Genomic DNA, 199,490 nt, shown 5'->3' with positions numbered 1-199,490 from the left:
GTACCGCGGCCCGGCACCCTCCGCGGCGGGTGCCGGGCCGCTGTACGTGTTGGGCCTCAGAGCGGGATGTTGCCGTGGGCTCCCCGTCCTGGCGGGGCCTCCGCCAGGGCGGCAACGAGCCGGCGCTTGGTCTGCGACGGCTCCACCACCTCGTCGACGACGCCGATCTCCCGCGCCCGGTTGACCCCGCCGGCGATCCGCTCGTGCTCGGCGGCCAGCTCGGCGTGCAGTGCTTCCCGCTCCCCGGGCGGGGCGGCGGCGAGCTTCTTGCGGTGCAGGATGCCGACGGCGGCCTTCGCGCCCATCACGGCGACCTCGGCTCCCGGCCACGCGAACACGGCGGTGGCACCCAGCGAGCGGGCGTTCATCGCGATGTAGGCGCCGCCGTAGGACTTCCGCGTCACCAGCGTCACCCGCGGCACGACGGCCTCGGCGAAGGCGTGCAGCAGCTTGGCGCCGCGGCGGACCACGCCGTCCCACTCCTGGCCGACGCCGGGCAGGTAGCCGGGGACGTCGACCAGCACGACCAGCGGCACCCCGAACGCATCGCACATCCGCACGAAGCGGGCTGCCTTCTCCGCCGACGCGGAGTCCAGGCAGCCGCCCAGCCGCAGCGGGTTGTTCGCGATGACGCCCACCGTCCGGCCGGCCAGTCGACCCAGCGTGGTGACCACGTTGGGCGCGAAGCGCGGGTGCAGCTCCAGCCCGGGCCCGTCCAGCAGCGAGGCGACCAGCGGCTTGACGTCGTAGGCCCGGTTGCGCTGCTCGGGGAGCAGCGCCATCAGGTCGACGGCGGGCTCCTCGGCGGCCGGGGCGAAGGCACCCTGGGCGGCGAGGAGGTCGACGGCCTGGCGGGCGGTCTCCAGGGCCTCGGCCTCGGTCTCGGTGACCACGTGCACCACACCCGAGCGCCGGCCGTGGGTGTCCGGGCCGCCGAGCTGCTCCTGGTCGACCACCTCACCGGTGACCGAGCGGACGACGTCCGGACCGGTCACGAAGACCCGCCCGGCCGGTCCCATGATCACCAGGTCGGTCAGCGCCGGGCCGTAGGCCGCCCCACCGGCGGCCGCACCCAGGACGACGGACACCTGCGGCACCCGCCCGGAGGCGCGGACCATCGCGGCGAACACCTCGCCGACCGCGTGCAGGGCGGTGACGCCCTCGGCCAGCCGGGCCCCGCCGGAGTGCCAGATGCCGACGACCGGCACCCGCTCCCGCAGCGCGGTGTCGATCGCGTCCACGATGTGCCGACAGCCGTCGAGGCCCATGGCACCGCCCATGATCGTGGCGTCGGTGCAGTAGGCGACGGCGGGGGAGCCGGCCACGGTGCCCCGGGCGGCGAGCACCCCGGAGGTGTCCCGGGCGGCCAGCAACTGCATCGAGCTGGGGTCGAAGAACCGGGTGAGCCGGTCCTCGGGGTCCCGCGGGTCGATGGTCGGGGTGGTCGGCGGGGCGGCGGAGATGGTGGTCATGAGCAACTCCTCGAAGCGCAGGTCCGGAGGTTGTGGCCGCGCAGCAGGGCCCCGCCGCGAGCCCGGGGGTGGACGGGGCCCCTCATCACACCGTTGTGAACACCAGGGCCATGTTGTGCCCGCCGAAGCCGAACGAGTCGTTCAGTGCGGCGGAGAAGGTCGCCTTCCGCGCGTCGCGGCGGACGATGTCGAGGGCCTGGACGGCGGCGTCGTCGTCGGGGTCGTCCAGGTTGGCGGTGGCCGGCACCAGCTGCTCGCGCAGCGCGAGGATGGTGAAGACCGACTCCAGCGCACCCGCCGCACCGAGCAGGTGGCCGGTCTGGCTCTTGGTGGCGGTGACGAGCGGGTGGTCGCCGATCGCGTCGCGGATCGCCGCAGCCTCCGCGGTGTCGCCGATGGGGGTGGAGGTGGCGTGGGCGTTGACGTGGCCGATGTCGGCCGCGGTCAGCCCGGCGTCCCGGATGGCGGCGGTGATCGCCCGCCCGGCCCCTTCCCCCTCGGGGTGCGGGGCGACCAGGTCGTAGCCGTCGGCGGTGCCACCGGCGCCGGCCAGCCGGGCGTGGATCTTGGCTCCACGCGCCTTCGCGGCGTCGGCCCGCTCCAGCACCAGGGCGGCGGCGCCCTCACCGAGCACGAACCCGTCACGGCCCTTGTCGAACGGGCGGGAGGCGCGCTCGGGCTCGTCGTTGCGGGTGCTCATCGCCCGCATCGCGGAGAAGCCGGCCATCGGCAGCGGGTGCACGCAGGCCTCGGTCCCACCGACGACGACCATGTCGGCCCGGTCCAGCCGCAGCAGGTCCAGGCCCCAGCGGATGGCCTCGGCCCCGGACGCACAGGCGCTCACCGGGGCGTGCACCCCGGCCCGGGCACCGACGGCGAGGCCGACGGCTGCGGCCGGGCCGTTGGGCATGAGCATCGGGATGGTGAAGGGGGAGACCCGCTTGGGGCCCTTGGCCTCGAGGATGTCGTCCTGGTCGAGCAGGGTGACGGCACCGCCGATGCCGGTGCCGAACACGACGGCGACCCGCAGGGGGTCGACCCCGGAGTCGGCGCCGGCGGCGTCGCGCCAGGCCTCCTCGGCGGCGATCACGGCGACCTGCTGGCTGCGGTCCAGCCGCCGGATGCGCACCCGGTCGAGCACCTCGGCCGGCTCGATGGTCAGCCGGGCGACGAGCTGGGCCGGGAAGTCCTTGGCCCAGTCGTCGGTGATGCGGCTCACCCCGGACCGGCCGGCCAGCAGCGCCTCCCAGGTGGAGGCCACGTCGCCACCGAGAGGTGTGGTGGCGCCGAGCCCGGTGACGACGACGTCAGCGGTGGGCGTGCTCATGGACGTTCCTCCTGGGACTGGCTGGGCCTGGCCGGACGGCCGGGGGGAGTGCGGGGAGAGCTGGGTCAGCCCTGGTTCTTCTCGATGAAGGACATCGCGTCGCCGACGGTCTTGATGTTGGCGAGCTCGTCGTCCGGGATCGCCACGCCGAACTTGTCCTCGACGGCGGTGGCGATCTCGACCATCGACAGCGAGTCGACGTCGAGGTCGTCGGTGAAGGACTTCTCGGGGGTGGCGTCGGCGGGGGCGACCCCGGCCACCTCCTCCAGGATCTCGGCGAGACCGGCCTGGATGTCTGCGGTGCTGGGCACGCGGGGTCCTCTCTCTGGCGTGGGTGGCGGGGGCCCGGGAGGGTCTCCGCCTCGTCCGGGACGGGTGTCCCGGGGGTCTGTGGCCGGTCGGTGCAGCGCCTCAGGGGAGGCGCAGCACCTGACCGGCGAAGGTGAGCCCGGCTCCGTAGCCGAGCACCAGGGCCAGGTCACCGGACTTGGCCTCACCGGACTCCATCAGCGCGGTGAGCGCCAGCGGGACGGAGGCCGCCGAGGTGTTGCCCGACTGGACGATGTCCCGGGCGATCACGGTGTTCTCGCTGAAGCCGAGCTTCTTGGCCATCGACTCGATGATCCGCAGGTTGGCCTGGTGCGGGGCGAAGACGTCGATGTCGGCGGCGGTGACGCCGGCCTTCTCCATCGCCTCGAGGAGCGTCTGGGTCAGCTTCGTGGTGGCCCAGCGGTAGACGGTCTGGCCGGCCATCGTCATGGTCGAGCGGCCGGCGGCGATCTCGATGGCGGTGTACTGGTCGCCGTCGCTGCCCCAGGCGACCGGGCCGATGCCCGGCTCGTCGGTCGGGCCCAGGACGGCTGCGCCGGCGCCGTCGGCGAAGATCACCGCGGTGCTGCGGTCGGTCTGGTCTGTGACGTCGGAGAGCCGCTCGACCCCGACCACCAGCACGTTGGTGGCCTCACCGGTGCGGATGGCGTCGTTGGCCACGCTGAGCGCGTAGCAGAACCCGGCGCAGCCGGCGTTGAGGTCGAAGGCGCCGGGGCGCGGGATGCCCAGCCGGTGTGCGACCTGCGGGCCGATGCCCGGGATCGGGGCGGTCAGGCTCGCGCTGGCCACGATCACCAGGTCGATCTGGTCGGGGGCCAGCCCGCTCGCCGCCAGCGCCTTGCCGCCGGCGGCGATGGACATGTCGACCAACGTCTCGTCCTCCGACGCCCAGCGGCGCTCGGCGATGCCGACCCGGGACTGGATCCACTCGTCGTTGGTGTCCATCACCTGGGCGAGCTCGTCGTTGGTCACCCGGCGGCGGGGGCGGTAGGAGCCCAGGCCCAGGATCGTCGCGCCGGCAGCCCCCTCCCGCAGCTTGATCGTGGTCACTCGGAAACCTCCGGGTAGAGACGGGCGATCGGGTCACCGGCGTCGACGAGGTCGCCGTCCTGCACGAGCCACTCGGCGAGGACGCCGTCGTAGCCGGTGGAGACGTTGACCACCTCGCGCCGGCTGTGCACGGCGCCCAGCGGGCTGCCGGCGGGGAGGTGGGTGCCCTCGGGGACCTCGGCCGGGCGGACGGTGCCCCGGACCGGGGAGACGACGACGCGCCAGTCGGGGGAGTGCTCGGCCTCCGCGCGGCCGCGCTCGGCGGCGATCAGCTCGCGGGCGCGGTCGAGGTCGGCCGGGCTGGTCAGTGCCAGCACCTCGATGTCGCTGCCCTTCCACTCGCGCTTGGCCAGGCCGGCCAGCGCGCCGGCGGGCGGGAGCTCCAGCACGGCGGTGACACCGAGGTCGCGCAGGGTGGCCAGGCAGGCGTCGAAGCGCACCGGGCTGGTGACCTGGCTGACCAGCCGGGACAGCACCTCGGCGCCGTCGTCGACCGCGGCGCCGTCGGCGTTGGAGAGCAGCAGCCGGCTGGGGGCGGCCGGTCGCAGCCCGCCGATCAGGCCCTCCAGCTCGGCGCGGGCGGAGGCCATGTGGTGGGTGTGGAACGCCCCCGCCACCGACAGCGGCATGATCCGCGCCTTGGCCGGCGGGTCGGCCTTGAGGGCGGCCAGCCCGTCGAGGGTGCCGGCGGCGACGACCTGCCCGCCGCCGTTGCGGTTGGCCGGGACCAGGCCGTGCTGCTCGATCGCGGCGAGCACCTCGTCGGGGTCACCACCCAGGACGGCGGACATCCCGGTCGGGGTCTGCGCGCAGGACCTGGCCATGGCCCGGCCGCGGACGGCGGTCAGCGCGATCGCCGCCTCGACGGACAGCACGCCGGCCAGGGCGGCGGCGGTCAGCTCGCCGACGCTGTGCCCGGTGATGACGACGTCCCGCCCGGCGTGCGGGGAGTGCACCACCGGCCCGGGCATCCCGCCGAGCTCACGAGCGATGAAGAGGCTCATCGCGACGACCAGCGGCTGGGTGACCGCGGTGTCCTTGATGGCCTCGGCGTCACCGGTGGTGCCGAGCTCCAGGAGGTCGGCGTCGGCGATGGCACCGGCCCAACGGAAGAACGACTCGGCCCCGGGGAGCTCGAGCCAGTCGGTGAGCATCCCGGGCTTCTGTGCACCCTGTCCGGGGGCGAGAACGGCCAACACGTGTTCACCGTGCCAGCCCGGACGTCCGCGCGGGGCGGCATCGCCCACGAAGATCTACGACCTCCTCTTGGAGGATCCCTCCAAATGGAGGGCCAGCAACCCGACATCGGGGCCGCGTGTCGGGCGCAGAGACCACAACCGGTGGCACCTCAGTGCCAGAGGGAGCGGCCACCTTCGAGCTGCGCGAGGGCCAGCGCCAGCTGCAGCGTCCAGGCGCCGCGAGGGTCGGTGGCCGAGCACCCGGTGAGCTCGGCGGCTCGCTTGAGCCGGTACCGCACGGTGTTGGTGTGCACGAACAGCGCCCGGGCGGTGGCCTCCAGGTTGCCCCCGTTGCCCAGCACGGTGCGCACCGTCTCGAGCACCTCGGGGCCGGCCGCCTGCAGCGGCGCCGCCACCTGCTCGGCCAGTGCGGAGCGGGCCAGCGGGTCGCCGTCGAGGGCCCGCTCGGGCAGCAGGTCCTCCGCCTCGACCGGCCGGGGCGCGGCGGGCCAGGCCGGTGCGGCACGGAGCCCGGCGAGGGCCACGGTGGCCGACTCCCCGGCATGGGCGAGCGAGCCGACCCGCGGGCCGAGCACCACCGGGCCGGGGCCGAACTCCCGGCAGACCCGGGAGGTCACCTGGGCGAGGTCGGAGGCGCCACCGAGGACGACGACCAGCTCGTCGGCGTGCACCCCGACGAGCACCTCGCAGCCCAGCGACCGGGCCGCCCGGCGGACGGCGGCGCGGGCGTCGTCCTCACCCGGCGGAGCCGAGCCGACCAGGACGACGACCGGCTCGGTCTCCGTCCAGCCCAGGGCCGCGGCCCGGCCGGGGAGCTCGTCGGAGCGGTCACCGCGGACCAGGGCGTCGACGACCAGCGCCTCCAACCGGGCGTCCCAGGCGCCGCGGTTCTCCGCGAAGCTGGCGTAGACGTGGGCCGCGGCGAAGGCGATCTCCCGGCTGAACTGCAGCACGGTCAGCCGCAGCCGGTCGGCGTCCCCGGGCTCGGCGACCTGATCGACCCGGTCCTCGACGACCTCGACGGTGACCTTGATCAGGTCCACCGACCGCTTGAGCGGCACGGCCTGCATCAGCTCGCGGGGCGCAGCGCCGAACACCTCACCGGTCAGCCGCGGCGGCCGGCCGGGGTTGCGGCACCACTCGACCAGGGAGGCGATGCCGGCCTGGGCCACCAGCGTCACCCAGGACCGCTGGCTGGCGGGCATCGCCCGGAACCAGGACAGCTCCTCGTCCATCCGGGCCACCGCCTGGGTGGCCAGGGCGCCGGAGGAGCGCTCGAGCCGGCGCAACGTCGCCTCCGAGGGCTGCGTGCGCACCGGACCTGCTCCCATCCCACCAGCCTGTCACGGTGCGCCCCGCGTGCGGGATCGTGGAGTGGTGCACACCGCTCCTCCGGGTCAACCCGCCCCCGCCGTCCGCCGCGAGACCGCCCGATGAGCGGGCTGGACTCCCGGGTGCTGCTGGCCCCGCAGGACGGGTCGCTGGGCCCCCTGCTGCGGCTGGCCGACGACCGGCTCGGCGCAGCCGCCGGCTACGGACGGCACGCCCACGCCGACGTCGACGTGGTGGCGGTCGTGCTCGCCGGTTCCCTGCGGCACGCCTGGGGGCGCAAGGCCGTGCTGGGCGTCGGGGACGTCGCCGTGCTGCGCGCCGGCCGGGGGCTGGAGCACGACGAGGTGGCCGGCACCGGGGGAGCGCACGTCGTCCAGACCTACCTGCGGGCCGCCGACCCCGGGGCGCCGCCGGCGCACGACGTCCTGCCGCGGCCGACCGGGTGGGTCGACCTCGGCCGGACCGACGCCCGGCTCTGGGTGGGCGACGCCGGTGCCGACGTGCCGCCCGGGCTGCGAGTGCTCGTCCGGGACGGTGAGGTGACCGTCGCGCCGGGGGACGGCCCGGTCGAGGGCCCGGCGGCCGTGCTGGTCTGGCAGCTGGACGCCGCCCGGCCGGCCTGGGCAGAGTGACGAGCATGGACATGAACTCGGCTCCCTCGCAGGGGCCCGCCGCGAGCTCGCGAGTGGTGGGGGGCGAGGGGGTCCTTCCGCTGCTCGCCGCCGCCCGGGCCGACGCCGACCGCACCGTGGACCTGCGCCGCCGGCTGCACCGCCAGCCCGAGGTCGGGCTGCAGCTGCCGGCCACCCAGGCGATGGTGCTGGCCGCCCTCGGCGACCTGCCGATCGAGCTGACCACCGGCACCAGCACCAGCTCGGTGGTCGGGGTGCTGCGCGGCGCCCGCCCCGGCCCCACCTACCTGCTGCGCGGGGACATGGACGCCCTGCCGCTGACCGAGACCACCGGGCTGCCGTTCGCCTCCGAGGTGCCCGGGGCGATGCACGCCTGCGGGCACGACACCCACGTCGCCATGCTGGCCGGCGCAGCCCGGCTGCTGGCCGCGCGCCGGGACACCCTGGCCGGGCAGGTGGTGTTCATGTTCCAGCCGGGGGAGGAGGGCCACCACGGTGCCCGCTTCATGCTGGAGGAGGGGCTGCTCGACGTCGTCCCGGACGCCCCGGTGAGCGGCGCGTTCGCGCTGCACATCTCCACGGTCTTCCCGACCGGCACGATCAACGTCCGGGCCGGCGCCATGATGGCCTCGGCCGACCAGTTCCGGATCATCGTGCACGGCCGCGGCGGGCACGCCTCGACCCCGCACCTGGCCGCCGACCCGGTGCCGGTCGCGGCGGAGATCGTGCTGGCGCTGCAGGCGATGGTCACCCGCCGGGTCGACGTCTTCGACCCGGCGGTGGTCACGATCGGGCACCTGGAGGCGGGCACGAAGGACAACATCATCCCGCCGTCCGCGGTCATGGACGGCACGATCCGCACCCTCTCGCCGGAGCGGCGGGCCGACGTCCTCGCCTCGGTGCAGCGGGTCGCCGAGCACGTCGCCGCCGCCCACGACCTGCGGGCGGAGTTCGTCCGGGTCGAGGGCTACCCGGTGACCGTCAACGACGCCGGGGTCGCCGCCCAGGTGACCGAGGCGGCCGCGCAGCTGCTGGGGGAGCAGGCCAGCGCAGTGATGGCGGCGCCGCTGATGGGCGCGGAGGACTTCTCCTACGTGCTGGAGCAGGTGCCCGGCGCGATGGCGTTCCTGGGCGCCTGCCCGCCGGAACTCGACCCGGCGACGGCCCCGGGCAACCACTCCGACCTGGTCGTCTTCGACGAGGACGCCCTGCCGGCCGGGGTGGCGATGTACGCCGTCATGGCGGCCCAGGCCCTCGCGGGCTGACCGGTCACCTCGGGTCCCTGAGGTCCGCCGCGGCCCGGAGTGCCCGGACCGCGGCGGCCGGGTCGTCGGCGGCGAACCGCACGGCCGTCACCGTGGCCGAGCGACGCCCGAGACCGATCGTGGTGGGGCCGGTCAGCCGGACCTCCACGCCGGTCGAGCCGGAGACGCCGAGCACCAGTTCGTCGTCGGCCACCGAGATCGTCCGGTCCGGTGCCGGCCGCCGGCGGACGGCGACCGAGGCCACCCGGTCCAGCGGCACCCGGACGTCGGCGAACGTGGCCGCGCGCAGCCGCAGCACCTCCCAGGTCACCACGTGCGGGCGGACGACGTTGGCGGCGGCCATCCCGGCGACGAACAGCAGCGTCCAGACCCCGGCGACCAGCAGCACCCACCGCACGGTGGTCCAGGGCACCGCCAGCTCCACGACGGCCACCTCGACCACCGTGAGCGCCAGGAAGGTGACGGCCATCGGGCGCAGGTCGCGGTGGTAGGGGATCGCGACCGCGCCCGGCGGGACCCCGTGCCGGCGGCGGCGCGCCAGCAGCACCAGCGACGCCCAGAGCCGCAGCTCGTGGTGCACCGCGGCCGCGACCGGGCCGGGCAGCACCGTCCGGAGGGCTTCGCCCAGGGCGGCCTCGGCCTCGGCCCCCGCCGTCCTGGCCTGCCGGTACCGCCGCCGGGCGGCGACCAGCTGCCCGGCCACGGTCAGCGCGAGCAGGCCCTCGACCAGGACGAACAACAGGGCGGCACTGCCCAGCGAGAGCACGCCGCCGGCGACCAGCACCACCTCGACGAGCAGCACCGCCGGCCCGGCCCACCTCAGGACGCGCACGTCGCCCACCCGGGACCCGCCAGCTCGATGCACCGGCGCTGGGCCGGGCTGAGTGCGGCGAGGAAGGCCGCCCAGGCGGTCTCCCCGTGCCCCCCGTCCTCGGCCGGTGAGCCGGTGGGGCCCGGGAAGAGCTCGGGGCCCAGCGTCCGGAGCTCCATCGCCACCTCGGCGACCACGGGATCGGCTGCCGCCACCCCGGCCAGCGCCTCGAACCGCGCTGCCCAGGCACCGATCCGGTCGACGGCGGCGGGGTCGGCGAGGACGGCGCGGTAGCGGTCGGCGATGCCGGTGAACTCCTCGGCCCCACCGGCGGTCTCCAGCAGCTCGAGCAGGTCGCGTTCCCGGCTGAGCTGGTCGGGGCCGGTCCCCGGCGCGGCCGTGGTCAGGTCGCGCAGCAGGTCGGCGACCTGCTCGGAGGTGGTGAGGTCCGCCCGGGCGAGGAGGCCGGCGAGTTGCCGGCGTCGGGCGCCGATGGTCTCGGCCTGCCGAGCCAGGTCGGCATCGAGGGCGAGCAGCGCATCGCGCACCCCGGTCCCCTCGGTCGGGTCGGTGCCCAGTGCGGCGGTGACCTCCGGCAGCGACAGGCCGAGCTCGACCAGCCGGCGCACGCGGAGCAGCCGTGCCGCGTCGTGTGCGTCGTAGTCGCGGTAGCCGTTGGCCAGCCGGCTGGGCTCGGGGAGCAGCCCCACGGCGTGAGAGTGCCGGATCGTCCGGGTCGTCGTCCCCGCCAGCCTGGCCAGCGCACCGATGCTCACCACGCCGTCAGCATGGACCTTGCCGCAGCGTCAAGGTCAACACGACGAACGGCCCGCCTCCCCGGGATCGGGGAGGCGGGCCGTTCGGTCAGATCGCGAACTCGTCGGCGACTACGCCTCCGGCTGCTGCTCCGGGGAGGTGCTCGTGTCGGCCGGAGCGGCCTGCACCTCACCGATCTGGTACTTCTCGACCGCCTGCCGGACGACGTCGCGCTCGATCTCACCGCGCTGGGCCAGCGAGGCCAGCGTGCGCACGACGATCGACTCGGCGTCGACCCGGAAGTGCCGGCGCAGCGCCGGGCGGGTGTCGGACAGGCCGAACCCGTCGGTGCCCAGCGACGTCATGCCGCCCGGGACGAACGGGGCCAGTAGGTCCGGCACCGCCTTCATCCAGTCCGAGACCGCGATGACCGGGCCGGGGACGTCGGTCAGCTGCTGGGTGACGTAGGGGACCTTGGGCTCCTCCGCCGGGTTCAGCAGGTTCCACTCCTCGGCCTGGACCGCCTCGCGGCGCAGCTCGTTCCACGAGGTCACCGACCAGACGTCGGCCGACACGTTCCAGTCCTGGGCGAGCAGCTCCTGCGCCCGCAGCGCCCACGGCACGGCCACCCCGGAGGCGAGAACCTGTGCCTTGGCGCCCTTGTCGAGCTGCGGGCCCTCGGCGTAGCGGTACATCCCGGCCAGCAGCCCGGTGACGTCCAGGTCCTCCGGCTCGGCCGGCTGGACGTAGGGCTCGTTGTAGACCGTCAGGTAGTACATGACGTCGGGGCTGCGGTGCCCGCCCAGCGGGGCGCCCGGGTCCTCGCCGTACATCCGCCGGAGGGCGTCCTTGAAGATGTGCCCGAGCTCGTAGGAGAACGCCGGGTCGTAGGAGACGACCGCCGGGTTGGTCTCCGCGAGCAGCAGCGAGTGCCCGTCCTCGTGCTGCAGGCCCTCGCCGTTCAGCGTGGTGCGCCCAGCGGTGGCGCCCAGCAGGAACCCGCGGGTCATCTGGTCACCGGCCGCCCAGAACGAGTCGCCGGTCCGCTGAAAGCCGAACATCGAGTAGAAGATGTAGATCGGGATCATCGGCTCGTCGTGCGTCGCGTACGACGTCCCGGCGGCGATGAACGACGCCGTGGAGCCGGCCTCGTTGATCCCCTCGTGCAGGATCTGCCCGGTCGTGGACTCCTTGTAGGCCAGCATCAGCTCGCGGTCGACCGAGGTGTAGTTCTGGCCGTGCGGGTTGTAGATCTTCTTCGTCGGGAAGAGCGAGTCCAGCCCGAAGGTGCGGGCCTCGTCGGGGATCACCGGGACGAAGCGGGGGCCGAGCTCCGGGTCCTTGATGAGCTCCTTGAGCAGCCGGACGAACGCCATGGTGGTGGCGACCTCCTGCTTGCCCGAGCCCCGCTGCACGACCTCGAAGGCCTTGTCGTCAGGAGCCTTGAGCGGCTTGGCCGCGTAGCTGCGCCGGGGGATGGACCCGCCCAGCTGACGCTTCCGCTCCATCATGTACTGCATCTCGTCGGAGTCGGCCGCCGGCTTGTAGTAGGGCGGCAGGGTCTTGTCCAGCTCCTCGTCGGGGATCGGCAGGTACAGCCGGTCCCGGAAGTTCGCCAGGTCCTCCGCGGTCAGCTTCTTCATCTGGTGCGTGGAGTTGCGGCCCTCGAAGTGGTTGCCGAGCGTCCAGCCCTTGATGGTCTTGGCGAGGATGACGGTGGGCTGGCCCTTGTGGTCCATCGCGGCCTTGTAGGCGGCGTAGACCTTGCGGTAGTCGTGGCCACCGCGCTGGAGCTCCCAGACCTCCTTGTCGCTCATGCCCTCGACCAGCTTGCGGGTGCGCGGGTCGCGGCCGAAGAAGTGCTCGCGGACGTAGGCGCCGTCCTCGGCCTTGTAGGTCTGGTAGTCGCCGTCCGGCGTCTGGTTCATCAGGTTGACCAGCGCGCCGTCGCGGTCGGCGGCCAGCAGCTTGTCCCAGCCGCGGCCCCAGATCACCTTGATGACGTTCCACCCGGCGCCGCGGAAGAAGGACTCCAGCTCCTGGATGACCTTGCCGTTGCCACGGACCGGACCGTCGAGCCGCTGCAGGTTGCAGTTGACGACGAAGGTGAGGTTGTCCAGCTCCTCACGGGCGGCCAGGCCGATCGGCCCCAGCGACTCGGGCTCGTCCATCTCGCCGTCGCCGAGGAACGCCCACACGTGCTGGTCGGCGGTGTCGGCGATGCCGCGGTCGTGCAGGTAGCGGTTGAACCGCGCCTGGTAGATCGCGTTCATCGGGCCGAGGCCCATCGAGACGGTGGGGAACTCCCAGAAGTCGGGCATCAACCGCGGGTGCGGGTAGGACGACAGCCCGCCGCCGGGGTGGCTGACCTCCTGCCGGAAGCCGTCGAGCTGGTGCTCGTCGAGCCGGCCCTCGAGGTAGGCCCGGGCGTAGATGCCGGGGGAGGCGTGCCCCTGGAAGTAGATCTGGTCGCCGCCGCCGGGGTGGTCCTTGCCGCGGAAGAAGTGGTTGAAGCCGACCTCGTACAGCGATGCCGAGGACGCGTAGGAGGAGATGTGACCGCCGACGGCGATGCCCGGGCGCTGCGCGCGGTGGACCATGATCGCGGCGTTCCACCGGATGTACGCCCGGATCCGGCGCTCGACGTCCTCGTCGCCGGGGAACCACGGCTCCTGCTCCGGCGCGATCGTGTTGATGTAGTCGGTGCTGCGCAACGCGGGTACGCCGACCTGCTGTTCGCGGCTGCGCTCGAGCATCCGGAGCATCAGGTAGCGGGCTCGGCCGCGACCGGCGTGGTCGACCACCGCGTCCAGGGACTCGAGCCACTCCTGGGTCTCGTCCGGGTCGGTGTCGGGGAGTTGGCTGGCCCGCCCGTCGGTGATGACCGCACGGGGGCTGCCGATGGTGCGGGCGGGGTCTCCGTCCGACTGCTGCGTTGCGCTCATGGCCACATCGTCTCCTGTCGGGGCGGCGCACGTCACGTCCGCCCCGTCTCGTGTCCTGCCAGACGGGACGGCCGGCGCGGCCGCCCCGCCCGGTCGGGACCTTGCGCCTGCCCGTCGATGCCCTACGCTCCGCTGCAACGGTGGCCCGGACAGCGCAGCCCCGCACCCCGCGAGACGCGGGGGACGGGTGCGCCAGGGGCCGCCCTCCACCCGGGCAGAGGGGGTCGGGTCGAGTCCGCGAGAGGTCCCGACCAGGCAGGCCGGGCCAGGACAGGGCACCATCCCCCCAGGACGAACGCACCGGCGCACCACGCGACGGGGCGCGACAGACCGCACAGCAGCACACGACACCGCCCGGAACAGACGGGCAGCGAGCACACGGAGGAACAGCGGGGATGAGCGTCGACTCGGGCAGCACCAGCATGGCTGCCCGGCTGGGGATAAAGCCGGGCATGGTCGTGCAGGAGCTCGGCTGGGACGAGGACGCCGACGAGGACCTGCGCGACTCGGTCGTCGAGCTGTCGGGCGGCGAGATGGTCGACGAGGACTCCGACGAGGTGGCCGACGTCGTCCTGCTGTGGTGGCGCGACGAGGACGGCGACCTGATCGACGCGCTCGTCGACTCGATCGCCTCCCTCGCCGAGGACGGCGTCGTCTGGCTGCTCGTGCCGAAGTCCGGGCGCCCCGGCCACGTCGAGCCCGGTGACGTCACCGAGGCCGCCCCCACCGCCGGGCTCGCACAGACCTCCAGCATCTCCGCGGCCAAGGACTGGTCGGGCATCCGGCTGGTCACCCCGAAGGCGGCCCGCTCGCGCCGCTGAGGCACGATCGGGTGATGACCCTCACCGTCGGCGACGCCGCCCCCGAGTTCAGCCTCCCCGACCAGGACAAGCAGGTCGTCTCCCTCTCGGGGTTGCGGGGTGCGCCGGTCCTCGTCGTGTTCTACCCGTTCGCCTTCTCCGGGATCTGCACCGGCGAGCTGTGCCAGCTGCGCGACGAGCTGGCCACGTACACCGACGCCGGGGTCCAGGTGGTGGCCATCTCCACCGATCCGACCTTCAGCCTCAAGGCGTTCCGGGCCGAGCAGGGCTTCGGCTTCCCGCTGCTGTCGGACTTCTGGCCGCACGGCGAGACCGCCCAGGCCTACGGGGTCTTCAACGAGCGGGCCGGGATGCCGCTGCGCGGTACGTTCCTGGTCGACGCCGAGGGGACGCTCGTCTTCGCCGAGGTCAACCAGCCCGGTGACGCGCGTGCGCAGTCGGGCTGGAAGGACGCCGTCGCCGGGCTGCCCGCCACGGCGTAGCGGGAGGGCCCCGACCGCCGCACCGGGGGACGGGGCCCGAGGGCGCGTAGCTCAGTGGTAGAGCGCTCGCCTTACAAGCGAGTGGTCGGGGGTTCGAGCCCCTCCGCGCCCACCTGTCGTCCCACTCCTCCGAACCGGTCGTCCGACGCCACGCGGCCGGGCGCCGGTGGGAGCGCTTGCGGCCCGTGCGGGGCGCCTGCCGGGCTGCGGTCGCTGGTGATTCGGATCACCCCGACGAGGTAGGGCCCCTCGTCGGCGCCGCCTCCAGGGCCGATGCGAGGACATGCGACGCAACGGCAGGCCGCTCCGGTGGGGGCTTGGGCGGGGCACCCCGCTGTGGGCCCACCTCACCGCCCTGGTGCTCATCCCGCTGCTCGGTGTCGGTGCCCTGACCTGGTGGTTCGTCCGTCTCCGCACGGACGAGGCGGCCAGCGCCGCCCGCGCCGCAACAGCGGTTCACGCCGTGGCGCTGCTGGACGCGGTCCGCAGCAGCGTCGAGGAGGAGGTGGTCCCGGCGCTGTCCCTGGCGCTGCTGGACGACCCCACCATCGCTGCCTCCGCGCAGCTCGCCGATGACGCGGTGATCGCCGAGCGGGCGCAGGCCAGGGGCGCCTTCGACCGGGCGCAGGAGACGACCGACCGCGCCCTCGCGCTCCTGCCGGCAGGTTCGGTCGGTGCGGCTGCGGCGGCCCGGGCAGCCGGCCACCTGGCCGACGTCCGCACGCAGCTCGACACCGCGGCCCTGGGCCCGCTCGACGTCTACGCCATCTACTTCGACGTGGTCAAGGGGCTGATGCACGCCGAGCGTGCGGCCGCTGCAGCAGCGACCGCCGAGGAGGCGCCGCTGGTCACGGCGCAGGCAACCCGGGACGTCGAGCTGGTCGCGGCGCTGACCCAGCGCGCCGGTGAGGTCATGCCGCTGTTCTTGAGCGAACAGCTCTCCGGTGGCGCCCCCGAGGGGTACGCGGGGCTGTCCTGGGAGAACGCCTGGGTGGACTACACCGGCTCGTACCGGCACATGGAGGAGCTGTCACGGAGCGCACTGCGGGTGACCTGGGCCGAGGGCCGTGAGTCCGCGACCTTCACCGCCGTCGACGACGTCCTGCGCGGCTACGCCGACGGCTCGGTCACCGCGGCCATGCCGATCGACCAGGTGGTGGCCCTGGCCCGGGCCCACGTCGCCCGCAGCACCCTGCTCGCCGGCATCCTGGACGTCGCCGTCGACGACGCGCAGTCCCTCGCCGCAGCGGACCAGCAGGCGGCCGCCGAGAGCCGGGTCGTGGCCCTGACCGTGGGGGCGGGGCTGCTGCTGCTGTCCGGCGCGGGGGCCTTCCTGCTCGGCCGCACGGTCTCCCGGGCGCTGCGGTTGCTGGCCGGACAGGCCGAGCAGGTGAGCCAGGGTGCCCTGGTCGACGTCGAGGTCGGCGGCCCCTGGGAGGTGCGGACGGTGTCCACCGCTCTCGGCGCCGCGGTGGCCAGCTTCCGCCGGATCGAGGAGCAGGCCGACGCGGTGGCCCGGGGCGACCTCTCCGACGCCGTGCTGGAGGAGCCGCTGCCCGGTCCGCTCGGAGAGGTCGTACACGCCTCCATCCGGCAGATCGTGCAGTCCGTGCGCCAACGCGACGAGCTCCAGTCCGCGCTCGCCCACCAGGCCGCGCACGACCCGCTGACCGAGCTGCCCAACCGGGCGCAGGCCCTGCGGCTGACCGCGGCGGCGCTGTCCCGCGGCCGGCGCGCGGGCACCATGACCGGCCTGCTGTTCGTCGACCTGGACGGCTTCAAGTCGGTCAACGACACCCACGGTCACGCTGCCGGGGACGACGTGCTGCGGGAGGTCGCCGTCCGGCTGTCCGGGATGGTCCGGGCGGGGGACGTGGTGTGCCGGCTCGGCGGCGACGAGTTCGTCGTGCTGGTCGAGGCGGTGGAGGACGAGCGCGCGCTGGTCGAGCTCGCCGAGCGGCTGATCACGGCGACCAGCGAGCCGATCCGGCTGGCCCACCACACGGTGCGGGTCGGCGCCAGCGTCGGCGTGGCTGTCAGCCGGGACGCCGACACCGACGCCGACGTCCTGTTCGTGGAGGCGGACACCGCGGCCTACCGGGCCAAGCGGCACGGTCGGGGTCGGGCGGAGGTCTTCGACGAGGTGCTGCGTGCGCAGCTCGCCGAGCGGGCTGCGCTGGAGGCTGCGATCAGGGTGGGTCTGGCCGAGGGCGAGATGCAGCTGTACTACCAACCCGTGGTCGACGTGGTCTCGGACCGGGTGATCGGGTACGAGGCCCTGGTGCGCTGGCAGCGACCCGGGCACGGGCTGGTCCCGCCGGACGTCTTCATCCCGGCGGCCGAGGAGTCCCAGCTGATCTGCGAGCTGGACCGCTGGGTGCTGCACGAGGCCACCCGGCAGCTCGCCGAGTGGCGCAGCGCCGCCGGGGTGGCCCAGGACGAGCCGGAGCCGACCGTCGCGGTGAACATCTCCGGCCGGCACCTCACCGACCGTCGGGTCGTGCAGGACGTCGGTGACGCGCTGGCCGCCTCGGGGCTGCCCGCGCACCTCCTCGTGCTCGAGGTGACCGAGACCGTCCTGGTGGCCGACCCGTCGGCGATGGACCACCTGGTCACCCTGCGGGCGCTGGGGGCGGCCGTCGCCATCGACGACTTCGGCACCGGCTACACCTCCATCGGTCAGCTGGGGCACATGCCGGTCGACACGCTCAAGATCGACCGCAGCTTCATCGGCTCCGACGACCCCGGCCACGGCGACCTGGTGGCGCTGATGATCCGGGCGGCGCACACCTTCGGGCTGACCGTGGTCGCCGAGGGCGTCGAGGAGCCCGAGCAGCTGGCGCGGCTCCGGGCCGACGCGTGCGACCAGGCGCAGGGGTGGCTGTTCCACCGGGCGCTGCCCGCCGCCGAGGCCGGTGCGCTCCTGCAGCAGGGTGTCCACGCGCCGTCCTGAGGGAGCGGGCCGCTCAGTCCTCGGTGCCGCGGACGCCGGACCGCCGGCCCGGGGTGGTCTCCCGGATCAGCCGCCGGGCGGCGTCCACCTCCCGGGCGACCGGGGCCAGCACGCCGTCGGCGTGGATCTCGGCGTCGTCGGGGGCGCGGTGCTCGCGCAGGTCCTGCTCCAGCTCCCGGATCGCCTTGCGGAGCACGCCGACCTGCGCTGCATCGGGCGCCGGTTCGCCGGCGCGCAGCGCGATGACCGCCTCGGTGACGGCGTCCGACGTCCGCTCCAGCTGCACGATGACCGGCCACCAGGCCGCCGCCCGGCTGCTGATCGGCGGCGGCTCGGCCAGCCGGCGCTGCAGCTGGGTCTGCAGCTCGGTCAGCGCCCGGTAGCTGCCCCGGCGGGCCCGCCGCGTGGCCTCGGGGCCCTCGGTGAACGCGGCGTCGACGAACCGGTCCAGCGCCAGGGTCGCGCCGCGCAGGGCGTCGTCCAGCGGGGCCCGCCAGGTCTGCGGCCACAGCAGGTAGCCGAACACCAGCACGATCCCGCAGCCGATCAGCGTGTCGACCAGCCGGGCGCCGACCAGCCCGGCGCCGCTGGGCGTGGCCAGGTCCAGCAGCAGGATGATCAGCGGAGTCTGGAAGACCGAGAACAACCCGAAGTTGCCGCTGCGGGCCCACGGCAGCGCACCGGCGGACAGTGCCAGGGGGAGCAGCACCCAGGCGTCCCGCTCCAGGAAGGTCAGCAGCAGCGACCCGATCAGGACGCCGAGCAGGGTGCCGGCGCCGCGCTGCACCGCCCGGGTGAACACCGAGCCGTAGTCGGGCTTGAGCACGATGGCCACCGTCAGCAGCACCCAGTAGGGCCGTTCGATGGGCAGCAGCTGGCGGGCGATCTCGGCGACCGTCATGCACAGGGTGAGCCGGACGACGAAGGCGCGGGAGTCGGCGTTGCCCAGGGTCCGGTCGAACAGGTCGTGCAGCCGGACCCGCCACTCGCGCTCGGCGCGCACGACCGCCGCCGAGGCCCGCTGCTCCGGGTCGCCGACGACGTGCCACACCAGCCGGAGGCCGTGCCGGACCGCCCGGCGCGGCGCGGGTGCGTCCTCGACCGGCGGCGGCCGTTCGCCCAGCACCGGCCGGCGGCTGGTGACGGCGGTGGCCAGGGCGTGCGCGGCCCCGATGTCGCGGGAGTCGGCCGGCACCCCGCTGCGGGCACTGGCCACCGCGCCCTCCACCAGCGGGGCCGCGGCGTTGAGCACCCCGGCCAGCTCGGCGAGCTCCCGGCTGCGGCCGGCCGAGCGGCTGCGCGCGTACAGCACCCGGTCGTAGCCGGCGTTCAGCGCGAGGGTGAGCTCCCGGCGGGCCGCCTCGGTGCGGTCGGTGCCGATGGCCTCGAGCAGCTCGGCGACCCGGGTGAACACCGCCCCCACCGCGGACCGGTCGGGGTCCAGCGGCTCGGTGCGCGCCTGCACCAGGACGGCGAGGGCGCCCCACGCTGCCCCGGCCAGGAAGAACCCGAGCTCCACGCCGGCCGACAGCGGGGTCTCCAGCCCGGAGGAGATCGCGGTGTAGATGAGCAGCTGCAGGGCGCCCAGGGAGAAGGCCCCGCTGATCGAGCTCAGCAGGGCGGCGATCGCCGAGACGACGACCATCAGCAGCACCGGCTGCCAGCCGCCGCCGCTCAGGCCGTGCCCGACGAGCAGGCCGACGCCGCCCAGCAGCGACGCCGCGGCGACGCGGCGCAACCGGACCCGGAGCGGGCCCGACTGCGGCGCCAGCGTCGCGGCCAGCGCCCCCATGGTGGCGAAGACACCGGCCCCCACCGCCGGTCCCTGCACGCCGCCGATCGCGAGGGCGAGGGCCAGCGGGCCGGGGATGACCAGGGCGAAGCGGGTGACGTCGCGCCACGGCACGCTCGCGGGACTGGTGTGCACCAGCTCCTCGAGCCAGGCCGGTGCCCGCAACCCCCGCTCCGCCACGGGGGCAGCCTCCCACCCGGACGCGGCGCACCGGTCCAGGACGACGCACACTGGAGGACGTGCCGTGCCCGGGAGACCACCGCCGCACCGGCCTGGCCCGGCGGTGACGGCCACCGTCCAGCAGACCGCCGCCGCCCGGCCCGCCGATCCCACCGCACCGGTGCCCGCAGGTGGCTGGTTCCGCCGGCTGGTCGGCTACTGCCTGCGGCACCGGCGTGACCTGATCGGCGCGTTCGGGGCGGCGCTGATCGGCTCGGTGATCGCCGCCGGGGTGCCGCTGCTGACCCGCGAGGTGGTCGACCGGGTGGTGGCCGGCGCCGAGTCGGGGGCCCCCGTCGACGTCACCCCGTTCATCGTCGCGCTCGTGCTGGCCGGGGTGCTCCGCTTCGCGGCCGGCTTCGTCCGCCGCTACCTGGCCGGCCGGCTGTCGCTGGACGTCCAGCAGGACCTGCGCAACGACGTCGCTGCGGCCCTGTCCCGGCTGGACGGGCCGGGGCAGGACCGGCTCCAGACCGGCCAGGCGGTGAGCCGCTCGATCAGCGACATCACCCTCGTGCAGGGGCTGCTTGCCTTCCTGCCCAACCTGACCGGCAACGCGCTGCTGTTCGTCGTCTCCCTCGGCGTGATGGCCTGGCTCTCCCCGCTGCTCACCCTGGTCGCGGTCGCCGTCGGGCCGGCGCTGTGGTGGCTGGCGCTGCGCTCCCGGCGGGACCTCTTCCCGGCGAACTGGGCCGCCCAGCAGCAGGCCGGGGCGGTGGCCGGGGACGTCGAGGCCGCCGTCACCGGGGTGCGGGTGGTCAAGGGGTTCGGGCAGGAGGACCGCGAGCTCGACCGGCTGGACGGCGGCGCCCGCCGGCTCTTCGGCGCCCGAATGCGGGTGGTCCGGTTCACCGCCCACTACAACCCGCTGCTGCAGGCGGTCCCCGCGCTGGGCCAGGTCGGCGTGCTCGCGCTGGGCGGGTGGCTGGCGCTGCGCGGGTCGATCACGCTGGGCACCTTCCTGGCCTTCGCCACCTACCTGGCCGTGCTCGTCTCGCCGGTGCGCCAGCTCGCCGCTCTCCTCACCATCGCGCAGCAGGCCCGCGCCGGGGTGGAGCGGGTGCTGGAGATCGTCGACGCCCGCCCGACGGTGGTGTCCGGCGCCGACCCGCTGCCCGCGGGCCCGCTGCCGCTGGAGCTGGACGAGGTGACCTTCGGGTACGGGCCGGACCGGCCGGTGCTGTCGGAGGTGTCGCTGCGGGTCGAGCCGGGGGAGACCCTCGCGCTGGTCGGCACGTCGGGATCGGGCAAGTCCAGCGTGGTGAGCCTGCTGCCGCGCTTCTACGACGTCTCCGCCGGTGCCGTGCGGGTCGGCGGCCGCGACGTCCGGGACCTCGACCTCGGTGAGCTGCGCGGCGCGTTGGGCGTCGTCTTCGAGGACAGCTTCCTGTTCTCCGACTCGGTGCGCGCCAACATCGCCTTCGGCCGCCCGGACGCCGGCGACGCCGAGGTCCGGGCCGCCGCCCGCGCCGCCCAGGCGGACGGCTTCATCAGCGAGCTGCCCGACGGCTACGACACCGTCGTCGGCGAGCAGGGGCTGACCCTCTCCGGTGGGCAGCGGCAGCGGGTCGCCCTGGCCCGCGCACTGCTCACCGACCCGCGGGTGCTGGTGCTCGACGACGCGACCTCCGCGGTCGACGCCGCGGTCGAGGCGAGGATCCACGCGGCGCTGCGCAGCGCCGTCCGGGGCCGGACGACGTTGCTGGTCGCGCACCGCCGCTCCACCCTCGCGCTGGCCGACCGGGTGGCCGTGCTGGACGCCGGCCGGGTGGTCGACGTCGGCACCGCGGCGGAGCTGGAGGGGCGCTCACCGCTGTACCGGCTGCTGCTGTCGGGCACCGGCGGGGAGCCGGTGCCCGACGACGCGCCCCCGGCCGGCACGGTCACCCCCGCTGCCTGGCCGGAGCCCGAGCCGCTCGCCGAGGACGACGGACCGGCGCAGCCCGCGGCCCCCTCCATCGGCGGGCGGGGCTCGGCGATGGCGGCCGCGGCGCCCACCCCGGCGCTGCGGCAGCTGGTCGACCAGCTGCCCCCGACGGTCGACGACCCGGACGTGCCGACCGACCGCGCCCGCGCCGGGGACCGCGAGTTCTCGCTGTGGCGGCTGATCCGGCCGTTCCGGTGGCCGCTGGCGGGCGCCCTGGTGCTGGTCGCGCTGGACACCGCGGCCCAGCTGGCGATCCCGGCGCTGGTGCGCACCGGCGTCGACCGCGGCATCACCGAGGGGTCGACGTCCCTGCTGCTGGGGGTCGCCGGCATCGCGCTGGCCGTGGTCGGCGCCGGCCTGCTGGTCGCCCGGGGCGCCGCGTGGCTCACCGGGCGCACCGGCGAGCGGCTGCTCTACACGCTGCGGGTGAAGACCTTCGCCCAGCTCCAGCGGCTGGGGCTGGACTACTACGAGCGCGAGCTCGGCGGCCGCATCATGACCCGGATGACGACCGACGTCGACGCGCTGTCGGCGTTCCTGCAGACCGGGCTGACCACGGCGGTGATCAGCGTGCTCACCCTGGCCGGGGTGCTGGTCATCGTCTTCCTCTACGACGTCGTGCTGGCTCTGGTGCTCGTCGCGTCGCTGCCGGTGCTCGCTGCCACCACCGTGTGGTTCCGGTCCCGGTCGGTGCCGGCGTACACCGAGGCCCGGGAGCGGGTCAGCGCGGTCAACGCCCGGCTGCAGGAGGACGTCGCCGGCATCCGGGTGACCCAGGCCTTCGACCGGGCCGACCACTCGACCGCCGTCTTCCACGGGTACGCGCAGGCCTACCGCGACGTCCGGCTGCGGGCGCAGCGGTACATCGCCACCTACTTCCCGTTCGTGGAGTTCCTCGCCGAGGTGGCCGCCGCCGCGGTGCTGGCGGTGGGGGCCGCGCGGCTGGCGGCCGGCGACATCACCGTCGGTGTGCTGCTGGCCTTCGTGCTGTACGTGAACACGTTCTTCTCCCCGGTGCAGCAGCTCTCCCAGGTGTTCGACAGCTACCAGCAGGCGTCGGTGGGGCTGCGGCGGCTGCGCGGCCTGCTGCGGACGCCGACCTCCACCCCGCCCGCGGCCGACCCGGCGCCGGTGGGCCGACTGCGCGGGGAGGTGCGGCTGGCCGACGTCACGTTCAGCTACCGCGGCGCCCCGGCCCCGGCGCTGCGCGACGTCTCGCTGACCGTGGCACCGGGGGAGACCCTGGCGCTGGTGGGCGAGACCGGGGCGGGCAAGTCGACGGTGGTGAAGCTGGTCGCCCGCTTCTACGACCCGACGTCCGGGGCGGTCTGCGTCGACGGCGCCGACCTGCGCTCGCTGGACCTGCTGCAGTACCGGGCGCGGCTGGGCGTCGTCCCGCAGGAGGCGTTCCTGTTCGCCGGCACGGTGCGCGACGCGATCGCCTACGGCCGCCCCGACGCCTCGGACGCCGACGTGGAGGCCGCTGCCCGCGCGGTGGGGGCGCACGCGATGGTCGCCGGGCTGCCGCAGGGCTACCGGACGCGGGTGGGGGAGCGCGGGCGGTCGCTGTCGGCCGGGCAACGGCAGCTGCTGGCGCTGGCCCGCGCGCAGTTGGTGGACCCCGACGTCCTGCTGCTGGACGAGGCGACCGCCTCGCTGGACCTGGCCACCGAGGCGGCGGTCACCCGGGCGGCCGACGTCGTCGCCCGGCGGCGGACGACGCTGGTCGTCGCGCACCGGCTCACCACCGCGGCCCGGGCCGACCGGGTGGCGGTGCTGGACGGCGGCCGGGTCGTCGAGGTCGGGCCGCACGCCGAGCTGCTGGCCGCGGGCGGTGCCTACGCGGCGCTGTGGGCGGCCTACACCGCCGACGAGGACGCCGACCCGCTGATGGACTGAGCCCTGTCCTCAGTCCAGTCGCCAGCTGATCAGCGCACTGCCCAGCGGCGAGAGGAAGAACGCCAGCCCGGCGAGGCAGCCGAGCGCCACCAGGCCCAGGCCGACGGCCAGCACCGGTGTGGGCCGCCGCCGGAAGAGGCCGTGCAGGGCGGCGACCAGCACGGTCACCAGGCCGATCGGGGTCAGGCTGAGAGAGAGGAGGCCGGCCAGCTGGGCGAGGCCACCGACGGTGCCCTCCGGCCAGAGGTCCTTCGGGTCGTGCGCTCCACCGGCCACCTCGGCCAGCGGCACGGCATCGAGGTCGTTGACGTAGTAGGGCACGAGGACGCCGGCCAGGTACGGGGCCACCACCAGCACGGCGATCGCGGCGAGCAGCGCGACCCGGCGGCCACGCACCGGCGGGGGCGGTTGCGGGGTCCTGACGTCTTCCCCGGTGGGAACGCTCACGCGGTCGACGGTGACAGGTGCAGCTGGACCTGACCAGGAGAAGCGCCCCGTCGCGAGTGAACAGTTCGTGCCGCCCGCCCCGGCGCGTCGGCGCATGTCAGCGACCAGTTCTGCGCACTCGGCGAGGCGACGAGCGGCGCAGCCACGGTCGAGAAGTCGATTGCGCGACGTGTCAGGGTGCCGACATGTCGACCGGTGCGCAGGTACGCGATGCCGACGACGCGGACCTGGCCCAGCTGGCGGCGGTCGAGTCCGCCGCTGACGAGCTGTTCGCGCCGCTGGGCCTCACCGACCTCCCACCGCCGGCGACCGCCGAGGCGCGCGCCCGCGCCTGGCGGGTGCTGGTCGCCGGCCGACCGGTGGCCGGGTTCGCCGTCCTGGAGCTGATGGACGGCGCCGTCCACCTCGAGCAGCTGTCGGTGCACCCGGCGCACGGCCGGCGTGGGATCGGCACCGCGCTGCTCGCCGCCACCCTGGACACGGCCCGGCGCCACGAAGCCGACCGGGTCACGCTGCTCACCTACGCCGACGTCCCGTGGAACGCACCGTTCTACGCCCGGCAGGGCTGGGTGGTGACCTCCGAGCTGACCCCCGGGCTGGGGGCGTTGCGCCGCCGAGAGGTCGAGCTGGGACTGGACCGGCACGGGCCGCGGGTCGCCATGGTGCGGCCGGTCACCCGTTAGCCCCGTGCCCGCGGTGGGCATCGGTCGGGCATGACCGAGATGCGCACCGTGCCGTCGAACGCCGCCGCCGAGCTGCAGGCCGATCGTCCCCTGGGAGAGCTGGAGGTGGTGCACGCCTTCACCGAGGGACCGATGCCGACCGGGGTCTCGGTGTCGCACACCGGCCGGGTCTTCGTGAACTTCCCGAAGTGGGGCGACGACGTGCGCGCCACCGTCGCCGAGATCCGGGACGGCGAGGTCGTCGCCTTCCCCGACGAGGCGTGGAACTCACCCGCCGGCGACGACGACCGCACCGCCTTCGTCAGCGTGCAGAGCATCGTCGTCGACCCGGCCGACCGGCTCTGGGTGCTCGACACCGGCTCCCCGCTCTTCCAGCCCACCCAGGTCGGTGGCCCGAAGCTGGTCTGCGTCGACCTGGACACCGACACCGTCGTGCAGACGATCGTCCTCCCGCGGGAGACCGCCCTGGAGACGACCTACCTCAACGACGTCCGCTTCGACCTGCGCCGTGGCGAGGCGGGGGTCGCCTACATCACCGACTCCGCCGACTCCGGTGAGAACGCGATCATCGTGGTCGACCTGGCCACCGGTGACTCCTGGCGACGACTGCGCGACCACCCCTCCACCAAGGCGCAGGTGCCGCCGGAGCTGCTGCTCATGGTGGAGGGCCGGCCGTTCCTGGAGCAGCCGGAGCCCGACGCCGAGCCCCAGCCGGTGGCGATGGGCTCGGACGGGATCGCGATCTCCGCCGACGGCGCGCGGCTCTGGTACTGCCCGCTGGCCGCCCGGCACTGGTACAGCGTGGCCACCGACGCGCTGGTCGACCGCAGCCTGGACGACGACGCGGTGGCGGCGACCGTCGTCGACGAGGGCGACAAGGGCAGCGCCGGGGACGGCCTGGAGACCGACGACGCCGGCAACCTCTACGCGACCGCAGGGGAGCAGAACGCGATCCTCCGCCGCCGCCCCGACGGCACGATCGAGACCGTCGTGCACGACCCCCGGCTGCTGTGGCCGGACACCATGTCGGTGGCCGCCGACGGCCACCTCTACGTCACCGCCAACCAGCTGCACCGGCAGGCCCGGTACGCCGGCGGCGTCGACCAGCGCCGGTACCCCTACCTGCTGCTGCGCACCCCGATCGGGGCCGGGCCGGTCCGCCTCCGGTGACGGCGGTGGCCGGGTAGGGCGCTGCCCTACAGTCCCCTCCCGTGGCAGCCGTGGTGCGAGGTCGGCGATGAGCGGTCCGGCGGTGGGGGAGCGGAGCGGCTCCGGCCGCCCTCTGGGTGCGGTGACCGCCGCGCTGGAGGCCCGTTACGACCCGGCGCTCGCCGAGCCGTGGGACGCCGTCGGGCTGGTGTGCGGCGACCCCGCCGAGGTGGTCCGCTCGGTGCTGTTCGCCGTCGACCCGACGGCCGCCGTGGTGGACGAGGCAATCGCCCTGGGCGCCGACCTGGTGGTCACCCACCACCCGCTGCTGCTCACCCCGGTGCACGGCGTGCCCGCCGACGACCCCAAGGGCCGCCTGGTGCACCGGCTGGTCCGCGCCGGCATCGGGCTGTTCGTCGCGCACACCAACGCCGACCGCGCCGCCGGGCACGGCGTCAACGACGCGCTGGCCGCAGCCGTGGGGCTGGTCGACACGGTGCCGCTGGAGCCGGCGGCCAGCCCCGGGGCCGGGCTCGGCCGCATCGGGGTGCTCCGGGAGACGACCAGCCTGCAGCAGTTCGCCGAGCAGGTGGCCGCCGCGCTGCCGGCCACATCCGGGGGCGTGCGGGTCGTCGGTGACCCCGGGCGGCCCGTGCGCACCGTCGCCGTCTGCGGCGGCAGCGGCGGCTCCCTGCTGGCCGCGGCCACCGACGCCGGCGCCGACGTGTTCCTGACCAGCGACGTCAAGCACCACCCGGCGGTCGACGCGGCCGAGGTCCCCGGACCGGCCCTCTGCGACGTGGCGCACTACGCGTCGGAGTGGCCCTGGCTGCCGGTCGCCGCCGACCTGCTGCACCGGGACCTGGGCGGGGAGGTCCAGGTCACCGTGTCCGGCCGGCGCACCGACCCGTGGACGTTCCGCGTCGACAGGGAGCCCCACCGCTGATCGCACCGGCCCGGGCCGGGTGGTCCGGCGGGCCCCGCCGCGCGGGTAGGTTGAGCCCGTGCAGGCTGACCACTTCGACCAGCAGAAGCTGCTGGCTCTCGCTGCGGAGGACGTCGCCCTCGCGCAACTCGCCCACCGCAAGCGCACCCTTCCCGAGCTCGCCGCCGTCGAGGCCGCCCAGGAGGCGCAGCGGGCCCTCATGGACGACGTCGTCCGGGCCGAGACCGAGGTGCGTGACCTCGACCGCGAGCAGAAGCGGTTGGAGGCCGACGTCGACACCGTCCGGCAGCGGGCCGCCCGCGACCAGTCGCGGATCGACTCCGGCGGGGCGACCCCCAAGGAGATCACCGGCCTGCAGCACGAGCTGGAGTCGCTGAACCGCCGGCAGGGCGACCTGGAGGACCAGGTGCTCGAGCTGATGGAGCGCCGCGAGACCGCCGACTCCGCTCTCGCCACGGCGCAGGGCGGGCTGGCCGGGGCGCAGGCCGACCAGGAGCAGGCCGAGCAGCGGCGGGACGAGGCGCTGGCGCAGATCGCCGAGGCCACCGCGCAGCACCGGGCCAAGCGTGACGAGATCGCCGGCACCGTCCCCGCCGACCTGCTGAAGGTCTACGACCGGGTCGCCGCGCAGACCGGCAGCACCGGCGCCGCCGAGCTGAAGGCCCGTCGCTGCCAGGGCTGCCGGATCGAGTTCTACGGCACCGAGCTGGCCTCCTACCGCAACGCCGACCCGCACACCGTGCTGCGTTGCGAGAACTGCAACCGGGTCCTGGTCCGCACCGCCGAGTCCGGGCTGTGAGGGCAGAAATGGCCATGTCTGTCCCCGGCGGATCGGCGTGAGCCGCCGGCTCATCATCGAGGCGGACGGCGGGTCGCGGGGCAACCCCGGGCCGGCCGGGTACGGCGCGCTGGTGAAGGACGCCGAGACCGGCCGGCTGCTCGCCGAGCGGGCCGAGTCCGTCGGGCGGGCCACCAACAACGTCGCCGAGTACGGCGGTCTGGTCGCCGGGCTGCAGGCCGTCCTCGACCTCGACCCGAGCGCGAGCGTCGAGGTCCGGATGGACTCCAAGCTCGTCGTGGAGCAGATGTCGGGTCGCTGGCAGATCAAGCACCCGGACATGAAGAAGCTCGCGGTGCAGGCCCGGGACATCGCCCGCCAGCTCGGCTCGGTGCGTTACACCTGGATCCCCCGGGCGCAGAACAGCGCCGCGGACGCGCTGGCCAACAGCGCGATGGACGGCAAGCCGGTGCGTCGCGACCTGTCCACCGAGCCGGTGGTGGTCGAGGACGACACCCAGCCGACCGCCGAGCCGGCACCGGTCGTCGCCACCGTGACCCACCTGCTGCGGCACGGGCGCACCGAGCACACCCCGGAGCGTCGGTTCAGTGGCAGCAGCGATCTGTCGCTGTCCGAGCTCGGGCGCGCGGACGCCGCAGCCGCCGCCCGGCACCTGGCCGGGCGGGGCATCGACGTGATCGTCAGCTCCCCGCTGCAGCGCACCCGGCAGACCGCCGAGGCGGCCGCAGAGGTGCTCGGTGTCCCGGTCGAGGTCGACACCGACCTGCGCGAGCTCGACTTCGGCGCCTGGGAGGGGCTGACCGCGGCCGAGGCCCAGGCGAAGAGCCCGCTGGCGTTCCGGCGCTGGTCGGGTGCCACCGACGTCCGCCCGCCCGGTGGGGAGTCGATCGCCGACGTCTCCGCCCGGGTCGCCCGGGCGCGGGCGCGGGTCCTGGAGCGGCACGCCGGGAAGACGGTGCTGCTGGTCAGCCACGTGACCCCGATCAAGCTCCTGCTGGCCGCGGGGCTCGGCGTCGGGGACGAGATCGTGCACCGGGTGTTCCTGGAGGCCGCGTCGCTGTCGACGGTCACCTGGTCCTCCGACGGCCGCACCACGGTGCGGCTGGTGAACGACACCTCTCATCTCGGCTGACCGCTGCACCTCGGCTGATCGCCCGGGAAGCCGGGCGCGGCCTCGACTGTTGGACCTTCCGGTACCCGACCCGGCCTCCTGAGGAGTTCTGTGACCGCGACCGTCGCCGCTGATGACCGCACCATGTCCGCCGCCGAGTACGAGACGTGGGCGGCGGAGATCCGCCGGCTGGCCGACGAGCGCGGGGCCGTCGTCCTGGCGCACAACTACCAGGTCCCCGAGATCCAGGACGTCGCCCACTTCACCGGCGACTCGCTGTACCTCTCCCGGGTCGCCGCCGAGACCGACGCACGCGAGATCGTCTTCTGCGGCGTCCACTTCATGGCCGAGACGGCGAAGATCCTGTCGCCGGACAAGACCGTGCTGCTGCCCGACCACGCCGCCGGCTGCTCGCTGGCCGACAGCATCACCGCCGAGCAGCTGCGGGAGTGGAAGGCCGAGCACCCGGGTGCCGTCGTGGTCAGCTACGTCAACACCACCGCAGCGGTGAAGGCCGAGACCGACATCTGCTGCACGTCGTCCAACGCCGCCGACGTCGTGCGGTCGATCCCGGCCGACCAGGAGATCCTCTTCCTGCCCGACCAGTTCCTGGGCGCGCACGTGAAGCGGGTGACCGGCCGGTCGAACATCTCGATCTGGGCGGGGGAGTGCCACGTGCACGCCGGGATCAGCCCGGCCGACGTCCGGTCGCAGATCGCCGCCCACCCGGACGCGGAGATCCTGGTCCACCCCGAGTGCGGGTGCACCACCTCGGTGCTGGACCTGGTCAGCCACGGTGACCTGCCGGCCGACCGCACCCGGGTGCTCTCGACGGGGGGCATGGCCACCGCCGCCGCGGCCAGCACCGCGAGCCAGGTGCTGGTGGCCACCGAGATCGGCATCCTGCACCAGCTGCGGTCGCTGAACTCGACGACCGAGTTCATCCCGATGAACGCCCGGGCCGCCTGCCGCTACATGAAGATGATCACCCCGGCGAAGCTGCTGCACACCCTGCGCACCGGTGAGGGTGCGATCGACGTCGACCCGGACACCGCGGCCCGCGCCCGCCGGGCGGTCGAGGCGATGATCGCGATCGGCGAGCCCGGCCGCGGCGGGGAGTGAGCCTCACCCGCAGTTGATCATCGGCGATCGGCTGTCCCGGCCGGCGTGCCGTGCAGCCACTCGCCGATGATCAGCGGGCGCTGAGGTCAGGTGCGCAGGAACAGGTAGATCGACACCCCGACGCCGAACGCGACGATGAGCACGCGCAGCGGCGTGGTCGGGATCCGGGTCGCCACCTTCGCGCCGAGGAACCCGCCGAGCAGGGCGGCCGGCGCACAGACGGCGACGTAGGCCCACTCCACCGGGCCCCAGATGCCGAAGACGACGACGGTCACCGAGGCGGTGACCAGCGAGATCGCGCTCTTCATCGCGTTGGCCAGCTTCAGCCGGCCCAGCCCCAACCCCAGGACGCCGACCAGGATGACGCCCAGCGCGCCGCCGAAGTAGCCGCCGTAGACGGTGGCCAGGAACAGCGCCACGTACAGCCACACCGGGTCGACGTGGGCGACGCCCTCCGGCTGCTTCTTGAGCCGCTTGGTGATCATCGTCTGGAAGGCGAGCAGGATGCTGGCGAGGAAGACCAGCACCGGGACGACGGTGTCGAAGGCCTCGGTCGGCGTGGTCAGCAGCAGCACCGATCCCACCGTGCCGCCCAGCACCGCGACCACCGAGAACCGGATCATCCGGCCCCGCTGACCGCCGTACTCCTTGCGGAAGCCGAGCACCCCGCCGATGTAGCCCGGCCACTGGGCGACCGAGTTGGTCACGTTGGCCGCCACCGTCCCCAGCCCCAGGGCGACCAGCACGGGGAAGAGGATCAGCGACCCGCCGCCGGCGATCGAGTTGATGCCGCCGGCCAGGAGAGCGACCCCCGCGGCGATGAGCAGGTCGACAGGGGACACGGGCGCGGAGCCTACTGTCCGGTTCATGAGGGACGACGTGCGCGCACTGGTGATGGCCGCCGGGATGGCCGGGTCGGGCGCGGTGCACCTGGTGCGGCCGCAGACCTACGACTGGATGATCCCCCCGGAGCTGGGGCCCGCGCGGCCGTGGGTGACCGGCAGCGGGGTGGCCGAGCTGGCCACGGCTGCCCTGCTCGCCGTCCCGCGGACCCGCCGGCTCGGGGGCTGGGCCGCGGCGGCCGTGCTGGTCGGCGTGCTGCCCGCACACGCCCAGACGCTCCGCAGGTTCCGGCGCGACCCGGCCAGGCTCACGGTCGCGGTGGCGCGGATCCCCTTCCAGGTGCCGATGCTCAGCGCCGCGCTGCGGGTCGCCCGAGGCCGCTGATCAGCGGCCGCGGACCGGGGGCGGCTCGGGGTCGGTGAGCCGCGGGCCGTCCATCAGGCTGCCGGCCTGCTTGACCCGGCGCAGCACCGTCGAGGTCTCCAGCGTGCGCACCGGCAGGGCGCCGACCCGGTCGGTGAGGAAGCGGTACAGGTGGGCGGTGTCCCGGCAGGTCACCGCCACCATCAGGTTGGCCGGGCCGGTGACGACTGCGGTGAAGCCGGTCTCCGGCGCGCGGGCCAGGGACTCACCGACGTGGGCGATGTCCTTCGGGGCGACGCCCAGCCAGAGCAGCGCGCTCACCGGGTGCCCGAGCAGCTCGGTGGCGATCTCCAGGTCGAAGTAGAGGGCGCCGGCCGAGCGCAGCGCATCCACCCGCCGGGCCACCCGGCTCTCCGACCAGCCGGTGACCCCGGCGAGCTCGGCCCAGCTGAGCCGGCCGTCGGTGGCGAGCGCGGCGAGCAGCAGCTCGTCCTCCGGGTCCAGCACCACGGGGGTGGGGGTCGTCCGGGCCGATTCGGAGCCCAGGGCGGCGATCTGCTCTGCGCTGAGCGGGTCGTCGAAGTCGGTCCACTCGTAGGCGCCGCCGACGTAGGAGTGCAGCACCGAGAACGCGGCCAGGTCGATGACCTGGACGGTGCGCGGCAGCCGGTCCAGCAGCAGGGCGTCGCGCTGGCGGGTCGTGCGGGGGCGCGTGGAGCAGGTGATCTCCGCGCCGCCGGCGGTCAGGCTCACCCACGAGACGTCGGGACGGCGGGCCAGGGCGTCCGCCACGGCCCCCGCGGCGGCCGGCTGCACCCGCATCCGGATGTGCCAGCTGGGCTCGGCGGCCTCCGGGGTGGTGAGCCCGAGCACCCGGACCACACCGTCGGCCCGCAGCCGCCGCCACCGGCGGGCCACGGTCTGCTCCGAGACGCCCAGGACGGCGCCGATGCGACTGAACGGGGTCCGGCCGTCGACCTGCATGGCGTGCACGATCTGGCGGTCCACTGCGTCGAGCACGGTCGCCATCCTGCACCACGGGACCCGAGATGGAGGATCCCGTCACCGCGGGCCGGGCGAGCCGGGTTCCGTCCCAGGACCGTTGCACAGTGGCACCATGCGCACGTGGCTGCCGCTGGTCGCGATCTGCACCGGCACGTTCATGCTCCTCATCGACGTCACGATCGTGAACGTCGCCCTGCCCGACATGGCCACCGACCTGGACACCAGCTTCGGTCAGCTCCAGTGGGTCGTCGACGTGTACGCCCTCGCGCTGGCGGCCCTGGTGCTGGGCGCCGGGTCGCTCGCCGACCTGTACGGGCGGCGCCGGGTCTCCCTGATCGGCCTGGTGCTCTTCGCCGTGGCGTCGCTGGCCTGCGGGCTCGCCCCCAGCGCTGAGCTGCTGATCGGGGCGCGGGCGGTGCAGGGCATCGGGGCGGCGGCCATGCTGGCCACCACCATCGCGCTAATCAACACCAGCTACGAGGGGCGCGACCGCGGGACCGCCTTCGGCGTCTGGGGGGCCGTGGTCGGGGCGGCCGCGGCCCTGGGCCCGATCCTCGGTGGCGCGCTCACCGAGCTGGACTGGCGGTGGATCTTCTTCGTCAACCTGCCGATCAGCGTGTTCGGTGTCGTGCTGACCCTCATCGCGGTGCAGGAGACGCGCCAGCCGAACGCCCCGCGGCCCGACGTCCCCGGCATCGTGCTGTTCACCCTCGGCGCCTCGGGGCTCGTCTTCGGCCTCGTGCGCGCCGCCGCCGACGGGTGGAGCGCCCCGGTCGCCTGGGGCCCGCTGGCCGCCGGCGTCCTCGTGCTGGCCGCCTGGGTGCGCGTCGAGCGCGGTCGCCCGGCGCCGATGCTCGACGTCCGGCTGTTCGGCAACCGCTCCTTCACCGGGATCATGCTCGGCGCGCTGCTGCTGAACGCCGCGGCGTTCAGCGGCAGCCTCTACATCTCGCTGTGGCTGCAGTCGGTGCTCGGGCTCTCGCCGCTGCAGGCCGGGCTGGTGTTCATCCCGCTCTCGGCGTTCAGCTTCGTCGTGGCCGCCTTCGCCGGGCGCTGGCTCCAGACGATGCCCCCGCGGTTCGTGCTCGGCGGCGGGCTGGTCGTCATCGGCGTCGCCGAGCTGCTGATGGCGTTCGTGCAGGCCGACTCCTCGTGGCGGGTCCTGGTCCCGGGGCTGGCCGTGCTGGGCATCGGGGTCGGGGTGGCCAACCCGACGCTGGCGTCCTCGGCGCTGGCCGCGGTGCCGCGCGAGCGCAGCGGGATGGCGTCGGGGGCGGTGAACACCGCCCGGCAGCTCGGTTTCGCCCTCGGCGTGGCGGTGCTCGGCAGCGTCTTCACCGCGCAGGCGGCCGGCGTGCTCCGGGACGCCGGCGCAGCCGACCCCGCGGACACCGCCTCCGCGCTGACCGCCGGCCAGGCCGGTCAGCTCGTCGGCTCGGCGCCCCCCGCGGACCGGGCCGGGCTCGCCGACCTGCTCGGCAGTGCCTACGCCAGCGGGCTGCGGGAGGTGTTCCTGGTCAGTGGCGGCGCCGGCATCGTGGGCGGGCTGCTGGTGCTGTGGCTGGTGCGCGCCCCGGCCCCGAGCCAGGGCGGGCCGCGGGCGGCGGAGCCGGAGACCGCCCCGGCGCGCTGAGCGGGCAGACTCCGGGCATGGCCACCGCCCGCGCCCCGTTCCCGGACGACTGGCAGCGCGCGCTCGTCGTCGCCGCCCACCCCGACGACATCGAGTACGGCCCCGCGGCTGCGGTCGCGGTGTGGACGGCGGCAGGCAAGGAGGTGCACTACCTGCTGGCCACCCGCGGCGAGGCGGGCATCGCCGGGCTGTCCCCGGCCGAGGCCGGTCCGCTGCGCGAGGAGGAGGAGCGCCGCTCGGCCGCCGTCGTCGGCGTCTCGGAGGTGGAGTTCCTCGACCACTCCGACGGCGTGCTCGTCGCCGACCTGCAGCTGCGCCGGGACCTCGCCGGGGCGCTGCGCCGGCACCGGCCCGACCTGGTCGTGGTCATGCACGGCGGGGACACCTGGACCCCGCCGGAGGTCACCCCCGGCGCGCTGAACTCCGCCGACCACCGGGCGCTGACCCGGTCGCTGCTGGACGCCGTCGCCGACGCGGGCAACGAGTGGATCTTCCCCGACCTGACCGAGACGCCCTGGTCGGGCGTGCAGTACGTGGCCGTGCACGCGGTCGGGTACCCGCCGCCGCACGTGGTCGACGTCAGCGCCGGCGTCGAGACCGCCGTCGCCTCCCTCGTCGAGCACCGCCGCTACCTCGAGGCGCTGTCCGACGACCCGGTCGAGGAGCAGGCCCGCCGGCAGGTCGACATGGCCACGCTGACCGAGGACGGCGGGCGCCAGGTCGGCTTCCGGCTCTACTGGGGCTGAGCCGCAGCCGGCCTGAGCGGCGGGGGTAGGCTGCCGACACGACGGACGAGTCGGCTGGGCGGTCGCGTCGGTGGGGGAGACCTTGCCGCCGAGGAACGTCCGGGCTCCACAGGGCAGGGTGGTCGCCAACAGCGACCCGGGGTGACCCGCGGGAAAGTGCCACAGAGAACAGACCGCCAGTGCTCGCACTGGTAAGGGTGAAACGGCGGTGTAAGAGACCACCGCACACCGGGTGACCGGTGTGGCTCGGTAAACCCCACCCGGAGCAAGGTCGAAAAGGGACGGCGGTCCGCCGCCGTCCTGCGCAGGCGTTCGAGGGCTGCCCGCCCGAGCCTGCGGGTGGACCGCTCGAGCCTGTCGGCAACGGCAGGCCTAGATGGATGGCCGCTCATCGGGACGCCGCGAGGCGCCCGGGGACAGAACCCGGCGTACAGGCCGACTCGTCCGTCGCCCCCTCAGCCGCTGCCTCCCTCCGGGGAGGCGTCGGCGCTCGCCCGGTGCGCCGTGCCCGGCGGTCAGCGCAGGGCGTCACCGCCGACCTCGGCGACGATCGCCCGGAACGTGGTGGTGTCCACCTCGTCGTCCACCGTGACCCGCACGATGTCGGTGATCTGCTGGCTGGACGCCGTCCGGCAGGCGCTCACCCGGGCTGCGGCGATCAGCGTCAGCTGCTGCAGGCGGGCGGTGGGCTGGGGGACCGGGGGGAGTCGCTTCGGGCGCATGGCCGGACGGTAGGCAGACCGTCCAGCAGTTCCCCGCAGGTTGCTGCACCGTGTCGTCTCACGGCCACCCCACAGGGCACACGAGCCGTCTCCGTCCCCCTGGGCACCCCTGCGGTCGGTTCTTCCGGTCGGGCGGTGGGCTGGGAGACTGCGCGGGTGACGCGCTGGCTGACCTGGGTGGGCGTCGCCGTGGCCGTCGTCCTGCTCAGCTGGGCGGTGCTCGTGCTGCTGGCCCGCACGCTGCCGCCGGGCACGGCTCGGGAGCTGGCCCGGTTCCTCCCCGCCTGCGCCACCGCTCTCCGCCGGCTGCGCCGGCATCCTGCGGTGCCGCGCCGGGCGAAGGTGGCGCTGTTGCTGGCCGGGCTGTGGGTGCTCTCGCCGATCGACCTGATCCCGGAGTTCCTGCCGGTCATCGGGCCGCTGGACGACGTCGTGGTGGTCGCCCTGGCGCTGCGCTACGCGGCCCGCCGGGTGCCCCGGGACGTGCTGCTGGACGCCTGGCCGGGTGACCGCCGCATCATCGAGCGGCTGCTCGGTCCAGGTGTCCCGGGGACGCCCCGCCCGACCGGGCACTGAGCCCGGTTTCGGTGAGCCGGCCGGACGCGCGGGCTCCCGGCCTGCCGGGTGCAGGAGTGGCGGCGTGTCAGGGCGGCCAGGAGCCTGTCCGGTGACCCCGCGCTGACCGCGGTCACCGTCGGCGCCTCGCTGTTCGGTCTGCTCGCCGGAGCACTGGGAACCGGGGCGCCGGGCGGTTCCCGTGGTCGGCCGGCGCGCGACCGGCCGACCTCATGGCCCGGGGAGCGCCGCGGTCCGCCCGCCGGTCCTCGCGGTGGCCACCGGCCTGCTCGCCGGCCTGATCGCGCTGCGCATCGGTCCGACGGCGGAGCTGCCCGCCTTCCTGCTGCTCGGCGCTGCTGGTCGGTGCGGCGGCCGGGTTCGTCGTCCGGGCCGGCCTCGCCCTCATCCTGCTCGCCGCCGGCCGGGTCCGGCGCAGCAGTTCCCTGCCGTTCGGGCCGGCGATGCTGCTCGGTGCGGCTGTCGGAGTTGCACTCCCGTTCCCCTGATGCAACAGGCCCGTGGCCCGGGTCACAACTCTCTGTGACGGTCGCCGGTGACCGACCCCCGGACGGCTGGCGTCGTTACCCCGGACGGGGGGCGTTGCTCAAGTTCGCCCTAGTGGAACTCGATGGTCTCGGTGCAGCCGCAAGGACTGGTCAGCCGACCGGTGCCAGCCGGCCAGACACCCTCGGGAGATCACCGTGGTCCAGCTCTACACCACCCTGTACACCCTCGCCTCCTTCGCCACCGACCGGCTGAAGAAGGAGGAGAAGGGCGCGACCGCCGTCGAGTACGGCCTGATGGTCGGCCTCATCGCCGTCGTGATCATCGTCGCCGTCACCGCGCTCGGTGGCCAGCTGAACACCCTCTTCACGACCATCACCACGAAGCTCGGCGGGACCGTCACGGGCTGACGCCGCGCGCCTGAGTCCAGTAGTGGCTGCCGGGCGCGGCGGTCCCTCCGGGGGCCGCCGCGCCGCTGCGCCAGGGAGCCCCGACGTAGGAACGAGGAGGTGGGACGTGGTCGGACGACGGCTGCGCGGCGAGCGTGGAGCGAGCGCGGTGGAGTTCGCGATGATCGTCCCGCTGCTCATCGTGCTGGTGCTCGGCATCGCCGAGTTCGGGCACGCCTTCTCGGTGCAGGGAACGCTGTCCGCGGCCGCCCGTGAGGGAGCCCGGGCGATGGCCCTGCAGAACGACCAGGCCGCGGCGCGGTCCGCCGTCCGCGGCGCTGCCTCCACGGTGATCCCCGGGATCACCGACGCACAGATCGCCATCACCCCCGCCTCGTGCCCGCTCATCGGCGGAACCAGCAGCAGCACCTACGTGAGCGTGACCATCAGCTACCCCAAGCCCTACCTGACCGGGTTCTTCGGCTCCGGCCTCGACCTGACGGCGAAGGGAGTCATGCGATGCAACGGCTGATCTCCCGGTTCACCCGACGGACGGCGGGCCGGCTCGGCGACGAGCACGGGGCGGCCGCCGTCGTACTCGCGCTGCTGATGGTCCCGATGCTCGGCTTCGCGGCCATCGCCGTAGACGTCGGCGCGTTGTACGCCGAGCGGGCCCGGCTCCAGACCGCCGCCGATGCGGCGGCCTTCGCGGTCGCCCAGGACTGTGCCCGCGGGGCCTGCGGTGACATGGTCGCGACCGCGTCGGCCGTCGTGGCGGCCAACGACGGGGACGCGAGCACCGCTCCGCCGGTGCTCAGCTCCGCCCCGCTCAGCGTCCAGGTCACCGGGACCACCCCGGTGGAGCACTGGTTCGCGCCGGTCATCGGGCATGACGCCACCGCGGTCGAGGCCACGGCCACCGTCGGCTGGGGCAGCCCGGATGCCGGCACGGCGGTGCTGCCGCTGACCTTCTCGTGGTGCGAGTTCGAGCGGCAGACCCACGGCGGGCTCCCGTCGGCGACCACCGTGCACACCATCAACCTGACGAAGTCGACGCCGGACGGCATGTCGTGCACCGGTCCGTCGGGGAACTTCGTGCCCGGCGGATTCGGCTACCTGGACTCCGATCCGGGCACCTGCCGGGCCTCCAGCGCCATCGGGAACCGCTCGTACTCCTCCACGGGCAACACCCCGCCCTCATCGTGCTCCGCTGCCGACGTGACCAGCTGGATCGGCCGGACCATCCTGCTCCCGATCTTCGACGACCACGACGGCACAGGGGACAACGCCTGGTACCACGTCTACGGCTATGCGGCCTTCCGGCTCACCGGCTTCCACTTCGGCGGCCAGTTCTCCACCAGCCCGAAGCCGTGCTCCGGGAACGACCGGTGCGTGAGCGGCTACTTCACCCGCTTCGTCGACCTCTCCGAGGCCTTCAGCTACAGCTCCGACGCGCCCGCGCTCGGCACCAACATCCTCCGACTGATCCGATAGGGGCTCCTGTGAGACGCCGACTGCTGGCCGCCTTCGCGGCCCTGGTCCTCGCCCTCGTCGGCACGGTGGTCCTGGTGGCCTACGTGCGCGGCGCCGACACCCGCGCCCTGGCCGGTGTGCAGACCGTGGAGGTGCTGGTCGTGGACCAGCTCGTCCCCGCAGGGACGGCGGCTCCCGAGCTGGCCGCCCTGGTCCGGCAGGAGCAGGTGCCGGCCAAGGCCGCGGTGGAGGGCCGGGTCACCGACCTCGCCGACCTGGTCGGCCAGGTGGCCACCGTGGACCTGCAGCCGGGGGAGCAGGTGCTCGCCACCCGCTTCGCCCGCCCGGACCAGCTGCAGGTCCCGGGGACGGTCGCCGTCCCGGCCGGCGCGCAGGAGGTCAGCGTGCTGCTCGAGCCCCAGCGGGCCGTGGGCGGCCGGCTCGCCGCCGGTGACACGGTGGGGGTCTTCGTGTCCGTGGGTGACCCGCCCAGCACGCACGTGATCCTGCACGGCGTGCTGGTCAGCCAGGTGCAGGGCGCTCCTGCGCCGGTCGGGGAGGCAGCCGACGTCGAGACCGCGTCCGCCGGGTCCGCGGCGCCGGCGGCCAGCCTGATGGTGACCCTGGCGGTCACCGCCGAGCAGGCCGAGGGCGTCGTCTTCGGCGCCGAGCACGGCACCCTCTGGCTCTCCCTGGAACCCGACGGCGCCGACATCGACGGCACCGAGGTCATCACGCCGGGCAACGTGTACGGAAAGGACTGGTCATGAGCCGCGTCGTGCTCGCCGCGTCCGACGACGAGCTGGCCCGGCGGGTCGCCGCCGCCGCCGACGGCGACGTGCACGTGCTCCCGGCCGGCCGGCTGCCCGGCGACCCGGCGCGACTGTTCGAGCAGCTCACCGACGGCGAGCTGCCGGAGGTGCTGATGATCGGCCCGGGGGCGCCGGCTGTCGAGGTGCTCGGGCTGGCCGCCCGGATGGACGCGCAGTGCCCCGGGATCAGCGTGGTGCTCGTCGCCCGGCAGGAGCCCGAGCTGTGGCAGGCGGCCATGCGGGCCGGCATCCGCGACCTGCTGGACCCCGGCGCCGACGTCGGGGAGATCCGGGCGGCGATCGAGCGGGCCGCGCAGGCCGCGGCCGGCCGGCGGCGTGCGCTGCGCCCGGCCGACGACACCAGCCGTTACACGGGCCGGGTGATCACCGTCGCCTCCCCGAAGGGCGGGGTGGGCAAGACGACGGTTGCGACCAACCTGGCCATCGGGCTGACCGCATCCGCGCCGCAGTCCACGGTGCTGGTCGACCTGGACGTGCAGTTCGGCGACGTCGCCTCGGCGCTCGGTCTGGTGCCCGAGCACACGTTGCCCGACGCCGTCCACGGCCCGGCGAGCCAGGACACCATGGTCCTCAAGACCTTCCTGACCGGCCACCCCAGCGGGCTGTACGCCGTGTGCGGCTCGGACTCCCCGGCGGCCGGTGACACCGTCTCCGCCGCGGACGTCACCGCGCTGCTCACCTCGCTGGCCCGCGAGTTCCGCTATGTCGTGGTCGACACCGCCCCGGGTCTGTCCGAGCAGACGCTCGCCGCCCTGGACCGGGCCACCGACGTCGTGATGCTCAGCAGCATGGACGTGCCGGGGGTGCGCGGCCTGCGCAAGGAGCTCGACGTCCTCCGCGAGCTGTGCATGATCCCGGCCGGCCGGCACGTGGTGATGAACTTCGCCGACCCGAAGGGTGGGCTGTCGGTGCGTGACGTGGAGACGACGATCGGCACCGGTGTGGACGTCGTCCTCCCGCGGTCGTCGGCCGTGCCGGCGTCGACCAACCAGGGCGTCCCCCTGCTGCAGAGCGGCGGCCGGGACCCGATGACCAAGGAGCTGCGCCGACTGGTGGCCCGGTTCGCCGCCACGCCCCTGGTCAGCTCCGGCCGTGTCCGCGCCCGGCACCGGGCGGCGTCCTGATGAACCTTGCCTCCCGCCTGGACGCCGCCCGTGGCTTCGCCGTCGCGCCGGTACCGGCCGCGCCGGTCGCGCCGGTGACGACCGCGCCCGCCGCCGGCTTCACGGGCCCGCCCGTCCCCGACGCCCTGAGCCGGCTCAAGGACCGGGTCGGCAAGGCGCTGTTCGAGCGCATGGGCAGCCGGATGAACGACCCGAGCCTGAGCGAGGACCAGCTCCGCACCATCGTGCTCGGCGAACTCGACGAGGTGGTGGAGGAGGAGAGCGTCCCGCTCAGCAGCGACGAGCGGCAGCGGCTCACCGCCGAGCTGGCCGACGACGTCCTGGGTTACGGCCCGCTGCAGCGGCTCCTCGACGACCCCGCGGTCACCGAGATCATGGTGAACGGCCCGGACTCCATCTACGTCGAGCAGCACGGCCGGCTCAGCCGGACCGCGTCGCGCTTCACCTCCGAGGAGCACCTGCGCCGGGTCATCGACCGGATCGTCTCCCGGGTGGGACGGCGGATCGACGAGTCATCGCCGCTGGTCGACGCGCGGCTGGCCGACGGCTCCCGGGTCAACGCGATCATCCCGCCGCTGGCCTTCAGCGGCTCCACGCTGACCATCCGCAAGTTCTCGAAGGACCCGTTCGGGGTCGAGGACCTCATCGCCTTCGGCACGCTCTCACCGGAGATGGCCGAGCTGCTGAACGCGTGCGTGGAGGCGCGGCTGAACATCATCGTGTCCGGGGGCACGGGCACCGGGAAGACGACGCTGCTCAACGTGCTGTCCTCCTTCATCCCCGAGGGCGAGCGCATCGTCACCATCGAGGACGCCGTCGAGCTGCAGCTGCAACAGGAGCACGTGGTCCGCCTGGAGTCCCGACCGCCCAACATCGAGGGCAAGGGTGCGATCACCATCCGCGACCTGGTGCGCAACTCGCTCCGCATGCGACCCGACCGCATCGTGGTGGGGGAGTGCCGCGGCGGTGAGTCGCTGGACATGCTCCAGGCGATGAACACCGGTCACGACGGCTCACTGTCCACCGTGCACGCCAACACGCCGCGCGACGCGATCGCCCGGCTGGAGACCCTCGTCCTGATGGCCGGGATGGACCTGCCGCTGCGGGCCATCCGCGAGCAGATCGCCTCCGCCGTCGATGTCGTCGTGCAGATCACCCGACTGCGGGACGGCAGCCGGCGGGTCACCCACGTCACCGAGGTCCAGGGCATGGAGGGGGAGACGGTCACCCTGCAGGACGCCTTCCTCTTCGACTACTCCGCGGGCGTCGACGCACAGGGGAAGTTCCTGGGCAAGCCGGTGCCCACCGGGGTCCGCCCGCGGTTCACCGACAAGTTCGACGACCTCGGGATCACGCTCTCCCCGCGGGTCTTCGGCGCTCCGGACGTCCCCCGCCAGCGGAGCTGGTCCTGATGACCTCGGCGTTCCTCGTCCTGGGGGTGTCGGCTGTGCTGGCCGCGCTCCTCCTGACGGCTCTCGTTGTCCTGCCTGCGGGCCCCGCCCAGGTGCCGCTCAGCCGGCTGGACCCGGCCACCGCGCCGCCGTCCTCCACACTCGCCGGTGCCGGGGCGGCCGCCGGTGCGGCGGTGGGCAGGGTGCTGGAGAAGCGGGGCCGGGCCGCCGCGGGCACCGCCGCGCTGGAGCGGGCAGGGATTGCGACGGCGCTGCCGGACTTCGTCCTGCTGGTCGGCGTGGCCACGCTCGGCCTGGGTGCCACCGGCGCGCTGCTGGGCGGGCCGGTGCTCGGCGCCCTCGCCACCCTTGCCGGGCCGCTGGGCGCCAGGCTGCTGCTGAAGGTCAGGGCCGCACGACGGCGGGCTGCGTTCGCCGACCAGCTCGACGACTCCCTGCAGTTGATGGCCAGCAGCCTGCGGGCCGGGCACAGCCTGCTCCGGTCGGTCGACTCGGTGTCCCACGAGGCCGAGGCGCCGACGTCGGAGGAGTTCGCCCGGATCCTCAACGAGACCCGGGTGGGACGCGACCTCAGCGACGCCCTCGACGAGGTCGCCGCGCGGATGGGCAGCGACGACTTCGTCTGGGTCGCGCAGGCCATCGCCATCCACCGGGAAGTGGGCGGGAACCTCGCGGAGGTGCTGGACGCGGTGGGCCACACCATCCGGGAGCGCAACGCGATCCGCCGTCAGGTCAAGGCGCTGTCCGCGGAGGGGAAGCTGTCGGCGACCGTGCTGATGGCGCTGCCGTTCGGCATCGTCGCGTTCCTCTCGGTGACCAACCCGTCGTACCTGGCCAAGTTCACCCAGAGCCTCGCCGGCTACGCCATGCTCGCGGTGGCCGCGGTGATGATGGCCGTCGGCGGGTTCTGGCTCAAGAAGACCGTGGCGATCAGGTTCTGATCATGGACCTTCCCCTCGTCGTGCTGATGGCCGCCGTCGCACTGGCCCTCGCGCTGCCGGTGCTCGGCTGGGCCACCCTCAGCGGTCCCGCGCCGGCCGCCGTCCAGGCACGGGAGAACCTCACCCGCGGTCTGGACCTGAGCTCTGCCTCCGCGGCCCGGTCCGGGTCCCGGGCGGGGGCCGGCCTGGTCCGGGCGCTGACGCCGCGCGGCACCGTCGCCCGGCTCAACCGGCTGGCCGGCACCGCCGGCCGCCCGGCGGCCTGGCCGCTGCCCAGGCTCATCGCGGCGAAGCTGGTGCTTGCCGCCGTTGCCGCAGGGCTGGGGCTCGTGGTCGTCTCCGGTCGCCCTGGACTCCTGCCCGGTCTCCTCGCCGTGGCGGTGACCGGCGTGGCCTACTTCGTACCGGAGTTGCTGCTGTACAGCCGCGGGCAGGAGCGGCAGCAGGCCATCAGCCTGGAGCTGGCCGACACGCTGGACCAGATGACCATCGCCGTGGAGGCGGGGCTGGGCTTCGAGTCGGCGATGGCCCGGGCCGGGAAGAACGGCACCGGCCCGCTCGCCGAGGAGTTGGTGCGCACCCTCCAGGACATCGCGGTCGGCCAGCCGCGCCGGGAGGCCTACCTCGCTCTCGCCGAGCGCACCGCCGTTCCGGACCTGCGTCGGTTCATCCGCGCGGTGGTCCAGGCCGACCAGTACGGGGTCTCGATCGCCGACGTGCTGCGCACCCAGGCCCAGGAGATGCGCCTCAAGCGCCGCCAGCGGGCCGAGGAGAAGGCGATGCAGATCCCGGTGAAGGTCATCTTCCCGCTGATCCTCTGCATCCTGCCGACGCTGTTCATCGTGCTGCTCGGGCCTGCGGTGATGGACATCGTCGCCGCTTTCAGCGGCTGAGCCGGCCGCCGCCTCGGCGTGCGGTGGCCGGCTCGTCCCCGATCGCCGGATCAGCCGGTGGAGCGGGGCTGGGCCGGGTTGGTCGGGTCGCCCTGCGAGGGCGGGTTGACCGGCGGCCCGGTGGTCGCCTCGGACACCGGCGATCCAGCGGACGGCGCCGGGGCCTGCTCGGGCTGGACGGCGCCCGGGTCACCCCCGGAGGGCTGGTCGCCGGACTGCAGCTCGCTGAGCCGGTGGTTCATCGCGGAGACGACCTGCACGCGGTTGGCGTGCGACTTCTCGTAGGCCAGCACGGCCTGCAGGCCGTCGACGTCCAGGGTGCGGATGCGTGAGGTGAGGCTCCCCACGGGCAGGTGGTCGTAGTCGGGCAACGGGAGGCTGTCGCGCTCGGACATCCCGGCTCCTTCCTGTTGTGCTTCTCGGCCCTCCTGCAGGGGCCCGCCGCGAGCTGGCGAGTGGTGGGGGGCAGGAGGGTCCTTCTGCTACCCGGGCGGCGCGGACTGACACACCGGGTGTGAGACGGCCGGACCGGTGGGTAGGCCGCGACGACGCACTGATCGGGGCCCAGAGCCGGCCCCGTCCGCACACGTCGACCACATCGAAGGAGCCCCCGTCCCATGGACGTGACCTTCCTGGAGCAGGTGTTCAGCGCACCCGGCCCGTACGCCACGGTCTGCGCTGACGTCACCCACACCACCGAGAACGCCGACGCCGAGGTCGAGCTGCGGGTCCGCGCGATCTGCGAGGAGCTGGCCGCAACGGGCGCGCCCGAGGGGGTGGTCGAGTCGGTGCGCAGCCAGCTGCTGCAGGCCAACGAGGGGGGTGAGATCGCCACCCTGCGCGGCCGCGCCCTGGTCGTCGCCGCCGACGGCTCGGTCGTCCTCGACGAGGCACTGGCCGACGTGCCGCGCGACCCGATCGCCCGCTGGTCGCCCTACCCGGACCTGCTGCCGGTGCTGCGCCAGCTCGCCGGGCGGGTGCCGCACGTGGTGGTCGTCGCCGACCGCGTCGGCGCCGACGTCTCGGTGGCCACCGTCCCCGGCCGCCCCACCGACGAGCAGACCGTCGAGGGCGACACCTTCCACATGCGCAAGGTGAAGGTCGGCGGCTGGGCCCACAACACCTACATGCACACCGCGGAGAACCAGTGGGAGGAGAACGCCGGCCAGGTGGCCGACCACCTCCACCAGCTGGTCGTCCAGAGCGGAGCCAAGTTCGTGCTGGTCGCCGGTGACGTCCGGGCCCGCCAGCTGCTCGCCGACAAGGCCAGCAAGGAGGTCGGCGACGTCCTGGTCTCGATGGAGGAGGGCGGCCGGGCAGCCGGGGCCGACCGGGCGCCGGTCGAGCTGCGGGCGCTGGAGCTCGTCGCCGAGCACGAGGCGCACGGGCAGGCGCAGGCCGTCGAGCAGGTCCAGGCGGCCTCTGCGCACGGCTTGGCCGTCACCGGCACCGCGCTGGTCGTCGAGGCCCTGCGTAAGGCCCAGGTCGAGACGCTGGTCCTCGCCGACCAGGTCGACGACGAGCAGCTGCTCATCGGCCCCGACCCGTTGCAGATCGGCGTGGACGAGTCGGACATGACCGCCCTCGGGGTCACCGACGCCGAGCGCGTCCCGGTCGACCAGGCGCTGCTGCGCGCCGCTGTCGGCAGTGACGCAGCAGTGGTCGTGGTGCCGCGGACGGCGATGCCCGGTGACATCCCGGTGGCCGCCGTCCTGCGGTACACCGACGCGTCCACCTCCAGCTGACCTCCGGCCTCGCGCCCCGCTCGGCCGATCGACACGAGGAGCACCCCATGACCGATCCGCACCAGCCCGGCACCGCACCCGGCACCGACCCGGCCGACGTGGAGCACCGGGCCGCCATCGCCGAGGCCCTCGGCAAGGAGGTCTGGCCGGCCGACAGGGACGCCCTGCTGGCCAGGGCCCGGGAGTCCAACGCCCCCGACCGGGTGCTCAGCTCCCTGGAGCGGCTGCCGGCCGGCACCGAGTTCGCCAACGTCCAGGAGGTCTCCCAGGCGCTGGGCATCGGCACGGAACAGCACCGCTTCTGAGCGCTCCGGTGTAGCGCCTCGGGGGAGCGGGGTAGGGGCGTCCCATGCCCTCCATGAAGGACCCGTCCCCCGAGGCGATCGCCAACGTCACCGAGCACAACGTCGAGACCCGGGCGCAGTTGCTGCCCGAGGAGCAGGCCGTCGAGGGCGACACCGACCCCACCAACGAGGGCCTGGACCCCAAGGTGCAGGCCGCGGTCATCCTCGCCGAGTCGGAGGAGCGCACCGTGCACGCCGACCCCGACGACGCCCAGGGCGGGCACCGGCAGTCCGCAGAGACCGCCGACCAGCCCTGAACCCTGCGCCGCTCAGCCCCCGGGGCGGGGCGGCGCGGTGCTCTCCCGGACGACGAGCCGGGTCGACAGCTCCAGCCGCGGGGTCTCCAGGCGCTCACCCCGTACCAGCCGCAGCACGGTGCGGGCCGCCAGCGACCCCATCTCCGACAGCGGCTGGTGCACGGTCGTCAGCGGCGGTGAGGACCACTGGGCGCCCGGCAGGTCGTCGAAGCCGATCACGCTGACGTCCTCGGGCACCCGCAGGGCGGCACGGCGGACGGCTTCGAAGACCCCGAAGGCCATCTGGTCGTTGGCGGCCACGATGGCGGTCGGCGGCTCGGGCAGTCGCAGCAGCTCCGTGGCCGCGCGGAAGCCGGCCTCGTGACTGAAGTCGCCGCCGACCTGCAGGTCGGGGTCGACGGTGAGCCCGGCGGCCTCCATCGCGGCCCGGTGCCCGTCCTGGCGAGCCCGGCTGCACAGCAGGGTCGGTGTTCCGGTCACGACGCCGATCCGGCGGTGGCCCAGCCCGATCAGGTGCTCGGTGGCGGTCAGCCCGCCGGCCCAGTTGGTGGCACCGATCGTCGGCACGTCCAGTTCGGGGACACCGGCCGGGTCGATCACCACGGCCGGGACGTGCAGCCGGCGCAGCTCCGCGTGCAGCGCCGGGTCGACGTCGCTGGTCACCAGGATCGCGCCGTCGCTGTTGCGCCCGGCGAGGTTGTCCAGCCACGAGCGGGTGTCGCTGGCCCGCCGGTGGATCGCGGTGACGACGGTGCCCACGCCCTCGGCGTGGGCGGCGTCCTCGACGCCGCGGATGATCTCCACGGCCCACGGGCTGTCGAGGTCGTTGAAGACCAGGTCGATCAGCCGGGCAGCGGTGGTGGGCCGGCCCCCGCGACGCCGGTAGCCGTGGTCGCGCAGCAGCCGCTCGACCCGTTCCCGGGTGTGCGGTGCGACGTCGGACCGGCCGTTGAGGACGCGTGACACCGTCGGCACCGACACCCCCGCCTCGGCCGCGATGGCCGCGATGGTGACCGTGCGGGTCTCGGACACGTGCCCCTCCTCGTCGTCGGAGGGCTCACCCTACGGCGCTCCGGCGCGCCCATCGGAGGTCGCCGGGACACGCCGGGGACCTGTTGTCAGCGCACGCGTTCGTTCGTAACGTGCCGCACAGCACTTCCGGAAACTCCCGATATGGCGATGACGCCGACGAGAGGTTGCACCATGGGCTCCCAGCTGTCCCTGTCCCGAAGGTTCGTCCGGTGCGCAGTGGGGGTGGGCGTGCTGCCCGTCCTCCTCGGCGCCACCCTCGCCCCGGCAGCAGCCGGGGAACGCGGCCGGGTCCCTGACCAGGCCGCGGAGCAGCGCGTCCACAAGGCCGTGGAGCAGCGCGTCCACAAGGCCCTCGACCGGTACGGCCTGCGCGACGTGGCGCCGGCCGACCTGGAGATCGGCACCGCCGTCGCCGGGGGCGGGCACCACCTCGAGCAGGACTACCCCGATCCCTTCACCTACGACGAGCAGTACCGCGAGGCGCTGGCGCGTGAGTTCAGCTCGCTGTCGCCGGAGAACCAGATGAAGTGGGAGTTCATCCACCCGGAGCAGGGTCGGTACAACTTCGAGCCCATGGACGCGATCGTCGAGTTCGCCCAGGAGCACGGGCAGGAGGTGCGCGGCCACACCCTGCTGTGGCACAGCCAGAACCCGGCGTGGCTGGCCGAGGGGGACTTCACCCCCGAGGAGCTGCGCGCGATCCTCAAGGACCACATCCAGACCGTGGTCGGCCGGTACGCCGGCAAGATCTCGCAGTGGGACGTCGCCAACGAGGTCTTCACCGACGGGGAGAACCCCACCTTCCGCCCGGAGAACATCTGGATCAGCGAGCTCGGCCCGGGCATCATCGCCGACGCCTTCCGCTGGGCGCACGAGGCCGACCCGACGGCGGACCTGTTCCTCAACGACTACGCGGTCGACGACATCGGGCCCAAGAGCGACGCCTACTACGCCCTCGCCCAGGAGCTCCTCGCCCAGGGCGTGCCGCTGCACGGCTTCGCCACCCAGGCGCACCTGAGCTTCGAGTACCCGTTCCCGGCGACGCTCGAGGAGAACCTGCAGCGCTTCGACGACCTCGGCCTGGAGACGGCGATCACCGAGCTCGACGTCCGCATGCCGCTCGGGGAGGACGGCCGGCCCACGGCGGAGCAGCTGGAGCAGCAGGCCGACTGGTACCGCTGGGCGCTGGAGGCCTGCCTCGGCGTCGAGGACTGCAACTCCTTCACCATCTGGGGCTTCAACGACAAGTACTCCTGGGTGCCGGTCTTCTTCGAGGGCACCGGCGCAGCCAACGTGATGTTCGAGGACTACACGCGCAAGCCCGCCTACTGGGCGCTCGCCGTGACCCTCGCCAAGGCCCGCTGGCTGGGCATCCGCTGACCGGCGGGATCGCCTGACCCCGTGGGGAGCCCGGTGACTGGCCGGGCTCCCCACCGGGTAGCCGTTCGGCGTCAACGTCCCGACGACCGAGGAGAACGGCCGTGCCGAAGACCACGAAGAGCGGCGACGCGAAGCAGAGCGAGATCCCCAGCACCCTGCAGCGCTCGGACGAGAAGGCGCAGCGGACCTTCGCCAAGGCGCACGACTCCGCCGCCGAGGAGTACGACGACGCGCAGCGGGCCAACCAGGTGGCCTGGAGCGCGGTGAAGCACACGCACGAGAAGGTGGGCGACCACTGGGAGCCCAAGGACCACAAGGGGCCGAGTGACCCCCAGGCCGAGGGTGGCCGGGACACCGATCGGGAGACCAAGGGCGGCGTGGACGCGAACGCCTCCAAGTCCCACCTCTACGACGTCGCCAAGGAGCTGGACGTCGAGGGCCGGTCGAAGATGGACAAGGACGAACTGGTCGACGCCATCCAGAAGGCCAATGACCAGAAGACCGCCGAGGCGCGCAAGGAGTGACCCGGCGACACTGACCGGGTGCAGAGGGAGGAGATCAGGGCCCGCTACGAGCGGGCCAGCCAGTGGCCGCTGATCGTCATCGCGGTGCTGTTCGTCGTCGCCTACGCCTGGCGCGTGCTGCAACCGGACGTCCCCGGGTGGGTGCGGACGGCGCTGCTGGTGGTGACCGTGGCGGTCTGGCCGGTGTTCCTGGTCGACTACGTGGTCCGGCTGGTGCTGGCCGAACGCCGGTGGCACTTCGTCCGGCGGAACTGGGTCGACGGCCTGGCCGTGCTGCTGCCGCTGCTGCGCCCGCTGCGGATCATCAGCCTCGTCCGGGTCGCCCGGGTGCTCGACCGCCGGCTCACCGTCTCGCTGCACGGCCGGGTCGCCTACTACGTCACCTCGATCTCGGCCCTCGTCGTCTTCATGGCCTCGCTGGCCGTCTACGACGCCGAACGGGACGCCCCCGACGCGGTCATCACCGACTACGGGGACGCCGTCTGGTGGGGGCTCACCACGATCACCACCGTCGGCTACGGCGACGAGTACCCGGTCACCGGTGAGGGGCGGCTGGTCGCGGCCCTGCTGATGGTCGGCGGCATCGCACTGCTCGGGGTGGTGACCGCGGCGGTGGCCTCCTGGTTCGTCGGCCGGGTCGCCGACGCGGCCCAGGTCCAGGACGAGGCGGACGGCGCCGTCCTGCGCGCGCAGCTGGCCGACCTGACCGAGGAGGTCCGCCGGCTGCGCGCGGACCTGGCCGGGCAGCCGGCCGGCGACCTCAGGCCGACGGGATCAGGATCAGCTCCGTCTGCCGCTCGTCCAGGTACTCCACCCCGGCAGCGGTGAGCGCGATGCCCTGCTCCAGCGCCATCCGCACCAGCTGGCCGCCCCACTCCGCGACCGGCACCCGCACGCACAGCTCGAGGGCGTAGACGGTGTCCGGGTGCACCGGTGCGGAGCCGGCACCGGGGACGCCGTCCTGCTGGTCCCACATCCCGATCGCCGGGCCGGCCCCGTGGCCGTGCACCCCGACCGGGTGGGAGTAGACGTCGCCGTCGATGCCCGCCGCGGCCGCTGCGGAGCGGGCGGCGGCGAGCACCTCGTCGCCGGTCCGGCCCGGTCGCAGCGCCGCGGTCGTCAGGTCCTGCATCCGGTTGCCGACGGCCAGTGCGGAGACCAGCCCGGCCGGGGCGGTGTCCTCCCCGGGGCGGAGCACGTAGGCGTTGCGCTGGGTGTCGGTCATCAGGCCCAGGCTGGAGAGCCCGACGTCGCAGTGCAGCAGGTCGCCGGGCTCGATGACCGCGTCGTAGGGGACGCCGGGCAGCACGGTGCCGCGCTCGTCGGTGAGCGGGCTGCCGGCCCGCTGCAGGCCCACCGTCGGCTGGAACCAGGCGTCCACCCCCAGGTCGGCGAAGCGCTGCCGGATCCACCAGGCCACGTCGAGCGCCGTCGTCTCGCCCACGGAGACCACGGCCGGTGAGAACGCCTCGGCGATGACCTCGTGGGCCAACCGGTTCAGCCCGTGCAGCGCGGCGATCTCCTCGGGCAGCCGGGTCTCCAGCCAGCCGACCGCCAGCTGCTCGGCCGACACCAGCTCCTCCGCGTGTGGGCCCAGTGCCCGCACCAGCAGGTCGTGCTCGGTGTGCGCCAGGCCGTCGGCGTGGGCGAAGGTGGCCGAGACGTCGACCCCGATCCTGCGCGGCGCGGCCTGGTCGACGAAGCGGCGGACGGCGGCCCACTGCGACTCCTCCGCCGACAGCCCGGGCTGTTCGTCGGCGTCCCAGGAGCCGAGGAACTGGCCGACCGGGTACCGGGAGACCGCCGCAGCCGTGACGCCGTCGTCGCTGCGGTGGAACAGCAGGATGGTCCGCCGCCGGGCCGACAGCCAGGTCGCCGGCAGCAGCGTCGGCAGCACCGGGTCCTCGTTGTACTCACGGCCGATGACCACCCACACGTCGATCTCCGCGCGGTCCATCAGCCCGGGCAGCACGTCGAGCAGGCGCTGGGTCAGCCAGCGGTCCCGGACGTCGGCCTGCTCGCGCAGGGGCAGCGGCACGGTGCGGGCGGGGTCGGGGGCCACCCGGTCGGCGGTCGCGGTCATGCAGGCAGGAAAGCAGACCGCCGTCCGGGCCGCCCGGGGACGTCGGCGGTGCCCGTCCGGGTCAGGCCGTCGCGCCGCCGGCCGGACTCCGCCGCGAGCCCCCGGTCACCTCGGGGTGCAGGTCGAGGGTGCTGCCGGCCACGACCACCCGGTCCCGTCCGCCCTGCTTGGCCTCGTACATCGCCGCGTCGGCCCGGTCGACCAGTCGCCACAGGGCATCGGTGGGGTCCTCGCCGTCGACCGGCCCGGCCAGCGCGACCCCGATCGAGACGGTCACCGCCCGCTGCTGGGCGCGTCCGCTGTCCACGACGGCCAGCCGGAGCCGCTGGGCCAGCCGCCAGGCCTCGTCGGGGTCGGACACCAGCCCCAGGACGACGAGCTCCTCGCCGCCGGTGCGCGCCAGCACGTCCGCGGGGCGCACGCTGGCGGCCAGTGCCCGGGACACCGCACGGAGCACGGCGTCCCCGACCGCGTGGCCGTAGGTGTCGTTGAGCCGCTTGAAGTGGTCCAGGTCCAGCACCAGGGCCGCCACCCGCTGGCCGTCGCGCCGGGCCTGCCGCCAGATCCGCGGTGCCTGCTCGACCAGCGACCGCCGGTTCGCCAGGCCGGTCAGCGGGTCGGTCGAGGAGAGCGCCTGGGTCGCCGCCAGCAGCCGCTCCACCCGGCGGCGCAGCACGAAGACCCCGACCGTGGCGGCGTTGAGCAACCCGGCGCTGGCGGCCACGGCCACGACGAGCGCAGCGGTGCCCGGATAGCTGTCGGCCAGGGCGGTCCAGCAGGCCACGACCACGGCGACCATGTGCACCGCCAGCGCCCGGACACCCAGGAACCAGGCGGCGACGAGGCAGGTGAACAACAGCATCAGGGGAGGGGCGTAGCGCAGCGGGTCGCCGGTCGCCCAGGCGAGCACCACGTAGACCAGGTCCCCGAACAGCACCAGGGCGACGGTCACCGCCTCGCCGGCCCGTCGACGCACGCTCAGCGAGGCGGCGATCAGGAGGCAGGCGCCCAGCGTGACGGCGTAGACGGGACGGCTGACGCCGTCCCGTACCGCGCCGTCGACGAACAGGTTGATCGAGCCCAGGACCGTGAGCACGCCGAGCAGCGCCGCCAGGGCCCAGGCCACCAGGGCGTTCTCCGGACCCCATCCCGTGCGCAGTGGATCGCGCACCGGGCGGGTGGGCTCCCCGCCGCCGCGCGTACCGGGCGTGTGGGCCCCCGTCATGGCCAGCAGCATGCCGCAGGAGCGCGCCCAGCAGAACCGGGTGGGGCGCGGCATTTCCGGAACCCGTTCTGTTGCCAGGAGCAACCGTCGGTCGGGGGCGGGGACGACCGTCGGGTGCGAGGCTGGGCACCCGAGCTGGACACCACCGGCTGGACGACCACGAGAGGAGCTGGCGATGGCGCAGGGACCGTGGTTCTACTGCCTGAAGCACCACGCCGTCGAGACGCGGGACGGCTGTGCCGAGCGGCACCGCCTGGGTCCGTACGACACCCGCGCGGAGGCCCAGGACGCGCTGGAGAAGGTCGCCGAACGCAATGAGGCGGCCGATGCCGCCGACCGCGCCTGGGAGGAGGGGCGGGAGTAGCCCACCCGTCGGGCCGTCAGCGGCCGCTCGGGGCATGATCATCGGCAGGCGCGTCCGTGAGGACGCCCGGAGGACAGGAGGAGCCGTGACGGACGGACGCGCGATGGAGGACCTCGTCGTCGGCGTGGTCGGGGGCACCGGGCCGCAGGGGCGGGGTCTGGCGGTGCGGTTGGCCGCGGCCGGGCAGCGCGTGCTGCTGGGGTCCCGGGACGCCGGACGCGCCGAGGAGGTCGCCGGCGAGGTGGCCACCCGGGCCGACGCGGCCGCCGGCGGCGTCGGGGTGTCGGTCCGGGGTGGCTCCAACGCCGACGTCGCGGGGGCGGCGGACCTGGTGATCGTCGCGGTCCCGTACGCCGGGCACGCCGACACCCTCGCCGAGCTGGCGACCCCGTTGGCCGGCAAGGTCGTCGTCGACTGCGTCGTCCCGATGGGCTGGGACGAGCTCGGCGCCTATGTGCTGGACGTCGCCGAGGGCAGCGTGTGCCAGCAGGCCGCCGCCCTGCTGCCGGACAGCTCGATCGTGGGCGCCTTCCACCACCTCTCGGCCGTCACGCTGGAGGACCTCTCCCAGCCGACGCTCGAGGGCGACGTGATGGTGGTCGGCGACGTCCGGGAGGCCACCGACCTGGTGCAGGCCCTCGCCGGGCGGCTGCCGGGCATGCGCGGGGTCTACGCCGGCCGGCTGCGGAACGCCCGCCAGGTCGAGGCGCTGACGATCAACCTGGTGTCGGTCAACCGCCGCTACAAGGCCCACGCCGGCGTCCGCATCACCGACGTCTGACGAACAACCCGCCCGCCCCCGCCCAGCCCCCGGCCGGCCCCCGGCCGCTCGACGACGTGCGCTGAGTGTCAGTCCGGCACGCCCTGACTGGCACTCAGCGCACATCGTCGTGATCCGGAGGTGGGCCGCAGGCCACGTCCGGAGGACGTCAGTCGAACGAGTGCTCTGTGGTCGGGAACGTGCCTTCGCGGACCTCTGCTGCGTACTCCTGGGCGGCACGGAGCAGCTCGGCGCGCAGGTCGGCGTACTTCTTCACGAACTTCGGCACCCGACCGGACGTCATCCCGGCCATGTCCGGCCAGACGAGCACCTGGGCGTCGCAGTCGGGCCCGGCGCCGATCCCGATCGTCGGGATGGTCAGCTCCTTGGTGACCTGCCCGGCGATCTCGGCGGGCACCATCTCCATCACCACGGCGAACGCGCCGGCGTCCTGCACGGCGTGCGCGTCGGCCAGCAGCTGCTCGGACCCGGCGCCGCGGCCCTGCACCCGGTAGCCGCCCAGGGCGTGCTCGCTCTGCGGGGTGAAGCCGATGTGTGCCATCACCGGGATGCCGGCCTCGGTCAGCAGCCGGATCTGCGGCGCCACCCGGACGCCGCCCTCCAGCTTGACCGCCTGGGCCCCGCCCTCCTTCATCATCCGCACCGCGGTGTCGAAGGCCTGCTGCGGACCGGACTCGTAGCTGCCGAACGGCAGGTCGGCGACGATCAGCGAGCGCTGCGTGGAGCGGGTGACCGCCCGGGTCATCAGCAGCAGGTCCTCCACCGTCACCGGCACGGTCGAGGTGTGCCCGAGGACGACGTTGCCCGCGGAGTCGCCGACCAGCAGCACCGGGATGCCGGCCTCCTCGAACACCGCCGCCGCATAGGTGTCGTAGGCGGTGAGCATCGCCCACTTCTCGCCGCGGTCCTTGGCCTGCTGCAGGTGGTGCACGCGCACCCGGGCGGTGGAGGTGCCGCCGTAGAGAACCGACTCGGTCATGCGTCTGCTCCTTCGCGGACGCTGGGCAGGCTCTCCCGCCAGCGGTTGGTGATCGGCAGCCGGCGGTCGCGACCGAAGGCCTTCAACGAGATCTTGGTGCCCGGTGCGGACTGGCGGCGCTTGAACTCCGCCAGGTCGACCAGCCGGAGCACCCGGGCCACCACCTCCGGGTCGTGGCCACGCTCGAGCAGCTGGGCCAGCCCCAGGTCGCGGTCGACGTAGTCGGCGATGACGGCGTCCAGCTCCTCGTAGGAGGGGAGCGAGTCGCTGTCCTGCTGCCCGGGGGCGAGCTCGGCCGACGGCGGCTTGTCGATGGAGTTCTGCGGGATCGGCTCCACCTCGCCGCGGTCCCGGGCGTGCGCGTTGCGCCACCGGGCCAGGTCCCAGACGAGGGTCTTGGGCACGTCCTTGATCGGGGCGAACCCGCCGGCGGCGTCGCCGTAGAGCGTCGAGTAGCCGACGGCGACCTCGCTCTTGTTGCTGGTGGCCAGCAGCAGGTGGCCGTGCTGGTTGGACAGCCCCATCAGCAGCGTGCCGCGCACCCGCGCCTGCAGGTTCTCCGCGGCCACGCCGGACAGCTCCACCGCCGCCTCGAACGCCGTCACCACCGGGGCGATCGGGACGACGGAGTAGTGCATCCCCAGCCGCTGCGCCGCGTCCGCGGCGTCGGCCAGGGAGTGCTCGCTGGACCACCGCGACGGCAGCCCGACGCCGACCACCCGGTCGGCACCGAGCGCGTCGACGGCCAGCGCGGCCACCAGCGCCGAGTCGATGCCGCCGGACATGCCGAGGACCACCGACGGCATGCCGTTCTTGTCGATGAAGTCGCGCAGGCCCAGCACCAGTGCCCGCCAGACCTCCTCGCAGTCGCTCAGCGGCTCGGCGACCGACCCCGGCTGCGCCGGGTAGCCGGGCACCGGCTCCTCGGACACCAGGTGCCGGGTGACGGTCATCGGCCCGATCCGGCCCGCCCGCCGCTCCGGGACGGCCGCCGGGTCCACCGTCAGGTCGACGGTGAGGAGGTGCTCGACGAACTGCGGGGCGCGGGCCAGCAGCTCGCCGGCGGCGGAGACGGCGAGCGAGTCGCCGTCGAAGACCAGCTCGTCCTGCCCGCCCACCTGGTTGCAGTAGACGATCGGGGCCCGCGCCTCCGCGGCGCGCCGCTGCACCAGCGGCAGCCGCAGGTCGTCCTTGGCGCGCTCGTAGGGCGACGCGTTGGGGGAGACGACGAGGTCGACCCCGGCCTGCCCGGCCACCCCGCACGGGCCGCCCTCGACCCAGAGGTCCTCGCAGATCGTGAGCGCGACGTCGACGCCGTGCAGCCGCACGACCGGCAGCTCGGTGCCGGGCACGAAGTAGCGGGCCTCGTCGAAGACGCCGTAGTTGGGCAGGTGGCGCTTGTGGTACCGGGCCACCACGGCACCGCCGTGCAGCAGGGCCGCGGCGTTGCGCGGGGCCCCGCGGCGGGGGTTGGCGTCGCCGGGGGCGTCGTCGGCGTCGGTGGGGAGCTGGTCGACCGGCGCCGGGCCGGCCCCCTCGGTGTGCGCCAGGTAGCCCACGACGACGGCGGTGCCCCCCAGGCCCTGCTCGGCCAGCGTCCCCGCCAGCTCGACCAGCGTCTGCTCGCTGGCCCGGGCGAAGGACTCGCGGAGCACCAGGTCCTCGGCCGGGTAGCCGGTCAGCGTCATCTCCGGGAAGACGACCAGGTGGGCGTCCCGGCCGGCGGCCCGCCGGGTCCAGTCGACGACCAGCTCGGCGTTGCCCGCGAGGTCGCCGACCCGGGTGTCGACCTGGGCGAGCGCCACCCGCAGCTGCCGCACCGACTCCGCCGTCCGCTGCTGATCACTCACACCCGTGAGTGTGGTCGCCGCCCCGCCCGGTCGCCCAGGTGGGGACTCCCCGGAGGAGTGTGGTTCACGCCACACGCCGGTCGGGGCGGTGCCGTCCGCGACCGCGCCGGGGCGCCTGTTCCGCCCGGCCCCCCTGAGGGGGCAGGCTGGGGACCACGTAACACCGCCGTCACGACTGGAGTGGAGCATGGCGAGCATGGACCGCCAGCAGGAGTTCGTCCTGCGCACCCTGGAGGAGCGCGACATCCGCTTCGTGCGGCTGTGGTTCACCGACGTCTCCGGCTATCTCAAGGCCGTCGCGGTGGCGCCGGCCGAGATCGAGGCCGCGTTCGCGGAGGGCATCGGCTTCGACGGCTCGGCGATCGAGGGCTTCGCCCGGGTCTACGAGTCCGACATGCTGGCCAAGCCCGACCCGGCCACGTTCCAGGTCATGCCGGGCTCGCGTGGGCAGGCCAGCGAGACCGCGCGGATGTTCTGCGACATCACGCTGCCCGACGGCTCGCCGGCCTGGGCCGACCCGCGGCACGTGCTGCGGCGGGCGCTGAGCAAGGCCGCCGACATGGGCTTCACCTTCTACACGCACCCCGAGATCGAGTTCTTCCTGCTCAAGGACCTGCCCAGCGACGGCAGCGCACCGGAGCCGGCCGACGTCGGCGGCTACTTCGACCTCTCCACGCACAACGTGGCGCACGACTTCCGCCGGGAGGCGGTCTTCGCGCTGGAGGCGATGGGCATCTCCGTGGAGTTCAGCCACCACGAGGTCGCCCCCGGCCAGCAGGAGATCGACCTGCGGTACGCCGACGCGCTGTCGATGGCCGACAACATCATGACGCTGCGGCACGTCGTCCGGGAGGTGGCGCTGGCCCAGGGTGTGCACGCGACGTTCATGCCCAAGCCCTTCACCGAGCTGGCCGGCTCGGCGATGCACACCCACCTGTCGTTGTTCGAGGGCGACCGCAACGCCTTCCACGACCCGGCCGACCCGATGCGGCTGTCGACCACCGGCAAGCAGTTCATCGCCGGGCTGCTGACCCACGCCCGGGAGATGACCGCGGTCACCAACCAGACGGTCAACTCCTACCGGCGGCTGCTGGCCGGCACCGAGGCGCCCACGGCGGCGACCTGGGGCCGGGCCAACCGGTCGGCGCTGGTGCGGCTGCCCTCCTACAAGCCGAACAAGGGCAACTCCGCCCGGGTCGAGGTGCGCTCACCGGACTCGGCGTGCAACCCCTACCTCACCTTCGCGGTGCTGCTGGCCGCCGGGCTGCGGGGCATCGAGAAGGGCTACGAGCTGCCGCCCGAGGCCGAGGACGACGTCTGGTCGCTGACCGACACCGAGCGGCGGGCGGCCGGCTACGAGGACCTGCCGGTCTCCCTGGGCGAGGCGCTCACCGCCATGCAGGGCAGCGAGCTGGTCGCCGAGACCCTCGGGGAGCACGTCTTCGACTTCTTCCTGCGCAACAAGTGGGAGGAGTTCAACTCCTACCGGCAGAACGTCACGCCCTTCGAGCTGAAGCGCTACCTCCCCGGCCTGTAGCCGCCCCCTCCCGCGACAGAAATGGCCATTTCTGTCGCGGGAGGACGGGGAACTAGCCTCTCGTCATGGCCCACCTGCTCGTCGTCGTCCCCTCCGACACCGACCCGCCGACCCGGCTGGGGGAGTGGCTGCGCGACGCGGGGTTGGAGCTGGACGAGCGGCGGCTGTCCACCGGTCAGCCGCTGCCGGCGGACCTGACCGGGTTCGACGGGCTGCTGGTGATGGGCGGCCCGCAGTCGTCGCTGGACGACGAGCAGACCTCCCCGGAGCTCGTCGGGGTCCGGCACCTGCTCGGCCAGGCGGTCGCGGCCGACGTCCCGACCCTGGCGATCTGCCTGGGCGCCCAGCTGCTGGCCCAGGTCGGCGGCGGCAGCACCCGGGTGGGGGCCGACGGACCCGAGGTGGGGGCGACGCTGGTGGCCAAGCGGGACCTCGCCGACGCCGACCCGCTGTTCGGTCCGCTGCCGCTGTCGCCGGACGTGCTCCAGTGGCACCACGACGAGATCGACCGGCTGCCGGCCGGCGCGACCCTGCTGGCGAGCAACCCGCGGTACGCGAACCAGGCCTACCGGGTCGGCGACCACGTGTACGGCCTGCAGTTCCACATCGAGACCGACCCGGACCTGGTGCGGCAGTGGGCCGAGGGCGACGCGGTGGGCGTGTCCGCCAGCGGCCTGGACGTCGAGACCATCTGCGCCCGCGCGAGCGCCGTGCACCCCGACCTCGCCGAGGTCTGGGCGCCCTTCGCAGCCCGGTTCGCCGACCTGGTGCGGGCCCGCGCCACCACCCGGGGCTGACGGTGGCGGCCGCTCCGCAGCTCGACGACGAGGTGCCCCGCCGGGCCGTCGTCCGGCTGGTGCGCTTCGGGTTCGACGACGGCGCCCGGGTGGCCCGGCTGCTGGCGTCCCCGGCGCTGGGGTTGTGGGACCTGGAGCGCAACGAACCGGCCGACCCCGAGGCAGCCCCGGTGGTCTCCGCGCTGGCCCGCGCCGGCGACCCGGACCTCGCCGTCCGCTCGCTGGCCCGGCTGGTCGAGGCGCTGGACGCCGCCGACCCCGACGGCGAGCTCGCGGCCGCCCTGCTGGCCCGGCTGCGCGGCTCGGCGACGGTGCGTGCCCGGCTGCTGGCCGTGCTCGGGGCCTCCGCCGGCCTCGCCGACCACCTGGCCGCGCACCCGACCGACTGGGTGGTGCTGGACACCGCGGACCGCAGTGCCCGCCCCAGCCCGCACGAGCTCGAGCAGCAGCTGCTGTTCGCCGTGGGGGCCGACCCGCACGACCCGCCGTGGGGCGTGCGGCTGGGCTCCTCGGCACCCGACGCCGACCCCGCCCGGGTCCGCGACCTCCGGCACGCCTACCTGCGCGCCGTCCTCTCGCTGGCCGGCCGTGACCTGGGCGACGGGCTGCCCGCCGACGAGGTGGCCGCCGAGCTGTCCGACATCGCCGGTGCCGTGCTCACCGCCGGCCTCGCCCTGGCCCTCGCCGAGCAGCCGGCCGACGCGACCCCGTGCCGGTTGGCCGTCATCGGGCTGGGCAAGTGCGGTGGCCGGGAGCTGAACTACGTCAGCGACGTCGACGTGGTCTTCGTCGCCGAACCCGTCGAGGGGGAGGACGACGCCGCGGCCGTCGCCAGCGCTGCGCGGGTCGCCGGTGCCCTCATGCGCGTCTGCGGGCAGGCCGCCTGGGAGGTGGACGCGGCGCTGCGCCCGGAGGGCAAGGCCGGTCCGCTGGTCCGCACCGTGGCCGGGCACCGCGCGTACTACGACCAGTGGGCCAGCACCTGGGAGTTCCAGGCCCTGCTCAAGATGCGGCCAGTGGCCGGTGACCCGTCGCTGGGCCGGGAGTACGTGGACCAGATCTGGCCGCTGGTCTGGAAGGCCGGTGACCGGCCCGGTTTCGTCGCGGACATCCAGGCGATGCGCCGCCGGGTGGAGCAGAACATCCCCGCCGCGCAGGCCGAGCGGCAGCTCAAGCTCGGCCGCGGCGGCCTCCGGGACGTCGAGTTCAGCGTCCAGCTGCTGCAGCTGGTGCACGGCCGCGCCGACGTGTCGCTGCGCGCCGGCGGCACGATCCCGGCGCTGACCGTCCTGGGCGCCGGCGGGTACATCGGGCGCGAGGACGCCGCCACGCTCATCGCCTCCTACCGCTTCCTGCGCACCGTCGAGCACCGGCTGCAGCTGCTGCGGCTGCGGCGCACCCACCTGCTGCCGGTGGCCGGCGACCAGCTGCGCTGGCTGGCCCGTTCGCTGGGCTACAAGCCCGACCAGCGCGGCGACTCGGTCGCCGTCCTGCAGGCGGAGCTGGCCCTGCACAACCGGGTGGTCCGCCGGCTGCACGAGAAGCTCTTCTACCGGCCGCTGCTGTCCTCGGTCGCCCGGGTGCCGGGCGAGCAGCTGCAGCTGGGCCCGAAGGCGGCGGGGGAGTGGCTGCGGGCGCTGGGCTTCGCCGACCCCGACGGTGCGCTCCGGCACCTGACCGTGCTCACCGGTGGGCTGAGCCGGTCGGCGTCCATGCAGCGATACCTGCTCCCGGTGCTGCTGCAGACCTTCGCCTCCTGCGCCGACCCCGACGCCGGGCTGCTGGCCTACCGCAAGGTCAGCGAGGCGCTGGGCAACGACCAGTGGTTTCTGCGGCTGCTGCGGGACGAGGGGCAGGCCGCCGAGCGGCTGGCCGTGCTCCTGGGCTCCAGCCAGTACGTCGCCGGCCTGCTGACCCGCACGCCGGAGGCGATGCGCATCCTGGCCGACGACGCCCAGCTGGAGCCCCGCAGCGCCGAGACGCTCACCTCGGCGTGGCGGCAGGCGGTGGCCCGGGCCGACAGCCCGAGCGCCGGCGTGCAGGTGCTCCGGTCGCTGCGCCGCCAGGAGCTGCTGCGGATCGCCTGCGCCGACCTGCTCGGCCGGTTGGAGGTGCTCCGGGTGGGCCAGGCGCTGTACGACGTCGCGGTGGCCACGCTGCGCGCCGGGCTGGACGCCGCGGTGCGCAGCTGGGCCGTCGAGACCGGGCTGACGGTCCAGGACGTCCCGGTCGACGTCGCGGTGATCGGGATGGGCCGGCTGGGCGGCGCCGAGCTGGGCTACGGCTCGGACGCCGACGTCCTGTTCGTGCACCGCCTGCGCCCGGGGGCGGACGAGGGCCGGGCCACGTCGGCGGCCACCGCCATCGCGCACGCCCTGCGCCGGCTGCTGAGCGAACCCGCGCCCGACCCGGCCTTCGAGGTCGACGCCAACCTCCGTCCCGAGGGCCGCCAGGGCGCCATGTCGCGGAGCCTGAGCGCGTTCGCCGAGTACTACGAGCGCTGGGTCTCCACCTGGGAGGTGCAGGCGCTGCTGCGCGCCGAGCCGGTGGCCGGCGACGAGGCGCTGGGCCGGGAGTTCGTCGCCCTGATCGATCCGCTGCGGTACCCGGCCGAGGGGCTGTCGGCCGAGCAGGTGGCCGAGATCCGCCGGATCAAGGCCCGGGTGGACAGCGAGCGGCTGCCCCGTGGCGCCGACCCGGCCACGCACACCAAGCTCGGCCGGGGCGGGCTGGCCGACGTGGAGTGGACCGCGCAGCTGCTCCAGCTGCAGCACGCCGCGACGCACCCGGAGCTGCGGGTCACCGGCACGGTGGCGGCCCTGGAGGCGCTGGGGGAGGCCGGGCTGCTGGACGCCGAGCAGCGGGACGCGCTGCGGTCGGCGTGGGAGCTGGCCAGCCGGGCGCGCAACGCCGTCTTCCTGGTCCGCGGGCGGCCCGGGGACCAGCTGCCCCGGCAGGGCCTGGAGCTGAGCGGGGTGGCCCGGGCATGCGGCTACGGGCCGGAGACCGACGCCGGGCAGTTCCTCGACGAGTACCGGCGGGTCACCCGGCACGCGCGCACGGTCGTGGAGCGGGTCTTCTACGGCCACACCGACGAGGGCTGAGCGGGCGGGCACCGACGGGGCGGTCGGTTGAGCACGGCCGGTCCCGGGCACCATCGAGCGGTGCCCACCCAGCAGAGCCCGGTCCCCGCGCCCGACGACCCCGCCGACGTGACCGACGCCCGGGTGCGTGACGAGCCCCCGGCCGACGAGCCGACGGCGACGATCACGCCGTACCGGGACGGGCCGCTGATCGTGCGCGGGAACTTCCAGCTCGTGGACACCGACGGCCAGGAGATCGACCCCGGCCGCAAGACGGTGGCGCTGTGCCGCTGCGGGAAGTCCGGGATCAAGCCCTTCTGCGACGGCACCCACAAGCGGGCCGGGTTCCACTCCGGCAGCGCCCCGTCCCGCCCCCGGCCGGCGGCCCGGCTGTTCCAGGAGGCCGGTCGCGAGTCCGACGACGGGCACCGGCCGCCGACCTGAGCGGACGTCGGCCCCGGTCCACCGCGTGTTCGCCGGTGGGCCACCTGCCGGCCGTGCGGGCGTACCAGGGTCGGCGGAGACCCTGACCCGAACTCCTGAGGTGGCCCGTGCTCCGTCGTCCGCTCCGTCCCGTCACCGCCGTGCTCTCGCTCAGCGCGCTCGCCCTGCTGGCCGCCGCCGGCCCGGCCGCAGCCGCACCGGCACGCACGTTCACGCCCCTGGCCACGTTCCCCGTGGAGGGAGAGGTCGCCGAGATCATCTCGGCCACCCCGGACGGGCGGACGGTCGTCTACACCGACTCCGAGCTCGGCCGGATCGGGCTGGTCGACCTGAGCGACCCCAGCGCGCCGCGGGACCGGGGGACCATCGACGTGGGCGGCTCGCCGACCTCGGTCACCGTCACCTCCAGCGCCCGGTACGCCCTGGTCGCGGTCGACACCACCACCGACCTGACCCGGCCCTCGGGCCACCTGGCGGTCGTCGACCTGCCGCGGCGGGCGATCGTGCGCACCATCGACCTGGGCGGTCAGCCCGACTCGATCGACGTCGGCCCCAGCGGCGTCTTCGCGGCGATCGCGATCGAGAACCAGCGCGACGAGGACATCGAGGTCGGGGACGTGGAGGGCGGCCTGCCGCAGCTGCCGGCCGGCTTCCTCTCCGTGGTCGACCTGCGCGGCCCGGTGAGCGCGTGGACGGTGGGCCGGGTGGAGCTGACCGGGCTGCCGGGTGCGGTCTTCGCCGACGACCCCGAGCCGGAGTTCGTCGACGTCGACGGCCGGGACGTCGCCGCCGTGACCCTCCAGGAGAACAACGCCGTCGCGCTGGTCGACCTGGCCCGCCGCACGGTGATCAACTCGTTCTCGGCCGGCACGGTCACCCGCACCGACGCCGACACCGTCGACGACGACGTCGTCGCCTTCGACGACCCGCTGGTCGCCCCGCGGGAGCCGGACACCGTGCAGTGGACGCTGCGCGGCAACCTGGTCACCGCCGACGAGGGCGACCTGGCCGAGGAGCCCGCCGGCGGCCGTGGCTGGACGGTGTTCGCCCAGGACGGCACGGTGCTGCACAGCAGCGGTGGCTCCGCCGAGCAGGCGCTCGCAGCCGTCGGCGCGTACCCGGACGGGCGCAGCGACGACAAGGGCGCGGAGTTCGAGGGCGCGGAGGTCGCCCGGATGCGCGGGGTCGACTACACGTTCATCGGTGCCGAGCGCGGTGACGCCGTCCTCGTCTACGACACCGACCGCGATGCCGCGCCGGAGCTGCTCCAGGTGCTGCCCGTCGGCGACGCCCCCGAGGGGCTCCTCGCCATCCCGTCCCGTGGGCTGTTCGTCACGAGCAACGAGGACGACGGCTCGCTGTCGGTCTTCGGCCTCCGCTGACCGGCGGGCAGCCGGTCGCCGTCAGACCTGGGCGGCGACCGGCTGCTCCCGGCGCAGGCCGGAGCGCCCGGCCTCCCAGGCGCCCAGCAGGTGCTCGGCGGTGAGGCCGTCCAGCGCCAGTGAGCACTGCGCACCGAACAGGACGTCGGCGGCGAGCGACGGGTCCTCGGCCACCAGCGACCCGCACATGTCGACCGAGGCGATCTGCTCGTGGACGGCGTCGGCCTCCACGTGCTCGTCGTAGAAGACGCTGGTCGACTCGCCGAACCCGAGGCGGCGCAGCCCGGAGGAGTAACGGCGGCTGGGCTCCGAGGAGGTCATCTCCACCGCCGTCAGGTGGCCCAGGCACGCGCCCCGGAACCGGCGGTGCAGCCCGAACAGCGACATGGTGTTGACCGAGGTGAAGGCCACCGCGGGGGCAGCGTCCCAGAGGGCGCCGTAGCCGGTGTCCAGGCCCAGGTCGGCCATCATCCCGGCGAACAGTTGGCTGTGCATGCGCTCGGCCGACCCGCCGCCGTACTCGTCGGCCTGGATCTCCACCATCGCCGCCTTGGCCCGCCCGCTGATCCGCGGGATCGCCCAGGTGTGCGGGTCACCTTCCTTCAGGTGGTACACCGACCGCAGCGTGAGGTACTCCTGCCATTGCTCACGGGTGCCTTGCTTGGCCAGGTACCTCGACAGCGAGGGCCCGTCGTCGGCCGCGATCACGGCGCTGAGCTGCTGGTCCACCGGTGCGTCGGTGACCTCGACCGGCGTGACCAGAGCCCGCAGCGCCGCCAGGTGCCGCTGCTCGAGCAGGGCGCGCAGCCGCAGCAGCTCGGGGTCCCACTCCCAGGCGTCGTCCACCTCGGCGAAACCGCGGTAGTGCAGCTCGTAGCAGATGGCCAGGGTCAGCTGGAGGTCGTCGTCGGTCAGCGGGTCGGCTGCCGAGGTCGCCAGCCCCTCGGCGGCGGCGAGCGTGCGGGTGCTGAGGGTCGACCCGGCGGCGAGGTCCGCGCACAGCGCGGCGCTGACGGGGCCCCGTGGCTTGGGAAGGCGCATGGGTCCGATCATGCCCAGCCGGTCGCCGTCCGGAACCTCCCGGGACGGATCGGTGGTGCGCCATCTGCTGCCTGGCTCCGGACCTCCGGGCGAGGGCCGGAGCGCGGCGTGCTGCGAGGTCAGACCTGCTGGTCGAAGGCGGAGGCCATCCGGGCCTGCTCCTCCAGCACCTCGCCGATCCGGGCCTGGACGGCGTCCAGTTGGCCGATGATCTCCCCGGTGGTGTGGATGCCGTCGGCCACCGCCTTGCTGCTCGCCTGGATCCCGGCGATCTGGTCGGACACCTTCTGCGTCGCGTTGGCGGTCTCCCGGGCGAGGTCCTTGACCTCGCTGGCCACGACCGCGAAGCCCTTGCCCAGCTCGCCGGCGCGCGCTGCCTCGATGGTGGCGTTCAACGCCAGCAGGTTGGTCTGGTCGGCGATGCCGGAGATGATCCGGATGACCTCGCCGACGGCGGCCGAGGCCTCGTCCAGCGCCTCGACCTCGGTGGTCATCGTGGACGCCTGGCTGACCGCGCTCTCCGCCACCTGGCCCGCATCATCGGCGGCCTCACGGAGCCGGGACACGGTGTCCAGCAGCTCGCGGGCGTTCTCCGCCGACTCCTCCGTGCGGCGCAGCACGTCCAGGCGCTGGGACACCAGCTGCTGCACGTTCCGCAGCGCCGACCGGCGGGACTCCGACAGCTCGATCGTCGTGGTGACGAAGAAGTCCATCGTGCCGACGACCCGGCCACCGACCATCAGCGGGAAGCACACCCCGGACTTGACCCCGGCGCGCTGCGCCGCCGGCGCACGGACGCAGTCGGTCATCTCGCCGATGTCGCGGACGAAGAAGAGGTCCCGGGACCGCCAGGTGCGCCCCGAGAGGCCGATCCCCTCAGCGAAGCTGGCGGTGAGGGTGACCTTGCGGAACTCCTCACCGGCCGAACCGGACTCCTGCTGGAAGCGCAGCACGTTCGCGCCCTCGTCCAGTGCCCAGTAGGAGCCGTAGGCCCAGCCGAACGCCTCGCGCACGGTGTCCAGCGCGATCCGCAGGGCGGACTGCTGGTCGCGGGCGGCGCTCAGCTCGGTCACGACGGTGGTGACCGCGACCCGGTCGTCGAGCGTCTCCTGCAGCTCCGCCCTGCCCAGCGCGGACCTGCGGGCGTGGCTGAGCAGCCGGCCCAACGAGTCCCACTTGCCCTGGCGGGCGCCGAAGAAGGGCAGCTCCCCGGCGTTGTAGTACTCGTAGAGCGCGACGACCCGGCCGTTCTCGACCAGCGGCAGGATGCACCCGGCCGTGGCGCCGGCGGCGAGCGCCGCAGCCCAGCGCAGGCACCTCCGGGGGTCGCTGCTCCCGTCCGTCACCAGCGCCCGCTCGGTGCGGATCGCCTCCCCGCCGTAGCCGTCGGAGGCGGTCATCTGCAGCGCCTTGCCGCCGAAGCCCGCGGCGATGGTCGGTGCCAGGGGGCCGGACTCGTGCGTCAGGTGGAAGACGCCGCCGTCCGCGACCAGCCAGACCGCACCGTAGGCGATGTCCAGCTCGTGGACGAGCGTCTCGAGGATCACCCGGTGGGCCTGGGGTTCGTCGGTGACGCCCTGGTCGAGGCGGGCGATCACGGCCTCCACGGCCTCGACGTCGCGGGGCATGTGCCCCACCTCGATGCCGTTCGTGACCGGGGTGCTGGTGCGCCGCCTCATCCATGTCCTCCATCGCCGGCTCGGCGCCGGCCCGCGGGGTCCGCGGCGGCGTGCTGGGCTGCCCCGGACCCCAGCAGTGGTCGGCCAGCTCGTCATGGACATCGGCAGGTCACGGCGGCAGTTGAGCCGGGGGACAACCCGGTCGTGTGCCGCCCAGTCCGCGGTCGCCCGGTCGCGTCCGAACACGTGCCGGATCGATGTTTGCGGCCGTGTCGGGTGGCAAGGGCCACAAGACATGGACGACACAACCACGATCGGATCGGGGTCTGTCTCATGAACACCTTCCTCGCGCTCTCCTCCGCTGTGCTGCTGACGGCCAGCGGGCTGGTGGGCGGTGCCACCACCGCACCGCAGCCCGCGCCACCCACCCCGGCGCCATCCGCCGGGGAGCAGGCGCCGCCGACCGGGCTCCAACCCGTGGGCACGCCGGGCACGGACCCGGTGCAGGCGGGCGGCTTCCCTGACGTGACCGGGCCGACGGCGTACCTGACCGACGTGCGGACCGCTGGGCACGACGGTTTCGACCGCGTGGTGCTGGAGTTCGCCGGCGACGCGGTGCCCGGGTACCGGGTGTCCTACGTCGAGCCCCCGATCACCGAGGACGGCTCCGGCGCCGAGGTCGCGGTGCCCGGTCAGGCGTTCCTCGAGGTGCGGGTCGCGCCCGCCAGCGGCGTGGACCTGACCGGCTCCGAGCCGCGGGAGACCTACACCGGTCCTGACCGGGTCGCCCCGTCCGACGGTGCCGTCGTCACCGAGGTGGTCGAGACCGGCGACTTCGAGGGCCAGCTGGCCTGGACGATCGGGTTGGAGCAGCGCGTCCCCTTCGGCGTCGCCGTGCTGGAGGACCCGACCCGGCTGGTCGTGGACCTGTACCAGGAGCCGGCGGAGTCGATCGAGCCGATCGGGGCCGGGGACGTCGCGGACTCCGTGGTCTCCGGATCCGGGGAACCGGTGGCGGTCACCGACGTCCGACTGGGGGCCCACCCCGGTTTCGACCGGATCGTCTTCGAGGTCGCCGGTGAGGGCGAGGCCGGCTGGCAGGTCGGGTACACCGACGACCCGCGGGCCCAGGGCTCCGGGGCGCCCATCGACGTGCCGGGGGACGCCGTCCTGGGCATCACCCTGACCAACATCGCACTCCCCGCCGACGCCCCGGAGGGCGTGCAGCCCTGGGACGGTCCGGATCGTCAGCAGGTGCCCGGGGCATCGGTGCTGCAGACCCTGGTGGAGGACACCCTCTTCGAGGGCCAGTACACGTTCTTCGCCGGGCTCGACGCGGAGCGGCCGTTCGCGGTCTCCCGGCTCTCCTCGCCGCAGCGCATCGTCGTCGACGTGCTGGCCCAGGACGGGCTGCCGCCGGTCGACCTGGGCGACCGGTGCGAGCACCCGGACGGTTTCGCGATCAGCTACCCCGGGTCGTGGTCGACCAACGCCGGTGACGTGCTGCCGCCCTGCTCGCGGTTCGCTCCTGAGCCGTTCACCCTGACCGAGGGCACCGACGTCCGGACGGCGCCGATCTCCGCCTCGGTGGAGCCGGTCCCGTACGCCCGGGCCAGCGCGCCGCAGGAGGGTGCCGAGGAGAGCCGCAGCGGCACCATCGTCGACGGGCGGCAGGGCGTCCGGGTCCAGCGCACCTCGACCGGTGAGGGCCTGTGGCCCGAGGGCACCCCGATCACGACCTACCTGATCGACCTGGGTGCCGGTGGTCCGGACGGCCCGGCCACGCTGGTGGTGAACACCGTGGGGCTGCCCGAGTTCGACTACGAGCGCAACGTCCGGGTCCTCGACCACATGGTGCACACCCTGGACATCACGGCCGGCGGCCAGGGCTGATCGCGGAACCGGCTGACCGGCCTGACCACCAGACGGGTGACGGCCCGCCTCCACGAGGAGGCGGGCCGTTCTCCGTGCGAGGTCAGACGCGGTCGACCAGCCGCAGCACCGCCTCCGCCACCACGTCCGGGCGGTCGGCCGGGACGAAGTGACTGGCGTCCTCGACCCAGGTGAGCCGGGCACCGGGCAGGTCGTCGGCCAGCCGCTGGCCGTGCTCGGGCTTCAGCTGGTGGTCCTGCCGGCCCCACACGACCTCGGCCGGGACGGTGAGGCGCGACAGGAACGGGGCCACCGTCTGGGTGTACACGGAGTCCAGGGAGCGCAGGTGTCGGCTCAGCAGACGGGGCCCGTCCGGCCGCTCCCAGGGCTCGACGAACCGGTCCAGGAAGGGCGTCGCACGCTCCTGGTGGGCGAACAGCGTGCGCAGCGCGGGCCGCAACGCCGTCCCCAGGGCTGCGGGGGGCAGCTGCCGGATCAGCGGCCAGCCGGCCTTCATCGCCCGGACCAGCGGCACCGGCCACGCGTCGTAGCAGACGCCGTCGACGACGCCCAGGCCGGCGACCCGTGTGCTCGCCGTCGTGGCGAGGATCTGCGCCACGCCGCCGCCCAGGTCGTGTCCCACCACGATCACCCGGTCCAGGTCCAGGGCGTCGAGCAGCCCGAGCAACCGGGCGGCCTGGGCCGCGAGGTCCACCGGCTGGCCGTCGGGTGCGGGGGAGTCGCCGTAGCCGGCCATGTCCACGGCCAGCACCCGGGCCCGCTGCGCCACGGCCGGGACGACGTCCCACCAGAGCCGGTGGTTGGTCGGTATCCCGTGGACGAGCAGGACGGTGGGTCCGTCCTCCCCGGCCGTCCAGACGTTCATCGCGTCGTCGTCCACGGGGACGAGCTGGGTCTCTCCGATCGGCAGGTCCATGCCCACCTCAGTGCCCGTCAGGACCCGGTCGATGCGCGGTCGGACCAGTTCCGGCGCGCGGCTACAGCTGTGGCCTGGACCAGCCGATGAGACCGGTACAGGCCACGAGGAGTGAACGTGAAGAAGAGACGGTCGGAAGCCGACCAGAAGGTCGCCGAGCTGCTCCGGACCGCGAAGGAGTCGCTGCAGCTCTCCGTGGCCTTCCTCAGCCGGCTGGACGGCACGACCCAGCACCTGGAGGTCGTCGAGTCCTCGGTGCCCTTCCTGTTCCAGGAGGGCAACCAGCAGCGCCAGGAGGAGACCTTCTGCCAGGCCATCCTGGACGGCGAGCTGCCGGCGGTGATCCCCGATGTCCGGCAGCACCCGGTGGCGATGGCGTTGCCGGCCGCCCGGATGCCGAGGATCCGCAGCTTCGTCTCCGTGCCCGTCGTGCTGAGCGACGGCGAGCTCTACGGCACGTTCTGCGCGGCCGGCCTCACCACGGACAAGGGGCTCACCAAGCGGGACCAGTCGCTGATGACCGTGCTCGCCTCGGCGGCGGCGGTGCTCATCGAGCCCTCGGTGCGCGAGCGGGAGCGGCGGAGCGAGCTGCTGGGCCGACTGGAGCCGGTGGTCTCCGGCGGGGGACCGGTCGTCCTCCTGCAGCCGATCGTCGACCTGGCCACCGGGCTGCGGGTCGGGTCCGAGGCGCTCAGCCGGTTCCCGGCAGCGTGGGGGAAGGCGCCGGACGTGTGCTTCGAGGAGGCGCACAGCGTGGGGCTGGGTCACGAGCTGGAGCTGCTGGCGCTGCGCCGGGCGGCGGACCACCTGGGCGTCGTCGAGGGGTACGTCGCGATGAACGTCTCCCCGGCGACGCTGGTGCAGCCGGAGTTCGCGGCGCTGATGGAGACCCTGCCGCTGGACCGGGTGCTGCTCGAGCTGTCCGAGCACGACCAGGTGGCGGACTACGCCGCCCTGGCCGCCGTGCTCGGCCCGTTCCGTGCCCGTGGGATGCGGCTGGCCATCGACGACGTCGGCGCCGGGTTCTCCTCGTTGCGGCACATCGTCATCACCGCACCGGACGTGATCAAGCTGGACCGCAGCATCGTCTCCGGCGTCGACACCGACCCGGTGCTCACCCGGCTGGTCGCCTCCCTCGTCGAGTTCGGGCACGGCTGCGGGGCGGGCGTCGTGGCCGAGGGCATCGAGACCGCCCCCGAGGCGGCGGTGCTCCGTGGCCTCGGGGTGGACCTCGGTCAGGGCTGGCACTTCGGCCGCCCCGAGGACCCCGGTGCCGCGGTCGCCGCACCGACGGTGCAGGTGCCACGCGCCCGGACCTCTGCGGAGGACCCGACGGTGCCCGCGACGGCCGGGTGAGCGGAGCGAGGTGACCCCACGAACAGCGCAGCCCCCGCCGGGGAACCGGTCGGGGGCTGCGCTGTCCTACAGGTCAGGGCCGGTGACGGCCCCGTCGATCAGATGTCGTAGTACATCGCGAACTCGTGCGGGTGCGGGCGGAGCCGGATCGGGTCGATCTCGTTCTCCCGCTTGTACTCGATCCAGGTCTCGATCAGGTCGGAGGTGAACACGCCACCGTCGAGCAGGTAGTCGTGGTCGACCTCGAGCCGGTCGAGCACCGCGTCCAGCGACGCCGGCACCTTCTCGATGCCGAGGGCCTCCTCGGGCGGCAGCTCGTAGAGGTCCTTGTCGATCGGTGCCGGGGGCTCGATCTTGTTCTTGACGCCGTCGAGGCCGGCCATCAGCATCGCCGAGAAGGCGAGGTAGGGGTTGGCCGACGGGTCGGGCACCCGGAACTCGATGCGCTTGGCCTTCGGGCTGTCGCCGGAGATCGGGATGCGCGTGCACGCCGACCGGTTGCGCGCGGAGTAGACCAGGTTGATCGGCGCCTCGTAGCCGGGCACCAGCCGGTGGTAGCTGTTGACCGTCGGGTTGGTGAAGGCCAGCAGCGACGGGGCGTGGGCCAGCAGGCCACCGATGTAGTGCCGCGCCATGTCGGACAGCCCGGCGTAGCCGGTCTCGGCGTGGAAGAGCGGCTCGCCGTCCTTCCAGAGGCTCTGGTGGCAGTGCATGCCCGAGCCGTTGTCGCCGAACAGCGGCTTCGGCATGAAGGTGGCCGACTTGCCGGCTGCCCAGGCGGTGTTCTTCACGATGTACTTGAAGAGCATCAGGCTGTCGGCCGAGCGCAGCAGGGTGTCGAACTTGTAGTTGATCTCCGCCTGGCCGCCGGTGCCGACCTCGTGGTGACCACGCTCGAGCTCGAGCCCGGCGTTGGCCAGGTTCACCATCATCGTCGAGCGCAGGTCGCTCTGGTGGTCGTAGGGCTCGACGGGGAAGTAGCCGCCCTTGGGCCGGGTCTTGTACCCCAGGTTGGGGCCGCCGTTCTCGCCGGTGAGCGAGCCGGTGTTCCAGGAGCCCTCGACCGCGTCGATGTGGTAGTAGCCCTCGTTGATCGAGGTGTTGTGCCGCACCGAGTCGAAGACGTAGAACTCGGCCTCGGGGCCGAAGTACGCGGTGTCGGCGATGCCGCTGGCCGCCAGGTAGGCCTCGGCCTTCTTCGCCACGTTGCGCGGGTCGCGGCTGTAGGCCTCGCGCGTGATCGGGTCGTGGATGAAGAAGTTGATGTTCAGCGTCTTGTGGATGCGGAACGGGTCGAGGTAGGCGCTGCTCGCGTCGGGCAGCAGCAGCATGTCGGACTCGTTGATCGCCTGGAACCCGCGGATGGACGAGCCGTCGAAGCCCAGGCCGTCGGCGAAGGTGTCAGGCCCGAAGGTCTCCGCGGGGATGGTGAAGTGCTGCATGACGCCAGGCAGGTCGCAGAACCGGACGTCGACGAACTTCACGTCGTTGTCGCGGATGTAAGCGGTGACCTCTTCGGGACTGTTGAACATCGATCCTCCGGGAGTGGACGGAAAGCCACCCGCAAGTTACGAGTGCGGGGTTGCTCCGGGGTGTCTCTTGTGTTTCGTCGCGGTAACACCGCCCCTGGCGTGTCGCGTCGGTCTCCTGCCGTCACCCGCTGCGAGCGTGCGAGTGGCGAGAGGCAGGAGGTCCTTTCACTACGCTGGGGGAGTGGCCGGCGACGACGCTCAACCCTCTCAGGAGCGCCCCCGGGGCGCCGCACTGGGGCTGCCCGGCACCGGCCCCGGCTCGCTGGCGTCCTTCGGGCAGCGGGTCGTCGCCTTCGCCGTCGACGCGCTGGCCGCGGCGCTGATCGCCGGACTGTTCACCGCACCGCAGCTGCCCCGCAACTGGAGCCTGCTGGCCTTCGCGTTGATCACCGTGGTCTTCCTCGTGCTGGCCGGCCAGACGCCGGGCATGCGTCTGCTCGGTCTGCGGCTGGCCCACCCGGAGGCGGAGCGGCGACTCCCGCTCTGGCGGGCGGTGGTGCGCACCGGGCTGCTCATCCTGCTGGTCCCGGCGCTGGTCGTCGACGTCGACGGCCGCGGCCTGCACGACCGGTGGACCGGGACCGCGGTCATCCGCGACTGACCCCGCTCGCCCCCCCGGACACGCAGAACGCCCCCGAGCCGACCGGCTCGGGGGCGTTCTGCGGTGCGTGGGGAGCGGCTCAGCGGCGGCGGACCTGCCGCTGGCTGACCGACATCTGCCGGCCGCCGGGGAGCGGCCCACCCGGCACCGGCGGGCGCGGGCCACCCAGTGCCGACATCCGCTTGCCCAGGGCGTTGACCTCGCCGCCGTCCAGGTTGCGCGGCAGCTTCATCACGTGGGCGCTGAGCTTCTTCAGCGGCACCTGGCCCTCGCCGTCGCCGACCGTCACGTCGTAGATCGGGGTGTCGCCGACGACCTTGGCGATCCGGCGCTTCTCGGCGGCGATCAGGCTGCGGACCCGCTGCGGGTCGCCCTCACCCACGAGCACGATGCCCGGCCGGCCGAGCACGCGGTGGACGGAGTCCAGCTCCCGGTTGCCGGCGACGCCAGAGCTGACCCGCCAGTCCCCGCGCATGCCCTCCAGCACCCAGGACGCGGCACCCGGCCGGCCCTCGACCTGCCGGTAGGCCGACCCCTGCGCCCGGCGGCCGAAGACGATCATCGCCCCGAGCAGGCCGAGCAGGATCGCGAACGGGAGGAACAGGAACGGCGAGCTGAGCAGGATGCCGGCCAGTTCGACCACGCCGGCCACCGCCACGAAGACGATGAGCATGATCCAGGGCAGCTTCGGGTCGTTCTTGTACGTCATCGAGTAGGCCTGCCGGATCATCCCGGCCTGGCTCTTCAACTTGGCCAGCCGCGAGGCCTTCGGCTGCCCGTCCTTGCCCAGCTTGGGCTTCTTGCCCCGCCGGCCCTTGCCCGTCGCGGCAGGTGCGCCGACCGCGGTCGAGCCCTTGGTGCCGCGCCCGGGCGGCGCGCCGGCCGGGCCGCGGCCTGCGGCGCCGGCGGGGGCGGAGGTGTCGGTGGACCTGCTGCGTGCCATGCGGCCCAGGATAGTCCGAGGACCGGTCACCTCCCGCCACGCGCGGGCTCGCGGCGGGGCCCCTGTCGCGGGTCGAGCGACGAACTCAGCGGGTGACGGTGAGCCCGCGGGCCTCGGCGGCCTGCTGGTACAGCCGGCCGGCGCGGTAGGAGCTGCGCACCAGCGGGCCGGCCAGGACGCCGGGGAAGCCGATCCGCTCGGCCTCGGCGGCGAAGCCGACGAACTCGTCGGGCTTGACCCACCGGACCACCGGGTGGTGCCGGACGCTGGGCCGCAGGTACTGCGTGATGGTGAGCAGGTCGCAGCCGGCGTCGTGCAGCGCCTGCATGGTCTCCACGACCTCGTGCGGCTCCTCGCCCATGCCCAGGATCAGGTTGGACTTGGTGACCAGCCCGGCCTCGCGGGCCGCGGTGATCACCGACAGCGAACGCTCGAAACGGAAGCCCGGGCGGATCCGCTTGAAGATGCGCGGCACCGTCTCCACGTTGTGCGCCAGCACCTCCGGCCGGGAGGAGAACACCTCGGCCAGCTGGTCGGGCTCGGCGTTGAAGTCGGGGATGAGCAGCTCGACACCGCAGCCGGGGATCTGCTGGTGGATCTGGCGCACCGTCTCGGCGTACAGCCACGCGCCGCCGTCGGGCAGGTCGTCACGGGCGACGCCGGTGATGGTGGCGTAGCGCAGGCCCATCGTGGCCACGCTCTCGGCGACCCGGCGGGGCTCGTCGGCGTCGAAGTCGGCGGGCTTGCCGGTGTCGATCTGGCAGAAGTCGCAGCGCCGGGTGCACTGGTCGCCGCCGATGAGGAAGGTGGCCTCGCGGTCCTCCCAGCACTCGTAGATGTTGGGACAGCCGGCCTCCTCGCACACCGTGTGCAGGCCCTCGCGCTTCACCAGCGACTTCAGCTCGGTGTACTCCGGGCCGGTCTTGAGCTTGGTCTTGATCCACTCGGGCTTGCGCTCGATCGGCGTCTGGCTGTTGCGGACCTCCAGGCGCAGCAGCTTGCGGCCGGCCGGTTCGATCGGCGAGGACGTCGCCGGGGCCTCCGGCCCTGCAGTCGTGGCTGCCTCCTCCATGCCCAGGCTCATGTCCAGCACGGTACTCCCGTGCCGGCCGCGGCTCCGGGGCCCGGAGACGGCTCGAGGGCCCAGCCGGATCGGCTGGGCCCTCGAGACGGGGTGCTGCGGGAGATCAGTCCTCGCTGGGCATCTTGCCCAGGCTGGACGGGGTGTCGGCCGGGCCCGCCGTCTTCGACGGGGTGTCACCGGCGTCCTTCGTGCCGGTGGCGGAGTCCGGCCGGCTCTGGTTGCTGGGCTCGTCGGAGCCGGACGCCGGCTGGGCGGTCTGCGCGCCCACGTCGCTGTCGGGCGGGGTCGCGTCCCCGACGGCGTTCTCGGCCGTGGAGACGGTCTTGCCCTGGGCCTCGGGGCTCTCGGTTCCGCCTGCGGGAGTGCTGGGAGACGTGGGCACGGGGTCCTCTCGGTAGCTGGGCACGGGACCATCGCCGGTCGGCGCCGGGGTCCAGGAGTCGGTCGACTTCGTCGTCTTGCGCAGCACCACGGCGACCGCAGCCAGGACGGCGAGGACGCCGACCACCCACGGCCAGCGCCGGGGGGTGGGCTCGACCCCGACCCGCCGCTTGACCGACGTGACGGTCTTCGCGGTCCGCTTGCTGGCCTCCTTGCTGGCCCGGCCGGCGGCCTTCTCCAGCTCGGCGCGCCGCTTGGCCGCCTTCTTGGACAGCTTGTCGGCCTTCTTGCCGAGCTTGTCGGCCTTCTTGCCGGCGGCCTTGCGGTTGGTCTCGGCGGCGGCGCGCACCGCCGCGACCCGCAGGGCGGCCTGGGCACGGGCCGCCTCGGCGGCAGCCGTGGCGTCCTGGCGCACCTTGTCGCCCTGCTTCGCGGTGGCCGCACCGAGGGTCGCGGCGCCGGCGGTGAACTCGGCGCTGCGGGCGTCCAGCTGGGCACGTGCCGCCTCGACGCCGCTGGCCAGCCCGGCCCGGGCGTTGTCCAGTGCGGGGCCGGCCGCCCCGCGAGCGGCCTCGATCCGCGGTGCCGCGGCGGCGATCGCCGTCTCCAGGTTGGCCCGGGTCGCCTTGGCAGCGGCCTCGAACGCCGGGCCGCTGGCCTCGCGGGCGGCCTCGAGCCGCGGGACCGCAGAGGCCACCGCCACCTCGAGGTTGGCCCGGGCGGCTCGGGTCGCCGCGTCCAGGCGGGGGACCAGGTCCTTCTCGTAGGCCTTCTGGGCCGCGTCGATGCGCGGCGCGAGCGTCTTCTGTGCCGCCTCCAGCCGCGGGACGAGCACCTCCCTGGCCGCGTCCAGCTGGGGCGCGAGGACAGCCACGGCTGCCCCGACCCGAGGGGCCACGTCCGCGGCGTAGGCGCTCTGGGCGGCCTTGGTCGCGGCTGCCACCTGGGGGGCGAGCTGCTCCGCCGTCGCCCGACGGGCCTCGGTGACCGCCGCTCCGATGTGGGCGAACCCCTCTTGCAACTCGGTCCCGATGACCTCTGTCGAGCTCTTCTTGCGGAACACTCCAGCACCTCCGAGTTGATCGCTTCGGCGATCATCCTGCCCGTTGGCGCCGCCGGGCACACCCCGAACCCCGACGCGGTCCGGTGGGAGACCCGAATCGGGTGGCAGACGGGTGCCGGCCGGCCAGCCGTGGACAGCTCCGCTGACCAGCAGCGGACAGCTCCGCTGACCAGCAGTGGACAGCTCCGCTGACTAGCGTCTTGGGGGTGCAGCTACGGATCTTCACCGAACCCCAGATGGGCGCCACCTACGACGACCTGCTCGCGGTGGCCCGGCGCACCGAGGAGACCGGCTTCGACGCCTTCTTCCGGTCCGACCACTACCTGACCATGGGCGGGGACGGGTTGCCCGGCCCGACCGACGCCTGGGTGACCCTGGCCGGTCTCGCCCGGGAGACCTCCCGGATCCGGCTCGGCACCCTGATGACGGCGGCGACCTTCCGGCTGCCCGGCCCGCTGGCCATCTCGGTGGCCCAGGTCGACCAGATGAGCGGTGGGCGGGTGGAGCTGGGCATCGGCTCGGGCTGGTTCGCCGCCGAGCACCGCGCCTACGGCATCCCGTTCCCCGAGGTGGGGGAGCGGTTCGACCGATACGAGGAGCAGCTCGCCGTCATCAGCGGCCTGTGGGGCACTCCGGTCGGGGAGACCTTCGACTTCTCCGGCGAGCACTACCAGCTGTCCGGCTCCCCGGCGCTGCCCAAGCCGGTGCAGCCCGGCGGCGTCCCGATCCTGGTGGGCGGCAGCGGCAAGAAGCGCACCCCGCGGTTGGCGGCGAGGTACGCGGCCGAGTTCAACGTCCCCTTCGCCTCCGTCGAGGACAACGCCCGGCTGTTCGCCGGCGTCCGGGACGCCTGCGCGGAGGTCGGCCGCGATCCCGGCGAGCTGGTCCGCAGCTCCGCCCTGGTGCTGTGCGTCGGCCGGGACGAGTCCGAGCTGGCCCGCCGCGCCGCCGCCATCGGCCGGGACGTCGAGGACCTCCGGGCCCACGGGGTCGCCGGTACGCCGGCCGAGGCCGTGGACACCCTCGGCCGGTACGCCGAGGCCGGGGCGAGCCGGGTGTACCTGCAGGTGCTGGACCTGTCCGACCTCGACCACCTGGACCTGGTGGCGGCCGAGGTCGCCCCTCAGCTGGGGTGAGCACAGCGCAGCTGAGGTGAGCACAGCGGCGCCCCGCCCGGCCATGCGGGCGGGCGGGGCGCCGGGGCCTCAGCCCAGCTCGGAGGCGAACGGCTCCAGCGCCGCCCGCGAGCCCAGCCAGGTGTTCGCCCGCTGCAGGTCGTCGTCGAAGTCGATCTCCACGGCGGAGAACCGGGAGATGTCCAGCGGCTGGAAGCGCACGCCCGACCGCCGGATCGCCAGCTCCATGCCGCGCTCGAAGTAGTCGGAGGCCTCGCAGGCCGCCAGCTGCTCGATCAGTGCCGGCTTGTCCGCTCCGGAGACGTAGTTGATCCCGACCGCCTCGCCGAGGCCACCGGCCACGGTCTTGGACAGCTCGCGGATGAACCCGTCGCCGTCGAGGGTGTACTTGACCTCCTCGTCGGCGACCGTGGAGGTGTCCACGCAGACGAAGCTCTGGTCCGCCTGCACCAGGGGGGCGGCGTGGTCGAGCACCGCGGGGTCGAACACCACGTCCCCGTTCATCCAGAGCACGCCGCCGGACTGCGAGCTGCGCAGGGCACGCAGCAGGCTCTGCGACGTGTTGGTGACGGCGAAGTCGGGGTTGAACGCGAACAGCAGGTCCGGCTGGGCGCGCATGACCGCCTTGGCCCGGTAGCCCACCACCGCGGTGATCGGGACGGCGTGGCCGAAGACGGCGCGGATGCCGTCCAGCTGCTGCTGCATGATGCTGCGGCCGTCCATCAGCGGCGTCAGCGGCTTGGGCAGCTTGCGGCCCAGCCGGGTGCCCATGCCGGCGGCCAGCACGACCACCTGGGGGGCGAGGGTGACCGGCTCGGCGGCGGGGACGGAGACCAGGGAACGCGACCGCTGATCGCGGCCCCCGGTCAGGATCGGGTCAGCAGTGCGCATGCTCATCTCCTCGGTTCGTCGTTCGTGGGCACGGGGGTGGTGCCCGGCCGGCCGGGGTGGCCGTCCGGGGGGAAGAACAGCTGGAGCACCCGTTCGGTGGCCGAACCGTCCTCCAGGGAGCAGAAGCGCTCCCGGAACCGGTTGTACCGCGCCGAGGGCTCCCATGGGCGCTCGCCGAGCCCGGCGACGGCCGCCAGCACCTGGTCGCTGGTGGTCAGCAGCGGGCCCGGGGCGATCTCGGCGAGGTCGAAGTAGAAGCCCCGCAGGTCGTCGCGGTAGTGCTCCAGGTCGTAGGTGAAGTGGACGATCGGCTTCCCGGTGACGGCGAAGTCGAACATCGTCGAGGAGTAGTCGGTGACCAGGACGTCGGCGGCCAGGTACAGCGCGCTGATGTCGGGGTGCCGGGACACGTCCACGAGCGGCGCCGGGCCGCGGACCACCAGCTGGTCGGACACCATCGCGTGCAGCCGGACCAGCAGTACGTGGTCCGGTCCGAGGCCACGCGCCAGGTCGCCCAGGTCGACGGGGAAGGAGTGCGCCGGTCCGTCGTCGCTGAGCACCAGGTCGTCCCGCCAGGTCGGCGCGTAGAGCACCGCCGTCACGTGCTCGGCGATCCCGAGGGCCTCCCGGACCCGGGTGCGGCGGCGGTCCCGGTCCGGCGCACTGAGCACGTCGTTGCGCGGGTAGCCGGTCTCGTGCACCGGCCCGTCGAAACCGAAGGCGCTGCGCAGGTGCGGTGTGCTCGCCGCGTTGGGGGAGAGCAGGTGGTCCCAGCGGGCGATGTCCCGCATCACCATCTCCAGGCGGCCTTCCGGCGCCCAGACCGCGTCCCGGTGCAGCCGCTTGAGCGGCGTGCCGTGCCAGGTCTGCAGGTAGGTCGTCGTCGGCTGCTTGTCCCACTCCCGGGACAGGCCGTCGTTGGAGACGATGACGTCGGCGGACTCCAGGGCCGCCCGGGCGCCGGGGCCCCAGTGCTCCTCGGTGTGCACCCCGGCCGGGAAGTCGCCCCGCAGCTCGGGGCGGGCCAGCCAGACGGCGTCCATCTCGGTGCCGCGCGCGACGAGGGCCTCGTAGACGGCCCGCGGGTTGTCGTTGTAGCGGCCACCGAAGCTGTTGAAGACGACCTTCACCGTCGTCGGCCCCGGATGGAGGAGGGGGCGATCACCCGGCATCGGGTGCGCCTCGTGGCCCGCTGCGGGCCTGGGCGTTCTGTCATGCACTCACTCCTCTTCCGTCGGTCCGGCTCGACCAGTGCGTGTGCGCGGCGACCGGCCGGCGACGGATGTGACCTCGGCTGGCCGCCAGCGGGGCAGTGCGGTGCGTCCTGCTGCGGTGCGTCCAGGTGCGTCCAGGTGCGGCACTGCACCGGTTCGGGGCGGCGGTGCACCCGGCCTGCACCGGGGCTGGTCCTCCGGTCGCGCTGCCGCGTGCCGAGCGGCGCTGCTGAGTCCCGGTGGACCTCGACGTCCCGGTGCGTGCGGGCAGCGGTCGTCCCGCCGGGGCCGTCCCCGCTGGATCTCCTCGCCCGTCCGCAGTCGAGCCACTGCAGGCTACGGCCTGGAGGACCCCGCCGTCGAGCTGGGGGGCCGTGGCGGCGCGCTAGGATCGGTTCCGTGACCGGCGGACTCCTGCTTCCCCAGCCGTGCTGATCTGACCTGATCCAGACCAGCACGGCGACCCCTCCTGTGTGAGGGGTCTTTTTCTGTCCGCCGCCAGATCCTTCCCGTGGGAGCACCGACGATGAGCCAGACGGCCAGCCAGAACACCGAGCCATCCACCGAGGGGCCCACCGCTGACGGGGTGCCGCCGCACCGGTACACCCCGGCGCTGGCGCAGCAGATCGAGCTCGCCTGGCAGGACCGGTGGGAGGCCGAGGGCACGTACCACACGCCCAACCCGGTCGGCCGACTGAGCGAGGGCTTCGACCGGGTGGCCGACCGGCCCAAGGCCTTCCTGATGGACATGTTCCCGTACCCCTCGGGTGCCGGGCTGCACGTCGGGCACCCGCTGGGCTACCTGGGCACCGACGTCACCAGCCGCTTCCTGCGGATGGACGGCCACAACGTGCTGCACCCGATGGGCTACGACGCCTTCGGCCTGCCGGCCGAGCAGTTCGCCGTGCAGACCGGGCAGCACCCGCGGGTCACCACCGAGGCGAACATCGCCGCGATCAGCGCGCAGCTGCGCCGGCTGGGCGTCGACCACGACACCCGCCGCACCTTCGCCACGATCGACCCGGGCTACTACAAGTGGACCCAGTGGATCTTCCGGCAGATCTTCGAGGCCTGGTTCGACGAGTCCGCCGACGGCGGCCGCGGCAAGGCCCGGCCGATCCCCGAGCTGGTCGCCGAGCTGGACGCCGGCACCCGGCAGCCGGCCGAGGGCACGCTGCCCGAGGGCCGTAGCTGGGCGGAGCTGTCCGACGTGGAACGCCGCCGGGTCGTCGACGCGCACCGGCTGGCCTACCGGCGCGAGGCGCCGGTGAACTGGTGCCCCGGGCTGGGCACGGTGCTGTCCAACGAGGAGGTCACCCCGGACGGCCGGTCCGAGCGGGGCAACTTCCCGGTGTTCCGCCGTCCGCTGACCCAGTGGATGATGCGGATCACCTCCTACGCCGAGCGGCTGCTGACCGACCTGGACCGGCTGGACTGGTCGGACTCGCTGAAGCAGATGCAGCGCAACTGGATCGGCCGCTCGACCGGCGCCCGGGTGCGGTTCCCCGTGTCGGGCGAGACCGTCGAGGTCTTCACCACCCGGCCGGACACCCTGTTCGGCGCCACGTACCTGGTGCTGGCCCCCGAGCACCCGCTGGTCGGCACGCTGACCGCCGACCGGTGGCCCGAGGGCACCGACCCGCGCTGGACCGCCGGCGCGGACACGCCGGCCGAGGCGGTCGCCGCCTACCAGCGGCAGGCTTCCCGACGCTCGGAGCTGGACCGGCAGGCCGAGGGCCGGGAGAAGACCGGTGTCTGGCTGGGCGTCACCGCGCGCAACCCGCTGACGCAGGGCCACCTGCCGGTCTTCATCGCCGACTACGTGCTGACCGGCTACGGCACCGGCGCGATCATGGCGGTGCCGGGTGAGGACGCCCGCGACTGGGACTTCGCGAGTGAGTTCGGGCTGCCCGTCGTCCGCACCGTGCAGCCGCCGGCCGACTTCGACGGCGGCGCGTACACCGGCACCGGGCCGATGATCAACAGCTCGAACGAACAGCTGTCCCTGGACGGGCTGGACAAGGCCGCCGCGATCGCCAAGGTCACCGAGTGGCTGGTCGCCACCGGCGCCGGCGAGGCCACGACCACCTACAAGCTGCGGGACTGGCTGTTCAGCCGGCAGCGCTACTGGGGCGAGCCGTTCCCCGTCGTCTACGCCGTCGACGGCGAGGACGCCGACCTGCCGGTCGCCGTCCCGGAGTCGATGCTGCCGGTGCTGCTGCCCGACGTCGACGACTACTCACCGAAGACCTTCGCCGACGACGACGCCGACTCCCAGCCCGAGCCGCCGCTGTCCCGGGCCACCGAGTGGACGACGGTGGAGCTGGACCTGGGCGACGGTCCGCGGCGCTACCGCCGCGAGACGAACACGATGCCGAACTGGGCCGGTTCCTGCTGGTACTACCTGCGCTACCTGGACCCGGGCAACGACGAGCGCTTCGTCGACCCGGAGCTGGAGGCCTACTGGATGGGCCCGCGGGAGCCCGGCGACGTCGGCGGCGTCGACCTGTACGTCGGCGGCGTCGAGCACGCGGTGCTGCACCTGCTGTACGCCCGGTTCTGGCACAAGGTGCTGTTCGACCTGGGCCACGTGTCCAGCGAGGAGCCGTTCCGCCGGCTGGTCAACCAGGGCTACATCTCCGCCTTCGCCTACACCGACGCCCGCGGCTTCTACGTGCCGGCCGCCGAGGTGGTCGAGGAGGACGGCCAGTTCCTCTACCAGGGCGAGCCGGTCAACCGTGAGTACGGGAAGATCGGTAAGAGCCTGAAGAACATGGTCACCCCCGACGAGATGATCGGGCAGTACGGGGCCGACACGTTCCGGGTCTACGAGATGTCGACCGGGCCGCTGGACCAGTCCCGGCCGTGGGAGACCAAGGCCGTGGTCGGTTCGCAGCGGCTGCTGCAGCGGGTCTGGCGGGTCGTCGTCGACGAGGAGTCCGGCGCGGTGCGCGCCGCCGACGTCGAGCCGGACGACGACACCTCGCGCGCCCTGCACCGCGCGATCGAGGCCGTGCGCGACGGCATGACGACCCTGCGGTTCAACATCGCCATCGCCCGGATCACCGAGCTGACCAACCACCTTACCTCGGCCTGCCCGCCGGGGACGCCGGTGCCCCGCTCGGTCGCCGAGTCGCTGGTGCTGCTGGTCGCGCCGCTGGCCCCGCACCTGGCCGAGGAGCTGTGGGCCCGGCTGGGGCACTCCGGGTCCGTCGCCTGGGCGTCCTTCCCGGTGGCCGACCCGACGTGGCTGGTGGACGAGACGGTGCAGGTCGCCGTCCAGGTCAACGGCAAGGTCCGGGCGCAGGTGGCCGTGCCGGCCGACGCGGACGCCGCGGCGTTGGAGGCGGCGGCCCGGGCGGACGAGCGGATCGCCGGCTACCTCGACGGCGCGACCGTGCGCCGGGTGGTCGCGGTGCCGGGCCGGCTGGTCAACTTCGTCCTGGGCTGATCACCGACCCGCCGTTCCGCGGCCGTGGCCAGCAGTGATCAGGTGACCTGATCGAACGCTGTCCTCCCGCACCAGCGTTGGTGCGGGAGGACAGACAGTGGTGTGGGGAGACCGGCGCGGGGCCGAGGGGCCTCAGGCGGCGGGGGTGATGCGGATCATCGTCTGGCGTTCCCGTCCGCGGTGCGTGACCCGCGCCGCGATGCGGGAGGTGCCGTAGGTGATCCGCCACTGCCAGCCGTAGCGCCGGGCGAGGGCACCCCGCGCACGGGACCACTCGGCTCGGTCGAGGAACTCGGCGACAGCGTCGACGGCCGGGCCCTCGAGCCGACCGCGCATGTCACAAGGGGCGACGGTGACCCGGCTGGTGTGCCGCAGCCGCTTCACCTTGCCGGAGTCCGCCCGCGTCCAGACAACGAGCGCATCGCCGTCGGGGGCTGCCCAGACCGGGGTCGCCACCGGCTCGCCCGTGCGCCGGAACGTGGTGAGGCTGACGTACCGGCTGGTGGGGAGCCGGTTCACGCGACGGGGGTGCGGGTGAGCGCGCGGCGCATCGCGGTCTCGACCGTGTCGATGACCTGGGCGACGGTGACGTCGCGGCCGAGCTCGACGCTCAGCGAGGTCGCCCCGGCGTCGGGGATGCCGCACGGCACCATGTTGGTGAAGGCGGCCATGTCCGGGTCGCAGTTCAGCGCGAACCCGTGCATGGTGACGCCCCGGGCGACCCGGACGCCGATGGCGGCGATCTTCCGGTCGGGCCCGCGTTCGTCGGCCCGGACCCACACTCCGCTGCGCCCCTCGACCTGCTCGGTGGCCAGACCGAAGGAGCCGCAGACCTCCATCAGGGCCCGCTCCAGCCGGCGTACGTGTGCCACCACGTCGACCGGGTCGGGCAGCGCGACGATCGGGTAGCCGACCAGCTGGCCGGGACCGTGCCAGGTGATCTTGCCGCCGCGGTCGACGTCGATCACCGGGGTGCCGTCGAAGGGCCGCTCGTGCGGTTCGGTCCGCTTGCCCGCGGTGTAGACCGGCGGGTGCTCCAGCAGCAGCATCGTGTCCGGGCCTGTGCCGGCGACGCGCTGCTCGTGCAGTTCACGCTGCTGCGCCCAGGCCTGCTCGTAGGGGACCAGACCTGCTCGAACGACCACCAGCTCACTCATGCCGCCGAGCGTATGCCGTGCACCGCGGCGCGTGTGCCCGACCGCCCACCCGTGCTCAGCCGGCCCCCGGGTCGGCGGTGGTCGGGGCAGTGGTCGTCGGGAGCGGGGCGCCGAGGTGCCGGAGCACGGCCCGCGCGGTGCGGGCCCCGCTGGCCATCGCACCCTGGATGGACGGGGTGTCGCGGTGGTCTCCGCAGACGAACAGCCCACCGCCCAGGTCGACCGGGCGCCGGTGCTGCAGCGGGGGAGTCGCCGCCGGCTGCGCCCCGGTCACCGTGACGGTGGTGAGGTGCTCCAGGTCGGTGGCGGCGACACCGTGCAGGCGTGCCACCTCCTCGCGGACGTCGGGCTCCCGGGTCGGCGCCAGGGTCGAGCTGGCGACCAGCGCCCGACCGTCGGGGCTGTACGCCGGCTGCGCGTCCGAGACCACTGCGCTGTTCACCAGCTGACCACGGGGCTGCCCGAGCACGATCAGCGGCGCCGACCAGGGCGACTCCGGCAGCACGTGCAGGTGCGTGGTCACCTGCCGGGGCGCCGACGCCTCGACCCCGGGGAGCAGGACCGCAGCGGTGTCGGGGTCGGTCGCCACCACGACGACGTCGGCGGTCGTGGTGCCGCCGTCGGTGCGCACCGAGGCACCCTCGACGCCGGTCACGCGGACGCCGAGGTGCACCCGGTCGGCGGGGAGCCGGCCGGCGAGCTGCTCGCCGATCGCCTGCATCCCACCGGCGGGGAGGCCGACCCGGCCCCGGACGAAGCTGCGCCAGACCAGGTCCAGGTAGCGGCTCGAGGTCTCCAGGCGGTCCTCCAACAGGACGCCGGCCAGGAAGGGACGCAGGAACACCTCGAGGGCGCGCTCACCGACACCGGCGGCACGGAGGGCCTCGTCGGCGCTGCGTTCCCGGGCCGCCAGCAACCGGGACACCGGTGCGTATCCGGCCCGGGCGGAGAAGGCGGCGAGCGCGGCCGCCCGGACCGGCCCGCCCAGGGGTGCCCGCAGGGTGTCCACGACGGTGGCCGGGTGCTGGCGGGGGTCGACCACCCGGTGGGCGCGTCCGTCGACCCGGACCACCGCGCCCGTCCAGAACCAGCCCAGGTCTAGCGCCGGCAGGTCGAGGTCGGCGGCCCGTGGGTAGCCGGTGTTGAACACCTGGAAGCCGCGGTCGACCAGGAAGCCGTCGACCCGGGAGGTCGACAGCCGACCGCCCGGGTGCTGGGCGGCGTCGACCAGGTGGACGTCGCGGCCAGCCGCGGCCAGCCGGGTGGCCGCACTCAGCCCGGCCAGCCCCGCACCGACCACGACGACCTCGGCACGGTATGGCAGCGACATGGCCCGAACCTAAGCGGTCCCGGGGCGGCCCGCCCTGCCCCGCGGCGGATCTGTGGACTGCATCGGGGCCTGTGGACGGGCTCAGCGGGAGACCGCCCGTCGGCCCTACGGTCCCGGCATGCCTGCGCAGCCCTCCCTGTCGGCGGCTCCCGTCGTGCCCGGCTACGTGCTCGAAGAGCTCCTGGGCCGGGGTGGCTCGGGGCAGGTGTGGCGGGCCCGACCGCGGTCGGGCGGCCCGCCGGTGGCGGTCAAGGTGCTGGTGCGGGGCGACCCGGAACGGCAGGAGCGCGAGGCGGGACTGCTCGGCGAGCTCGACCACCCGCACCTGGTGCGGCTGCACCACGTCGTCCGTCGGGAGGTGCGCGGCGAACCTGCTCAGGTGGCGCTGGTGCTCGACCTGCTCGCCGGCGGCAGCCTGGCCGCCCTGCTGTCCCGGCGGGGGCGGTTGCGCCCGGGAGAGGTGGTCACCACGGTGGCCCCGGTGGCGGCCGCGCTGGCCCACGCCCACGAGCGGGGGGTCGTGCACGGTGACCTGTCGCCCGGCAACGTCGTGTTCACGGCCGAGGGCCGCCCGGTGCTCACCGACCTGGGCACCGCCCGGCTGGTCGGGGACACCGCACGGGCCGAGGTCACCCCGGCGTACGTCGACCCGGTGGTGGCCCGCGGCGGTGCACCCGGCCCGGCGTCGGACGTCTTCGGCGTCGCCGCGGCGGCCTTCCACGCGCTCACCGGGGTCGCCCCCTGGAACGCCGCGGACCCGGCGGGCACGCTCGCCGTCGCGGCCGGCGGCGAGATCCCCGACCTGACGCTCCTGGCCCCCGAGGCACCCGAGGAGCTGGTGCGCGTGGTCCTCCGCGGGCTGTCGGCCGAGCCGCATCTGCGGGGTTCCGCCGCTGCGTTCGCCCTCGACCTCCGCCACTCCTGCCGGCCGGAGCCCGTCCGCCTCCCGGTGGCCGGCGTCCCCGATGGCGAACTCGGGGCCACCGGCCGGGGCCCACGGACGGAGCTGACCCACCAGGTCCCGGGCCGCCGACCCCGTGCCGCACATGCGGTGCCGGTCCCGGACGGCCGGTGGGCGCAGCTGCGGGGGCGGCTCGGTGACCGGGTCGTCGCCGCCCGAGGGGGCGGTGACGTGGAGTTGGGACCGCTGGTCATGGGCGCGGTGCGACGCGCGGCGACGGCCGGCCTGGTGCTCGTCGCCGTCGCGGCCGCGCTGGCCGGCGTGACCTGGCTCGGAGCGGGCTGGGGTGGGTCGAGCGCCGACCCGGTACCGGCCGCAGGCCGAGCCACGGCGAGCACCGTCCTCTCCGCGTCCCCGACACCGACCGCCCCGGACGAGCTCGCGGGTGACGGCTCGGCGTCACCGGCCGACCGGTCAGCAGCTCCGGTCGAGGACGGCGAGTGGGCCGCGGTGCTCACCGACCTCTACGTCCGGCGCAGCACGGCCTTCGTCGAGGCCGACCCGACGGTGCTGGCGGAGGTGCACGCGTCCGGCAGCGCGCTGCTGGCCCGCGACACCGACCAGGTCCAGCAGCTGGTCGGGGCCGGTCAGCGGCTGGACGGCTTCGCGCCCCGGCTGGTCCGCCTGATCGAGGTGACGGCCCAGGGGCCCGCCCGGGTCGAGGTGCAGCTGGTGGACGCGTTGCCGGCCTACCGGGTCGTGCGAGCCGGTGGGGCCGAGCCCACGGTGGTCGCCGAGGTCCCTGCTCGGGGTGAGGCGCCGGTCCGGCTGGTCCTGGAGCGCACGGCGGACGGCTGGCGGATCGCCGACGCCCGGCTGGGCGGGTGAGGGGTCAGCGCGCGGCGACGGCAGCGCGGAGCGCCGCCTGGAGGTCCTCGTGGGTGAACCGGAACCCGGCGGACCGCAGGACCTCCGGCACGGCCCGCTGGCCGGCCAGGACGCCCACGTCGGCGAACTCCCCGAGGGTCAACCGCAGGGCGAAGCCCGGGACGGTCAAGACCGCCGGCCGGTGCACGACCTCGGCGAGCGCCGCGGTGAACTCCGCGTTGGTGGCCGGGCTGGGGGCGGTGAGGTTGACCGGACCGGACACCGGCGCGGTGAGCAGGAACCGGATCGCGTCGACCTCGTCCTGCAGGCTGATCCAGGGCATGTACTGCCGGCCCGAGGCCAGCTTGCCGCCCAGGCCGAGGCGGAACAGCGGGAGCAGCCGCCCGAGCAACCCGCCGGGGCCGAGGACGAGCCCGGTGCGCAGCGTCGCCACGCGGACCCCGGCGGCGGCCGCAGGGGCAGTCGTCCCTTCCCAGGTGACGCAGACCTGGGCCAGGAAGTCGTCGCCGGCCGGTGCGGTCTCGTCGACCACCCGCTCGCCGGTGTCGCCGTACCAGCCGACCGCAGACGCCGACAACAGCACCCGCTCGCGGTCGGGGTCGGCGGCGACCGCATCGACGAGTGCCTGGGTCACCGTGGCCGTGCTGTGGACCCGGCTGGCCAGCACCTGCTTCTTGTGCTTGTCCGTCCAGCGCCGGTCACCGACCCCGACCCCGGCGAGGTTGACCACCGCGTCCACATCGGTCAGCAGCCCCTCGGGGATGCCGTGGTGCGCCGGTTCCCAGCGGTGCTCGTCGGCGGTGCGCGGGGTGCGCCGCACCAGGCGCAGCACCTCGTGCCCGTCGGCCACCAGCGCGGGGACGAGCGCGGATCCGATCAGCCCGGAGGACCCGGTGACCGCCACCTTCATCGAGTGCTCCTTCGGATCAGTGCACGGGCCTGCGTCAGGCGGACGACGAAGGGCCCCGGCCGAAGCCGGGGCCCTTCATCGGTGGATCAGGAGATGCCCAAGTCGCCCTGGAACTGCCCGCCCTCGAGCCGCTCCTTCACGGTGGTGAGGAAGCGGGCGGCGTCGGCACCGTCGACGATCCGGTGGTCGTAGCTCAACGCCAGGTACACCATCGAGCGGACCGCGATCACCTCGCCGAGCTCCGGGTCCTGGACGACCACGGGGCGCTTCACCACCGAACCGACGCCCAGGATGGCGACCTGGGGCTGGTTGATGATCGGGGTGTCGAACAGCGCGCCCCGGCTGCCGGTGTTGGTCAGCGTGAACGTGCCGCCACCGAGCTCGTCCGGAGTGATCTTGTTGGTGCGGGTCCGCTCGGCCAGGTCGGCGATCTTCCGGGCGATGCCGGGCACGTTGAGGTCGCCCGCACCGCGGATGACCGGCACCAGCAGGCCACGCTCGGTGTCCACGGCGACGCCCAGGTTCTCGGCGTCGTGGTAGGTGACCGTCCCGGCCTCGAGGTCGACCGAGGAGTTGACCACGGGGTGGGCCTTGAGGGCCTCGATCGCTGCCTTGGCGAAGAACGGCAGGAACGACAGCTTCACACCCTCGCGGGCGGCGAAGTCGTTCTTCACCTGGTTGCGCAGGTTGGCGATCCGGGTGACGTCCGCCTCGACGACGGTGGTGAGCTGCGCGCTGATCTGCAGCGACTCGACCATCCGCTTGGCGATGACGGTGCGCAGCCGGGAGAGCTTCTCCGTGTTGCCCCGCAGGGAGGAGTCCGGGGTCGCGGCCGGCGAGGGGGTGCGCGCACCACCGGAGGAGGCGGCAGCCGGCGCGGCGGCCGGCTCCTTCTTGGACTCCTCGGCGGCGGCGAGCACGTCCTGCTTGCGGATCCGGCCACCGACACCGGTGCCGGTCACCGACCCGAGGTCGACGCCGTGCTCCGCGGCCAGTCGACGCACCAGCGGGGTGACGTAGGCGCCGCCACCGTCGGGCGCCGGTGCTGCAGCGGGCCGGGAGGCCGGGGCGACGGCCTCGGCGGGCGACGGCTGGTCGGTGGGCGACTCGGTCGGCATGCTGCCGCTGGAGCCGTAGTCCGCGCCGGGCTGGCCGGTGTCGGTGTTGGCCTCGACCGGGGTCGGCTGGGTCGCCTCGGGGGCCGCCTTCTGCTTCGGCTCCTCCTTCGGGGCCGGCTCTCGCTCCGCGGCGGGCTCGGCCTTCGGTGCGGACTCGGCCTTCGCGGAGCCGCCACCGGAGCCACCGATGACGGCCAGCTCGGCGCCGACCTCCACCGTCTCGTCCTCGGCCACGACGATCTTGGTGAGCACGCCCGCCACAGGGGAGGGGATCTCGGTGTCGACCTTGTCGGTGGAGACCTCGAGGAGGGGCTCGTCGACCTCGACCTGGTCACCCTCCTGCTTCAGCCAGCGGGTGACGGTGCCCTCGGTGACGCTCTCGCCCAGCGCCGGCATGGTCACCGAGGTGCCCTCACCGCCGCCGGAACCGCCCGAGTCGCCGTCCTGCTCAGCGGCCGCGGGGGCGGCCTGCTCGGCCGGGGCCTGCTCGTCCTGGGCCGGCTCCTCGGCGGCGGCCGTGTCCTCGGCCGGTGCCTCCTGGGCGGGGGCGTCCTCTGCCGGTGCGCCGGCGTCGCCGCCGTCCTCGCCACCGATCACGGCCAGCTCGGCGCCCACCTCCACCGTCTCGTCCTCGGCCACGACGATCTTGGTGAGCACACCGGCGGCAGGGGAGGGGATCTCGGTGTCGACCTTGTCGGTGGAGACCTCGAGGAGGGGCTCGTCGACCTCGACCTGGTCACCCTCCTGCTTCAGCCAGCGGGTGACCGTGCCCTCGGTGACGCTCTCGCCCAGGGCGGGCATGGTGACGGACGTCGGCATCGAAGGCAGGTCTCCTCAGGTCGTGGGGTCGTGCTCAGCGGGTGGTGCTGTACGGGCGGTGGCGCTGTTCAGGCGGTGGCGCTGTTCAGGCGGTGGTGCTGAGCAGGTGGTGTGTCAGTCGTGCGCGTGCAGCGGCTTGCCGGCCAGGACCAGCGCCGCCTCGCCGAGGGCCTCGCTCAGCGTCGGGTGCGGGTGGATCAGCTGGGCGACTTCCTCCGGCAGGGCCTCCCAGTTGTAGACCAACTGGGCCTCGGCGATCATGTCGCCGACCCGGCTGCCGACCATGTGGACGCCGACCACCGGACCGTTGCCGGCGACGCGGATCAGCTTGACCGCACCGGCCGTCTTCAGGATCGCGGCCCGGCCGTTGCCGGCCAGGTCGTAGGTGGCGACCTCGATCTCGCCGTGCTTCTCCTTGGCCTGGGCCTCGGTCAGGCCGACGGAGGCGACCTCGGGCTCGGAGTAGGTGACCCGCGGGACGCCCGCGTAGTCGATCGGCACGACCGGCAGCCCGGCGAGGCGCTCGGCCACGAGGATGCCCTCGCCGAAGCCGACGTGCGCCAGCTGCAGGGTCGGGATCAGGTCACCGACGGCGGAGATGGTCGGCACGTTCGTCTGGCAGTACTCGTCGACGAGGACGTAGCCGCGGTCCATGGCGACGCCGGCCTCCTCGTAGCCCAGGCCCTGGCTGACCGGGCCGCGGCCGACGGCGACGAGCACCAGCTCGGCCTCGTACTCCTTGCCGTTCTCCAGGGCGACCTTCACGCCGTCGGCGGTGGTCTGCACGCTGGCCACCCGGCTGCCCAGGGAGAAGTCGATCTTGCGGCGGCGGAACGCGCGCTCCAGCAGCTTGGAGGACGACTCGTCCTCCAGCGGCACCAGGTGGGGCAGGCCCTCGACGATGGTCACGTCGACGCCGAAGGACTTCCAGGCGCTGGCGAACTCGCAGCCGATGACCCCGCCGCCGAGGACGATCGCCGACGCCGGCACCCGGTCGAGCTTCAGCGCGTGGTCGCTGGTGATGACCTTGGTGCCGTCGATCTCGATGCCCGGCAGCGAGCGGGCGTAGGAGCCGGTGGCGAGCAGGACGTGGCGGCCCTCATAGGTCGCGTCGCCGACCTGGACCGCGGTGGGGGAGACGAGCTTGCCCTCGCCCTCCACGTAGGTGATGCCGCGGCTCTTGATCAGACCCTGCAGGCCCTTGTGGTTCTTGCTGATGACGCCGTCCTTGTAGGCGTTCACCCCGTCCATGTCGATGCCCGAGAGGGTCGACTTGACGCCGAACTGCTCGCCCTCGCGGGCGTTGTCGGCGACCTCGGCGGTGTGCAGCAGGGCCTTGGTGGGGATGCAGCCGCGGTGCAGGCAGGTGCCGCCGACCTTGTCGCGCTCGATCAGGACGACGGACATGCCCAGCTCGGCGGCGCGCAGTGCGGCGGCGTAGCCACCCGAGCCACCACCGAGGATGACCAGGTCAGCGGGGGTGGTCGGTGCGCTCACGGCTGCTCCTCAGTGCTGGGTGGCCCGGAGGTGCTCCGGGCACGGCGATCCTGCGCGTGCCCATCCTGCCACTCCCGGGAACGACGCGTTGAGGTGCTCCGTTGCACTCCGCGAGTGCGTCGCGGAGCAACCCGCGACCGGCGAGGACTGGAGCAGTGCGATGGGGCTGATCGACCGGCTGCGTGGCCGCCGCGGGAGCAGCGGGGCCGCCGGGAAGGGCCGTGGCCGGCGGGGCACGCTCGACCGCGCCTCGGGGTCGGCGGACCTCAGCCACCTGGAGCAGTTCGTCGCCACCCGGCGGGGTGTCGAGGGGTACGTCGAACCCCGCACGGCGGTGACCGAGACGACGATCCTGTTGGTCGCCGCCGACGGGGAGTGGACACGTCGGCGGATCGACGGTCCGGAGACCGCCCGCAAGCTCTCCCGGGACCTCACCGTCCCGGTCTACGACGCGCAGATCACCGGCTACCCGCAGCGGATGCGCGACTGGAGCGCCCGCCAGAAGGCGGACGACAAGCTGTAGCGGATGGCCCCCCACCCCGTCCGGGGCAGGGGGCCGTCAGTTCACCGGCCCGCGATCAGGCCCTCGATCGTGGCGAGCAGGGTGCGGACCGGGACACCGGTGCCGCCCTTCGGCGTGTAGCCCCAGGGCGCCCCGGTGTTGTAGGCCGGGCCGGCCACGTCGATGTGCGCCCAGGGCAGGCCGGCGGGGACGAACTCGGACAGGAAGTGCCCGCCCACGAGCATCCCCCCCATCCGGTCGGCGTTCGCGTTGACCATGTCCGCGATCGGGGAGTCCAGACCGCGACGCAGCTCCGGCGGCAGCGGCATCGCCCACATCGGCTCCCCGCTGCGCCGGCTGGCCGCGACGACGGCGTCCCGCAGGTCGTCGCTGCCCATCACGCCGGCGGTGCGGGTGCCCAGGGCGACCAGCTGTGCGCCGGTCAGCGTCGAGGTCTCCAGCAGGTGGGCGGGGGAGTCCTCGACGGCCCGGCAGATGGCGTCGGCGAGCACGACCCGGCCCTCGGCGTCGGTGTTCGTGATCTCCGCCTTCTTGCCGTTGCGGAACGTCACCACGTCGGCCGGGCGGTAGGCGGTGCCGCTGGGCATGTTCTCGGCGATCGGCACGGTGGCGGTCACGTCGACCGGGAGGCCGAGCTCGGCGACCAGGCAGATGGTGGCGATCACGGCCGCGGCACCGGCCATGTCGCTCTTCATGTCCTCCATCTTCGCGGCGGGCTTGATCGAGATGCCGCCGGAGTCGAACGTGATGCCCTTGCCGACCAGCGCGACGCTCGTCTTGGCCTTCTTGCCCTTGTACTCCAGACGCAGCAGCCGCGGCCCGCGGCTCGAGCCGCCGCCGACGGCGAGGATGCCGCCGTACCCGCCAGCGGCCAGGGCCTTCTCGTCGAGCACCTCGACCGACAGCCCCGCCTTCTTGCCGGCCGCGGCACCGCGGGCGGCCAGCTCGGCCGGGTACAGGTCGTTCGGCGGGGCGTTGACCAGGTCGCGGACGAGGGCAACGGCGTCGGCGACCGCCCGCACCCGGGCCAGCGGCGCCTTGGCGGCGCCGGCGTCGGGGACGACGAGCTCCACCGAGGACGGCGGGGCGGGGCGGTCCGCCGGGAGGTCGGACTTGTAGGCGGTGAACTCGTAGGCCCCGAGCAGCGACCCCTCGCCGACGGCGTGCAGCCGCTCGGCGTCCGGTGCGCCGCCCACGGCGGCGAGCAGGCTGACCAGTGAACTGCGGCCGGTCAGCGCGCGGCTGGCGGCGCCTGCGGCCCGGCGGACCGCCTCGGCCGAGTACGAGCCGTCGGCCTGCGGGGCGCCCAGCCCGGCCACGGCCACGACCGGGAAGGGACCCTGGCCGAAGGTGGGCAGCTTGGTGACCTCGTCCTCGGCTCCCCGGGCACCGAGATCGGCCAGCGCGGCGAGGAGCCGGCCACCGAGCAGCCGGTCGACCGCGTCGGCCCCCGGCGTGGACACCAGGCCGGCGGGTCCCTTGCCGACCCCGACGACGACGGCGTCGGCGGTCAGCTTCTCGAGCGGGCGGTCGGTGGCGGAGATGGTAGGCGGCACCCGACGATCGTAAGGAGGTGGTGAGGACGGCGTACGACCGGCAGGTCGCCGACCACTAGCGTGCTGGCGGTGAGCCCCCTGACCTCCCCGCTGCACGATCGCCACGTCGCCGCCGGTGCGAAGTTCGCCGACTTCGGTGGCTGGTCCATGCCGATCGAGTACGCCGGTGGCGGCGTGCTGGCCGAGCACACCGCCGTCCGGGAGGGCGTCGGGCTCTTCGACGTCTCGCACCTGGGCACCGGCACGGTCCGTGGCCCGGGGGCCGCCGAGTTCGTGAACGCCTGCCTGACCAACGACCTGGGCAAGATCGGGCCCGGTCAGGCCCAGTACACGCTGTGCTGTCTCCCCGACGGTGCGCCGCAGGCCGGGGGAGTGGTCGACGACCTGATCGCCTACCTGCACGGCCCGGACGACGTCCTGCTCGTGCCCAACGCCGCCAACGCCGCCGACGTGCTGGCCCGGCTCTCGGCCGAGGCGCCGGCGGGGGTCACCGTCACCGACCGGCACACCGAGGTCGCCGTCCTGGCGCTGCAGGGTCCGCGTTCACCCGAGGTGCTGGCGGCGGTCGGCCTGCCCGGCGGGCTGTCCTACATGGCCTTCGCCGGGACGTCCGGCTCCGGCGGGGACGAGGTCACCGTCTGCCGCACCGGCTACACCGGCGAGCACGGCTACGAGCTCCTCGTCGCCGCCGACCGGGCCGCCGAGCTCTGGGACGCGCTGCTGGCCGCCGGTGCGCCCGAGCAGATCCGGCCGTGCGGTCTCGGCGCCCGGGACACCCTGCGCACCGAGATGGGCTACCCGCTGCACGGTCACGAGCTGTCGCTGGACATCACGCCCAACCAGGCGCGGTCGGGCTGGGCCGTGGGCTGGGGCAAGAGCTCGTTCTGGGGGCGCGAGGCGCTGCTGGCGGAGAAGGCGACCGGCCCGGCCCGTCAGCTGTGGGGTCTGCAGGCGCCCGGTCGGGGCATCCCGCGGCCCGGGATGCTCGTGCTCGGCGCCGACGGCTCGCGGATCGGCGAGGTCACCAGCGGCACGTTCTCCCCGACCCTGCGGACCGGGATCGCGTTGGCGCTGCTGGACCGGGCCGCCGGCGTCGCCGAGGGGGCAGAGGTCGCCGTCGACGTGCGGGGGCGGCCTCAGGCGGTCGTCGTCCGCCGTCCGCCCTTCGTCCCCTCGCACGTCCGCTGAGGCGCTGCCCGGCCGGTCACTTGGCCGGCACGGGCGGGTCGGGCACCTCGTCGGCGACCACGGCGTCCCGCTTGCCCATCGGCTCGGGGTCGCCCTGGGTGGTGTCCCGTGCGGTCTGGTGCTCGGTCTCGGCGTTGATCTCCGCGCCCAGCAGCACCAGGTAGCAGGTCAGGTACAGCCACAGCATCAGCACGATGACGCCGGCGATGGCGCCGTAGGTCTCGTTGTAGGAGCTGAAGTTGTTGACGTAGAAGCTGAACGCGACGCTGACGACCGCCCAGATGACGGTGACGACCAGCGAGCCGAGGCTCACCCAGCGGATCTTCGGTGCATCCCGGTCGGGGGCGGCCCGGTACAGGACGGCGAGCGAGCCGACCACCACCGCCAGCAGGAGCACCCAGCGCAGGACCTGGGCGAGCACCGTGCCGACGCCGCCCAGCGGGAGGACGTCCAGCACGATCGGGACCACGGCGATGAGCGCGAAGGTGAAGAGCACGAACACGATCGCGCCCAGGGTGAGGACCAGGGACAGCGCGCGCAGCTTGAGGAAGTTGCGGGTCTCGACCTCGTCGTAGGCGATGTTCACCGCCTTCACCATGTTGTTGACGCCGCCGGACGCCGTCCACAGTGCGCCGAGCACCGAGGCGATCAACCCGAAGGTGAGCGCCCCGCCGGCGTTGCTGGTGATGTCGGTCAGCTGCTGGGTGAGGATGTCCTGGGCGGTGTCCGGGAGCTGGTCGGACAGCGACTCGATCTGCTCGGCGACCTGCTCGGGGGAGGCGACGAGGCCGTAGATGGAGATGGTCGCGATCAGCGCCGGGAAGATCGAGAGGAAGGCGAAGAAGGCCACCCCACCGGCGATGATCGGCATGTTGTCGGCGTTGTTCTCCGCCCAGGACCGCTTGACGATCTGCACCCAACCGCGTCGCGGGATGTCCGTCGGGCGATCAGCGTTGATGCCGGGCATCTCTCGGGAGTCGGGCACGTCCGGGGCCGGCCGGGCGGCCTCGCGCCGCTCGCCGCGGAGGACAGCCGACGAGGAGGCGCCGCTGCCCTCGCCGTTGCCGGCGGCACGCGCCTCCGCGGCCCGCTGCGCAGCCCGCCGCTCGGCCTTCTCCTGCACCCGCGCGCGGATGTTCTCCACGGCGCTGCCCTGCCGCCCGTCGTCGACCATCGGTCCCATCCCCTCGTCTCGGGTCTGCAGGTGGAACGGTGGGGCCCGGTGGTCCGGGCCCCACCAGCGGCTCAGCGGGTCAGCTCGGCCAACGTCCGCCGCCACCCGGAGCGCCGGCGCGGCAGTCGCCGGCCGGCACTCCGCTGGGTCGCCGAGACCCGCTTCACCGCGACGCGCTCGCCGGCCCGCAGCCGGGCAGCGGCGGCCTGCTGCGTGGCGGACAGCTGCTTCGAGGCCGCCCGTTCTGCCGCGGAGAGCTGCGTGGTGGCGCTGCGCGTACGTGCGCTGAGGGTCGCCACCGCGGCCTTCCGTCGCGCCTCGGCCCGCTTCGCCGCCTTCTTCCGGGCGGCTGCGCGCTCCTTGCCAGCGCGCTTCGCGGCCTTCTGGGCTGCTGCGCGACGCCGGGCTGCCTCCTTCGCCGCCGCACGCTCTGCAGCGGTCTGCCGACGCTTCCGTCGCCAGGCGAGCAGTCCGACGAGCGCGGTCAGGGCCGCTACGCCGCCACCGATGACGGCGGGCGGGTTCTCCCGGTAGGTCTCGACCGCGGTGTCCTTGGTCCGGTTGGCGCTCTCCAGCGCCGAGCTCTTGGCCTGGTCGACGCGCTCCTGGGCGCGGGCCGGGACGTCGAGCCGGTGGCTCAGCTCGTCGACCGTGCGACCGAGCTGCTCCCGGGTCTGCTCGATGTCGGCGCGGATCGCATCGGGGTCGGGCTTGCCCGCCGGACGGCTCTCGTCGGCTCCGGTCATCGGGACGCACTCTCCTTCACGGTTGCGACGTCGGTCTTGATGCTCGAGATCGCCTCGGTCGGCGCCGGCGGCGCTGCCTGCTGGACGTCCTTCGTGCCGACGAGGGCCAGCACGCCGGCGACCACGAACAGCACGACGGCGACGACGACGGCGGCCAGCCAGCCCGGGAGGGCGAGGGCGAGGGCCAGGACGGCGGCGGCGACGAGCACCTGGAGGCCGAGGAAGCCGAACAGGCCGGCACCACCGAAGAGGCCGGCCCCCAGGCCGAACTTCTTCGCCTTGGCGCTGACCTCGACCTGGGCGAGGCGCATCTCGTCCCGGACGAGGGTGGTCAGCTGGTCGGACAGCTGACCGATCAGCTGACCGGTGGATGCGCTCTCGGGCGCGGGCGGAGGCGTCTCCACCCGGCTGGCGCCGGCGCCCATGGTGAGCTGGCTCATTCGTCCTCCGCGGTGTCGGGCGTGGGTGGTGTCCTGCACCATGCCCGGCTGCTTACCGTGTAAACCAAGATCGCCAATGCGCGCGCCAGAGCAGTCGGCCGGGAGCCGCTCCCTTCGGGGCTGCTCCGGGGCCGCGGGGTCGCTAGCCTGCCGCCATGAGCTGGACCTGGCAGCTGGAAGACCCCTCGGGTGCACCGATCGACCCTGCCGCGCTCGGGGTGGAGGTGCCCGAGTGCGACAACCAGGGCGACGCCGAGTCCTGGCTGGGGGAGGCCTGGCGCGACCTGCTGGAACGCGGGGTCGCCACGGTGACGCTGCAGGAGGACGGTGAGCGGGTGTACGGCCCGATGGGCCTGGCGGCCAGCTGAACCGGGGCGGACGCCGCACCGACGTCCGCCCCGTGGCCCCGTCCCGATGCCCGTGCTGAGCTCGGGAGAAGGGACTCCGTCAGCCCCGGGAGGTCTTGGCGGGGTCGCGCACCACCACGTCGCCCAGCGCCTCGTCGATGCGGGTCATGACCTCCGGCGGCAGCTGGACGCCGGCGGCCTTGACGTTGTCGTGCACCTGCTCGGGCCGGCTGGCGCCGATGATCGCCGCGGCCACGTTCGTGTTCTGCAGCACCCAGGCCACCGCCAGCTGTGCCATCGACAGGCCCAGCTCGTCGGCGATGGGCCGCAGCTGCTGGACGCGGGTGAGCACGTCGTCGGTCAGGTAGTCCTTCATCGACCCGCCCACGGTGGCGTGCCCGCCGCGGCTGTCCGCCGGCGGCTGCTGGCCGGGCAGGTACTTGCCGGTGAGCACCCCCTGCGCCAGCGGTGACCAGACGATCTGGGAGAGGCCCTCCTGCTCGCTGGTGGGCACCACCTCGGCCTCGATGACCCGCCACAGCATCGAGTACTGGGGCTGGTTGCTGATCAGCTGCACCTTGAGCTCGCGAGCGAGCTCGGCCGCGGCGGCGATCTCCTCGGCGCGCCACTCCGAGACGCCCAGGTAGAGGACCTTGCCCTGGCGCACCAGGTCGGCGAAGGCGGTCATCGTCTCCTCCAGCGGCACCGTGGAGTCGTACCGGTGAGCCTGGTAGAGGTCTACGTAGTCCGTCTGCAGCCGCTTCAGCGACGCGTTGCAGCTCTCGATGACGTGCTTGCGGGACAACCCGCGGTCGTTGGCCCCCGGGCCGGTCGGCCAGTAGACCTTCGTGAAGATCTCCAGGCCCTCCCGGCGCTGGCCGGCCAGAGCCCGGCCGAGGACCGACTCGGCCTTCGTGCCGGCGTAGACGTCGGCGGTGTCGAAGGTGGTGATCCCCGCGTCGAGGGCGGCCCGCACGCAGGCGTGGGCCGCCTCCTCCTCGACCTGGCTGCCGTGGGTGAGCCAGTTGCCGTAGGCGATCTCGGAGATGGTCAGGCCGGAACGGCCGAGGCGTCGTGTGTGCACGGCCGGGACACTACTTAGCGCGGCTCAACAACCGTGAGCAGCGGCCCTCGTTCAGACGTCGGCGCCCAGCGGGACCTGCGGCTTGGGGAAGCGCCAGCGGCGGATCATCGTCGCCCGGCTGACGCCGTACCAGATCAGGCTGCGCATCTTCTGGTCGGTGTTCGGGAAGCGCTCCTGGACCTTCGCCTTGATCTTGCGGCCGAGGAGGAAGGAGTCCCCGATGATCACCAGGAAGAAGGCGAACCAGACGAACACGGTGTAGCTCTGCACGGCCGGGACGGGGATGAAGTAGCCGATCAGCACCAGAGCGGCCACCGCCAGGAAGAAGCTGCCGGCGTTGCGGCGGGCGTCGACGACGTCACGGACCAACCGGCGCACCGGACCGCGGTCCCGGGCGGGCAGCGCGCTGTCGTCGCCACGGGCGGCAGCGGCACGGGTGGTGCCCCGCCCGGCGGCCTGCTGCTCGCGCATCCGCTTGTACGCCTCCTTGCGCGTGGTCGGCGGCGGCGGCACCGGGCCGGTGCGACGGCCCTGGGCCTGGTTGCGCCGGGGGGTCGGCCGGCCCTTGCCCGTCGCGCCGACCGCCGTCGACCCGTGCGGGGTGACGGTGACGGTGTCGGCGGCGTCCGGTGTCGTGTCGGAGGCGGGACGGCGGCCGGGCAGGCGGAGCTTCACGGCTGCGGAGTCTACGTGCCCGGCGCTCGTCGACGGGGTCCCGGCGGGCGGTGTCCCTCCGGTGGGCAGTGTGTAGCCCGCCCGTGCTCCGATCGCGCCGTACAGTGGGAAGCAGCTCCGCCACGGCGGTGTTGGCCGTTCTGAGAGTCCGCCCCCGTGGCGGGCCGAGCAGGACACCCTCGAGTGTGGGAGGACCACGACATGACCGTGCAGGACACGCAGGCCCCCGGCGCCACCGGCGTCATCCTCAGCGACCCCGCCGCCCTGAAGGTGAAGACGCTGCTGGAGCAGGAGGGTCGCGACGACCTGCGGCTGCGGATCGCGGTGCAGCCGGGAGGTTGCTCGGGCCTCCGGTACCAGCTGTTCTTCGACGAGCGATTCCTCGACGGCGACGAGACCTTCGAGTTCGGTGGCGTCGAGGTCATCGTCGACCGGATGAGCATCCCGTACCTCAGCGGCGCGACGATCGACTTCGTCGACACCATCGAGAAGCAGGGCTTCACCATCGACAACCCGAACGCGGGCGGCTCCTGCGCCTGCGGCGACTCGTTCCACTGATCGCCGGCTAGCAGCGAACGCACGAGGCCCGGCACCCCGCGAGGGGTGCCGGGCCTCGTCGTGTCCGGGGGAGTGCTCCCTCGGCTCACCGGTCCGTGGCCGGGCAGCCGTGGCGGGCGGCCAGCAGGCCGCCCGCCACCGGGACCGCCCGGCCGCGGATCAGAGCCGGACCGGGTAGACCGGCTCCGGGATCTCCGGGGTGATCCGCTCCTCGACGAAGATGCCGTGCCAGATCATGAAGACCAGCACCCCCCAGACCTGCCGCGCGATCCGCTTGCTGGGCACCTCGGCGTCGCGCAGCCGGTCCAGCAGGCCAAGCACGTGGTCGCGGTCGAGCCACTCGTCGGTCTGACTGTCCGTCACGATGTCCCGGGCCCAGTCGTGCAACGGGCCGGCCAGGAACTCCGCCGTCGGCACCGGGAAGCCCAGCTTGCGCCGGTTCATGATCTTCGGCGGGACGATCTGCCGCATCGCCTGCCGCAGTGCGTACTTGGTCGCGTCACCCCGGTTCGGCACCCGCATCCCCAGCGGCAGGCTGCTGGCCAGCGCGAAGACCTCCGGGTCCAGGAACGGCACCCGCAGCTCGAGGGAGTTGGCCATCGTCATCTTGTCCGCCTTGACCAGGATGTCGCCGCGGAGCCAGGTGAAGAGGTCGACGTACTGCATCGCCGTCACGTCGTCGTAGCCGGCCTCGCGGGTCTGCCGGTAGAGGGCCTCGGTGACGGTGACGTGTGAGAGGTCGGGGTCGCGGCCGGGCAGCAGCTGCGCGAGCTCGTCGGCGTTGAGGTTGCGGGCGTTGCCGTAGTAGCGCTCCTCGAGCGGGATCGACGCCCTGCGCAGCAGGTCCTGCCCCCGGACGCCCTCGGGCACCAACCGGGACAACCCGCCCAGTGCTCGGCGGCCGGCGGCCGGGAGCTTCGACGCCCAGGCCAGGCTCAGGGGCTCGCGGTAGATCGTGTAACCGCCGAACAGCTCGTCGGCGCCCTCACCGGACAGGACCACCTTCACGTGCTTGCGTGCCTCGCGGGCGACGAAGTACAGCGGCACGAGCGCCGGGTCGGCGACCGGGTCGTCCAGGTACCAGACGACCGTGGGGATCGCGTCGGCGAACTCCTGCGCCGTGACCTCCACCGGGATGTGCTCCACGCCCAGGATCGCCGCCGACTCCGCGGCGATGTCGACCTCCGAGGTCGCCTCCCGCTGGAAGCCGACGGTGAAGGTGACCAGGTCGGGGTTGTACTTGTGTGCCAGGGCGGCGACCGCGGTCGAGTCGATACCGCTGGAGAGGAACGAACCCACGGTGACGTCGGCACGCATGTGCTTGGCCACCGAGTCCTCCAGCACCTCGGCGATCCGGTCGAACAGGGCCTGTTCCGACCCGGGGGTGACCGGCTTCGGTGCGAACGTCGGGTGGAACCAGCGCTTCGTCTGCAGCTCGCCGTCCGTGACGGTGAAGCTGGTGCCGCTCTCGATCCGCCGGATACCCCGGTGGAGGGTGGCGGGCTCGGGCACGTACTGAAGGGTCAGGTAGTGCTGCAGGGACGCCGGGTCGACACCGCCGGCGCCGGGGGTGCCGCCGAGCAGCTCCAGCAGGGCCTTCTTCTCCGAGCTGAACACCAGGCCGCCGTCGGCCAGCCGGGCGGTGAACAGCGGCTTGATGCCGAAGGCGTCCCGGGCGCCGAACGCCGTCCGGGTCCGGGTGTCCCAGATGACGAAGGCGAACATGCCGCGCAGTCGCGGCAGGATGGCCTCGCCCCAGAGGTGGTACCCGGCGACGATCGCCTCGGTGTCGCCCTCGGTGGCGAAGGTGGCGCCGGCGGCCTTCAGCTCCTCGCGCAGCTCCAGGTAGTTGTAGATCTCGCCGTTGAAGACGATCCGGTACCGGCCGTCGGCGTAGGGCATCGGCTGGGGGCTGCCCTCGATGTCGATGAACGCCAGCCGGTTGAAGCCGAGCACCGCGTGCCGGTCCGACCAGACCTCCCGGTCGTCGGGGCCGCGGTGCCGCAGGCACCGCAGGGCGTGCTGCACCCCGGAGACCGTCTGCTCGTCGACCCGTTCGGCGTCGGTGGACAGGTAGGCCAGCAGGCCGCACATGCGGGAGGTCTCCAGGTGGTGGGGAGGGATCGGGGCCGACGGCCCCGGGATCAGACGCGCTCGCCGGCGCGGGTCTTGCGGGTCGCGATCCGCTCGGCGAAGAAGGACAGGATGGGGACCGTGCCGGCCAGCAGCACCAGCACCGAGCCCTTGAGCGTCCACCGGGCGCGGAGCGCCAGGTCGCAGGCGGTCACGAAGAAGATCGCGTAGAGCCAGCCGTGGGCGGTGCCGATGACGGCCACGGGGCCGTCGATGCCGGCGAGGCGCTTCAGCGGGACGGCGACCAGGACGAGGGCGATCAGCAGGACGCCGACGACCCAGGCCATCACCCGGTAGCGGAGCAGCGCAGCGGGGACGTTGTGCCCGACCCGGCGGGCGAGGGCGCGCGGCAGCCGGGAGGCGGTCGCCGCTCGGTCAGCGGTCACTGCTGCTCCCGGGCCGGAGCGCCTTCTCGTTGAGCTCGGCGAGGTAGGCGTTGTAGGCAGCCAGCTCCGGATCGCCCGTGGTGTCGATCCGCGGCCGCTGGTAGAGCACCAGGGAGGAACCGGGCTCGTCGTCCGCGGGGTCCCGGGCCAGCTCGTCCTTGCACATCTTGAGGTAGAAGCCCAGGCCCATGAACCCGTACAGCGGCCACTGGAGCGCGTAGCTCCAGTTGACGGCACCGCCACCGGCCTCGGCCTTCGTCAACTGCCAGTAGCCGAGGAAGAACGTCATCACGAAGAGCGCCACGACCACCAGGTGCATGAAGAGCCACCCGGGGCTGAGCAGGCGTCGGTACACGCCCGCGACTGTAACCGCCGGGACCGACGGCAGGCCGTCGCCCATGGCGTGGTCCGGAGCACGCCGACCCCACGCCGGCGGTCGGCACCGGGTCGGCCGGCCGCCCGGGTGGACGCCGCCGACCGCGTCCGACCAGCGGCCCCGGGCGACCCGCCGGGACGGTCCTCCCGCCCCCGGGACGACAGGCAGGGTCGGCTAGTCTCGGCGAGACTGTGGTCGGGGTGGGCAGAGCCCGTCGGGCAACCGAGGAGCACCCGCCGGTGAGACCGCGTGGCGTCGCCACGCGGGGGATGAGGAGGCAGCGGGCAGTGGCTCGACGCAGCAAGCTGGCGAAGGTCGCCGGGCTCGGTCTCCTGGGAGCGCTGACGCTCAGCGGGTGCGAACTGACGGGCAGTTGGGTCAGTTGGGGATGGCCTGAGGGCATCACCGACCAGGCCGAGGCGATGCACGACCTGTGGATCGGTTCGACGATCGCAGCCCTGGTGGTCGGCATCGGGGTGTGGCTGCTCATCGCCTACGCGACGATCCGGTACCGGAAGCGCGGGGACGAACTGCCCCGGCAGACCGCCTACAACCTCCCGCTCGAGGTCGTCTACACGATCATCCCGTTCCTGATCATCGCGGTGCTCTTCTTCTTCACCGTGAACACCCAGAACGAGGTCCGTGACGTCAGCGAGGACCCCGACGTCACGGTCGCGGTCAACGCCTTCAAGTGGAACTGGCAGTTCGTCTACCCGGAGACGGAGACCGAGTCGGGCGAAGCGGTGTCGACCGTCGGCACCAGCACGGAGATCCCGATCCTCGTGGTCCCCACCGACCGGACCATCCGTTTCGAGCTGGCCTCGGCGGACGTCATCCACTCGTTCTGGGTGCCCGAGTTCCTCTTCAAGCTGGACATCATCCCGGGCCAGGACAACGGCCGGGACAACGTCTTCGAGGTCACCGTCCGTGAGGAGGGCGCGTACGTCGGCCGCTGCGCCGAGCTGTGCGGCACCTACCACGCGTTCATGAACTTCGAGCTGCGGTCGGTCACCCCGGACGAGTACGAGACCTACCTCGAGGCGCGTGAGGAGGGGCTGTCGTCCTACGACGCCCTGGTGCTCATCGGCGAGCCGGGTGAGGCGGTCTCCACGGAGCCGTTCCTCCTGCAGCGCGAGCAGCAGGCGGTGGCCTCGGATGACTGACTCGATCACCCCGCACTACCTGGAGGAGCGGCCGTGAAGGTCGAAGCGCTCATCTTCAACTTGATCACGGTGTTCTGCCTGGTCACCGCCGTGGTCTACGGCGTCTGGTCGCGTGAGCCCATCGGGACGACGGCGCTCGCCCTGTCCGGGGGCCTCACCGCCCTGATCGGTGGCTTCTTCTGGTTCGTGAGCCGCCGGATCGACGAGCGCCCCGAGGACCGCAAGGACGCCGAGATCGCCGATGGGGCGGGCGAGCTGGGCTTCTTCAGCCCGGCGAGCTACTGGCCCTTCGGGCTGGCCTTCTCCGCCGGCATCATGGGCCTCGCGCTGGCCTTCTGGTACCCGTGGCTGGTGATCATCGGTGCCGTCGCGCTCCTGGTGACCATCGGTGGGCTGCTGTTCGAGTACTACGTCGGGCAGAACGCACACAGCTGATCGCCAGCAGGACCGTACGACTCAGCGGGGCCCCTTCCCAGTCGGGAAGGGGCCCCGCTCGGCGTCTGCACCCGGACACCGACATGGCAGGGCCGAGGTGACCGGCACGCGTCGCCGACCTGCCTCCGCTGCGCGGGCGCGGAACTCAGAACGTCAGCCGAGCGTCCTGGGCGAGCGGAACAGCGCCCGCCACGGACGTCCACCACGGAGCGAGGCGCCCCGGCTGAGGTACCGGTCCGAGGTGCGTGCAGACGTGCGCTCGGGAGGGACCGCCGCGGCGCAGGGAGGCACTCCGGCCGAGAACAGTCCATGACATGGCAAGCCACGCGGCTGAGGACGTTCCCAAAGGCGTGGAGCAGCACCCCAGCCCCGACGGGGCTTGGTTCGGGGTCGTGGGGAGACGCTACCGGCGCAGGAGAGGCCCGGGGCAGGGAGCGGACCCAGCTGCGGAGGAGACCCAGCGCATGAGACCGCCGCAGCCGCGCAGGCGGCTGCGGCGAGGTCTCCGCGGCACGCGAGCCGAGTTCTCCATGGCGGCCTCGGCACCTGGGCGGCGGGAGGAGAACTGCCGCGCGCCGCGTGCCGTGTGTCGCGTGCCGCGGGGCTGAGCTTGAGCCTGGCCCTGGTTGCCGACGAGCCGGCGGCAGGGGAGTCAGAGGCACTGAGACCGACGAGCGAGCGCCCCACACCGCGGGCAGGTGCGATGAGGGCCGGCGGCGCCGGGACCCTCCTGCCGGTGACCCGCGAGGTGAGGCCTCCCGACGATCACGGAGTCAGCGGGAGGACGCGCCGCCCCCGACCGGCATGGGGGGGCCGGAAAGGCAGCAGGCCCCGACGGACGAGTCCGTCGGGGCCTGCTGTTCGTTGCGGTGGGTCAGTCGCGCGGAGCCTGCGGCCGCCCGCCCTCGGAGGGACGCCCGCCCTCGGACGGTCGACCAGAGCTGATGGTCTGGCGGTCGGACTGCTCCGCCTCCAGCCCGCGGGCTTCGAGCTCGGCCTGACGCTGGACCTCGGCCGGCTCCTCGATCGGCTTGAAGAAGCCCTTGATCGCCCGGCGTGCGCCGCCGACCTGGTTCATCTTCTTGGGCACCGAGGCGCCGCCGTAGGCCAGCTGACCGTGACCGTGCTCGTCCACCGGGCCGAGGGGCTGGTGCACCTCGATGAACTCACCACTGGGCAGCCGCCGGATGACCCCGGTCTCGATGCCGTGCTCGAGGACCTCGCGGTCGTGCCGCTGGAGCCCCAGGCACAGGCGGTAGGTCATCCAGTAGGCGAAGGGCGGGAGCACCAGGCAACCGATCCGGCCGAACCACGTCATCGCGTTGAGGCTGATGTCGAACTTGTCCGCGATGAGGTCGTTGCCACCGGAGATCCACAGCACGACGTAGAACGTGAGGGCCATGGCCCCCACCGACGTCCGGACAGGGACGTCGCGCGGTCGCTGCAGCAGGTGGTGGGACGCGGTGTCCCCGGTCAGCTTGCGCTCGATCATCGGGTAGAGCGCGAGCACGGTGAACATCAGACCGGCACCGACCACGGTCGGCCAGAACAGCGCCGGGATCGTGTAGTCGCCGGGCAGGTTGATGTCCCAGGCCGGGAAGAGCCGGGTCGAACCGTCGAGGAAGCCGATGTACCAGTCCGGCTGCGAACCGGCCGACACCTGCGCCGGGTTGTAGGGACCCCACAGCCAGATCGGGTTGATCTGGACGAGACCACCCAGGGCGGCGCACAACCCGAACACGATGAACAAGAGGGCCGTCGCCTTGCCGGCGAAGGTGGGGAAGAGCCGGTTCCCGACGACGTTGTGCTCCGTGCGACCGGCACCCGGGAACTGGGTGTGCTTCTGCTTGACCAGGATCAGCAGGTGCGCGGCGATCAGTGCGAGCAAGATCGCCGGGATGATCAGCACGTGGGCGATGTAGAAGCGCCCGATGATCTCCGTGCCGACGTAGTCGCCGTTGAAGACGGCCCAGTGCGCCCAGGTGCCGATGACCGGCAGCGACAGGATGATCGCGCTGATGATCCGCAGGCCCGTTCCCGACAGCAGGTCGTCGGGGAGGGAGTAGCCGGTGACGCCCATGAGCAGCGCCAGGACGAGCAGGACGACGCCGATCAGCCAGTTGGTCTCACGCGGCCGCCGGAACGCACCGGTGAAGAAGATGCGGATGAGGTGGATGACGATCGCGGCCACGAACAGCAGGGCTGCCCAGTGGTGGATCTGCCGGATCAGCAGCCCGCCGCGGACGTCGAAGGAGAGCCCGAGGGTCGACTCGTAGGCCGCCGACATCTCCACGCCCCGCAGCGGTGCGTAGACGCCCTCGTAGACGACCTCTTCCATGCTGGCGTCGTAGAAGAACGTCAGGTAGGTGCCCGACACCAGCAGGATCATGAACGCGTAGAGCGCGATCTCCCCGAGCAGGAAGGACCAGTGGTCGGGGAAGACCTTGTTCAGCGTCCGGCGGAGCGGACCGGCGACGATCAGGCGATCGTCGACCTCGAGGGCTGCTTGCCCGATCTTGGTCGTCGGCGCACCAGGCGCCGCCGTGGTGGTGGCCATCAGATCCGTTCCCGGTTCCAGTAGGTGGGGCCGACTGCCTCAATGTAGTCGCTCCGTGCCACGAAGTAGCCCTCGTCGTCGACTGTGATGGGCAGCTGGGGGAGTGGGCGGGTCGCCGGACCGAAGACCGGCTTCGCGCCCTGGGTCACCAGGAACTGCGACTGATGACACGGGCAGAGGATGCGGCCCGTCTCCTGCTCGTAGAGCCCGACCGGGCACCCGGCGTGGGTGCAGATCTTCGAGTAGGCGACGTAGTCGCCGTAGGAGAAGTCGGACTGACCCTCCCGCGGCTCCTCGCTGAGCTGCTGCTCCGGGCGGAGCCGGATCAGCATGGTGGCCGCGTCTGCCTGGAAGTTGCCGCCGGCGACGGCCGGGAAGACCGTCTCCAGGGAGCCGGGCTGCTGGTCGCCGGGGCGGATCGGGGTGCCGTCGTCGCGCAGCAGGCGGACGCCCTCGGCCCACGACGTGGTGCCGAGCGGGTTGCCGGTGTTCGGGTTCTTGATCAGGCCACCGAGCGGGGCGATGAGCATGGCGCCGAACGCGACACCCATCCCACCGATCGTGCCCAGGAGCAGCTTGCGACGGGGGAGACCGGACTTGTCCAGGCCGCTCATGAGGGTGGCGCCGGTCGTGACCCGGTCGAAGTGCGAGCCGTCGTGCTTGTCCTGGACCGCGGTCTCGTGCGGCAGCAGCTTCTTGACGTACTGCACCAGGCCGATGCCGATGCACAGCAGCGACAGGCCCATCGCCAGACCGAGGAGCGGGGTGAACAGCGCGCTCCACGGAGCGGCCCCCACCTCCCACTCCCAGTCGGGGAGGAACCACCCGGAACCGGCGTAGACGACCAGGAAGGCCACGGCGAACACCCCGGCGAGGGCGAACCACATGGTCACCTGGCGGGTGGCCTGCTTCTCCAGTGCCGAACCCGGGACAGGGCCGGGCTCGACGTGGAGCACCTCCACGCCGTCGTAGCGGGCACCCAGCCGGTCCAGCTCGGTGCGGTCCATCGCCGCCAGCTGGGCCGGCGTGTACTCGTCGTCCGGACCGCCGTGGCTGGGACCGCTCGCGCGGTCCCCGCCGGCCGACCCGGGGTTCCTGTCGGTCGTGGTCACGCCTTCGTCCCCATCCAGAAGATCCCGAACAGCAGGGCGCCGACGCCGGCGACCCAGATCACCAGGCCCTCGGCCACGGGACCGGCGCGGCCGATCGCGGCGCCACCGGGGTCGGCCTGGTCCTGGATCGTCTGCACGTAGTCGATGACCGAGCGCTTCTCCTCCGGGGTCAGCTGGTTGTCACCGAAGACCGGCATGTTCTCCGGCCCGGTCAGCATGGCCGCGTAGATCTGCTCGTCGGTCAGGCCGTCCAGCGAGGGCGCCCGCTTGCCGGAGGAGAGGGCACCGCCCTCTCCGACGAAGTTGTGGCAGGAGGCGCAGTTCAGGCGGAAGAGCTCGCCGCCCTCGGCCAGCTCGCCGTCGCGCAGGTCACCCGAGGGGATGCTGGGGCCGCCACCGTTGGCCTGGACGTAGGCCATCAGCTGGGCGATCTCCGCCTCGGTGAAGATCACCGGGTGCTCGGGCGCCTGGGCCTCCTGGCGGACCAGCGGCATGCGGCCGGTGGAGACCTGGAAGTAGACCGAGGCCGAGCCGACGCCGATGAGCGACGGGCCGCGGTCCTCGACGCCCTGCAGGTTGGAACCGTGGCAGGTGATGCAGCTGAGGACGTAGAGCTCACGGCCGGCTTCGACGGCGATGGACTCCGTGCTCGACTGCTCGTCGGCGGCGATGGCCCCCGGGGCGAAGGCGGAGTAGCCGACCCCGGTCAGGACCAGGGCGGCCATCAACCCGGCCACGTTGGCCAGGCGGCGGCGCTGCTTGGAGCGGCGCCGGTCGCGGGCGGCGGCGGCCGGCGTGCCAGCGGCCGGCCGGCGACGCAGCAACCCGCGGCGGCCGCCCTCGAGAGGGGCTTCGGACGAGGCGTTCGTGGTGGACACCCGGTTCCCTACTTGATCAGGTAGATCGTGATGAAGAGGCCCACCCACACGACGTCGACGAAGTGCCAGTAGTAGGACACAACGATCGCCGAGGTCGCCTGGGCGGGTGTGAAACGGCCCATCGTGGACCGGATGAGCACGAAGACGAAGGCGATGAGGCCGCCGATCACGTGCAGGGCGTGGAAGCCCGTCGTCAGGTAGAACACCGAGCCGTAGGACGAGGACGAGATCGTCGTCCCGTGGTCGACGACCAGGGTGCGGTACTCCCACATCTGGCCGAGCACGAACGTCAGCCCCATCACGAACGTGATGGTGAACCAGCGCCGCAGGCCGTAGACGTTGCCGATCTCAGCGGCGAAGACGCCGTACTGGCAGGTCACCGACGAGGCGACCAGGATCAGCGTGAAGGCCAGCGCGTACGGCACGTTCAGCTCGGTCGGCTCCGGCGGCCAGCCGTCCTCGGCTCGGGCGCGGGCGGTGAAGTACATGGCGAACAGGCCGGCGAAGAACATCAGCTCACTGGCGAGCCAGACGATCGTGCCGACGCTGACCATGTTCGGTCGGGTCAGGGAGTGCACCCGCGAGGTGTCGAAGGTGCTGCTCGCCACGGGGGCCGTTGTCACGGGCTCATCATGGCATCGGGACAGCCATCCCACGACGCGGGGTGGGTGGGCGTGGCGCGCTCCGTCCGGCCACCCGGGAGACGCCCGGCACGCCACCCTCCCGCCCCTCTCCCTCCGGGCACTAGGCTCGCGAAGGTGAGCCTCGATGCCGCACCGGCCACCGTGCTGGTCTTCAGCCAGCGGGCCGAGGTCCGCACCGCCGTCCGGACGGCCCTGGGCAATGCACCGGCCGCCGACGTGGGACCGCTCACGTACCTGGAGTGTGCGACCGCCGACGAGGTGGTGGCGGCCGTCGACCGCGGTGGGGTCGACCTCTGCGTGCTGGACGGTGAGGCCCAGCCCACCGGTGGCATGGGGATCAGTCGCCAGCTGAAGCACGAGATCGCCGACTGCCCGCAGCTGGTGGTGCTCATCGCCCGGCAGGCGGACCGCTGGCTGGCCCACTGGTCGCTGGCCGACGCCACGTTGGCGTACCCGATCGACCCGCTGACCGCGCCCCAGGTCGTCGCCGGACTGCTGCGGGACCGGGCAGCGCAGCGCCCGGCCGTCCGTCGCTGACCCGATGACGTCAGCCAGCCCGACCTGGCCCGGCCTGCTCACCCGGCTCACCCGCGGTGAGGACCTCGTCGCCGAGGACACCCGCTGGGCGATGCGCCAGGTCATGACAGGGGAGGCGACGCCGGCCCAGGTGGCCGGGTTCGTCGTCGCCCTGCGGGCCAAGGGGGAATCGCCGGAGGAGGTCTCCGGGCTCGCCGCCACGATGCTGGAACAGGCCACCCCGGTGCAGCTGCCGATGGAGTGCGTCGACATCGTCGGGACCGGAGGCGACGGCGCGCAGACGGTGAACATCTCCACGATGGCCGCGATCGTCACCGCGGCGGCCGGCGTCCCCGTGGCCAAGCACGGCAACCGGGCTGCGTCCTCGGCCTCGGGCACCGCCGACGTCCTCGAGGCGCTCGGGGTCGTCATCGACCTGCCCGCTCCGTCCGTGGCCCAGTGCGTGCTCGAGGCGGGGATCGGCTTCTTCTTCGCGCCGGTGTTCCACCCCGGGATGCGGCATGCCGCCGCGCCGCGACGAGAGCTGGGGATCGGCACGGTCTTCAACTTCCTGGGCCCGCTGACGAACCCGGCCCGTCCGGTCGCGGCCGCGATCGGCTGTGCGGACACCCGGATGGCCCCGGTGCTGGCCCAGGTGCTCGCCGACCGGGGGACCCGGGCACTGGTGTTCCGCGGGGACGACGGGCTGGACGAGCTCACCACCAGCACGACCTCGGCGGTGTGGGTGGTGCGCGACGGGGAGGTGGTCCCCGAGCGGCTGGACCCGGCGGCCCTGGGCATCCCGGTGTCCGGGCCGGGGGCGCTGCGCGGAGGCGGTCCGGAGGTCAACGCCGAGGTGGTCCGTCGGCTGGTGGCCGGTGAGCCGGGACCGGTCCGCGACGCGGTGCTGCTCAACGCGGCGGGGGCGCTCGCCGCGTTCGACACCCGCGGGGCCCGGCTGCACGACGCGCTGGGGGCGGGGCTGGAACGGGCCGCGGCCGCCATCGACGACGGCAGGGCGGCGGCCAAGCTGGCGGACTGGGTGCGGGTCAGCCGCGCCGCACGCGGGTGAGCACCAGGGCGCTCTCGGGCCCTGAGCACGCCGGGTCGGCCCGGGACGAGGGCACCCGACGCGCGCGGTGAACTACTGGTCCGTCGACTCGAATCCGATCGAGAACGCGGCCTCGAGGTCGTGGCGCGAGTAGGCGCGGAAGGCGATGTGGGTGGCGGTGTCGACGACGCCGGGCACCTTGTTGATCCGCCCGGCGATGACCTGGGCGATCTCCTCGAACTCGTGCACGCGGACGAGCGCGACCAGGTCGACGTCGCCGGCGACGGAGTAGACCTCACTGACCCCGGGCAGCGCAGCGACCGCCTCGGCCACCTCGCCGATCGAGTCGGTGGCGGCATCGATCATCACGATGGCGGTGATCACGTCCGGGATGCTAGCCCGGTCGCGCCCCGGCCGCGCCGTCCGGCGGTGCGCCGGCCTGCCGCCGGGGCGCCCGCGGTGACCCGGTCCGGCTGGCTGCGGGTGCTGAGCGACCGGGTGTCGGCGAAAGGGTCACGCTCGGCGAGGCCGGCGTCCACCTGGGCGAGGAAGCCGCTGTAGTCGCCCGTGCCCGGGGTGCGGCTGGCCAGGGTGCCGGTCAGGTCGACCAGGCGGGTGCCGGGCTTCTCCAGCCAGCGCAGCACCAGCTCGGTCTCGTCGACGGAGGCGGCCAGCTCGTCGTCCGGCCCGGTCGGGGTCTCGGCGGTGGTGCGCAGGTCGGCCAGGTGACCGCGGACGGAGCGACCGCGTTCGGCGACGCCGGACGCGACCAGCCGGCCCCGACGGACCACCGCCAGCTGCCAGCCCCCAGCGCCGTCGGGCCGGGCGAGGACGAGCTCGGTCACGGTGGCCAGCGACTCCAGGCGCTGTCGCCGCCGGACCGCCCGGACCAGGACGGCCACCCGGTCGCGCAGCACGGCCGCCTCCTCGTACCGGCCCTCTCCGGCCAACCGCTCCACCCGGTGGAGCAACGGGGCGACCAGGGCGCGCGGATCGGACTCGACGGCCGCACGGAACACCGCCGCGACCGCGGAGTACTCCTCGCGGGACTGGTCGCCGGTGCAGGGCGCCCCGCACCGGCCCATCCCGGCCAGGGCGCAGGCGCTGCCCAGCACCGTGAGCGACAGGCGGGAGGTGCACTGGCGCAGCGGCAGGGACTCGTGCACGGCGGCGACGGCGGCGTCGGCTGCCCGCCGGTCGGGGAAGGGGCCGAGGAACGCGCCGGCGCCCGGCCGCACCCGGCGCACCACCGACAGCCGGGGGAACGGCTCGTCGGTCAACCGGACCCACAGGGCGCGCTCGGGGAAGCGGGACCGCCGGTTGTACCGGGGCTTGTGCTCGGCGATCAGCCGCAGCTCCCGGACGGCGGCCTCGAGGTCGTGCGCGCACGGCAGCGCCTCGATCCGCTCGGCGAGGGTGATCATCTCGGTCATCCGGCTGCGCTGCTCGCCGGCGGAGAAGTAGCTGCGCACCCGGCTGCGGAGGTCGCCGGAGGTGCCGACGTACAGCGGTTCGTCGCGCGGGCCGCGGAAGACGTACACCCCGGGACCCGAGGGCACGTGCTCGGCGAGGTGGCGTTTGCGGCGACGGCGCGGGTCGACCTGGCGGGTCAGCCCGGTCAGCTCCTCGAGCGAGGTGATCCCCAGCGGCCCGAGGCGCTCGAACAGCCCGTGCAGCACGTCGACGGTCGCCCGGGCGTCGTCCAGCGCCCGGTGGCAGGGCTGCGTGGAGGTGGAGAAGTAGGGCGCCAGCGTGGCCAGCTTGCAGTTGGGCACCTCGTCGCGGCTGAGCAGCCGGCGGGCCAGGACGGCGGTGTCGACCGAGGCGAACACCGGCCAGGGCACCCCGCTCTCCTCGCAGGCCGCTCGCAGGAACCCGAGGTCGAACGGGGCGTTGTGGGCCACGAGGACGGCGCCGCGGGCGAACTCCAGGAAGGCCGGCAGCACCGCGTCGATCCGGGGCGCCGCGGCCACCATCATCGAGGTGATGCCGGTCAGCACGCTGATGTAGGGCGGGATCTCGTGACCGGGGTCGACGAGGGTCTGGAACTCGCCGAGCACCTGGCCGCCGCGGACCTTGACCGCCCCGATCTCGGTGATCGCGCTGTTCTTCGGCGAGCCCCCGGTGGTCTCCAGGTCGACGACCACGAAGGTGACCCCGGCCAGCGGGGTGCCCAGGTCATCGATCGACGCCTGCTGGAAGCGCGGCTCGTCCGGGACCCCGTGCCGTCCGGGCAGTGCCACCTGTCGCCACGCTGCAGGGGCGGGCGGTGCGGTGGTCGGCGGGACCGGTGGTGCTGCTGGGGGCGGGACAGGTACGGACGGCACGGCGCGGACGCTAGGTCGGGGGTCCGACAGTCCCCGGAAGGCCACGCCGTGCGGGCCGCTGGCCGGAGCCGTGCGGGCCGCTGGCCGGAGCCGGTGGGGCCGCCGCTGGACGGGAGCTGAGCAGAACTGTCGGTGGTCGCTCCTACGGTCCGCGGTGTCTGGACCACAGGAGACAAGGAGAGCCGCTGTGCTCATCGACTGCGACACCTGCACCGTCCGCGGTCAGGGCTGCGACGACTGCGTCGTGACCGTCCTGCTGGGCGCCCCACCGGACTGGCAGGGGAGCGCGCCCACCGTCGTGCCGCTCACGCGACGCCGGCCGGGCGTCGCTGCCGGGGTCCCGGCTGGCGAGGGCGTGCTGGCGGCCGGTGCCGCTCCGGGGGAGGCGACCGCCGACGGCGACAGCCGGTCCGGCGAGGAGGTTGCCGAGGCTGCGCGCCCGGTCGTCGAGTGGGACGACGTGGAGCGGCAGGCCGTCCGCGCGTTGGCAGAGTTCGGGCTGGTTCCGCCGTTGCGTCATCAGGATGCGTCGTCCCACGCCGATCGCCACGTGAGCTGACAAATCGCACTGCTGTGATTTGGCAGGTCCTGGGGTCGATTCCGGGTTTGACAGGGCTAGGTCTCGGTCCGGTCACGGATCTACGTTCGTCGTGTCCGAGCGAGACGAAGTCGCCACAGAGGGTGACCTCGGTCGGGCACCGCCGAACCACCGTCCCGTTCTCGGGTGGTGCGCCGGGGTCCACCGCAGCACCGAGGTGAGCTCCGGACAGCGGGACATCGTGCCAGCGACCGGGCTCCTGCGGAGCCGGATGCGGCAGGTGACCCGGTAGGCGGTCCGAGTTGCAGAAACGGAGTCCCGCCGCCCGTGGCGAGCCCTCAGTCCCGCGTCCTGCCCGCCTCGGCGACCCTGGCCGCCGCCGACACCGCGATGCGCTCGCGCAACGGTCGCCTGGCCGGCCGGCTGGGCATCGGGATCGTGGCCGTCGTCGCCGCGAGCCTGACCCTGGCGGTCCTGCCGGGTGACGCCGCCGCCGCGCCGGGTGGCCAGGTCACCGAGGCGACGAGCCCGGAGCAGGCCACCCAGCTGGTCGCCGACGCGACCCACGAGCTCGAGGTCGTCACCGAGCAGTTCAACGAGGCGCAGGAGACCCTCGCCCAGCAGCAGGCAGCCGCAGCTGCCGCGGGCCGGGCGGTCGCCGAGGCCCAGGCGCAGCTGGCCGCCCTGGACGAGCAGGTGCGCCGAGTCGCCCGCAGCGCCTTCACCGGGGAGCACCTGTCCCGCTTCAACGCCCTCATGAGCAGTGGCTCTGCAGACGAGTTCCTCTCCCAGGTCACCACCCTGGACGCCATCGCCGGGCACACGAACGACGTCCTCTCCGAGGTCACTGCGGCGGCGACCGCTGCCGCACAGGCCCAGTCGCAGGCGGAGGCCGCCGCCGCCGCCGCGGAGCAGACGATGCGGGACGTCACCGCCCGCCAGCAGGACCTCACCTCCAGGGTTGACGAGTACCAGGCGCAGTACGACGCGCTGAGCGTCGTCCAGCAGGAGGAGGTGGTCGTGGAGCACGCCGGTCCCGTGCTCGAGGCGCCGGCCGAGGTGGTGGCCACCAGCTCCTCGGCCCAGGTCGCTGTGGACACCGCCATGGCGCAGCTCGGTGACCCCTACGTGTGGGCCGCCGGCGGGCCCGACGCCTTCGACTGCTCAGGCCTGACCCAGTACGCCTACGCGGCGGCCGGCGTGACCCTGCCGCACTCCAGTCGCCTCCAGTCCACGATGGGGACCGCAGTCTCCCGGAGCGAACTGCAGCCCGGTGACCTGGTCTTCTTCCGCAGCCCGGTGAGCCACGTGGGCATGTACATCGGCAACGGCCAGATGGTGCACGCGGCCACCTTCGGCGTCCCGGTGCAGGTCACCAGCGTCGACATGGCCGGGTACGCCGGCGCACGCCGCATCCTCGGCTGAGCCGGCGGCCCTGGCCGTCCAGCCCGGTCACAGGGAGCCTGCCTAAGCTCGGCGTCGTGCACCGCCCGCCTCGTTCGACAGCCCGCGAGTGAACCGGGGAGGAGCCGCCGGGTCGCGGCGCACGGCCCTGCTCGTGGCCGCCGTGCTCGGCGCCGCCCTGGTCGCCGTGATCGTGGTGGCCACGCCGTGGGACGTGTTGCCGGTGCCGCCGGGAGGTCGCACCCCGGTCGACCCGGGGGCCGCGTTCGACCGGGAGCAGGTGGCCCGCGCGGAGGCCTTCGCCGCGGCGCTGCGTCCGGCCTCGCTGACGGCCCTGGTGCTGAGCCTGCTCGTCTCGGCGGTCTTCGGCCTCACCCGGGCCGGTGCGGCGACCGCGCGGGCCGTCGCCCGGCCGCTGGGCGGTGGCTGGGCGTGGCAGGTGCTGCTCGGCTCGGTCGCGATCCTGCTCGTCGGCCGCCTGGTGACCCTGCCGCTGACCGCCTACGGCGAGGTGGTGCGGCACCGCTACGGCCTGTCCACGCGGGGCTGGGACCTGTGGGCGCGCGACGTCGCGACGTCCTTCGGCATCTCCGCCGGGCTGACCGCACTGGGTCTGCTGGCCCTCGTCGCGCTCGCCCGGCGAGCTCCCCGCACCTGGTGGGCGTGGGCCGGTGGGGCAGCCGCAGCGCTGGTCGTCGTCGGGTCCTTCCTGTACCCCCTGGTGTTCGAGCCGGCCTTCAACCGCTTCGAGTCCATGCCGGCCGGCCCGCTGCGCACGGAGCTGATCGCGCTGGCCGAGCGCAGCGGCACGCCGGTCGAGGACGTGCTGGTCGCCGACGCCAGCCGCCGCACCACCGCCCTGAACGCCTACGTCTCCGGCTTCGGCTCGACCCGGCGGATCGTCGTCTACGACACGCTGCTGGACCAGCGGCCCGACGAGGAGATCGTCTCGATCACCGCCCACGAGCTCGGGCACGTGGCCAACGACGACGTCCTCACCGGCACGCTGATCGGGGCGCTGGGCGCCGGGGCGGGCGTCGCGCTGCTGGGCTGGCTGCTCGGCTCGCCCCCGCTGCTCCGGCGGGCCGACGCGGCGGGCCCAGGGGACGGGGCGGTGGTCGGCCTGCTGCTGCTGTTGCTCTCCCTCGGCACCCTGGCCTCGACGCCGGTGCAGAACCTGGTCTCCCGGCACATCGAGGCACGGGCGGACCTGCACGCGCTCGACCTGACCGAGGACCCGGACTCCTTCGTGGCGGTGCAGCAGGCCCTGGGGGGCGCCAACCTCAACGACCCCGATCCCCCCGCGATCTGGCAGTGGGCCTTCGGGTCGCACCCCACGGTGCCGCAGCGGATCGCCTTCGCCGCCGACTGGGTGGCGGTGCGCGACCGGTGAGCGGGGGCCGGACGCTGGTCGTCACCAACGACTTCCCGCCCCGGCAGGGCGGCATCCAGACCTTCGTCGCCGCCCTGCTGGCCACCCGGCCACCGGAGTCGCTGGTCGTGCTGGCCTCGGACCATCCCGGCTCGGCTGCGCACGACGCATCGCTGCCCTACCCGGTGGTGCGGGCGCCCACCGGCATGCTGCTGCCGACGCCGAGGACCGCCCGGACGGCCGCCCGGCTGGTCCGCGAGCACGGGTGCCGGACGGCGTTCTTCGGTGCCGCAGCACCCCTGGGCCTGCTGGCGCCGGCGCTGCGCCGGGCCGGGGTCCAGCGGCTGGTGGGGGCCACACACGGCCACGAGACCGGCTGGGTGGCGCTGCCCGCGGCCCGGCAGCTCCTGCAGCGCATCGCCGCCGGCCTGGACGTGCTCACCTACATCAGCGAGTACACCCACGGCCGGCTGGCCCCGGCGCTGGGGGACCGCACGCAGCTGGTCCAGCTCTCACCCGGGGTCGACGTCGACCGGTTCACCCCGGACGCCGACGGGACGGCGGTCCGCGCCCGGTACGGCCTCGGGTCCGACCCGGTCGTGGTCTGCGTGTCCCGGCTGGTGCCGCGCAAGGGGCAGGACGTGCTGGTCGAGGGCTGGTCGCAGGTGCTGGCCCGGCACCCCCGGGCGAAGCTCCTGCTGGTGGGCGGCGGCCCGCTGGAGCCGGCGCTGCGGCGCACGGTCGCAGCCCGGGGGTTCGCCGGTTCGGTCGTCCTGACCGGGGGAGTGGCACCGGCGGACCTGCCGGCGCACTACGCGGCCGGGGACGTGTTCGCCATGCCGTGCCGCACGCGGCGCGGTGGGCTGGACGTCGAGGGGCTGGGCATGGTCTTCCTGGAGGCGGCCGCCTGTGGCCGTCCGGTCGTCGCCGGCACCTCGGGCGGGGCGCCGGAGACCGTCCAGGACGGGGTGACCGGGCACGTCGTGGACCCGCGGTCACCCACCGCGGTCGCGGACGTGCTGACCGACGTGCTGGCCGACCCCGGACGCGCACGGGCGATGGGAGCGGCCGGCCGGGCGTGGGTGGAGCAGCGGTGGTCCTGGACGACGATCGCGTCGACCTTCGCCGACGTGCTCGACCCCGCGCCCTGAGCGCGGGGCCGAACAGGCCGCTTGTCCGGTGCTACCGGGCGTAGAGGGCCTCGACCTCGGCGCCGAACTCCTTCATCACCACGGCCCGCTTGAGCTTCAGGCTCGGGGTGAGCGTCCCGTTGTCCTCGGTGAAGTCGTCGCCGAGCACCCGGAACTTCTTGATCGCCTCGGCCTGTGAGACGGCCTTGTTCGCGTCGGCGACCGCTGCGTCCAGCTCGGCCAGCAGGTCGGGGTCGTCGCGCAGCTGCGCGGGGGTGAGCGAGGCGTCCTTGCCCTGGGCCTTCAGCCACGCGGGCAGGGCCTCGGCGTCCAGCGTGACCAGGGCGGCGATGAAGGGCCGCTGGTCGCCCACGACGAGGCACTGGCTGACCAGCTTGTGCGCCCGCAGCCTGTCCTCGAGCACGGCGGGGGCGACGTTCTTGCCACCCGCGGTCACCAGGATCTCCTTCTTCCGCCCGGTGATCTTGAGGAAGCCCTGGGCATCGAGCTCACCGAGGTCGCCGGTGTGGAACCAGCCGTCGGCGTCGATGGCCTCCGCGGTGGCCTTCTCGTTCTTCCAGTACCCCCGCATGACGATCCCGCCGCGCAGCAGCACCTCGCCATCGTCGGCGATCGCCGCGTCGACCCCGGGCAGCGGGCGCCCGACGGTGCCGATGCGCAGGGCCGCGTCGTGGTTGACCGCGGCGGCCGCGGTGGTCTCGGTCAGGCCGTAGCCCTCGAAGATCGTCACCCCGATGCCCCGGAAGAAGTGGCCGAGCCGCTCGCCGAGCGGGGCGCCGCCGGAGATGGCGCCGGCGCAACGACCACCGAGGGCGGCGCGCAGCTTGCCGTAGACCAGCCGGTCGAACAGCGCGTGCTGCAGCCGCAGCGCCAGCCCCGGGCCGCCGGTGTCCTGCGCCCGCGACCAGTCGACGGCCACCTGGGCGGCCCGGTCGAAGACCTTGCCCTTGCCGTCGGCGTCGGCCTTGCCCTTGGCGCCGTTGAACACCTTCTCGAAGACCCGGGGCACGGCCAGCACGAACGTGGGCTGGAACCGCCCGAGGTCCCCGACCAGGTCCTTGATGTCGGGGGTGTGCCCGATGACCGTGCGGGTGTTGAGCGCACCCACCTGCAGGACGCGGGCCAGCACGTGCGCCAGCGGGATGAACAGCAGCAGCGACCCGTCGGCGTTCATGAACCGGCTGAGCAGGGTCATGCCGTTGCGGATCTCGAACAGGAAGTTGGCGTGGGTGAGCTCGCAGCCCTTGGGCCGGCCGGTGGTGCCGCTGGTGTAGATCAGCGTGGCCAGACTGTCAGCGGAGAGGGTGGCCCGGCGGGCGGTCAGCTCGCTGTCGGGCACGTCGGCGCCGGCGGCGGTCAGGGTGGCCAGGCCGCCGTCGTCGATCACCCAGACCGAGCCCAGCTCGGGGGCCTCGGAGCGCACGGACTCGACGGTCGCGGCGTGCTCGGCGCTCTCCACGACGACGGCCCGCGCGCCGGAGTCGGAGAGGATCCAGGCCACCTGGTCGGCGCTGGAGGTCTCGTACATCGGGACGACGACGGCGCCGGCGGTCCAGATCGCGTAGTCCAGGACGGTCCACTCGTAGCGGGTCCGGGCCATCAGGCCGACCCGGTCGCCGGCCTGCACGCCACCGGCGATCAGCCCCTTGGCGACACCGGAGACCTCGGCGGCGAACTCCGCGTAGGTGACGTCGACCCACTGACCGGCCTGTTGGCGGCGCAGCCCGACCTCGTCGGGGTGCTCGGCCGCGTTGGTGGCGACCATGTCCGTCAGGGCGTCATCGGGCCCCACGCTGGCGGTGGGGGGAACGCTCAGTTCGCGCACGCCGTCCTCTCTGTCCTGCCCGGCCGGGGGCTCCGTCGCCCCGCCGCTCCGGACCAGGGTCCGGCGTCCAATCTAGTCCGCGCAGCCACCGCGCAGTAGCCGAGCGGCCCCGGACGGGGCAGGCGGCCCGGGAGGAGACCGGGTCAGGGGTGGGCAGCGACTACCCTGCGCCCCATGGCTGACCAGTCCACCCAGTCGATCGTCATCGACGCGCGAGCGGCCGAGGTCATGGCCGTGATCGCCGACTTCCCGGCCTACCCGTCGTGGGTGTCGGCAGCCAAGCAGGTGGAGGTGCTGGAGACCGGGGAGGACGGGCGGGCCCGCCGGGTGCACTTCGTGCTCGACGCCGGTGCGGTCCAGGACGACTACGTCCTGGACTACACCTGGGACGACGACCGCCGCGTGGACTGGACCCTGGTGCAGGGCCAGATGCAGAAGCAGCAGGACGGCTCCTACTCCCTGGCCGAGTCGGGTGGTCGCACCACCGTCACGTACTCGATCACCATCGACCTGTCGATCCCGATGCTCGGGATGATCAAGCGCAAGGCCGAGAAGGTCATCCTCGACACCGCGCTCAAGGAGCTCAAGAAGCGCGTCGAGGGCTGATGCGCGCCGTGCAGGTCCTCCTCGTCACCGGCCCCGGTGGCGCCGGCAGCTCCACCGTCGCCGCGGCCACCGCCGCCCGGCTGGCCGCGGCCGGCTCCCGGTGCGTGCTGCTCACCGGTCAGCCGGCCGGGATCGCCGACCTCCCCGACCGGGTGACCGTCGACGTCGCCGCACCGCAGCCCGCGCTGGAGGAGCTGTGGGCCCGGCACGCCGGGCAGCTGTCCGGCGCGCTGCCCCTGCTCACCGTGCCACCGGCGACCTCGGTCGTCGCGCTGCCCGGCGTCGCCGAGTTCGCGCTGCTCACCGCCCTCGCCGGGCACCTCCGCTCCGGGGACGCCGACGTCGTCGTGCTGGACCCCGGCCCGACGGCGGCGGCGACGGCGCTGGTCGGCCTCCCGGGGGCGCTGCGGTGGTGGCTGGCGCAGGCCGCGCCGACCCGGCTGCGGGTGCTCGCCACGCTGCGGGCGGCCGCCACCGCAGACCGCACCGGTGTCACCGCCGGGTTGCTCGCCGGTGCCGCCGCGACGGAGGAGCTGCTGGACGCCGTGCCGCTGGCCGACCCGGCGCGCACCGCCGTCCACCTGGTGCTGCGCCCCGACGCAGCGGCCGCCGACCACCTGCAGCACACGGCGACCGCACTGGGCGTCCTCGGGCAGCGGGTCGCCTCGGCCACGGTCGCCCGGCTGCTCCCGGCCGGCCCGGGGGAGTGGTGGCAGCAGCGGGCCGCGGAGCAGGAGCAGGCGGTGCGCGCGGTGCGCGCGCTCGTGGACCCGGTGCAGGAGGTGGCCGAGGCCGCCGTCGCACCGGTCACGATCGCCGACCTGTTCGCGCTGGACGCGGCGCTGCCCGGGACCGCGCGGCCGTCGCTGGCGCCGGCCGCGCCCCGCCGGGTGGACGGCGAGTGGCTGCTGGACGTGCCGCTGCCCTTCGCCCGCCGCGGCGAGGTCGAGCTCACCCGCTGGGCCGACGACCTGGTGGTCACCGCGGCCGGGGCACGCCGGTCGCTCGGGCTGGACGCCCTGCTGCGCCGGTGCACGGTCTCCGGCGGGTCGCTGACCGAGCCGGGCACGGCCCGGGCGGTGCTGGAGGTCCGCTTCGTCCCCGACCCGGAGCAGTGGCCGGCCGGGCTGCTGGCGGCCGGCGTCGCGGCCGGTGCGCCGGCCGAGGGGAGCGGGGCGTGACCGCGCCCGGCCCCGACTGGGTCGAGCAGGCCCGCCGGCTGGCTGCCGGGCTGGCCGCCGAGCACGCGGCCGGCGCGCGGCTGACCGACGTGCTGGGCGGGCTGCTCGGCACGCCCGCCGCGCGGCCCGACCCGGCCCGACCCGAGGACGACGGTGCGACCACGGCGCCCCCGGCGGCGGAGGACTGCCGCTGGTGCCCGGTCTGCGCCGGGCTGGCAGCGCTGCGTGGACGCCGTCCCGACCTGGTCGAGGCGCTCGCCGACGTGCTCGCCAGCGCAGCGACCGCGCTGCGTGCCCAGACGACCCACCCTGAACCGGACGGCAGCGCTGCCGCGCCCGAGGCCCCCGCCCCCGACGTCCGCGCCGCGGACGCACCAGCCCCTCCCGAGGAGACCGTGACCCACCCGGCCCCCGCCCCCGTCCAGCGGATCGACGTCGCGTGACCGCCCCCGATCGCCAGGGCCCTGGCCCCGGCGCCGTGCCGACCGGCCGGGCCGCCCAGCTGCCTGCGCTGGGCATCGACATCGGCGGCACCAAGGTCGCCGGCGGTGTCGTGGCCCCCGACGGCACGATCCTGGACACCGCCCGCCGGGCCACCCCGGGCACGTCGGTGACCGCCACCGAGGACGCGATCTCGGCGGTGGTCGACGAGCTCGCGCAGCGGCACGGTGACCCGCTGGTCGGCGTGGGCGTCGGCGCCGCCGGCTGGTTCGACCGCACCGGGGACACCGTGCTGTTCAGCCCGCACCTGGCCTGGCGCAACCAGGCGCTGCGCAAGGACCTCGCCGACCGGCTGCAGCGCCCGCTCTGGGTGGGCAACGACGCCGATGCGGCGGCCTGGGCCGAGTACCGCTACGGCGCGGCCCGCGGCAGCAGCCTGATGCTGATGATCACCCTGGGCACCGGGATCGGCGGCGGCATCGTCGTCGACGGCCGGCTGCAGCGTGGCTCGCACGGCGTGGCCGGCGAGTGGGGTCACATGCGAGTGGTGCCCGACGGCCGGCTGTGCGCCTGCGGCAACCGCGGGTGCTGGGAGCAGTACGCCAGCGGGAACGCGCTGGGCCACACCGCGCGGGAGGTGGCCGACAACTCCCCGGCGGCCGCGGCCGACCTGCTCGACCGGGTGGACGGCAACGCCGCGCGGATCACCGGCGAGGTGGTGGCGCAGGCCGCCGCCGACGGCGACCCGCTGGCGATCGAGCTGCTGTGCGAGGTCGGCACCTGGCTGGGGCAGGGGATCGCCGACCTCTCGGCGATCCTCGACCCGGACGTGGTGGTGATCGGCGGCGGGGTGAGCGTGCTGGGCGAGACGGTGCTCGCGCCGGCCCGGGAACGCCTGGAGCGGGCCCTGCCCGGTCGCGGGTTCCGGCCCGGGCCGCGGGTGGTGGCCGCCGAGCTGGGTGCGCAGGCCGGGATGGTCGGCGCCGCCGACCTGGTCCGCCGCGCCGTGGCCGACGGCGAGCAGTAGCAGCAGGTCCGACGGCGAGGACGGCAGCGGGGCCGGCGGCCCCGCTGCCGGGTGCTCACTCGGGGGCGAGCTCGCGGGCCAGCTGCTCCAGGAACAGGCCGATGTCGGTGACGATCCCCATCGCCTGGGCGCTGCCCCGGTCGGCCAGCTTGGTCACCGTCGCGGGGTTGATGTCCACGCAGACCAGCGGCACCGACGCCGGGAGGATGTTCCCGGTGGCGATCGAGTGCAGCATCGTGGCCACCATGATCGCGAAGCCGACGTCGGGCAGCTCGGCGCGCATCGCGCGCTGACCGTCGATGACGTCGGTGATGACGTCGGGCAGCGGGCCGTCGTCGCGCACCGACCCGACCAGCACGAACGGCTTGCCGGCCTGCACCATCGCGTGCATGACCCCGCCGGTGAGGACGCCGGTCTCCACCGCCGCGGCGATCGACCCGGCTGCCCGGATGGTGTTGATCGCCCGGATGTGGTGCTCGTGGCCGTGCGGCACGCCGGAGCCCTTGGCCAGGTCGACCCCGAGCGAGGTGCCGAAGAGCGAGGACTCGATGTCGTGGGTCGCGAGTGCGTTCCCGGCGAAGAGCACGTCGACGTAGCCGGCCTGCACCAGCCGGACCATCGCGGGCGCGGCACCGGTGTGGACCACGGCCGGGCCGCCGACCCACAGCACCCGCTTCCCGGTGGCCTTGACCTCCCGCATCCGCTCGGCGATCTGGCGGACCAGGAGCGCCTGGGGCTTCTCGCTGGAGACCGAGGAGGACATGAACCCGAAGTCGTCCTCGTCGCCGCGGGGCGCCTGCGGCGGCAGCTCCACCCGTACGCCGTGGGCGCCACAGACCACGGCGTCCCCGGCGCGCACGTCGCTGACCGGCACGGTGCGCACGACCCGTCCATCGGTCACGACCAGACCGCAGTCCATCTCCGGCTGCTGCACCCGCAGCCAGTCCCGGTCCAGCCGGACCAGGGTCTCCAGGTTGGTGGTCGAGTAGAAGTCCTCCGGGAAGACGCCGTCGGAGGGGGCGGGCCGGGTCGTCGCCGTCCCGGGGTCGACGGCGTTGGCCCCGTGCACCTGCACCCGCATCAGGATCCGGTCCAGCAGCTCGGGCTCGCTCGCGCTGACCTCGACCAGCGCCCGGGACTCGTCCTGGTGCTGACGACCCAGGTCCAGGCGGTCGATCCGGTAGTCACCGCCGTACTCGAGGACGTCGTCGAGCACCCGGGCGAGGATGCCGGTGTCCATCAGGTGACCGGTCAGGGTGACGACGGCGGAGTGCGTCGAGGAGGGGGAGCTCATCCCCGTGACGCTATCGGCTCGAGCGGTGTCCGCCGGGAGCTCGCGAGGAACGGGGGCGCGGGGTGCCCCCTCAGACGACCGCGCCGTCGTCCCCGTCGCGGTCGTCGCGGTCGCGCATCCGGGACACCAGCACCCCGACGCCGCCGACCACTGCGGCCACCCCGAGCACCAGGCCCAGGTCCAGTGACAGGCCGACCCGGGTCGGGGCGACGAGGAGCACGGCACCGACGGCGATGAGCAGCAGCGCGTACAGCGAGGCCGGCGCGAGGACCGGCAGCGGCGGGGGCGGGGGCGGCTCGTAGTGGTCGTCGAAGGCCTCCAGCACCGATCGCTCGGCCGGCGGCGGGGGCGGGTCGTCGCGCGGTTCGGCGGCCACGACGTTGCGGCCGTGCTCGGCCTCGAACGCGGCGACGATCCGGGCGAACTCGGCGTCCTCGTCGGTGACCCGGTCCGACCGGGGCGGCATCGGGCGGGGAGCGACCGGTTCGTCGGTGTGCGGGTCGACGACGGCGGCGGCCTCGGTGCGCCGGGCCCGGTCGACGAACAACCGGTCCGACGGCGGGCTGGGGAAGGACACGCTGCGGGTGTAGGGCTGCACGTCGGTGGCCGGTTCGAGGTAGGCGGCGATCCCCGCGGCGGCCAGCAGGTCGAGCAGGTGCTCGCCCACCCGGGGGTCGACGTCGCGCAGCGGGTGCCACAGCGTGGCGTCCAGCCCGTTGTCCCGGCGGCCCCGGCCGCGGCCGCGGGGGAGCGTCACGAGCTGCGCTCCTGGGCGGCCGGCACGCGTTCCCGGATCCACTCGACGGACCGGGTGAAGAGCATCGTCGCGTCGTTGTCCAGCGTCGCCACGTGCCAGCTGTCGTGCAGCAGCACCTCGGTGCTGTCCGTGCTGCCGACGCCGGCGAGCAGCACCCGGGTCGAGGCCGGCTCCACGACGTGGTCGGTGACGCTGCGGAACACCAGCAGCGGGGCCCGCACGGCGCCCAGGTCGGCGCGGACGGCGGTCCAGAGCCGGCGGAGTGCCAGCGCGGCCCGGGTGGGCAGCCGCGGGTAGGCCAGCTCGACCGAGCCCGGCTTCTTGATGTCGCCGGCGACCGGGACCCAGGCCGGGGTGAGCCGGGCCAGCAGCGGCAGCAGCCGTGCATCGCGCCGTTCGGTGAGCAGCGAGGGGTTGACCAGCACCAGGGCGGCGACGTCGTCCGGACGCCGCTGGGCCAGCCGCAGCGCCAGGGCGCCGCCCATCGACAGGCCGGCCACCACCACCGAGCCGCACCGGGCGCGCAGGTCGTCCAGCGCCCCGGACAGCTCCTGGTACCAGTCCTCCTCGGTGCTGGCGTTGGCGTCCTGCCAGCGGGTGCCGTGGCCGGGCAGCAGCGGGCAGCGCACGGTGAAGCCGGCGGCCGCCAGGTGCTCGCCCCAGAGGCGCAGGCTCTGCGGGGTGCTGGTGAACCCGTGGCACAGCAGCACCCCGACCGGTCCGCCCGGCAGGTCGAACGGGTCGGCGCCGGGCATCAGCGGCCCGGCCTGCGGTGCGACCTGCGGCATCGGTCCTCCGGAGCGGTGAGTGGCCGTGCGGCGGCGGCTGGGATTGTGGCGGTGTTGTGCGCCTCCTTAGTCTGACAGTCGCTGAGGGAGGCGCGTTGTTCTACTGGTTCCTCAAGTTCGTGGCCGTCGGGCCGATCGTCAAGCTCGTGTTCCGGCCCCGCGTCGAAGGTGTCGAGCACGTGCCGGCGACCGGTGCGGCGATCATGGCCAGCAACCACCTGTCCGCGGCGGACTGGATCTTCATGCCGCTGTCCCTCCGCCGGCGGGTCACCTTCCTGGCCAAGGCGGAGTACTTCACCGGCACCGGGCCCAAGGGGGCCGCGCAGCGGCTGTTCTTCGGCGGCAGCGGCCAGGTGCCGATCGACCGGACCAACGCCTCCGCGGCCGAGGACGCGATCCGCACCGGCATCCGCATCCTCAGCCGGGGCAGGCTGCTCGGGATCTACCCCGAGGGCACCCGGTCGCCCGACGGCCGGCTCTTCCGGGGCAAGACCGGCATCGCCCGGATGACCCTGGAGACCGGCGCGCCCGTCGTCCCGGTCGCGATGGTCTACGAGCCGCGCTCGGTGCCCCTGCCCGGCAAGCTGGGCCGCCGGCTCAGCAAGCACCTGCTGCGGGTCGTCGTGCGGTTCGGGGAACCGCTGGACTTCTCCCGCTACGACGGGCTCTCCGGTGACCGCTTCGTCGAGCGGTCGATCACCGACGAGATCATGTACGAGATCATGGAGCTCTCCGGCCAGGAGTACGTCGACCTCTACGGCGCCAAGGTGAAGAAGTCGATGGACACCACCGGCATCACCGCCACCGAGGCCGTGTCCCGGCTGCAGCCCCCGCCGCACGAGGCCGCCGACCGGCTGCCCAGCTCACTGGCCGGCTGAGCCCCCGACCCGACCCGCGGCCGGGCGATCAGCACGGGCTGAGGGTCGTCATCGCCGCCCGGTGACCGCCAGGAGCCCGGGGTGGTCGTGATCGGCCACCGCCTACGGTGTGCCGGTGAGCGTGCGGCGGTACTTCTACGACACCGAGTTCATCGAGGACGGCACCACCATCGACCTGGTGTCGATCGGCGTGGTCGACGAGACCGGCCGGGAGTTCTACGCCGTCAGCACCGAGTTCGACCCGGGGAAGGCGATCCCGTGGGTGCGCCGCAACGTCCTCGACCAGCTGCCCTCCCCGGCGGACAAGGCGTGGCGCAGCCGGGAGCGGATCCGGGAGGACCTGCTGTCCTTCCTCACCGCCCCCGGTGAGGAGATCGAGCTGTGGGCCTGGTTCGCCGCCTACGACCACGTCGCGCTGGCCCAGCTCTGGGGCGCCATGCCGGCGTTGCCGCGACCGATCCCGCGGTTCACCCGCGAGCTGCGCCAGCGCTGGGACGACGCCGGCCGGCCTGCTCTCCCGCCCAAGCCGGCAGGGACGCACGACGCGCTGGTGGACGCCCGGTACAACCTGACCCGCTGGCAGGTGATCGAGGCGGCCGGAGGTCTCGGAGCGGCCCGCTGACCTGCTCGGGGCGCGACACTGGTCCGGGTGGAGGCAGCAGCGACGCCGGACGAGGCGCTGGCCCGGCTCGCCCGCGCGGCCGCCGGCGAGCACGGTGCGCCGGCGGGGCTGCTGGACGGCTACCTGCCGGCGGTCCTGGCCGTGGCGCGGACCGGTCGCCGGCTCAGCGCCGCCGAGGAGGAGTCCTGCTGCCGGCTGGGCGGGGAGGCAGCGCGGGCCGGGGTGTCGTTGCCGGCGCTGGTCGACCTCTACATGACGGCGTCCCGGCGGCTGTGGCCCGAGTTGCCCGCGCTGCTGGGGCAGGTGCGGTCGCGGCCGGTCCGGCCGACGGAGCTGGTCGGCATCGGCGAGTCCGTCTGGCGCGCTGCGGACACCGCGTTGGCCGCCCTGGCCAGTGGCTACCTCGACGCCCAGCACGAGGTGGTGCGCCGGGAGGAGGCCTACCGGCGTGAGTTCGTCGACGATCTCTTCAGCGGGGGGTCCGACGTCGGGTCGCTGGTCGAGCGGGCCGAGCCGTTCGGCCTGTCGCTCACCGCGACCCACGTGGTCCTCGTGGCCGGGATCGACCGACCGATCGACTCGGGCATGCACGTGGCCGGTGCGGTCGAGGCGGCGGTCCGGGCCCGCGCCGCCGGGCGGGGTCTGCTCGTCGCCGCCAAGGACGGGCGGGTGGTGTGCATGCTCTCCTCGCCGGCCGACGACGGCAGGGGCGCCGACGCCTTGGACCCACCGGAGCTGGCCGAGGTGGTCGGCCGGGCCGTCGCGCGGCTGACCCACCGGTCCTCGTGGCGGGTGGGGGTCGGGCGTCCGCACGCCGGTCCGCGCGGGGTGCTGCACTCCTACCGGGAGGCACTCGACGCGCTGGACCTCGCGGCCCGGCTGGACCTGCCGCAGCCCGTCGTCCACGCGCGCGACCTGCTGGTCTACCGGGTGCTGCTGCGCGACGAGGCGGCCATGGCAGACCTGGTGCAGACCGTGCTCGGCCCCCTGGTCGGCGCCCGCGGTGGGGCAGAGCCGCTGGTGCGCACGCTGGCTGCCTACTTCGCCACCGGCGGGAACACCGCGGCCACCGCCCGGGACCTGCACCTGAGCGTGCGGGCGGTGAGCTACCGGATCGAACGGGTGCACACGCTCACCGGACACGACGCCACCGACCCGGCCGACCACCTGCCGCTGCTGGTCGCCGTGACCGGGGCCCGGCTGCTCGGCTGGCCCCGACGCCGGCTGGTCGCCGACTGAGGGTGCCGGCGGGTCCCTGGTTGCCGGGAACCGGCAACCGGGGGTGGCGGTACGGTGCCCGGTCCAGCCGGTGCGACCCCCCGGAGGACGGGCCATCGTCAGCAGGTGGCGAGGGCCGAGGCCGACCTCGCCCGTGGCCCGAGGAGGCTGCCGTGTCCGCGCACCCCGGAGACAGCGACGCCACCTGGACCCGGGTCGCCCGGGCGCTGCGACTGCTGCTGGCCGTCCTGTACGTGGGGATCGCCCTGCCCGGAGCCGTGGTGACGCCCGTCCCGCGGATGCTGCTGCTGGCGCCGCTGGTCGGTGCCTTCGCCGCCGTCGTCGCCGGCCTGGTCAACCCGGGGTTCCCGGCGCACCCACGCGCGCGGCGGGCCGTGCTGGGGGCCTTCGCCGCGGCAGCCCTGACCGTGCCCTTCTCCAGCGGTGTGGCACTGCTGGGGCCCTCGGGTGCCTGGCTGGTGATCGGCATGATCCTGCTGGCCGCGACCGTGGCCGGGATGTGGATCGCCGACTGGGACGCCGCGCCGCTCACGGTGTCGGACCCGCGGCGGGTGGCGGCGCTGCGCGACTTCGTCGGCGTGCTGCCCACGGAGGCGCTCATCCGGGAGTGGCGGGCCACGGACCCACCCCTGCAGGCGACGACGGACCCGCAGGAGCGGGCCGCCCTCGTGCGGGTCCGCGGTCTCATCCTGGACGAGCTCGTCCGCCGGGACCCGGCCGCCATGGCGCAGTGGCTGGAGGACGGCGGACCGGCCGACCCCGGTCCGCACCTGCGCCGGGAGCGGGGCCCGGCGGGCTGAGGGCCGCCGGCGGCAGGTCACCGCCGGCGGCCCGGGGTCCGTCAGACCGTGAAGACGTCGATCAGCCGGTTCAGCTCCCGGGAGAGCTGGTCCAGCTCCCGGGCAGCGGTGCGGGCGAAGTCGACGTCGGCGGCGGTGCGGTCGGCGTCGGTGGTGACGTCGTTCATCGTGTCGGTCACCGAGCTGGCCCCGTCGGCCACCGAGCTGACGCTGCGGGACAGCTCGTTGGTGACCGCCGTCTGCTCCTCCACCGCGCTGGCGATGGTGGTCTGGTGGTCGTTCATCTCCCGGATGACCGCGACGATCTGACTGATCGAACCGACCGCGGCGCTGGTGTCGGCCTGGATCGACTGCACCCGCTGGTGGATCTCCTCGCTGGCCCGCGAGGACTCCTGGGCCAGCTCCTTGACCTCGGTGGCGACCACGGCGAAGCCCTTGCCCGCCTCACCGGCCCGCGCCGCCTCGATGGTGGCGTTGAGCGCCAGCAGGTTGGTCTGCTCGGCGACGGCGGAGATGACCTTGACCACGTCGCTGATCTCCCGCGAGCTGGTGCCCAGGGCGGCGATCGCGATCTCGGTGCTGGCGGCCAGCTCGACGGCACCCTGACCGACGTGGCTGGCGTCGCTCGCGCTGCGGGCGATCTCCCGGATCGCCGAGCCCATCTGCTCTGCCCCGGCCGCCGCGGACGTCACGCCGGCGCTGATGTCCGTGGCCGCCTGGTGGGCGTGCCGGGCCTGGTCCCGGCTGCGGGTGGCGCGTTCGCTCAGCCCGTCGGCCACCCGGGCCACGCCGGAGGCGGAGACCGCGAGCGACCCGGCAGCGGAGCCGATGTCCCGGATCGTGCCGGCCACCTTGTCGACGAACCGGTTGAAGGCGCCGGCGAGCTCGCCGACCTCGTCCTGTGCCGAGTCGTCGACCCGCTGGGTCAGGTCGCCCTCGCCGTCGGCGATCTCGGCCATCCGCTGCCGCAGTGCGTCCAGCGGCGCGGTCAGCCGGCGGCCCAGCCACCAGGCGAGCGCCAGCCCGGCGAGCCCGACCAGCACGGCACAGACCACCAGTGCGCTGAACATCGCGGAACGACCCTCGTCGAGCCGGTCGACGGCGGCGGCGAAGTCGCTGTCCTGTGCGTCGACCACCAGCACCCAGTCCCAGGGTGCGTAGTAGCTGACCTGCACCGTGTGCGAGCCGGTCACGGCGTCGCGGTACCGGACGGTCGCCTGCTCACCCGGCTGCAGCCCGACGGCGGCTGCCACCACCTCCTGGATCCAGGGCTCGCCGTCGGCGTCCTGCGCCTCCAGCAGGGAGGTGCCCTCCGACTGGCCGTCCTGGCTGATCAGCACCGTGCCGGCGCGGTCGCCGGTGCCGCCGAGGGCCCAGACGGTGCCGTTCTCCCCGGCGGTGGTGGTCTGCAGGCTCTCCCGCAGGGCGGGCAGGTTCTCCTGCTTCACGCCGACGTACAGCATGCCGATGACCTGGCCGGCCTCGTCGAGCAGCGGCTCGTAGGCGGTGACGTACCAGGAGTCGACGACGAACGCCGTCCCGCGGTAGGTCTGTCCGCTGAGCACGGCCGAGAGGACGGGGTTGGGTGTCCCGTCCGCGCCCACCAAGGGGATGTAGGTGCCGATCGCCCGGGTGCCGGTGGCGCTGACCACGTTGGTCGCCACCCGGAGCATGTCCCCGGCGGGGTTCATCCGCTGGAAGACCGTCGCGGTGCCACCGACCAGGTCCTGCACCTGGTCCACGACCGGGGTGGGCACCGCGACGTCGGCGTTCTTGCCCAGCCACGTCCCGCCGACCTCGACGCGGGGGAGCGCGACGGGGACGACCTCGCTGGTCACCTGGTTCTTCGCGTCCCAGGCGACGGTGTTGCGGGTGGCCGAGCCGAGCCCGAAACCGCCGGCCTGCTCCAGCACGTAGCCGGCCACCTGCAGGTCGCTGTCGACGGCCGCGGCCGTGGAGTCGCCCTGGCTCGAGACGACGTCGTACACGCCGTCGGCGGTCTGCTCGATGCTCTGCTGGACCATCTCGCGGACATCGGCCTTGGCGTCGTCGGCGAACTCCTCGCTCTGCCAGGCGCTCACCCCGAGCATGGCCGCCGCCGTCACGGTGACGCTGGCCACAGCCAGCGCCACCACCTTCGTCCTGATGTCCTTGCGCACGTGTGCTCCCCTGGCCCGCTTCCCCAGACGGGAGAGATCCCCGCCTCGCGCAGCTCATCGGCAGTCGAGTCGATCTTCGGTACCGGTGGGACAGCAGGGGCGTCCCACCAGCCGGACGGGATCCCCGGAGGGGGAGCGGTGCGCCGTACCCTCAGGGGGTGAGCCTCCCTGAACCCGCCGAGCTCCTGCCGGACCTGGACCGGTGGCGGGGACTGCCCGCCGCCCAGCAGCCGGAGTGGCCCGACCGGGCCGCCGTCGACGCCGTGCTGTCGACCCTGTCGAGCGTGCCGCCCATCGTGGCGCCGGCCGAGGTCGACACCCTGCGCCAACAGCTGGCCGACGTCGCCCAGGGCAAGGCCTTCCTGCTGCAGGGCGGCGACTGTGCCGAGACGTTCGACCTGAACACCGAGCCGCACCTGCAGGCGACCACGCGCACGCTGCTGCAGATGGCCGTCGTCCTCACCTACGGGGCGAGCGTGCCGGTGGTCAAGGTGGGCCGGGTGGCCGGGCAGTACGCCAAGCCCCGCTCGTCCAACACCGACGCGCTCGGGCTGCCGTCCTACCGCGGCGACATGGTCAACTCGCTGAACCCGGTGCTGGCGGAGCGGATCCCCGACCCGAACCGGCTGGTGCGTGCCTACGCCAACTCGGCGGCGGCGATGAACATGATCCGCGCCTACGCCCGGGGCGGGCTGGCCGACCTGCACGCGGTGCACGACTGGAACAAGGACTTCGTCGCCAGCTCCCCGGCCGGCGTGCGGTACGAGGTCATCGCCCAGGAGATCGACCGTGCGCTGGCCTTCATGAAGGCCTGCGGCATCGACGACGCGGCGCTGCGCGGCGTGGAGCTCTACAGCAGCCACGAGGCGCTGATCCTGGACTACGAGCGCGCCCTGACCCGGATGTACGAGGGCCGCCCGTACGCGCTGAGCGCGCACTTCGTCTGGGTCGGCGAGCGCACCCGGCAGATGGACGGCGCGCACATCGAGTTCGTCTCCAAGCTGGCCAACCCGATCGGGGTGAAGATCGGTCCGGGCACCACCCCGGAGCAGGCGACCGAGCTGGTCGAGCGGCTGGACCCCGACGGCGTCCCCGGCCGGCTCACGCTGATCAGCCGGATGGGCAACGGCAAGATCCGCGACGTCCTGCCCGGGATCGTGGAGAAGGTCACCGCCAGCGGCCACCAGGTGGTGTGGCAGTGCGACCCGATGCACGGCAACACCCACGAGTCGCCCAGCGGGTACAAGACCCGGCACTTCGACCGGGTGGTCGACGAGGTGCTGGGCTTCTTCGACGTGCACCGCGGGCTGGGCACCTGGCCCGGCGGCATCCACGTCGAGCTCACCGGTGAGGACGTCACCGAGTGCCTGGGCGGGGCCATGGAGATCAGCGACGCCGACCTGAACAGCCGGTACGAGACGGCCTGCGACCCGCGGCTGAACACCGGTCAGTCGCTGGAACTGGCGTTCCTGGTCACCGAGATGCTGCGCAGCTGATGTACGGCATCGACACCGACGGCCCGGCCACCCGCGGGGACGTCGTGGACCTGCGCTCGGACACGCTGACCCGGCCGACCCCGGCGATGCGCCGGGCGATGGCCGAGGCGGAGGTGGGCGACGACGTCTACCGCGAGGACCCGACGGTCAACGCGTTGGAGGCCCGGGTCGCCGAGCTGTTCGGCCACGAGGCCGCGTTGTTCGTGCCGTCCGGGACGATGGGCAACCAGATCGGCTTGCGGCTGGTCTGCGAGCCCGGCCAGGAAGTGCTCGGGGACGCCGACGCGCACGTCCTCACCTACGAGATGGGTGCCGCGGCGGCGCTGTTCGGGCTCTCCTCCCGCACCGTCGTCTCCGAGGGGGGCCGGCTGTCGGCCGACCAGCTGATCGCCCAGGTGCGCCCGCACGGGGACTGGCACCTCACCGCGACGGCCGCGATCGCCGTGGAGAACACCCACAACCGCGGCGGCGGGTTGGTGCAGCCGCTCGCCGAGCTGGAGCGGCTGTTCGCCTGGTCCCGCACCGCCAGGGTCAACGTGCACCTCGACGGCGCCCGGGTCTTCAACGCCTCCGTGGCCTCCGGCGTCCCGCTGGCCACCTACGGGCGGCTGGCCGACACCGCGTCGGTGTGCCTGTCCAAGGGGCTCGGCGCACCGGTCGGGTCGGTGCTGGTCGCCAGCGCCGAGCGGATCGCCGCGGCCCGGCTGTGGCGCAAGCGGCTCGGCGGCGGGATGCGCCAGGTCGGGGTCCTCGCCGCGGCTGCCTCCTACGCGCTGGACCACCACCTCGACCGGCTGGCCACCGACCACGAGCACGCCCGCCTGCTCGCCGAGCGCCTCGGCGTCGACCCGGCGACGGTGGAGACCAACATGGTGGTCGTCGACGACGTCCCCGCCCCGGCCGTGGCCGAGGCGGCCAAGGCCCAGGGGGTGCTGGTCGGCCAGGTCAGCGCCCGGCGGGTCCGGCTGGTCACCCACCTGGACGTCGACCGGGACGGCGTGGAGCGGGCCGCCAAGGTGCTCACCCAGGTGATCGGCGACCTCGCAGGCTGAGCCGGCGACGGGGTCAGCGGCGCCCCTGGCGGCGCTCCTGGCGGCGGAGCACCGCACGGCGCAGCGCGCTGTGACACCACCACGTCGAGAAGCCGGTCGAGACGGGGTTCACCGCCCGGCGCAGCCGTCGCCCGGCTCGGGACATCCCCCACCTACCCGGATCGCGGCGCCACCGGCCGCCCGGCCGATGATGCCGCAGCCGGACCCGTCCGACACCCGGCGAGCACTCGCGCGCAGGTGATCACCACTGCCAGAGTGGTGTCCTCGTCCGCGCCCGCGGTCGAGTCCGCGTCGCCTTCGACTCGAAGAGGTCCCCCGTGCCAGAAGTCGAACCCGCCCTGGGCACCACGCCGCTGTTGCTGATCGCCGTGGGTGCCGTCGCCGTGCTGCTCGTCCTGATCATGAAGTTCAAGGTGCACGCCTTCGTGGCGCTGGTGCTGGTCAGCCTGCTGACCGCGCTGGCCACCGGCATCCCCATCGGGGACGTCATCGACACGCTGCTGGCCGGGTTCGGCTCGACGCTGGCCGCCGTCGCGCTGCTCGTCGGGCTGGGCGCGATGATCGGCAAGCTGCTCGAGGTCACCGGCGGCGCCACCGTGCTGGCGGACTCGTTGATCAACCGGTTCGGCGAGAAGCGGGCCCCCCTCGCGCTGGGGGTCGCGTCCCTGCTGTTCGGTTTCCCGATCTTCTTCGACGCCGGCTTCGTCGTCTTCCTGCCGATCATCTTCAGCGTCGCCCGCAAGTTCGGTGGGTCGGTGCTGCTCTACGCACTGCCCTCGGCGGGGGCCTTCGCGGTCATGCACGCCTTCGTGCCGCCGCACCCCGGGCCGGTCGGCGCCGGTGACATCCTGGGCGCCGACATCGGGCTCCTGGTCGTCGTCGGCCTGGTCATCGGCCTGCCCACCTGGTTCATCTCCTGCTATCTGTTCAGCAAGTGGATCGGCCGGCAGGTCATGGTGCCGATCCCCTCCACCATGGCCGGCCGCAAGTCCGAGGCCGACGACCCCCGGGTCGACACCGACGTCGACGACGCGGCCGGCCCGGACGGTGGCGTCACGGGCGGCACGGGCGGCACGGGCGGCACGGGTGGCGGCGCCACCGTGACCGCCGGGACGGCGACGTCGACGGCCACCCGGACCGGACCGCCGAAGTTCAGCACCGTGCTGGCCCTGCTGCTCCTGCCGCTGGTGCTCATCCTGCTCAACACCGGCTTCAACACCCTGGCCACGGCCGGCGCGGTCGACGGCGAGGCCGGCTGGCTGGACTGGGTGACCCTGCTCGGCCAGACGCCGGTGGCGCTGCTGATCACGCTCCTGGTTGCCGCCACGGTGCTCAGCCGCGAGCGGTTCTCGCGCTCGGAGACCGAGGACCTGCTCAACTCCTCGATCGGTCCGGTCGCGGCGATCATCCTGATCACCGGTGCCGGCGGCATGTTCGGCGGGGTGCTGCGCGCCAGCGGCATCGGCACCGCGCTGGCCGAGAGCCTGGAGTCGATCGGCCTGCCGGTGATCGTCGCGGCCTTCGTGATCGCGACCTGCCTGCGGGTCGCCCAGGGGTCGGCGACGGTGGCGCTGCTGACCACCGCCGCACTGATCGCCCCGGCCGTCGCGGAGAACGACCTGTCCCGGCTGGACACCGCGCTGGTGGTCATCGCGATCGCCTGTGGGGCCACCGTGCTCTCGCACGTCAACGACTCCGGGTTCTGGCTGGTCGGCCGGTTCCTGGAGATGGACGTGAAGACGACCCTGAAGACCTGGACGGTGATGGAGACGCTGATCGGGGTGGTCGGTTTCGCCATCGCCTGGGCGCTGAGCCTGGTCGTCTAGCGCCCGATCGTGGCCGGCCGGGTCGCCCGCGCGAGCGGACGACCCGGCCGACCGCGGCTCACCAGGTGCTGAACAACAGGTCGTTGTCCTCGGTGCGCGTCGTGGCCACCCGGTCCTTGGTGGCCGCCGCGGTGATCGCCTCGGCCACCGCGGCCGGGGAGGCGGCGGGGTCGCCCTCCAGGTAGAGCGCTGCGACGCCGGCCACGTGCGGGGTGGCCATCGACGTCCCGCTGATCGTGTTGGTGGCCGTGTTCGCGGTGTGCCATGCGCTGGTGATGCCCACGCCCGGTGCGAACAGGTCGACGCAGGCGCCGTAGTTGCTGAACGAGGCCGGTGCGTCGGAACGGTCGGTGGCGCCGACGGTGAGGGCGGCGTCCACCCGGGACGGGGACCCGGCGCAGGCGTCCTGCGGGACCCCGGCGGCGTCGCCGTTCCCGGCGGCGATGGCGTAGCCGACCCCGTCGGCGATGGACCGCTCCACGGCCCGGTCCAGCGCGCTGCTGGCGCCGCCGCCCAGGCTCATGTTGGCCACCGCCGGGGCGCCCGCCCGGTGGTGGGCGGTGACCCAGTCGATCCCGGCTATGACGCCGGCGGTGGTGCCGCTGCCGGCGCAGTCCAGCACCCGGACGGCGACCAGCCGCACCCCCTTGGCCACCCCGTACCGCGAGCCGCCGACGGTGCCTGCGACGTGCGTGCCGTGCCCGTTGCAGTCGTCGGCCCGCCCGCCGTCCACCGCGTCGTAGCCGGAGACCGCACGGCCACCGAGGTCGCGGTGCGCGAGCCGGATGCCGGTGTCGATGACGTAGGCGGTGACGCCTGCGCCGGTGGCGCCCCAGCTGTAGGAGCCGCTGAGCGGCAGGTCCCGCTGATCGGTGCGGTCCAGGCCCCAGGTGGCGTTGGACTGGGTGGCCTCCAGCTGCACCGGGGCGTCCCGTTCGACGGCGGCGACCCCGGGGAGCGTGGCGAGCCGGGCGGCGACCTCGGGGCGCAGCGTGACCGCGAAGCCGTCCAGCGCCGCGGTGTAGACGTGCTCGACGTGGCCACCCAGCCGGGAGGTGGCCAGGGCGGCGACGGAGGCGGGCACCGAACCGGGGGTGAGGCTGACGATGTAGGTGGCCGCATCGCCCGGGGCGGCGGCGGCGGTCCCGGTGGTGAGGCCCACGCCGGTGAGGGTGAGGGCGGCCACGGCGGCGGTGGCCAGGGTCCTGCGGATGTGCACGGCGGTTCTCCTCGGTCCAGGTCGTCGCAATCAGCTGCGAGTTCGACACGGAGAGTGAAACCGTTGGGTTGTACCAGTGGAAGGTGCCAGGCCGTGGAATCGGTTGCGTCCGGCGTTTCCTGCCACTCGGCGAGTCGCGGCAGAGGCGGGTCAGCCGGGGACGAGAACGCCGTCGCGCAGGGCACAGAGCAGCGCGATGTCCTTGGCGTGGCCGTCGTCGGCGCTGGGGGTCTCCACGACCACCGGGACCCCGGCCATCGCCGGGTGGGTGAGCAGCTCGGCGAACGGCGCGGCACCGATCGAGCCGGCCCCGATGGTGGTGTGCCGGTCGCGGGTGGAGCCGCAGCCGTCGAGGGAGTCGTTGGCGTGCACGAGCCCCAGCCGGCCCGGGCCGACGGTGGCCTCCAGTGCCGCCAGGGTGGCGGCCATCCCGCCCGGGGTGGCGAGGTCGTGCCCGGCGGCCCAGGCGTGGCAGGTGTCGAAGCAGACGCCCACGGCCGGGTGGTGGTCCAGGGCGGCCAGGTAGGGGCCCAGGTCCTCGACGGTCGCCGCCAGGGACCTGCCCCCGCCGGCGGTCGGCTCGATCAGCAGCCGGGGTGCGCCCTCGGGGAGCTCGTCGAGCACCGGCAGCAGCCGCTCGTGCAGCTGGGCCAGCGCGTCCTCGTACCGGTCGGCGTCGACCGCTGAACCGGCGTGCACCACGACCCCCGCGCACCCGAGCTGGGTGGCCCGGGCGAGGTTGTGCCGGATCGTCGCGATCGACTGCTCGACCGTCGCCTCGTTCGGGGACCCGACGTTCACCAGGAACGGCGTGTGCACAAAGGAGGGCACCCCGCGCTCGGCGCACCCGGCGGTGAACGCGGCGTCCTGCACCGGGTCACCGGCGCTGGGCCGCCAGCCGCGCGGGTTCCCGACGAACACCTGGACGGCGCGGGCGCCGACGGCGTCGGTGTAGGCGAGCCCACCCTTGGCCAGGCCGCCCTTGATCTGGATGTGCGCCCCGATCGCGGGCAGCACGGCAGGAGAGGGGGTCACGGGGTGCAGGTCACCCGAACGTCACCAGGATGGTGACCGACGAGCCCAGGTCGACGACCTCGCCGGCCCCGGGGGTCTGCCGCAGCACCTGGTTGCCGAAGAACTGGGTGACCTCGGCCTCCAGGCCGGCCTCCTCGAGGGTGGCGATCGCCTCCTCGCGGCTCTTGCCGGTGACGTCGGGGACCGCCACCTGGGGCAGGCCCTCGGACACCGTGATCGTCACCGGGCTGCCGTAGGGCTGCGCGCCCGCACCGGGCCCGGGGCTGACCGCCATGACCGCGCCGGTGGCGACGTCGGCGCTGCGACCGGTGGCCCGCTCGACGGTGAAGCCCAGCTGCTCGAGGTTGCTCTCGGCGGCGTCCGGCCTCTGACCGACGACGTTGGGCACCGCGACGGGCGCCCGGCCGGAGGAGACCACGACGGTGACGGTGTCACCGCGCTTGAGCTCCGTGCCCGGCGCGGGGTCGAAGCGGATCACGTTGCCCGAGTCGACGTCGTCGCTGTAGTCCTCCTCGGTGGCGAAGGCCAGGTCGGGGAACTGGGTCTGCAGCTGGGCGAGGACGGCCTCGGCGGGCTGGCCGGCCAGCGCCGGGTCGACCGCGAAGCGCTCCGGCCCCTTGGAGACGACGATCTCCACGTCCGAGCCGCGGATCGCCTCGCCCGCGGCGGGCTCGGCGGCGATCACCGCACCGGGCGGGACGGTCTCGCTGAACCGCTCCTCGGTCAGCACCGGGTCCAGGCCGGCCTCCTGCAGCAGGCCGACCGCGGTGTCCTGGTCCTTGTTGAGCAGGTCGGGGACCTCGGTCCAGCGCCCGACGCCCAGCCACCAGCCGATCGCGCCGATGGTCACCGCGAGCAGCAGCACCACCGCGATGCCCAGCTGGGCACGGCGACGGCGGATGTGCGGGGGCACCCCGGGGCGGACGGCGGGCGGACGCGGGCCGATGCCCGGGCGGGCGCCCCCCACGGCGGTGGTCGCGCCCGAGCCCATGCCCGGCAGCACCGTGGTGCCCCGGCCGCGGTCCACCGGGCCGCCGATCACCTCGGTGCGCGGGTCGCCGGCGCGCCCGCCCGGCGCGCTGGGCTGCCGGGGGCGGGGCGCGGTCGGGCGGTTGGTCGGGCGGAGCGTGGCCGGGTTGTCGGCGGGCAGGCCCGTGGGCACCGGGACGCGGGCCAGGCCCAGGTCGGCGCGCAGGTCGGTCAGCTCGGCCAGGAAGGCGCCGGCGTCCAGCGGCCGGGCCGCCGGGTCGCGCCGGGTGGTCCGGGTGACCAGCTCGTCGACCTGCCACGGCACCGTCGGCACCTCGCCCGAGGGCACCGGCACGTCGTGGTGCACGTGCTGGTACGCGACCGCCAGCGGGGTGTCGCCGGCGTAGGGGGGGTGGCCGGTGAGCAGCTCGTACAGCATCACGCCGGCGGCGTAGACGTCGCTGCGGGCGTCGCTGCGGCCGCGTTCGAGCTGCTCGGGGGAGAGGTAGGCGACCGTGCCGATGAGCACGCCGCCGGTGTGGCTGGTCTGCCCGGTGCCGGCCACCGCGCGGGCGAGCCCGAAGTCGGCGACCTTGACCTGGCCGTCGGTGGAGATGAGCACGTTCTCCGGCTTGACGTCGCGGTGCGCGATCCCGGCCCGGTGGGCCGCGGTCAGCCCGGACAGCACCGGCTCCAGGACGGCGAACGCCTCGCCCACGGTCAGCCGGCCGCGGGCCTGCAGCAGGTCGCGCAGCGTGCGGCCGCGGACCAGCTCCATGACCAGGTAGACCAGCCCCTGGTCGCTGCCCTGGTCGCTGACCGACACCACGTTGACGTGGCTGAGCATCGCGGTGGCCCGGGCCTCCCGGGTGAACCGATCGACGAAGGCGGGGTCGTGCGCCAGGTGCTCGGCCATCACCTTGACGGCCACGGTGCGGTGCAGGCGCAGGTCGGTGGCGGCGTAGACGGTGGACATGCCGCCACGTGCCAGACGCTCCTCGAGGCGGTAGCGCCCCTCGAGGACGAGGCCGACCACGGGGTCGGTCACGACGGTCTCCACACCGGCGAGTCTAGGAGCGGATCGGGGTGCGTGGCCCGAACGACGCGAGCTGGCAGGTCACGGTCTGGACTCCAGGGACCTGGAGTGACCAGGTGGACGCGTGGGGCCGCCCGAGGTGGTCGGTCCGGGGCGCCGGTGGCCAGTGGGGCGGCTGTGCCCGGACGGCGCGCCGACCCGTCGTTCACCGGCCGGGCCACGGCCGGGTGACGGTGTCGCGCGGCACCGCCCGCACGTCGTCGACTCCGCACAGGGCCATGGTGTGGGCCAGCTCCTCGGTCAGCCCGCTGATCACCCGGGCCACGCCGTCGGCGCCCCCGGTGGCCAGCCCCCACACCGTGGGCCGGCCGAGGAAGACCGCCCGGGCGCCCAGCGCCAGGGCGGTGAGGGCGTCGGACCCGGTGCGGATGCCCCCGTCGACGTAGACCTCGGCCTCGTCCCCGACCGCCTCGACCACCTCCGGCAGCGCCTCGGCGCTGGCGACCGCCGGGTCGGCCTGCCGCCCACCGTGCGTGGAGACCCACACCGCCGCGGCCCCGGCGGCCACGCAGCAGGCCGCGTCGTCGCCGCGCAGCACCCCCTTGACCACCACCGGCAGCCCGGAGACGTCGGCGAACCGGCCGATGTCGGCGAAGGTCCAGGTCGGCGTCTCGGCGGCCGCCAGCGGCGGCTGGGGCCCCGTCACGGGCGGGTGGTTGGCCAGCCGGAGCCCCGCGGGCAGCGCGAAGTCGTGCCGCAGGTCGCGGTGCCGGCGACCGAGCACCGGCAGGTCGACGGTGAGCACGAGCGCGCCGTAGCCCGCCTGCCCGGCGCGGCGGGCCAGGTCGTCGGTGTGGGCGGGGGAGTGCAGCCGGTAGAGCTGGAACCAGCGGGGCCCGGCCGGGCGGGCGGCGGCGACCTCCTCCAGCGAGGTCGTCGCGCTGGTCGACACGGTCATCAGCGCGCCGGTCGTGGCCGCGCCGCGGGCCGTGGCCAGCTCGCCGTCCGGGTGCGCCATCGCCTGGTAGGCCCACGGGGCGACCCCGATCGGGGTGGCCACCTCCGCGCCCAGCAGCGTGGTGCCCAGCTGCGGGCTCGCGATCCCCCGCAGCACCCGGGGGCGCAGCCGCCACGCCCGCCAGGCGGCCGGCGCCTCGGCCAGGGTCGTCTCGGTGCCGGCGCCGCCGGCGTAGTAGTCGGCGACGTCGGCCGGCAACAGCTGCCTGGCCCGCTCGGCGAGCGCGTCGAGGTCCAGGTACGGCGGCTCGCGGCCGGGTTCGTCCGGGACGGCCGGGGCATCGCTGCTCCGCTGCGGCTGGCTGAGTCGGGGACCGTTCGCCGGGGCTGCACTGTGCGCCATAGGCTGGCAGCCTATGGACACGTACACCCCCGCGGAGGTCGCCGAGCAGCTCGGCGTCTCGACGAACAAGGTCCGTCAGCTGATCGCCGAGCGGAAGCTCATGGCCGTGCCCGGCAGCGGCAACAGCAAGATCCCGGTGGACTTCGTGCAGGACGGGGTCATCCTCAAGCACCTGCCCGGCCTGCTCACGGTGCTCTACGACGGCCGGTTCACCGACGAGGAGGCCTTCGAGTGGCTGTTCCGCGAGGACGACTCGCTGCCGGGCACGCCGGTGCAGGCCCTGCGGGACGACCGGCACACCGAGGTCACCCGCCGGGCCCAGGCCCTGGCGCTGTAGCCGCCCGCCGATGGGGCACCTGACCTACCTTGCGCTGCTGGTCGGCTGCCTGGTCGTGACTGCACCGCTGGAGCTGCTGCTCGGCGTCCGGGTCTACGCGCGCTGGCGCCGGCTGCTGCTGGCGGTCGTGCCCGAGCTGGTGGTCTTCCTGACCTGGGTGCTCTACGCCATCTCCGCCGGGCACTGGGACTACAGCAGCACCCGGACCATCGACGTCCGGCTGCCCGGGGGGATCCCGGTGGAGGAGGTGCTCTTCTTCCTCGTCGTCCCGCTGTGCGCGGTGCTGGCGCTGGAGGCGGTCCGGAAGGTGACCGGCTGGGACGCCGGCTACCCGGCCGAGGAGGCCCTCCCGAGCGAGGAGGTGGGGCGGCGATGACGTACTCGACGATCGCGGTGGTCGTGCTGGTCGCCGTCCTGGTGATCGACCTGGCGGTGCTGCGCACCCGGATGGTGACCCGGCCGGTGTTCTGGGTGGCCTACGCGATCATCATCACCTTCCAGCTGCTGATGAACGGCGTGCTCACCGGGCTCGACGTGGTCACCTACGACCCGGCGGCCATCTGGGGGCCGCGGATCGCCTACGCCCCGGTCGAGGACCTGCTGTTCGGCTTCGCCCTGGTGCTGCTGACCCTGGCCAGCTGGGCGGCGGTCAACCGGCGGGCGAACACGGCCAGACGCCGCGGCCTGGACACCCGCACCCGGCGGTCCAGCACCCGGTAGTCGGCGCGCTCGATCTCGGTGAGGATCCCGCCGTAGAGGGCGGTGGCCGCGCGCACGCAGTCCCGGGACTCGCGGGCCAGCATCGGGGTGCCCGGTGCCGCGTCGTCGTAGCGGCGCCGGGTGACCGCGATCATCTCCCGCATCAGCTCGGCGAAGCCGGGGGAGTGCCGCTTGGCGGCCAGCTGCTCCCGGGTGACCCCGTGCGCGGCCATCAGGTCCGCCGGCAGGTACACCCGGCCGCGGTCGACGTCCTCGGCGACGTCGCGTAGGAAGTTGGTCAGCTGGAACGCCTCGCCCAGCGCGATCGCGTGCGGTGCGGCCTCCTCCCGGGCGACCCCGGGGGCGGTGCCCAGCACTGGTAGCACCTGCAGGCCGATCACCGAGGCCGAGCCCCACATGTACCGGTCCAGCGCGGCCAGGTCGGCGTAGCCGCTGACGTCGAGATCGCTGGTCATCGCGGCCAGGAAGTCGACCAGGTGCTCCATCGGGATGTCGTAGCGGCGGTAGGTGTGCACCAGCGCCAGCCGCACCGGGTCGTCGGACCAGCCGGCCTCGACCTCCTCCAGCGCCGCCTTCGACCAGGCCAGCAGCTCGCCCTCGGGGTCCCGGCCGGGCAGGTCGGCGCCGACGTCGACGATGTCGTCGGCCACCCGGGCGGCCGCGTACAGCGCGTGGATCGCGGCCCGGCGGTCCGGGGTGAGCAGTCGGGTGGCCAGGAAGTAGGACTTGCCGTGCTCGGCGGCGATCCCGCGGCACACGGCGTAGGCGGCGTCCAGCCGGGCCTGTTGCTGTACCCGGGTGGGCGGCGGTGCGGTGGTCATCCCTGCGCCCCCGTGATCCGCTCGGCGGCCAGCCGGCCGCTGATCACCACCATCGGCACCCCGACGCCGGGCTGGACCGACGAACCGGCCAGGACGACGTTCTGCGGCCCGCTGCGGGGGAGGGTGGACGGCCGGAACGGCCCGGTCTGCCCGAAGGTGTGCGCCAGCGCGAACGGGGTGCCCGCGGCCATGCCCTGGGCGGCCCAGTCGACCGGGGTGAGCAGCTCCTCGACCTCGATCGACCCGCCGATCCCGGTCCAGCCGCGCGTCTCCAGGGTGGCCAGCAGCTCCTCGCGGTAGCGGGGGGCCAGCGCCGGCCAGTCCAGGTCGGGGTTGCCGCCGCTGCGCGGGTCCAGGTTCGGGGTCGGGGCGACGACGCTGAGCACCTGGCCGCCCTCGGGCGCGAGCGAGCGGTCGGTCACCGAGGGCATGCTGATCAGCAGGCTCGGGTCGCTCATCGGGCGGCCGTCGCGGGTGAGCTCGGCGAAGACCTGCTCCCAGGCCGCGCCGAAGCTGATCGTGTGGTGCGCCTGGCCGGGCAGCTCGGCCCGCACCCCCACGTGCAGTGCCACGCAGGACGGTGAGTAGACCGGGCGCCGTGGCCCGCGCAGCCCGGGCACCAGCCGGTGCGGGGCGTCGGCGGTGACCACCACGGCGTCGGCGGGCAGCAGGTCCCCGCCCTCGAGCGCCACCCCGGTGACCCGGCCGCCGGCCAGCTCCAGCTCGGCCACCTCGGTGCCGTACCGGAACTCCACCCCGGCGTCGGCGGCGGCCGCGGCCATCGCCCGGGGGACGGCGCCGATCCCGCCCTGCGGGTGCCAGACGCCGGCCCCGATGTCGAGCTGGGCGATGACCGCGTAGGCGGCGATCGCCCGGAACGGGGAGACCCCGGCGTAGAGCGCCTGGAAGCTGAACAGCCGGCGCAGCCGGTCGTCGGTGAACGCCGCTTCGACGTGCTTGGACAGCCGGCGGAACCCGCCGCGGCGGACCAGGGACAGCAGCTCGGGGCCCAGCAGGTCCAGCGGGGAGTCCAGGTTGCGGTCGATAAAGGTCCGCAGCTGCAGCTCGTAGAGCTCGGCGAGGTCGTCGAGGTAGCGGAGCAGGGCCGCGGCCTCGCCGGCGCCGCACAGCCGCTCGACCTCGGCGGCGAAGGCGGTCCGGTCGGCGTGCACGTCCAGGTGCGACCCGTCGGCGAACTGGGCGCGGTAGGTGGTGTCCAGGGCGGTGAGGGTCAGCCGGTCGGACATCGTCTCGCCGACCGCGGCGAAGGCGTCGGCGACCAGCTCGGGGGCGGTGAACACCGAGGGGCCGGTGTCCAGGGCGTACCCGGAGCGCTCGACCCGGCCGGCCCGCCCGCCGGGGCCGGGGCAGCGGTCGACGACGGTGACCTCGCGTCCGGCGCCGCGCAGCCGCAACGCCGCGGACAGGCCGGCCAGGCCGGCCCCGATCACCACGATCCGGTCGGTGCGCCCGGGGACGGTGCGCAGGGTCGTCCTCACGCGGTTCGGATGGTGGCGGCCACGGCGAGGGCGTCCAGCGCGGCGCGCGCCTCGTCGCTGATGGGTGCCGCCGCGATGGCCGCGCGGGCCACGGCCGTCCGGTCGGCGATCCGCTCCTCCACCCGGCTGCGGGCGCCGGTCTCCTCCAGCAGGGTGCGCAGCGCGGCCAGCTGCTCCGGACCGGCGTCCGGGTCGCCGAGCGCCCTGGTCAACAGCCGCAGGCCGGCCTCGCCGGCCCGCTCCTCGGCCAGCGCGATCAGCAGGGTCTGCTTGCCCTCGCGCAGGTCGTCGTCGACGGACTTGCCGGTGACGGCGGGGTCGCCGAAGACGCCGAGCACGTCGTCGCGGAGCTGGAAGGCCTCGCCGAGCGGCAGGCCGATGGCGGTGTAGGCCTCGCTGACGTCGGGGCCGGCACCGGCGATCGCGGCGCCGAGCTGCAGCGGCCGCTGCACCGTGTAGCCGGCGCTCTTGTACCGGGCCACGGTCAGGGCGCCCCCGGGCCCGGGCAGCCCACCGGCGGCGCGCAGCAGGTCCAGGTACTGCCCGGCGGTGACCTCGGTGCGCATGGTGTCCCAGACCCCCCGGGCCCGGGCCAGCGCCGGCGCGGAGATGCCCGACCGGCGCAGCAGCTCGTCGGACCAGACCAGGGCCAGGTCGCCGACGAGGATCGCGGCCCCCACGCCGAAACCGGTGGCGTCGCCGTTCAGGCCGTCGTCGACGTGCCGGGTCGCGAAGCCGATGTGGGTCGCCGGGCGGCCGCGGCGGGTCAGTGCGCCGTCCATCACGTCGTCGTGGACCAGCGCGCTGGCGTGCACGAACTCCACCGCGGCGACGGCGCGCAGCACGTCGGCGTCGGCCTCGGCGACGCCGGCCGCACCGGCCGTGGCCCCGCGCCAGCCCCAGTAGGCGAACAGCGGCCGCAGCCGCTTCCCGCCCTCGGCCAGGGCGCGGACCTCGTCGACGACCGGGACGAGCGAGTCGTCCATCGCAGCCAGCGTCTGCCGCTGCTCGGCCAGGAACCCGGCCAGCGCGGCGGCGACCGCCGCGCGGACCCGCTCCTCGTCGGCGGCCCCCGGCTGGACCGGGCCCCGGACGGGCGGCTGGCGGCGTTGGGTCCCGGCGGTCACCGGGCCAGTATCGCCCGCCGTGATCCGACGTTGCCCGTTCACCCTGGCTGGTGCGGCCGTCGTCTCCACTGGGCCTCCTCCTCTGCCGGCCTCGCCGGCCCGCCGTGTCGCGGGCCGTCCGTGCGCCGTCCGGGGTTGCTTCTGTCTCGACCCCGCCGGTGGATGCACCCGGCCGGGACGCCCCCTGCGGCGGTCGGTGCACGGCCGGTGACCCGCGCGCACGTAGGCTCGCCTGCCATGACCGGCACCGTGCGCGAGCTGCTCCAGACCGAGCGGCCCACCTGGTCGTTCGAGTTCTTCCCCCCGCGTGACGCGGCGGCGGAGACCCAGCTGTGGACGGCGCTGCGCCAGCTGGAGCAGCTGCGGCCCTCCTTCGTGTCGGTTACCTACGGCGCCGGCGGGTCGACCCGCGAGGGCACCGTGTCGGTGACCGAGCGCATCGCCACCGACACCACCATGCTCCCGATGGCCCACCTGACCGCGGTCGACCACAGCGTCGCCGAGCTCCGGCACGTGGTGAGCCGGCTCGCGGCCGCGGGCGTGCGGAACCTGCTCGCGTTGCGCGGCGACCCGCCGGGTGCCGACCCGCAGGGGGAGTGGGTGGCCCACCCGCAGGGCCTCCGGTACGCCGCCGAGCTGGTCGAGCTGATCAAGGGCATCGGCGACTTCTCCGTGGGCGTGGCCGCCTTCCCCGAGCGGCACCCCCGCTCGGCGGACTTCGACACCGACACCGACATGTTCGTCGCGAAGTGCCGGGCCGGTGCCGACTTCGCCATCACCCAGATGTTCTTCCGGGTCGAGGACTACCTGCGGCTGCGGGACCGGGTCGCGGCCCGCGGCTGCGACGTGCCGGTCCTCGCCGGGGTGATGCCGGTGACCAACGCCCGGCAGATCACCCGGATCGTGCAGCTGTCCGGGCAGGCGTTCCCGGCGGACCTGGCCGAGCGGTTCGCCGCGCTGGACGGCGACCGCCCCGAGGACAAGCGCGCGGTGCGAGCGCTCGGTGTCGAGGTGGCCACCCAGATGTGCCGCCAGCTGCTGGACGAGGGCGTCCCCGGCATCCACTTCATCACCATGAACCGCTCGACGGCCACGCGTGAGGTGTACGCCAACCTGGCCGGCGTGCCGGCGGCCTGAGGTTCAGCGGGACAGCAGCTCCTCGGCCTCCAGCGCCGCCCGCCGCAGCCCCTGCCGTTCGGCCGCGTAGCCACCGGCGACCCCGACGACCGGGAACTGGGCCAGCGCCCGGTGCCGGAGCTTCCCCTTCGGCCGGGCGTCCAGGGCGTCGTCGATCCGGCTGAGCAGCCGGGCGGCCCGCCACAGGCTGCGCGCGACGCCCCGCGCCCCGGAGCGGTCCTCGCCCAGCGCCTCGTCGACGTAGACCCCGCGGGTGCGGTCCAGCAGCGGCTGGACCCGGTCGGCCGGCAGATCGCGGTCCAGCAGCACCCGGGCGAGCAGCGACACCCGGTCCGCGGGACGGTCGAGGTCGTGCTCCCCGGCCACGCCGAGGACGACGAGGGCCTGCACCGCCGAGCCGACGGTGTTCTGCAGCGGCAGCAGGTCGGCCAGCTTGCCGGCGAAGCGCGGCGCGGCCGAGACGCCGGCGGCCACCCGGCTGACCTGGTCGGCCCACCAGGCGGCCCGCTCGGCCGGGGACAGCCGCGGCGGGCGCCCCAGCCGCTGGGCGAGCGGGTTCAGCCCACGGTCGACACGGCGGAGGACGTCGACGACGACGGCGTCGCTGATCGGGGCGGCCATGCCCGCGACCCTAGGTGGCCACCGACCGGGGAGCCGGTCGGCAGGGTCCGGTCGGCAGGGTCGGTCGGCCCCCGGGTACGACGTCAGCCCTGGCGGAGCTGGCTGCAGTCGGCCGGGTCCAGCTGCACCGGGGGACCGGCGGCCAGCTGGGCCAGCACGATCGACTGCACCAGCGCGTCCGCGGGCAGCTGGCCGTGCGACACCTCGGCGTCGGCACAGACCGACTGCACGGGCAGGTTGAGCGCGCCGTCCAGCGCGGCCGACGCCACCGGCGTGACGGTCTCGTCCTGCGTCGTCCACACCGACACCCAGCTGGGGCCGGCCGGCGTCTCGTCGCCGGCGTTCAGCTCGGCGAGCAGCGGGCTGTCGGTGGTCAGCTGCTGGCAGGCGTCCGGGCACTCCGCGGCCAGGAACCGGGCGGCCAGGTCGGCGATGGCCGTGCCGTGGTGCGGGGAGCCCAGGGTGAGCACCCGCCGGGCCTGCTCCGCTCCGCCGTCGGCCGCCCACAGTCGGGCGATCACCCCTCCGGCGGAGTAGCCGACGACGTCCACGCTGCCGGCGCCGGTGCGCGCCAGCGCCGCATCGACCGCGGTGCCCAGCACCGCCGCGGAGGCGGCCAGGTCCCCGGTGCCGTCGCCCGGCACCGGGACGACGGTGGCGTCCCGCCCGCTGGCGGTGAGCCGGTCGGCGAGCGGCTGCAGCGAGCCGACCGAGCCGCCGTACCCGGGCACCAGCAGCACCGGGCCCGGGGTGAGCTCCTCGACGGCGGCCGGCCCGGATCCGCCGTCCGGGCCGGTCAGCCGGGCGACGGCGAGGGCCGCGACGGCCACCACCGCGACCAGCGCCAGCAGCGCGAGCGCGAGACGACGACGGGCGGGGGAGAGGCCGGCGAGCACCAGCCCACTGTCCCTGCTCCGGACACCGGGCTGCCCGCTTCGTGGTGGACTGCACACCGTGCTGAGCCGCGACGAGTACCTGGTGGCCTGGTCACGCTGGCACGGGGGCACCGACCCGGCCGAGAGCCGGCTGGTGCGCGGCTGGTTGTCCCTGGCCTACACCCTGGCGGTGCCGCTGGCCCGGCTCTCCCCGCTGGCCGCCACCGCGCTGGGGCTGCTGGTCGCGGTGGCCGCGATCGCGCCGGCCGCCGCGGGCGGGGCCTGGCTGATCGCGGCCGGCGTGCTCATCGGGCTGTCCGGCCTGCTGGACTCCCTGGACGGCGCCCTGGCCATCGCCGGCGGGCGCGCCTCCCGGCGTGGGTTCGTGCTGGACTCCGCCGTCGACCGGCTGACCGAGGCCGGCTACGCCGTGGCCTTCTGGGTCGCCGGCGCCCCGGGTTGGCTGGCCGCCGCCTTCGGTGCGCTGTGCTGGCTGCCGGACTACCTGCGCGCCCGCGCCGGGCAGGCCGGCGTGCACGAGACCGGGGCCGTCTCGGTCTGGGAGCGGCCCAGCCGGGTGGCGATGGCGGCGCTCGGGCTGGGCGGCGCCGGGGTCGTCTCCCTCCTGGACGTGGAGCTGGAGCTGGCGGGCGCCGACGCGGTCGTGCTCGCCGTCGGCTGCGCTGCGGCGGTCGGCTGCCTGCTGGGCGTCATCGGGACGGCGCAGCTCGGGGTCCAGCTGCGCCGGGCGCTGGCCGACTGACCGCAGCACCTCCACGGGCGGGCACGTGCCGCGGCTCCTACGCTGTTCCCGCCCCGGCGTCCGTTCCCGGCCGGGGTCCGCAGGCCGATGGTGGCCGCCGTCCCCGGAGAGAGTCGCCCTCATGCCCGTCGTCGTGACCGGTTCCATCGCCACCGACCACCTGATGACCTTCCCCGGGAGGTTCACCGACCAGTTCGTCGAGGGCAAGATGGAGAACGTCTCGCTCTCCTTCCTGGTCGACGACCTGGTGCAGCACCGCGGCGGTGCCGGGGCGAACATGGCCTACGGGCTCGGGCTGCTGGGGCAGGGCCCGGTGCTGGTCGGCGCGGTGGGCAACGACTTCGCCGACTACGACGCCTGGCTGAGCCGGCACGGCGTGGACACCGGCAGCGTGCGCTGGTCGGAGCTGAAGCACACCGCCCGCTTCGTCTGCACCACCGACGCGGCGAACAACCAGATCGCGTCGTTCTACTCCGGGGCGATGTCCGAGGCGGCGCTGATCGAGCTGGCCCCGGTGGCGGCGCGCGTCGGTGACCTGGACCTGGTGATCATCGGGCCGAACGACCCGACGGCGATGGTGCAGCACACGCAGGAGTGCCGGCAGCGGGGCTACCCGTTCCTGGCCGACCCCTCGCAGCAGCTGGCCTGGGCCGACGGGGAGATGATCCGCGAGCTCGTCGACGGCGCCGACCTGCTGTTCACCAACGAGTACGAGCACGCCCTGCTGCTGCAGAAGACCGGCTGGGACGACGCCGAGGTGCTCGCCCGGGTGGGCACCTGGGTCACCACCCAGGCCGCCAAGGGCGTGCGGGTCGAGCAGGCCGGGGAGGCGACGATCGAGGTGATCGCCGTCCCGGAGACCAAGCCGGTGGAGCCGACCGGCGGTGGTGACGCACTGCGTGCCGGGTTCGTGGCCGCTCTCCAGTGGGGGCTCGGCGTCGAGCGCGCCACCCAGGTCGGGTCCGCGGTCGCCACCGCCGCGGTCGAGGTGATCGGCACGCAGGAGTACACGCTGCCGCGCGCGCCGTTCCTGGAGCGGTTCGCCGAGGCGTTCGGTGCCGACGCCGCCGACGAGGTGGCCCCGCACCTGCCGGGCTGACGACGGGTCCCGCTGCGCCCGGCACCCGCGAGCTCGCGCCGGGACCCTGCAGCGGGGCCACCGTCCCGGTCGGACGTCACCCCCCGCGGAGGCGGTCGCCGATGGCCGGGTCCTCGGTCCAGCTGCGGTAGGGGATCCGGCGGATCTCCTTGACCTCGCCGATCGTCGACCACTCGTTGCCGCCGAGCCGGGCCAGCGGTTGCAGCTGCTCGATCCGCGGCCGGCCGTCCCGGACGACGCTGTCCCACGCCGAGACGTGCACCACCCGGCCGAACACCACCGTGCTGTCGCCCAGCCGCAGCGTCGCGTGCAGCACGCACTCCAGGGCCACCGGCGACTGGGCGACCCGCATCGTGGTGACCCGGTCGCTGGGCTCCAGGGTGACCCCGGTGTGCTCGGCCTCGCTCTGGTCCGGCGGGAAGTCGGTCGCGGTGGCGTTGACCTGCTCGAACAGCGCCTCCGGGGTGAGGCTGATGGTGAACTCGCCGCTGTCCTCGACGTTGCGCAGCGAGTCCTTGCGGCCCACCGAGGTGAACTGGACGACCGGCGGGTCGACGCAGGCCACCGTGTAGAAGGAGTGCGGTGCCAGGTTGTGCACCCCCTCCGCCGAGCGGCTGCAGACCCAGGCGATCGGCCGGGGCACCACCACCGAGTTCAGCACCCGGTAGAAGGCACCGGTCTCCATCTCCGCCGGGTCGAAGGAGACGCGCGGCGGACTGCTCTGCTCGGTCACCGGGCCATCGTCGCCGACCGGGTCGCCGGGCTCAGCTCCGGCCCTGCCCGTCCGGCGGGTGCTCGGCGCGCCAGGTGTCGAAGGCGCCGAGGAAGGACTCGGCCATCCGCTGCTCGGTGACCAGCAGGTCGCGGTCCCGGTCGTCGACCATCCGGTCGCTCAGCGCCATGGTGTTGAACCGGATGGCGCGGAAGTAGGGGATGAAGGAGCTGGGCTTGAACGCGCGCTTGGACGGCTGCGGGGCCACACCCTCCGGGGCCCACGGCGCCGGTTCGGGGAGCGCGGGGAGCCCGAGGGCCTCGATGGCGGTGAGCACCGGCTCGTCGTCGGTGCGGTCGGTGAAGTCCCGGGACAGCTCCCGGAACACCTCGCGGCCGTCCGGGGCCACGACGACGACGACCGGCCGGAAGATCGACGCGTCGGTGTCCCAGGCGTCCAGCGGCTTCGCGAGCCGGGTGCCGTCGGGGTCGCTGGCCCACCGGAACGGCAGGTGCCAGGTGTGGTCCATCGCGAGCTGGACCTCGGGCGGGTCGACCGAGGCGAGCACCACCTCGGCGCCGGCGGCGGTGACGCGGGGCAGGGACTGGGCCAGACGGACCGCCTGGGCGCAGCAGTAGGGCTACCAGTCGCCGCGCAGGCCGATGAAGAGGAGGGCGGCGCGCTCGTCGGTGCGCAGGGCGAGGAGGTCGCTGCTCGTCATCGGCCCAGCATGGTGGCTCGGGGCGCAGGCCGCTGGTCGACGGCGGCAGCCGTCAGGGTGCGCCCGCGCCACCGGAGCGAGCCCTGCCGGTGGCCGGCCACCGAGCGGGCGACCAGCACGTCGAGCAGGACGATCGACACCGGGTGCGCCAGCGAGTCCGGCCAGGCCCGGCCACCCGTGCGGGACGCGACCACGGCCCGGTTCACCACCCCGGCGGCGTAGCCGACCAGCCCGGCGCGGGAGCCGGTCAGCGCAGCCAGCGGCGGCAGCAGCCAGACGGCGCTGAGCCCGGCCGCCACCCCGACGGCGGCCGCCGGGCGCCCGCCGACCGCCGACCACAGCGACTTGGTGTAACCGTCCCGGACCCCCGGCCAGCCGTCGTACATCCGGCAGGCGGCCAGCGTCGAACCGTCGACGACGACGCCCCGGCCCCCGGCGGCCTTGACCGCACGCAGCAGTGCGACGTCCTCGATCACCTCACCGCGGACGGCGGCGTGCCCGCCGGCCCGGCCGTAGGCCGCGCGGCGGACCACCAGGAACTGGCCGTTGGCCGCTGCCAGCGACGGTCGCGGTGACCGCTCGGCCAGGTGCAGCGGCAACAGGGTGGCCCACAGCCACTGCTGCAGCGGCTGGACGAGCCGCTCGGCGGCGCTGCCGGTGAGCTGGCGCGGCCAGGGGGAGACCAGGTCGAGCCCGGCGTCGTCGAGCAGGGCGACCGCCGAGGCGATCGCGTCGGGCATCAGCCGGACGTCGGCGTCCAGGAAGACCAGCACGTCGTCGGCCTGCTGGTGGTCCGTGGCGGCGCCCTGGGCGCAGGCGTTCGGCTTGCCCAGCCAGCCCGGCGCGGGTGGCGTCGCAAGGAGCAGGGTGACCCGGTCGTCGCCGACCGCCGTGACCCGGTCGGCGGTGCCGTCGGTGGAGCCGTCGTCGACGACCACGACCTGCAGGTGCGGCACCCCGCGCTGGTCGAGCACGGCGGCCAGGCAGTCGGCGATCTGGTCGGCCTCGTCGCGGGCCGGGACCACCACGGTCACCCGGCGGGGGGCCGGTCGGGGCACGGCCGGCGGCCGGCGGAGGAGCCGGCTGTTCAGTGCGGCGTGCACCGCGGCCGCCACCGAGAGCCCGGCGCACACCCGCAGCAGCCTGCGCCAGGAAGCGGTCATCGCCGTCGCCGCCGCTCCTGGACGGCGAGGGCGGCGAGCACCGGCAGCGCCAGGACGACGCCCCAGACCGCGGACCCCGGCAGCCCGAGCCAGCCGGCGTGTGCCAGCGCCCCGCCCAGCACCATCCACCCCAGGGTCAGCAGCGGTGCGACGTCCCCGATCCGCGGTGGCCGGCTGGTGCGCTCGACGAGCAGGTCGAGCAGGGTCATCAGCACCAGGCCGGCCAGCAGCCACCCGGCGAGGTTGGTGAGCGGGACGGTGGAGATGCCCGGCAGGCCCGGCTCGGGGTGCGCCCAGCGCCAGTAGCCGGCCTGCACCAGCTGCGGGTCGAGCACCACGTCCCAGGCGGCGAACACGTAGGCCGCCACCGCCACCCGGGCGGCCCGGCGCCGCGGGGCGCGTACCCGCGAGGTCAGCCGGGCGGCGAGCACCCAGCTCGGCCACGCCATCATCAGCCAGGCCAGCGGCACCAGGAAGGGCACCCCGAGCAGGGTCGGGCCCAGCGTGTCGCTGTAGACGTACTCGCCGTACGGGAACCCGGTGCGGAGCCCCAGGGCCTCGAACAGCACCGCGACGACGCCGACCACGACGAAGACCGCGGCACCGGTGCGGGCGCCGCGGCTGACCGTGGCGTGGCTGACCGACACCGCCGAGCCCAGCAGCACGATCGCCCAGCTGACCGCGTCGCGGGCGGCACCGCTGCTGAGCGGGTAGGCGATCGCGGTGCCCAGCAGCGCGACGGTGAGCGTGAGGGGCAGCCAGGGCAGCGGCGCCGGGCCGGTGCCCGGCCGGCGGGCGAGGAGCGTGCCGGTCACCCCGCCGTCCCCCGGTGCAGCCGGCGTCCGGCCCAGCTCGTCACCCCGGCTCGCAGCCGGGCTGCCGGCCGGCGGTCGGCGAGCACGACGCGGGCGGCGGTGCGCCCGGAGTTGCCGGAGACCCCGCCCCCGGGGTGCGTGGAGGCGCCGGTCAGGTACAGCCCACCGAGGCCCGGCACCCGGTGACCGGACAGCGCCGGGGTGGGCCGGAAGCCGAACATGCTGGCCAGGCTCATCTCCACGTGCATGACGTTGCCACGCAGCAGGGACAGTTCCTGCTCCAGCCTCAGCGGGGTCTGGACGTACAGCCGCTGTACCGAGTCGGCGAAACCGGGCGCGTACCGGTCGACCGCGGCGATCAGCTGCTGGGCGGCCCGGTCGGCGATCTCCTCCCAGTCCGACCCGTCGGCGAGCTCGTACGGGTACCACTGGCCCCAGACGGTGACCACGTGCTGGCCGGCCGGGGCGAGGGTCGGGTCGCTCGCGGAGAACGACATGGCCAACGGCACCGGCTCCCGGGGGAGCTCGCCGGCCAGCCAGTCGCCGTGCGCCCGGGCCAGCTGGGCCCGGTCGGTGCAGAGCAGCTGCAGCCCCTGCAGCGCCTCCTCACCCGCGCCGGGGTAGTTCGGCAGGGCATCGGTCTGTGCGCGCAGCACCAGGCCGAAGCCGTTGCCCAGCGGCGGGTCGGCCTCGGCCAGCGCGGGCGGGGCGTCGTCGCCGGCCAGCGCCTTGGTGGCCAGCACGTGGCAGGCGGCGACGACCACCGGTGCGGAGATCCGCCGTCCGGAGACCGTCTGCACCCCGGTGACCCGCCGGTCGTCGGGCGGCCCGTCGACGAGGAGACGGGCCGCGCCGTCCCCGAGGGTGACCCGGCCGCCGTCACTGGCCAGCCGCGCCGCCAGCGCCTGGGTGAGCCCGCCCGACCCGCCGACCGGGTGACCGGGCGGGACGTCGTGCAGCAGCGCGACCCAGCCGACCATCGCGGCCGTGCCGGGCTCGGACATGGGCGGGCCGGACTGGGCGCCGAACCAGGCCAGGGCCGCCTTGAGCCGCTCGCTGGTGAACCACCGGTCGAGCAGGGCGTCGCCGGAGCCGAGGAAGTCGGTGGCGATCTCCCCGCCCGGGGTGCGGGGCTGGCCCCGGCGGGGGGCACCGACCGGCCACAGGTGCCGGACCAGCCGGGTCATCGCCGGGCGGTCGCCGAAGGCCTTGACGACGGCGGCGCTGCGCGGGCCCCAGACCTCGACGAACCGGCGGTAGGCCGCGGCGTCGGCGTCCCCGCAGGCGGCGGCGATGGAGGCGCAGGTGGCGTCGAGGTCGACGGAGAAGACCAGCGGCCGGCCGTCGGGGCCGGGGTCGCCGGGCGCGGGTGCCGGCGCGAAGCCCCAGGGGTCGCAGTCGACGTAGCGCAGGCCGAAGCGGTCGAGCTCCAGCTCCTCGACCACCCCGCTATGCCGGATGATCACGTGCGCGCTGGACCCGCGGTCGACCCGGACGCCGGGCCAGCGCTCCACGGTGGAGACGGCGCCGCCGAGGACCTCGTCGGACTCCACCACCTCCACGCGCAGCCCTTCCCGGGCGAGGTGGCAGGCGGCGACCAGGCCGTTGTGCCCGGAGCCGATGACGACGACGTCGGCGGTGCTGGTGTCGGCGGTGCTGTCGACGGTGATCAGCCCTTCCCGGTGGGGCGGGCCAGAGGCAGCCGCGCGCCCAGGATCGCGAAGGGGCGGGTGTCGCCGGGGAAGTGGTAGCCACGGGCCAGGTCGACGAACCCGTCGGCGTGGTACAGCCGGAAGGCCTTGGTGTCGGTGTCCGGGGTGCTCAGCAGGGCGGCCGGCTGGGGGAGGTCGGCCAGCAGCGCGTGCAGCAGCTGCCGGCCCAGGCCCTGGCTCTGCCGGTCGGGGTGCACGTGCAGCTCGCACACCTCGAACGCGCCGGGCAGCCACTGCTTCGCCGTCCGCCGGTCCAGGGCGTTGCGGACCTGGTCGTGCCACCACTGGCCGGGGGCGACTTGGTAGCCGTAGCCGAAGCCGACCAGCCGCTCGCCGACCGTGCCGTCGTCCTGCACGACCTCGGCGAAGGCGCCGACCGCGCGGAAGCCCTCCCGCTCGGTGTGCTGGACGGCGTAGCCGTAGCGCCCGGCGACGACGGAGTCGCCGTAGCCCATCGCCGCGCCGTAGATCGCCAGTGCCTCGTGCAGGTGCTCGCGCATCCAGCCGGCGGGCAGCTCGGTGACCCGGGCCGCGGGTGTGGTGCCGGTCATCGGTCGGTCTCCTCGTCGGCGGCGGCCGGGGACGGCCCCGGGCCGACCTCCGCGGGGGTGCCGCCGGTGAGCCGCAGCAGCTCGTCGTAGCTGGTGGGGAAGACGGTGTGCGGGTGCCCGGCGGCCGCCCACACCCGCGGGTGCCGGGCGAGCTCCACGTCGACCAGCGTGCCGATCGGCTCCGGGTGCCCGACCGGTGCCACCCCGCCGATCGCCTGGCCGGTGTGCCGGCGGACGAACTCCGGGGTGGCCCGGGTGATCCGCAGGACGCCGAGCAGGTCGGCGACGAGCGCCTCGTCGACCCGGTGCGCGCCGCTGGTGAGCACCAGCAGCGGGACGCCGCCGGCGTCGAACACCAGGCTGTTGGCGATCGCACCGACCCCGACGCCGAGCTGGGCGGCCGCGGCGGCGGCGGTGCGGGCGCTGTCGGGCAGTACGCGCACCTCACCGGCGACGCCGGAGGCGCGCAGCAACTGCTCGACCTCGGCGACCCGTGGGTGCGGGGTCTCCGCAGCGGTCATGCCCGCGATCCTCCCACCGGTCCCGGGACCGCGCGCCACCCGGCACCTGGGCCGACGCCGACGGTCGGTGGGTCGTCGTCCCGGGGGTGCACCGCCGACCTCCAGCTGGGGTCGAGGGTTGCTCGAGGTGATGAGTGCAGTCGCTGTAACGACACGGATGACGACACGCGCGTCCGGCTTGACCGCTCCGGCCCACTCCGGTCTACTCATCGGTGTTCGAACACCTGTTCGAACACCGGCGATCCGCTCGCCGGCCCGGGCCGTCACGTCCTCCGACGTGCGCTTCCCCGCCGGGCCGGGGGGCGGGCGGCCGGTGGGGGGCGAAGAGTTGCGGAGTCTGACATGAGCCGAGTGCTCGCCGGGGCCGGTGGCCGGGCCGGTGAAGAGGTGCAGGTCGAACAGGGGCCGTCGGGGCCGGCCGAGTTCTGGCGAGGACAGACCCGGTACGTGGTGGGGGAGCTGCTCGACTCGTGGGTGGAGTCCGCGCCGTGGTGGCAGACCGATGCCACCGGACGGGGCGGGGCGTCGGCCGAGCTGGTCGCCACCCGGCAGGTCTGGCGGGTCGAGGCGGTCCGCGCAGGCCGGTCCCGGATGAGCTTCGCCGGGGTCTTCGACCTGTCCTGGGAGCCGACGGGCAACCAGTGGCTGCTCGTCCGGGTGCACGACTGATGGGCGCCGCCCGGGCCCTCCCGGCCGCCGCCGACGGGCAGCTCCCGTTGCTCCCGCCGCTGCCCGCGGCCGCCGCCCAGCTGCTCGGCCAGGCCCATCGCGGGCTGGCCGAGGCCGCCAGCAGCCCCGACGCGGCCTGGCGGTACGCGACCGCACACCTGGCTGCCCTGCGCGCCGCGGCAGCCGTGCTGGCCGCCCGCACCCAGCCCGAGTCCGGGCGGCGCCGTCCGCGCAGCGCCTGGGTGCTGATCGGTCAGGTCGCCCCCGAGCTGGCGGAGTGGGCGGCGTTCTTCGCCGCCGGGGCGGCCAAGCGCGCCGCCGCCGAGGCGGGGCTCTCGCACGCGGTCACCGCACGGGAGGCCGACGACCTGGTCCGGGACGTCGGCACGTTCCTCGGCGTCGTGGAGGCCGCGATCAGCCGCCCGGTGCCACCGGCGCCCGTACGTCTGCGCGCGGTCGACCCCGGTTCCCGTCGGCGCGGCCCGGGTCGTCCCGGCTCCACCTCGTGAGCGACCCCTTCGTCCACCTGCACGTCGCGTCGGGGTACTCGATGCGGCACGGCGCCAACCACCCGGCCGACCTGGTCGCCCGGGCGGCCGAGCACGGCATGGGCGCCCTGGCCCTGACCGACCGCGACGGGCTGTACGGCGCGGTCAAGTTCGCGCTGGCCTGCCGGTCAGCGGGCATCCGGCCGCTGTTCGGCGTCGACCTCGCGGTCGACCCGGTCGCCGGCGGCGAGCCGGCGGACCAGACCCCGGGGCGGATCACCGCTGCGGCCCGGCACCGGGCCGCCCACCCCGTCGGCCGCCGCGCCCCGGCGCGCGGCGGGGCCAGCGTCGACTCCCGGCTGCCCCGGGCCACCTTCCTCGCCCGTGACGGCGCCGGCTGGCGGTCGCTGTGCCGGCTGACCAGCGCCACCCACCTCGGCGGCACCCGCGGTGAACCGGTCAGCTCGCTGACGCTGGCCGGTGCGCACGCGACCGGGCTGCTGGCGGTGCTGGGGCCGGGGTCCTCGGTCGGCCGTGCGCTGGCCGCCGGCCGGGCCGACCTGGCACGGGCCCGGCTGGACACCTGGCGTGCGGTGTTCGGGCCCGGCCAGCTGGTGCTCGAGGTCGTGCACCACCGCGGCCAGGGCGACCGGTCCCGCGCCCAGGCGATGCTGCGGCTGGCCGCCGAGGCCGGGGTGCCGGCGGTGCTGACCAACGCGGTCCGCTACGTCGACGCCCTGGACGCCCCGACCGCCGACGTGCTGGACGCCGCCCGCCGGCTGGTGCCGCTGGGCCAGCGACACGTCGACCGGCGCACCGCCGAGGGGCACCTGAAGTCGGGCAAGGAGATGGCGCTGCTCGCCGAGGAGCTGGCCGGGCCGGACCGGGACGCGGCGTTGCAGCTGCTGGAGACCACCGCCCGGGTCGCCGAGCAGTGCGCGGTCGACGTCCGGGCCGACCTCGGCATCGGCACCGTGCGCTACCCGGAGCTCGACGTGGTCACCACCGCCGCCGAGCGCGGGATGGGCCCCTCGGCGGTGCTGCGGGCCCGGTGCGAGGCCGGGTTCGGCCGGCGCGGGATGACCCCGTCGGCCGTGGTGCGCGAGCGGCTGGAGGAGGAGCTGGCGGTCATCGACTCCCTCGGCTACCCCTCCTACTTCCTCACCGTCGCCGACGTGGTCACCCTGATCAAGGAGCTCCGGGTCCGCGCGGCGGCCCGGGGCTCGGGCGCCGGCAGCCTGGTCACCTACCTGCTGGGCATCTCCGACGTCGACCCGATCCGGTACGGCCTGCTGATGGAGCGCTTCCTCTCCCCGTTGCGCCACCAGCTGCCCGACATCGACATCGACGTGGAGTCCGCCCGCCGGATGGAGGTCTACGACGCGGTGCTCGAGCGCTTCGGCGCCTCCCGGGTCAGCTGCATCTCGATGATGGACACCTACCGGGTGCGGCACGCGGTCCGCGACGTCGGGGCCGCCCTCGGGCTGCCCCCGGCGGAGGTCGACGCGGTGGCCAAGGCGTTCCCGCACATCCGGGCCAACCAGGTGCACGCGGCGCTGCGCGACCTCCCGGAGCTGCGGGCCAGCCGGCTGGGCTCCAGGCGGAGCGGTGGCTCGGGTGACCTGGACCTGCTCTTCGACCTGGTCTCCCGGCTCGACGGCCTGCCCCGGCACATCGCGCTGCACCCGTGCGGGGTGCTGCTCTCCGACGCCACCCTGCTCGACCGCACGCCGGTGGAGAGCAGCTACCTGGGCTACCCGATGAGCCAGTTCGACAAGGACGACGTCGAGGAGCTGGGGCTGCTCAAGCTGGACCTGCTCGGCATCCGGATGCAGTCGGCGATCGCGCACGCGATGGACGAGGTGGCCCGGGTCGACGGGCAGCAGGTCGAGATCGACGCCGTCCCGCGCGACGACCCGACCACCTTCGAGCTGATCCGCAGCACCCGCACCCTGGGCATGTTCCAGATCGAGTCGCCGGGTCAGCGAGAACTGGTCGGCAAGTTCGGTCCGCAGACCTTCGAGGACCTCATCGTCGACATCTCGCTGTTCCGCCCGGGGCCGGTGAAGAGCGACATGGTCACCCCGTTCCTGATGGCCCGGAACGGCTGGCGCGACCCGGTGTACCTGCACCCCGCGCTGCAGCCGGCGCTGGAGCAGACCGCCGGGGTGGTGGTCTTCCACGAGCAGGTGCTGCAGATCGTGTCGGTGATGACCGGCTGCGACCTGGCCGAGGCCGACGAGGTGCGCCGCGCGCTGGGGGAGAAGGACGCCCATCCGGAGGTGAAGGCCTGGTTCGCGCCGCGTGCGCTGGCGGAGGGCTTCGACGTCGCGGTGGTCGAGCAGGTGTGGGAGGTGCTGGTCGCCTTCGGCTCCTTCGGCTTCTGCAAGGCCCACGCCGCGGCGTTCGCGCTGCCGACCTACCAGTCGGCCTGGCTGAAGACCCACCACACCGCGGCCTTCCTGGCCGGGGTGCTCACCCACGACCCGGGGATGTACCCCAAGCGGCTGATCCTCGACGACGCCCGGAACTTCGGCGTGCAGGTGCTCGGCCTGGACGTCAACGCCTCGGCCGGCACCTACCGGGTCGAACGGGTCGACGGCGGCACGGACGACGGGCCGGCCGACCAGCCGCGCCCCCGTCCGGCGTGGATGCCGGCGTCGATGCCCGACCCGGGGCGGTACGGCATCCGGCTGTCGCTGGCCGACGTCAAGGGGATCAACGACGAGGAGGTCGCCCGGATCCAGGCCGGGCAGCCCTACCGGTCGCTGACCGACTTCTGGAACCGGGCGAAGGTGTCCCGGCCGGTGGTGGAGCGGTTGGTGCTGGCCGGTGGGTTCGACTCCGTCTACGGGTTCGGGATGCGCGACAGCGAGGGCGGCCGGCCGGCCCGGCGGCGGGAGCAGCTGACCCGCCGTGACCTGTTGCTGCAGATCGGCGAGCTGGACCGCTGGAGCCGCAGCGGGGCCCGGGCGAGCAGCACCGGCCAGCTGGGCCTGGACCTGTTCGGTGCCGAGTCCGGGGCCGGGGAGGCCGAGCCCGGGCTGTTCGACCCGGAGGACGAGGAAGAGGCATCCGGACGACCGGAGTTCGTCGCCTCCGGGCTGCCGGAGTTCACCGACGCCGAGCGGGTGCGGGCCGAGCTGGAGGTGCTGGGGCTGGACGCCAGCCGGCACGTCGTGGAGTTCTACCGGCCGTTCCTGGCTGCCCTCGGTGCGGTGCCGGCCGAGGAGCTGCTGCAGTGCCGCAGCGGGGCGGAGGTGCTGGTGGCCGGGGTGAAGGTGGCCACCCAGACCCCGCCGATCCGGTCCGGCCGCCGGGTGGTGTTCGTGACCCTGGACGACGGCACCGGCTGTGCGGACGCGACCTTCTTCGAGGACGTGCAGGGGCCCTACGCCGCCACGGTCTTCCACTCCTGGCTGCTGGTGGTCCGCGGGGTGATGCGGCGCACCGGGCCGCGCGGAGTCTCGATGCGGGCCACCGGGGCGTGGGAGCTCCCCGCGCTGCACGAGGCCTGGGAGACCGGCGGGCTCGCGGCGGTCGCCGAGCTGATGGCCGCGCCGGGGGAGTACAGCGAGCAGGCGATCGCCGGGGCAGCGGCGTCCCGGGCGTCCCGGCCGGTGGTGGTGCGCCCGGTGCTGGTGCACCCGACCGGGTTCCGGATGTCGCCCTACGCCGACATCAAGCCGGCCGGGGAGGACGCGGCCACCGCCGCACGCCGCGCGGCAGCAGCGCCACCCCGCAAGCTCTGGCACTCCAGCCCCGGCAGCTCCGGCCACTGAGGCGGCCCCCACTTATGGACTCGTACGGCCCAAAAACCCAGCGGTTCTGGGCCGTACGAGTCCAACGGTCCCGATCTGACTCATCGCGCTCATCTCCGAGCTACCGGAACTGACCTAGCGGCGGTAGCTGAGTGGCCGGTCGCGAAGCCAGGGGAACATGGGCGGTTCACCGAGGTGCGCTGGCCTCGTCTTTTCGGCATCCTTGCGGCATGTCGCTGGCCATCTCGGGCCAACACCTTAGCTCGCGAGCCATCAAGGTCTTCATATGTCATGCATCCGAGGATGCGGATCAAGCGTGGGCCGTAGCCGGTCACTTACTCGACGCTGGGTTTGCCATATGGCTTGATCGTTTCTGCATCCAGCCAGGGCAGGATTGGCAGCACGTCGTCCGGGAGGGTGTGCGCTCCTCGGATGTTGTGTTGGTGCTGGTTAGTGCCGCCTCCGTGTCCAAGACCGGATTCTTGCAGCGCGAAGTCAAATTAGTCCTTGAGCAAGCGGACATGCGACCAGAAGGGGCGGTGTTCATCCTCCCCTTAGTGCTCGATGGGACAAAGCCGCCCAGCAGCATGGAGCGATTGCAGTGGGTGAGCGCACAGCAGGCGGACTGGATGAACGTCCTGCGAGGTGCGCTTCGGGCGAATGCTCGACCACCGGCGTCGCGTATTGGCAGCGCGGCCTTCGGTCCACCCGAAATCTCGCTGGTACGGGTGCATTTGGAGAAAAAACCTGCCACCGTCGACTACATAATCGATCTGTTGGACGCCAACGCAGCGCAGGTGACACTCGGCGCTAGTCTTCTTTCCCGTTCGGGCGACGAGTTCTTCGACGTTCGGCTAGACAGGGAAGTTGTCCTGACGCGGGGCGTCGCAATGTACCGACGAGGCTGTCCACGCCCAGCGATTCTCCGTCGTAAAGGCGTGAAGCTGGTCGCGGCCGCATGGTGGCAGGGCATTGGTGCTGGTGGTGTCCCACTCGCAGTTCAGACCTATCTCGCAGATGAGGGTCACTGACTGATTGGCCTGGTTGTCCTAAGCTCTGACCTGCCCGGGATGTGCACACTCGACGGACGGACGGACGGCTGTCCGGGACGGCGCCGTGCTGCGGGCTCTGCGGAGCGCCGGTCCGGGCCGGGGTGCTCGGCGGTCCGCGATTAGGCTCCGCTGGGTGACGACCCCTCCGGCCACCGCCGCGCAGGCCCCCGCCCGCACCGCGGCGATCTGGGCCGCGCTCGACCCGCTGGTCGCGGCCGGCTCCCCGCTCCAGGTGCTCGACCTCGGCGGCGGCAGCGGGATGTTCGCCGTCCCGCTCGCCGCCCTCGGCCACCAGGTCACCGTCGTCGACCCCAGCGCCGATGCGCTGGCCACCCTGCACCGCCGGGCCGCCACCGTCGGCGCGGGCGACCGGGTCCGCGGCATCCAGGGGGACGGCGACCGGATGCTCACCGCCCTCCCGTCCGGTGACCTCTTCGACCTGGTGCTGTGCCACTTCGTCCTGGAGGTGGTCGACGAGCCGGCCAGCACCCTCCAGCAGCTCGCCAGTGCCCTCCGCCCCGGCGGGCAGCTCTCCCTCGCCGTGGCGAACCGGGCCGGCGCCGTCCTCGGGCGGGCGATCAGCGGGCACCCGGTCGAGGCGGTCGCCCTCCTGGCCGACCGCGACCCGGCCCCCGGTCGCGGCGGCCACGTCCACCGGCGGTTCGACCCGGCCGAGCTGCTCGCGCTGCTCGCCGGCGCCGGGTTGGAGCCGGGGGAGTGGCACGGCGTCGCCGTCGTCGCCGACCTGCTGAGCGCCTCCTCCGGCGCCGACCCTGACGCGCTGCGCGCGCTGGAGCTGGCGCTGGCCGGCACCTCGCCCTACCGGGACGTCGCCACCGGCCTGCACGTCCTCGCCACCCGCCCGGCCGCCGGCTGACCCGGTCGCCGGCCGAGTCGATGAGCCTGCCCGACGGGTTCGGCGTCCCGCCCTACGGGAGCGCCACCCTCGCCGACGTGCTGCCCAGCGCCGCCACCGCGCTCGGCGTCCCGATCCGCCGCGGCGGCCTGCCCGTCGACCCGCTCGACCTGACCGCCGCCGTGGCCGGCGCCCGCCGGGTCGCCGTCCTGCTGGTCGACGGCCTGGGCGCCGAGCTGGTCGCCGCCCACCCGGAGCAGGCGCCGGTGCTCAACGCTCTCGGCACCCCGGTCGGCACGCTCTCCGCGCCGTGCCCCAGCACCACCCCGGTCAGCCTCGTCACCCTGGGCACCGGCCTGCCGCCGGGCAGCCACGGCGTGCTCGGCTTCGTCACCGCGGTGCCCGGCGAGGAGCGCACCCTCAACCACGTCCACTGGGACGACGACCCGGATCCGCTGCGGTGGCAGGCCCAGCCGACCGTCTTCGAGCAGGCAACCGCCGACGGCGTCTCGTGCACCGTCGTCGCCCCGCACGCCTTCGCCGGCTCAGGCCTCACCCGCGCCGCCTACCGCGGAGCCGACTACGCCAGCGCATTCAGCCCCGGCGACCTGGTCGCCGGGATGCACGCCGCACTGCGCACCGGGGAGCGCAGCCTGGTCTACGGCTACACCGCCGACCTCGACCTGACCGGGCACGTCCGCGGTGTCGACTCGGCCGCCTGGCGCGCCCAGCTGGGCATCGTCGACCGCCTGGTGGAGCAGCTGGCCGAGGGGCTGCCCGACGATGCGGTGCTGCTGGTGACCGCCGACCACGGCATGGTCGACGTCCCCGACACCACCCGGCTCGACGTCGGCGCCGAACCCGGGCTCACCGAGGGCGTGCGGCTGCTCGCCGGTGAACCCCGCGCCCGGTACGTGCACGCCGAGCCTGGCGCCGCCGACGACGTGCTCGCCGCCTGGCGCACGGTGCTCGGCCCCCGCGCCTGGGTGGTCAGCCGGGCGGAAGCGGTCGACAGCGGGGTCTTCGGCGACGTCCAGGAGCAGCTGGCCGACCGGATCGGCGACGTCGTCGCGCTGGCCCGGGGCAGCTGGGCGTTCACCGACGTCCAGCGGGACCCGTTCGGGTCGATGCTGGCCGCCTACCACGGCTCCCTCACCTCGGCAGAGCTGGCGATCCCGCTGCTGGCCGCCCGCGGTCGCGCACTCCGCTGAGCATCGCGCCGGGCCTCAGCCCGAGCTGGCCAGACGCAGGGACAGCGGGTGCCAGGTGCGCCAGTGGCCCGGCTGCGGGGCGGCGCAGGTCAGCCGGTGCGACTCCTCCGACAACCTGCTCTCCACGGTGACCAGGACGTCGCCGTCCGGGCCGGCCAGGGTCACCTCGAACCGCTCGATGCCGGGCGCGGGCGACGGCAGCCCGGTCACCCGGCGCGGCGGCAGGTCGTGCACCCCGAGCAGGCCGAGCTCCCCGCGGGCGTGGTGCTGCGCGGCCTGGGCGGCCGGTGTCAGCCCGGCCCGCCCGCGTAGGAACGGCAGCGAGACCTGGCCGGCGGCGTGCGCGGCGAGCAGCACCTGACCGCCCTCGGGCACCTGCCCGTAGACCAGCCCCCAGGGCAGGACGACGACGTTCGCGGCGAAGCGGTCGCCGCCCAGGTGACTGGTCTCCCAGACGTCGGCCGAGGCGGAGGTGTCTGCGGTGAGCAACGCCCGGGCCAGCGGCCGGCCGCGGACGGCGCAGCAGACGTCGTGCGCACCGTGCGTGCAGACCAGGTACGTCGGCACCTGCGTCGGCTCGCCGATCGAGCCGTCCCAGGGCAGCTGGAGCAGCTCGGCGTCATCGGTCCGGGTCGACCACCGGACGGTCTCCCGTCCCGGGGTGGTGTCGGCGACGGCCCAGCGGCGACCGGAGTCCGACAGCCGCTCGCCGGGCCGGCGCACCAGCTGGATCCGCATGCCCAGCTCGCGGGCCCGGGCTGCCAGCCGGGAGGCGACGCGGCGGTCGAACCGGGACTCCAGCAGGGCGTCCCGCCCCCACGGGCCGGGCTGCTCGACCAGCAGCCAGCGGCGGGCCGGTGGCGCGGTGGCGACGGCAGAGTCGCCGCGGAGGAGCGCCTGCACCGAGCAGCGGGCCGGGTCCAGTCGCCCGGCCGGGGTGGACCGGAGCGCCGGGGAGTCCGTTGCGGGCTGGACCGGGCCGGTCGGCTCAGGCCCCACCGGTGTCGCCACGACCCCCATCGTGCCCGGCGGTGGCGGCCGGTGCCCCGGCGGTGGCGTCCGGCACGACCGCGATCGCCTCGGTGACCAGCCGGCGGGCCAGCGTGAGCTGGTCCGCCGCGTCCAGTCCGGGCAGGTCGCCCACCTTCAGCTCGCCCGCGGCGAGCAGCGCGGCCAGGGCCGGGTGCGTGCTGGCCGGCAGGTCGTGGGTGCGGCGACCGGCGACCAGGGCGACCCGGTCGCAGTCCGGGTCGCGCAGCTGCACGCGCAGCAACGGCCGCACCCGCAGCACGGTGTCGGCCGCCAGCGCCGCGATCGCGCTGGACTGGGCCAGTGGCGACACCGGGGCCGGCCGCACCTGCGCCCAGGTGCGGGCCCGCAGCGCATCGGCCACGGCAGCCGGGTCGACCTCCCCGAGCCAGCGCTGCAGCCCGGAGAGCACCGCGGCGACGTCCTCGGCGGTGGTCGACGGGTCGGCCAGGTCGACGCCGAGGGGGAGGGAGCCGCGCAGCGCCGGGTCCTCTGCGGCCAGGGTGCGCACCTCGTCCAGGGCGGACTCCACGGCGCCCCAGCGGGTCACCGAGTGCACGCCAACGGTCAGGTGCGCGCTGATCTCCCCGAGCGCGACCGCCGAGTGCAGGTAGCCGCGGGGCAGGTAGAGGGCATCGCCGGGGCGCAGCACCGCGTCGATCACGGGCGGGCGCTGCGCGGCGGCGGCGACCTCGTCGGCGCGGTCGGTCCAGGGGTGGGTGCGCAGCGGGTCGGTGAGCACCGGCTCGTGGATCGTCCAGTGCTTCTCGCCGGCGACCTGCAGCACGAACACGTCGTGCACGTCGTAGTGCGGGGAGAACCCACGCGAGGACGGCGGGGTGATGTAGGCGTTGACCTGCGTGGGGTGCCCGAGGTCGGCGGCGAGCTGGCCGGCGAACTCGATCAGCGGCGGCCACAGCCGGTGCAGGCCCTGCAGCACGACGGTGCTGCCGTCGGCGAACAGCCGCAGCACCGCGTCGGAGGAGACCTGGTCGGCCACCTCGGCGCCCGCGCCCTGGGGGCTGGTGAAGCGCTTGGCGTCGACGACCGCGCCGTCCTTGGCGATGCGCAGGAACGGCGTGCGCAGGCCGCGGGTGCTCAGCAGCTCGTCGACGGCGGCCAGGTCGAGCAGGTCGGTGAAGGTGCCGCCGAGCTCGGCGGCGGTGGAGAGCAGGGGCCGGCGGGACCAGTGCTCGGCGGCGAACACCTCCGGCTCGACCCGGATGCACCGGCGCAACGCGGGGCGGGCGGGGCCGTCGGCCCAGGGGCGGGCGTCGCCCTCCTCAGCGGAGGACGACGCCCGGTCCTGCAGTTCTGGGTCGAGCACGGTCAGGCCGAGCCGTCCGCGCCGCCGTCGTGCTGCCCGGGCGTGCCGCCGCCGGCACCGGAGTCGGCCGGGCCCTCGGCGCCACCGTCGGCACCGCCATCGGCACCGCCGTCCGCGCCACCGTCGGCACCGCCATCGGCACCGCCATCGGCACCGCCGTCAGCGCCGCCGTCGGCACCGCCGTCGTGCTGGCCCGGCGTGCCCTCGGCGCCGCCGTCGGCCGGTCCTTCCGTGCTGGTCATGTCGTCGTCGTCGAGCGCCATGGCTCCTCCGATCGTCGAGGTCGTGGCCACCGGTCGGCGACCACCTGGCCCAGTTCTACCGCGATGATCGACTCCCCACACCTCCTGCTCGCCCACAGTCCGGTGGTGCACGACCGAGGTGGCGCAGTCGGTGCGCTGGGGCGTCATGCGCACCTCCTTGCGTCGGGTGCCGCGGGCGCGAGGTCTCGGCACCGACCTGGCGACGCGGTTCGGCGTCGGCCACCCCGTCGAGCGACTGCCCGACCGCGTGGGTCGCGGGGTCGTGCCGGATCCGGCGTCGCTTCATGACGATTCGGTCACGGTCCCGGTGGTGCCGTGGACAGCCGGGCCCGGCCGGGCACGTCAGGACCTGCCAGACACGACGACGCACGAGAGAGGACAGGTCATGACCGAGAGTCGTACGCGCACCGACGTCACTTCCGAGGGCAACGTGGTGCGGGAGGTGACGCCGGAGTCGACCGTCGGCGCGACCCGCGAGGTGCGGGCCGAGCCGGTGGTGCACGAGGTGGAGCGGCGTGAGGAGCCGACCCAGGTGTCGGTGGCCCCGCCGCGGCGTGACCGGGTCCGCTGGGGGCCGGTGTGGGCGGGCCTGCTCGTGGCCATCTCCTCGTTCATCCTGTTCAACCTGATCACCTTCGCCCTCGGCTGGTGGGACCTCGAGGGTGCCGGCGGCTCCAACGGCGACTGGATCAGCACGGCGATCCTGTGGGGCGCCTTCTTCCTCGGTGGGCTGACCGCGGCGGCCTCGGCGGTCTGGCGCGGGGTGAGTGACGGCATCCTGCACGGCATCCTGGTGTGGGCGCTGGGCATGGCGACCTTCCTCGTGCTGAGCCTGCTCGGCGGCGGTGCGGTCCTCGGTGCCGTCGGTGACGCCATCGGCCAGCTGGGTCTGCTGCAGCAGAACGCCAACGCACCGGCGGCGCAGCTGGGCCCGGTCGTGGAGAACGCCCAGTCGGTGGCCAGCTGGGCCGTCCTGGTGATGGGCGTGGCGATCATCCTGTCCGCGCTCGGCGGTGTCCTCGGGGCCAAGATGTGGCCGGCCAAGAAGGACACCGAGGACAACCGGGTGACCACCACCCGCTGACCTGACGCGACAGGCGCCGGGACCGACCGCGGTCCCGGCGCCGGACCCGCTATCGTCCCCGTTTGTCGAACACACGTTCGATCAACGGGGACGATGGGGGTGTGGTGACCAGGGACCGGGCTGCCGGCTGCACGCTGCTGCACGTCGACATGGACGCCTTCTTCGCCAGCGTCGAGGTGCGCCGGCACCCCGAGCTGGCCGGCACGCCGGTCATCGTCGGTGGGGTCGGCAACCGCGGGGTCGTCACCTCGGCCACCTACGAGGCCCGCCGGTACGGGGTGCACAGCGCCATGCCGACCTCCCGGGCACTGCGGCTGTGCCCGACGGCCACCGTGCTCCCCGGCGACCTCGACCTCTACGCCGAGGTGTCCCGCTCGGTGATGGCGCTGTTCCGCTCCCTCACGCCGCTGGTCGAGCCGCTGAGCCTGGACGAGGCGTTCCTCGACGTCTCCGGCAGCGGCCGCCGGCTGGGTGACCCGGTGGCGATCGGGGAGCACATCCGGGCCCGGGTCCACGACGAGCAGGGGATCACCTGCTCGGTCGGGGTGGCCGGCAGCAAGTTCGTGGCCAAGCTGGCCTCCACCCGGGCCAAGCCCGACGGACTGCTCGTGGTGCCGCCGGCCGAGGTGATGGAGTTCCTGCACCCGCTGCCGGTGAGCGCCCTGTGGGGCGTCGGCCCGAAGACCGAGGAGGTCCTGCTCAGGCTGGGCCTGCGCACGGTCGGGGACCTGGCCCACGTGCCGGCGCGCACCCTGCAGCGCGCAGTGGGTCAGGCGGCCGGCAGCCACCTGCACGAGCTCGCCTGGGGGCGCGACCCCCGGCGGGTGGTGCCCGACCAGCCCGACCGGTCCACCGGTGCCGAGGAGACCTTCGGCACCGACGTCGACGACCCGCAGGTGGTCCACCGTGAGCTGCTGCACCTGGCCGAGCGGACGGCGGGACGGCTGCGCTCGACCGGTCACCTGGCGCGCACGGTGACCGTGAAGGTCCGCTTCGCCGACTTCACCACGATCACCCGCTCCCGCACGCTGAAGGTCCCCACCGACGTGGGTCAGGAGCTGTACGACACGGCGCGCGCGCTGTTCGACGCCCTGGGGCTGGACCGGGCCCGCATCCGGCTGGTCGGGGTGCGGGCCGAGGGGCTGGTGGAGGCGGAGGCGACCGCGCGACAGCTCGAGCTGGGGGCTCGCGAGCACGGCCGCCGGGACGCCGAGCTGGCCGCCGACCGGGCTGCCCGGCGCTTCGGGGCCGGCGCCGTCCGGCCGGCCACCCTGCTCGGCCGCCGACAGGTCCCGGGCGCCGGTCCGGTTGCGCGCGGCCCATCATCGGGAACGCCTCGCTGACCAGGCCCTCTGCCCCGCGGGGGCGCTGCGGGGCGGCAACACGGTCCCCGCCCGGTGTGTCGACGGCAACTCGCCTTTCGCACGCCGCAAACGGCTCGTATCCTCGGTGTCACCGCGGGCGGACTGCCGCCGGTGGTTTCTTGCACTTGTACCTGGAGGTCGACGTGCCGCTCTCCGAGCACGAGCAGCGTCTGCTGGAGCAGATCGAGCGCGCCCTCGTCGATGACGATCCGAAGTTCGCCTCGACGGTCCGCACCGGTGACCGGCGGCAGAAGGCCCGCCGCAAGCTGCAGTTGGGCGCCGCCCTGGTGGTCGTCGGGCTGGCCGTGGTGGTCGGCGGGGTGGCCCTGCCGAACGTCATCGTCGGCGTGCTGGGCTTCCTGGTGGCCTTCGGAGGGGCCGTCCTCGGGGTCTTGAACTACAAGGCCGCCACCGGTGAGGTGCCGGCCGGCTCCGCCCCGGGCCCCGCTGGGCGTCCGGCGGCCGGCGGCCGTGGTGGCAGCAGCAGCGCGAAGTCGCGCCGCCAGCCGCTGAAGAGCCGGCTCGAGGAGCGCTTCCGCCGTCGCTACGACCAGTAGCGCGCGCCGGCCCACCCGCTGAGCCAGCAGCCGCCGTCCCCGTCGGGGACGGCGGCTGCTGGCCTCTCCGGCCGGCTCAGACCTCGGGCGTCGCCGTCGTGTCGAACAGCGCGCTGACCGACTCCCCGTCGTGGATCCGCTGCACGGCCTGGGCGAGCGCGGGGGCCACCGACAGCACGGTCAGCTTCTCCGAGGCCCCGGCCGGCACCGGCACGGTGTTCGTGCAGACGATCTCCACGACGTCGGCCTGGGCGCCGATCCGCTCCAGCGCACCTGCGGCGAACAGGCCGTGCGTGCAGGCCACCCGGATCGAGCGGGCGCCGTCGTCCCGCAGCCGGGCGATGAGCTCCAGCACCGTGCTGCCCTTGGCGATCTCGTCGTCCAGCACGATCACGTCACGGCCGGCGACGTCCCCGATCACGGCGCTGATGCTGACCCGATCGTCGGCGTAGCGCTGCTTGGCACCGGCGGCGACCGGCACCCCGAGCCGCCGGGCGAAGGCCGCGGCCTCCTTGGCGTTGCCCAGGTCGGGGGAGACGACGGTGGTGCGGGAGAGGTCCAGCGCGCGGAAGTGGTCGGCCAGCTCCCGCAGGGCGTGCAGGTGGTCGACCGGCACGCTGAAGAAGCCGTGCACCTGCGGGGAGTGCAGCGTCATGGCCAGCACCCGGCTGGCCCCGGCCGCCACCATCAGGTCGGCGATCAGCCGGCCACCGATGGAGATCCGGGGGGCGTCCTTCTTGTCCGACCGCGCGTAGGCGTAGTGCGGCATCACCACGGTGATCCGGGCGGCGGACGCGCCGCGGGCCGCGTCGATCATCAGCAGCAGCTCGACCAGGTTCTCCTGCACCGGGGTGACCAGCGGCTGCACCAGGAAGACGTCGCGCTCCCGGCAGTTGGCCTGCAGCTGCACCTCGAGGCAGTCGTTGGCGAAGCGGGTCATCCGGACCGGCTGCAGCGGCACGCCCAGGTGGGCGCACATCTCCGCGGCGAGCTCGGGGTGGGCACTGCCGGCGAAGACGGCGATCTCGCGCAAGGGGCACTCCGCAGCTGGAGGGGCAGTCGGTGGCGACGCCACCGACACCGGCCACCGTAACCAGCCCCGGCCCGGTGGTCAGGCCGGGCGGGGTCGGCGGGGTGCCCGGGCGGCGGCCCACCGGGTGGCCGTCGCGAGCGTGGAGGCCGGCCACAGCGCCGCCCGGACCCGCTCCCCGCGGGAGGAGGACCGGAGCAGCGCCCGCCGCACCGTCGCCAGCGCCTCGGTCAGCGCCGGGTCCGGTCCGGACCGGGCTGCCGGTGGGCCGTACACCGAACGCTCCTGGGCCCGGGCCAGCGCCTGCACCGCGGCGACCGCGGCCGGGTCGGTGGCGGCGAGCCGCTGGGCCAGCTGCTGGGCCAGCTGGCGTGCCGTCGACCTCCCGGGCAGCTCGACGGCCAGGTCCTCGGTGGTCGCCAGCAGCTCCTCCCACAGGGCGCCGGGCTGCCCGTCGGCCAGCCGGAGGGCGCGCTGCCGGCGGCGGACGGCGAACGGCAGCGCGGCCAGGGCGAGGACGACCAGGGTGCCCGCCGTCCCCAGCAACCACGGCCGGAGCTGCTCCTCCGGCGCGGCCTGGGGCGCCAGTGGCGGCACGTACTGGTCGTCGCGGTCCAGCTCGGCAGCCGGTGGCGCCGGCAGCGGTGCCGCGCCGCCCGGCGTGAACGGGTCCGGGGTGCTGGTGTCGGCCTCGTCCGTGCGCGGTGCCCAGGGGAGCGCCACGGCCCGGTCGGCGGCGATCGGGGTCGGGTCGAAGGGGATCCAGCCCAGGCCGGCGAACCAGACCTCGACCCAGGCGTGCGCGTCGTCGGTGGTGACCACCCGGTCGCCGTCCTCGCCGACCTGACCGGGTGTGTAGCCCAGCACCACCCGGGCCGGCACCCCGGCCGCCCGGACGAGTACGGCCATGGCGCCGGCGTACTGCTCGCAGTAGCCCCGCTTGAGCCGCAGGAAGTCGGCCAGGTCGTCTCCGGTGGTGCCCTGGCTGGTGGACAGGCTGTAGGTGAAGCCGTTGGCCGGGTCGGTGAAGAGGCCGAGCACGGCCCGGACCCGCTCGTAGGGCGACTGCGCCGGGTCGGTCAGCTGGTCGGACAGGGCGACGACGCTCGGGTCCAGCTCCGGCAGCGCCGTGTAGCGCTCCACCATCGGGTCACCCGGGTCCTGGGGTGCGGCAGTCAGCTCCGCCGCGCTCGGTTGCGGCTGCTGGGAGGTGGACCGGTAGGAGAGCCCGCCGGTGGTCACGTCCCGGCCGAAGACGGTCCGGGCGGCCGGGTCGAAGCGCCAGCTCTCGTCCTCGGAGCCGAGCACCTGCACCGACAGCGGGGAGTCGAACAGCGGGAGGAAGCGGTCGTCGTGGGCGAGCACGGTGACCCGCGCGGTCACCTCGCGGCGGGACTGCCCGTCGAGGAGCGGGGCCAGGGGGCCGTCGGCCGCGATCGACGCCTGCCCGTCGAGGTTGCTCATCCGCCAGCCGACGTCGCCGCTGTACTCGTCCAGCGACACCGAGCGCAGGTACCCCGGGTCGGCCACCGAGGCGTCGACGGCCAGCAGGTCGATCGGCTCGGGGAGGCTCAGCTGGCCGGCCATCTCCGCCACCGGGTCCAGCGACGTCCCCACGCCGCTGCCGGTGCCCGCCCCGCCCCACCCCGCCGCGAGCGAGCCCTCGGCCAGGGTCGGCACGAACGCCGGCAGCAGCAGCCCGGCGACCAGGGCGACCAGGGCGGTGCGCAGCGCCGGCAGGGTGCCGGTGCCCATCGGCGACCCGCTGCCACCCCGGCCGCTCCCGACCAGCCGTGCCCGCTGGTCGGCCCACAGCAGGACGGCGAACCCGGCGGCCGGCGCGGCGAAGGAGATCAGCGCCACCTCCCCGGTCACGGTGCTCACCGGGACGCAGTAGAGGACCAGCAGGCCGAGCCCGCCCAGGGCCGGCTGGCGGGCGGGGACGGCGAGCAGGTCGACGGCCAGCGCGATCAGGGCGACGAAGACGGTGGTCAGCGCCACCAGCCCGGTGAGCGGCAACGCCGGGGTGGCCTGTTCCCGGATCTCCGCGGTGCCGTCACCGAGCAGGCCGGCGAGGTCGGTCAGGCTGCTCAGGGTCGGCAGCACGCCCGCCCAGGCGCGCTCGGGCGCGAAGACGACGGTGAGCACGACGAGCACCAGGGCCACCTGACCCAGCGGCACCGCCAGCCGAGCCGGGCCGGACCACCACGGGCCGTCGTCCTCGGCGTCGTCCACCAGCCGGTCCAGCAGCGCCCGCAGCGCCACCCCGCCCAGGCCCACGGCCGCCACCACCATCGTCACCGGCAGCAGCCACGTGCGGGCGACGAAGACGGGGTCCAGCGCCAGTGCACCCAGCAGGACGGCGACCGCGACGGCGATCCCGGTGCCCGGCCCGCCGCGGGTGGCCCGGGGCAGCTCGTCGACCTGGCCGCTCATGCCGGCACCGGTCCTGCGGCGCCGGCCCGGCTGCCCACCTGGCTCCACAGCTGCGCCACGGTCTGGTCCGGGCCGACGGTGACCACCTGCCAGCCGGCCGCGCGGAGCAGGTCGCCGGCCTGCTGTTGCCGGGTGTCCAGCTCGGCCCGGGCGGCGGGGCCGAGCGTGCGTCGGCCCCGGGTGGTACCGGCGTCCAGCCAGCCGGCGGTGTCCACCAGCACCGCGACGTCGCGGCCCGGGCCGGACCGGGCGCGGACCAGCGCCGCGACGTCCTCGGGCCCGACCAGGCCCAGCATGCAGATCGCCGGTCCGTCGGCCCCCGACCGGCGCAGCGCCTCCACGCCCAACTGCAGGCCGGGCTGGGGTGCACCACCCAGGACGGCGAGCCGCTCGAGCAGCTCGTCCGGGCCCAGCTGTCCCCGGCCGAGCGCCGGGGTGAGCTCCCCGCCGTCGGTCACGACCCGCAGCGCGGCCCCCCGGCGCAGCAGGTGGGTGCCGATGCTGGCGGCGGCCTCCACCACCCACTCCAGGGTGTCCTGCGGCGGGGCCGGGTCACCGGCTGCTCCACCGACCCGGCCCTCGACCCGGCCCCCGAGCAGGTGGGCGGTCGACCGGGTGTCGACGAACACGGTCGCCGCGGCCCGCCAGGGTCGTTCCTCCAGCCGGACCATCAGCTCGCCGGTGCGCGCGGTGGCTCGCCAGTGGACCAGGCGCAGGTCGTCGCCGTGGCGGTACTCCCGGGTGCTGACGTCGTCCTCGCCGTGCACGGCGATCGCGCGGCGGGCGCCCTCGCCGCCGTCCCCTCCGGCGCCGGTCAGCGCGCCGCCTCCGGACAGCGGCACGACCCGGGGGAGGACCAGCAGTGCAGCGGTGTCGCTGCCGGTCGCCGTGCGCAGCACCAGGCCGAAGGGGTCGACGAGCCGCAGGCTCAGCGGCCCGAGGGTGTAGCGGCCGCGACGGGAACCGTGCAGCCGGTAGCGGAGCGGGGCGGTGCTGCCGCTGGCGAGCCGTTCCACGACGAAGCGCGGCTGGGGGCCGAGGTCGGCGGGCAGGTGCTCGGTGAGCAACCACAGCCCACCGGCCCGCCGGTCGGCGTTGGAGACCTCCACCAGCACCTCGGCGGACCCGCCGCGCGGCAACCGGGCCGGGGTGACGGTGCGCCGGGTCGCGACCCGGAAGCGCTGCCGGGCGATCCCGATGGCCGACACCACCGGCAGGGCGAGCACGAACAGGGCCAGCTGGACCAGGGCCCGCTCACCCAACAGGGCGCCCAGCGCGCCCAGGGTCAGCCCGGCGGCGACCAGGCAGCGGCCGCGCAGCGTGAGGGAGGACGCCGCATCGGCGATCCGGGTGCGCGCCATGGGGGACCGTCCGTCTCTCGGGTGGGCCGGGTCAGCGGCCGCCGTGGACGGGCACGGCGGCGAGCAGGTCGGTGACCACCCGCTGGGCGTCCCGTCGCGCCAGCGCCGCGTCCGGGGTCAGCAGCAGCCGGTGGGCCAGCACCGGGACCGCCATGGCCTGCACGTCGTCGGGGAGCACGTGGTCGCGGCCGGCCAGCGCCGCGGTGGCGCGGGCGGCGCGCAGCAGCTGCAGCCCCGCGCGGGGGGAGGCGCCCAGCCGCAGGTCGGGGGAGCGGCGGGTGGCCTCGACCAGCGAGACGACGTACTGGCGCAGCGGCTCGGCGACGTGCAGCTGGCCCACCGCGGCCACCAGGGTCCGCACGCGCGCGGCGTCGAGCACCGGGGTGAGGGCGGTGAGCGGGTCGACGGTGGCCCGCCCGCCGAGCATCGCCAGCTCGGCCTCGCGGTCCGGGTAGCCCATCGAGACCCGGGCGGTGAACCGGTCCCGCTGCGCCTCGGGGAGGGGGTAGGTGCCCTCCATCTCCAGCGGGTTCTGCGTCGCGACCACCATGAACGGCCGGGCCAGCTCGTAGGTGACCCCGTCGACGGTGACCTGCCGCTCCTCCATGCACTCCAGCAGGGCGGACTGCGTCTTGGGGGAGGCGCGGTTGATCTCGTCGGCCACGACCACGTTGGCGAAGACGGCGCCGGGCTTGAACTCGAAGGCGCGGGACTCCTGGTCGTAGACGGCCACCCCGGTGACGTCGCTGGGCAGCAGGTCGGGGGTGAACTGGATCCGGCGCACCGTGCCGTCGATGGTGCGGGCCAGCGCCTTGGCCAGCGTGGTCTTCCCGACCCCGGGGACGTCCTCGATCAGCAGGTGGCCCTCGGCCAACAGCACGACCAGCGCCAGCCGGACGACGTCGGGCTTGCCCTGTACCACCCGGCCGATCGCCTCGGCGAGCTGCGCCCCCTCGGCCGCCACGTCGGCGTCGGTCTCCGGCTGCGTCGCTGCGGCGTCCTGGCTGGTGTCGTGCCGGGGAGCGGAGCGCAGCTCCGTGACTCCCCGGTCCGACCGCAGCCCTGCCGTGCTCTCGGTCACCCCGCTCACGGTACGTGCTGCTCAGCGGCGCGCACGGTCGATCCCGTTCCGCGGCCGGGAGGGGGCCCGGAGGCGGCCCGGACCCCGGCCCGGAGGCGGTCGGTGGGGGCCGGTGGGGGGAAGGGGGCGACACGGCGTGGAGTGGTGTCCAGTGGGGGCCAGTGGGTTACTGTGTCGCGCAATGGGGAGGCAGGGGCCACGGATGGTGCCCGGCACGACCACAGGAGGACTGATGCAGGGGGTGATCCGGTGTTCGTCGGCAGCTATCCCCTGCGGCTCGACGAGAAAGGCCGGCTCGCCCTCCCGGTCCGCTACCGCGAGCTGGTGGCCGACGGCATGGTGATCAAGAAGGGCCAGGAACGCTGCGTCTACGGCCTGACCATGGCCCGGGTCGCCGAGCAGAGCGCCGCGCTGAAGTCCATGGCGCCGGCCGACACCAACGCCGGCCGCATGCACGCCCGGATGAGCTTCGGCTCGATGGTCGAGGTCGAGGCGGACAAGACCGGGCGGATCACCATCCCGGCGAGCCTGCGGGAGTACGCCGGCCTGGACCGCGACGTCGTCGTCGTCGGCGTGGACACCCGTTTCGAGATCTGGGACTCCGGCACCTGGGACGCCTACGTGGCAGAGCAGGAGGCGGTCTTCGCCGCCATGGAGAGCGAGGGGATGCCGACCCTGTCCTGAGTCGACCCCCACACGACCCCACCGCACGACCCCACCGCACGACCCCACCGCTGGACCGCACCACCCCCACCGCAGGACCGCACCACCCCGCACGAGCCGACTTCCCCCCGGCTCGACCGGGCCCGGACAGCGAGCCGACTTCCCCCCGGCTCGACGTCCACCGCACCGACCGCCCCACCTGCCCAGCTGCCCGAGCCCGACTCCACCTGGTACCGCTTCCCCGGCGCCAGGCGAGCCGGGCGGGGCAGCGGGCCGGGGCGGTGCCCGCTCCCCGCCCCACCCGCGCTCCACTGCGCACCACCCACCCCACTGCGCCCCACCCCCCCGCCCTGCCCGCTCGCCCCACCCCGTCCTGTCCGCCCCCTGCGCAGCGAGAGGAGCCGTCGATGAGCAGCCCCGAGGCCTCCGGGCCCGCGCTGCACGTCCCCGTCCTCCTCGACCGGGTCACCGAGCTGCTCGACCCCGCCCTCCAGGCACCGGGCGCCGTCCTGGTCGACTGCACGCTGGGGCTGGCCGGCCACTCCCTGGCCCTGCTGGCGGCCCACCCCGAGCTCCGGCTCATCGGCCTGGACCGCGACCCCGACGCCCGCGCCGAGGCCGCCGCCCGGATCGCCGCGGCCGGCCACACCGAGCGCACCACGCTGGTGCCCGCCGTCTTCGACGAGCTGCCCGACGTGCTGGCCGACCTCGGGGTCGAGGAGGTGCAGGGCGTCCTGTTCGACCTCGGCGTCTCCTCCCTGCAGCTGGACCGCCCCACCCGAGGGTTCAGCTACTCCACCGACGCACCCCTGGACATGCGGATGGACCCCACCGGGCCCCGCACCGCCGCCGACGTGGTCAACACCTACTCCCGGGGGGAGCTCACCCGGGTGCTGAAGGTCTACGGCGAGGAGCGCTTCGCCGGCCGGATCGCCTCCGCCATCGAGCGGGAGCGCGCCCGGGAGCCGTTCACCGGCACCGCCCGGCTGGCCGAGCTGGTGCGCTCGGCGATCCCCGCGGCCACCCGCCGCACCGGGGGACACCCGGCCAAGCGGACCTTCCAGGCCCTCCGGATCGAGGTCAACGACGAACTGGGGGTGCTCTCCCGGGCCCTGCCCGCCGCCATCGACGCTCTCGCGGTCGGTGGCCGACTGGTCGTGATCAGCTTCCACTCCCTCGAGGACCGCATCGTGAAGCAGACGCTCGCCGCAGACGCCGTGGACCGCACCCCGCCCGGCATGCCGGTCCCGATGCCCGAGCACGCACCGGTGCTGAAGCTGGTCACCCGGGGCGGTGAGGCACCCGGCGAGGCCGAGCTCGCCGTCAACTCGCGGTCCGCCTCGGCCCGGGTGCGGGCCGCTGAGCGCGTCCGGCGGGCGGCATGAGCCAGCCGGCGCGGTCCGTCCCCCGGACCAGCAGTGCACCGACCCCCCGCACCGGCCAGTCCCGCAGCCAGCCCCAGGGCGCCACCGCGCGCACCGGTGCGACCCGGGCGGGCACCGGCCGCACGAGCACGGCCCGGACGACCGCGCGGACGACGACGGCCCGGACCACGACCGCCCGGACGACGACCGCCCGGACCACGACGGCCCGGACCACCGGCCGGGCGACCACCGGCCCGGTGCACGTGCCCCGGGTCGCCCCACCCCGACGCAGCGGACCGGTCCCGAGCGGCCCGCAGCTGCGGCTGGTGCCGACCCCGGCCCGCGGACCCCGCGGCAGCCGGCGGGCGGCGCTGCGCGGTCGCCGGGCGCCGTTCGTCGCCGTGCTCGTCGCCCTGCTGGTCGGGACGACGCTGGGCCTCCTGCTGCTCAACACCGCCATCGCCGTGGACTCCCTGCGCGCCACCGAGCAGCGCGTCGCGATGGCCGAGCAGGCCAAGGAGGTCGCTCGACTGGAGCAGCAGGTGATCACTGCCGACACTGCTGCCGAGCTGGCCCGCGCCGCAGCCGCGGTCGGGCTGGTCCCGCCGGGGGACGCAGCCCACCTGGTGCTGCAGCCCGACGGCAGCTCCGTCCTGCTGGGCAGCGCGACCCCGGCGCCGGCGCCCGTCGAGCCGGAGGCCGCCGACCCGGCGGCCGACGGGGCCACCGCGCCACAGCCCGCCCCCGCCGACGCCCCCGCCGAGCCCGGCCTTGCCCCAGCTGAACCCACCGACCCCGCGCCCACCGACCCCGCGTCGCCGACCCCCGGGAACTGATCCGTGCCCCCTGCAGGTCCTCTCCCGCCGCATCGTCCGGCCGGGGGCCGCCGCACCCCGCCGCGGCCCACCGGTCCGGCCGGGCGCGGTGCGCAGCGCGCGCGTCGCGAGCCCGGGGCGCGGCGCCTCCAGCCGCTGGGGCTCACGCAGCGCGACCAGCGCAACCGGTGGGGGCTGGCGTTCCTGATCACCCTGCTGGTGGTGGTGGTCGGCAAGCTCGTGGTGCTCCAGGGCGTCGACGGGGCCGCCTACGCGCAGGCGGCCGAGAACGACCGGATGCGCACGTACCCGATCGAGGCCGTCCGGGGCGAGATCGTCGACCGCAACGGCAAGGTGCTCGCCTGGTCGGTGGACGCCAAGCGGGTCACGGCCGACCCGACGCTGGTCTCCGACCCCACCCGGACGGCGCTGGCGTTGACCACGCTGCTCGGCATCCCGGTCGACGAGCTGGTCGAGAAGCTCTCCCGGGAGGGGCGCTACGTCGTCCTGGCCGACGAGGTCAGCACCGACGTCACCGACCAGATCCGGGAGCTCCCGGCCTCCACCCAGGCCGGCCTGGTCTTCCAGGACGACCCCGTGCGGCTCTACCCGGCGGGCGCGGTCGGCGGCCAGCTGGTCGGCTTCGTCGGCAAGGAGGGCGACGGCCTCGCCGGGATCGAGCAGACCTTCGAGGAGCACCTGGCCGGCGTCGACGGCGAGGAGCGGATCGAGGTGGACGGCGTCGGCAACCCGATCCCGTCGGGCATCGACGACACCCAGCCGGCGACCGACGGCAGCACCGTCCAGCTGACGCTGGACCAGGACCTGCAGTTCGTCGTGCAGCAGACGCTGGACGCGGCCTGCGCCGACGAGGCGACGGCCACGGCGTCGGCCGTCGTCCAGGACGTGCAGACCGGCGAGGTGGTCGCGATGGCCTCCTGCCCCGGCTACGACCCGGGCAGCTACAACACCACCGACCGCGACCTGCTCGGCAACCCGGTCGTCTCCGAGGTGTACGAGCCGGGCTCGGTGATGAAGGCGGTGACCCTGGCCGCCGCCATCGAGGAGGGCAAGGCCACCAAGGACACGGTGCTCAACGTGGATGGGCACATCCGGGCCGGTGACGTCGTGGTCACCGACGCCCACGACCACGAGCCGATCGACTTCACCGTCACCGGGATCCTCGCCAAGTCCAGCAACGTCGGGTCGATCATGCTGGCCCGGGAGATCGGGGACGGCACGCTCGAGCAGTACCTGCAGGACTTCGGCTTCGGCTCGACCACCGGCATCGAGCTCCCCGGCGAGAGCGCCGGCATCCTGGAGGACGCGGCGGACTGGACCGCCAGCCGCGCGGCCAACGTGCCGATCGGCCAGGGCGTCTCGGTGACCACCCTGCAGATGGCGTCGGCCTACCAGACCCTCGCCAACGACGGCGTGCGGATCGCCCCGCGGGTGGTGTCCTCGCTCATCGCCCAGGACGGCACCGTCACCGAGGTGCCCCGGCCCGAGGGCGTGCGGGTGGTCAGCGAGTCCACCGCCGACCAGCTGACCTACATGCTCGAGGCGGTGGTCGGCCCCGGGGGCACCGCACCGCTGGGCGAGATCGACGGCTTCCGGGTCGCCGGCAAGACCGGCACGGCCCAGCGGGCCAACCCCGAGACGGGCGGCTACGCCGGCGGCGGCTACTTCACCACCTTCGTCGGCTACGCCCCGGCCGACGACCCGCAGTACGTGGTGGCCGTCGACCTCGAGCGGCCCACCAGCGACGCCGAGGGCGGCCAGGTGGCGGCCCCGGTCTTCGCCGACGTCATGCGGTACGCACTGATCTCCGGGGGCGTCGTCCCGTCCGGCGCGCCGCGCCCGGACTTCACCCTCACCGTCCCCTGAACCCCGCCGGCGCAGGGAGCCGGCCACCCGCCGGTGCGACACGGAGCCGCCAGGTGATCGGGTCGCGCTCCTCCACGCCGGTAGATTGGACCGTCGTGACCCCGACTGCGCCCGGGGCGGCGTCCCGGCCGGCCGGGAACCGCCCGCTCTCCCTCGGTGATCTCGCCGACCTCGTCGGCGCACCGGTGACCGGCGTGACCGCCGTGGACGTCACCGGTGTCACCCACGCCTCCGGCGACGTCCGCCCCGGTGATCTCTACGCCGCCCTGCCCGGCGCCCGGACCCACGGCGCCCGCTACACCGCCGACGCCGCCGCGCGCGGTGCCCGCGCGGTGCTGACCGACCCGGCGGGGGAGGAGCAGGCCCGGGCCACCGGGCTGCCGGTCTGCGTGGTCGAGGACCCGCGCTCCGTGCTCGGCGCGGTCGCCTCCCGGGTCTACGGGCTCCCCAGCGAGCAGCTCACCGTGCTGGGCATCACCGGCACCAACGGCAAGACGACGACGAGCTACCTGGTCGAGGCCGGTCTGGCCGCCGCCGGGTGGGCCAGCGGCCTGATCGGCACGGTGCAGACCCGCACCCGCGGCCAGGACGGCGACGGGGCGCCGGTGACCACCGAGCTGCCCAGCGTCCGCACCACGCCCGAGGCGGCCGACCTGCACGCACTGCTCGGCACGATGGTCGACTCCGGGGTCCGTGCGGTGGTCATGGAGGTCTCCAGCCACGCGCTGGTGCAGGGCCGGGTCGGTGGGGTGCGCTTCGCCGCGGCCGGGTTCACCAACCTCTCCCGCGACCACCTGGACTTCCACGGCGACCCGGAGAGCTACTTCCAGGCCAAGGCACTGCTGTTCGACGGGCGGGCCGCCGTCGAGGTGGTCGACGTCGACGACCCCGCCGGGCAGCGGCTGGCCCGCCCGGGCACGGTCACCGTCTCCGGGTCCGGTGCCCCTGGGGCGGACTGGTCGGCCACCGACGTGGCCGCCGTCCCCACCGGTGGGTCGACCTTCACGCTGCACGGCCCAGGCGGGCGCAGCTGGCCCGCGCGGCTGCGGTTGCCCGGCAGCTTCAACGTCGCGAACGCGGTGCTCGCCGTGGCGCTGCTGGACGCCGTCGGCGTGCCGCCGGAGACGGCGCTGCCCGGGATCGCGCAGACCGTCGTCCCCGGGCGGATGGAGCCGGTGGACGCCGGCCAGCCGTTCGTCGCCGTCGTCGACTACGCGCACACCCCCGACGCGGTGCAGACCGCGCTGGCCGCGCTGCGCCCGGCGACCCCGGGCCGGCTGATCACCGTGCTGGGCTGCGGCGGTGACCGCGACCCGGGGAAGCGGCCGGGGATGGGCGCCGCCGCGGCGGCCGGCAGTGACGTGCTGGTGATCACCGACGACAACCCGCGGTCGGAGGACCCGGCGGCCATCCGCGCGGCGATGTGCGCCGGTGCCGGCGACGTCCCGGCAGACCAGCGCGCCGAGGTGCTGGAGATCGGCGACCGGCGGGCCGCCCTCGCGGCCGCCGTCGGGCTCGCGCGAGCGGGTGACACGCTGCTGGTGGCCGGCAAGGGCCACGAGACGGGTCAGGAGGTGGGCGGTCAGGTGCTGCCCTTCGACGACCGCGTGGTGCTGCGCGAGCTGCTGGCCGCCGGCGAGGTGGGCGCGTGATCGCGCTGACCCTGGCCGAGGTGGCCGCGGCCGTCGACGGCGACCTCGTCGGTGACGGCTCCGCCACGGTGACCGGCGCGGTGCTGGTCGACTCCCGCGCCGTGGCCCCCGGTGACCTCTTCGTCGCCCTCCCCGGAGAACGGGTGGACGGCGTCGACTTCCTCCCCGCCGCCGCCGCGGCCGGCGCGGCCGGCGCGCTGACCGCCCGCGCCGACCCCGCCCTGCCCTGCGTCGTCGTCGCCGACCCGGTGGCGGCCCTGGGCCGGCTGGCCGCGGCCGTGCACGGCCGGCTGGTGGCGGCGGGGCTGGTCACCATCGGGGTCACCGGGTCCTCCGGCAAGACCTCGACCAAGGACCTGCTCGGCCAGGTGCTCGCCGCCGCGGGCCCGACCGTCAGCCCGCAGGGCTCGTTCAACAACGACATCGGCCTGCCGCTGACCGTGCTCTCCGCCGATGCGGACACCCGCTTCCTGGTGCTGGAGATGGGCTCGCGCGGCCCCGGCCACATCGCCCGGCTGTGCCACATCGCCCGGCCCACCATCGGCGTGGTGCTCAACGTCGGGTCGGCCCACCTCGGCGAGTTCGGCAGCGCCGAGGTGATCGCCACCAGCAAGGGCGAGCTGGTGGCGGCGCTGCCGGCCACCGGCACCGCGGTGCTCAACGCCGACGACGCCCGGGTGGCCGGCATGGCCCCCCGCACCCAGGCCGCGGTGCTGACCACCGGGCTGGCCGAGCACGCCGACGTGCGGGCCACCGGCGTGGAGCTCGACGACGCCGCCCGCGCCCGGTTCACCCTCCTCGCCCGCGGCGAGCAGCACCCGGTCGCCCTGCAGGTCGTCGGCGTGCACCAGGTCGCCAACGCGCTGTCCGCCGCCGGCGCGGCGCTGGCCGCCGGGATGACGCCCGCCACGGTCGCGCAGGCGCTGTCGGCCGCCGGGTCGCGCAGCCGCTGGCGGATGGAGGTCACCACCCGCGCCGACGGCGTGACCGTCGTCAACGACGCCTACAACGCCAACCCCGAGTCGATGCGGGCTGCGCTGGCCGCGCTCCGCCGGCTGCGCGGCCGACGCCGGATCGCCGTGCTCGGCGCGATGGGCGAGCTCGGCCCCACGGCCGGAGCCGCGCACGAGGAGCTGGGCCGGGACGCCGTGCGCGCCGGGGTCGACCTCGTCGTCTCCGTCGGGCCCGACGCGGCCGGGGTGCACGCGGGCGCCCACGCGGAACTGGACGCCCGTGGTCGCGCAGGCGACCGCGGGGGAGAGCAGGAGGAGCCCGTGCACCTGCCGGACCGGGCAGCAGCCCGGCGGTTGCTGAGCGAGCTGGTCGGGCCGGGTGACGTCGTCCTGGTCAAGGCCTCGCGCAGCTACGGCCTCGAGGAGCTCGCCGCCGACCTGATCGCCGACGGCGGCCCGGAGGTGACCGCGTGAGGTCCGTCCTCGTCGCCGCCGCCGTCGGGCTGATCGTCTCCATCCTGCTGACCCCGTTGGCGATCAAGGCCTTCCGGAAGCACGGCTTCGGGCAGGAGATCCGGGACGACGGCCCGGAGAGCCACCTGTCGAAGAAGGGCACGCCCACGATGGGCGGCACCGTGATGGTGCTGGCCACGGTGGTCGGCTACCTGGTGGCGCACCTGTTCGTGATCAACCAGGAGGGGCGTGGCGTCACCGCCACCGGCCTGCTGCTGCTCTTCCTGTTGATCGGCCTGGGCACGGTCGGGTTCCTCGACGACTACCTCAAGATCCGGTACCGGCGCAGCCTCGGCCTGAACAAGACCGCCAAACTCGTCGGCCAGCTGGTCATCGGGGTCACCTTCGCCGTGCTCGCGCTGATGGCCGACGGCGAGGACGGCACCGCGGTGGCCACCACGACGGTCTCCTTCGTCCGGGACATCGCCCCGCTCACCCTGCCGACGGTCGCGTTCATCGCGCTGGCCTACCTCTTCATCGCCGGGTTCTCCAACGCGGTCAACCTCACCGACGGCCTCGACGGGCTGGCCGCCGGCGCCTCGGCGATGGTGTTCGGCTCCTACGTGGTCATCTCGTTCTGGCAGTTCGGGAACGACTGCGCCGGGGGCTTCGTCGACGGCTGCTACACCGTCCGCGACCCGCTGGACGTCACCCTGGTGGCCGCCGCGGCGATGGGCTCCTGCCTGGGCTTCCTGTGGTGGAACACCTCACCGGCCCGGATCTTCATGGGCGACACCGGTTCGCTGGCCCTCGGCGGGTTGATGGCCGGGCTGGCCATCGTCACCCGGACCGAGCTGCTGCTCGTCGTGCTCGGCGGGCTGTTCGTGGCGGTCACCCTGTCGGTGGTGATCCAGGTCGGCTTCTTCCGGGCCACCCGTCGCCGCGTCTTCCGGATGGCCCCGCTGCACCACCACTTCGAGCTCGCCGGCTGGGCGGAGAACACCGTGATCGTCCGGTTCTGGCTGGTCACCGGGATGGCGGTCGCCTTCGGGCTGGGGCTGTTCTACGCCGACTGGCTCTCCGTCACGGGTATCTGAGGTGACCCACGCGAACGGGACGGCGGACCGACCGCTGGGCACCGTGCTGGTCGCCGGGCTCGGCGTCTCCGGCGCCGCAGCGGCCCGGGTGCTGCTCGCCCGCGGGGACGACGTCTGGCTCACCGATGCCACCGAGCCCGCCGTGCTGACCGAGCTGGTCGAGGCGGGCGCCCGCTGGCTCGGGGCGCTCAGCGAGCCGCCGGAGGGCATCGACCTGGTCGTCACCTCCCCGGGCTGGCGGCCGGACTCCCCGCTGCTGCGGACCGCCGCCGCCCGCGGCGTGGAGGTCATCGGCGAACCGGAGCTGGCCTGGCGGCTGCGGGCAGCCGCGCCGGGCGCGGAGCCCGCCCCCTGGTTCGCGGTCACCGGCACCAACGGGAAGACGACGACGGTCACGATGCTCGAGGCGGTGCTGCTGGCCGGCGGGCGGCGGGCGGTCGCCGCGGGCAACGTCGGCCGGCCGCTCGTCGAGGTGGTCACCGCCCGCGACGCCGACGGCGCCCCCGCCCACGACGCGATCGCCGTGGAGCTCTCCAGCTTCCAGCTGCACTGGTCCTCCTCGATCGCCCCTGCCGCTGCCTGCGTGCTCAACGTCGCCGACGACCACGTCGACTGGCACGGCTCCTTCGACGCCTACCGCGACGCCAAGGCCCGACTGCTGCGGCTGGCGCCGGTCGCGGTCGCCGACGCCGGTGACCCGGTCGCGTCCGCGCTCGTCGCCGCCCACCGGCACCCGGTCACCGTGACCCTCGGCGAGCCCGCCCGCGGCCAGCTCGGCGTCCGGTCCGGTGCCCTCGTCGACCGCGCGTTCAGCCCGGACCCGGCCGGTGAGGTGCTCGCCGAGCTCGAGGCCCTGCAGGTGCGGGGGCCGCACAACACGGTGAACGCGCTGGCCGCGGCGGCCCTGGCCCGGGTCGCCGGCGTCGAGGCGGCCGCGGTCGGCCGCGGCCTGGCCGGCTTCCGCGGCGGGGCCCACCGCAACGTGCTGGTCGGCAGCGTCGACGGCATCGACTTCGTCGACGACAGCAAGGCCACGAACCCGCACGCGGCCGGCGCCTCGCTGGCCGCCTACCCGCGGGTGGTGTGGATCGCCGGGGGCCTGCTCAAGGGCGCCGACGTCGAGCCGCTGGTCGCCGCGGTCGCCCCGCGGCTGGCCGGGGTGGTGCTGCTGGGCCGGGATCGGGAGGTGCTGGCCCGGTCGCTGGCGCGACACGCCCCGTCGGTCCCACGCACGGTGGTCCCCAGCGGCGACGATGGCGCTGTGACGGATGGGGACAGCGTGATGCGTGAGGTGGTCGCGGCTGCCGTCCGGCTGGCCCGCCCCGGGGACACCGTGCTGCTCGCCCCGGCGGCCGCCTCGATGGACGTGTTCACCGACTACGCGCACCGCGGCCGGGCCTTCGCCGACGCGGTCCGCGCGCTGGGGTGACCTGCCGGTGACGGCGACCACCGGGCAGCGCGGGTCCCGCCGCGCCGGCCGCGAGGAGCAGCCCGCCGCAGCCCGGGCCGGGGGGCCGCGCTTCCGCATCCCGGCCTGGGTCGACGGCCCGATGACCAGCTCCCACCTGGTGCTCGGGGCGGCCGGCATGCTGCTGGCCATCGGCCTGGTGATGGTCTTCTCCGCCTCCTCGATCGAGGCGGCCAAGGCCGGCCAGCCGGCCTGGCTGCCCGGCGTCCGGCAGATCGCCTTCGCCGTCATCGGGCTGCTCGCCATGCTGGTGGCGATGCACCTGCCGGTCGGCCGCATCCGCCAGTTCTCCGGCTGGGCACTGCTCGGCGTCGCCGGGCTGCTGCTGCTGGTCCTCGTGCCGGGCATCGGGCTGAAGCTGAACGGCTCCCGGGCCTGGTTCGACCTGGGCTTCACCAACTTCCAGCCCTCCGAGCTGGGCAAGCTGGTCTTCGCGCTCTGGGGCGCCCACGTCATCGCCCTGCGGGAGAAGTACCTGACCGTCCAGTCGCTGCTCGTCCCGGTGCTGCCGGTGTTCGGCGTGCTGTCGCTGCTGCTGCTGCTCGAGCCGGACATGGGTGCGGTGGTCAGCCTGGGGCTGGTGCTGGCCGGGCTGATGTGGGCCGGTGGGCTGTCCCGCCGCTACATCGCCGGTGCCGTGGCGCTCGCCGCCGTGGCCGTCGTCCTGATGGTGACGTTCGCGAGCTACCGGATGGCCCGGATCACCTCGTTCCTGGACCCGTTCGCCGATCCGGAGAACGGCGGCTACCAGGCGATCCGCGGGCTGTACGCGCTGGCCACCGGCGGGGTGTGGGGCGTCGGGCTGGGCAACAGCGCGATGAAGTGGAACCTGCTGCCGCACGCGGAGTCCGACTACATCTTCGCGATCATCGGCGAGGAGCTGGGCTTCCTGGGCTGCCTGGTGGTGGTCACCCTCTACGGGATCCTGGCCTGGGCCGGGTTCCGGATCGCCCACCGGTCCGCCGACCGCTTCGTCCAGCTGTCCTGCGTGGCCATCACGGTGTGGCTGGTCGGGCAGGCCGTGATCAACATGGGCTACGTGGTGGGCCTGCTGCCGGTCACCGGCGTGACGCTGCCGCTGATCTCCGCCGGCGGCACCTCGCTGGTCCTCACCCTCTTCGTCGTCGGGCTGCTGGTGCGCTTCGCCCGGGCCGAGCCGGCCGCGATCGCCGCCCAGCGGGGCCAGCGCCGCGGCCGGCTGGCCCGGCTGCTGGCGCCGGTCCCCGCGGCGGCCGTCGACCCGGTGCCCTCCCGCCGGCGCCGCGAGAGCCGGTCCACCGCCCGTCCCGGTCCGCCGCCCCCGGCCCCCCGGCGTGGCAACGGCCGGACGGTCGCCCGGGTGACCGGGCACCCGACGTCCTCCCCGGTGGGTCGGGGCCGTGGTGCCGGCGGCCCGGTGGCCACCCCGGACGCGCGCCGAGGTGGCCCGGAACGGCAGACTGTCGACCGCCGGCAGAACCCCGGTGACCGCCCGACCGTCCGCAGCCGGCCCTCGTCCGCGGCGGGGCCTGCCCTGCGTGAGGGGCTCCGCGACCGTCCCTGGTCCGGGGAGCCGCCCGCTGCCCAGGGCCGGCCCGTCCGGCAGTCCCGCCCCCCGAGAACGGAACGGCCAGGACGCTCGCAGTGACCTCTCCCCAGCACGACCCCGGCGAGAACGCCCCGGCCGTGCCCTCCTCCGGCCCCACCCCGGTGCACGTCGTGCTCGCCGGTGGCGGCACCGGCGGCCACATCGAGCCGATGCTCGCCCTCGCCGACGCCCTCACCCGCCGCACCGGCGCCGCCGGCGGCGCCCCCCGGGTCACCTGCCTGGGCACCGCCCGGGGCATGGAGACCCGGCTGGTGCCGGCCCGGGGCTACGACCTGCGGCTCATCCCGCCGGTCCCGCTGCCGCGCAAGCCCACGCCGGACCTGCTGCGCGTCCCGGGCCGGGTCCGCCGGGCCGTCGCCGAGACCCGGGCGCTGCTCACCGAGCTCGACGCCGACGTCGTCGTCGGCTTCGGCGGGTACGTGGCCCTGCCGGCCTACCTGGCCGCCCGCCGGGCCGGGCGGAGGCGGGCCGGCGTCCCGATCGTGGTGCACGAGCAGAACGCGTTGCCCGGACTGGCCAACCGGGTCGGCGCCCGGCTCGCCGCCCGCGTCGCGGTCACCGTCCCGAGCACGCCGCTGCACGGCGCCGAGCACGTCGGGATGCCGCTGCGGACGGCGATCAGCGGGCTGGACCGCGCCGCCCGGCGGGCCGAGGCGCGCGCGGAGTTCGGGCTGGACCCCGACCGCCCGACCCTGCTGGTGTTCGGCGGCTCGCAGGGCGCCGCGTCGCTGAACCGGGCCGCGGTCGGCGCGGCCGACGCGCTGACCGCCGCCGGGGTGCAGGTGCTGCACGCCCGGGGGCCGAAGAACACCGACGTCTCGGTGCCCGCCCGGCCGGCCGGGGGTGCGCCCTACGTCGTCGTCGACTACCTGGAACGGATGGACCTCGCCTACGCCGCGGCGGACCTGGCGCTGTGCCGCTCCGGTGCGGTGACCGTCGCCGAGCTCTCCGCGGTCGGGCTGCCGGCCGTCTTCGTCCCACTGCCGATCGGCAACGGGGAGCAGCGGCTCAACGCGCTGCCCGTGGTGGAGGCCGGTGGGGGGCTGCTCGTCGCCGACGCGGACCTGTCGCCGGCCTGGATCAGGAGCGAGCTCGTGCCGCTGCTCACCGACCCGGCCGCGCTGTCGGCGCTGGCCGCCTCCGCGGCCGCCGCCGGCACCCCGGACGCCGACGAGCGGCTGGCCGACATCGTGCTGCAGGTCGCCGCCGAGGGGGTGCGCAAGCGATGAGCGCCGACGACGTCGCCGCCTGGCGGGGGCCGATCCCGTCGCTGGAGGAGCTGGGGCCGGTGCACTTCATCGGCATCGGCGGGGCCGGGATGAGCGGCATCGCCCGGATCATGCTGGCCCGCGGGGTGTCGGTGTCCGGCAGCGACCGACGGGACTCCCCGGCGTTGCGCGCGCTGGACGCGCTCGGTGCCCGGATCGAGGTCGGTCACGCCGCCGGGCACCTGGGCGAGGCGGCGACCGTGGTGGTCTCCACCGCGATCCGGGACGAGAACGCCGAGCTGGTGGCCGCCCGGGAGCGCGGGCTGCGGGTGCTGCCGCGGGCGGTGGCGCTGGCAGCGGTGATGGCCGGACGGCGCAGCGTCGCGGTGGCGGGCACCCACGGGAAGACCTCGACGACCTCGATGCTGACGGTCGCCGTCCAGGCCTGTGGCGTCGACCCCTCCTTCGCCATCGGCGGCACGCTCAACGAGTCCGGTTCGAACGCCCACGCCGGCCAGGGGGACGTCTTCCTCGCCGAGGCCGACGAGAGCGACCGGTCCTTCCTGCTGCTGGCCCCCCGTGGGGGCATCGTCACCAACGTCGAGGCCGACCACCTGGACAACTACGGCGACCTGGCCGCGGTGGAGGCGGCGTTCGACACGTTCGTGCGCACCGTCCCCGCCGAGGGCTTCCTGGTGCTCTGCGCCGACGACCCGGGTGCCGCCCGGCTGGCCGGTGTCGGCGCCACCGCCCGGGTGCGCACCTACGGCCAGTCGGCCGGGGCGGACCTCCGCCTGATCGACCTCGAGGTCGGCCCGGACGGCACCCGGTACACCGCCGTCCTCGACGGTCAGGAACTCGGCGCGGTGCACATCCGGCTGCCCGGCGTGCACATGGCCCTCAACAGCGCCGCGGCGCTGCTGGCCGGCCTGGAGCTGGGCCTGCCCGTCGCCGGCCTGCTCACCGGGCTGGGCCGGTTCGGCGGCGTGCACCGTCGCTTCGAGCTCAAGGGCACCGTCGCCGGGGTCCGGGTGTACGACGACTACGCCCACCACCCCACCGAGGTGGCCGCCCAGCTGCGCGCCGCCCGCGCGGTGGTGGGGGACGGGCGCCTGCTGGTGCTCTTCCAGCCGCACCTCTACAGCCGGACGGCGCAGTTCGCCGCCGGCTTCGGTGCGGCGCTGGGGCTGGCCGACGAGGTGGTGGTGATGGAGGTCTACGGCGCCCGGGAGGACCCGGTCCCCGGGGTCACCGGCGCACTGGTGGCCGACGCGGTGCCCCTGCCCGCCGGGCGGGTCGCCTTCGAGCCCTCGTGGTCGGCGGCCGCAGGCGCGATGGCCGCCCGGGCGCGGCCGGGTGACCTGGTGGTGACCATGGGCGCCGGCGACGTGTCGATGGTCGGGCCCGAGGTGCTGGTGGCGCTGGCGCCACCGCCGGAGCCGACGGACGCGGCGGAGGACGGGCCGGAGCCACCACGGTGAGCCGCACGGGGTCGACGACCCGCGACCGGTCCCGCCGACCGCGCCGCGGCGCCGCCCCGGCGGGAGCTGCCGCACCGGTCACCTCGCTGGGCTCCCGGCGCGGTCGGTCCCGCCGCACGCGCAGTCCGCGCCGCCGGCTGGTCGTGGTGGCGGTCGGGCTGGCCCTCGTGGTGGCGCTCGGGGCGTGGGTCCTGCTGGCCAGCCCGTTGCTCGCGGTCCGCACCGTGCGGGTCGACGGTGCCGTCGCGCTGTCCGACGCCCAGGTCGTCTCCGCCGCCGGGGTCGAGGAGGGCACCCCGCTGGTGCGGGTGGACACCGGGGCGGCGGCTGGGCGGGTGGCTCAGCTGCCGCAGGTCGCCTCGGTGGAGGTGACCCGTGGGTGGCCGGGGACGGTCGTGGTCACGCTGGCGGAGCGCGTCCCGGTCGCGGTCGTGGAGCAGGCGGGCACCCGGCAGCTGCTCGACGCCGGGGGCGTGGTGTTCGACACCATCACCGGCGACGCCCCGAACGGGGTGGTCCCGCTCGACGTCCAGGACCCCGGCCCGGACGACGCGGCCACCACCGCCGCGCTCGGCGCGCTCACCGCACTGCCGGACGCCGTGCGCAGTCAGGTGACCCAGGTGTCCGCGCGCAGCGCCGACGACGTCACGCTGACGCTGACCGACGGCCGGTCCGTGCGCTGGGGGAGCGCCGATCGGACCGACCGCAAGGCCGAGGTGCTGGACGCGCTGCTGGACCAGATCGACCAGGGGACCCTCGACCCGGCCAGCACCCTCGACGTCAGCACCCCGGACGCGGTCGTCCTGCGCTGACCACGCGGGGTCCGACCGGGCTCCCGACACGCCCGGCCAGAAAAAGGTCCGCGCGTCGTCCGTCTCGGGCGTGCCGAACAGGGCCGGAGATGTCTGGAGTCGAACTGGAGACGCTGACCAGGCGGGTCGTCACGTCTCGTGAGCGGCAAGTGACGGATGTGCCGCCCGATCCTCGTGGGAATCCGCCGGATGGACACGCCGAACCGAGGAGGGTGCTTGCTGCCCCGGATGAGCACACCTAACTTCGTCCTCACAACGACTCAGTTGACATAACTATAAGGCTTAACCTAAGGATGAGGGTCCAGTTGGGGAGCGCGGCATGACACCTCCGCACAACTACCTAGCGGTCATCAAGGTCGTCGGCATCGGCGGCGGCGGGGTGAACGCGGTCAACCGCATGATCGAGGTCGGCCTCAAGGGGGTCGAGTTCATCGCGATCAACACCGATGCACAGGCGCTGCTGATGAGCGACGCCGACGTCAAGCTCGACGTCGGTCGTGAGCTCACCCGCGGCCTGGGCGCCGGTGCGCAGCCGGACGTCGGCCGGCAGGCCGCCGAGGACCACCGCGAGGAGATCGAAGAGGTGCTCAAGGGCGCCGACATGGTCTTCGTGACCGCCGGCGAGGGCGGTGGCACGGGCACCGGTGGTGCGCCCGTCGTCGCCTCCATCTCCCGCAAGCTCGGCGCGCTCACGATCGGCGTGGTCACCCGCCCGTTCTCCTTCGAGGGGAAGCGGCGGGCGGTCCAGGCCGAGACGGGCATCGAGGAGCTGCGCAACGAGTGCGACACGCTCATCGTGATCCCGAACGACCGGCTGTTGCAGCTGGGCGACCGGAACGTCAGCGTGATGGACGCCTTCCGCACCGCCGACCAGGTGCTGCTCTCCGGTGTGCAGGGCATCACCGACCTGATCACCACGCCCGGTCTGATCAACCTGGACTTCGCCGACGTCAAGTCGGTCATGTCCGGAGCCGGCTCGGCGCTGATGGGCATCGGCAGTGCGCGCGGGGACAACCGCGCCCTGTTGGCGGCTGAACAGGCGATCGCCTCGCCCCTGCTGGAGGCCTCGATGGAGGGCGCCCACGGCGTCCTGCTGTCGATCTCCGGTGGGTCGGACCTGGGGCTGTTCGAGATCAACGAGGCTGCCTCGCTCGTCTCCGACGCCGCCCACCCGGACGCCAACATCATCTTCGGCGCCGTCATCGACGACGCCCTCGGTGACGAGGTGCGGGTGACCGTCATCGCGGCCGGTTTCGACGGTGGCAAGCCCGGCACCCGCAAGGACGCCGGCAGCACCCCGCTGGCGACGTCGGCACCCACCGCGCCGGCAGCGCCGGCCGCACCGGTGAGCACCCCGCCGGCGGCCCGTCCGTCGGCGCCGGTGCAGACGGGGGAGCGGCCGGCCGGTGCGGCTCCGGCCGCGCCGCCGCAGGCGCCGGCCGCCCCGGCGGCCTCCTCCCCGTCGGCGCCGCGCCCGGGTCAGCCCGGCAGTGCGCCGCAGGGGGGTGGGATCACCGTGCCGCCGCTGCCGCCGATCGCCGGGCAGGGTGGCGGCCAGGGTGGCACCACCCGTCGGCCGCTGGCCTCGGACGACTTCGAGGAGGAGCTCGACATCCCCGAGTTCCTCCGCAGCCAGTGACGTCCGCACCGCAGTGAGTGCAGGACCGGCCGCTCCGTCGGCGGTGCGACCCCGTCGGGTCGTCACCGACCGGCGGGGCGGCCGTTCTGTCGCGCCGTACGACTCCTTCAACCTGGGGAGCCACGTCGGCGACGACCCGGACGCCGTCGCCGCCAACCGGGCACGGCTGGCCGGTGAGCTCGGCGTGCCCGCCGATCGGCTGCTCTGGATGACCCAGGTGCACGGCACCGGCGTCGCGATCGTCGAGGACGCCGACGAGAACCCGGTCGCCGACGTCGACGCACTCGTCACCGCCACCCCCGGGCTGGTGTTGTGCGTGCTGGTCGCCGACTGCGTGCCGGTGCTGCTGGCCGACCCCGTCGCCGGGGTGGTCGCCGCCGTCCACGCCGGTCGCGAGGGGGTGCGGGCCGGCGTCGTCCCGGCCACGCTGGCGGCGATGACCCGGCTGGGCTCCCGGCCGGGCGACGTGGAAGCGCTGCTCGGCCCGGCCGTCTGCGGGCTGGACTACGAGGTGCCCGCGCAGATGCAGGCCGACGTCGCCCGGGTCGCCCCGGCCAGCGCCGTCCGCACTCGACGCGGCACCCCGGGGCTGGACCTGCGGGCGGGGATCGCCGAGGTGCTGCGCGGTGCGGGGGTCGGGCAGGTCGTGCACGACCCACGCTGCACCGTCGAGGACCCTCGGCTGTTCAGCCACCGGCGCGACGGCGTGACCGGTCGCCAGGCCGGCGTGGTCTGGCTCGGCTCCTGACCCATCCCGTCCCGGGGCCCGCCGCACGCATGCTCGCGGTGGGCCCCGGGACGGGATCAGGCGGTCCACCCGCCGGGGGAGCGATGCGTTCCCTGCGGGGAGGATGAGGCCATGTCGCCCGTCGCCGAGAACAGGCCGTCCCTCGCCGAGAACCTGCGGGCCGTCCGCGCCCGGATCGACGACGCCGCCCGGGCCGCCGGACGGGACCCGGCCGAGGTGCGGCTGCTGGCGGTGAGCAAGACCTGGTCGGCCGACGACGTCCGGGCCCTCGCGGCGCTCGGGCAACGGCACTTCGCCGAGAACCGGGTGCAGGAGCTGGCCGGCAAGGCGGCGGCCCTGGCCGAGGACCCCGCCGTCCCCGAGCTGCACTGGCACCTCGTCGGGCAGCTGCAGCGGAACAAGGTGACCCCGGTGGCCCGGCTCGGTGCCACGGTGCACTCGGTGGACCGCGCCTCGCTGGTGACGGCCCTGGCCCGGGCCGCCGAGCGTGAGCAGCGGGTCCTGGACGTCTACGTCCAGGTCGACCTGGGTGGCCCGGAGGGCGAGCTCGGCAGTCGGGGCGGGGCCGCGCCGGCCGACGTCCCCGGCCTCGCGGACGCCATCGCCGGCGCGCCGGAGCTCCGGCTGCGCGGTCTGATGGCGGTGGCCCCGCGGGGTGCGGAGCCCGCCCCGGCGTTCCAGCGCCTGGCCGGGCTGGCCACCCGGCTGCGCGCCGACCATCCTGATGCCACGGATACATCGGCAGGCATGAGCGGCGACCTGGAGGCTGCTGTGACAGCTGGGGCCACCGTGGTGCGTGTCGGTACTGCGTTGTTCGGGACGCGCCCCCTAACCTCCGGTGCAGAGCAGTGACACCGGGCTGTGGTGCGGGGGAGTGGCGTGGCACTCCTGCGCCTCCCGAGTCCCACCTGGAACACCAGCACCACCTGAACCACCCAGGCACCTGATTGCAGCGCGGGGCGTCCAGCGCCGACGAGACCAGAGGGAGACGTCCGATGGCGGGAGCGATGCGGAGGATGGGGGTCTACCTCGGCCTCGTCGAGGACGACGACACCCGTGGCGGGTACGACCGCTACGCCGCACGGCAGAGCGACTACGACCGCGACGACCGGGGCTATGACCGCGGCTACGACCGCTACGCCGCCGACGACGCCGACCCCGTGGCCGAGGAGTCCCGCTACGGCTACGGCAGCGGCTACGGCGGTGGCTACGACACCGAGTACGCCGGCGTGCGCCCGGTCGACGAGCCGGTCGAGGAGCGCGCACCCGAGCCCGAGGTCTCCCTAGGCCGGCGGCCGGCCACGCCGCGGACCATCGGCCTGGCCGGCGCGCCGTCCAGCGGCAGCACCGCCGCACGCCTGGCCGGCAGCGGGCTGTCCGCCGCCGGGAGCACCGGCGCCGGCTCGTCGGGCCGCAGCCGGATCAGCTCCGGGGGCTCCGGCGCCGCGGCCGGTCTGGCCATGAGCGAGCCCGTGGCGCCGGCTCCCGAGCCCGTCCCGGCCCCCGCACCGGTGCCGTCGCCGGCTCCGCAGGGCTACCGGATCACCACCGTGCACCCGGCCTCCTACAACGAGGCCCGCACCATCGGTGAGCGGTTCCGGGACGGCATGCCGGTGATCATGAACCTGACCGACATGGAGCACGCCGACGCGAAGCGGCTCGTCGACTTCGCCATCGGTCTGACGTTCGGGCTGCACGGTAGTATCGAGCGAGTCACGGCCAAGGTCTTCCTGCTCAGTCCGCAGGACGTCGACGTGACGGCTGAGGACAAGGCCCGCATCCGTGAGGGCGGCTTCTTCAGCCAGTCCTGACCCCGTGCACCCCGCGCCCCGGCGTGAGGTGCTCCCGAACGAGCGAGGACCGTGCCTCTCCTTCTGCAGATCGTCTCGTCGATCCTGCTCGTCTTCCTGATCCTCCTCTTCGCCCGGTTCGTCGTGGACTGGGTGATGGTGCTCGCGCGCAGCTGGCGCCCCCAGGGTCTGGTCGCGGCGGGGCTCGAGGTCGTCTACGCAGCGACCGACCCGCCGCTCAAGGCGGTGCGCAAGGTCATCCCGCCGCTCAACCTCGGGTCCATCCGCCTCGATCTGGGGTTTATGGTGCTGCTGATCGGCGTGATCCTCCTGCGCAGCATCCTGAGCAGCATCGCCTACAACATCGCATGATCCGTCGTACCGTGCCCGAACGGGGTGTGGACCCGAACCGGTTCGCCGCCGATCTGGATCCGTCCCCGTTCCTCCCGCCCGACCTGAGGTGAGCCGCATGCCACTGACTCCCGCCGACGTGCACAACGTCGTCTTTAAGAAGCCGCCGATCGGCAAGCGCGGCTACGACGAGGACGAGGTGGACGCCTTCCTCGACGTGGTCGAGGCCGAGCTGGCCCGGCTCATCGAGGAGAACAACGACCTGCGCGCCTCCGGTGGCACCGGGTCCGCTGTGCGGGAGGAACGGCCCGAGTCCGCGCCGATGACCGTCGCGGCCCCGCCGCCCCCGCCGGCGCAGACGGCGGCGGCGCAGGTGCGCGAGGACGACGCGATCCGCGCCTCCCGGATGCTGGCGCTGGCCACCGAGACGGCCGAGCGGCACGTCAACGAGGCCAAGGCCCAGGCCGACCAGATGGTGGGCACCGCCAAGAGCAGCAGCGACCGGATGATGTCCGAGGCGCGGGCCAAGAGCGAGCAGATGGTCGGTGAGGCCAAGAGCCGCGCCGACGCCATGCTCGGCGACGCCCGCACCCGCGCGGACACGATGGAGCGCGAGGCCCGCGCCAAGGCCACCGCCCTCGCCCAGGACGCCGAGCGCAAGCACGTGGAGGCGATGGGCTCCCTGGAGGAGAAGCGGGCCAGCCTCGAGCGCAAGGTGGACGAGCTGCGCACCTTCGAGCGGGAGTACCGCACCCGGCTGCGCTCCTACCTGGAGTCGCACCTGCGCGACCTGGACAGCCGCGGCTCGGCCGAACCGGCGTCCGCCAGCCGGCAGAGCCAGCACGTCAGCGCCTGACACACCACGCACAGCAGCACAGAGCCCCGCCGGACCTGGTCCGGCGGGGCTCTGTGCTGCGGTGGCTCGCGGTGGGTCGCAGGGAACGGGACGGGCCCCCGGTGCTGACCGGGGGCCCGTCCGACGTCAGCGCGCCGGGGTGATCCAGACCCGGGCGCCGGCGGGGCCCTCGAGCCCGTCGCCGGCCCCGGCCTCCTGGGCGTGCACGGTGGTGGCCAGCACCTCCGCGGCCAGCGGGGCGGCGTGCTCGGTGAGCGCCTGGGCCACGGCCCCCTCGCCGGTCCACCACACCTCGATCCGGTCGCTGACCGCCAGCCCGCTGGACTTGCGGGCGTCCTGCACCAACCGCACGACCTCGCGCGCCAGCCCGGCCCGCTCCAGCTCCGGGGTGAGGGTCAGGTCCAGGGCGACGGTGAGCCCGCCGGCCGAGGCCACCGTCCAGCCCTCCCGGGGCGTCTCGGTGATCACCAGGTCGCCCTCGACGAGCGGCACCGGCGCTCCGTCGACCGGCACGGTCGCCGACCCGGCCCGGTAGGCGGCGACCAGCTCGGCCGCGTCGGCGGCGGCGACCGCGGCGGCGACCGCCTGCACCTGCTTGCCCATCCGGCGCCCCACCGCCCGGAAGTCCACCTTGACCGAGACGTCGACCAGCGAGCCGTCGACCCCGGCGAGCTCGGTCAGCTCCGCGACGTTCAGTTCCTCGGCCACCTCGGCGACCAGCTCCCGCGGCAGCTGCGCCCACCCCGGCGCGGCCACCAGCGCACGGGCCAGGGGCTGGCGGGTGCGGGCCTTGCCCGCGGTGCGGGCGGACCGGCCCAGCTCGACCAGGCGCCGGACCAGGGCGACCTGGTCGACCAGCGCGTCGTCCCGGGCGTCCTCGTCGACGGCCGGCCAGCTCGCCAGGTGCACCGAGTCGACCGCCGCCACCTGCCCGGGCACGACGACGCCGCGCCACACCCGCTCGGTCACGAACGGGGTGAACGGCGCCATCAGACGGGTCAGCGTGTCGAGCACCTCGTGCAGGGTGCCCAGCGCCGCCGGGTCGCCGTCCCAGAACCGTCGCCGGCTGCGCCGCACGTACCAGTTGGACAGGTCGTCGACGAACTCGGCGATCAGCCGCCCGGCGGTCTGGGTGTCGAACCGCTCCAGCGCGTCGGTGACGCCGGCGGTCACCGACGCCAGCTCCGCCAGCGCCCAGCGGTCCAGCAGCGGTCGCTCGGCGCGCGGGGGAGCGGGGGTGACGGCCGGGTCCCAGCCGTTCGTCTCGGCGTAGAGGGTGAAGAAGCTGGCGGTGTTCCAGTAGGTCAGCAGGACCTTGCGGACGACCTCGGACAGCGTCTCGTGGCCGACCCGGCGGGCCGACCAGGGCGAGCCGCCGGCCAGCATGAACCAGCGGACGGCGTCGGCGCCGTGCCGGTCCATCAGCGGCATCGGCTCCAGGATGTTGCCCAGGTGCTTGCTCATCTTCCGGCCGTCCTCGGCCAGGATGTGCCCCAGGCACAGCACGTTCTCGTAGGAGCTCTGCTCGAACACCAGCGTGCCGACCGCCATGAGCGTGTAGAACCACCCGCGCGTCTGGTCGATCGCCTCGGCGATGAACTGCGCCGGGTACGCCGCCTCGAACTCCGCCTTGTTGCGGTGCGGCGCGCCCCACTGGGCGAACGGCATCGAACCGGAGTCGTACCAGGCGTCGATGACCTGCCGGACCCGGCGGTAGGTGCCCTCCTCACCCGGCACGGTGAAGGTCACCTCGTCGATGAACGGCCGGTGCGGGTCCAGGTCGGACAGGTCGCGGCCGGTGCGCTCGGACAGCTCGGCCAGCGAGCCGATGACCACCATCCGACTCGGGTCGGCGTCGTTGCGCCAGATCGGCAGCGGCGTGCCCCAGTACCGGTCCCGGGACAGCGCCCAGTCGACGTTGTTGTTCAGCCAGTCGCCGTAGCGGCCCCACTGGATGCTCTCGGGGTGCCAGTTCGTGCGCTCGTTCTGCGCCAGCAGCTGGTCCTTGACCTGGCTGGTGCGGATGTACCAGGACGGCTGTGCGTAGTACATCAGCGGCGTGTGGCAGCGCCAGCAGTGCGGGTAGCTGTGCTCGTACCGCAGCTCCCGGTACAGCATGCCCCGGTCCTGCAGGTCCTGCACCAGGGCCGGGTCGGCGGCCTTGAAGAAGTGCCCGCCGACCAGCGGCACGTCGGCGACGAAGTGGCCGGAGGCGTCGATCGGGTTGACCACCGGCAGGCCGTAGGACCGGCAGACGGTGAAGTCGTCGGCGCCGAAGGCGGGGGACTGGTGCACCAGCCCGGTGCCGTCCTCGGTGGTGACGTACTCGGCCAGGACGACGAAGTGCGCGTCCCCCTCCGGGAAGTCGACCAGCTCGAACGGCCGCTGGTAGTGCACCCGCTCCCAGTCCCGGCCGGTGGTGCGGGCCAGCACCTTCACGTTCTCACCGAGCACCGCGGTCAGCAGCGGCTCGGCGACGACGAACGTCCCGTCGTCCGTGCGGGCCACCACGTAGGTGACGTCGGGGTGCACGGCGACCGCGGTGTTGGAGGGGAGCGTCCACGGCGTCGTCGTCCAGATCAGCAGGTCGGCCTTCCCCGCCCAGTCGCCGCTGGTCACCGGGAGCCGGACGTAGACCGAGGGGTCGGTGAGCGTCTCGTAGCCCTGGGCGACCTCGTGGTCGCTCAGACCGGTGCCGCAGCGCGGGCAGTACGGGGCGACCCGGTGGTCCTCCACGAGCAGGCCCTTGTCGAACACCTGCTGCAGCGACCACCAGACGCTCTCGATGTAGCTGGCGTCCATGGTCCGGTAGGCCGTCGACATGTCGACCCAGTAGCCCATCCGCTGGGTCAGCTCGGCGAACGCGCCGACGTGCCGCTCCACCGACTCCCGGCAGCGGGCGTTGAACTCCGCGATCCCGTACCGCTCGATGTCGGGCTTGCCGGCGAAGCCGAGCTCCTGCTCCACGGCGATCTCCACCGGCAGCCCGTGGCAGTCCCAGCCGGCGCGCCGGGGCACGTGGTAGCCCTGCATCGTCTTGAACCGGGGGAAGACGTCCTTGAACGCCCGCGCCTCGATGTGGTGGGTGCCGGGGCGGCCGTTGGCCGTCGGCGGGCCCTCGTAGAAGACCCACTGCGGCCGGTCGGCAGAGCCTTCCAGCGATCGGGCGAAGACCTTGTCGGCCTCCCACTGCTCGAGGACCTCGTGTTCGAGGGCCGGCAGGTCGACCTGCGGGGGAAGGGCCTGGAACGGCCCGGAGGGAGCACTCACGCAGCCCATCATCCCCGACCCCGCCAGCACCTCCGCGCAGCCGCCGGTCCGCAGCCGCCACCGGCCGCGGACACCGGTACGGGAGACTGCCCCCCATGGGGGATCGCCGATGAACACGACGGTCACCATCGCGCTGGCCGTCGGCGCCCTCGTCGTCCTCCTCGCCGCGGTCGCGCTGCGGCTGGCCGACCGGATCGGGCTCCCGTCGCTGCTGCTCTACCTGGCGTTCGGG

At 74.3% G+C, this 199,490-nt stretch carries 177 protein-coding genes, 1 tRNA gene, 1 other RNA gene and 2 pseudogenes (1 of these 181 cut by a window edge); 102 read left to right on the top strand and 79 right to left on the bottom strand.

Translation table 11 applies throughout. The features are described 5' to 3' along the window. Positions 1-56 precede the first annotated feature (56 nt). From O2W16_RS02030 to O2W16_RS02005, 6 genes are all read right to left on the bottom strand, one after another. Positions 57-1,472, bottom strand: a complete 1,416-nt coding sequence (locus O2W16_RS02030; protein WP_269157128.1) for an acyl-CoA carboxylase subunit beta — start codon at positions 1,470-1,472, stop codon at positions 57-59. An 85-nt stretch (positions 1,473-1,557) separates the two neighbouring features. Next, positions 1,558-2,799 (bottom strand): beta-ketoacyl-[acyl-carrier-protein] synthase family protein, encoded by a 1,242-nt coding sequence (locus O2W16_RS02025; protein WP_269157127.1) that lies wholly within the window; start codon positions 2,797-2,799, stop codon positions 1,558-1,560. 65 nt (positions 2,800-2,864) lie between these two features. Further along, positions 2,865-3,110, bottom strand: coding sequence for an acyl carrier protein (locus tag O2W16_RS02020; protein ID WP_036341438.1), 246 nt, complete (start codon positions 3,108-3,110; stop codon positions 2,865-2,867). Positions 3,111-3,210: 100 nt separating this feature from the next. Continuing rightward, positions 3,211-4,179, bottom strand: a complete 969-nt coding sequence (locus O2W16_RS02015) for a beta-ketoacyl-ACP synthase III (RefSeq protein ID WP_269157126.1) — start codon at positions 4,177-4,179, stop codon at positions 3,211-3,213. Further along, positions 4,176-5,378: an acyltransferase domain-containing protein gene (locus tag O2W16_RS02010; RefSeq protein ID WP_269157125.1), complete on the bottom strand. Its 1,203-nt coding sequence runs from the start codon at positions 5,376-5,378 to the stop codon at positions 4,176-4,178. The genes O2W16_RS02015 and O2W16_RS02010 overlap by 4 nt, the downstream gene beginning before the upstream one ends. 149 nt (positions 5,379-5,527) lie before the next feature. Further along, positions 5,528-6,694, bottom strand: coding sequence for a PucR family transcriptional regulator (locus O2W16_RS02005; RefSeq protein WP_269157124.1), 1,167 nt, complete (start codon positions 6,692-6,694; stop codon positions 5,528-5,530). Between the two features lie 117 nt (positions 6,695-6,811). Between O2W16_RS02005 and O2W16_RS02000 the strand changes: the two genes are divergently transcribed. Both O2W16_RS02000 and O2W16_RS01995 read left to right on the top strand, forming a co-directional pair. Next, positions 6,812-7,342, top strand: coding sequence for a pirin family protein (locus O2W16_RS02000; RefSeq protein ID WP_269157123.1), 531 nt, complete (start codon positions 6,812-6,814; stop codon positions 7,340-7,342). Positions 7,343-7,347: 5 nt separating this feature from the next. Beyond that, complete coding sequence (locus O2W16_RS01995; protein WP_269157122.1) at positions 7,348-8,607, top strand: M20 metallopeptidase family protein; 1,260 nt, start codon at positions 7,348-7,350, stop codon at positions 8,605-8,607. Between the two features lie 4 nt (positions 8,608-8,611). On the opposite strand, the gene O2W16_RS01990 is transcribed toward O2W16_RS01995, so the two are convergent. The 3 genes from O2W16_RS01990 to aceE form a co-directional block, all read right to left on the bottom strand. Beyond that, positions 8,612-9,439, bottom strand: coding sequence for a hypothetical protein (locus O2W16_RS01990; protein ID WP_269157121.1), 828 nt, complete (start codon positions 9,437-9,439; stop codon positions 8,612-8,614). Next, positions 9,427-10,197 (bottom strand): helix-turn-helix domain-containing protein, encoded by a 771-nt coding sequence (locus O2W16_RS01985; protein WP_269157120.1) that lies wholly within the window; start codon positions 10,195-10,197, stop codon positions 9,427-9,429. Before O2W16_RS01985 ends, O2W16_RS01990 begins: the two co-directional genes overlap by 13 nt. 108 nt (positions 10,198-10,305) lie before the next feature. Next, the gene (aceE, locus tag O2W16_RS01980; protein ID WP_269157119.1) at positions 10,306-13,119 is read right to left on the bottom strand and encodes a pyruvate dehydrogenase (acetyl-transferring), homodimeric type; all 2,814 of its coding nucleotides are present in this window, start codon (positions 13,117-13,119) and stop codon (positions 10,306-10,308) included. Positions 13,120-13,514: 395 nt separating this feature from the next. Between aceE and O2W16_RS01975 the strand changes: the two genes are divergently transcribed. The 4 genes from O2W16_RS01975 to O2W16_RS01960 all read left to right on the top strand — a co-directional run bounded on the left by O2W16_RS01975 (position 13,515) and on the right by O2W16_RS01960 (position 17,375). Beyond that, positions 13,515-13,940 carry a DUF3052 domain-containing protein gene (locus O2W16_RS01975; protein ID WP_164699990.1) on the top strand — a complete coding sequence of 142 codons (426 nt, stop codon included), beginning with the start codon at positions 13,515-13,517 and terminating at the stop codon, positions 13,938-13,940. A 14-nt stretch (positions 13,941-13,954) separates the two neighbouring features. Continuing rightward, positions 13,955-14,422 carry a peroxiredoxin gene (locus O2W16_RS01970; protein ID WP_269157118.1) on the top strand — a complete coding sequence of 156 codons (468 nt, stop codon included), beginning with the start codon at positions 13,955-13,957 and terminating at the stop codon, positions 14,420-14,422. A gap of 40 nt (positions 14,423-14,462) precedes the next feature. Further along, a tRNA-Val gene (locus O2W16_RS01965) sits at positions 14,463-14,534 on the top strand. A gap of 171 nt (positions 14,535-14,705) precedes the next feature. Then, positions 14,706-17,375, top strand: coding sequence for a putative bifunctional diguanylate cyclase/phosphodiesterase (locus O2W16_RS01960; protein ID WP_269157117.1), 2,670 nt, complete (start codon positions 14,706-14,708; stop codon positions 17,373-17,375). A gap of 13 nt (positions 17,376-17,388) precedes the next feature. Here O2W16_RS01960 and O2W16_RS01955 read toward each other — a convergent pair whose 3' ends face one another. Further along, entirely contained in the window at positions 17,389-19,347 is a 1,959-nt protein-coding gene (locus O2W16_RS01955) for an FUSC family protein (protein ID WP_269157116.1), read from the bottom strand. Between the two features lie 103 nt (positions 19,348-19,450). Between O2W16_RS01955 and O2W16_RS01950 the strand changes: the two genes are divergently transcribed. Further along, entirely contained in the window at positions 19,451-23,212 is a 3,762-nt protein-coding gene (locus O2W16_RS01950) for an ABC transporter ATP-binding protein (protein ID WP_269157115.1), read from the top strand. 9 nt (positions 23,213-23,221) lie between these two features. Here O2W16_RS01950 and O2W16_RS01945 read toward each other — a convergent pair whose 3' ends face one another. Beyond that, positions 23,222-23,659 carry a hypothetical protein gene (locus tag O2W16_RS01945; RefSeq protein WP_269157114.1) on the bottom strand — a complete coding sequence of 146 codons (438 nt, stop codon included), beginning with the start codon at positions 23,657-23,659 and terminating at the stop codon, positions 23,222-23,224. 185 nt (positions 23,660-23,844) lie between these two features. Here O2W16_RS01945 and O2W16_RS01940 point away from each other — a divergent pair, with 185 nt between their 5' ends. The 6 genes from O2W16_RS01940 (at position 23,845) to nadA (ending at position 29,469) form a co-directional block, all read left to right on the top strand. Further along, positions 23,845-24,342, top strand: a complete 498-nt coding sequence (locus tag O2W16_RS01940; protein WP_269157113.1) for a GNAT family N-acetyltransferase — start codon at positions 23,845-23,847, stop codon at positions 24,340-24,342. Between the two features lie 30 nt (positions 24,343-24,372). Then, the gene (locus O2W16_RS01935) at positions 24,373-25,512 is read left to right on the top strand and encodes an L-dopachrome tautomerase-related protein (RefSeq protein WP_269157112.1); all 1,140 of its coding nucleotides are present in this window, start codon (positions 24,373-24,375) and stop codon (positions 25,510-25,512) included. A gap of 67 nt (positions 25,513-25,579) precedes the next feature. Beyond that, positions 25,580-26,437 carry a Nif3-like dinuclear metal center hexameric protein gene (locus tag O2W16_RS01930; protein WP_269157111.1) on the top strand — a complete coding sequence of 286 codons (858 nt, stop codon included), beginning with the start codon at positions 25,580-25,582 and terminating at the stop codon, positions 26,435-26,437. A 58-nt stretch (positions 26,438-26,495) separates the two neighbouring features. Continuing rightward, a complete protein-coding gene (locus O2W16_RS01925; protein ID WP_269157110.1) occupies positions 26,496-27,236 on the top strand; it encodes a zinc ribbon domain-containing protein in 741 nt (246 codons plus the stop codon). Between the two features lie 37 nt (positions 27,237-27,273). After that, the gene (locus O2W16_RS01920) at positions 27,274-28,368 is read left to right on the top strand and encodes a bifunctional RNase H/acid phosphatase (protein ID WP_269157109.1); all 1,095 of its coding nucleotides are present in this window, start codon (positions 27,274-27,276) and stop codon (positions 28,366-28,368) included. A gap of 90 nt (positions 28,369-28,458) precedes the next feature. Beyond that, positions 28,459-29,469, top strand: coding sequence for a quinolinate synthase NadA (gene nadA / locus O2W16_RS01915; RefSeq protein ID WP_269157108.1), 1,011 nt, complete (start codon positions 28,459-28,461; stop codon positions 29,467-29,469). Positions 29,470-29,555: 86 nt separating this feature from the next. Here the strand turns inward: nadA and O2W16_RS01910 are convergent, their stop codons facing one another. Beyond that, complete coding sequence (locus O2W16_RS01910) at positions 29,556-30,311, bottom strand: sulfite exporter TauE/SafE family protein (protein WP_269157107.1); 756 nt, start codon at positions 30,309-30,311, stop codon at positions 29,556-29,558. 25 nt (positions 30,312-30,336) lie between these two features. Between O2W16_RS01910 and O2W16_RS01905 the strand changes: the two genes are divergently transcribed. Further along, the gene (locus O2W16_RS01905) at positions 30,337-30,696 is read left to right on the top strand and encodes a DoxX family protein (protein ID WP_269157106.1); all 360 of its coding nucleotides are present in this window, start codon (positions 30,337-30,339) and stop codon (positions 30,694-30,696) included. Here O2W16_RS01905 and O2W16_RS01900 read toward each other — a convergent pair whose 3' ends face one another. Further along, positions 30,697-31,695 carry an Lrp/AsnC family transcriptional regulator gene (locus tag O2W16_RS01900; protein WP_269157105.1) on the bottom strand — a complete coding sequence of 333 codons (999 nt, stop codon included), beginning with the start codon at positions 31,693-31,695 and terminating at the stop codon, positions 30,697-30,699. It lies immediately after the preceding gene. A 97-nt stretch (positions 31,696-31,792) separates the two neighbouring features. Here O2W16_RS01900 and O2W16_RS01895 point away from each other — a divergent pair, with 97 nt between their 5' ends. The 3 genes from O2W16_RS01895 (at position 31,793) to rnpB (ending at position 34,506) form a co-directional block, all read left to right on the top strand. Further along, a complete protein-coding gene (locus tag O2W16_RS01895; protein ID WP_269157104.1) occupies positions 31,793-33,313 on the top strand; it encodes an MFS transporter in 1,521 nt (506 codons plus the stop codon). Positions 33,314-33,330: 17 nt separating this feature from the next. Continuing rightward, complete coding sequence (locus O2W16_RS01890) at positions 33,331-34,059, top strand: PIG-L deacetylase family protein (RefSeq protein ID WP_269157103.1); 729 nt, start codon at positions 33,331-33,333, stop codon at positions 34,057-34,059. A gap of 46 nt (positions 34,060-34,105) precedes the next feature. Continuing rightward, an RNA gene (gene rnpB, locus O2W16_RS01885) (RNase P RNA component class A) lies at positions 34,106-34,506 on the top strand. Positions 34,507-34,574: 68 nt separating this feature from the next. Here rnpB and O2W16_RS01880 read toward each other — a convergent pair. Further along, positions 34,575-34,781: a hypothetical protein gene (locus tag O2W16_RS01880; RefSeq protein ID WP_269157102.1), complete on the bottom strand. Its 207-nt coding sequence runs from the start codon at positions 34,779-34,781 to the stop codon at positions 34,575-34,577. 156 nt (positions 34,782-34,937) lie between these two features. Here O2W16_RS01880 and O2W16_RS01875 point away from each other — a divergent pair, with 156 nt between their 5' ends. The 9 genes from O2W16_RS01875 to O2W16_RS01835 all read left to right on the top strand — a co-directional run bounded on the left by O2W16_RS01875 (position 34,938) and on the right by O2W16_RS01835 (position 42,908). After that, positions 34,938-35,357 (top strand): YkvA family protein, encoded by a 420-nt coding sequence (locus O2W16_RS01875; RefSeq protein WP_269157101.1) that lies wholly within the window; start codon positions 34,938-34,940, stop codon positions 35,355-35,357. Between the two features lie 683 nt (positions 35,358-36,040). Next, entirely contained in the window at positions 36,041-36,253 is a 213-nt protein-coding gene (locus tag O2W16_RS01870; RefSeq protein WP_269157100.1) for a Flp family type IVb pilin, read from the top strand. A gap of 106 nt (positions 36,254-36,359) precedes the next feature. After that, positions 36,360-36,764: a TadE/TadG family type IV pilus assembly protein gene (locus O2W16_RS01865; RefSeq protein ID WP_269157099.1), complete on the top strand. Its 405-nt coding sequence runs from the start codon at positions 36,360-36,362 to the stop codon at positions 36,762-36,764. Continuing rightward, on the top strand, positions 36,752-37,726 hold the full coding sequence (locus tag O2W16_RS01860) for a Tad domain-containing protein (protein ID WP_269157098.1): 975 nt from the start codon (positions 36,752-36,754) through the stop codon (positions 37,724-37,726). The genes O2W16_RS01865 and O2W16_RS01860 overlap by 13 nt, the downstream gene beginning before the upstream one ends. 8 nt (positions 37,727-37,734) lie before the next feature. After that, on the top strand, positions 37,735-38,475 hold the full coding sequence (cpaB, locus tag O2W16_RS01855; RefSeq protein WP_269157097.1) for a Flp pilus assembly protein CpaB: 741 nt from the start codon (positions 37,735-37,737) through the stop codon (positions 38,473-38,475). Continuing rightward, positions 38,472-39,662: an AAA family ATPase gene (locus tag O2W16_RS01850; RefSeq protein WP_269157096.1), complete on the top strand. Its 1,191-nt coding sequence runs from the start codon at positions 38,472-38,474 to the stop codon at positions 39,660-39,662. Before cpaB ends, O2W16_RS01850 begins: the two co-directional genes overlap by 4 nt. Further along, the gene (locus O2W16_RS01845) at positions 39,662-41,074 is read left to right on the top strand and encodes a CpaF family protein (RefSeq protein ID WP_269157095.1); all 1,413 of its coding nucleotides are present in this window, start codon (positions 39,662-39,664) and stop codon (positions 41,072-41,074) included. Before O2W16_RS01850 ends, O2W16_RS01845 begins: the two co-directional genes overlap by 1 nt. Then, positions 41,074-42,015 (top strand): type II secretion system F family protein, encoded by a 942-nt coding sequence (locus tag O2W16_RS01840; RefSeq protein WP_269157094.1) that lies wholly within the window; start codon positions 41,074-41,076, stop codon positions 42,013-42,015. Before O2W16_RS01845 ends, O2W16_RS01840 begins: the two co-directional genes overlap by 1 nt. A 2-nt stretch (positions 42,016-42,017) precedes the next feature. After that, positions 42,018-42,908, top strand: coding sequence for a type II secretion system F family protein (locus O2W16_RS01835; protein ID WP_269157093.1), 891 nt, complete (start codon positions 42,018-42,020; stop codon positions 42,906-42,908). A 50-nt stretch (positions 42,909-42,958) separates the two neighbouring features. Here O2W16_RS01835 and O2W16_RS01830 read toward each other — a convergent pair whose 3' ends face one another. Beyond that, positions 42,959-43,303: a hypothetical protein gene (locus O2W16_RS01830; protein WP_269157092.1), complete on the bottom strand. Its 345-nt coding sequence runs from the start codon at positions 43,301-43,303 to the stop codon at positions 42,959-42,961. 222 nt (positions 43,304-43,525) lie between these two features. Between O2W16_RS01830 and O2W16_RS01825 the strand changes: the two genes are divergently transcribed. Genes O2W16_RS01825 through O2W16_RS01815 form a run of 3 tightly spaced genes read left to right on the top strand, consistent with a single transcriptional unit; the run spans position 43,526 to position 45,254 of the window. After that, positions 43,526-44,653, top strand: a complete 1,128-nt coding sequence (locus tag O2W16_RS01825; protein WP_269157091.1) for a baeRF2 domain-containing protein — start codon at positions 43,526-43,528, stop codon at positions 44,651-44,653. Positions 44,654-44,700: 47 nt separating this feature from the next. Further along, the gene (locus O2W16_RS01820; protein WP_269157090.1) at positions 44,701-44,958 is read left to right on the top strand and encodes a DUF2795 domain-containing protein; all 258 of its coding nucleotides are present in this window, start codon (positions 44,701-44,703) and stop codon (positions 44,956-44,958) included. A 53-nt stretch (positions 44,959-45,011) separates the two neighbouring features. After that, positions 45,012-45,254, top strand: coding sequence for a hypothetical protein (locus O2W16_RS01815; protein WP_269157089.1), 243 nt, complete (start codon positions 45,012-45,014; stop codon positions 45,252-45,254). A 12-nt stretch (positions 45,255-45,266) separates the two neighbouring features. Here O2W16_RS01815 and O2W16_RS01810 read toward each other — a convergent pair whose 3' ends face one another. After that, complete coding sequence (locus O2W16_RS01810; RefSeq protein ID WP_269157088.1) at positions 45,267-46,286, bottom strand: LacI family DNA-binding transcriptional regulator; 1,020 nt, start codon at positions 46,284-46,286, stop codon at positions 45,267-45,269. Between the two features lie 228 nt (positions 46,287-46,514). Here O2W16_RS01810 and O2W16_RS01805 point away from each other — a divergent pair, with 228 nt between their 5' ends. The 3 genes from O2W16_RS01805 to O2W16_RS01795 all read left to right on the top strand — a co-directional run bounded on the left by O2W16_RS01805 (position 46,515) and on the right by O2W16_RS01795 (position 49,018). Continuing rightward, entirely contained in the window at positions 46,515-47,666 is a 1,152-nt protein-coding gene (locus O2W16_RS01805) for an endo-1,4-beta-xylanase (RefSeq protein ID WP_269157087.1), read from the top strand. A gap of 101 nt (positions 47,667-47,767) precedes the next feature. Next, entirely contained in the window at positions 47,768-48,190 is a 423-nt protein-coding gene (locus O2W16_RS01800) for a ChaB family protein (protein WP_269157086.1), read from the top strand. A gap of 18 nt (positions 48,191-48,208) precedes the next feature. Continuing rightward, on the top strand, positions 48,209-49,018 hold the full coding sequence (locus O2W16_RS01795) for a potassium channel family protein (protein WP_269157085.1): 810 nt from the start codon (positions 48,209-48,211) through the stop codon (positions 49,016-49,018). Here O2W16_RS01795 and O2W16_RS01790 read toward each other — a convergent pair. Both O2W16_RS01790 and O2W16_RS01785 read right to left on the bottom strand, forming a co-directional pair. Beyond that, entirely contained in the window at positions 48,951-50,273 is a 1,323-nt protein-coding gene (locus tag O2W16_RS01790) for a M24 family metallopeptidase (RefSeq protein ID WP_269157084.1), read from the bottom strand. The genes O2W16_RS01795 and O2W16_RS01790 overlap by 68 nt on opposite strands. A 61-nt stretch (positions 50,274-50,334) precedes the next feature. Then, positions 50,335-51,498 (bottom strand): GGDEF domain-containing protein, encoded by a 1,164-nt coding sequence (locus O2W16_RS01785; protein ID WP_269157083.1) that lies wholly within the window; start codon positions 51,496-51,498, stop codon positions 50,335-50,337. Between the two features lie 175 nt (positions 51,499-51,673). Here O2W16_RS01785 and O2W16_RS01780 point away from each other — a divergent pair, with 175 nt between their 5' ends. Together O2W16_RS01780 and npdG are read left to right on the top strand one after the other, a co-directional pair. After that, positions 51,674-51,862, top strand: a complete 189-nt coding sequence (locus tag O2W16_RS01780) for a hypothetical protein (protein WP_269157082.1) — start codon at positions 51,674-51,676, stop codon at positions 51,860-51,862. 85 nt (positions 51,863-51,947) lie between these two features. Continuing rightward, on the top strand, positions 51,948-52,643 hold the full coding sequence (npdG, locus tag O2W16_RS01775; RefSeq protein WP_269157081.1) for an NADPH-dependent F420 reductase: 696 nt from the start codon (positions 51,948-51,950) through the stop codon (positions 52,641-52,643). 148 nt (positions 52,644-52,791) lie between these two features. On the opposite strand, the gene panB is transcribed toward npdG, so the two are convergent. Together panB and O2W16_RS01765 are read right to left on the bottom strand one after the other, a co-directional pair. Beyond that, positions 52,792-53,622, bottom strand: a complete 831-nt coding sequence (panB, locus tag O2W16_RS01770; RefSeq protein WP_269157080.1) for a 3-methyl-2-oxobutanoate hydroxymethyltransferase — start codon at positions 53,620-53,622, stop codon at positions 52,792-52,794. Next, positions 53,619-55,472 (bottom strand): NAD+ synthase, encoded by a 1,854-nt coding sequence (locus O2W16_RS01765; protein WP_269157079.1) that lies wholly within the window; start codon positions 55,470-55,472, stop codon positions 53,619-53,621. The genes panB and O2W16_RS01765 overlap by 4 nt, the downstream gene beginning before the upstream one ends. 187 nt (positions 55,473-55,659) lie before the next feature. Here O2W16_RS01765 and glnA (O2W16_RS01760) point away from each other — a divergent pair, with 187 nt between their 5' ends. From glnA (O2W16_RS01760) to O2W16_RS01740, 5 genes are all read left to right on the top strand, one after another. Beyond that, positions 55,660-57,009 (top strand): type I glutamate--ammonia ligase, encoded by a 1,350-nt coding sequence (glnA, locus tag O2W16_RS01760; RefSeq protein WP_269157078.1) that lies wholly within the window; start codon positions 55,660-55,662, stop codon positions 57,007-57,009. 65 nt (positions 57,010-57,074) lie between these two features. Next, on the top strand, positions 57,075-57,806 hold the full coding sequence (locus tag O2W16_RS01755) for a type 1 glutamine amidotransferase (RefSeq protein WP_269157077.1): 732 nt from the start codon (positions 57,075-57,077) through the stop codon (positions 57,804-57,806). Positions 57,807-57,808: 2 nt separating this feature from the next. Next, the gene (locus tag O2W16_RS01750) at positions 57,809-60,910 is read left to right on the top strand and encodes a bifunctional [glutamine synthetase] adenylyltransferase/[glutamine synthetase]-adenylyl-L-tyrosine phosphorylase (RefSeq protein WP_269157076.1); all 3,102 of its coding nucleotides are present in this window, start codon (positions 57,809-57,811) and stop codon (positions 60,908-60,910) included. Between the two features lie 60 nt (positions 60,911-60,970). Continuing rightward, on the top strand, positions 60,971-61,333 hold the full coding sequence (locus O2W16_RS01745) for a CDGSH iron-sulfur domain-containing protein (RefSeq protein WP_269157075.1): 363 nt from the start codon (positions 60,971-60,973) through the stop codon (positions 61,331-61,333). Between the two features lie 107 nt (positions 61,334-61,440). Next, a complete protein-coding gene (locus O2W16_RS01740) occupies positions 61,441-62,715 on the top strand; it encodes a hypothetical protein (protein WP_269157074.1) in 1,275 nt (424 codons plus the stop codon). 21 nt (positions 62,716-62,736) lie between these two features. Here O2W16_RS01740 and O2W16_RS01735 read toward each other — a convergent pair whose 3' ends face one another. Both O2W16_RS01735 and O2W16_RS01730 read right to left on the bottom strand, forming a co-directional pair. Further along, on the bottom strand, positions 62,737-63,756 hold the full coding sequence (locus O2W16_RS01735) for an iron-containing redox enzyme family protein (RefSeq protein ID WP_269157073.1): 1,020 nt from the start codon (positions 63,754-63,756) through the stop codon (positions 62,737-62,739). A gap of 119 nt (positions 63,757-63,875) precedes the next feature. Next, entirely contained in the window at positions 63,876-65,435 is a 1,560-nt protein-coding gene (locus O2W16_RS01730; RefSeq protein WP_269157072.1) for a methyl-accepting chemotaxis protein, read from the bottom strand. A 273-nt stretch (positions 65,436-65,708) separates the two neighbouring features. Between O2W16_RS01730 and O2W16_RS01725 the strand changes: the two genes are divergently transcribed. Continuing rightward, positions 65,709-67,268 carry an AMIN-like domain-containing (lipo)protein gene (locus tag O2W16_RS01725; protein ID WP_269157071.1) on the top strand — a complete coding sequence of 520 codons (1,560 nt, stop codon included), beginning with the start codon at positions 65,709-65,711 and terminating at the stop codon, positions 67,266-67,268. Between the two features lie 82 nt (positions 67,269-67,350). On the opposite strand, the gene O2W16_RS01720 is transcribed toward O2W16_RS01725, so the two are convergent. Next, a complete protein-coding gene (locus O2W16_RS01720) occupies positions 67,351-68,184 on the bottom strand; it encodes an alpha/beta fold hydrolase (protein ID WP_269157070.1) in 834 nt (277 codons plus the stop codon). 117 nt (positions 68,185-68,301) lie between these two features. Between O2W16_RS01720 and O2W16_RS01715 the strand changes: the two genes are divergently transcribed. Next, entirely contained in the window at positions 68,302-69,540 is a 1,239-nt protein-coding gene (locus tag O2W16_RS01715) for an EAL domain-containing protein (protein WP_269157069.1), read from the top strand. 98 nt (positions 69,541-69,638) lie between these two features. On the opposite strand, the gene glnA (O2W16_RS01710) is transcribed toward O2W16_RS01715, so the two are convergent. Further along, positions 69,639-71,072, bottom strand: a complete 1,434-nt coding sequence (gene glnA / locus O2W16_RS01710) for a type I glutamate--ammonia ligase (protein ID WP_269157068.1) — start codon at positions 71,070-71,072, stop codon at positions 69,639-69,641. Between the two features lie 181 nt (positions 71,073-71,253). On the opposite strand from glnA (O2W16_RS01710), the gene O2W16_RS01705 reads away from it, so the two are divergent. Then, the gene (locus O2W16_RS01705) at positions 71,254-71,673 is read left to right on the top strand and encodes an RDD family protein (RefSeq protein WP_269157067.1); all 420 of its coding nucleotides are present in this window, start codon (positions 71,254-71,256) and stop codon (positions 71,671-71,673) included. Positions 71,674-71,752: 79 nt separating this feature from the next. Here O2W16_RS01705 and O2W16_RS01700 read toward each other — a convergent pair whose 3' ends face one another. From O2W16_RS01700 to O2W16_RS01690, 3 genes are all read right to left on the bottom strand, one after another. Further along, a complete protein-coding gene (locus O2W16_RS01700) occupies positions 71,753-72,616 on the bottom strand; it encodes a DUF4191 domain-containing protein (protein ID WP_269157066.1) in 864 nt (287 codons plus the stop codon). Positions 72,617-72,701: 85 nt separating this feature from the next. After that, positions 72,702-73,700, bottom strand: a complete 999-nt coding sequence (lipA, locus tag O2W16_RS01695) for a lipoyl synthase (RefSeq protein WP_269157065.1) — start codon at positions 73,698-73,700, stop codon at positions 72,702-72,704. Between the two features lie 103 nt (positions 73,701-73,803). Continuing rightward, complete coding sequence (locus tag O2W16_RS01690; RefSeq protein WP_269157064.1) at positions 73,804-75,144, bottom strand: hypothetical protein; 1,341 nt, start codon at positions 75,142-75,144, stop codon at positions 73,804-73,806. Positions 75,145-75,350: 206 nt separating this feature from the next. Here O2W16_RS01690 and O2W16_RS01685 point away from each other — a divergent pair, with 206 nt between their 5' ends. Beyond that, entirely contained in the window at positions 75,351-76,280 is a 930-nt protein-coding gene (locus O2W16_RS01685; RefSeq protein ID WP_269157063.1) for an LLM class F420-dependent oxidoreductase, read from the top strand. A gap of 69 nt (positions 76,281-76,349) precedes the next feature. Here the strand turns inward: O2W16_RS01685 and O2W16_RS01680 are convergent, their stop codons facing one another. Next, entirely contained in the window at positions 76,350-77,171 is an 822-nt protein-coding gene (locus tag O2W16_RS01680; RefSeq protein ID WP_269157062.1) for a phosphocholine cytidylyltransferase family protein, read from the bottom strand. 2 nt (positions 77,172-77,173) lie between these two features. Beyond that, on the bottom strand, positions 77,174-78,301 hold the full coding sequence (locus tag O2W16_RS01675) for a CDP-glycerol glycerophosphotransferase family protein (protein WP_269157061.1): 1,128 nt from the start codon (positions 78,299-78,301) through the stop codon (positions 77,174-77,176). Positions 78,302-78,911: 610 nt separating this feature from the next. On the opposite strand from O2W16_RS01675, the gene leuS reads away from it, so the two are divergent. Next, entirely contained in the window at positions 78,912-81,836 is a 2,925-nt protein-coding gene (leuS, locus tag O2W16_RS01670) for a leucine--tRNA ligase (RefSeq protein WP_269157060.1), read from the top strand. Between the two features lie 132 nt (positions 81,837-81,968). On the opposite strand, the gene O2W16_RS01665 is transcribed toward leuS, so the two are convergent. Genes O2W16_RS01665 through O2W16_RS01655 form a run of 3 tightly spaced genes read right to left on the bottom strand, consistent with a single transcriptional unit; the run spans position 81,969 to position 84,323 of the window. Next, complete coding sequence (locus O2W16_RS01665; RefSeq protein WP_269157059.1) at positions 81,969-82,355, bottom strand: PPOX class F420-dependent oxidoreductase; 387 nt, start codon at positions 82,353-82,355, stop codon at positions 81,969-81,971. After that, positions 82,352-82,993 (bottom strand): lipoyl(octanoyl) transferase LipB, encoded by a 642-nt coding sequence (gene lipB, locus O2W16_RS01660; protein WP_269157058.1) that lies wholly within the window; start codon positions 82,991-82,993, stop codon positions 82,352-82,354. Before lipB ends, O2W16_RS01665 begins: the two co-directional genes overlap by 4 nt. A 55-nt stretch (positions 82,994-83,048) precedes the next feature. Next, complete coding sequence (locus O2W16_RS01655) at positions 83,049-84,323, bottom strand: NAD(P)/FAD-dependent oxidoreductase (protein WP_269157057.1); 1,275 nt, start codon at positions 84,321-84,323, stop codon at positions 83,049-83,051. 118 nt (positions 84,324-84,441) lie between these two features. Between O2W16_RS01655 and O2W16_RS01650 the strand changes: the two genes are divergently transcribed. After that, positions 84,442-86,112, top strand: coding sequence for a serine/threonine-protein kinase (locus O2W16_RS01650; RefSeq protein ID WP_269157056.1), 1,671 nt, complete (start codon positions 84,442-84,444; stop codon positions 86,110-86,112). Between the two features lie 4 nt (positions 86,113-86,116). Here the strand turns inward: O2W16_RS01650 and O2W16_RS01645 are convergent, their stop codons facing one another. The 3 genes from O2W16_RS01645 to lpdA form a co-directional block, all read right to left on the bottom strand. Further along, a complete protein-coding gene (locus tag O2W16_RS01645; protein WP_269157055.1) occupies positions 86,117-87,022 on the bottom strand; it encodes a TIGR01777 family oxidoreductase in 906 nt (301 codons plus the stop codon). An 86-nt stretch (positions 87,023-87,108) separates the two neighbouring features. Further along, positions 87,109-88,959, bottom strand: a complete 1,851-nt coding sequence (sucB, locus tag O2W16_RS01640; protein WP_269157054.1) for a 2-oxoglutarate dehydrogenase, E2 component, dihydrolipoamide succinyltransferase — start codon at positions 88,957-88,959, stop codon at positions 87,109-87,111. A gap of 114 nt (positions 88,960-89,073) precedes the next feature. Further along, positions 89,074-90,456 carry a dihydrolipoyl dehydrogenase gene (lpdA, locus tag O2W16_RS01635; RefSeq protein WP_269157053.1) on the bottom strand — a complete coding sequence of 461 codons (1,383 nt, stop codon included), beginning with the start codon at positions 90,454-90,456 and terminating at the stop codon, positions 89,074-89,076. 160 nt (positions 90,457-90,616) lie between these two features. Here lpdA and O2W16_RS01630 point away from each other — a divergent pair, with 160 nt between their 5' ends. Next, the gene (locus O2W16_RS01630) at positions 90,617-90,979 is read left to right on the top strand and encodes an oxidoreductase (protein ID WP_269157052.1); all 363 of its coding nucleotides are present in this window, start codon (positions 90,617-90,619) and stop codon (positions 90,977-90,979) included. 41 nt (positions 90,980-91,020) lie between these two features. On the opposite strand, the gene O2W16_RS01625 is transcribed toward O2W16_RS01630, so the two are convergent. Next, positions 91,021-92,535, bottom strand: coding sequence for a leucyl aminopeptidase (locus tag O2W16_RS01625; protein ID WP_269157051.1), 1,515 nt, complete (start codon positions 92,533-92,535; stop codon positions 91,021-91,023). 69 nt (positions 92,536-92,604) lie between these two features. Between O2W16_RS01625 and gcvT the strand changes: the two genes are divergently transcribed. Continuing rightward, a complete protein-coding gene (gene gcvT / locus O2W16_RS01620) occupies positions 92,605-93,723 on the top strand; it encodes a glycine cleavage system aminomethyltransferase GcvT (protein ID WP_269157050.1) in 1,119 nt (372 codons plus the stop codon). A gap of 16 nt (positions 93,724-93,739) precedes the next feature. Here the strand turns inward: gcvT and O2W16_RS01615 are convergent, their stop codons facing one another. The 3 genes from O2W16_RS01615 to O2W16_RS01605 all read right to left on the bottom strand — a co-directional run bounded on the left by O2W16_RS01615 (position 93,740) and on the right by O2W16_RS01605 (position 96,083). Further along, positions 93,740-94,897 (bottom strand): YihY/virulence factor BrkB family protein, encoded by a 1,158-nt coding sequence (locus O2W16_RS01615; protein WP_269157049.1) that lies wholly within the window; start codon positions 94,895-94,897, stop codon positions 93,740-93,742. A 71-nt stretch (positions 94,898-94,968) separates the two neighbouring features. Then, a complete protein-coding gene (locus O2W16_RS01610) occupies positions 94,969-95,643 on the bottom strand; it encodes a DUF3618 domain-containing protein (protein WP_269157048.1) in 675 nt (224 codons plus the stop codon). Then, positions 95,640-96,083, bottom strand: coding sequence for a phage holin family protein (locus tag O2W16_RS01605; protein ID WP_269157047.1), 444 nt, complete (start codon positions 96,081-96,083; stop codon positions 95,640-95,642). Before O2W16_RS01605 ends, O2W16_RS01610 begins: the two co-directional genes overlap by 4 nt. Positions 96,084-96,238: 155 nt before the next feature. Between O2W16_RS01605 and O2W16_RS01600 the strand changes: the two genes are divergently transcribed. Then, positions 96,239-96,451, top strand: coding sequence for a hypothetical protein (locus O2W16_RS01600; protein WP_269157046.1), 213 nt, complete (start codon positions 96,239-96,241; stop codon positions 96,449-96,451). 79 nt (positions 96,452-96,530) lie between these two features. Here the strand turns inward: O2W16_RS01600 and O2W16_RS01595 are convergent, their stop codons facing one another. Together O2W16_RS01595 and O2W16_RS01590 are read right to left on the bottom strand one after the other, a co-directional pair. Next, on the bottom strand, positions 96,531-97,514 hold the full coding sequence (locus tag O2W16_RS01595) for an aldo/keto reductase family protein (RefSeq protein WP_269157045.1): 984 nt from the start codon (positions 97,512-97,514) through the stop codon (positions 96,531-96,533). A 51-nt stretch (positions 97,515-97,565) separates the two neighbouring features. Beyond that, entirely contained in the window at positions 97,566-98,189 is a 624-nt protein-coding gene (locus O2W16_RS01590) for a DUF3043 domain-containing protein (RefSeq protein ID WP_269157044.1), read from the bottom strand. A 201-nt stretch (positions 98,190-98,390) separates the two neighbouring features. Between O2W16_RS01590 and O2W16_RS01585 the strand changes: the two genes are divergently transcribed. After that, entirely contained in the window at positions 98,391-98,747 is a 357-nt protein-coding gene (locus O2W16_RS01585) for a HesB/IscA family protein (RefSeq protein ID WP_269157043.1), read from the top strand. 159 nt (positions 98,748-98,906) lie between these two features. Here O2W16_RS01585 and asnB read toward each other — a convergent pair whose 3' ends face one another. Genes asnB through O2W16_RS01570 form a run of 3 tightly spaced genes read right to left on the bottom strand, consistent with a single transcriptional unit; the run spans position 98,907 to position 101,621 of the window. Then, positions 98,907-100,841 (bottom strand): asparagine synthase (glutamine-hydrolyzing), encoded by a 1,935-nt coding sequence (gene asnB, locus O2W16_RS01580; RefSeq protein ID WP_269157042.1) that lies wholly within the window; start codon positions 100,839-100,841, stop codon positions 98,907-98,909. 50 nt (positions 100,842-100,891) lie between these two features. Continuing rightward, on the bottom strand, positions 100,892-101,266 hold the full coding sequence (locus tag O2W16_RS01575; protein WP_269157041.1) for a DUF3817 domain-containing protein: 375 nt from the start codon (positions 101,264-101,266) through the stop codon (positions 100,892-100,894). After that, positions 101,256-101,621: a metalloprotease gene (locus O2W16_RS01570; RefSeq protein WP_269157040.1), complete on the bottom strand. Its 366-nt coding sequence runs from the start codon at positions 101,619-101,621 to the stop codon at positions 101,256-101,258. Before O2W16_RS01570 ends, O2W16_RS01575 begins: the two co-directional genes overlap by 11 nt. A gap of 308 nt (positions 101,622-101,929) precedes the next feature. Here O2W16_RS01570 and ctaC point away from each other — a divergent pair, with 308 nt between their 5' ends. Both ctaC and O2W16_RS01560 read left to right on the top strand, forming a co-directional pair. Further along, entirely contained in the window at positions 101,930-102,805 is an 876-nt protein-coding gene (ctaC, locus tag O2W16_RS01565) for an aa3-type cytochrome oxidase subunit II (protein WP_269157039.1), read from the top strand. A gap of 33 nt (positions 102,806-102,838) precedes the next feature. After that, entirely contained in the window at positions 102,839-103,240 is a 402-nt protein-coding gene (locus O2W16_RS01560; RefSeq protein ID WP_269157038.1) for a cytochrome c oxidase subunit 4, read from the top strand. 874 nt (positions 103,241-104,114) lie between these two features. On the opposite strand, the gene qcrB is transcribed toward O2W16_RS01560, so the two are convergent. Genes qcrB through ctaE form a run of 4 tightly spaced genes read right to left on the bottom strand, consistent with a single transcriptional unit; the run spans position 104,115 to position 108,410 of the window. After that, complete coding sequence (gene qcrB / locus O2W16_RS01555) at positions 104,115-105,797, bottom strand: cytochrome bc1 complex cytochrome b subunit (RefSeq protein WP_269157037.1); 1,683 nt, start codon at positions 105,795-105,797, stop codon at positions 104,115-104,117. Beyond that, positions 105,797-106,909 carry a cytochrome bc1 complex Rieske iron-sulfur subunit gene (gene qcrA / locus O2W16_RS01550; protein ID WP_269157036.1) on the bottom strand — a complete coding sequence of 371 codons (1,113 nt, stop codon included), beginning with the start codon at positions 106,907-106,909 and terminating at the stop codon, positions 105,797-105,799. Before qcrA ends, qcrB begins: the two co-directional genes overlap by 1 nt. Next, positions 106,906-107,787, bottom strand: coding sequence for a cytochrome bc1 complex diheme cytochrome c subunit (qcrC, locus tag O2W16_RS01545; protein ID WP_269157035.1), 882 nt, complete (start codon positions 107,785-107,787; stop codon positions 106,906-106,908). The genes qcrA and qcrC overlap by 4 nt, the downstream gene beginning before the upstream one ends. 8 nt (positions 107,788-107,795) lie before the next feature. Beyond that, on the bottom strand, positions 107,796-108,410 hold the full coding sequence (gene ctaE / locus O2W16_RS01540; protein WP_331253722.1) for an aa3-type cytochrome oxidase subunit III: 615 nt from the start codon (positions 108,408-108,410) through the stop codon (positions 107,796-107,798). A 135-nt stretch (positions 108,411-108,545) separates the two neighbouring features. Between ctaE and O2W16_RS01535 the strand changes: the two genes are divergently transcribed. Together O2W16_RS01535 and trpD are read left to right on the top strand one after the other, a co-directional pair. Continuing rightward, on the top strand, positions 108,546-108,968 hold the full coding sequence (locus tag O2W16_RS01535; protein ID WP_269157034.1) for a hypothetical protein: 423 nt from the start codon (positions 108,546-108,548) through the stop codon (positions 108,966-108,968). 4 nt (positions 108,969-108,972) lie between these two features. Then, on the top strand, positions 108,973-110,019 hold the full coding sequence (trpD, locus tag O2W16_RS01530; RefSeq protein ID WP_269157033.1) for an anthranilate phosphoribosyltransferase: 1,047 nt from the start codon (positions 108,973-108,975) through the stop codon (positions 110,017-110,019). 72 nt (positions 110,020-110,091) lie between these two features. Here the strand turns inward: trpD and O2W16_RS01525 are convergent, their stop codons facing one another. Then, on the bottom strand, positions 110,092-110,382 hold the full coding sequence (locus tag O2W16_RS01525; RefSeq protein ID WP_269157032.1) for an Lrp/AsnC family transcriptional regulator: 291 nt from the start codon (positions 110,380-110,382) through the stop codon (positions 110,092-110,094). Continuing rightward, positions 110,379-112,241: a DEDD exonuclease domain-containing protein gene (locus tag O2W16_RS01520; RefSeq protein WP_269157031.1), complete on the bottom strand. Its 1,863-nt coding sequence runs from the start codon at positions 112,239-112,241 to the stop codon at positions 110,379-110,381. The genes O2W16_RS01525 and O2W16_RS01520 overlap by 4 nt, the downstream gene beginning before the upstream one ends. 271 nt (positions 112,242-112,512) lie before the next feature. Between O2W16_RS01520 and O2W16_RS01515 the strand changes: the two genes are divergently transcribed. From O2W16_RS01515 to O2W16_RS01500, 4 genes are all read left to right on the top strand, one after another. Next, positions 112,513-112,884, top strand: a complete 372-nt coding sequence (locus O2W16_RS01515; protein WP_331253721.1) for a hypothetical protein — start codon at positions 112,513-112,515, stop codon at positions 112,882-112,884. Between the two features lie 306 nt (positions 112,885-113,190). Beyond that, positions 113,191-114,288, top strand: a complete 1,098-nt coding sequence (locus tag O2W16_RS01510) for a C40 family peptidase (protein ID WP_269157030.1) — start codon at positions 113,191-113,193, stop codon at positions 114,286-114,288. A gap of 88 nt (positions 114,289-114,376) precedes the next feature. Next, a complete protein-coding gene (locus O2W16_RS01505; RefSeq protein WP_269157029.1) occupies positions 114,377-115,660 on the top strand; it encodes a M48 family metalloprotease in 1,284 nt (427 codons plus the stop codon). Beyond that, positions 115,657-116,790, top strand: a complete 1,134-nt coding sequence (locus tag O2W16_RS01500; protein WP_269157028.1) for a glycosyltransferase family 4 protein — start codon at positions 115,657-115,659, stop codon at positions 116,788-116,790. The genes O2W16_RS01505 and O2W16_RS01500 overlap by 4 nt, the downstream gene beginning before the upstream one ends. A 31-nt stretch (positions 116,791-116,821) precedes the next feature. Here the strand turns inward: O2W16_RS01500 and O2W16_RS01495 are convergent, their stop codons facing one another. Beyond that, positions 116,822-118,615: an AMP-dependent synthetase/ligase gene (locus O2W16_RS01495; RefSeq protein WP_269157027.1), complete on the bottom strand. Its 1,794-nt coding sequence runs from the start codon at positions 118,613-118,615 to the stop codon at positions 116,822-116,824. Between the two features lie 174 nt (positions 118,616-118,789). Here O2W16_RS01495 and O2W16_RS01490 point away from each other — a divergent pair, with 174 nt between their 5' ends. Genes O2W16_RS01490 through O2W16_RS01475 form a run of 4 tightly spaced genes read left to right on the top strand, consistent with a single transcriptional unit; the run spans position 118,790 to position 121,870 of the window. Then, a complete protein-coding gene (locus O2W16_RS01490; protein ID WP_269157026.1) occupies positions 118,790-119,221 on the top strand; it encodes an SRPBCC family protein in 432 nt (143 codons plus the stop codon). Beyond that, positions 119,221-120,402 carry an ArsA family ATPase gene (locus O2W16_RS01485; RefSeq protein ID WP_269157025.1) on the top strand — a complete coding sequence of 394 codons (1,182 nt, stop codon included), beginning with the start codon at positions 119,221-119,223 and terminating at the stop codon, positions 120,400-120,402. The genes O2W16_RS01490 and O2W16_RS01485 overlap by 1 nt, the downstream gene beginning before the upstream one ends. After that, positions 120,399-120,845: a hypothetical protein gene (locus O2W16_RS01480; RefSeq protein WP_269157024.1), complete on the top strand. Its 447-nt coding sequence runs from the start codon at positions 120,399-120,401 to the stop codon at positions 120,843-120,845. Before O2W16_RS01485 ends, O2W16_RS01480 begins: the two co-directional genes overlap by 4 nt. Then, entirely contained in the window at positions 120,842-121,870 is a 1,029-nt protein-coding gene (locus O2W16_RS01475; RefSeq protein WP_269157023.1) for an ROK family glucokinase, read from the top strand. Before O2W16_RS01480 ends, O2W16_RS01475 begins: the two co-directional genes overlap by 4 nt. Positions 121,871-121,925: 55 nt before the next feature. Here O2W16_RS01475 and O2W16_RS01470 read toward each other — a convergent pair whose 3' ends face one another. The 3 genes from O2W16_RS01470 to O2W16_RS01460 all read right to left on the bottom strand — a co-directional run bounded on the left by O2W16_RS01470 (position 121,926) and on the right by O2W16_RS01460 (position 124,709). Continuing rightward, positions 121,926-123,164 (bottom strand): ornithine cyclodeaminase, encoded by a 1,239-nt coding sequence (locus O2W16_RS01470; RefSeq protein WP_269157022.1) that lies wholly within the window; start codon positions 123,162-123,164, stop codon positions 121,926-121,928. Between the two features lie 70 nt (positions 123,165-123,234). After that, positions 123,235-123,921, bottom strand: coding sequence for a hypothetical protein (locus O2W16_RS01465; RefSeq protein ID WP_269157021.1), 687 nt, complete (start codon positions 123,919-123,921; stop codon positions 123,235-123,237). Then, positions 123,918-124,709, bottom strand: coding sequence for an alpha/beta hydrolase (locus O2W16_RS01460; RefSeq protein ID WP_269157020.1), 792 nt, complete (start codon positions 124,707-124,709; stop codon positions 123,918-123,920). The genes O2W16_RS01465 and O2W16_RS01460 overlap by 4 nt, the downstream gene beginning before the upstream one ends. 95 nt (positions 124,710-124,804) lie before the next feature. Between O2W16_RS01460 and O2W16_RS01455 the strand changes: the two genes are divergently transcribed. From O2W16_RS01455 to O2W16_RS01440, 4 genes are all read left to right on the top strand, one after another. Beyond that, on the top strand, positions 124,805-125,587 hold the full coding sequence (locus O2W16_RS01455) for a lysophospholipid acyltransferase family protein (protein ID WP_269157019.1): 783 nt from the start codon (positions 124,805-124,807) through the stop codon (positions 125,585-125,587). 115 nt (positions 125,588-125,702) lie between these two features. Further along, positions 125,703-126,209, top strand: coding sequence for a polyadenylate-specific 3'-exoribonuclease AS (locus tag O2W16_RS01450; RefSeq protein ID WP_269157018.1), 507 nt, complete (start codon positions 125,703-125,705; stop codon positions 126,207-126,209). A gap of 27 nt (positions 126,210-126,236) precedes the next feature. After that, entirely contained in the window at positions 126,237-127,448 is a 1,212-nt protein-coding gene (locus O2W16_RS01445; RefSeq protein WP_269157017.1) for a PucR family transcriptional regulator, read from the top strand. A gap of 152 nt (positions 127,449-127,600) precedes the next feature. Beyond that, entirely contained in the window at positions 127,601-128,248 is a 648-nt protein-coding gene (locus O2W16_RS01440; protein ID WP_269157016.1) for a hypothetical protein, read from the top strand. Between the two features lie 41 nt (positions 128,249-128,289). Here O2W16_RS01440 and O2W16_RS01435 read toward each other — a convergent pair whose 3' ends face one another. Further along, positions 128,290-130,407: a methyl-accepting chemotaxis protein gene (locus tag O2W16_RS01435; RefSeq protein ID WP_269157015.1), complete on the bottom strand. Its 2,118-nt coding sequence runs from the start codon at positions 130,405-130,407 to the stop codon at positions 128,290-128,292. Positions 130,408-130,565: 158 nt separating this feature from the next. Here O2W16_RS01435 and O2W16_RS01430 point away from each other — a divergent pair, with 158 nt between their 5' ends. The 3 genes from O2W16_RS01430 to O2W16_RS01420 all read left to right on the top strand — a co-directional run bounded on the left by O2W16_RS01430 (position 130,566) and on the right by O2W16_RS01420 (position 134,781). After that, positions 130,566-131,903, top strand: a complete 1,338-nt coding sequence (locus O2W16_RS01430) for a class II 3-deoxy-7-phosphoheptulonate synthase (protein ID WP_269157014.1) — start codon at positions 130,566-130,568, stop codon at positions 131,901-131,903. Next, positions 131,903-132,955, top strand: coding sequence for a threonine aldolase family protein (locus tag O2W16_RS01425; protein WP_269157013.1), 1,053 nt, complete (start codon positions 131,903-131,905; stop codon positions 132,953-132,955). The genes O2W16_RS01430 and O2W16_RS01425 overlap by 1 nt, the downstream gene beginning before the upstream one ends. Positions 132,956-133,272: 317 nt before the next feature. Further along, positions 133,273-134,781: a GntP family permease gene (locus O2W16_RS01420; protein WP_269157012.1), complete on the top strand. Its 1,509-nt coding sequence runs from the start codon at positions 133,273-133,275 to the stop codon at positions 134,779-134,781. Between the two features lie 58 nt (positions 134,782-134,839). Here O2W16_RS01420 and O2W16_RS01415 read toward each other — a convergent pair whose 3' ends face one another. From O2W16_RS01415 to O2W16_RS01400, 4 genes are all read right to left on the bottom strand, one after another. After that, entirely contained in the window at positions 134,840-136,000 is a 1,161-nt protein-coding gene (locus tag O2W16_RS01415) for a S8 family peptidase (RefSeq protein ID WP_269157011.1), read from the bottom strand. A gap of 150 nt (positions 136,001-136,150) precedes the next feature. Then, positions 136,151-137,035, bottom strand: coding sequence for a deoxyribonuclease IV (locus O2W16_RS01410; protein ID WP_269157010.1), 885 nt, complete (start codon positions 137,033-137,035; stop codon positions 136,151-136,153). Positions 137,036-137,045: 10 nt separating this feature from the next. Next, positions 137,046-139,052 (bottom strand): Stk1 family PASTA domain-containing Ser/Thr kinase, encoded by a 2,007-nt coding sequence (locus O2W16_RS01405; protein ID WP_269157009.1) that lies wholly within the window; start codon positions 139,050-139,052, stop codon positions 137,046-137,048. A 193-nt stretch (positions 139,053-139,245) separates the two neighbouring features. Continuing rightward, entirely contained in the window at positions 139,246-140,400 is a 1,155-nt protein-coding gene (locus tag O2W16_RS01400) for an alpha-hydroxy acid oxidase (protein WP_269157008.1), read from the bottom strand. Between the two features lie 13 nt (positions 140,401-140,413). Here O2W16_RS01400 and O2W16_RS01395 point away from each other — a divergent pair, with 13 nt between their 5' ends. The 3 genes and pseudogenes from O2W16_RS01395 to O2W16_RS01385 all read left to right on the top strand — a co-directional run. Next, positions 140,414-140,737 (top strand): Rv2175c family DNA-binding protein, encoded by a 324-nt coding sequence (locus O2W16_RS01395; RefSeq protein WP_269157007.1) that lies wholly within the window; start codon positions 140,414-140,416, stop codon positions 140,735-140,737. A gap of 10 nt (positions 140,738-140,747) precedes the next feature. Continuing rightward, positions 140,748-141,113 carry a lycopene cyclase domain-containing protein gene (locus O2W16_RS01390; RefSeq protein WP_269157006.1) on the top strand — a complete coding sequence of 122 codons (366 nt, stop codon included), beginning with the start codon at positions 140,748-140,750 and terminating at the stop codon, positions 141,111-141,113. Next, positions 141,110-141,319, top strand: a pseudogene (locus O2W16_RS01385) (lycopene cyclase domain-containing protein); the annotation flags it as partial. The gene O2W16_RS01390 and the pseudogene O2W16_RS01385, both read left to right, overlap by 4 nt. Here O2W16_RS01385 and O2W16_RS01380 read toward each other — a convergent pair. From O2W16_RS01380 to O2W16_RS01370, 3 genes are read right to left on the bottom strand one after another with little or no spacing between them, the layout of a single operon-like run. Then, positions 141,316-142,278, bottom strand: coding sequence for a phytoene/squalene synthase family protein (locus O2W16_RS01380; RefSeq protein ID WP_269157005.1), 963 nt, complete (start codon positions 142,276-142,278; stop codon positions 141,316-141,318). The pseudogene O2W16_RS01385 and the gene O2W16_RS01380 overlap by 4 nt on opposite strands. Continuing rightward, the gene (crtI, locus tag O2W16_RS01375; RefSeq protein WP_269157004.1) at positions 142,275-143,777 is read right to left on the bottom strand and encodes a phytoene desaturase family protein; all 1,503 of its coding nucleotides are present in this window, start codon (positions 143,775-143,777) and stop codon (positions 142,275-142,277) included. The genes O2W16_RS01380 and crtI overlap by 4 nt, the downstream gene beginning before the upstream one ends. Continuing rightward, on the bottom strand, positions 143,774-144,904 hold the full coding sequence (locus O2W16_RS01370; RefSeq protein WP_269157003.1) for a polyprenyl synthetase family protein: 1,131 nt from the start codon (positions 144,902-144,904) through the stop codon (positions 143,774-143,776). Before O2W16_RS01370 ends, crtI begins: the two co-directional genes overlap by 4 nt. Positions 144,905-145,141: 237 nt before the next feature. Between O2W16_RS01370 and metF the strand changes: the two genes are divergently transcribed. Further along, a complete protein-coding gene (gene metF, locus O2W16_RS01365; protein WP_269157002.1) occupies positions 145,142-146,041 on the top strand; it encodes a methylenetetrahydrofolate reductase [NAD(P)H] in 900 nt (299 codons plus the stop codon). Positions 146,042-146,044: 3 nt separating this feature from the next. Here metF and O2W16_RS01360 read toward each other — a convergent pair whose 3' ends face one another. Together O2W16_RS01360 and O2W16_RS01355 are read right to left on the bottom strand one after the other, a co-directional pair. After that, positions 146,045-146,662 (bottom strand): hypothetical protein, encoded by a 618-nt coding sequence (locus O2W16_RS01360; protein ID WP_269157001.1) that lies wholly within the window; start codon positions 146,660-146,662, stop codon positions 146,045-146,047. 83 nt (positions 146,663-146,745) lie between these two features. Further along, positions 146,746-147,558, bottom strand: coding sequence for a lipase family alpha/beta hydrolase (locus O2W16_RS01355; RefSeq protein WP_269157000.1), 813 nt, complete (start codon positions 147,556-147,558; stop codon positions 146,746-146,748). A 58-nt stretch (positions 147,559-147,616) separates the two neighbouring features. Here O2W16_RS01355 and O2W16_RS01350 point away from each other — a divergent pair, with 58 nt between their 5' ends. Then, entirely contained in the window at positions 147,617-148,300 is a 684-nt protein-coding gene (locus tag O2W16_RS01350; protein WP_269156999.1) for a CDP-alcohol phosphatidyltransferase family protein, read from the top strand. Between the two features lie 121 nt (positions 148,301-148,421). Continuing rightward, a complete protein-coding gene (locus O2W16_RS01345; protein WP_269156998.1) occupies positions 148,422-149,399 on the top strand; it encodes a carbohydrate kinase family protein in 978 nt (325 codons plus the stop codon). A 76-nt stretch (positions 149,400-149,475) separates the two neighbouring features. On the opposite strand, the gene O2W16_RS01340 is transcribed toward O2W16_RS01345, so the two are convergent. The 7 genes and pseudogenes from O2W16_RS01340 to O2W16_RS01310 form a co-directional block, all read right to left on the bottom strand. After that, positions 149,476-150,132 (bottom strand): flavin reductase family protein, encoded by a 657-nt coding sequence (locus O2W16_RS01340; protein ID WP_269156997.1) that lies wholly within the window; start codon positions 150,130-150,132, stop codon positions 149,476-149,478. Between the two features lie 31 nt (positions 150,133-150,163). Beyond that, positions 150,164-150,739, bottom strand: a pseudogene (locus O2W16_RS01335) (peroxiredoxin family protein); the annotation flags it as partial. Positions 150,740-150,828: 89 nt separating this feature from the next. Next, positions 150,829-151,995 (bottom strand): glycosyltransferase, encoded by a 1,167-nt coding sequence (locus O2W16_RS01330; RefSeq protein WP_269156996.1) that lies wholly within the window; start codon positions 151,993-151,995, stop codon positions 150,829-150,831. Then, positions 151,992-152,810: a carotenoid biosynthesis protein gene (locus O2W16_RS01325; protein WP_269156995.1), complete on the bottom strand. Its 819-nt coding sequence runs from the start codon at positions 152,808-152,810 to the stop codon at positions 151,992-151,994. The genes O2W16_RS01330 and O2W16_RS01325 overlap by 4 nt, the downstream gene beginning before the upstream one ends. Further along, the gene (locus tag O2W16_RS01320) at positions 152,807-154,432 is read right to left on the bottom strand and encodes a phytoene desaturase family protein (protein WP_269157469.1); all 1,626 of its coding nucleotides are present in this window, start codon (positions 154,430-154,432) and stop codon (positions 152,807-152,809) included. The genes O2W16_RS01325 and O2W16_RS01320 overlap by 4 nt, the downstream gene beginning before the upstream one ends. A gap of 47 nt (positions 154,433-154,479) precedes the next feature. Further along, positions 154,480-155,073: a GNAT family N-acetyltransferase gene (locus tag O2W16_RS01315; protein ID WP_269156994.1), complete on the bottom strand. Its 594-nt coding sequence runs from the start codon at positions 155,071-155,073 to the stop codon at positions 154,480-154,482. Further along, positions 155,070-155,594, bottom strand: coding sequence for a YbaK/EbsC family protein (locus O2W16_RS01310; protein ID WP_269156993.1), 525 nt, complete (start codon positions 155,592-155,594; stop codon positions 155,070-155,072). Before O2W16_RS01310 ends, O2W16_RS01315 begins: the two co-directional genes overlap by 4 nt. A 342-nt stretch (positions 155,595-155,936) precedes the next feature. On the opposite strand from O2W16_RS01310, the gene O2W16_RS01305 reads away from it, so the two are divergent. From O2W16_RS01305 to O2W16_RS01280, 6 genes are all read left to right on the top strand, one after another. Beyond that, positions 155,937-156,263, top strand: a complete 327-nt coding sequence (locus O2W16_RS01305; RefSeq protein ID WP_269156992.1) for a DUF6504 family protein — start codon at positions 155,937-155,939, stop codon at positions 156,261-156,263. Further along, positions 156,263-156,772, top strand: coding sequence for an SAV_6107 family HEPN domain-containing protein (locus O2W16_RS01300; RefSeq protein WP_269156991.1), 510 nt, complete (start codon positions 156,263-156,265; stop codon positions 156,770-156,772). The genes O2W16_RS01305 and O2W16_RS01300 overlap by 1 nt, the downstream gene beginning before the upstream one ends. After that, the gene (locus O2W16_RS01295; RefSeq protein ID WP_269156990.1) at positions 156,769-160,533 is read left to right on the top strand and encodes a DNA polymerase III subunit alpha; all 3,765 of its coding nucleotides are present in this window, start codon (positions 156,769-156,771) and stop codon (positions 160,531-160,533) included. Before O2W16_RS01300 ends, O2W16_RS01295 begins: the two co-directional genes overlap by 4 nt. Before the next feature lie 209 nt (positions 160,534-160,742). Beyond that, the gene (locus O2W16_RS01290; RefSeq protein ID WP_269156989.1) at positions 160,743-161,543 is read left to right on the top strand and encodes a toll/interleukin-1 receptor domain-containing protein; all 801 of its coding nucleotides are present in this window, start codon (positions 160,743-160,745) and stop codon (positions 161,541-161,543) included. A gap of 154 nt (positions 161,544-161,697) precedes the next feature. Further along, positions 161,698-162,441, top strand: a complete 744-nt coding sequence (locus O2W16_RS01285) for a class I SAM-dependent methyltransferase (protein ID WP_269156988.1) — start codon at positions 161,698-161,700, stop codon at positions 162,439-162,441. A gap of 20 nt (positions 162,442-162,461) precedes the next feature. Beyond that, positions 162,462-163,631 carry an alkaline phosphatase family protein gene (locus tag O2W16_RS01280; RefSeq protein ID WP_269156987.1) on the top strand — a complete coding sequence of 390 codons (1,170 nt, stop codon included), beginning with the start codon at positions 162,462-162,464 and terminating at the stop codon, positions 163,629-163,631. Between the two features lie 15 nt (positions 163,632-163,646). Here O2W16_RS01280 and O2W16_RS01275 read toward each other — a convergent pair whose 3' ends face one another. The 3 genes from O2W16_RS01275 to O2W16_RS01265 are packed head-to-tail and all read right to left on the bottom strand — an operon-like array spanning position 163,647 to position 166,250. Then, a complete protein-coding gene (locus O2W16_RS01275) occupies positions 163,647-164,651 on the bottom strand; it encodes a sucrase ferredoxin (RefSeq protein WP_442928891.1) in 1,005 nt (334 codons plus the stop codon). Further along, the gene (locus O2W16_RS01270; protein WP_269156985.1) at positions 164,620-165,987 is read right to left on the bottom strand and encodes a cupin domain-containing protein; all 1,368 of its coding nucleotides are present in this window, start codon (positions 165,985-165,987) and stop codon (positions 164,620-164,622) included. The genes O2W16_RS01275 and O2W16_RS01270 overlap by 32 nt, the downstream gene beginning before the upstream one ends. Positions 165,988-165,989: 2 nt before the next feature. Next, positions 165,990-166,250: a BatC protein gene (locus tag O2W16_RS01265; protein ID WP_269156984.1), complete on the bottom strand. Its 261-nt coding sequence runs from the start codon at positions 166,248-166,250 to the stop codon at positions 165,990-165,992. A gap of 385 nt (positions 166,251-166,635) precedes the next feature. Here O2W16_RS01265 and O2W16_RS01260 point away from each other — a divergent pair, with 385 nt between their 5' ends. The 3 genes from O2W16_RS01260 to O2W16_RS01250 all read left to right on the top strand — a co-directional run bounded on the left by O2W16_RS01260 (position 166,636) and on the right by O2W16_RS01250 (position 169,255). After that, complete coding sequence (locus tag O2W16_RS01260) at positions 166,636-167,334, top strand: permease (RefSeq protein ID WP_269156983.1); 699 nt, start codon at positions 166,636-166,638, stop codon at positions 167,332-167,334. A gap of 104 nt (positions 167,335-167,438) precedes the next feature. Then, a complete protein-coding gene (locus O2W16_RS01255; RefSeq protein WP_269156982.1) occupies positions 167,439-168,677 on the top strand; it encodes a DNA polymerase IV in 1,239 nt (412 codons plus the stop codon). 140 nt (positions 168,678-168,817) lie between these two features. Beyond that, the gene (locus O2W16_RS01250; protein WP_269156981.1) at positions 168,818-169,255 is read left to right on the top strand and encodes a DUF3040 domain-containing protein; all 438 of its coding nucleotides are present in this window, start codon (positions 168,818-168,820) and stop codon (positions 169,253-169,255) included. Between the two features lie 76 nt (positions 169,256-169,331). On the opposite strand, the gene O2W16_RS01245 is transcribed toward O2W16_RS01250, so the two are convergent. The 4 genes from O2W16_RS01245 to O2W16_RS01230 all read right to left on the bottom strand — a co-directional run bounded on the left by O2W16_RS01245 (position 169,332) and on the right by O2W16_RS01230 (position 175,163). Next, positions 169,332-170,288 carry a ribose-phosphate diphosphokinase gene (locus O2W16_RS01245; RefSeq protein ID WP_269156980.1) on the bottom strand — a complete coding sequence of 319 codons (957 nt, stop codon included), beginning with the start codon at positions 170,286-170,288 and terminating at the stop codon, positions 169,332-169,334. Positions 170,289-170,366: 78 nt separating this feature from the next. Continuing rightward, positions 170,367-172,721: a transglutaminase family protein gene (locus tag O2W16_RS01240; protein ID WP_269156979.1), complete on the bottom strand. Its 2,355-nt coding sequence runs from the start codon at positions 172,719-172,721 to the stop codon at positions 170,367-170,369. Continuing rightward, entirely contained in the window at positions 172,718-174,082 is a 1,365-nt protein-coding gene (locus tag O2W16_RS01235) for a DUF58 domain-containing protein (protein WP_269156978.1), read from the bottom strand. The genes O2W16_RS01240 and O2W16_RS01235 overlap by 4 nt, the downstream gene beginning before the upstream one ends. A 31-nt stretch (positions 174,083-174,113) precedes the next feature. Then, positions 174,114-175,163, bottom strand: a complete 1,050-nt coding sequence (locus tag O2W16_RS01230; protein WP_269156977.1) for an AAA family ATPase — start codon at positions 175,161-175,163, stop codon at positions 174,114-174,116. Positions 175,164-175,412: 249 nt separating this feature from the next. Here O2W16_RS01230 and mraZ point away from each other — a divergent pair, with 249 nt between their 5' ends. The 18 genes from mraZ to wag31 all read left to right on the top strand — a co-directional run bounded on the left by mraZ (position 175,413) and on the right by wag31 (position 195,988). Next, on the top strand, positions 175,413-175,847 hold the full coding sequence (mraZ, locus tag O2W16_RS01225; RefSeq protein ID WP_269156976.1) for a division/cell wall cluster transcriptional repressor MraZ: 435 nt from the start codon (positions 175,413-175,415) through the stop codon (positions 175,845-175,847). 386 nt (positions 175,848-176,233) lie between these two features. Continuing rightward, positions 176,234-177,211 carry a 16S rRNA (cytosine(1402)-N(4))-methyltransferase RsmH gene (gene rsmH, locus O2W16_RS01220; RefSeq protein WP_269156975.1) on the top strand — a complete coding sequence of 326 codons (978 nt, stop codon included), beginning with the start codon at positions 176,234-176,236 and terminating at the stop codon, positions 177,209-177,211. After that, positions 177,208-178,026 (top strand): hypothetical protein, encoded by an 819-nt coding sequence (locus O2W16_RS01215; protein ID WP_269156974.1) that lies wholly within the window; start codon positions 177,208-177,210, stop codon positions 178,024-178,026. The genes rsmH and O2W16_RS01215 overlap by 4 nt, the downstream gene beginning before the upstream one ends. A gap of 3 nt (positions 178,027-178,029) precedes the next feature. After that, positions 178,030-179,892, top strand: coding sequence for a peptidoglycan D,D-transpeptidase FtsI family protein (locus O2W16_RS01210; protein ID WP_269156973.1), 1,863 nt, complete (start codon positions 178,030-178,032; stop codon positions 179,890-179,892). A 95-nt stretch (positions 179,893-179,987) separates the two neighbouring features. Continuing rightward, entirely contained in the window at positions 179,988-181,544 is a 1,557-nt protein-coding gene (locus O2W16_RS01205; RefSeq protein ID WP_269156972.1) for a UDP-N-acetylmuramoyl-L-alanyl-D-glutamate--2,6-diaminopimelate ligase, read from the top strand. Further along, positions 181,541-182,971, top strand: a complete 1,431-nt coding sequence (locus tag O2W16_RS01200) for a UDP-N-acetylmuramoyl-tripeptide--D-alanyl-D-alanine ligase (protein WP_269156971.1) — start codon at positions 181,541-181,543, stop codon at positions 182,969-182,971. The genes O2W16_RS01205 and O2W16_RS01200 overlap by 4 nt, the downstream gene beginning before the upstream one ends. After that, positions 182,968-184,047, top strand: coding sequence for a phospho-N-acetylmuramoyl-pentapeptide-transferase (gene mraY / locus O2W16_RS01195; RefSeq protein WP_269156970.1), 1,080 nt, complete (start codon positions 182,968-182,970; stop codon positions 184,045-184,047). The genes O2W16_RS01200 and mraY overlap by 4 nt, the downstream gene beginning before the upstream one ends. 1 nt (position 184,048) lies before the next feature. After that, on the top strand, positions 184,049-185,476 hold the full coding sequence (gene murD, locus O2W16_RS01190; protein WP_269156969.1) for a UDP-N-acetylmuramoyl-L-alanine--D-glutamate ligase: 1,428 nt from the start codon (positions 184,049-184,051) through the stop codon (positions 185,474-185,476). Positions 185,477-185,483: 7 nt separating this feature from the next. After that, complete coding sequence (gene ftsW / locus O2W16_RS01185) at positions 185,484-187,142, top strand: putative lipid II flippase FtsW (protein ID WP_269156968.1); 1,659 nt, start codon at positions 185,484-185,486, stop codon at positions 187,140-187,142. After that, positions 187,139-188,332: an undecaprenyldiphospho-muramoylpentapeptide beta-N-acetylglucosaminyltransferase gene (gene murG / locus O2W16_RS01180; protein WP_269156967.1), complete on the top strand. Its 1,194-nt coding sequence runs from the start codon at positions 187,139-187,141 to the stop codon at positions 188,330-188,332. The genes ftsW and murG overlap by 4 nt, the downstream gene beginning before the upstream one ends. Then, positions 188,329-189,792 carry a UDP-N-acetylmuramate--L-alanine ligase gene (gene murC / locus O2W16_RS01175; RefSeq protein WP_269156966.1) on the top strand — a complete coding sequence of 488 codons (1,464 nt, stop codon included), beginning with the start codon at positions 188,329-188,331 and terminating at the stop codon, positions 189,790-189,792. Before murG ends, murC begins: the two co-directional genes overlap by 4 nt. Next, complete coding sequence (locus O2W16_RS01170) at positions 189,789-190,604, top strand: cell division protein FtsQ/DivIB (RefSeq protein WP_269156965.1); 816 nt, start codon at positions 189,789-189,791, stop codon at positions 190,602-190,604. The genes murC and O2W16_RS01170 overlap by 4 nt, the downstream gene beginning before the upstream one ends. Positions 190,605-190,923: 319 nt before the next feature. Further along, entirely contained in the window at positions 190,924-192,243 is a 1,320-nt protein-coding gene (gene ftsZ, locus O2W16_RS01165) for a cell division protein FtsZ (protein ID WP_269156964.1), read from the top strand. Positions 192,244-192,286: 43 nt separating this feature from the next. Further along, the gene (gene pgeF / locus O2W16_RS01160; protein ID WP_269156963.1) at positions 192,287-192,991 is read left to right on the top strand and encodes a peptidoglycan editing factor PgeF; all 705 of its coding nucleotides are present in this window, start codon (positions 192,287-192,289) and stop codon (positions 192,989-192,991) included. 111 nt (positions 192,992-193,102) lie between these two features. After that, entirely contained in the window at positions 193,103-193,843 is a 741-nt protein-coding gene (locus O2W16_RS01155) for a YggS family pyridoxal phosphate-dependent enzyme (RefSeq protein WP_269156962.1), read from the top strand. Positions 193,844-193,986: 143 nt separating this feature from the next. After that, entirely contained in the window at positions 193,987-194,802 is an 816-nt protein-coding gene (locus O2W16_RS01150; RefSeq protein WP_269156961.1) for a cell division protein SepF, read from the top strand. Positions 194,803-194,853: 51 nt separating this feature from the next. Beyond that, complete coding sequence (locus O2W16_RS01145) at positions 194,854-195,153, top strand: YggT family protein (RefSeq protein WP_269156960.1); 300 nt, start codon at positions 194,854-194,856, stop codon at positions 195,151-195,153. A gap of 97 nt (positions 195,154-195,250) precedes the next feature. Next, positions 195,251-195,988 (top strand): DivIVA-like cell division protein Wag31, encoded by a 738-nt coding sequence (gene wag31 / locus O2W16_RS01140; RefSeq protein WP_269156959.1) that lies wholly within the window; start codon positions 195,251-195,253, stop codon positions 195,986-195,988. Positions 195,989-196,114: 126 nt separating this feature from the next. Here wag31 and ileS read toward each other — a convergent pair whose 3' ends face one another. After that, complete coding sequence (gene ileS, locus O2W16_RS01135; RefSeq protein WP_269156958.1) at positions 196,115-199,258, bottom strand: isoleucine--tRNA ligase; 3,144 nt, start codon at positions 199,256-199,258, stop codon at positions 196,115-196,117. Positions 199,259-199,367: 109 nt separating this feature from the next. Between ileS and O2W16_RS01130 the strand changes: the two genes are divergently transcribed. Then, on the top strand, positions 199,368-199,490 hold the 5' portion of the coding sequence (locus O2W16_RS01130; RefSeq protein ID WP_269156957.1) for a potassium/proton antiporter. It continues 1,389 nt past the right edge of the window; the window shows 123 of its 1,512 coding nt (coding positions 1-123); the start codon lies at positions 199,368-199,370; the stop codon falls past the right edge of the window.

It is taken from the genome of Modestobacter sp. VKM Ac-2984, from assembly GCF_026967985.1.
In the GTDB taxonomy this organism is placed as follows: Bacteria; Actinomycetota; Actinomycetes; order Mycobacteriales; family Geodermatophilaceae; genus Modestobacter.
Note: the sequence above shows the minus strand (reverse complement) of the source record. Positions and strands in the feature narration are given on the sequence as shown.

Coding starts and splice junctions, on each gene's coding strand:
- O2W16_RS02030 (WP_269157128.1), bottom strand. CDS start 1,472: ATGACCACCATCTCCGCCGCCCCGCCGACCACCCCGACCATCGACCCG.
- O2W16_RS02025 (WP_269157127.1), bottom strand. CDS start 2,799: ATGAGCACGCCCACCGCTGACGTCGTCGTCACCGGGCTCGGCGCCACC.
- O2W16_RS02000 (WP_269157123.1), top strand. CDS start 6,812: ATGAGCGGGCTGGACTCCCGGGTGCTGCTGGCCCCGCAGGACGGGTCG.
- O2W16_RS01995 (WP_269157122.1), top strand. CDS start 7,348: ATGGACATGAACTCGGCTCCCTCGCAGGGGCCCGCCGCGAGCTCGCGA.
- aceE (WP_269157119.1), bottom strand. CDS start 13,119: ATGAGCGCAACGCAGCAGTCGGACGGAGACCCCGCCCGCACCATCGGC.
- O2W16_RS01975 (WP_164699990.1), top strand. CDS start 13,515: ATGAGCGTCGACTCGGGCAGCACCAGCATGGCTGCCCGGCTGGGGATA.
- O2W16_RS01970 (WP_269157118.1), top strand. CDS start 13,955: ATGACCCTCACCGTCGGCGACGCCGCCCCCGAGTTCAGCCTCCCCGAC.
- O2W16_RS01960 (WP_269157117.1), top strand. CDS start 14,706: ATGCGACGCAACGGCAGGCCGCTCCGGTGGGGGCTTGGGCGGGGCACC.
- O2W16_RS01940 (WP_269157113.1), top strand. CDS start 23,845: ATGTCGACCGGTGCGCAGGTACGCGATGCCGACGACGCGGACCTGGCC.
- O2W16_RS01935 (WP_269157112.1), top strand. CDS start 24,373: ATGACCGAGATGCGCACCGTGCCGTCGAACGCCGCCGCCGAGCTGCAG.
- O2W16_RS01930 (WP_269157111.1), top strand. CDS start 25,580: ATGAGCGGTCCGGCGGTGGGGGAGCGGAGCGGCTCCGGCCGCCCTCTG.
- O2W16_RS01905 (WP_269157106.1), top strand. CDS start 30,337: ATGAGGGACGACGTGCGCGCACTGGTGATGGCCGCCGGGATGGCCGGG.
- O2W16_RS01895 (WP_269157104.1), top strand. CDS start 31,793: ATGCGCACGTGGCTGCCGCTGGTCGCGATCTGCACCGGCACGTTCATG.
- O2W16_RS01890 (WP_269157103.1), top strand. CDS start 33,331: ATGGCCACCGCCCGCGCCCCGTTCCCGGACGACTGGCAGCGCGCGCTC.
- O2W16_RS01880 (WP_269157102.1), bottom strand. CDS start 34,781: ATGCGCCCGAAGCGACTCCCCCCGGTCCCCCAGCCCACCGCCCGCCTG.
- O2W16_RS01860 (WP_269157098.1), top strand. CDS start 36,752: ATGCAACGGCTGATCTCCCGGTTCACCCGACGGACGGCGGGCCGGCTC.
- O2W16_RS01850 (WP_269157096.1), top strand. CDS start 38,472: ATGAGCCGCGTCGTGCTCGCCGCGTCCGACGACGAGCTGGCCCGGCGG.
- O2W16_RS01845 (WP_269157095.1), top strand. CDS start 39,662: ATGAACCTTGCCTCCCGCCTGGACGCCGCCCGTGGCTTCGCCGTCGCG.
- O2W16_RS01840 (WP_269157094.1), top strand. CDS start 41,074: ATGACCTCGGCGTTCCTCGTCCTGGGGGTGTCGGCTGTGCTGGCCGCG.
- O2W16_RS01835 (WP_269157093.1), top strand. CDS start 42,018: ATGGACCTTCCCCTCGTCGTGCTGATGGCCGCCGTCGCACTGGCCCTC.
- O2W16_RS01830 (WP_269157092.1), bottom strand. CDS start 43,303: ATGTCCGAGCGCGACAGCCTCCCGTTGCCCGACTACGACCACCTGCCC.
- O2W16_RS01825 (WP_269157091.1), top strand. CDS start 43,526: ATGGACGTGACCTTCCTGGAGCAGGTGTTCAGCGCACCCGGCCCGTAC.
- O2W16_RS01820 (WP_269157090.1), top strand. CDS start 44,701: ATGACCGATCCGCACCAGCCCGGCACCGCACCCGGCACCGACCCGGCC.
- O2W16_RS01815 (WP_269157089.1), top strand. CDS start 45,012: ATGAAGGACCCGTCCCCCGAGGCGATCGCCAACGTCACCGAGCACAAC.
- O2W16_RS01790 (WP_269157084.1), bottom strand. CDS start 50,273: ATGACCGCGACCGCCGACCGGGTGGCCCCCGACCCCGCCCGCACCGTG.
- O2W16_RS01785 (WP_269157083.1), bottom strand. CDS start 51,498: ATGACGGGGGCCCACACGCCCGGTACGCGCGGCGGCGGGGAGCCCACC.
- O2W16_RS01780 (WP_269157082.1), top strand. CDS start 51,674: ATGGCGCAGGGACCGTGGTTCTACTGCCTGAAGCACCACGCCGTCGAG.
- panB (WP_269157080.1), bottom strand. CDS start 53,622: ATGACCGAGTCGGTTCTCTACGGCGGCACCTCCACCGCCCGGGTGCGC.
- glnA (WP_269157078.1), top strand. CDS start 55,660: ATGGCGAGCATGGACCGCCAGCAGGAGTTCGTCCTGCGCACCCTGGAG.
- O2W16_RS01755 (WP_269157077.1), top strand. CDS start 57,075: ATGGCCCACCTGCTCGTCGTCGTCCCCTCCGACACCGACCCGCCGACC.
- O2W16_RS01735 (WP_269157073.1), bottom strand. CDS start 63,756: ATGCGCCTTCCCAAGCCACGGGGCCCCGTCAGCGCCGCGCTGTGCGCG.
- O2W16_RS01730 (WP_269157072.1), bottom strand. CDS start 65,435: ATGAGGCGGCGCACCAGCACCCCGGTCACGAACGGCATCGAGGTGGGG.
- O2W16_RS01725 (WP_269157071.1), top strand. CDS start 65,709: ATGAACACCTTCCTCGCGCTCTCCTCCGCTGTGCTGCTGACGGCCAGC.
- O2W16_RS01720 (WP_269157070.1), bottom strand. CDS start 68,184: ATGGACCTGCCGATCGGAGAGACCCAGCTCGTCCCCGTGGACGACGAC.
- glnA (WP_269157068.1), bottom strand. CDS start 71,072: ATGTTCAACAGTCCCGAAGAGGTCACCGCTTACATCCGCGACAACGAC.
- O2W16_RS01700 (WP_269157066.1), bottom strand. CDS start 72,616: ATGGCACGCAGCAGGTCCACCGACACCTCCGCCCCCGCCGGCGCCGCA.
- lipA (WP_269157065.1), bottom strand. CDS start 73,700: ATGAGCCTGGGCATGGAGGAGGCAGCCACGACTGCAGGGCCGGAGGCC.
- O2W16_RS01680 (WP_269157062.1), bottom strand. CDS start 77,171: ATGCGCACTGCTGACCCGATCCTGACCGGGGGCCGCGATCAGCGGTCG.
- leuS (WP_269157060.1), top strand. CDS start 78,912: ATGAGCCAGACGGCCAGCCAGAACACCGAGCCATCCACCGAGGGGCCC.
- lipB (WP_269157058.1), bottom strand. CDS start 82,993: ATGAGTGAGCTGGTGGTCGTTCGAGCAGGTCTGGTCCCCTACGAGCAG.
- O2W16_RS01655 (WP_269157057.1), bottom strand. CDS start 84,323: ATGTCGCTGCCATACCGTGCCGAGGTCGTCGTGGTCGGTGCGGGGCTG.
- O2W16_RS01650 (WP_269157056.1), top strand. CDS start 84,442: ATGCCTGCGCAGCCCTCCCTGTCGGCGGCTCCCGTCGTGCCCGGCTAC.
- O2W16_RS01645 (WP_269157055.1), bottom strand. CDS start 87,022: ATGAAGGTGGCGGTCACCGGGTCCTCCGGGCTGATCGGATCCGCGCTC.
- sucB (WP_269157054.1), bottom strand. CDS start 88,959: ATGCCGACGTCCGTCACCATGCCCGCCCTGGGCGAGAGCGTCACCGAG.
- O2W16_RS01630 (WP_269157052.1), top strand. CDS start 90,617: ATGGGGCTGATCGACCGGCTGCGTGGCCGCCGCGGGAGCAGCGGGGCC.
- O2W16_RS01615 (WP_269157049.1), bottom strand. CDS start 94,897: ATGGTCGACGACGGGCGGCAGGGCAGCGCCGTGGAGAACATCCGCGCG.
- O2W16_RS01610 (WP_269157048.1), bottom strand. CDS start 95,643: ATGACCGGAGCCGACGAGAGCCGTCCGGCGGGCAAGCCCGACCCCGAT.
- O2W16_RS01605 (WP_269157047.1), bottom strand. CDS start 96,083: ATGAGCCAGCTCACCATGGGCGCCGGCGCCAGCCGGGTGGAGACGCCT.
- O2W16_RS01600 (WP_269157046.1), top strand. CDS start 96,239: ATGAGCTGGACCTGGCAGCTGGAAGACCCCTCGGGTGCACCGATCGAC.
- O2W16_RS01585 (WP_269157043.1), top strand. CDS start 98,391: ATGACCGTGCAGGACACGCAGGCCCCCGGCGCCACCGGCGTCATCCTC.
- asnB (WP_269157042.1), bottom strand. CDS start 100,841: ATGTGCGGCCTGCTGGCCTACCTGTCCACCGACGCCGAACGGGTCGAC.
- qcrB (WP_269157037.1), bottom strand. CDS start 105,797: ATGGCCACCACCACGGCGGCGCCTGGTGCGCCGACGACCAAGATCGGG.
- trpD (WP_269157033.1), top strand. CDS start 108,973: ATGACGTCAGCCAGCCCGACCTGGCCCGGCCTGCTCACCCGGCTCACC.
- O2W16_RS01490 (WP_269157026.1), top strand. CDS start 118,790: ATGGCTGACCAGTCCACCCAGTCGATCGTCATCGACGCGCGAGCGGCC.
- O2W16_RS01485 (WP_269157025.1), top strand. CDS start 119,221: ATGCGCGCCGTGCAGGTCCTCCTCGTCACCGGCCCCGGTGGCGCCGGC.
- O2W16_RS01470 (WP_269157022.1), bottom strand. CDS start 123,164: ATGAGCTCCCCCTCCTCGACGCACTCCGCCGTCGTCACCCTGACCGGT.
- O2W16_RS01460 (WP_269157020.1), bottom strand. CDS start 124,709: ATGCCGCAGGTCGCACCGCAGGCCGGGCCGCTGATGCCCGGCGCCGAC.
- O2W16_RS01425 (WP_269157013.1), top strand. CDS start 131,903: ATGTACGGCATCGACACCGACGGCCCGGCCACCCGCGGGGACGTCGTG.
- O2W16_RS01400 (WP_269157008.1), bottom strand. CDS start 140,400: ATGGCGCACAGTGCAGCCCCGGCGAACGGTCCCCGACTCAGCCAGCCG.
- O2W16_RS01395 (WP_269157007.1), top strand. CDS start 140,414: ATGGACACGTACACCCCCGCGGAGGTCGCCGAGCAGCTCGGCGTCTCG.
- O2W16_RS01390 (WP_269157006.1), top strand. CDS start 140,748: ATGGGGCACCTGACCTACCTTGCGCTGCTGGTCGGCTGCCTGGTCGTG.
- O2W16_RS01380 (WP_269157005.1), bottom strand. CDS start 142,278: ATGACCACCGCACCGCCGCCCACCCGGGTACAGCAACAGGCCCGGCTG.
- metF (WP_269157002.1), top strand. CDS start 145,142: ATGACCGGCACCGTGCGCGAGCTGCTCCAGACCGAGCGGCCCACCTGG.
- O2W16_RS01360 (WP_269157001.1), bottom strand. CDS start 146,662: ATGGCCGCCCCGATCAGCGACGCCGTCGTCGTCGACGTCCTCCGCCGT.
- O2W16_RS01345 (WP_269156998.1), top strand. CDS start 148,422: ATGCCCGTCGTCGTGACCGGTTCCATCGCCACCGACCACCTGATGACC.
- O2W16_RS01330 (WP_269156996.1), bottom strand. CDS start 151,995: ATGACCGCTTCCTGGCGCAGGCTGCTGCGGGTGTGCGCCGGGCTCTCG.
- O2W16_RS01315 (WP_269156994.1), bottom strand. CDS start 155,073: ATGACCGGCACCACACCCGCGGCCCGGGTCACCGAGCTGCCCGCCGGC.
- O2W16_RS01310 (WP_269156993.1), bottom strand. CDS start 155,594: ATGACCGCTGCGGAGACCCCGCACCCACGGGTCGCCGAGGTCGAGCAG.
- O2W16_RS01305 (WP_269156992.1), top strand. CDS start 155,937: ATGAGCCGAGTGCTCGCCGGGGCCGGTGGCCGGGCCGGTGAAGAGGTG.
- O2W16_RS01300 (WP_269156991.1), top strand. CDS start 156,263: ATGGGCGCCGCCCGGGCCCTCCCGGCCGCCGCCGACGGGCAGCTCCCG.
- O2W16_RS01290 (WP_269156989.1), top strand. CDS start 160,743: ATGTCGCTGGCCATCTCGGGCCAACACCTTAGCTCGCGAGCCATCAAG.
- O2W16_RS01280 (WP_269156987.1), top strand. CDS start 162,462: ATGAGCCTGCCCGACGGGTTCGGCGTCCCGCCCTACGGGAGCGCCACC.
- O2W16_RS01275 (WP_442928891.1), bottom strand. CDS start 164,651: ATGGGGGTCGTGGCGACACCGGTGGGGCCTGAGCCGACCGGCCCGGTC.
- O2W16_RS01265 (WP_269156984.1), bottom strand. CDS start 166,250: ATGGCGCTCGACGACGACGACATGACCAGCACGGAAGGACCGGCCGAC.
- O2W16_RS01260 (WP_269156983.1), top strand. CDS start 166,636: ATGACCGAGAGTCGTACGCGCACCGACGTCACTTCCGAGGGCAACGTG.
- O2W16_RS01240 (WP_269156979.1), bottom strand. CDS start 172,721: ATGAGCGGCCAGGTCGACGAGCTGCCCCGGGCCACCCGCGGCGGGCCG.
- O2W16_RS01235 (WP_269156978.1), bottom strand. CDS start 174,082: ATGGCGCGCACCCGGATCGCCGATGCGGCGTCCTCCCTCACGCTGCGC.
- rsmH (WP_269156975.1), top strand. CDS start 176,234: ATGAGCAGCCCCGAGGCCTCCGGGCCCGCGCTGCACGTCCCCGTCCTC.
- O2W16_RS01215 (WP_269156974.1), top strand. CDS start 177,208: ATGAGCCAGCCGGCGCGGTCCGTCCCCCGGACCAGCAGTGCACCGACC.
- murC (WP_269156966.1), top strand. CDS start 188,329: ATGAGCGCCGACGACGTCGCCGCCTGGCGGGGGCCGATCCCGTCGCTG.
- ftsZ (WP_269156964.1), top strand. CDS start 190,924: ATGACACCTCCGCACAACTACCTAGCGGTCATCAAGGTCGTCGGCATC.
- O2W16_RS01155 (WP_269156962.1), top strand. CDS start 193,103: ATGTCGCCCGTCGCCGAGAACAGGCCGTCCCTCGCCGAGAACCTGCGG.
- O2W16_RS01150 (WP_269156961.1), top strand. CDS start 193,987: ATGGCGGGAGCGATGCGGAGGATGGGGGTCTACCTCGGCCTCGTCGAG.
- wag31 (WP_269156959.1), top strand. CDS start 195,251: ATGCCACTGACTCCCGCCGACGTGCACAACGTCGTCTTTAAGAAGCCG.